This is a genomic window from Cellulomonas dongxiuzhuiae, from assembly GCF_018623035.1.
GTDB lineage: Bacteria > Actinomycetota > Actinomycetes > Actinomycetales > Cellulomonadaceae > Cellulomonas > Cellulomonas dongxiuzhuiae.
On sequence record NZ_CP076023.1, the window covers coordinates 1,540,748 to 1,771,433 of the forward strand.

Consider the following 230,686-nt stretch of genomic DNA (forward strand, 5'->3'; position numbering starts at 1 on the left):
AGGATCGCGAAGGCGTCCGCCGTGGCCAGCGGCACCGGGATCGGCGCCGCCTGCGCGCTCGAGGCCAGGGCGACCGCGAGGGCCACCGCCGCGGCGACCGTGACGGCGCCTGCCGTCCGTCGGCCTGGGTGAGTTCGTGCGACCGTGGTCGTCCTCATGTGGCGCTCCTTCGCTGCCCGGGTACAGGTCGGAGCCGGAAGCCCCCCCGCCGGAAGGTATGCCCCGTGGTCACCTGCGCGGACCAGGTGTGGTGCACCGCACGGTGCAGTTCACCCGGCTCGCTCGCCCGCGTCGGGGGACCGGCCGGTGAGGGCGATCACCGGCCGACCGGTGCGGGGGTGCGTCAGCACGTCGGCATCCACGCCGTACACCTGACGCAGCAGGGTGGGTGTCAGCACCTCGGCCGGCGGTCCGGCGGCCGCGAGCCGGCCGGCCGACAGCACGAGGACGTGCTCGCAGAACGCCGCCGCGAGGTTGAGGTCGTGCAGGGCCGCGACGCTCGTGACCCGCAGGTCCCGCACGAAGGCGAGCATCGAGAGCTGCGCGGCCACGTCGAGGTGGTTCGTCGGCTCGTCGAGCAGGAGCAGCGACGGCTCCTGGGCGAGCGCGCGCGCGATGTGCACGCGCTGCCGCTCACCGCCGGACAGGGTCGACCACGCGCGGTCCGCCAGGTGCGTCGCGGACGCGGCCACCAGCGCGCGCTCCACGGCACCCGGGTCGGTGTCCGTGCCCCACAGCGTGCGGTACGGGATGCGCCCGAGCGCGACCACCTCGCGCACGCTCAGGGGCACGGCCGCGTCCGACGACTGCTCGAGCAGCGCGACGTGGCGCGCGCGGAGGCGTCGGGGCATCGCGTGCACGGGCACGGCGGCGACGGGGTCGGCCGCGCCGGGGTCGCTCACGAGCACGGCGCCGGCCTGCGGCTCGAGCAGTCCCGCGACCAGTCGCAGCAACGTCGTCTTGCCCGCGCCGTTGGGCCCCAGCAGGCCCGTCAGGGCCCCCGCCGGAGGAGTCGCGTCGACGCCGTCGACGACCCATCGGCCCCCGAGGCGCGTGCCGACGCCCGCGATGCTCAGCTCCACGTGCCACCCCGTCCTCGGCGCAGCAGCACCGCGAACACCGGCACGCCGATCAGCGCGGTCACGATACCGACCGGTAGCTCCCGCGGGTCGAAGACCGTCCGTGCCAGGGTGTCCGCCCACACCAGCAGCACGGCCCCTGCCAGCCCGGCCACGGGCAGCAGCCGTCGGTGGGCGGGCCCCGTCACGACCGAGACCGCGTGCGGCAGGACCAGCCCGACGAACCCGATGGCGCCCGAGACGGCGACCATCGCGCCCGTGAGCAGCGCCACGAGCGTCATCATCGCCCAGCGCGTCCGCTCGACGTCGACGCCCAACGCCGCTGCGGCGGTGTCCCCGAACGCGAACGCGTCCAGCCGCCCGGCCGCGAGCAGGACGACCGTCCCCACCACGACCAGCGCGCCCGCCGCGATCGTCACGGACGACCACGTCGCGCCAGCGAGCGACCCCATGAGCCACGACAGGATCTCGCGGTACGAGTCCCCGGTCGCGGTCCAGAAGATGACGAAGGACGTCGCCGCCGCCGCGAGCTGGGACACCGCCAGGCCGGCGAGGACGGCGCGGGTCGGCGTGAGCGTGCCGCCCGTGCGGGCGAGCGCGAGCGTCGCGACGAGCGCGAGCAGGGCGCCCGCGAACGCGGCGACCGGCAGCAGCAGCCCCACGCCCAGCACGAGCACGGCCACCGCACCCAGGGACGCGCCCGACGACAGCCCCAGCAGGTACGGGTCGGCCAGCGGGTTGCGCGTCAGGGACTGCATGACGGCGCCCGCGACGGCGAGCCCGGCCCCCACGGCAGCGGCCGTCAGGACCCGCGGCAGCCGCAGGTCCCACACGATCGCGTCGTGCAGGCGCGGCACGTCGGCCTCCCGCAGGCCGACGTGCGCGAGCACCGACCGCACGACCTCGCCGACCGCCAGGTCGGCCGGCCCGATGGTCACCGCGACCAGCAGCGTCACCACCAGGGCGGCCAGCCCTGTGCCCACCAGCAGCGTCAGGGGCGGGCGCAGCGGTGCACGCGACCCGGCGCCGCCGACGTCGGCGGGGGCCGCGTCGCGGCGGAGGGAGCGGGTCGGGCCGGCGCTGGGGTGCGGCATCGGAGCGGGTCAGTCCTCGGTGGTCGCGTCGGGGGCCGGGGTCCCTGCGTCGAGCGCGCGCACGGCGTCCGCGACGTCGGCCGCGGCCTGCGCGTTGCGGACGCCCGCCTCGGTCGCCGCGAACGGGACCACCACGTAGCGCTGCTCGCGCACGGCCGTGAGCTGCGAGGCGGCCGGGTGCGTCGCGAGGAAGTCCATCTTCTTCTGCGCGGAGTTCCACGCCGAGTCCACGAGGACGAGCACGTCGGGGTCGGCCGCGACGACCTGCTCCCACCCGACGGACGTCCAGGTGTCGTGCACGTCCGCGAAGACGTTGCTCAGCCCGGCGGCCGCGAGCAGCATCTGCGGCGCCCCGATGCCGGCGCCGACGTACGGGGTGTCGGTGCCCGAGGACCACCACACGGCCGTGCCGCCGTCGACGGGCTCGATCGCGTCGAGCGTCGCCTGCTGCTCGGCCACGACCTGCTCCGCGGCGTCCGGGACGCCGAAGACGTCCCCGACCTCACGGATCTCGTCGAGCACGTCGTCGAAGCTCAGCGGGTCCGGCTGGTAGCCCGGGGCCTTGCAGGCGCTCGGCGAGACGTAGGTGGCGATGCCGAGGTCCGCGAGGGTCGACCGCTCGCCCGCGCCGTCGGTGCTGAGGTTCGACTCCCAGCCGGCGTAGACGAGGTCCGGCTCGGCCTCGAGGAGCGCCTCCTGGCCGGGGACCTTGTCGGACAGGACCGGCACGTCGGCGACGTCCGCGGCCCACCGCTCCGGCACGGGGCCGTCGGCGAAGGCCGTGCCGACGAGCACGTCCGCCAGGCCCAGGGCGAGCAGCGTCTCGGTCGTCGACGACTTGATGGTCACGACACGCTGCGGGGGCGCGTCGAACGTGACCTCGGTGCCGCAGTTGTCGAGCGTGACGGGCGTGTAGGTCGCCGGCGCGTCGGACGGCGCGGGGGAGGGCGCGGCTGCCGGCGCTCCCGTCGAGCAGGCCGCGACGGCGAGGGTGCAGGCCGCGGCGACGGCGGCGAGCCCCGCACGGCGCGTGCGGCGGGTGAGCGGGGACGGGGAGGCGGGGACGGTGTGACGGCGGGCGCGAGGCATGGTCTCTCCGGGGGTCGCTGCCGCGCACGCCGTCGGGCGCGGGAGAGGGAAGGAAGGACGCACGTCGCGCCGCGGAGGACCGTCCCAGACGAGGGCGGTGCGACCCGGCCAAGGCGGCGGTCGGGTTCCGACCCGTCACCCTAGGCGCTCACCCCCGTGGCGGTGCAAGCGGTGACGCGCAGCGCCCGCACGCACCGAGCGGCGCGCACGGCCGGGAGGGGGCCGTGCGCGCCGCTCGGGTCGGCGCTCGTCAGCGAGCGGCGGGCATCAGGACGCTGCGCAGGTCACCGTCGCGCCCGCCCCGTTCCCGGTGCCCTGGAACCCGAACGTCGTGCTGCGTCCGGCGTCGACGCGCCCGTTCCACGGGGCGTTGGTCACGGTCGGCGCCGCGCCGCCGCTGGACTGCCCGTTCCACACCTGCGTCGCGCTCGCCCCGGAGGGCAGGGTGACGGTGACGCGCCAGCCGTTGATCGCGCTGCTGCCTGCCGTGACCGTCACGTCCGCGACGAACCCGTTGGGCCAGCTGTTCGCGAGCCGGTACGTGGCCGTGCACCCGGTGGACGTGCCCGGCGTGGGTGTCGGCGTCGCGAACGGTGTCGGCGTCGCGGACGGTGTCGGGGTCACGGAGGGCGTGGGCGTGACGGTCGGCGTCGGGGTGACCGAGGGCGTGGGCGTGACGGTCGGCGTGGGCGTTGTGGTCGGTGTGGGCCCGCCGTCCGCCCAGGCGGCCTTGAGGAACGCCGCGATGGTGTCCCAGCTCGGGTTCGGGGTGCCCTGCGTGACCGTCTCGCGGCAGTCCTGGGTCGTGCGGACCGTCTGCCGGCCGTAGCGCGACGCGCTCGTGACGTCGGCGTGGCTGTGGCCGGCGCCGGGCACGGAGAAGAACTGGGTGTCGACGCACGCCGCCTTCAGGGCGTCGTAGAAGATGACCGTCTGGGCGTGGGGAACGACGTTGTCGGCCTGCCCGTGCAGCAGGAGCATCGGCGGGTCCTGGGAGTCGACGTAGGTCAGTGGGTTCGCCTGGCGGACCTTGTCCGGGCACGTCGGGGTCGCGCAGCCGAGCAGCTGACCCTCGGGGGCGCTGGGGCTGTCGTGGTCGATGAAGCCGCCCGGGTCCTGCTCCTTGAGACGCGCGAAGTCGGTGGGCCCGAAGAAGTCGACCCCCGCCTGCAGGTCGCTCGACACGCCCGTGGTGCCGATCTGCCCCTCCAGGGCGGCCACGCCGTTGGTCACGGCCGCCATGGCGGCGACCCAGCCGCCGGAGGAGTCACCCATGCTCGCGAACTGCTCGGGGTCCAACCGGTACTGGGTCGCGTTGCTGCGCAGGTAGCGGGTCGCCGACTTGATGTCATGGACCTGCGCGGGGAACTTCGCCTGCGAGGCCGAGCGCACGCTGACGCCGGCGACGGCGATGCCGCGGGGGTTGAGCTGTTGCGCGACGGCGCCCGCCCCCGACTTGCCGTCGTCCGACGACCAGGCCGACCCGGTGGACCACAGGACGAGAGGGAACGGGCCGGTGCCGTCGGGGATGTAGAGGTCCAGGAGGTGACCGCGGCTGCCGGCCGGGTCCGCCGGGGCGTAGGCGACGTTCGTGATGGTCTGGGCGGCCTGCGCGGGCGTGCTCACCGCGGCGATCGCTCCGCCTGCGACGAGTGCGACCCCTCCGAGCCAGGCTGTCGTCCTGCTGCGTGTCCTCGACATGGCAATCGTTCCCCTCGACGTGGTGGTAGCGGTCCACACTCTGGTGCGGGGGGCGCCCTCCGGGCGACGGACGAAACCATTCGGTTGGTACACCAACCGCTTTCTGTCCTGTCAGGGTGCCGCCGCCGCGGCGAGCGCCGCGGCGACCGTCTCCACGTCGTCAGGGCGCAGCACGCCGACGGTGACACGCACGAAGCCGTGCGCCCGCGCCGGGTCGCTGAAGAACGGGCGGCCGCGTGCCACCCGCACGCCGGCCGCCTCCAGCCGCACGAGGGCGGCCCGCTCGTCGGCCACGGGCACCCACATGTTGATGCCGTCCCCGGGCGGCACCTGCACGCCGTGCCGCGCGAGGGCCGCGCTGAGCGTGCGCCGACGACCGTGGTAGATGCGGCGGGCGTGCGCCACGGCCTCGACGGCCTGCGCGTCGGTCAGCAGATCGACGAGCACGTGCTGCAGCAGGCGGCTGGTCCACCCGGGCCCCAGCATGCGCCGTGCGACGAGCCCGTCGAGGACGACCGCGGGCCCGCCCACGGCGGCGATGCGCAGGTCGGGGCCGTGGGACTTGGAGTAGGAGCGCACGTGCACCACGCGGTCCGCCAGCAGGGTGCCGAGGCTGACGTCCCGCGACGACGCGACCTCGCCCGAGTGGTCGTCCTCCAGCACCCACAGCTCGCCGGCCGCGGGACGCAGCACGGCCGCGAGCTCCCGGGCCCGGGTGGGCGTGATGCTGATCCCCGTCGGGTTCTGCGCCCGGGGTTGCAGCACGACCACGCGCACCCCGGAACGCACCGCCTCCGCGAGCGCGTCCGGCCGCGGGCCGGACGCGTCGAGGGTCACGGGGACGCGTTCGAGACCGAGGTGGTCGAGCAGGTCGAGCACCGGCGGGAAGCCGGGGTCCTCGACCGCGACGCGTCCGCCGAAGCCGACGACCTGCTCGAGCACGCGGCTCAGTGCGTCCACGGCGCCGTCGACCACGGTCAGGCGCTGCGGCACGAACGGCCACGACGAGCGGAGCAGCCGTTCGAGCCCCGGGACGACGGGGTCGTCGAGGTAGCCGGTCGCGTGGGCGCCGAGGCCGCGGGTGGCGAGCCGCGTCAGGGCGGGCGACAGGTCGGGGAGCAGCTCGGGGTCGGGCGTGCCGGCCGCGAGGTCGAGGCGGGCGGCCGGCACGTCGGCCAGGTCGCGGTACCGCGGCGGCAGCCGCGCGGCGGGCCCCGGCAGCACGGACGTGCCCGCACGTCCGCGGGAGATGACGAGACCGGCGGCCGCGAGCGTCTGCCACGCGGAGCCGACGGTGGCGGGGCTGACACCCAGCGCGACGGCGAGCTGGCGGACCGTGGGCAGCCGGTCGCCGGGCAGCAGGTCACCCGTGTGGACGAGGCGCGCGATCGTGGCGGCGATCCCGCGCGGGGACCGGTCGACGACGAGCTCGGCCAGCTCCTGCGGTGACATGCGCGCATCGTGGCCTGCTCGTGTTGCGCCTGCGTGTCCGGGTCGTGAGCGGCCGCACCCCGGACGGGCGTCGGGAAGTGCACGCCTCACGTCCGGAAGTTCCGCGGACGCAAACGACGCGTGACGGCACCGAAATGTCCAAGGTCGACAGTCACATTCCATCCGGCGGCGGCCCCGACCCGTCGCGGACCTCGCCGTCGTGAGACATCCGGAGGACCCCATGACCGTCGTGCGCGTCGCCTTCACCCAGGCCACCTGGACCGGCGACAAGGAGTCCATGATCCGGCTCCACGAGGACTGGACGCGCGAGGCGGCCTCGGCGGGTGCGCAGGTCATCGGCTTCCAGGAGCTGTTCTACGGCCCGTACTTCGGCATCACGCAGGACACCGCGTACTACGACTACGCCGAGCCCGTGCCGGGCCCCACCACCGAGCGCTTCAGCGCGCTGGCGGCCGAGCTGGGCATCGTGGTCGTCCTGCCGATCTACGAGGAGGACCAGCCGGGCGTCCTGTACAACACCGCGGTCGTCATCGACGCCGACGGCACGGTGCTCGGCAGGTACCGCAAGCACCACATCCCGCACCTGCCGAAGTTCTGGGAGAAGTTCTACTTCCGTCCCGGGAACCTCGGGTACCCGGTGTTCGACACCGCTGCCGGACGCATCGGCGTCAACATCTGCTACGACCGGCACTTCCCCGAGGGCTGGCGTGTGCTCGCGCTCAACGGCGCGCAGATCGTGTTCAACCCCAACGCCACGGCCCCCGGGATCTCGAACAGGCTCTGGGAGATCGAGCAGCCGGCCGCCGCGGTGGCCAACGGCTACTTCGTCGTCGCCAACAACCGGGTCGGGCTCGAGGACGTCGAGTACGGGGACGAGGCCGTGAGCTTCTACGGCTCGTCGTACGCCGTGGGGCCGGACGGCAACCAGGTGGGCGAGATCGGGTCGTCGAGCGAGAACCAGCTGCTGGTCCGGGACCTCGACCTCGACCAGGTCCGTGAGGTGCGCGAGCGCTGGCAGTTCTTCCGGGACCGCCGGCCCGACGCCTACGGACCGATCGTCGCCCCCTGACCGCTCGGCACGAGGAAGGAGCCCCATGACCACCACGCTGCTCCGCGGCGGCACCGTCGTGTCCGCCACGGGCCGGGGCGCCGCCGACGTCCTCGTCGACGGCGAGACGATCGCGGCCGTCCTGGCGCCCGGGTCGACCCTGCTCGGCCACGACCTCGCCGCGTCCGTCGACCGGGTGGTCGACGCCACCGGGAAGTACGTCGTCCCCGGTGGCGTCGACGCCCACACGCACATGGAGCTGCCGTTCGGCGGGACGGCCGCGTCCGACACGTTCGAGACCGGGACCCGCGCCGCTGCGTGGGGCGGCACGACCACCATCATCGACTTCGCGGTGCAGCGCGCCGGGGAACGTGTCGAGGACGGGCTCGCGGCGTGGCACGCCAAGGCGGCCGGGAGCTGCGCGGTCGACTACGGGTTCCACCAGATCATCGGCGGCGTCGACGAGGACTCGTTGGCCGCGATGGGCTGGCTCGTCGCCGAGGGCATCACCAGCTACAAGCTCTTCATGGCCTACCCCGGCGTCTTCTACGCGGACGACGCCCAGATCCTGCGGGCCATGCAGAAGGCCGCCGACCTGGGCCTGCTGACGATGATGCACGCGGAGAACGGTCCCGCGATCGACGTGCTCGCGGCGCAGCTCGTCGCGCAGGGGAACACGGCCCCGCTCTTCCACGGCGTCGCCCGCGCGTGGCAGCTCGAGGAGGAGGCGACGCACCGCGCGATCATGCTGGCCGACGTCACCGGAGCGCCCCTGTACGTCGTGCACGTGTCCGCCAAGCAGGCCGTGCAGCAGCTCGCGTGGGCCCGCGACGCGGGGAAGAACGTGTTCGGCGAGACGTGCCCGCAGTACCTGTACCTCTCCCTCGAGGAGCAGCTCGGGGCACCCGGCTTCGACGGGGCGAAGTGGGTGTGCTCGACCCCGCTGCGCTCGCGGGCCGAGGGGCACCAGGACCACATGTGGCAGGCGCTGCGCACCAACGACCTGCAGATGGTCTCGACCGACCACTGCCCGTTCTGCATGAAGGGCCAGAAGGAGCTGGGGCTCGGCGACTTCCGGGCGATCCCCAACGGCATCGGGTCGGTCGAGCACCGGATGGACCTGATGTACCAGGGCGTGGTGACCGGCGAGATCTCGCTCGAGCGCTGGGTGGAGATCACCTCGACCACCCCGGCGCGGATGTTCGGGCTGTACGGCCGCAAGGGCGTCGTCGCGCCCGGGGCCGACGCCGACCTCGTCGTGTACGACCCGTCGGGGCACACCTCCATCGGGATCGGGGCGACCCACCACATGAACATGGACCACTCCGCGTGGGAGGGCTTCGAGGTCGACGGGCACGTCGACGTCGTGATGTCCCGGGGCGAGGTCCTCGTCGACCCCGACGGCTACCACGGCCGGCCCGGGCACGGGCGCTACCTGCGGCGCGACCTGTCGCAGTACCTGGTCTGAGGGGAGCGAGGGATGGACTTCGGCGTCGTCCTGCAGGCCGACCCGCCCGCGTCGCGCACCGTCGACCTGGCGCGCCAGGCGGAGACCCACGGGTTCTCCCACGTCTGGACGTTCGACTCCCACCTGCTGTGGCAGGAGCCGTTCGTCATCTACTCCGCGATCCTCGCGGCGACACGCAGGGTCACGGTCGGCCCCATGGTCACGAACCCGGCCACCCGCGACTGGACGGTCCTCGCGTCGCTGTTCGCGACGCTCAACGAGATGTACGGCAACCGCACGGTCTGCGGCATCGGGCGCGGGGACTCGGCGGTCCGCACGCTCAACGGGCGGCCGTCGGACCTCGCGACGCTGCGCGAGGCGATCCACGTCATCCGGGAGCTCGCGAACGACCGCCCGGCCGACCTGGGCGGGCGCACCGTGCAGTTCCCGTGGGCGAGGGGATCGAGGCTCGACGTGTGGGTCGCGGCCTACGGCCCGCGCGCGCTGGGGCTCACCGGCGAGGTCGGGGACGGCTTCATCCTGCAGCTCGCCGACCCTGACGTCGCGCGCTGGATGGTCCGGGCGGTGCGCGACTCCGCCGAGGCCGCGGGGCGCGACCCCGGCGCCGTGAAGATCTGCGTCGCCGCGCCCGCCTACGTCGGCGACGGGGCCTCGCCGCCCGAGCGGGCGCACATGCGCGAGCAGTGCCGGTGGTTCGGCGGCATGGTCGGCAACCACGTCGCCGAGATCGTCCGGCGCTACGGCACCGACTCGGCGATCCCGAGGGCGCTCACGGACTACGTGCGCGACCGCGAGGGCTACGACTACAACGAGCACGGCCGGGCGGGCAGCACGCACACCACGTTCGTCCCCGACGAGATCGTCGAGCGGTTCTGCCTGCTCGGCTCCCCGCACGAGCACGTCGAGCGCCTGCGCGAGCTCGAGGCGATCGGCTGCGACCAGTTCGCCGTCTACCTCCAGCACGACAACAAGGAGGAGACGATGCGGCTCTACGGCGAGCGCATCATCCCGGCGATGGCCGAGCACGTCGTCGCGACCACGACGACGGCACCGTGAGCACGGCGACCGCACCGACCACGCTCGCCGCGGCGGTGCGTGCCCCGGCCGCCCGCGCCGACACCGCGCCGGGCCCCGTGGCACGCGTGCTGCGCGTCCGGCCGCTCGTCGCGATCCTGTCGGCGCTCGGCGTCGCCGCGCTGTGGGAGGCGTACAAGGCCGTCGGACCCGAGCAGGGCTGGTCCGTGGGCGAGACGCGGGTGCTGCCGCGCACGACGGACATGGCGATGCCGCACACGTGGGACGTCGCCGCGCGGCTCCTCGACCCGGTGTCCGGCGCGACCGGTGCCGAGGCGCTGTGGGTCGCCGTCCTGCGCGCCGCCGCGTCGTCGCTGGGCATCGCGCTCACGGGGTGGGTCATGGGCCTGGCGGTGGGCGCCGCTCTCGCGGTCATGATGCAGCGGCTGCGCGTCGTGGAGTCCGCGGTGCTGCCGCTGGTCGTCCTGTCGCAGACGGTGCCGCTCATCGCCCTCGCGCCCCTGGTGCGGTCCTGGGGGTCCCGGCTCGAGCTGGGCGCCGTCACGTGGCAGCCGTGGATGTCGGTCGCCGTCATCGCGAGCTACCTCGCGTTCTTCCCCGTCGCCGTGGGCATGCTGCGCGGGCTGCAGTCTCCCGACACGATCCACGTCGCGCTCATGCGGGCCTACGGCGCGAGCTGGTGGGCCACCCTGGTGCGTCTGCGGCTGCCCGCCGCGGTGCCGCACCTGCTGCCCGCGCTGCGCCTCGCGGCCGCGAACGCGGTCGTCGGGACGGTCGTGGCCGAGGTCGCCACCGGCCTGCCCGGCGGCCTGGGCCGGATGATCCTCGAGTTCGCCAACTTCGCCGCGAGCGACCCGCCCAAGCCGTGGGCACCGATCCTCGGCGCCGTCGCGCTGGGGCTGCTCGCCGCGGGCCTCGTGGCCCTCGTGGGCCGCGCGCTGCGCCGGTACCGACGGACGGAGGTGGCGTCGTGAGCGCCGTGCCGCAGCAGCCGACCGCCGCAGCCCACCCCCGGGGCGCCGTGGCCGTGGAGGTCGAGGGCGTCTCCCGGGTGTTCGGTGGCAGGTCCGCACCCGTCGTGGCCCTCGAGGACGTCGACCTGCGGGTCGCCGCGGGGGAGTTCGTCTCGCTCATCGGTCCGTCCGGCTGCGGCAAGTCGACGCTGCTGCGCCTCGTCGCCGACCTCGACGAGCCCACCTCCGGGACCGTGCGGGTCTTCGGCAGCAGCGCTCGCGAGGCCCGTCTGGCACGGGACTACGGCATCGCGTTCCAGCAGGCCGGGCTCCTGCCGTGGCGGACCGTGCGGGCCAACGTCGAGCTGCCGCTCGCGCTCGCCGGCGCGGGCCGGGCCGGGCGGCGCGAGCGCGCCGACGAGCTGCTGGCCCTCGTCGGCCTCACCGAGTTCGCCGACCACCACCCCGACCAGCTCTCGGGCGGCATGCAGCAGCGCGTCGCGATCGCCCGTGCCCTGGCCGACTCGCCGTCACTGCTGCTCATGGACGAGCCGTTCGGTGCGCTCGACGAGATGACGCGCGAGCACCTGCAGGCACAGCTGCTGCGGATCTGCGCGGAGACCCGCGCGGCCGTCGTGTTCGTCACCCACTCCATCCCCGAGGCGGTGTTCCTCTCCGACCGGGTGGTCGTCATGTCCCCGCGCCCGGGGCGGATCCGGCACGTGGTCGACGTGACGCTGGACCGGTCCGGGGCCGTCGCGCCGGGGCCCGGGCGCCACGACGACGTCGGCGACGACCTGCGCACCGACGCCGCGTTCGTCGCGGCCGTCGCGGCCGTGCGTGAGGCCCTGCACGGCGGGACGGTCGCGCGCGGGGCGGACCCGCGATGAGCCGCGCGACGCTCGTCCGTGCCGCCGAGCAGGTGCTGCCGCCGGCCGTGCTGCTCGTCGCGCTCGTCGCGGCGTGGCACGCGGTGGTCGTGCTGGGCGAGGTGCCCGCGTTCGTGCTTCCCGGGCCGGCGGCGATCGGCGACCAGGTCATGACGTACCGCGGGCCGATCTCCGCGGCCGCGCTGGTCACCGGGCGCAACGCCGCGCTCGGGCTGCTCGTCGGATCGGTGCTCGGGATCCTCCTCGCCGTCGTCGCCGCCGCCGTGCGGCTGCTCGACGTGCTCGCGGAGCCCGTCGTCGCGGCGCTGGCCGTCGTGCCGATCGTCGCGCTCGCACCCGTCCTGTACGCGATGTACGGCGCGGGCTCCGAGCAGGCGCGGGTCGTCGTCGCCGCGCTCGCGGTCCTCGTGCCCGTGTACGTCACGACGCTGCGCGGCCTGCGCCAGGTGCGCCCCGTGCACCGCGACCTCGTGCGGGCGCTCGCGGCCTCCCGCGTGCAGGTCGCCCGCACGGTGACGCTCCCGACGGCCGTCCCGTTCGTGTTCACCGGGTTGCGCATGGGCTCGTCGCTGGCGGTGATCTCCGCGATCGTCGCCGAGTACTTCGGGGGGCCGCGCTCGGGGATCGGGTCGTTCGTCACGACCGCGGCAGCGGGGTCGAACTACGCGCAGGCGTGGGCGTACGTGCTGGGCGGCGTGGTCGTCGGGCTCGCCTTCCACGCCGTGACGGCGACCGCCGAGCACCTCGCCACGCACCGGGCGGGCCCGTGAGCCGCCCACCACGTCCTCCTGCCGACGCCGTCAGGACGGTGCGACCCGCTGTTCGTCCACGCACGCACGACGAAGGGAGATGACATGAGGACCACGACGCACCGGGGGGCGGCCGTCGCGGCCGTCGCGGCCGCCGGTCTGCTGCTGACGGGCTGCTCGAGCACCGACGGGGCGCAGGCCGACGGGGGCCCCAGCGCCGCCGCCGACGACCTCACGCCGGTCACGCTGCAGCTGCAGTGGCTGACCCAGGCGCAGTTCGCCGGGTACTACGCGGCCCTCGACCAGGGCTACTACGCCGACGAGGGGCTGGACGTCGAGATCGTCCCGTCGGGCGGGGACGTCGTGCCGCAGGACGCTCTCGCCGCGGGCGAGGCGGACTACGCGATCGCGTGGGTGCCCAAGGTCCTGGGGTCGATCGAGCAGGGTGCCCAGGTCACGCACGTCGGGCAGGTGTTCGAGCGCTCGGCGACGCTGCAGGTCGCGTTCGCCGACTCCGGCGTGGCGTCCCCCGCGGACCTCGCGGGCAAGAAGATCGGGTCGTGGGGCTACGGCAACGAGTGGGAGCTGTTCGCGGGCCTCAACAAGGCCGGTGTCGACGACTTCGAGCTCGTCACGCAGGCCTTCGACATGCTGGGCCTGCTGAGCGGGGACATCGACGCGGCCCAGGCCATGACGTACAACGAGTACGCCCAGCTGCTGGAGACCGTCGACCCCGACACCGGTGAGCTGTACCAGCCCGAGGACTTCACGGTCATCGACTGGAACGACGAGGGCGTCGCGATGCTGCAGGACGCGATCTGGGCCGACTCGCAGCGCCTCGCCGACGACGAGGTCTACCAGGACACGACGGTCAAGTTCCTCAAGGCCTCCATCAAGGGCTGGGCGTACGCGCGGGACAACCCGCAGGAGGCCGCGGACATCGTCACCGCGGCCGGGTCGACGCTCGGCACGTCCCACCAGCTCTGGATGACCAACGAGGTCAACAAGCTCATCTGGCCGTCCACGGGCGGGATCGGCCTCGTCGACCCCGAGGCGTGGGACAGGACGGTCGCGCTCGCGCTCGACACCCACAACGAGACCGGCGCGACGATCATCACGCAGGAGCCCCCCGGGACGGCGTACACGACCGAGTACGTCGAGCAGGCGCTCGCCGAGCTCGCCGACGAGGGCGTGGACACGTCCGGCGCCGACTTCGAGCCGATCGACGTCGAGCTCGCGGAGGGCGGGAACTGACCGACGGCCGGGCGGGGTGGACCGCACCCCGCCCGGTCACCCCGGGGGCGTCGGACGCACGCCCCGCCGTACCGCCGGGAGGCACCGATGGCAGGACCCACGCACGCCGACGGGCCGATGCTCGACGCCGAGGCCGTCGCGCTCGACCGTGCGCACGTCTTCCACTCCTGGTCCGCACAGGCGCACGTCGCCCCGTTCGTCATCGCCGGCGGTGCCGGCTCGACCGTGTGGGACCACGCCGGGCGCACGTACCTCGACTTCTCGAGCCAGCTCGTCAACACCAACCTCGGGCACCAGCACCCGCGGGTCGTCGCGGCGGTCCAGGAGCAGGCGGCGCTGCTGGCGACCGTCGCGCCCGGGACCGCGAACCTCACGCGGGGGCGCGCCGCCGCGGCGGTCCTCAAGCACGCGCCCGACCGCTTCACCAAGGTCTTCTTCACCAACGGCGGCGCCGACGCCAACGAGAACGCGATCCGCATGGCGCGTCTGCACACCGGGCGCGACAAGGTCGTCTCGCACTACCGCTCGTACCACGGCAACACCGGCGCGGCGGTCGTCGCGACGGGGGACTGGCGCCGCGTGCCCAACGAGTACGCGCGCGGGCACGTGCACGTCTTCGGCCCCTACCTGTACCGCTCGGAGTTCTGGTCCACGACGCCGGAGCAGGAGTGCGAGCGCGCGCTGCAGCACCTCGAACGCGTCGTGCAGTGCGAGGGACCGGAGTCGGTCGCCGCGATCCTCCTCGAGACGGTGCCGGGGACCGCCGGCGTGCTCGTGCCGCCGCCCGGGTACCTCGCGGGCGTGCGGGAGGTCTGCGACCGCTACGGCATCGTCATGGTCCTCGACGAGGTCATGGCCGGGTTCGGCCGCACGGGGTCCTGGTTCGCGTTCGAGGGCCACGACGTCGTCCCGGACCTCGTGACCTTCGCCAAGGGGGTCAACTCGGGGTACGTGCCCGCCGGAGGGGTGCTGCTGGGCGCCGACGTCGCGGCGACCTTCGACGAGCGGGTCTACCCCGGGGGGCTGACGTACTCGGGGCACCCGCTCGCCATGGCGGCCGTCGTCGCCGCGCTCGACGCGATGGCGGACGAGGGGGTCGTCGACAACGCCGCCGCGATCGGGCGCGACGTGCTCGGGCCCGGGCTCGCCGACATCGCGACACGGCAGCCGCTCGTCGGCGAGGTCCGCGGCACGGGCGTGTTCTGGGCCGTGGAGCTGGTGGTCGACCGGGTGGCGCGCACCCCGGCGCCGGCGCCCGTCGTCGGTGCCGTCAAGGCCGCCTGCCTCGCCCGCGGCCTGCTGCCCTTCGTCGTCGACAACCGCGTGCACGTGGTGCCGCCGTGCGTCGTCACGCCCGACGAGGCCCGCCACGGCCTCGCTCTCCTCGACGAGGCGCTCGGCGAGGTGACGGCGACCACGTGACGCCGCCCCGCTGCCCGAGGTGGGCCCGGTCCCGTCCGCCCGTGCCATGCTCGTCCGACACCCGCACCCCGACCACCAGGAGAGCCGCATGTCCCCGTCGACCGACCGTCCCCGCCGCGCCCTGGTCACCGGGGCGTCGTCCGGGATCGGCGCCGCGACCGTGCGCCGGCTGCGTGCCGACGGGTGGGACGTGGTCGCCACCGCGCGTCGCGCCGACCGCCTCGAGGCCCTCGCGGGCGAGACGGGCGCCGACGTGCTCGCCGCCGACGTCACGTCGGACGCGGACGTGGCCGCACTGGTCGCGCACGTGCGGGCCACGGGCGGGCTGGACGCCGTCGTCAACAACGCGGGCGGTGCCCTGGGGCTCGACAGCGTCGAGGACGCCGACCTCGCCGGGTGGCGCAGGATGTACGAGCTCAACGTGCTGGGCACGCTGCGCGTGACGCAGGGCGTGCTGCCGCTGCTGCGCGAGCGCGGCGCGGGCGACGTGCTCGTCGTGACGTCGACCGCCGCGCTGGACGCCTACCCGGGTGGTGCGGGGTACACGGGCGTCAAGCACGCCGAGCGCATGCTCGCCACGACGCTGCGCTGGGAGCTGGTCGGCGAGCCGATCCGGGTGATCGAGATCGCCCCCGGTGCGGTCGCCACCGAGGAGTTCTCGCTCGTGCGCTTCGGTGGCGACGCCGAGCGCGCGGCGAAGGTCTACGAGGGCTACCAGCCGCTGGTGGCCGACGACGTCGCGGACACCATCGCCTGGACCCTGTCGCGCCCGGCGCACGTCAACGTCGACCTGCTGGTCGTCCGGCCGCGCGCCCAGGCGAACAACACGACGATCGCCCGCACGGGGGGCTGACCAGGCGTTGCGCCCCTCGCACGCGCGGCGGCCACCGACGCGCGCTGTCGGTGCGGCGATCTAGGCTGAGCGGGTGCCCCCTGCCGACATCTCCACGACGCGCGCGCTCCTGCGCCTCGTGCGCTGGGCCCGCCCGGCGCTGCCGCGCGTGGTCGCGGGCGGCAGCGCGACGCTCGTCGCCAGCCTCATCGCGCTCGCGGTCCCGCAGGTGCTGCGCGGCGTCGTCAACGGGCCGCTGCTGACCGACGGCTCACGCACCGCCGTGGTGCAGGCCGCGCTCCTGGTGCTCCTGCTGGGTGTCCTCGAGGCGGTCCTGGTCTGGTGCCGTCGCGCGCTGATCGCGACCCCGGGCACCGGTGTCGAGCGCACGATGCGCACCGACCTGTTCCGCCACCTGCTCGACCTGCCGGTCGCGTTCCACGACCGGTGGTCCGGTGGGCAGCTTCTGCAGCGGTCGATGAGCGACCTGCACACGGTGCGCCGGTGGATGGTGTTCGGGCTCGTGCAGCTCGTCGTGTCCGCGACCACGGTGCTGGTCGGCGCGGTGCTCATGCTCGTGACCAGCCCGCTGCTCGGCGTCGTGTACCTGCTCGGCGCCCTGCCGGTGATGGTGCTGGGGTTCCGGTTCCGGATGGACTACAAGGTGGTCGCGCGGCGCGCGCGTGACCAGGCCGGTGACCTGGCGACGCGCGTCGAGGAGTCGGTGCACGGCATCCGCGTCCTCAAGGCGTTCGGGCGCGGGGACGACGCGCTCGACGACTTCGTGCAGCAGGCCGACGAGCTGCGGGACACCGAGCTCGACAAGGCGCGCGCGCAGTCCCGCATGTCGTTCGCGCTCGCGTGGATCCCCGAGACGACGCTCGCCGTGGCGCTCGGGCTGGGCGTCTGGCTCGCGGCGAGCGACCGCGTGAGCGTCGGCGCGCTCGTCGCGTTCTTCGCCACGGCCGCCGTGATGACGCGCCCGGTCGAGAGCCTCGGCCAGCTGCTGGCGATGACGCTCGACGCGCGCGCCGGGACCGACCGTTTCCTCGACGTCATGGACACGGCGCCGGTGCTGGCCGACCCGGAGCGTCCGGTGCCGCTGCCGCCCGTGCCGCCGCAGGGCACACGCGTCGAGCTGCGCGGAGTGCGGTTCGCCCACGGCGCCGGTGCCCGCGAGGTCCTGCGCGGCGTCGACCTCGTGCTCGAGCCGGGGGAGACGATGGCCCTCGTCGGCCTGACGGGCAGCGGCAAGACCACGCTCCTGCAGCTCGTGCCCCGGCTGTACGACGTCACCGGCGGCGCGGTGCTGGTCGACGGCGTCGACGTGCGCGACGTGCGCCGGCACGACGTGCGGGGCGCGGTCGCGGTCGCGTTCGAGGACCCGATCCTGTTCTCGGCCTCCGTGCGCGACAACGTGCTGATGGGGCTGCCGCCCGAGCAGGTCGCGTCGATGAGCGAGGACGCGGCGACGCAGGTCGTGCGTGCCGCCCTCGAGGTCGCCAGCGCGGCGTTCGTGGACCGGCTCCCGCACGGGATCGACACGGTGATCGGCGAGGAGGGCATGAGCCTGTCCGGGGGGCAGCGGCAGCGCGTCGCGCTCGCGCGGGCGATCGCCGGCCGACCGCGCGTCCTCGTCCTCGACGACCCGTTGTCGGCGCTCGACGTGGCCACCGAGGCGCACGTGACCGAGGGCCTGCGGCGCGCGCTCGCCACCACGACGACCCTCGTCGTCGCGCACCGCACGTCGACCGTCGCGCTGGCCGACCGCGTCGCCGTGCTCGAGGACGGGCGCATCACGGGCGTGGGCCGGCACGCCGACCTGCTCAGGACGCACCCCCACTACCGGTACGTCCTGACGGCCGAGGGCGACGAGCCGGACGGCACGCGCGACGGCCCGGGCGGCACCACGACCCGCGACGTCGCGGCGGCCCGCCGATGACCGCCACGACGGTGCCCCGCGGCACGCCCGCGCCGACGCCCGACGAGCACGGCGACCACACCCCGGCCGAGGTGCGAAGCCGGTCGCTCGGCCTGCTCGCGTCGCTGCTGCGGCCGGTCACGCGGCGCGCCGTGCTGACCGCGCTCGTCGTCGTCGTCGCCCAGCTCGCGCTGGTCGCCGGACCCGCGCTGGTGGCCCTCGGCATCGACCGCGGCATCCCCGCACTGCGCTCCGGCGACGCCGGTCCGCTGTTCCTGGTCGCGGGCGGCTACGCGGTGACGGCGCTGGTCGCGGGCGTGTTCACGGCCGCGACCGTGCGCATGGCGGCCACCGTCAGCCAGGCCGTGCTGCTCGACCTGCGCGGTCGTGTCTTCCGGCACACGCAGCGCCTCAGCCTGGAGTTCCACGAGCGCTACACCTCGGGTCGGATCATCTCGCGGCAGACGTCCGACCTCGACGCCCTGCGCGAGCTGCTCGACGGCGGTGTCACGACGCTCGCCGCGAGCGGACTGGCGATGGTGTTCACCGCGGTCGGCCTGACGGTCCTCGACTGGCGCTCGGGTCTCGTGCTGCTCGTCGCCGTGGTCCCCGGGGTCGTGCTGACCCGCTGGTTCCAGGTGCGGTCGCAGGCGCAGTACCGCCGGTCGCGCACCGCGGTGGCGCGCGTCATCGTCCGGTTCGTCGAGACGATGACGGGGATCCGCGCGGTGCAGGCGTTCCGACGCGAGCAGCAGGTCGCCGCCGTCTACGACGTCGAGGCGGAGGAGTACCGCGAGGCGAACGCCGAGGCGATCCGCGTCAACGGCGTGTTCGACACGGGCTTGGTCCTCATCGGCAACGTCACGGTCGCGGCGGTCCTGCTGGTTGGGGGGCTGCGGGTGCTCGACGGCGCGCTCGACGTCGGGGTGCTGGTCGCCGCGGTGCTCTACGCCCGTCGGTTCTTCGCGCCGCTCGCGCAGATCGGGATGTTCTACAACTCGTTCCAGTCCGCGACGGCCGCGCTCGAGAAGCTCTCCGGCCTGCTCGCGCAGGAGCCCACCGTGGCCGACCCGGTGCACCCGGTCCGGCTGCGCGAGCCGCGGGGCGACGTGCGGTTCGACGGCGTCGAGTTCGGCTACGGCGACGGGCCCGCCGTGCTGCCGCGGCTGGACCTGCACGTGCCGTCCGGGCAGACCGTCGCACTCGTGGGGGAGACCGGCGCCGGCAAGTCCACGGTCGCCAAGCTGCTCGCACGGTTCTACGACCCCCGCGCCGGGGCGGTCCGCCTCGACGGCGTCGACCTGCGGGAGATCGACCCGCGCGACCTGCGGACCGCGATGGTCATGGTCACGCAGGAGGCCTACCTGTTCTCCGGGTCCGTCGCGGCCAACATCGCCCTCGGGCGTCCGGGGGCCGGCCAGGCGGAGATCGAGCGTGCCGCCCGCGCGGTCGGTGTGCACGACCTGCTGGCGTCGCTGCCCGACGGCTACGACACCGACGTGGACACCCGCGGCGTGCGGCTGTCCGCCGGCCAGCGCCAGCTCGTGTCGTTCGCGCGCGCGTTCCTCGCCGACCCGGCGGTGCTCGTGCTCGACGAGGCGACGAGCTCGCTGGACATCCCGGGCGAGCAGCTGGTCCAGGAGGGCCTGCGCACGCTGCTGACCGGCCGCACGGCCGTCGTCATCGCGCACCGGCTGTCGACCGTGATGCACGCCGACCGCGTGCTGGTGGTCGACGACGGCCGCATCGTGGAGGACGGCAGCCCCGAGGCGCTCGTCGCCGCCGGGGGACGGTTCGCCACGCTGCACGCGCAGTGGCAGGAGTCGCTGCGCAGCACCTGACCGGCGCCCACCGAGATCTCGCGGGTCGAGGGCTCAGGCGCTCTCGCCCGGCGCGGGCGGGTTGTTCCGCAGCCACCGCGTGTCGTCGTTGACGTACGCGTAGTACAGGCCGATGAGCAGCCCTCCGCCGATGAAGTTGCCGATCAGGGCGAACGCCACGTTGCCCGCCGCGAGCCCCAGGTCGACACCCTCGCGCAGCCCCACGATCGAGAACAGCACCGTGTTGGCGACCGAGTGCTCGAGGCCGAGGAACGCGAAGACGAAGACGGCGACGATCATGACGGACGACTTGGCGACGTCGCTGGTGATGAGGCCGTTGTAGACGAGCAGCATCGCGAGGTTGATGCAGAAGTTGCACAGCACCGCGCGGACCAGCAGGTCGGCCCAGCCGGCGGGCCCGTCCGCGACGTACGCGAGCTTGTGGTCCACGGAGGCGACCATCTGCTCGAGCACGGCGCCCTCGGCGAGCGTCGAGAACCGGAGGAGCACCGCGACGAGCAGACCGCCGACGACGTTGCCGAGGTAGCACAGGCCCAGCAGCCGCGCTGCGCGCCCCCACGACGTGCGCCGGTGGTAGGCGCCGATCGAGACGATCATCATGTTCGACGTCAGCAGCTCGGACCGTGAGTAGTAGATGAACACCAGCGCCCACCCGAACGTCAGCGCCCCGGCCATCCGCCCCAGCGGCTGCAGCGTCGAGCCGCCGACGACGATCTGGTCGAACGCCGCGATCACGGCGTAGTTCGCGCCGTAGAGCAGGCCGATCATGATCCCGGCCATCGCCGCGCGCATGAGGTAGCGACGCCCGAGGGTGCCCGACATGGCCGTCTTGGTCTCGAGGGACTCCAGCACGGTGCTGATGAACTGCTTGCCCGGGAACAGGGCGCCTGCGTCGGGGCCGGTGGTGCTCACGGCTCCACGCTGCCACACGGGTGCCGCCGCCGTGGGTGACGATGGGCACATGACGACGACGCAGGGCACGGGCGAGGGGATGACGGACCGCGAGGTCCTCGACTGGGAGACCTTCGGCAGGGCGGCGCGGGAGATCGCCCAGGTGGTGGTGGACTCCGGCTTCGAGCCGGACGTCGTCGTGTCGATCGCCCGGGGCGGGCTGCCACCCGGCGGCGCGATCGCCTACGCGCTGGGGACCAAGGCCGTCGGGACCATGAACGTGGAGTTCTACACCGGCGTCGGCAGCACGCTGCCCGAGCCGCTGCTGCTGCCGCCCCTGCTGGACACCGACGCCGTGCGCGGTCTGCGCGCGCTGGTGGTCGACGACGTGGCGGACTCGGGGGAGACGCTCGCGCTCGTGCGGCGGCTGCTGGCCCAGGACTGCGCCGAGGTCCGCACGGCCGTGCTGTACGCCAAGCCGCGGTCCGTCGTCGACCCGGACTACGTGTGGCGCCGCACCGACCGCTGGATCACGTTCCCGTGGTCGGCGCTGCCGCCGGTCGAGGCGAGCCGCTGACGCCCGGCACGGCGGTCACGCCGGCGGCCGCACCAGCCGGTGCGCCTCGAGCGCCAGCGCCAGCGCGGTGCGGGTGCGCGGGTCGTGCAGGTCGGCCTCCAGCAGGTCGCCGATGCGCTGGAGCCGGTGCTTCATCGTGTTGTAGTGCACGAAGAGGCGCCGGGCGGCCTCCGCGGCGTTGCCGAGACCGAGGAACACCTCCAGCGTGCGGCACAGGTCGCCGTCGGCCTGGGCGTCGTGCCGCAGGAGGGGCCCGATCTGCGCGTCGACGTACTCCTGGAGCAGGTCCCGCCGCAGGCTGAGCACCAGCCGCTCGAAGCCGAGGTCGTCGTGGCGCGCCGTCGCACGGCCCGTGACGCCGGCGATCTGCAGGACCTCCTGGGCCGTCGCGTGGCTGCGCGGGAGCGCGGTGAGCGTCTCCGCCGGGCATCCCGACGCGACGACGACGCTCCCGGCACCCGCCCGCCCGAGCGCCGTCCGGAACGCCTCCTCCGCGCCCCCCGACCCCGGCGCGATCGCGACCACCTGAGTACCGCGCAGCCAGGCCACGGCGCCCGCACCGAGCGTGCGGCGCGCTGCAGCCTGCAGCGCCTGCTCCGGGGGGGCTGCGTCGCACGCGGCGACGACGACCGTGGTCGTGCCGCCGAGGTCCCAGCCGAACAGCCGCGCCCGCTGCTCGAGCGCGCCCGCGTCCAGCGGGGTCGCGGTGACGAGCTCCTCGAGGAAGACGACGCGCAGCCGGCGGTCGAGCTCGATGCTCGCCAGCGCCTGCGCGATGTGCATCCCGGCGGCGAAGCACGCCTGGCGGATCAGCCGCCGTTGGGCGCGCGTCGGCTCGCCGTCGCCGCCGAGGACGACGTGGCCGCGGCGGACGCCCGCGACCGTGACGGGGAACTCCCAGCGGCTCGCGCCCTGCGCCGGTCCCGGTGCGCGGGTCGACGGCGGGGAGACCGTGCCGCCGAGGAGGACGGGGTCGTCGGCGACGACGTCGACCGGCCGGTCCAGCGCACCGGACAGCGTCCGCGCGATCTCCGCCAGCCCGCCGCCGGCCAGCGCGATACCGGTGAGGCGCTCGCGGATCACCTCGTCGTGCGCCGGCTCCGCGTCGTGCTCCGCGAGCACGACCGCGAGGACGGCGGCGATGACCTCGTTGAACGACGTGTCGCCGGGCACCACCAGGACCGGGAACGCGAGCTCGTCGGCGATCTCGGCGAACCGGTCGGGCAGGCGGTCGAGGTACCGCAGCGGCTTGATCGCCAGGGCCGCCAGCCCGCGCGAGCTCAGCAGGCGCAGCAGGTCGACGAGGTCCTCGGGCCGCTCGCGCACCGGGTAGGCCGTCGTCAGGAGCAGCTCACCGGGCTTGATGTACGGCGCGATGTCCGGCACCTCCATGACGTTGACGCCGCTGACCAACCGGTCGACGCCGGCGTCACCGGCCAGGACGTAGGCGCCTCGCAGCGGCGCCAGGGTCATCACGTCTCGCACCGTCAGCGTCGCCACGGCTGCCTCTCGTCCACGTCGGCGCGTTGTCCACATCGGACGACGCGGCGTCCCGATACCGTCCGGTTCGGACGCTGCGGCACGGATGCCCCGGTGCCTACCGTCAGAGTATGTCGATTCCGTTCATATCGGACGCCCCGCGGGTCCGGGCGGCCGCCGACGCGCCGGGGTGGGACGCGGTGCTCGCCGCCACCGTCGTCCACGTGGGGCGCACGGTCGTCGTGCTGCGCACGTCCGGCGGTCTGCTCGTGCCGGTCACGTCCGCCGCGCACGGCCTGGTGCCGGGTGGGGTGTGCCTCGCGGACGACAGCGGCCTCGACCGCGCCCGCACCACGCCCGTGGGGAACCGGCTCGACCGCGGGCAGTGGGCGACGCCGCTGCGCCGCGCCGTCCGGGTCGACCTGACCGTGCGCCGGGCGGCTGTGGACGCCGCCGCCGCGCACGCCCTGGCTGCCGGCGCGGCGGCCCCTGACGGTGGCGGGCCCCTGGACCCCGGCCCGGCCCGGTCCGGGGCGCGCGTCCTGGTCGACGCGGCCGGCGCGGACGACGCCTGGGGCGTGCGGAGGGTGCTGCACGGCCTCGTCGGCGTCGGCCCCGGATCGACGCCCAGCGGTGACGACGTCGTCGTGGGGGCGCTCGCGGGCCTCGACAGGCGGTCCGACGACGCGTCCGCGCGTGCCGGTGCGGCGATCCGTCGGGCGCTTCCCGGTCTTCTCGACCGCACCACGAGCCTGTCGCAGCACGACCTGCGGGCGGCGCTCGAGGGGCAGGTCGCCGAGCGGGTCCACCGGCTGGTCGAGGCCACCGCCGACGTGCGGCTGGTCGCCGCGGTGCTCCGCGAGGCGCGCTGCTGGGGCGCGACCTCGGGCCTCGACCTCGCGGCCGGCGTGGCCGCGGGTGCGCGCGGACCCGCGTCGGTGCGACGACGGCCCGCGCAGGCGCGCGTCGACCTGCGGAGGACCGCATGACGCCGGCCGCGACGCAGACGCTCGCCGCCCGCGTGTTCCCGCGCCTGTACCGCGACTCCGTGACGCTCATGTCGCTGGCCGCGGCGCTCGAGCGGCGCGACGGCGTGACGCGCGCCGGCGTCGTCATGGGCACCCCGGGCAACCTCGCGATCCTCGAGCGCTCCGCGATGCTGCCGCCCGACGTCGCGCCCGCGCCGGACGACCTCGTGGTCGTCGTGCGAGGAGTGGACGAGGCGACCGTCGCTGCGGCGCTCGAGGCCGCAGGAGCCGGCCTCGAGGCGGTGGAGCAGGACCGCGGGTCCCGGCGGGAGCGCCTGCCGCAGACGGTCGCGGAGGGCCTGACGGTCGACCCGGCGCTGACGCTGGCGGTGGTCTCGACGGCCGGTGCGTACGCCCCCGTCGTCGTCGAGCAGGCGCTGCGCTCGGGGCTGCACGTGCTGTGCTTCTCGGACAACGTGCCGGCGGCCGACGAGGTCCGGCTCAAGCACCTGGCCGCGCAGCGAGGACTGCTGCTGATGGGACCCGACTGCGGCACCGCGATCCTCGACGGGGTGCCGCTGGGGTTCGCCAACGCCGTGCGCCGCGGACCCGTGGGCATCGTCGCGGCGTCCGGCACGGGCGCCCAGGAGGTCGCGTGCCTCTTGCACCGCGCGGGCACCGGGGTCTCCCAGCTCGTCGGTGTCGGCGGGCGCGACCTGTCGACCGCCGTGGGCGGGACCATGACCCACCTGGCGCTGGACCTCCTCGGCCGGGACGGCGCGACCGAGGTCGTGGTCGTCGTGTCCAAGCCGCCCGCGCCGGAGGTCGCCCGGCGCCTGCTCGCGCGGCTGGCCACCCTCGGGAAGCCCGCGGTGGCGTGCCTGCTGGGCGAGGACGACACCGACGGCCCCGTGCCGGTGCGCGGCACGCTCGAGGGCGGGGCGCGCGCGGCGGCCGCACTGGTCGGTGCGGTGCTCGACCTCGAGCCCGTCGCGCTCCCGGACGCGACGCCGGGTGCGGCACAGGACGGGACGCCGGCCGCCGGTGTCCTCGGCCTGTACACGGGCGGGACGCTCGCGGCCGAGGCCCGCGTCGTCCTGGGACGCGCCGGCGTCCCGGCGCAGGTCCTCGACCTCGGGGACGACGCGTACACCGTCGGGCGGCCGCACCCGATGATCGACCCGGCGAGCCGCGCCGCACTGGTCGTCGACGCGGGTGGGCGGCCAGACGTCGGGGTCCTGCTCGTCGACCTAGTCCTGGGCCACGGCGCCGCGGCCGACCCGGCCACGCCGCTGGCGGACGCCGCGGCGGAGGCGGTCCGCACCGCGGCGTCCGACGGTCGCGAGCTCGTCGTGCTGGCCTCGGTGTGCGGCACGGACGACGACCCGCAGGACCTGGCGGCCGCCCGCCGCGCGCTGACGCGCGCCGGGGTCGTCGTCCACCCGTCGAACGCCGCCGCGGCCCGCGCCGCCGCGGCCGTGGCCTCCCGCGTCCGGAGCACCGCATGATCGCCGGCGGGGTCCGCGTGCTCAACGTCGGCCTGCCCGCGGTCGTCGAGGGCGTCCCCGCGCGGGACGTCCTCCAGCTCGACTGGCGGCCGCCCGCCTTCGGCGACGCGGACGCCGCACGGCTCGCGCTCGCGCTCGACGACGAGGTCACGCACGCGGCCAACCGCCGCGCGCTCGCCGCCGTGCACGCCGCGCGCCCGCAGCTCGTCGGCGTGCGTCCGGCCCGGGAGGTGGTCCCCCGCCTGGGCGACGGGCGGCTGCTCCTGCACGCCGGGCCGCCGATCGCCTGGGAGCGGATGTGCGGGCCGGTGCGCGGTGCGCTGGTCGGTGCCGTGCTGCTGGAGGGCTGGGCGGGGACGCCCCCCGAGGCGCGGCGTCTGCTCGACAGCCGCGCGATCGCCCTGGAGCCGTGCCACCACCACGGGGCGGTCGGCCCGATGGCGGGGGTCCTCGCGCCGTCCATGCCGGTCCTCGTCGTCGAGGACGGCGCCGAGCGCGCGTACGCGTCGCTCAACGAGGGCCTCGGCCGGGTGCTGCGCTTCGGGGCCTTCGACGCCGAGGTGCTCGACCGCCTGAGGTGGATGCGTGACGTCCTCGCACCGGTGCTGGACGCCGCGCTGCGTGACGAGGGTCCCCTCGACGTGACGTCGCTCGTCGCGCAGGCGCTGACCATGGGGGACGAGGGCCACAACCGCTCCACGGCGGCGACGGCCCTGCTGACGCGGCGCCTCGCACCGGCCGTCGCCCAGCAGGACCAGGGCGTCCCCGTGCTGCGCTTCCTCGCCGGCAACGACCACTTCGCGCTCAACCTGTCGATGGCCGGGGCGAAGCTGGCCATGGACGCCGCCGTCGGGGTCGAGGACTCCACCCTCGTCACGGCCATGGCGCGCAACGGCGTCGAGTTCGGGCTGCGGGTCGCCGGGACCGGGGAACGCTGGTTCATCGCACCCGTCGGCGCCGCGGACGGTCTCTTCTTCCCGGGCTACCGCCTCGCGGACGCCAACCCCGACCTCGGGGACTCCGCGATCACCGAGACGCTCGGCATCGGCGGCTTCGCGATGGCGGCCGCACCGGCGATCACCGCGTTCGTCGGCGGCACCCCCGAGGACGCCCTGGAGACGACGCTCTCGATGCGGCGCATCACGATGGGCCCGCACCCGGCGTTCCGGCTGCCGCCGCTGGGCTTCTCCGGCGCGCCGAGCGGCATCGACGTGCTCAAGGTCCTCGACACCGGCGTGCTCCCGGTCATCAACACCGGGATCGCGCACCGCGAGGCCGGCGTCGGGCAGATCGGTGCGGGCATCGTCGAGGCGCCCGCGGCCGTCTTCCTCCAGGCGGTCCGCGCGCTGCACGCCGCGAGGTCGCGATGACCGGCACCGTGCTGCTCGCCGTCGGCGGCAACGCGCTCGTCCTCGACGGCGAGCCGGGGACCGTCGTCCGGCAGCAGGAGCGTGCGGCGCGGTTCGCCACGCAGGTCGCCGACCTCGTCGCGGACGGCTGGCGGGTCCTGGTCACGCACGGCAACGGACCGCAGGTGGGGTACATCGTGCGCCGCGGCGAGCTCGTCGCCGCCGACGCCGCGTCCGAGGGGCTGCCCGACCTGCCGCTGTGGCTCGCCGTCGCCGACTCCCAGGGTGGCATCGGTCACCTGCTCGCCGTCGCCCTCGACGGTGCGCTCGAGCTCCGGGGCCTGGACGTCCGTGCCGTCGCCGTCCTCACCCACGTCGAGGTCGACGCGGACGACCCCGCCTTCGCACGACCGACGAAGCCGATCGGCGCCGCGATGACGGCGACGACGGCCCGACGGCGTGCGGCCGAGGGCTGGGCGGTCGTCGAGACGGCGCCCGGCGTGCACCGCCGGGTCGTGCCGAGCCCGCGGCCGCGGCGCGTCGTGGAGGCCGAGCAGATCCACGCGCTCGCGGCCACGGGCGCCGTCGTCGTGGCGGCGGGCGGCGGGGGCATCCCCGTCGTCCGCCGGGGCGACGGGTGGCACGGCGTCGACGCGGTCGTGGACAAGGACCACACGTCGGCGCTGCTCGCGGCCTCGATCGGCGTCGACACGCTGGTCCTGGTCACGGGGGTGGACGAGGTGTGCGTGGGCTGGGGGACACCGGACCGGCGGGCGCTGCGCCACGTCGACCCGGTCGAGCTGCGCGGGCACCTCGAGGCGGGCGAGTTCCCCGCAGGGTCGATGGGCCCCAAGGTCGAGTCCGTGCTGCAGTTCGTCGCCGACGGTGGTCACCGCGCCGTCATCACGTCCCTGGCCAGCCTGCGCGACGCGCTCGAGGGCCGGTCGGGGACGCACCTCACCGTGGGGGACCGCCCGTCCCGCACGGCAGCACCGGACCGTCGGACACCACCGACAGGAGAACCGATGATCACCCTCCCCGCTGAACCCTTCCCCTTCACCTTCGACCCCCGGCACGTCGCACTGCTGTGCATCGACTTCCAGCGCGACTTCATGGAGGCCGGGGGGTTCGGGGAGTCGCTGGGCAACGACGTGTCGCGGCTGCGCGGCACGATCGAGCCCACGAGCCGCGTCCTGACCGCCTTCCGCCGTCACGGCTGGCCGGTCATCCACACCCGCGAGGGCCACCGCCCGGACCTCGCCGACCTCTTCCCCGCCAAGCGCGACCGCGGGAGCCCCGCGCTGCGCATCGGCGAGGAGGGGCCGATGGGGCGGCTTCTGGTGCGCGGCTCCGCCGGCCACGGGATCGTCCCCGAGCTCGCCCCCGTCGCCGGCGAGGTCGTCCTCGACAAGCCCGGCAAGGGCTCGTTCTACGCGACCGACCTCGAGACGATCCTGCGGGCCCGGGGGATCACGAGCCTCGTCGTCACCGGCGTCACCACCGAGGTCTGCGTCCAGACGACGGTCCGGGAGGCGAACGACCGGGGCTTCGAGTCGCTGGTCCTCGCCGACTGCACGGCGTCGTACTTCCCCGAGTTCCACCGCTCGGCACTCGACATGTTCTCCGCGCAGGGCGGCATCGTGGGATGGGTCGGGACCTCCGACGCCCTCCTCGCCGCACTCGTCCCCACCACGATCCACGAGGAGGTCGCACGATGAGCGATGCTGCACCCGCGGCGCAGACCGCGGACCACCCCACCGCCCCGCCCGCCCGGCTGCCGTGGTGGACCGCGGGGGACTGGAACGGCGTGTTCGGTCTCGGCACGAACGTCCTGCTCAACGTCATCGTCCTGACGGGGCTGTGCCTGGCCGTCGTCCAGATCCCGTCGGACACCGTCTACGGGCGGGTCCTGCCGGCGCTGGGCATCGCCCTGCCCCTCGGCAACATCTGGTACGCCGTCCTGGCGCGCCGGCTCGCCCGCCGGGAGGGGCGCACCGACGTGACGGCCCTGCCCTACGGGCCGAGCGTCCCGCACACGTTCATCGTCGTGTTCGTCGTCATGCTGCCGGTGTTCCTCCAGACGCAGGACCCCCTCGCGGCCTGGCGGGCGGGCCTGGCGTGGGCGTTCATCATCGGGTGCATCGTGCTCCTGGGTGCGGTGCTCGGCCCGTGGATCCGGCGCCTGACGCCCCGCGCGGCACTGCTCGGGGCGCTCGCCGGCATCTCGATCACGTTCATCTCGATGAGCCCCGCCGCCCAGATGTGGCAGGCGCCGTGGATCGCGTTCGTGGCGTTCGGGTTCATCCTCGTCGGGTGGCTCGGCGGGCGCCGGATGCCGTGGGGGGCACCCGTCGGGCTGGTCGCGGTCCTCCTCGCCACGGCCGTCGCGTGGGTCGCCGTCGCGGCGGGCTGGTCGGGCATCCTCGAGCCGAGCGCGGTCTCGCAGTCGCTCGCGGACCTCGCCGTGCACCTGCCCCTGCCGTCGACGGACGTCGTCGCCGGGCTGCAGGACATCGCCCCGCTGCTGGCCTCCGCCATCCCGCTCGGCATCTACAACTTCACCGAGGGCATGACGAACGTGGAGTCCGCGGCCGCCGCGGGCGACCGGTACTCCGTGCGCCAGGTGCTCGCCGCCGACGGGCTCGGCGCCGTCGTCGGCTCGTTCCTCGGCTCGCCGTTCCCGCCCGCGGTGTACATCGGCCACCCGGGCTGGAAGGCCGTCGGCGGTCGGGTGGGGTACTCGCTGGCGACGGGGATCGTCGTGGGCCTCGTGTGCTTCACCGGGCTGGTCGGGACGTTCCTCGCGGTCTTCCCGATGCAGGCGCTCGTGCCCGTGCTGCTGTACATCGGCCTGGTCATCGGGGCGCAGGCGTTCCACGTGAACGCGCGCCGGTACTTCCCGGCGATCGTCCTGGCGATGATCCCGAGCCTGGCGGAGTGGGCGACGGGGCTGATCAACAACGCGCTCGCGGCGGCCGGCACCTCGGCGCAGGAGGTCGGGACCGGCGCGCTGGTGGCCAACGGCGTCATCTACGACGGCCTGGTGCTGCTCGGCCAGGGCGCCGTGCTCGTCGGCATCCTGCTGGGGGCGATCGCCTGCTTCGTCCTCGACCGCCGGCTCTACGCCGCGGCCGCCACGGCGGTCATCGCGGCGGTGCTGTCCTTCTTCGGGCTCGTCAACGCCGTCGAGGTGGGGGTCAACGCCTCACCTGCGGTGACCCTGGGGTACCTGTTCCTGGCCCTGCTGCTCGCGGCCTTCGGGTGGCACCTGCGCCACGAGCACTCCGACGCCCTGGACGACGAGCTGCTGTTCGTCAACGGCACCCTGATGCGCGGCCTGGACCTGCACGCCCACCTCGACGGCGCCGAGCTGCTCGAGGAGACGTCGACCGCCCCGCGCTACCGGGTGCACGCGATCGACGGCGCCTACCCCGGGATGTACGAGGTCGGTGAGGACGAGGAGGGGGCGTCGGTGCCCGGTGAGCTCTACCAGGTGCCCGCCGAGGTGCTCGTCCGCGTCGTCGAGGGCGAGCCGCCCGGGCTGTACCGCGGGGCCGTCGAGCTCGCGGACGGCCGCCGGGTGCCGGGCATCCTGTCCCGGCGCGACGCCGCGCAGGAGCACCCGGAGATCACCGAGCACGGGGGGTGGCGCCGCTACCTGGCCACGTCGTCAACCGCGGTCGGCTGACCGCACCGTCCCGGCACCGCCCGGCCGCGCCCCCGGCGCGGCCGGGCGGTCGAGGGCCGCCAGCACGGCCGCCGCGAGCCCGTCGACGTGGTCGACCACGTCGAGCGCCCCGGCCCCGAGCAGCTCACCGGGCTGCGCGTAGCCCCACGCGACACCGAGGCAGTCCACGCCGTTCGCACGTGCGCCGTGCACGTCGTGCTCCCGGTCGCCGACCATCAGCACCGCCCCGGCCGGTCGCAGCGCGTCGAGGGCGGCCGCGACGACCGTCGCCTTGGACGACGGCACGTGGTCCGGCGGCGCCCCGAACACGCCCTCGAGCAGGGGTGCGAGGCCGAAGCGCTCGCAGATCGGCCCGGCGAACACCTCGGGCTTGCTGGTCGCCACGGCTAGGCGCACGCCGGCGTCCCGGAGCGTCGTCAGCTGCTCGGGGACGCCGTCGTAGACGCTGTTCTCCCACATCCCCGTCGTGCGGAAGTAGCCCCGGTACGCGGCGACCGCCTCGGGCACGCGCTCCGGCGGGACGCTGAACCGCGGGAACGCGTCCACCAGGGGAGGGCCGACGAAGGCGCGCAGCGCCGTGTCGTCGGGCACCGGCAGCCCCAGCGCCGTGAACGCCACGCGGGCGCTCGCGGCGATGCCGGGGTAGGAGTCGGTGAGGGTGCCGTCGAGGTCCAGCAGGACGAGGGGTGCGGGAGTCATCCCGGCCATCCTCCCAGGCGGCAGCGTCAGCCGGTCACCCGGGCGAGGACGGCGGCGGGGACCTCCGCGGGCGAGGCGAGCACGTCGGCCGCACCCGCGGTGCGCAGCTCGTCCTCGCCGCCGTAGCCCCACAGCGCCCCGAGGCAGGGCACCCCGTGCTCGGCGGCGCCGTGCACGTCGTGCTCGCGGTCGCCGAGCATGACGGCCCGGTACCCGGCCTCGCCGACCGTCCCGCGCACCCACGCCAGCGCCCGCCCGATGATCTCGCCCTTCGTCTCCGACTCGTCGTCCGGGGCCCCGACGACGTGGTCGAGCAGCGGCGTGAGGCCGGTCTCGGCGCAGATCGGCTCGGCCCAGCGCAGCGGCTTGGCGGTGGCGACGACCAGCAGCACGCCGGCCTCGCGCAGGGCGACGAGGGCCTCGGGGATGCCGTCGAACACCCGGGTGTCCCACACGCCGACGTCCGAGAAGTGGGTCCCGTACGCGGCGACGGCCGTGTCGAGCTGCTCGGCGCCCACCCCGTGGGTCGTGAACGACCACGTGATCGGCGGGCCGGCGAACGAGCGGATGACGGCCTCCGCGGGGGCGGGCAGGCCGACCTGGGCGTACGCGTGGCGCACGGACGCGGCGATCCCGGAGGCGGAGTCCATGAGGGTGCCGTCGAGGTCGAGCAGGGCCACGGGCAGTGCGGTCGTCATGGGTGCGATGGTGCCCCGCAGGCACGCGCCGCGACGAATCGCACGGGTCCCGCCACGGCCGCTCCGGGAGATCAGGATGACCGCGGGCGCACCAACCTCGTATGCTGGCGGCACAGGCGTCGACCCGGCCATCACCGGTGAGCCTCCGGAAGAACGGGACGTGCGTCACGGCGTGCGTCCTCAGTAGAACCGGACGGGGCAGGCCCGTCACAGCCGCAGGCGAGAGGTCGGGGGCCCGCCCCCGGCAAGCGAGGTGGTACCGCGGTGGTCCCCGGGTGGTCCGGGTGTCGTCGTCCTCGTGGCCGTGCCGCACCCCACCGGGTGCGCGAGACCAGGAGCCCCACCGTGGCGTACCCGCTGCACCGCACGTCCGACGCAACCCCCGCGACGGTCCCGCCCAGCCCCGACCTGCCCGCCCTCGAGCGGGACGTGCTGGCGCACTGGGAGGCGGACGGCACGTTCCGCGCGTCGGTCGAGCAGCGGCCTGCGGGCGAGGACGGTGCCAACGAGTACGTCTTCTACGACGGCCCGCCGTTCGCCAACGGCCTGCCGCACTACGGCCACCTGCTGACCGGCTACGCCAAGGACGTCGTCCCGCGCTACCAGACGATGCGCGGCCGGCGGGTCGAGCGCAGGTTCGGCTGGGACACCCACGGGCTGCCCGCCGAGCTCGAGGCCGAGCGCGTCCTGGGCATCACCGACAAGTCGCAGATCGACGAGATGGGGATCGCGGCCTTCAACGACGCCTGCCGGTCCTCGGTGCTCACGTACACCAAGGAGTGGCAGGAGTACGTCACCCGCCAGGCACGCTGGGTCGACTTCGAGAACGACTACAAGACGCTCGACCCGTCGTTCATGGAGTCGGTCATCTGGGCGTTCAAGCAGCTCTACGACAAGGGGCTGGCCTACGAGGGCTACCGCGTCCTGCCGTACTGCTGGCGCGACGAGACCCCGCTGAGCAACCACGAGCTGCGCATGGACGACGACGTGTACGCGTCGCGCCAGGACCCCGCGCTGACGGTCGGCCTGCGGCTGGACTCCGGCGAGCTCCTGCTGATCTGGACGACCACTCCGTGGACGCTGCCGTCCAACCTGGCCGTCGCGGTCGGTCCCGACGTCGAGTACGTCGTCGTCGAGCCCGCCGCCGGCTCGCCGTTCGCGCAGGCCCACGCGGGCGAGCAGGTCGTGCTGGCCGCGGCGCGCCTCGGGGCGTACGCGCGCGAGCTGGGCGACGAGCCCACGGTCGTCGCGCGGCTGACCGGTGCCGAGCTGGTCGGCCGGCGCTACACGCCCCCGTTCGACTACTTCGCGGGCCACGAGAACGCCCACCAGGTGCTCGCGGCGGACTTCGTCACGACCGAGGACGGCACCGGGGTCGTGCACCTCGCCCCCGCGTTCGGTGAGGACGACATGGTCGCGTGCGACGCCGCGGGCATCGCGCCGGTCGTCCCCGTGGACTCCAAGGGCCGGTTCACGGCGCAGGTCCCCGACTACGCCGACGTGCAGGTCTTCGAGGCGAACAAGCAGGTCATCGCCGACCTGAAGAACGGCACCGGACCGCTGGCGCGCGTCGCCGCGTCCGACCGCGCGGTGCTCGTGCGCCACGAGACGTACGAGCACTCCTACCCGCACTGCTGGCGCTGCCGGAACCCGCTGATCTACAAGGCCGTGTCGTCGTGGTTCGTGCGCGTGACGCAGTTCCGCGACCGCATGGTCGAGCTCAACCAGGGCATCGAGTGGATCCCCGGCCACATCAAGGACGGCCAGTTCGGCAAGTGGCTCGAGAACGCGCGCGACTGGTCGATCAGCCGCAACCGGTACTGGGGCACGCCCATCCCGGTGTGGGTGAGCGACGACCCGGCGTACCCCCGCATCGACGTGTACGGCTCGTTCGCCGAGCTCGAGGCCGACTTCGGCCGTGTGCCGACCAACGAGGCGGGCGAGCCGGACCTGCACCGGCCGTTCGTCGACGACCTCACGCGCCCCAACCCGGACGACCCCACGGGCCGCTCGACGATGCGCCGCATCCCCGACGTCCTCGACGTCTGGTTCGACTCGGGGTCGATGCCGTTCGCCCAGGTGCACTACCCGTTCGAGAACCGCCAGTGGTTCGAGCACCACTACCCGGGCGACTTCATCGTCGAGTACATCGGCCAGACGCGCGGCTGGTTCTACACGCTGCACGTGCTGGCGACCGCGATCTTCGACCGCGCCGCGTTCCGCAACGTCATGTGCCACGGCATCGTCCTGGGCGACGACGGGCGCAAGGCCAGCAAGTCCCTGCGCAACTACCCGGACCCCGTGGAGATGTGGGACAAGTACGGCTCGGACGCCGTGCGCTGGTCGCTCATGTCCTCGACGATCCTGCGGGGCGGCAACCTGGTCGTCACCGAGGACGGCATCCGCGACGGTGTCCGCCAGGTCCTGCTGCCGCTGTGGAGCACGTACTACTTCTTCACGCTGTACGCCGACGCGGCGGACGAGGGGCGCGGGTACACCGCGCAGCGCGTCACCGCCGAGCGGGCCGCGGGGCTCGCACCCATGGACCGGTACCTGCTCGCGCGGACGGGTGAGCTCACGGCGACGATGACCGCGCAGCTCGACGCGTACGACATCCCCGCCGCGTGCGAGTCCGTGCGCGAGCACCTCGACCTGCTGACGAACTGGTACGTGCGCACCCAGCGTGACCGGTTCTGGTCGGAGGACACCGACGCGTTCGACACGCTGTGGACCGCGCTCGAGGAGCTCACGCGCGTCATGGCACCGCTCGCGCCGCTGGTCACCGAGGAGGTGTGGCGCGGCCTGACGGGCGGACGCAGCGTCCACCTGGCCGACTGGCCGGTCCCGGACGGCCCGCTGGTGCGCGACGAGTCCCTGGTCGCCGCGATGGACGAGGTGCGTGCCGTGGTCTCGGCCGCGCTGGGGCTGCGCAAGGCGCACCAGGTGCGCGTGCGCCAGCCGCTGCGCCGGCTCACGGTCGCTGTCGCCGACCCCGCGGCGCTCGCGCCGTACACCGACCTGCTGGCCGCCGAGCTCAACGTCAAGCACGTCGACGTGGTGGCGGCCGACGCGGCCACGACCGAGCGCTTCGGCATCACCCAGCGCCTCGCGGTCAACGCGCGCGCCGCCGGCCCGCGCCTGGGCCGTGCCGTTCAGCACGTCATCAAGGGCGCGCGCAGCGGCGCGTGGCGGCTCGACGGCGACACCGTCGTCGTGACGACCGACGACGGGGACGTGGCCCTCGAACCGGCCGAGTACGACCTGACCACGGTCGTCGGCGAGGGGGCGGCTGGCGACGTGGCGGCCGCCGTGCTGGCCGGCGGCGTGGTCGTCGTGCTGGACCTCACGCTGGACGACGCGCTGCGGGCCGAGGGCTACGCGCGCGACGTCGTGCGGGCCGTGCAGGACGCGCGCAAGGCCGCCGGGCTGCACGTCGCCGACCGCGTCGACCTCACGCTCGCGGTCCCCGGCGCCCATGTCGCGGACGTCGAGGCGCACCGGCAGTTCGTCGCGGCCGAGACGCTGGCCTCGACCGTGACGATCGAGCCCACCGACGCGGCCGAGGTCGCCGTGACCGTCGTGCGGGCCGGCGCATGAGCCGCGAGCACGGTGGCGCCGACCACCTGAAGGACGAGACGGCGCGCGCGGCACGCCAGGCGGCCGACCAGGTCTACCGGACCATCCTGGACCGCGCGCCGGAGCACGACATCGACCCGACGCTCGACCGGGTGCGCGACGTGCTCGAGCTGCTGGGGGACCCGCAGCGCGCGTTCCGCACGGTGCACCTGACGGGCACCAACGGCAAGACGTCGACCGCACGCATGGTCGAGCGGCTGCTGCGCGAGCACGGGCTGCGCACGGGGCGTTTCACCAGCCCGCACCTGACGCGCGTCAACGAGCGCATCAGCATCGACGGCGAGCCGATCAGCGACGAGCGCTTCGTCGAGGTCTGGCAGGACGTCGCGCCCTACGTCCGGATGGTCGACGAGCGGCACCTCGCGCAGGGCGGCGAGCGGCTGTCGTTCTTCGAGGTCTTCACGGTCATGGCGTACGCCGCCTTCGCCGACGCGCCGGTCGAGGTCGCGGTCGTCGAGGTGGGCCTCGGCGGGCGCTGGGACGCGACGAACCTGGTCGACGCCGAGGTCGCGGTCATCACACCCGTCGCGATGGACCACGAGCGCTACCTGGGCGACACCCTCGTGGAGATCGCGTCCGAGAAGTCGGGCATCGTCAAGGACGGTGCGACGCTCGTGCTCGCGCAGCAGACCGACGACGTCGAGGGCGTCGTGCTGGCGGCCGCGGCCGAGCGCGGCGCACGCGTCGTGCGTGAGGACGTCGACATCTCCGTGGTCGACCGCCAGGTCGCCGTGGGCGGTCAGCTCGTCGCGCTGCGTGGCCTCGGCGGTGTCTACACCGACGTGTTCCTGCCGCTGTACGGCGAGTACCAGGCGCACAACGCGCTGCTCGCGCTCGTCGCGACGGAGGCGCTGCTCACGGGCGGTGCGGCGCTCGACGGGTCCGTCGTGGAGGCCGCGTTCGCCGACGTGACGTCGCCGGGGCGGCTCGAGGTGGTGCGCTCGAGCCCGACCGTGCTCGTCGACGCCGCGCACAACCCGGCGGGGGCGGAGGCGCTGGCCGACGCGGTCGCCGAGGCGTTCGACTTCACGCGCCTGGTCGGCGTCGTCGGCGTCATGGCGGACAAGGACCCCGAGGGCATCCTGGCGGCGCTCGAGCCGCTGCTCGCCGAGGTCGTCGTCACGCAGGCGTCGACGTCGCGCGCGCTCGACGCCGACGACCTGGCCGAGATCGCGATCGACGTGTTCGGCGAGGACCGCGTGCACGTCGCCGCGCGGCTGCCCGACGCCATCGACCTCGCGGTGCAGCGTGCCGAGAGCGAGGTGGAGCACGGCGCCGGCGTGCTCGTCACGGGCTCGGTCCTGCTCGTGGCGGAGGTGCGGGTGCTGCTCGGCCGTGCCTGACGCGGTCGCGTCGGCGGGTGCGGTGCACGTCCGTGCGGTGCCGTCCGGTTGACGCCCGCCGGGCGGAGAGGTGAGGTGGACGTGCGCGCGCGCCGTCGGCGCGCGTCGCGGCCACGTCGTCGGCCGCGCGTCCGGTCGAGGGAGGCGCGAGCGTGAAGAAGCTCATCAACGACCCGCAGGACGTGGTCACCGAGTCGGTCGAGGGCTTCGGGCTCGCCCACGCCGACATCGTCCGCGTGCAGCTCGACCCCGTCATCGTGACGCGCGCCGGCGGGGCCGTCGCTGGCAAGGTGGGCCTGGTGTCGGGGGGCGGCAGCGGCCACGAGCCGCTGCACGCCGGTTTCGTCGGCGTCGGCATGCTCGACGCGGCGGTGCCCGGTCAGGTCTTCACGTCACCCACGCCCGACCAGATCCTGCCCGCCCTCGCGGCCGCCGACGCCGGCGCGGGCGTCCTCATGGTCGTCAAGAACTACACGGGCGACGTCCTGAACTTCGAGACCGCCGCCGAGCTCGCCGACGCGGACGGCATCACCGTCCGGCAGGTCGTCGTCAACGACGACGTGGCCGTCGAGGACTCGCTGTACACGGCGGGCCGGCGCGGCGTCGCGGGCACGGTGGCGGTCGAGAAGATCGCCGGGGCGGCCGCCGAGCGCGGGGACGACCTCGACGCGGTCGCCGCCGTCGCGCAGCGCGTGGTCGACAACGTCCGCACCATGGGCCTGGCGCTCACGGCGTGCACCGTGCCGCACGTCGGCCGCCCCAGCTTCGACCTGGGCGACGACGAGATCGAGATCGGGATCGGCATCCACGGCGAGCCGGGGCGGCACCGTGTGGGCCTGGAGAGCGCGGACGCGCTGACGGAGAAGCTGCTGACGCCGGTCGCCGACGACCTGGGGCTCACGCGCGGTGACCGGGTGCTGCTGCTCGTCAACGGCATGGGTGGCACGCCCGCGTCCGAGCTGTACGTCGTCTATCGTCGGGCACGCGCGTTGCTCGGGGAGCGTGGGGTCGAGGTGACCCGCTCGCTCGTCGGCAACTACGTGACATCGCTGGAGATGCAGGGTGCGTCGGTCACCGTCCTGCGTCTGGACGACGAGCTGACCACCCTGTGGGACGCGCCTGTGCACACGGCCGCCCTGCGCTGGTGATCGACGTGGGTGGGGACTCGGAGAGGCTGGGCGGATGACGTTGGACGCGGCTTGGGCCGTCGACTGGGTGCGCCGCAGCGCGGCGACGGTCGCGGAGCACCGTGACGAGCTGGTCGAGCTGGACCGGCAGATCGGCGACGGCGACCACGGGGAGAACCTCGACCGGGGCTTCCGGGCGGTCGTCGCGAAGCTCGACGGTCTCGACGCCCCGCCGGCCAGCGTCGGCGACGTCCTGCGCCTCGTCGCGACGACGCTGATGTCGACCGTGGGGGGTGCGGCCGGCCCGCTGTACGGGACCGCCTACCTGCGCGCGTCGAAGTCGGGCGCGGCGACCGAGCTCGGTGCCGACGGCGTCGTGGCGCTGCTCGAGGCGGCGCTGGACGGGATCGTGACGCGCGGCCGCGCGAACGCGGGGGACAAGACCATGGTCGACGCCTGGACGCCCGCGGTCGCGGCTGCCGTGGAGGCGGCCGACCACGGCGCTCCGCCCTCGGCGGTCCTCGCCGCGGCGGCCCGCGGTGCGCACGAGGGGGCGGTCGCGACGGTGCCGCTCGTCGCGAGCAAGGGGCGCGCCAGCTACCTGGGCGAGCGGTCGGCCGGGCACCTGGACCCCGGCGCGCGCTCGAGCGAGCTCATCCTGGTGGCGGCGGCCGAGGCGGCCGCGGCCGCGGACTGACCGACGACCGCGCCGACCACGGCGCGGCGGACGACGCGCGGCGCCGCTGCCGCGGGGGAGGCAGGATCCGGTGACGGATCGGTGGGCGCCGGTGGCGCTCGTGCTCGTGTCGCACTCGCGCGCGCTCGCCGAGGGGACCGCCGAGGTCGCGGCGCAGATGGCGCCCGGTGTGCGCATCGTGCCGGTCGGCGGCGCGGACGGCGGCGGCCTGGGCACCAGCTTCGACGCCGTGGCCGCGGCGCTGCGCGACGCGACGGACGACGGGCGCTCGGCCGTGGTCGTCACGGACCTGGGCTCGGCGGTGCTGACCGCGGAGGCGGTGCTCGACCTCATGGACGACCGCGTCGTCGCACGGGTGCGGCTCGCCGACGCGCCGTTCGTCGAGGGCGCGGTCGCGGCTGCGGTGACGGCGCACGGCAGGGCGGACCTGGCGACCGTGCTGGACTCCGCGCAGGCGGCCGCCGGCACGTTCGGGCCGGCCCGACCGGTGTCCGGCGCCTCGACGACGGGCAGCGCGCCGGTGGGCGGCGCGGCCGCGGGCGATCCGGCCCCGGACGCACCGGCGCCCGCCGGACCCCACCCGACGGACGCGGGAGTCGTGACGCAGGACGACGGTTCGGTCCGGGCCACCGCGGTGCTGCGCAACCCGTTGGGGCTGCACGCGCGCCCGGCCGCGCTCATCGTCCGGATGCTCGCGCACTTCGACGCCAAGGTGCAGGTGGACGGTGTCAACGCGGCCAGCGTGCTGGACCTGATGAAGCTGGGGGCGGTCCGGGGCGACGTGCTCACGATCACCGCGCAGGGACCGCAGGCGGGCGAGGCCGTCGAACGCCTCCTCGTCGACGTGGCGGCGGGCTTCGGCGAGGTCTGACGCGACTCACGTGTTGTTGCATTGACTGCAAGTTTGCAGTCGGTGCAAGATCTGCTGGTGACCTCCGCCGCGCAGCACCCGACCGAGGTCGCAGCCGCGCCGTCCGGCGTGGGACTGCGCGAGCGCAAGAAGACGGAGCGTCGCACCGCGTTGATCGACGCGAGCCACCGGCTCGTGGCGGCTCACGGGCTCGAGGCCGTGACCGTCGAGATGATCTGCGCCGAGGTCGGCGTCTCGCCGCGCACGTTCTTCAACTACTTCGCGACCAAGGACGACGCGGTGCTCGGTCACCTCCCGTGGGCGGTCGCGCAGGACGTCGCGGACACGTTCGTCGCGGGCGGTCCGACGGGCGTGCTGCGCGACGACCTGGTCGAGCTCGTCGTCGGGCTCGTCGCAGCACCGCCGCTGGGTGCCGAGCGCGTGCGACGCACGCTCGAGCTCGTGACCCACCACCCCCGGCTCATGGCCCACCACATCGCCTGGATGGACCAGCAGAAGTCGCAGCTGGAGCGGCTCGTCCGCGAACGGCTGGCCGACGGCTCTCCCCACCGACCCGAGACGCTGACGGCACTGCTCGTCGTGTGCGCGCACGCGACCCTCCTGCGCTGGGACGCCGCGGGCGGGGACGGCCACGTGCGCGAGCACGCCACCGCCGTCGTCGCCGAGCTGCGCGCCGTCCTGACGGACTGACCGCCGGCCGCACCCCACCGCACACGCCCCCGCTCGGCAGCGGCACCGACCACCACCCCCAGGGAAGACGAGGCACCACCATGGCCGGCAGCACCGCGCCCTCGCGCGCCGACGACGCACCGCTCGTCGTCCTGACCCCCCGCACGGTGTGGCTGATCTTCGGCGCCCTCATGGCGTCGATGTTCCTGTCCTCGCTCGACCAGTCGATCGTGGGCACCGCGATGCCCACGATCGTCGGCGAGCTGGACGGCGTGGCCCACCAGGGCTGGATCGTCACCGCGTACATCCTGGCGATCGCGATCGTCATGCCCCTGTACGGCAAGTTCGGCGACGTGTGGGGGCGGCGCTGGCCGTTCCTCATCGCGATCACCCTGTTCACCGTCGCGTCCGCCGGCGCCGGGTTCGCGCAGTCGTTCGGCGAGCTGGTGGCCTGGCGCGGCGTGCAGGGCCTGGGCGGCGGCGGCCTGATGATCCTGTCGCAGGCGATCATCGCCGACATCGTGCCCGCGCGGGAGCGCGGCAAGTACATGGGCCCGATGGGTGCGCTGTTCGGCATCGCCGCCGTCATCGGCCCGTTGCTCGGCGGCCTGTTCACGGACCACGCGGACTGGCGCTGGTGCTTCTGGATCAACATCCCGATCGGCATCGCGGCGTTCGTGACCGCGTGGTTCACCCTGAAGCTGCCGTCGCGCCGCTCGACGCGCCGCATCGACGTGGCCGGCGTGTTCCTCGTGGTCGTCGCCACCTCCGGGCTCGTGCTGGCCACGAGCTGGGAGTCGTGGAGCGGCAACCGCGGCTACGACTGGTCCGACCCCGGGCTGGTCGCGCTCGTCGTCGGCACCGTGCTCGCGGCGGTCGCGTTCGTCCGCGTCGAGCAGCGCGCCGACGACCCGCTGCTGCCGATGCGGCTGTTCCGCAACCGGACCTTCACCATCGCGACCCTCATCGGGCTGATCCTCGGCATGGGCATGTTCTCGGCCCTCGCCTTCCTGCCGACGTTCCTCCAGATGGCGACCGGTGCGGGCGTCACGGAGTCCGGCTTCCTCATGCTGCCGATGATGGTCGGCGTCATGATCACCGCCATCGGCTCGGGCATCGCCATCACGCGCACGGGCCGGTACAAGGCGTTCCCGGTCGTGGGCCTGGCGATCACGACCGCCGGTCTCGTCTGGCTGACGCGGCTCACGGGGGACATCTCGATGGTGCTGTTCGGCGCCATGATCCTCGTGCTCGGCGCCGGCATGGGCCTGGTCATGCAGACGATCGTGCTCGCGGTGCAGAACTCGGTCGACCCGCAGGAGATCGGGACCGCGACGAGCGCGAACAACTTCTTCCGGGAGATCGGCGCGGCGGTCGGCACCGCGATGTTCTCGACGATCTTCACCTCGCGCCTCACCGAGCGGCTCGACACCGTCTTCGCCGACGTGCCCGTCGGGCCGGCGGACACCTCGACCACGAGCCTGACGCCGGCGATCGTGCAGGACCTGCCCGAGCCGCTGCGCACCGGCGTCGTCGACGCGTTCGCCGACGCCCTCGCGCCGGCCTTCTGGTACCTCGTGCCTCTCGTCGCCGTCGGCTTCGTGCTCGCGCTGTTCCTGCGCGAGGTGAAGCTGTCGGACGTCGCCGGCATGGTCGCGCGCGGCGAGGCCGTGGCCGACGGGCCGCACGGCTCGCGGTCGGCGGACGGCCCGGAGGCGCACGCGGCGGACGACGCACCCGAGCTGGTCGACGAGCTGTCGGCACCCGCGCAGCGCGGCGGCGGCGGTGACGCGGCCGGCCCGACCCCGCCGCGCGGCTAGCCTGGTCCGATGAGCACGCAGCAGCCCGCCCCGACGCGGCGCAAGCGTCCGGCGAAGCCGCAGTTCACGCAGATGACGCTGCTGCTGGAGGCCTTCCTGGTGGGCTTCGCGACCCTCGTCGCGTACGGCCTGCGCGTCGCGCCGCCCGCGACCGTGTGGACGCTCGGCGGTGTGACGTTCGCGATCCTGCTGCTGCTGTCCGGCTACGTGGGGCGACCCGGCGGCTACGTCGCCGGCTCGCTGGCGCAGCTGGCCGTGCTCGGGTTCGGCGTCCTGGTGCCGATGATGTACGGCGTCGGCGCCGTGTTCGTCGTGCTGTGGGTCGTGTCCCTGCGCCTGGGCGCACGCATCGACCGCGAACGTGCCGAGTGGGACGCGGCGCACCCGGAGGGCGCGCCGCCGGTGTGACGGACGTCGTCCGCGTCCGGCTGCGGTGCGCCGATAGGGTGACCGCCATGACTGACGCACCCTCCCCGCAGCGCACCCTCGTCCTCGTCAAGCCTGACGGCGTGCGCCGCGGCCACGTCGGCGAGGTCCTGCGGCGCATCGAGGCCAAGGGCTACACGCTCGTGGCCGTCGAGCTGCGGCACGCCGACGCGGCCCTGCTGGTCGAGCACTACGCCGAGCACGCCGGCAAGCCGTTCGTCGACGCCCTGGTGTCGTTCATGCGCTCGGGCCCCGTGCTCGCCGCCGTGGTCGAGGGCCACCGCGTCATCGAGGGCTTCCGCTCGCTCGCCGGCGCCACCGACCCGACCGTCGCCGCGCCCGGGACCATCCGCGGCGACCTGGCACGCGACTGGGGCAGCAAGCTCATCGAGAACATCGTGCACGGGTCGGACGGCGAGGAGTCGGCCGCGCGCGAGATCGCGCTGTGGTTCCCGGCCCTCTGAGCCACGCCTGACCGCACGCGCCGTCCTGCGCGCCGTCCTGCGCCCGCGCACACGCCCGGGCGCAGGAGCGTGCGCGGCCGGACGCCGTGCGTTGCCTAGGCTGCCCCACGTGCACCTCAAGACCCTGACCCTGCGCGGGTTCAAGTCGTTCGCCTCGGCGACGACCCTGAACTTCGAGCCCGGGATCACGTGCGTGGTCGGCCCCAACGGCTCCGGCAAGTCCAACGTCGTGGACGCGCTCGCCTGGGTCATGGGGGAGCAGGGCGCCAAGTCGCTGCGCGGCGGCAAGATGGAGGACGTCATCTTCGCCGGGACGTCGGGCCGCCCGCCGCTCGGACGCGCCGAGGTGTCGCTGACGATCGACAACTCCGACGGCGCGCTGCCGATCGAGTACTCCGAGGTCACGATCTCCCGGACGCTGTTCCGCAACGGCGGGTCCGAGTACGCGATCAACGGGCGCGGCTGCCGGCTGCTGGACATCCAGGACCTGTTGTCCGACTCGGGCCTCGGCCGTGAGATGCACGTCATCGTCGGGCAGGGTCAGCTCGACGCGGTGCTGCGCGCGACGCCCGAGGAGCGTCGCGGCTTCATCGAGGAGGCCGCGGGCGTCCTCAAGCACCGCAAGCGCAAGGAGAAGGCGCTGCGCAAGCTCGATGCGATGCAGGGCAACCTCACGCGGCTGGGCGACCTGACGGCCGAGATCCGTCGCCAGCTCGGGCCGCTCGGACGCCAGGCGGAGGTCGCGCGCAAGGCGGCCGTCGTCCAGAGCGACCTGCGCGACTCCCGCGCGCGGCTGCTGGCCGACGACCTGGCACAGCTGCGCGCGCGCCTCGAGCAGGAGATCGCCGACGAGTCCGCGGTGCTCGAACGGCGCGCGCAGGTCGGGGCGCAGCTCGTGGAGGCCCGCGGCCGGCTGGCAGCGCTGGAGCGGGAGGCCGCCGAGGCCGCGCCGGCAGTGAGCGAGGCCGGCGAGATCTGGTACCGCCTGTCCTCGCTGCGCGAGCGCGTCCGCGGCACCGCGTCCCTGGCCGCCGACCGCGCGCGGCTGCTCGGGACGGCGTCGAGCGAGCGCACCGGCGGTCAGGACCCCGCCGACCTGGAGGCGCAGGCGGGGCGCGTGCGGCACGCGGAGGCCGAGCTGGCCGCCGAGGTCGAGCTCGCACGCGCCGCGGTCACGGCCGCCGGCACCGCGCGGCAGGAGGCGGAGGCCGCCGCGACGGCGGCCGAGCGGGCACTGGCCGACCTCCAGCGCGGGGCGGCCGACCGGCGTGAGGGCGTCGCACGGCTCGCGGGGCAGGTCGCGGCCCGACGCAGCCGCGTCGAGGCCACCGAGGCGGAGGTCGGGCGGCTGCGGGCCAGCCTCGCCGCCGCCGAGGAGCGTGCGCGCGACGCGACGACGCAGTTCGCGGCGCTCGAGTCCCAGGTGGCGGGCGTCGAGCAGGGCGAGGAGGGTCTCGACGCGGAGCACGAGGCCGCCGCCGAGGCGTTCGACGCGGCCGTCGCCCGGGTCGCCGCGCTGGAGGACGAGCTGCGCACGGCGGAGCGCGAGCGGGACCAGCAGTCCTCGCGCGCCGAGACGCTCGAGATGTCCCTGAGCCGCAAGGACGGCGCGGGTGCCCTGCTCGCGGCGGACGGGCTCCCCGGAGTCCTGGGCTCGGTCGCGGCCCTGCTCAGCGTGGACGCACGCGACGAGGAGGCGATCGTCGCCGCGCTGGGTGCCGTCGCCGACGCGGTGGCGGTCGAGTCGGTGGACGCCGCGGTCGACGCCATCCGCCACCTGCGCACGGAGGACGCGGGACGTGCGACGCTCATGGTCGCCGGGTCCGGTGCGGTACCCGGTGCCGACCTTCCGTCCGGTGCCGAGCGCGCGGTCGACCTGGTGCAGGCGCCGCCGGCCGTCCTCGACGCCGTGCGCGCGCTGCTGGCCGACGTCGTGGTCGTGGACGACCTGGCGGCGGCCCGTCCGCTCGTGGCGGCGCACCCCGGCCTCGTCGTCGCGACGCGCACGGGTGACGTGCTCTCGAGGTTCCGCGCGTCGGGCGGGTCGGCCTCCGCGCCCAGCGCGCTGCACCTGCAGGGGGCCCTGGACACGGCGCGCGCCGCGGCGCAGACCGCGACCGCCGCGGCCGAGCGGCTGCGCTTCGAGCTGGCGACCGCGCGCGAGGCGCGTGCCGCCGCGCGGGCTGACGTCGACGCGACCCTCGAGCGGCTCAACGAGTCCGACGCGGCCCTGGCGGCCGTCGCCGAGCAGCTGGGGCACCTCGGGTCCGCGTCCCGAGCCGCGCGCGCCGAGGCCGAGCGCGTGCAGCGCTCGCTCGAGGCGGCCGGCACGACGCTCGCGGAGGACCACGCGACGCTCGCCGAGCTGACCGCCCGGCTCGCGACGGCCGAGGACGCCCCCGAGGACACCGAGGCGGCGATCGCGCAGGCCACCGCTCGGCGTGACGCGACGGCCGCCGAGGCGACCGCCGCCCGCGGTCGCGAGACGGAGGCGCGTCTCACGCTGCGCACGGGCGAGGAGCGTGCGCGCGCGCTCGCCGGTCGTGCCGAGTCGCTCGAGCGCGCCGCCGCGTCCGAGCGTGCGGCCCGTGAGAAGGCGGTCCGTCGCGAGCAGGAGCGCGCTCGGCAGGCCGGCGTGGCGCGCGCCGTGCACACCGCAGCCGTGCACACCGGTGCGCTCCTCGACCGTGCGCTGCGGCAGGCGTCCGACGAGCGCGACGCCGCCGAGACCGCGCGCGCCGAGCGGGACGCCGCCCTGGCGGCGGTGCGTACGCGCGTCGACGTGCTCGCGCGCGACCTCGCCGAGCTGACCGACGTCGCGCACAGGGACGAGGTCGCGCGCGCCGAGCAGCGTCTGCGCATCGAGCAGCTCGAGACGCGGGCCGTCGAGGAGCTGGGGCTCGACCCGCAGGTGCTGATCGACGAGTACGGGCCGCACCGCGACGTGCCCGTCGTCCCGGCGCCGGGCGCGGAGCCGGACGACGACGCCCCCGCAGGCGTCCCCTACGTGCGTGCCGAGCAGGAGAAGCGCCTGCGCGCCGCCGAGCGCGCGCTGGCGCTGCTCGGCCGGGTGAACCCGCTGGCGCTCGAGGAGTTCGCGGCGCTCGAGGAGCGTCACCAGTTCCTCGTCGAGCAGCTCGCCGACCTCAAGAAGTCCCGCGCGGACCTCCTGGAGATCGTCAAGGACATCGACCAGCGCGTCGAGCAGGTGTTCACCGACGCCTACCGCGACACCGCCGCCGCGTTCGACGTGGTGTTCCCGCGGCTGTTCCCCGGTGGTGAGGGCCGGCTCGTGCTCACGGACCCCGACGACATGCTCACCACGGGCATCGAGGTCGAGGCGCGCCCGGCGGGCAAGAAGGTCAAGCGCCTCTCGCTCCTCTCGGGCGGCGAGCGCTCGCTGACGGCGGTCGCACTGCTCGTCGCGATCTTCAAGGCCCGCCCGAGCCCGTTCTACGTGATGGACGAGGTCGAGGCGGCCCTCGACGACGCCAACCTGGGTCGCCTGCTGGGGATCTTCCGCGAGCTGCAGGAGGACTCGCAGCTCATCGTCGTGACGCACCAGAAGCGCACCATGGAGATCGCGGACGCGCTGTACGGCGTGACGATGCGCGGCGACGGCGTCACGACGGTGATCAGCCAGCGCATGGTCGAGGACGTCCCTGCCTGATCTCGCCGCCCGGTGCGTCGCGCCGCGGCGCGCGCGGGTGAGGCCGTGTGAAGGTTGTGGGTGAGTTCCGGTCCGCGCGCGCGCCTCGGTCGGCACCGCGTCCGGGAGCGCCGGACACTTGGTCACGTGGCCGTCGTGATCTGGATCCTCGTTGCTCTGCTCGCCGCTGCGGCGGTGCTCGTCGTCGTGTCGCCGAGCACCGGCGAGAACGACAACCCCTGGCGCGCGTTCCGTCGCGGGCTGCAGGCGCGCCGGCACCCCGACGCGCAGCAGGACGAGGCTGCGCGCGCCGCGTCCGCCGACCCGGTCGACCTCTCGCTCGCCGACTTCCTGCGCGCGACCGCCTCCGAGGGCGACGGGTACCTGCAGCCGGAGGAGCTGGTCGAGGACCTGCGGACCGCACGTGAGCGCGCCCGGACCGCACGTGGGCGTGCCGCGCACGTGGTGCGCCCGCGCCGCGACCACGCGGCGGCCCGCGACCACGCGGGGGCGTAGCGCACCACCGGGTGACGTCGGCCTGACCTGCCGGGTCGCCGCGGGGTCCCGCCGCCCGACAGACTGTCCGCGTGGACCTCAACGATCTCCTGCCCTACCTCATCGGCGCCCCCGTGGTGGTGGTGGCCGCCGCCGCCGTCGTGCTGGGGCGACGTCGCCGCACGGACGTCCGGGCACCCCGCGCCGGTGACGAGCCGACCGGGACCGCGACGCGCACCGGCACCGCCGTCGACGAGCGCCCCCCGGGCGCCCCCACGGGCGCACCCGTCGCCACCGAGCCTGCCGTCGCGTCCGACGACCTCCTGGTCCCCGACGACCTCCTGGTCCCCGACGAGCTCGCGCCGCCGCTGCTGGAGACACCCGAGCCCTCGACCGGCCGCCTGCGGCGGCTGCGCGAGCGGCTGGCGCGGTCCGGGTCGCCGCTCGGCACCCGGCTGCTCGGCGTGCTGTCGCGCGACCACCTGACCGAGGACGACTGGGACGAGCTCGAGGAGACCCTCCTGCTCGCCGACGTCGGCGCGGGCCCCACCGACGAGCTCATCGAGGCGCTGCGCACGCGCGTGCGGGTCGACGGCCTGCGCGACGGCGAGCAGGCGCGCGCGGTCCTGCGCGAGCAGCTCCTCGCGCTCGTCGACCCGACGCTCGACCGTTCGCTGGGCACCGAGCCCACCACGGGCGAGGACGGGCAGCGCGTCCCGGCCGTCGTCCTGGTCGTGGGCGTCAACGGGACCGGCAAGACGACGACCGTGGGCAAGCTCGCGCGCGTGCTCGTGGCCGACGGTCGCAGCGTCGTCCTGGGGGCCGCGGACACGTTCCGCGCGGCGGCCGCCGACCAGCTGCAGACCTGGGGCTCGCGCGTCGGCGTGCCGACCGTGCGGTCCGACCGCGACGGCGCCGACCCCGCGGCCGTCGCGTTCGACGCGGTGCGCACGGGCGTCAGCGACGGCGTGGACGTCGTCCTCGTCGACACGGCGGGACGCCTGCAGAACAAGGCGGGCCTCATGGACGAGCTGGGCAAGATCACGCGCGTCATCACCCGGACGGCCCCGCTCACCGAGGTCCTGCTCGTGCTCGACGCGACGACGGGGCAGAACGGACTCAACCAGGCCCGGGTCTTCGGCGAGGTCGCGGGTGTGACCGGCATCGTCCTGACCAAGCTCGACGGCACCGCCAAGGGCGGCATCGTCGTGGCGGTCCAGCGCGAGCTGGGCGTCCCGGTCAAGCTCGTCGGCCTGGGGGAGGGTCCGGACGACCTCGCGCCCTTCGACCCCGAGGCGTTCGTCGACGGCCTGCTGCAGTCCTGACGCCGCCGCGGGCCGCCGGACGCCCCGGCGGCCCGCGGACCGGCTACCGGGACGAATCGTTCCGGACCCTGGACGATCGCCCAGCACGAAACGCAACGTTTACCCAGCGACCTCGGCTGTCACACGCGCGTAACCCCTGCGCCGGTCCCGCGAAACGCCTCCGCCCCACAGTTGTCCCCGTCCGGCCGCCCGGCTGGCGAGGGGAGTACAGACATGGAGTGGGACACCGGAGCCGCAGCCTGGATGCTGACCTCAGCATCCCTGGTGCTCCTCATGACGCCAGGACTGGCGTTCTTCTACGGGGGCATGGTCAGGGGCAAGTCGGTCCTGAACATGATGATGATGTCGTTCGGAGCCATCGGCGTCGTGGGCGTGATCTACGTGCTGTGGGGCTGGTCGACGTCGTACGGGGCCAGCGTCGCTGGGATCTTCGGCAACCCGTTCGACCAGTTCGGCCTGAGCGGCACGCTGTTCGACGCCGCCGGTGACCCGGTCGCCAGCCCGCTGGGCAACTACCCGCAGGTCATCGACGTCGCCTTCCAGGTGACGTTCGCGATCATCACCGTCGCCCTCATCAGCGGTGCCATCGCCGACCGCACGCGGTTCGGGACGTGGCTGGCCTTCGTGGGCATCTGGGTCACGGTCACGTACTTCCCGATGGCGCACATGGTCTGGGGTGGCGGACAGCTGTCCGGTGCCGAGGGCTCCATCGCCGCCGCGCTGTTCGGCACGACCGACGGGGTGGCCAACACCGCACCGATCGACTTCGCCGGTGGCACGGTGGTCCACATCAACGCCGGTGTCGCCGCCCTCGTGCTCGCGCTCCTCATCGGCAAGCGCAAGGGCTTCGGCACCGAGGCGATGCGCCCGCACAACCTGCCGTTCGTCATGCTCGGTGCCGCGCTCCTGTGGTTCGGGTGGTTCGGCTTCAACGCCGGCTCCGCCTTCGGCGCCAACGAGACCGCGGGCCTCGCGTGGGTCAACACGACCACCTGCACCGCGGCGGCCATGATGGCCTGGCTCCTGACGGAGAAGATCCGCGACGGGCACGCCACGTCGCTCGGTGCCGCGTCGGGCATCGTCGCCGGCCTGGTCGCCATCACCCCGGCCGCAGGCGCCCTGCGCCCCGTGACCTCGATCATCCTCGGTGTCGTGGCCGGTGTGCTCTGCGCCCTGGCCGTCGGCCTGAAGTTCCGGTTCGGCTACGACGACTCGCTGGACGTCGTCGGCGTCCACCTCGTCGGCGGTCTCGTCGGTACCGTGATGATCGGCTTCCTCGCCGCCGACACGGGTCTGTTCTTCGGCGGTGGCGCCAACCAGCTCGTCATCCAGGTCGTGATCGCTCTCGTCGCGGTCGTCTTCTCGGGCCTCACGACGCTGGTGATCGGTCTCATCCTCAAGGCCACGCTCGGGTGGCGCGTCTCGCAGGACGTCGAGGTCGGCGGCATCGACCTCGCGGTGCACGGCGAGACCGCGTACGAGAACCTGGGCGGCGCCCGTGTCGTGTCGGAGGTGAAGTGATGACGAAGCTCGTGACGGCGGTCATCCAGCCGCACCGGTTGGATGACGTGAAGTCGGCCCTCGAGGCTGCCGGGGTCCGCGGACTCACGGTCAGCGAGGCCAGCGGCTACGGCCGCCAGAAGGGACACACCGAGGTCTACCGCGGTGCCGAGTACACGGTGGACCTGGTCCCGAAGGTGCGGATCGACGTCCTCGTCGCGGACGAGGACGTGGCCGGCGTGACCGAGGTCATCGTGCAGGCCGCGCAGACCGGGAAGATCGGCGACGGCAAGGTCTGGGTCGTGCCGGTGGAGGACGTGGCTCGCGTCCGCACCGGTGAGCACGGCGACGACGCCCTCTAGCAGCGCACGCATGACGACCGGACGGCCGCCCGCGGGGGGCGCGGCCGGGTCGCCGCAGCAGCCGCAGGTCCCGCACCCCGCCGGGGTGCGGGACCTGCGCGCTGCTCGGCTCGACCTCGCCGCACGGATGATGGCACCGGGCAGCGACGGCGTGGCACGACGCCGCGCCGTGGCCGACCTGGTGGTGGGCGCGCTCGCGCGGCTGTGGACCGAGGCGACCGAGGGCCGTGACGTGCAGGGTGTCGCGCTCGGCGTCGTCGGGAGCGTGGGACGCGGCGACGCGAGCCCCGTCTCGGACCTCGACCTGCTGCTCGTGCACGAGGGGAGGGGGCACTCGACGGACGAGCTCTCACGGCTCGCCGAGCGGCTCTGGTACCCCATCTGGGACGCGGGTCTCGACCTGGACCACTCGGTCCGGTCGCTCGCGCAGTGCCGGCAGGTGGCCTCGAAGGACCTGCCGGCCGCGGTGGGGCTGCTCGAGCTGCAGCCGGTCGCGGGCGACGGCGCGGTCATCGCGCGCGCGACGTCGGCGCTGCTCGCCGACTGGCGATCGGCCGCGCGTCGCCGGCTGCCGGAGCTGCTCGCCTCGACGCGACAGCGCGCCGACCGGCACGGCGAGCTGGCCTACCTCGTCGAGCCCGACCTCAAGGAGGCGCGCGGCGGCATCCGCGACGCCGTCGTGCTGTCGGCGCTCGCCGCCACGTGGCTCACGGACCGTCCGCACGGTGCGGTCGACCACGCCTACGCCCACCTGCTGGACGTGCGCGACGCGGTGCAGGTCGTGACGCGCCGGCACACCAACCGGCTGCTCCAGGCCGACCAGGACGAGGTGGCATCTCTCGTCGGCTTCGACGACCGCGACGACCTGCTCGCGTCGATCGCGGAGTCCGGGCGGGTCATCTCCTACGCGCTGGACACGACCGCGCGCAACGCGCGCCAGGCGCTGCAGCGGCCGGCACGGACGCCCCTGCTCGTCCGCGGTCGGCGCACACCCCCCCGGCTGCGCACGATCGGCGAGGGGCTCGTCGAGCACGACGGCGAGATCGTCCTGTCGGTCGACGCCCGCCCCGCGGACGACCCCGTGCTGTCCCTGCGCGCCGCCGCGGCGGCGACCCGCACGGGCCTGGTGCTGTCGCCCGTCACGGTCGCGAGCCTCGAGGCGACCCCGCCGCTGCCCACGCCGTGGCCGCGCGCCGCCCGGCAGCACCTCCTGCACCTGCTCGGCTCCGGCCACGCGCAGGTGCCGGTGTGGGAGGCCCTCGACCTCGCGGGCGTCGCGACGACGTGGATCCCGGAGTGGGCGGGCGTGCGCAACCGGCCGCAGCGCTCGGCCATCCACCGCCACACGGTCGACCGGCACCTCGTCGAGACCGTGGCGCGCGCGAGCCGCGACCGGAAGGCGGTCGAGGCGCCGGAGACCCTGCTGCTCGCGGCGCTCCTGCACGACATCGGCAAGCGCGCGGGCGCGGGCGACCACTCGGTCGAGGGTGCGCGGCTCGCGGGGCCGATCGTCGCGCGGATGGGCTTCGGGCCTCAGGTCGCGTCCGACGTGACGAGGCTCGTGCGCGAGCACCTGACGCTCTCCGAGCTCGCGACCACGGCCGATCACGAGGACCCGGCGACGGTCGCACGGCTGCTCGACGCCGTCGACCACCGGGCCGACCTGCTCCTGCTCCTGCGTGCGCTGACGGAGGCCGACGCGTCCGCGGCGGGCCCCGCCGCCTGGACCGCGTGGCGCGCCACCCTCGTCGACGACCTGGCAGCCCGGGCCACGCGTGCGCTGGCGGGTACCCTGGGACGTCCGTAGCCGTCCCGCCGATCACCGCGAGGCCCAGGTTGTTCGCCACCCTCTCCGACCGTCTCACCTCGACGTTCAAGAACCTCCGTGCGAAGGGTCGCCTGTCCGAGGCGGACATCGACGCGACGATCCGCGAGATCAGACGTGCCCTGCTCGACGCCGACGTCGCGGTACCGGTCGTCCGTCAGTTCACCGGGGCGGTGCGCGAGCGTGCGCTCTCGTCCGAGGTCTCGGGGGCGCTGAACCCCGCGCAGCAGGTCGTCAAGGTGGTCAACGACGAGCTCGTGGCGATCCTCGGCGGGCAGACGCGGAACCTCGCGTTCGCCAAGCAGCCGCCGACCGTCATCATGCTCGCCGGCCTGCAGGGCGCCGGCAAGACGACGCTCGCGGGCAAGCTCGCGCTGTGGCTCCGCGAGCAGGGGCACACGCCGCTCCTGGTCGCCGCCGACCTCCAGCGTCCCAACGCGGTGACGCAGCTGCAGGTCGTCGGGGAGCGCGCGGGCGTGCCCGTGCACGCGCCGCACCCGGGCAACCAGGGCGCCGACGACGTCCTGCCGGCCGGTGCGGACCCGGTCGCGGTCGCGCGCGCCGGGCTCGAGACCGCGCGCCAGAAGCAGTACGACGTGGTCATCGTCGACACCGCGGGACGCCTCGGCGTCGACGCCGAGCTCATGGCCCAGGCGTCCGACATCCGCGACGCCGTGGACCCCGACGAGGTCCTGTTCGTCGTCGACGCGATGATCGGGCAGGACGCCGTGACGACCGCGCAGGCGTTCGCCGACGGCGTCGGCTTCACCGGCGTCGTCCTGTCGAAGCTCGACGGCGACGCCCGCGGTGGTGCGGCCCTGTCGATCGCCAGCGTCACGGGCCGCCCGATCATGTTCGCCTCCACGGGTGAGAAGCTCACCGACTTCGAGGTGTTCCACCCCGACCGCATGGCGTCGCGGATCCTCGACATGGGTGACGTGCTGACGCTCATCGAGCAGGCCGAGAAGGCGTTCGACGCCGACGAGGCCGAGAAGATGGCCGGCAAGCTCGCCTCGGGCGAGGACTTCACGCTCGAGGACTTCCTCGTGCAGATGCAGCAGCTCAAGAACATGGGCTCGATCAAGAAGATGTTCGGCATGCTGCCGGGCATGGGGCAGATGCGCGAGGCCCTGGAGAACTTCGACGAGCGCGAGGTCGACCGCATCGAGGCGATCATCCGCTCGATGACGCCGGGCGAGCGGCAGAACCCCAAGATCATCAACGGGTCGCGCCGCGCGCGCATCGCCCGCGGGTCCGGCACCACGACCAGCGAGATCAACCAGCTCCTCGAGCGGTTCGACGGGGCCCGCAAGATGATGCGCCAGATGGCCAAGGGCGGCGGCATGCCGGGCGGGATGCCCGGGATGGGCAACCTGCCCGGCATGGGGGGCAAGAAGTCGCGGGGTCGTCAGGCGCCGCAGCCGAAGCGCGCCAAGGGCGCGCGGTCCGGCAACCCGGCCAGGCGCGCGGAGCAGGAGCGAGCCGCCGCGGCGCGTGCCGCGGGCGAGGCCGCGGCCGCCCCGGCGGGGTCCGCGTTCGGTCTCGGCGGGACCGCGGCCCCGGCCCCCGACGCCCCGTTCGACCCGGCGGAGCTGCCCGCCGGCCTGGGCGACCTCTTCAAGGGCCGCTGAGGCGCGTGATCACGCACCTGCGCGGCACGGTCGTCCTCGGCGACGACCACGAGGTCGGCGAGGCCTGGATCATCGGTGACCGGCTCACGCTCGAGCAGCCGGTCGAGCCCGCCGAGGCCGTGCTCGAGGGCTGGGTCCTGCCGGGGCTCGTCGACGTGCACTGCCACATCGGTCTCGCGTCCGACGGTGCGGTGGACCGGGCGACGGCCGAGGAGCAGGCCCGGGCCGACCGGGACTCGGGCGTGCTGCTCGTGCGCGACGCCGGGTCGCCGGCCGACACCCGGTGGGTCGACGGCCGCGCCGACCTGCCGCGGCTGCTGCGTGCCGGTCATCACCTCGCGCTGACCAAGCGGTACCTGCGCCACTACGGCCGCGAGCTCACCGACCCGTCGCAGCTGCCGCAGGCCGTGCGAGAGGAGGCCGCGCGGGGCGACGGCTGGGTCAAGCTCGTCGCCGACTGGATCGACCGCGACCTCGGGGCGGACGGCGACCTGCGCCCGCTGTGGCCGGCCGACGTCCTGGCCGAGGCCGTCGCCGTCGCGCACGCCGCGGGTGCGCGCGTCACCGCGCACACGTTCAGCCACGAGGCGATCGACGACCTGCTCGACGCCGGCGTGGACGGCCTCGAGCACGCGACCGGCGCCACGCCCGAGCAGATCTCCCGCATCGCGGCCGCGGGCATCCCGGTGACCGCGACGCTCCTGCAGGTGGCGCAGTTCGACGCGATCGCGGCGCAGGGCGAGGCCAGGTACCCGCGGTTCGCGGCGCGCATGCGTGCGATGCACGCCCGCCGGTACGACCACGTGCGCGACCTGCACGACGCGGGTGTGCCGGTGCTCGTCGGCACCGACGCCGGCGGGACGATCGCGCACGGCCACGTCGCCGACGAGGCAGCCGAGATGGTCCGCGCCGGGATCCCGGCGCACGACGTCGTGGCCGCCGCCTCGTGGCGCGCCCGCGCGTGGCTGGGCGTGCCCGGCATCGCGGAGGGCGAGAGCGCAGACGTCATCGTGTACGCCGCGGACCCGCGCGTCGACGTCGCGGCGCTGGCCGCACCGCGCGCGGTCGTGCTGCGCGGCGTGCGCGTGCGCTGAGCCGCCCGACCGTCAGTCGACCCCCGACACCGCGGACAGGGCGTCGGCGCCGCGCTTCGACCTGACGACGTCCGGCGGCAGGGCCGCGACGAAGCGCGCCCACGGGCGCGCGGCCCTGCGGAAGTGCCGCGGGTTGATGACCACCGAGGCGCCCGTGCGGGTGACCAGCTCGATGTCACCGTCGTCGTCGTCGCCCATCAGGACGACGTCCTCCACCTGCACCTTGACGCCCATCTGCACCAGGACGAGCTGGCGGGGGCCCAGGCAGATCTCGACCCCGCGCTGCGGCCCGAAGAACCGCCCCTTGTGGAACGTGCCCGTGGACGCGACGAGCGCCGAGGCGAGGCCGGTGCGGGCGCCGCCGCCGGCGAGATCGATCATGATCTCGCGGCGTGACATGTCGGCGTAGCTGCGCCACGGCACACGCGCCTCGAGCGCGAGCTCCTCCTCGAGGTGCTCGAACGCGTCGAGGTCGTCGACCAGGTGGCGCGGGACCGTGACGAGCATCGACGGGAGGAGGCCTGCGACCGCGTCGCGGACCTCGGTGGCGTCGATCACCGGGATCTCCTCGACCCGGGACGGCGCCGGCAAGCCCCGTGCCTCCGACTCCGCGGCAGCGAGCAGCCAGTCGCGTCGTGCGTCGACCAGCGTGCCGTCGGCGGCGAGCGCCTCGCGCACGTGGTCGAGCACGTCGGTCTCCGGCCCGTCGGACGCAAGCAGGTGCAGGGCCCGGACGGTCTCGCGGAGCACGTCGCGCGCGACGGCGGGCGTCGGCGGGTCCGACGTGAAGGTCCAGCTGCTGGTCGTCGCGTCGACCTGGAACGTGGCGATGTCGACGCCGTACACGCTGCCGCTGGCGCGCCGCAGCCGCCGTAGCAGGGTCTCGCGGATGACGGACCCGACCAGGTGGCGGTGCTCGGGCGGGAGCCCCACCAGGAAGGAGACGGTCACCTGGGCGTCGTCCGTGTACGCGATCCCGGGGGTCGGCAGGGCCAGCGCAGGGGGGTGCTCGCCCCGGACGGGCAGGCCGACGGGAAGCTGCGGGTCCAGGTCGGCCAGGGGCGGGCGGGTCAGCGCGAGCCGGCACGCACCGGTGACGAAGGCGCGGGCGGCGAACCCGCGCACGTCGGAGGCGTCGAGCGCGAGCAGGGGGGCGTGGCCGAGGTCGGCCAGGCCGAGCCCGGCCGCGCCCCACCGCGCAGCGAGCGGTCCGATCCCCGCGTACAGGCCACTGAGACCGACCTCCGCGAGGACTGTCGCACGGTCCACGCGGAGGTCGGCATCGGTGATGTCGTGCAGCGACGTGGCGGCCGCGGCGACGCGGTGGAGGAAGTCGTGGACGCGGGGCGGGTCGCCGGTGGCCCAGAACGACATCGAGTCCGGACCGGACGCGGCGTTGTGCTCCACGGTCACGTGTCCGACGCGTGACATCACGACGTGCTCGACGAGATGGTGCAGACCGGCGGTCCGCGGGGTGAGGTCGCGGGCGCCCAGACCCACGACCAGTGCGGCGGTGTAGTCGCCGGGCAGGTCGCACCAGAGTGTGGGGATGCCCGCGGTGGTCGTGCGGCCGAGGGGCGTCGAGAGGGTCACGGTGTCCGTCACAGGGCTCGCGGGGCGGGTGTGAGCGGACCGTACCGGATCCCGGGATGCCGCCGAGGCGAAACCCGCGGAGCAACCGGGGACAGGTGACGACGACCGCGATTCGGTGCAGTGGCGCTGCGTCTGGCAGAATGATCGGCTGTACTCGGTCCGCGCAGCCCCTCTACCTGCTCGGTGCCCGTGTCCTCCGGCCGGAACGGCGCGCCCACCCCCACGGGTCGCACCGCGAGGCCACCCCAGCAGACATCAGGAGAACACCACCTCGTGGCAACGAAGATCCGTCTCAAGCGCCTGGGCAAGATCCGCGCGCCGTACTACCGCATCGTCGTCGCCGACTCGCGCACCAAGCGCGACGGTCGTGTGATCGAGGAGATCGGCAAGTACCACCCGACCGAGGAGCCCTCGCTCATCGAGATCACCTCGGAGCGGGCGCAGTACTGGCTGGGCGTCGGCGCCCAGCCCACCGAGCAGGTGCAGGTGCTGCTCAAGATCACCGGTGACTGGCAGAAGTTCAAGGGCCTGCCCGGCACCGAGGGCACCCTGCGCGTCAAGGCGCCCAAGGTCGACCCGAAGGCCGCCGTCGAGGCTGCCGCGCTGGACGCCGAGAAGGTCAAGGCGAAGGCGTCGGAGAAGAAGGCTGCCGCCGCGCAGGAGCCCGCCGAGCAGGCTGCTCCCGCCGAGGACGAGCAGGCCTGATGCTCGCCGACGCGCTCGAGCACCTGGTGCGGGGCATCGTCGACCACCCGGACGACGTGCACGTTCGCTCGTCGTCGCTGCGCCGGGGGGAGATGCTCGAGGTGCGTGTGCACCCCGAGGACCTCGGGCGCGTCATCGGGCGCGGCGGCCGTACCGCTCGCGCGCTGCGCACGGTGGTCGGGGCGCTGTCGCCTGACGGTGCCGTGCGCGTCGACGTGGTCGACGTCGACCGACGCTGACCGCAGACACCGACGGCCCGGTCCCTCGACGAGGGACCGGGCCGTCGTCGTCCCCGACACGTCGGGGGAGGGAGTGACATGCTGCTGACCGTCGCCCGGATCGGGCGTCCCCACGGGTTGCGCGGGGAGGTCGCGCTGGACGTGCGCACCGATGCGCCGCAGGAACGCCTGGTCGTGGGTGCCCGCTTCGCCACCGAGCCCGCGGCAGCCGGGCCGCTGGTGGTCACGCACGTGCGCGACGCCCAGGGCCGCTGGTACGCCACGTTCGCGCAGGCGTCCGACCGCGCGGGGGCCGAGGCCCTGCGGGGTGTCGCGCTGGTGGTCGAGTCCGACGACGAGCCGTCCGACGACGACGGCTGGTACCCCCACGAGCTGGTCGGTCTGCGCGCCGAGCACGCCGCCGACGGGCGGCTCCTGGGCGAGATCGTGGGGCTCGAGCACCTTCCTGCGCACGACGTGCTCGTCCTGCGCGAGCCCGACGGCGCGCGGACGCTCGTGCCGTTCGTCGAGGCGATCGTGCCGGTCGTCGACGTCGCGGGCTCCCGTGTCGTGCTGGACCCCCCCGGTGGCCTGCTCGCCGCCGATGCCGAGAACCTCGTGGTGAGCGACGAGACCCGCGGCACGACACCCGACGAGGTCTGACGTGCGCATCGACGTCGTCACGATCTTCCCCGAGTACCTGGCCCCGCTCGAGCTCTCGCTGGTCGGCAAGGCGCGCACGTCGGGGTTGCTGGACCTGCGCGTCCACGACCTGCGCACGTGGACCGACGACCGCCACCGCACGGTCGACGACACGCCCTTCGGTGGCGGTGCCGGGATGGTCATGCGGCCCGACGTCTGGGGTCGGGCGCTGGACGACGTGCTGACGCCGGACGCCCACCTGCTCGTCCCGTCGCCCGCGGGCGCACCGTTCACGCAGCGCACCGCCGAGACGTGGGCGACCGAGCAGCACCTGGTGCTCGCGTGCGGACGCTACGAGGGGATCGACTCCCGCGTCGTGGAGCACTACGCCGCCCGCACCCGCGTCACCGAGGTGTCGCTCGGTGACTACGTCCTCAACGGGGGAGAGGTCGCGGCGCTGGTCGTCGTCGAGGCCGTCGCCCGTCTCCTGCCCGGCGTCGTCGGCAACCCCGCGTCGCTCGTCGAGGAGTCGCACGGCGCGGCCGGGCTCCTCGAGTACCCGGTCTACACCAAGCCGCCCTCGTGGCAGGGGCACGACGTGCCCGAGGTGCTGCTCTCCGGCCACCACGCCCGCATCGCCCGGTGGCGGCGCGACGAGGCGCTGCGCCGGACGGCAGCGCGCCGCCCGGACCTCCTCGAGGCCCTGGACGCGGGGCAGTGGGACCGCCACGACCTCGAGGTCCTCGCGGCCTGCGGGTGGGAGCTCGTCGACGGGCGGCTGCGCGCGCAGCGCGGCGGCGACGGCGACCCGGCAGCCGTGGCGCGCTGAGCCCCGCCGGCCGGATTGGGTCGGGAGATGACGCTGTGGCAGACTGTCACCTCGGTGTGCGTCCGCCGCCTCTCTGCCGCAGGGGAGAGCGCTCGTGACGCGCAGACCGGACCGACCCAGGTCGGGACCCCGGTCCGCACCGACAGACCCGAACCACGGGCTCGTGCCCTGCCCCGGCAGCGCGTGCGCCCGTCGATCACGTACCTGACCTGCGGCAGGGCGGGGAAGCGACACGACATGCAGACGCTCGACGCTATCGACGCAGCATCGCTGCGCCAGGACCACCCGGACTTCCGCCCCGGCGACACCCTCAAGGTCAACGTGAAGGTCGTCGAGGGCAACCGCTCCCGCATCCAGGCCTTCCAGGGCGTCGTCATCGCCCGCCAGGGTGCCGGCGTGCGCGAGACCTTCACGATCCGCAAGATCAGCTTCGCCGTCGGCGTCGAGCGGACCTTCCCGCTGCACACGCCGTCGATCGACACGATCGAGGTCGTCACCCGTGGTGACGTGCGTCGCGCGAAGCTGTACTACCTGCGCTCGCTGCGTGGCAAGAAGGCGAAGATCAAGGAGAAGCGCGAGAACACTCCGGCCAAGAAGCGCTGAGCACCGGCTTCTCGGCCCTGAGCGCGCGCTCACGGCACGTCGCCGACGGGCGGTCACCCTCGGGTGGCCGCCCGTCGGCGTCCCCGGGCGCGGGCACAGCGGGCGTCCAGGAGGTGTCCCGGCAGGTCTCGCGACGTGGCTGGGCGACCCGTCCGCCGCAGGTACGTGCCAGAGTGTGTTGGTGACCGACTTCCGATCCGACGCCACGGGGCCGATGTCGTCCTCGAGCCGTCCCGCCGACACGCCGCCGACCGCCGCGCGTCCGCTGTGGACGCCCACCGGTGCCCACGGTGGTGGTGCGGGTCAGGACTGGTCCTCCCGCTCGCGGGCCGAGCCCGCCCGGGGCGAAGGGGCGGCCCCGCCGCAGCGCGACAGGGACGCCGTGCGCCGACGTCCCGCCACGGCGTGGTCGTGGGTGCGCGAGACGGCGATCATCCTGATCAGCGCGCTGGTCCTGTCGCTCATCGTGAAGACGTTCCTCGTGCAGGCGTTCTTCATCCCCTCCCAGTCGATGCGCGAGACGCTCGTCGAGAACGACCGGATCCTGGTCAGCAAGCTCACGCCCGGTCCGTTCGACCTGAAGCGCGGCGACGTGGTCGTGTTCAAGGACCCGGGCGGGTGGCTCCCGCCCGAGATCGAGCGTCCGCGCGGGCCCGTGGCCGAGGCCTTCAACGAGGGCCTGACGTTCATCGGCCTGCTGCCGCAGGACGCCGGCGAGCACCTCGTCAAGCGTGTCATCGGGCTGCCCGGCGACCGCGTCGCGTGCGTCGGGCCGGGGGAGCCCATCACCGTCAACGGCGTCCCCATCGACGAGCCGTACCTGGCGCCCGGCTCGCAGCCCAGCGAGAAGGAGTTCGACATCGTCGTCCCGCCGAACTCGCTGTGGGTCATGGGCGACAACCGGCAGCAGTCGGCGGACTCGCGGTTCAACATGGGCAAGGCCGGCGGCGGGTCCGTGCCGGTCGCCAACGTCGTCGGCGTCGCGTTCGTCACCGTGTGGCCCGTCGACCGCTTCACGCTGCTGCGCAACCCGTCCGCGACGTTCGCGGACGTGCCTGACGCGGGATGACGGCGGCGGGTCCCGAGACGGCCGCCCGGGCGTCCGGGCGGACGGTGCGTCGCGTCGCCCCGCGGCCGGCACCGCACCTGCGCCACGAGCGCGCGCTCCTGCGCACCGGGCTGCGCTACGTCGCGGGCATGGACGAGGTGGGGCGCGGCTCGCTCGCCGGGCCCGTCTCGGTGGGGGTCGTGGTCGTCGACGTCGCGACGCGGTCGGCACCCCGTGGCGTGGCCGACTCGAAGCTGCTGAGCCCCGCCGCGCGCCAGGCGCTGCTGCCCTCGCTCGGTCGCTGGGGGGTCGCGCGGGCGGTCGGGCACGCATCGCCGGACGAGATCGACGAGCGCGGCATCATCGCCGCGCTGCGCCTGGCCGGGACACGCGCGCTGCGCGAGGTCCTCACGGCCGTCGAGCACGTCGACGCGGTCGTCCTCGACGGGTCGCACGACTGGCTGACCCCGCCGCAGCCCGATCTCTTCGGCACGCAGGACGAGCTGTTCGACCCGCCGCGCGACGTGCCCGTCCCGGTCGTGCACCTCAAGGTCAAGGCCGACCGCTCCTGCGCGAGCGTCGCGGCCGCCAGCGTGCTGGCCAAGTGCGAGCGCGACGCCCTCATGGTGCGGCACGCCGCGCTGCACCCCGAGTACCGCTGGGAGGACAACAAGGGCTACGCGGCTCCCGAGCACGTCGCGGCGCTGCGGGAGCACGGCCCGAGCCCCCTGCACCGGCGGTCCTGGCGGCTCCCGACCCTGCAACAGCCCCCGGTCCCCACCAGCGGGCCGGGCTGGGCCACGGACCCGCTGCTGCCGGACCCGGGACCGCACGGACCGTCGTGACGGCGCGATGGGGGATGATGGTCGCGTGAGCGCCGAGGACCTGGAGAACTACGAGACCGACATGGAGCTCGCGCTCTACCGCGAGTACCGCGACGTGGTGGGCCTCTTCTCGTACGTCGTCGAGACCGAGCGCCGGTTCTACCTCGCGAACCACGTGGACCTGCAGGTCCGCTCCGCCGCGGGTGAGGTCTACTTCGAGCTCTCGCTCGTCGACGCCTGGGTGTGGGACGTCTACCGCTCGGCGCGGTTCGTGAAGTCGGTCCGGGTCGTGACGTTCAAGGACGTCAACGTCGAGGAGCTCGCCAAGGCGGAGCTCGATCTCGGCTCGGGGAGCGGCTTCACCGGCTGACGGCTGCGCGGACGCCCACCACGGGCGGTCCGCGGCGGTGCTCGAGCCGACCCCAGCCCCCGACCGCGCACCTCCCGTCCACCGATCCGGCCTCGCACGGCCCGCTCCGGGACGCCTCCGGGCAGGGTCGGTGCCGGAGGTGGTCGACGTGCGGGCGAAGGACGCGGTCGGACGGTACGGGGAGGACGTGGCGACGGCGTTCGTCACGCAGGCGGGCTGGACGGTGCTCGCGCGCAACTGGCGGTGCGCTGAGGGGGAGCTCGACATCGTGGCCCTCGACGGCGACGAGGTCGTCGCGATCGAGGTGAAGACGCGGCGCTCGGCCGCCTACGGACACCCGGCCGAGGCCGTCACGCACCGCAAGCTCGCACGGCTGCGCCGGCTCACCGCGCGGTGGCTGAGCGAGCACGACGTGCGGGCACGGTCCGTCCGGGTCGACGTCATCGCGGTGCTCGTGCAGCGCCAGGGCGCGGCGCGCGTCGAGCATCTCGTCGGGGTGGTCTGAGTGCTCGGGCGCACGCGTGCCGTCGCACTCGTCGGGCTCGTCGGGCACCTCGTGGACGTCGAGTCGCACCTCGCGCCGTCGCTGCCGGCCTTCACCCTCGTCGGCCTGCCCGACGCGTCGCTGGCCGAGGCGCGCGACCGTGTGCGGGCCGCCGTGACGTCGTCCGGGCTGGCCTGGCCGACGCGCCGCATCACAGTCAACCTCTCACCCGCGACCCTGCCCAAGACGGGCTCGTCGTTCGACCTGGCCGTCGCCGTCGCGACGCTGGCGGGTGCGGGGCTCGTCGACGTGGCGTCCGTGGCGGGCTGGGTCCACCTCGGCGAGCTGGGGCTCGACGGGCGCCTGCGACCCGTGCGGGGCGTGCTGCCGTCCGTCGCGGCGGCGGTCGCCGCCGGGCACCCGCGGGTCGTGGTGCCGCGTGGCAACGTCACCGAGGCCTGCCTGGTGCCGGGTGCGCAGGTGCTCGCCGCCGACAGCCTCGCGCAGGTCGCTGCGCACCACGGTGCCGACGTCGAGGTGCCGGACGTCGAGCCCGTGCGTGACGTCCTGTCCACCGTGGCGCTGCGCAGCGAACCCGACCTGTCCGACGTGCTGGGCCAGGACGAGGCGCGCTACGGGTTGGAGGTCGCCGCGGCGGGGGGTCACCACCTTCTGATGGTGGGGCCCCCCGGCGCAGGGAAGACGATGCTCGCGGCGCGGCTGCCGGGGCTCCTGCCGGACCTCGACGAGGCCGATGCGGTCGAGGTGACCGCCGTGCACTCGGTGGCGGGCACGTTCGACCCGGGCGGTGGTCTGGTGCGCCGCCCTCCGTTCGAGGACCCCCACCACACCGCGACGCCGGCGAGCATCGTCGGGGGCGGGTCCGGAATGCCGCGGCCGGGGGCGGCGTCCCGCGCGCACCGGGGCGTGCTGTTCCTGGACGAGGCTCCGGAGTTCACGTCGGCCGTGCTCCAGACGCTGCGGCAGCCGCTCGAGCACGGAGAGCTGGTGCTGCACCGCGCCGCGGGCACGGCGCGCTACCCGGCACGCTTCCAGCTCGTCCTCGCCGCCAACCCGTGCCCGTGCGGTCACGCGGTGGGCAAGGGGCTCGCGTGCACGTGTCGCCCGGAGCAGCGCCGACGGTACTTCGGCAAGCTGTCGGGCCCGCTGCTCGACCGCGTCGACCTGCAGCTCGAGGTACCGGCAGCCCGTGCGGCGGACTCGGCGGGGGAGGACACCGCCACGGTCGCCCGCCGTGTCGTCGCGGCGCGGGCGGCCCAGCGCGAGCGCTGGCAGGGGACGGGGTGGCGCAGCAACGCCGAGGTGCCGGGCCGTGCCCTGCACGCGCGGCTCGGGGCGGACCGTCCGCTCGTGGCCGACCTGGAGCGCGCGGTGGACCGCGGAACGCTGAGCCTGCGAGGTGCGGACCGTGTGCTGCGGGTCGCGTGGACGGTCGCCGACCTCGCGGGCCGTGCGGCTCCGCACCGTCACGACGTCGCGCACGCCCTCGTGCTGCGGACCCGCGGGCACGGCGCATGAGCGCGCCACACCATCCGGTGGATCCTGACGACCACACCGGTCGGGAGAGCGACCGGCACGCAAGGGCCGTCTGGAGCGCGCTGGCGGAGCCGGGGGACACCGTGGCCGGGGCCCTGGTCCAGGCGTGCGGCGCGACCTCGTCGCTGGCCTGGGTGGCCGACGCCGTGGAGTCCGGGCGCGCCGACTGGTCGCGGCTCGAGGAGGCCGCCGGCGAGCTCGACGCGACGCTGCGGCGGCGCGTCGACGCGGCGGTCACCAGGTGGACCCCGCGGTGGCGGTCGCTCGACCCGGACCGGGACCGAGCGGCCGCGGCCCGCTGCGGGGCCCGGCTCGTCGTCCCCGGCGACGCCGCGTGGCCGAACGGCCTCGACGACCTGGGCGCCCTCGCGCCCTTCGCCCTGTGGGTCCGGGGCGGGCCGCCCACGGCCACGCGGTCGGTGGCGATCGTCGGTGCGCGAGCCAGCACGACCTACGGCGAGCGCGTGACGGTCGATCTCGCGGTCGAGCTCGCGCGTCAGGGCTGGGTCGTGGTGTCCGGGGGCGCCTACGGCATCGACGCGGCGGCGCACCGCGGCGCCCTCCTGGGAGGGGGTACCACGCACGTCGTGCTGGCCGGCGGTGTCGACCGCGCCTACCCCGTGGGCAACGCGCCGCTGCTCGAGGAGGTGGTGCGCGCGGGCGGGAGCCTCGTCAGCGAGGTGCCGCCCGGGTCCACGCCCAGCAGGGGACGGTTCCTGCAGCGCAACCGGCTCATCGCGGCCGTCTCGCACGCGACCGTCGTGGTCGAGGCGGCGTGGCGGTCGGGCGCAGCGAGCACGGCGCACCACGCGGCACGCCTGCTGCGGCCGGTCGGGGCGGTCCCCGGCCCCGTCACGTCGGCGGCGTCGGCGGGGTGCCACCGGCTGCTGCGCGACGGGGTGGCCGTGTGCGTCACCGACGCGGCCGAGGTGGCCGAGCTCGCCGGCGCCGTGGGTCGCGACCTCGCACCTGCGCCCGCACCGGGCGCCACGCGGGCCACCGACGACCTCGACCCGCTGGCGCGCCGCGTGCACGACGGCCTGTCGCGGCGGACCGCGCGCGACGTCGAGCAGGTCGCCGCGCGTGCCGGGGCGAACGTCGTCGAGGCGCGTGCGATGCTCGGTCTTCTCGAGCTGGAAGGCCTCGCACGACGGGTTCCCGCTGGTTGGGTTGTCACCGACCGACATGAGGAGCGAAGGGGTGAAAAAAAACGGCTTTCGTAGGAATCCACTCGGCAGGAACGGACATTGTCGACCAATCCGTGCAGTGCATTCGAGACCGGTGTTGAAGGAGCCTTGTCGATCCGGGTGCTGCACGTCACCTTAGGGAGATGCACATGGCGGAGATCACCACAGGAGCGCCCCACCGGGCCCTCCTGTGCAGTGATTTCGCCCTCCACCTGCGTGCGCAGCGCGGCGTCTCGGAGCACACCGTCCGTGCGTATCTCGGCGACGTGGACCACCTGCTGAACCATGCGGTGCGCCACGGCGTCACCCGCGTGGACGAGATCGACATCACTGTTCTTCGTGGCTGGCTCGCCGCGATGGCGAACGCCGACCTGAGCCGCGCGACGCTCGCGCGACGGGCGGCGGCGGCCCGGACGTTCTTCAAGTGGGCCACCCACACGAGCCGTGTCGCGACGGACCCGACGCTGCGCCTGGGTACCGCACGCGCGGCGGGCGCGCTCCCCACGGTCCTCGCCGTGGAACCGGTGACCCGGCTGCTCGACGCCGCACGCGAGCGTGCGACCGACGGTGACCCCGTCCACGTGCGCGACTGGGCGGCGGTCGAGCTGCTCTATGCGACCGGCGTGCGCGTCGGTGAGCTCTGCGGTGCCGACGTCGACGACCTGGACCTCGACGAGCTGAGCCTGCGGGTCGTCGGCAAGGGTGACAAGCAGCGGGTCGTGCCCTTCGGGCGGCCGGCGTCGCGTGCCGTGCGCGCGTGGCTGCAGACCGGTCGCCCGCGGTTGGCGCGCGACGGTTCGCGCGGCGCCCTCCTGCTGGGTCGGCGCGGCGGACGCATCGACCAGCGGCAGGTCCGCTCGGTGGTGCACGAGCTGGCCACGCTCGTGGGGGTGGACGACGTCGCACCCCACGCGCTGCGGCACACGGCCGCGACGCACCTGCTCGAGGGAGGGTCGGACCTGCGCACGGTGCAGGAGATCCTCGGCCACGCGAGCCTGTCGACGACGCAGCGCTACACCCACGTCTCGGCCGAGCGGCTGCGCTCGGCCTTCGAGCTCGCCCACCCGCGGGCCTGACGACCATGACCACCACCCGGGGCGGGGCCCCTTCCCCTCGCCTGACCACCCGCAGCACCAGCACAGAGACGGAGCCGACGATGACGGCACTGCATGAAGCCCTCGCCGGCGCTCCCCGCACGCTGCGTCGCTACCGTCCTGGGACCGCACCCACCGGTGTCATCCCGCAGCAGCGGACGGCCCCGGCCGACGAGCCGGTGCTCACGGTCGACGCCCCCGCCGACGAGGTCCTCGCGCCGCGCTCGCCCGTCGACGCCGCGTGGGACCGCTTCACCACGACGCACTGCGCCGAGTCCCGCGAGCTGCTGATCCTCAACTACGTCCCCCTCGTCATGGCGGTGGCGGGTCGGATCGGCATGCGGCTGCCGTCGACCGTCGAGCATGCCGACCTGGTCTCCTACGGCATGTTCGGGCTCATCGACGCGATCGAGAAGTACCGCACCGACCGTGCGGTGAAGTTCGAGTCGTACGCGTCCTCACGGATCCGCGGCGCCATCATCGACGAGCTGCGGGCGATGGACTGGGTGCCGCGTTCCGTGCGCACCAAGGCCCGCGCGGTGGACCGCGCCTACGGCGAGCTGGAGTCGTCGCTGCACCGTGCGCCGACCGAGGCCGAGGTCGCGCAGCGGCTCGAGCTGCCGGTCGGTGAGCTGCGTGCCGTGTACTCCCAGCTCGCGTCGGTGAACATCGCGGCGCTGGACGAGCTGCTGGCGGGGAGCGACGACCGCCCGGGTGCGGCGACGCTCGCCGACACCCTGGGTGACCGCCGCGCCGACGACCCGGCGGGGTCGGTCGAGGCGCAGGAGACGAAGTACCTGCTCTCGCGCGCGATCGAGTGCCTGGGGGAGCGCGAGCGTCTCGTCGTCGTCCTCTACTACTACGAGAGCATGACGCTCGCGGAGATCGGCCGCGTCCTGGGCGTCACCGAGTCGCGCATCTCGCAGATCCACACGGCGGCCATGGGTCGCCTGCGCACACGGCTGCGGGACGCCGAGCACGCCTGACCTGCTCACTGCGGAGACCCACGGTGGCTCACGAGACCGGGAGCAGCACGACCGGTCCGCGGCCGGGGAGCAGCGCCCAGGGGTCGACGTAGGTGTCACCCTCGCGCACGCCCCAGTGGAGTGCGGGGACCGCGAGCGTGCCGTCGTGCGCCGGCCCGTCGACCGTGCCCAGCGGGTCGCCTGCGACGACACGCGTGCCCGCCGGCACCGGTCCGCCCACCGGCTCGAGGCTGCTGCGACGCCCGTCGTCGTGCAGGACGGACACCACGCCGCGTCCGGCCACCGCGCCCGCGAACGTCACGACGCCCCCCGCCGGCGCCCGCACCGTCGCGCCGGGCGCCGTGGTCAGGTCCACGCCGCGGTGGCCGGCGAGCCACGGCCGCGGCGGTGGGTCGAACCCGCGCAGCACCTGCACGGGCTCGTCGAGGGGTGGCCGGTAGCGAGCTGCACCGGCCCGCCCAGGGTCGGGGTCGGCGGGTGCGGGCCCGACCAGGCCAGTCCCGAGCGCGGCCGCGACGCCGAGCGCGAGGCTCGCGCGCACGACGCGTGGCACGACGGCGGGGTACGAGGATGACGGCACCGGACCATCGTCCGCGGACGCACCCGGCGGCGGGGTCGAGCGGTGGCAGGCTGAGGACGAGCGCTCCACGGCAGGACCTGGGGTCGGCTCGCGACGCCCCGGCGGCGGCGCGGCAGACCGGCCTGCCGCACCCCCGCGCGTTCCGGGCCCTCGTACCGGTGGGCTAGACTGCTCCCACGACCGGCCTCTGCCGATCGAATTCGCGTGCCACGACCCCGGTCGTCGACGTCGATGCCGCGCGTCCCGCGCACCGCCCTCGGGTGGGACGGGACCGCGCGGACCGGACGGCGACGGCGGGACATCGTCCGCTGTGGTCTGGGCCTCGTGCCCGGTGCGGGCGCTGTGTGGCACCAGGGGCACGACCACCGGTCGTGCCGACAACCGAGATCGCGGCCCCTCACGGGTCCGCAGGAGTGCGCGCGCCTCGCGGTGCGCGCCGGAAGGACGTGCCATGGCCGTCGTGACCATGCGCCAGCTGCTCGAGAGCGGTGTCCACTTCGGACACCAGACCCGGCGCTGGAACCCCAAGATGAAGCGCTTCATCTTCACCGAGCGCAACGGCATCTACATCGTCGACCTGCAGCAGTCGCTGTCCTACATCGACCGCGCGTACGAGTTCGTCTCCCAGACCGTCGCGCACGGTGGGTCGATCCTGTTCGTCGGCACGAAGAAGCAGGCGCAGGAGCCGGTCGCGGAGCAGGCCGCCCGCGTCGGGATGCCCTTCGTCAACCAGCGCTGGCTGGGTGGCATGCTCACCAACTTCTCGACGGTGCACAAGCGTCTGCAGCGCCTCAAGGAGCTGGAGCAGGTCGACTTCGACGACGTCGCGGGCTCGTCGCTGACGAAGAAGGAGCTGCTCGTCCTGCGTCGCGAGAAGGACAAGCTCACCAAGACGCTCGGCGGCATCCGTGACATGGCCAAGGTTCCCTCGGCCGTGTGGATCGTCGACACGAACAAGGAGCACCTCGCCGTCAACGAGGCGCGCAAGCTCGGCATCCCGGTGGTCGCGATCCTCGACACCAACTGCGACCCCGACGTCGTCGACTACCCGATCCCGGGCAACGACGACGCGATCCGCGCCGTGCAGCTGCTCACCCGTGTGATCGCCGACGCGGTCGCCGACGGCACGCTCAAGCGCCACTCGGGCGGCAACGCCGCAGCGCAGGGTGGCGAGGCCGCCGCCGAGCCGCTCGCCGAGTGGGAGCGCGAGCTCCTCGCGGGTGCCGAGGCCGGTCTGCAGGACCCGGCGCTCGCGCCGGCAGCCGTCGAGGCCGCCGCCGAGCAGGCCGGTGACGCCGAGGTCGCTCCGGGGACCGCGCGTCCCGACGAGACCGCCGCGGTCCCCGGCCAGGACGCCGCCCCGGCCGTCGAGGCCGCCGCCGCGGCCGAGGCGCGCGAGGTGGCCGACGTCGAGGCCGCCGAGCCCGTCGCCGAGGAGACCCCCGTCGCCGAGGAGACCCCGGTCGCCGAGGAGACCCCGGTCGCCGAGGCTCCCGCCGAGGCCGAGGGCACCGAGCAGGCCTGACGCCCTGCGCCCTGACGGGCGCACGGCTCGACCCCACGGGTGCGGCGCGGCGACGCGCCGCACCCGGCATGCCGAGGACGTCGGCATGACGAGAACTCGAGGACGGACACCACTGATGGCGAACTACTCGCTGGCAGACATCAAGGCGCTGCGCGAGCGGACCGGCGCGGGCATGATGGACGTGAAGAAGGCGCTCGAGGAGGCCGACGGCGACGCCGACAAGGCCCTCGAGATCATCCGCGTCAAGGGCCTCAAGGGCGTCGGCAAGCGCGAGGGTCGCGCGGCCTCCGACGGCCTGGTCGCGGCGCACGTCGGCCCGACGGCCGACGGTGAGGGCCAGGCGGGCGTGCTCGTCGAGATCAACTCCGAGACGGACTTCGTCGCGAAGAACCAGACCTTCATCTCGCTCGCGGACCGCGTCCTGGCCGCTGCCGTCGCCTCGGGCGCCGGCGACGCCGACGCGCTCCTCGCCGCCGAGTCCGACGGCACGCCCGTGCAGACGGTCGTCGACGAGACGGCCGCGACCCTGGGCGAGAAGATCGTCGTGCGCCGCGTGGCCCGCCTCGCGGGTGAGCACGTCGAGCTCTACCTCCACAAGGTCAACAAGGACCTCCCCCCGCAGGTGGGCGTCCTCATCGCGACCGACCAGGCCGGTGCCGCGGTCGCCCGCGACATCGCGACGCACGTCGCGGCCTTCTCGCCGTCGTACCTGTCGCGCGACGAGGTCCCGGCGGACGTCGTGGAGAACGAGCGTCGCATCGCCGAGGAGACGGCCCGCAACGAGGGCAAGCCCGAGGGCGCGCTGCCGAAGATCGTCGAGGGTCGGCTCAACGGGTTCTTCAAGGACGCCGTCCTGCTGGACCAGGCCTTCGCGAAGGACAACAAGAAGTCGGTCGCCCAGGTGCTCGCCGAGGTCGGCGGCACCGTGACGGGCTTCGTGCGCTACCGCGTGGGAGCCTGATCGCGTGACGACGACGGTGGCCCCGGTCCGCGAGGGCCGGGGCCACCGCCGCACCGGGAGTCCGCGGTCCGCCGGACGACCCGCACCCAGCCAGCGGCCACGCGCCGCGGGGCGCACGAGCGAGGTGGAGAACACGTGAGCCAGCAGCCGTCGCCGCAGGTGTCGCACCGGGGTACGCCGGACGGGGCACGACGCGTCCTGCTCAAGCTCTCCGGCGAGAGCTTCGGCGGGGGCGCGGTCGGCCTGGCGGTCCCCGTGGTCCGTCGGATCGCGAAGGAGATCGCCGCGGCGGTCGACAGCGGCGTGCAGGTCGCCATCGTCGTCGGCGGGGGCAACTTCTTCCGTGGCGTCGAGCTCCAGGTCAGCGGTATGGACCGCGCCCGGGCCGACTACATGGGCATGCTCGGCACGGTGATGAACTGCCTCGCGCTGCAGGACTTCCTCGAGCAGGCCGGCGTCAGCACGCGCGTGCAGACCGCCATCGCGATGGGCCAGGTCGCGGAGCCGTACATCCCGCTGCGCGCGATCCGTCACCTCGAGAAGGGCCGCGTCGTCATCTTCGGCGCGGGTGCCGGCATGCCCTACTTCTCGACCGACACGGTCGCCGTGCAGCGTGCCCTCGAGACGCACTGCCACGAGGTCCTCATGGCGAAGAACGGCGTGGACGGCGTCTACACCGCGGACCCGCGGCTCGACCCGGATGCGCGCAAGCTCGACCACCTGACGTACACCGAGGCGATCGTCGGTGAGCTCGGCGTGATGGACACCTCGGCCCTCAGCCTGTGCCGCGACAACGACGTGCCGATGCGCGTCTTCGGCCTGGAGGAGACCGGCAACGTCACGCGGGCACTCGAGGGTGAGAAGATCGGGACGCTCGTCACCGCGAGCTGAGCACCGCGCAGGCGGCCCCGCCGCCCGCACGCCCATGTCCACGACACAGACGAAGGAGCACCGGTGATCGACGACACACTTCTCGAGGCCGAGGAGAAGATGGACAAGGCCGTGGGCGTCGCGAAGGAGGACTTCTCCGCGATCCGCACGGGACGCGCGAACGCCGCGATGTTCGCGAAGGTGTTCGTGGACTACTACGGCGCGCCGACGCCCCTGCAGCAGCTGGCCTCGTTCAACGTCGTCGAGGCGCGCACGATCCTCATCTCGCCGTTCGACAAGTCGTCGACCACGGCGATCGAGAAGGCGCTGCGCGACTCCGACCTGGGGGTCAACCCCACCAACGACGGCAACGTGGTCCGCGTCGTGCTGCCGGCCCTGACGGCCGAGCGTCGCAAGGACTTCGTCAAGCTCGCCAAGACCAAGGCCGAGGACGCCCGCATCTCGGTGCGCTCCGTGCGCCGCCGGGCCAAGGAGGAGCTCGACCGCATCGCCAAGGACGGCGAGGCGGGCGAGGACGAGGTCGCGCGCGCCGAGAAGGAGCTCGAGTCGCTGACGAAGAAGCACGTCGAGCTCGTCGACCAGCTGCTCGCCTCCAAGGAGAGCGAGCTCCTCGAGGTCTGATGACGCAGCTCGCCGCACCCGCACCCCGCAAGACCGGCGCCGGCCGGGACCTCCCGGCCGCCGTGGCGGTCGGCGTCGTGCTGCTCGGAGTCGTCGGCGCGTCGCTCTTCATCCGCAAGGAGGCCTTCGCCGCGTTCGCGGTGCTCGCCGTCGCTGCCGCGATGTGGGAGCTCGCGCAGGCCTTCGGCCGGCGGGCGATCCACCTCCCGCTCGTCCCGCTGGTCGTCGGCTCGGCCGGGATCCTGGTGTCGGCGTACGTCGCGGGGACCGAGGCGCTCTTCGTCGCGTTCCTGCTGACGGTGGGCGGTGCCGTCGTGTGGCGCGTCCTCGACGGCAGCGGCGAGGCGGCGCTGCGCGACGCGTCAGCCGCGACCTTCGCCGCCGCCTACCTGCCCTTCCTCGGCGGGTTCGTCATGCTGCTGCTGGCCGAGCCCGACGGGCCCGCGCGTGTCGCGCTCTTCGTGCTCCTCGCGGTCGCGTGCGACACCGGCGGCTACGTCGTCGGCACGCTGCTCGGACGCCACCCGCTCGCACCGTCCGTCAGTCCCAAGAAGTCCTGGGAGGGGCTGTTCGGCTCCCTCGTCCTGACGAGCGTCGTCGGCGTCGTGGGCGTCCAGACCGTCTTCCAGGGCGAACCGCTCGTGGGGGCGCTGCTCGGTGTCGGCGTCGTCGTGAGCGCCACGCTCGGCGACCTCGCCGAGTCCATGATCAAGCGTGACCTCGAGCTCAAGGACATGGGTCGCCTGCTGCCGGGCCACGGCGGCGTGCTCGACCGTCTCGACTCGCTCCTGCTGACGGCTCCGACCGTGTGGGTGCTGCTCACCGTCCTGCAGCCGCCCGCAGGCTGACCGCCGCTCACCACCAGAAGGAGGGCGCCGACCGTGAACGCCACCCCCGTACGTCTCCAGCTCACCGCGACCTCGCGCGGTGCGCGCGGCAAGCCGCCGCGCCACTTCGTGGACCTCACGCCCGACGAGCGCGTCGAGGCCGTCACCGCGCTCGGCGAGAAGCCGTTCCGCGCCAAGCAGCTCGCGACGCACTACTTCACGCACCTGACGGCCGACGCGGAGGCGATGACCGACCTGCCGAAGGCGAGCCGGGACGTGCTCGTCGCCGACCTCTTCCCGGAGCTGCTCACCACGAGCCGCACGCTGACGGCCGACCACGGCACGACGGTCAAGACGCTGTACCACCTGTTCGACGGCGCCAAGGTCGAGTCGGTGCTCATGCGGTACGCGAACCGCACGACGCTGTGCGTGTCGTCCCAGGCGGGCTGCGGCCTGGCCTGCTCCTTCTGCGCGACCGGGAAGATGGGTCTGCTGCGCAACCTCTCGACGGCGGAGATCGTCGAGCAGGTGCGCCAGGCCGCCCGGGCGCTCTCGGCGGGCGAGGTCCCGGGAGGAGCGACGCGGCTGAGCAACGTCGTCTTCATGGGCATGGGGGAGCCGCTCGCCAACTACAAGTCCGTCATGGCGACCGTGCGCCGGCTCGTCGCGCCGGCCCCGGACGGCCTCGGGCTGTCCGCGCGCAACGTCACGGTCTCGACCGTGGGACTCGTCCCGGCGATGGACAAGCTCGCCGGCGAGGGCATCCCCGTGACGCTCGCGCTGTCGCTGCACGCACCCGACGACGAGCTGCGCAGCGAGCTCGTCCCGGTGAACACCCGCTGGAGCGTCGACGAGGCGCTGGACTCCGCCCGCCGGTACTTCGACGCCACCGGCCGTCGCGTGTCGATCGAGTACGCGTTGATCCGGGACGTCAACGACCACGCGTGGCGCGCGGACCTGCTGGGGGAGAAGCTCCTTGCGCGCGGCGGTGCCGGGTGGGTGCACTGCAACCCGATCCCGCTCAACCCGACACCGGGTTCGCGCTGGACGGCGAGCGATCCGCTGGTCGAGCGCGAGTTCGTGGCACGCTTGCGGGCGCACGGGATCCCGACGACGATCCGGGACACGCGCGGCAGCGACATCGACGGCGCGTGCGGCCAGCTCGCGGCGGAGGAGGACGAGTGAGCGACGGCATGTTCCGCACGGTGTCCGGGCTCCGGCGCGGGTACGACCCCGACGAGGTCGACGAGTTCTTCTCGCACGCGCGCTCGGTCTACGAGCAGGGACCCGCGACCGCGATCTCCGGTACGGACGTGCGCCAGGTCGCGTTCGACCTCGTGCGCGGCGGCTACGTGACCGCCGCGGTGGACGCCGCGCTCGACCGGCTCGAGGCGGCGTTCGTGGCACGGCACCGCTCGCAGTTCGTGACCGAGCGCGGGCAGGACGCGTGGATGGCGCACCTCGGCGCGCAGGCGCGCACGCTCTACGGGCGCCTCGGTCGCCCCGACGGCGACCGGTTCGCCCCGCCCGAGGGCCGCAAGCCCGGCTACGAGCCCGCCGACGTCGACGAGCTGTGCCACCGGCTCGTCGCCTACTTCGACACCGGCGCACCGCTGACGGCCGGCGAGGTGCGCGCCACCACGTTCCGGCGCCGCAACGGGCGCAACGGCTACGCGGAGGGCCCGGTCGACGCGTTCGTCGCGCGCGCGGTCGAGGTCCTGCTCGGCGTCGAGTGAGCACGCCCGGAACGGACCACCGGAGCCCGCCGTGAGCAGGTCCGTCGTCGTGCTCGGGTCGACCGGCTCGATCGGCACGCAGGCGCTGGACATCATGGCGACGCGGCCGGAGAGCTTCACGGTCGCGGGGCTGTCGGCCGGCGGGGGGAACGTCGAGCTGCTCGTGGCCCAGGCCCGGGCGCACGCGGTCCCGGTCGTGGCGGTCGCCGACCCCGCGGTCGCGGCGGTCGTGCGCGACGCGCTGCCGGGCACCCGCGTGCTGGACGGGCCGGAGGCGTCCGCGGAGCTCGCGGCGTCGGGGACCGACGTCGTGCTCAACGGGATCACCGGGTCCGTGGGCCTGCTCCCGACGCTCGCCGCGCTGCGCGCCGGCAGCACGCTCGCGCTCGCCAACAAGGAGTCGCTGGTCGTCGGCGGCAGGCTGGTCCACGACGCGGCGGTGCGTCCCGGGCAGATCGTCCCGGTCGACTCCGAGCACTCGGCGATCGCGCAGGCGCTGCGATCGGGTCGCGACCACGAGGTCCAGCGTCTGGTCCTGACCGCGTCAGGCGGTCCCTTCCGTGGCTGGTCGGCCGAGCAGGTGCGGGCGGCCACGCCGCAGCAGGCGCTGGCGCACCCGACGTGGTCGATGGGGCCCGTCGTGACGGTCAACTCGGCGAGCCTGATGAACAAGGGCCTCGAGCTCATCGAGGCGCATCTGCTGTTCGGCATCCCGGTCGAGCGGATCGCCGTCGTCGTGCACCCCCAGTCGGTCGTGCACTCGATGGTCGAGTTCGTCGACGGGTCGACGATCGCGCAGGCGTCGCCGCCGGACATGCGGCTGCCGATCGCGCTGGGCCTGGCGTGGCCGGACCGCGTGCCCGGGGCGGCGCGCGCGTGCGACTGGTCGACCGCGACGGCCTGGACGTTCGAGCCGCTCGACGAGGACGTCTTCCCCGCCGTGGCCCTGGCGCGCACGGCGGCTGCGGCCTCGGCCACGCACCCGGCGGTCTACAACGCGGCCAACGAGGAGTGCGTCGGCGCGTTCCTGGCGGGGCGGATCGGCTTCGGGCAGATCGTCGCGACGGTGGACCGCGTGCTGGCGGAGCACGTCGGCACGCCGCCCGACGCGCTGACGCTGGAGGCCGTGCTCGACGCCGAGTCGTGGGCCCGCACGCGCGCGCACGAGGTGCTCGCGACCGGCTGACGGTCGCGGGTGCCCCGCCCTGCCGAGCGGTCAACCGCCGAGCAGGGGCGCCATCGCGTCGGCCGCGCGGCTGCTGCGACCGGTCCGGCGCTCGGTGCGGTCCGACCACGCCGCGGCCCACCGTGCCGCGGTGATCCCGGCCCAGCGCAGCGGCTCGGGCTCCCACAGGGGTGAGCGGTGGCCCACCCACGGCAGCCGGGTCAGGGGGGTGTCCGTGCCGGTCACGAGGTCGGCCAGGGTCCGCCCGGCGAGGTTCGACGCCGCGACGCCGTCACCCACGTAACCGCCCGCCCAGCCGATCCCGGTGTCGGGGTCGAGCCCGACGGACGGGTGCCAGTCCCGCGGCACGGCCAGCGGTCCGCCCCACGTGTGGGTCACCTCGAACCCCGCCACCGCGGGGAAGAGGTCGACCAGCGCGCGGCGCAGGTGCTCGTGCACGCGCGGCACCCGGTCGTAGGCGGGGTCGATGCGCGACCCCGCGTGGTACGGCGCCCCGCGTCCCCCGAACGCGAGGCGGTCATCCGCGGTGCGCTGCCCGTAGACGACGAGGTGGCGCGCGTCGGCGAACGTCTGGCCGCGGTCGAGCCCGATCTGCTCCCACACGTCTGCCGGCAGCGGCTCGGTGGCGATCATGAGGGAGTACACCGGGGCGACTGCGCGCCGTGTGGGCGCCCGCCCCGCGGTCCACGCCTCGGTGGCCCGCAGCACCCACCGGCAGCGCGCGGTGCCGTGGTCCGTCACGACGGCGCGGGGCGAGAGGCGCAGCGCGGTCGTGCCCTCGGCGATGCGCGCGCCGCGCTGCTCGACGACGCGCGCCAGGCCACGCACGAGCCGGGCCGGCTGGACGCTCGCGCAGTCGGGGGTCCACGAGCCGGCGAGCACGCCCGACGCGCGCACGTGCGCGGCGACCCCGTCCGCGTCGAGCAGGTGCTCCTCGTCACCCCACCGGCTCGCCTCGGCCACGTGCGCGGCCACCCGGTCCACCTGCGGTGGGGTGCGCGCGAGCGTCACCGTGCCGCCGAAGCGGAAGTCGCAGTCGATCTGCTCGGCCGCCGTGACGCCCCCGACCTCCACGACGGTGTCGCGCAGCGCGGCGCGCATCGCGTGGGCCGCGTCCGCACCGTGGCGACGCGCGAGCGCGTCCGGCCCGACGGGGAACAGCGCGGAGCACCAGCCGCCGTTGCGGCCGCTCGCGCCGTAGCCGGCCACCTCGGCGTCGAGCACCAGCACGTCGAGCGAGGGATCGGCCTCGAGCAGGTAGTACGCCGCCCACAGGCCGCTGTACCCACCCCCCACGACCACGACGTCGGCGGTGGTGTCACCGTCCAGCGGCGCCCGGGGGCGGGCGGCGTCCGGGTCCTCGGCCACCACCTGCTCCCACCACAGCGACACGTCCGCGAGCGTCACAGCCGCGCCCACGCGTCGGTGAGCACGCCGCGCAGGATCTGCTCGATCTCGTCGAACTGCGCGGGCCCGCACGTCAGCGGCGGCGCGAGCTGCACCACTGGGTCGCCGCGGTCGTCGGCTCGGCAGTACAGGCCGGCCTCGTACAGGGCGGGCGTCAGGAAGCCGCGCAGCAGGCGCTCGGACTCCTCGTCGTCGAACGTCTCGCGCGTCGTGGCGTCCTTGACGAGCTCGATCCCGTAGAAGTAGCCCTCGCCCCGGACGTCGCCGACGATCGGCAGGTCGAGCAGGCGCTCGAGCGTCGAGCGCAGGACGGGTGCGTGGGTGCGCACGTGCTCGAGGACGCCCTCGGACTCGAACAGGTCGAGGTTCGCCATGGCGACCGCGGCGGAGACGGGGTGCCCGCCGAAGGTGTAGCCGTGCGCGAAGCTCGTCGTGCCGGTGGCGAACGGCTCGAACACGCGGTCGGACACGAGGCACGCGCCGATGGGGGAGTAGCCCGACGTCATGCCCTTGGCGCACGTGATCATGTCGGGCACGTAGCCGACGTCGTCGCAGGCGAACATCGACCCGATGCGCCCGAAGGCGCAGATCACCTCGTCGGAGACGAGCAGCACGTCGTGCTCGTCGCAGATCTCGCGGACGCGCTCGAAGTACCCGGGCGGTGGCGGGAAGCAGCCGCCCGCGTTCTGCACGGGCTCGAGGAACACGGCCGCGACCGTCTCGGGTCCCTCGAGCTCGATGGCCTCGCCGATGCGGTCGGCGGCCCAGCGACCGAACGCCTTGGGGTCGTCCCGCAGGTGCTCGGGCGCACGGTAGGCGTTCGTGTTCGGCACCTTGTGCGCGCCGGGGACCAGCGGCTCGAAGGGGGCCTTGAGCTCCGGCAGCCCCGTGATCGACAGGGCACCCTGCGTCGTCCCGTGGTAGGCCACGGCGCGCGAGACCACCTTGTGCTTGCCCGGGCGCCCGCGCAGCTTCCAGTACTGCTTCGCGAGCTTCCACGCCGTCTCGACGGCCTCGCCGCCGCCCGTCGTGAAGAAGACCCGGTTGAGGTCGCCCGGGGCGTGGCAGGCCAGCCGCTCCGCCAGGTCGATCGCCTGCGGGTGGGCGTACGACCAGATCGGGAAGTACGCCAGCTCCCGGGCCTGGGCGGCGGCCGCCAGGGCCAGCTCCTCGCGCCCGTGCCCGAGCTGGACGACGAAGAGCCCCGACAGGCCGTCGATCAGCCGGTGACCGTCGGCGTCCCAGACGTGGTGCCCTTCGCCGCGCACGATCGTCGGGACGCCGTGCTCCCAGGCGCTCTGCCGCGTGAAGTGACCCCACAGGTGGTCGCGGGCGGCGGCCTGCCGCTCGGTGCCGCGGGGCGTGGTGGTCATCGGGTTCCCCAGTTGTAGAGCTGCTTGTGCAGGCGCAGGTAGACGAACGTCTCGGTGCTGCGGACGCCCGGCAGCGCCCGGATGGCGCGGTTGAGGACGCCCAGCAGGTGCTCGTCGTCCTCGCACACCACCTCGACCAGCAGGTCGAAGGAGCCGGCGGTGACGACGACGTAGTCGACCTCGGGGACCGTGGCGACCTGGTCGGCGAGCTCGCCCAGGTCGCCGTCCGCACGGATGCCGATCATGGCCTGCCGGCGGAACCCCACCTGGAGCGGGTCGGTGACGGCGACGATCTGGATCACCCCCGACTCCTGCAGGCGCTGCACGCGCTGACGCACCGCGGCCTCGGAGAGCCCCACGGCCTTGCCGATGGTCGCGTACGGCCGTCGCCCGTCCTCCTGCAGCTGCTCGATGATGCCCTTGGCCGCCGCGTCGAGCACGACGTTGCCGGGGTCCCGCTGGGTCATGGTGCCGATCGTGACGCGCCGTGGTGCGCCACGGCAAGCGATTCCGCGTGCGGATCCGGCCAGGACGCGCGGATCCGCTGCCGGACAGGGGACGTGGCGACGAATCCGACGATCCGCCCGCGCGCACCGCTTCCGGTCACGGGGGTCGTCCCGCTAGCGTTCCCGCACCGCACCGCACCGCACCGCACCGCACCGTCGCAGGTCGTCGTCCCGTGGCCCGGGACGCCAGGAGGGGGGACCGTGGTCGACACCTCGCTGATCGAGCTCACCAACGTCGTCGACGGCCGGGACGTGCCGACGAGCTCAGGCGCCACGACGGCCGTCGTCGACCCGAGCACGGGGCAGGAGTACGCACGGGCACCCCGCAGCGGCCCGCAGGACGTCGACGCCGCGTACGCCGCGGCCGACCGTGCGGCCCGCGGGTGGGGGCGCACGACGCCCGCGGAGCGTCAGGCCGCGCTGCTGGGGCTGGCGGACCTCGTCGAGGCGCACGCCGACGAGCTCGTCGCCGCCGAGTCGCGCAACACCGGCAAGCCGCTGCACCTGACGGCGACCGACGAGATCCCGCCCTGCGTCGACCAGCTGCGGTTCTTCGCCGGGGCCGCACGGGTCCTCACCGGGCTGTCGGCCGGCGAGTACCTCGAGGGGCACACGTCGTGGGTGCGTCGCGAGCCCGTCGGCGTCGTCGGGCAGGTCACGCCGTGGAACTACCCGCTGATGATGGCGGTGTGGAAGATCGGTCCCGCGCTCGCGGCGGGCAACACGGTCGTGCTCAAGCCGTCGGAGACGACGCCGGTGACGACCGTGCGGCTCGCGCAGCTGGCGGCGCAGGTGCTGCCGCCCGGTGTGCTGAACGTCGTGTGCGGCGACCGGGACACCGGCCGTGCGCTGGTCGCGCACCCCCGCCCGGACATGGTCGCGATCACCGGGTCGGTGCGGGCGGGGACCGAGGTCGCCCGGGCGGCGGCGGACGGTCTCAAGCGCGTGCACCTCGAGCTCGGGGGCAAGGCGCCCGTCGTCGTGTTCGACGACGCCGACGTCGCGACGGCCGCCGAGGGCATCGCGGAGGCCGGGTACTACAACGCCGGGCAGGACTGCACGGCGGCGACGCGCGTGCTCGTGCACGAGCGCGTGCACCGTGACCTCGTCGACGCGCTCGCGCAGGCCGCGGCCGCGCGGCGCACGGGCCCGCCCGACGACCCGCGGGTCGCGTTCGGGCCCGTGAACAGCGCCGCGCAGCTCGAGCGCGTCACCGGGTTCCTCGACCGGCTGCCCGCGCACGCGCGGGTCGTCACCGGCGGGACCCGCCCGGCAGGGCCGGGGTACTACCTGGAGGCGACCGTCGTCGACGGCCTGCGACAGGCGGACGAGGCGGTCCAGGACGAGATCTTCGGGCCCGTGATCACGGTCCAGACGTTCACGGACGAGGACGAGGCCGTGCGGCTGGCCAACGACGTGCGCTACGGGCTGTCGTCGTCGGTGTGGACCACCGACCACGCGCGCGCCCTGCGGGTGTCGCGTGCCCTCGACGCCGGGGTCGTGTGGATCAACACGCACCTGCCGTTCGTCGCCGAGATGCCGCACGGGGGCTTCAAGCACTCGGGTCACGGCAAGGACCTGTCCCTCTACGGGGTCGAGGAGTACACGCGGATCAAGCACGTGATGTCCGCTTTCGGCGCCTAGACGAGATCCGGACGAAAGGGGGCGTTCCGTACCGTGGTCGGCCCTGTCATCCCGCCGGGTCACGCCCGTAACATGTCGGCGCCGCCACCCTGGCGACGACGTTCTCCGTTGCCGGTGTTCCGGCGCCGCAGATTTTTCGTTGCCGGCAGCGGTCTCGCCGACGAATTCCTGGTGCGCGCACCGGCCGGTGCGCCACGATCCACGCGGGCCGGGCAGCGGGCCGCGCGAGAGGAGCCACATGAGCAGCGACCGACGTGCCCTCCCGGGTGACCCGCGCGTGCGCGAGCTGGTCCGCCAGGCCCGGGGCATCTCCCGGCGCCGCTTCCTCGCGGGGGCCGCAGGTACGGCCGGCGCCGGTGCTCTGCTCGGCGCGTGCGGCACGGCGGGGCCGACCCAGGCGGGCGAGGGGGACGGGTCCGGCGGTCCGCTGCGCTGGGCCAACTGGACGGTGTACCTCGACCAGGACGAGGAGGGCACGACCTTCCCCACGCTCGCCGCGTTCGAGGCGGAGTCGGGGATCGACGTCGACTACTCCGAGGACATCGAGGACAACGACTCGTTCTACGGCAAGGTCGCGCGCCAGCTCGAGAGCGGGCAGGACATCGGGTACGACGTGGTCACCCTGACGGACTGGATGACGGCGCGGTGGATCCGCCAGGAGTACGTCGCCGAGCTCGACCGCTCGCGGATCCCCAACGCCGCCAACATCCTGCCCAACCTCGACGGTGTCGACTTCGACGACGGGCGCAGGTTCTCGCTGACGTGGCAGTCCGGGTTCGCCGGCATCGCCTGGGACAAGGAGGCGATCCCGGACGGGCTGCGCTCGGTCTCCGACCTGTGGGACCCCCGGTACAAGGGGCGTGTCGAGGTGCTCACCGAGATGCGCGACACGATCGGGCTCATCATGCTCCAGAACGGCATGGACCCGGCGGCGGACTGGACCACGGACGACTGGTTCGACGCGCTCGACGTCGTGCAGCGCCACCTCGACGACGGGCAGATCCGTCAGGTGCGCGGCAACTCCTACCTCCAGGACCTCGCATCGGGCGACGTCGTGGCGTGCTTCGCGTGGTCGGGGGACATCACGTCCCTCAACTACGAGTACGGCGACCGGTTCGCGTTCGCGATCCCCGAGGCCGGCGGCATGCTCTGGAGCGACAACCTCATGGTGCCGAAGGCGTCGCGCAACAAGGCCGAGGCGGAGGACCTCTTCGACTACTACTACCGGCCCGAGGTCGCCGCGGAGGTCGCCGCGTGGGTCAACTACATCACCCCGGTGCAGGGCGCCCAGGAGGCCATGGCGCGGACGGACCCCGAGCTCGCCGAGAACCCCCTCATCTTCCCGACCGAGGAGATCCTGTCCCAGGTGCACGTCTTCCGGACGCTGACGCCTGCCGAGGAGGAGCGCTACAACGGGCAGTTCCTCGCAGCGATCGGCGCGTGAGAGCGTGACCACCGTCGGGACCCGGGCGGCCGCCGCCGAGCCGGGCGCGGCGGCGGCCGACGAGGGTGGCGCGGCGCTCGAGCTCGCGTCCGTGACCAAGCGCTTCGGCGACGTCGTGGCGGTCGACGAGCTGTCGCTGACGGTGCCGGCCGGCACGTTCTTCGCGCTGCTGGGCCCGTCGGGCTGCGGCAAGACGACGACCCTGCGCATGGTCGCCGGGCTGGAGCGGCCGTCGGCGGGCACCGTGCGCCTCGCGGGACGCGACGTGACCGACGCGCCGGCGCACCGCCGGCCCGTCAACACGGTGTTCCAGTCGTACGCGCTGTTCCCCCACCTCAGCGTGCTGGAGAACGTCGCGTTCGGCCTGCGGCGGCGGCGCGCGCGGGACGTGCGCGCGCGTGCGCTGGAGGCACTCGAGCTCGTCGAGCTCGCCCACCTCGCCCGACGGCGCCCCTCCCAGCTGTCCGGCGGGCAGCAGCAGCGGGTCGCGCTGGCCCGCGCGGTCGTGAACCGGCCCGCGCTGCTGCTCCTGGACGAGCCGCTGGGGGCGCTCGACCTCCGGTTGCGCCGCCAGATGCAGGTGGAGCTCAAGGCGATCCAGGCCGAGGTCGGCATCACGTTCGTGCACGTCACGCACGACCAGGAGGAGGCCATGACGATGGCCGACACCGTCGCGGTCATGAACCACGGCCGGATCGAGCAGCTGGGCGACCCGGCCGACCTCTACGAGCACCCGCGGACCGCGTTCGTCGCGAACTTCCTCGGTCAGTCCAACCTGGTGCCGGGCACGGTCGTCGAGACGCTCGACGGTGGCCGGACCCTCGCCGTGGACGTCGGGGGCGCCCGGGTGCGGGTCCCCGCGCGGCGCAGCGCGCCGGGCGCCCGGCACGTGCTGGTGGGCGTGCGGCCGGAGAAGGTACGGCTGGTCGGCGCCGGGGACGACGTCCACGGTGGCGACAACCAGCTCGGCCCCGGCACGGTCGTGGACACGTCGTTCGCCGGTGTCAGCACGCAGTACCAGGTCCGGGTCGAGGGGCTCGGCACGTTCGGCGTCTTCGCGCAGAACCTCGGCGGCGGGTCGGTCCACGCGCCGGGCAGCCGTGTCCGGCTCGCGTGGGACGTGCCGCACACGTTCGCGCTCGACGGTCACCAGGAGGTCGGTGCGGGGACGCTCGGGCTGGACGACGAGCCGTGAGCGTCGTCGCGGCGCTCGGCCGGCCGGACCCGGTGGGCACGGACGCGGCGTCGCCGCAGGTGCCCGGCGCGCGGCGGGGGGCGCGCCGGCTGCTCGCGCCCGGCGTGCTGTACCTCGTGGTGTTCTTCGTCCTGCCGGTGGGCGTGCTGCTCGCGACGTCGTTCTACGCGCGCGTGCCCGGCGGCGAGCTGGGCGAGTACACGCCCGCCCTGCGCTGGCAGAACTACCCCGAGGCGCTCGCGCAGTTCTGGCCGCAGCTCGCGCGCTCGTTCGGGTTCGCGGCGGTCGCGACGGTGGCGGCGCTGCTCGTGGGCTACCCGATGGCCTACCTCATCGCCGTGCGTGCGCGGGGCCGCCCCGGCCTGCAGGGCCTGCTGGTCGTGCTCGTCGTGGCGCCGTTCTTCACGAGCTTCATCCTGCGGACCGTCGCGTGGAAGCAGATCCTGGCCGACCAGGGCGAGGTGGTGGGGGCGCTCCGCTGGCTGCACGTGCTCCCGCCCGACGGCAGGCTGTCGGCGGCGCCCGCGGCCGTGGTCATCGGCCTGACGTACTCGTTCCTGCCGTTCATGGTGCTGCCGCTGTTCGCGTCCCTCGAGCGGCTCGACCCCCGGCTGCTGGAGGCGGGCACGGACCTGTACGCGACGCCCCTGACGACCTTCCGCACCGTGACGCTGCCGCTGTCGATGCCCGGCGTGGTGGCCGGGACCCTGCTGACGTTCATCCCGGCGGTGGGTGACTACGTCAACGCCTCGCTCCTGGGCAACAACACCACGACGACCATGGTCGGGCAGGTGATCGACCAGCGGTTCTTCCGCACCGTCGACTACCCGACCGCCGCCGTGCTCTCGGTCGTGCTCATGGTCGCCATCCTGGCCCTGGTGTCGCTGTACGTGCGGCGCGCGGGCACCGAGGAGCTCGTGTGAGCCGGGTGCGTCCCGGCACCGCCGTCGTCCCGGCGTTCGCCGCGCTCGGCTTCGTCTTCCTGCTCGTGCCGATCGCCTACACCGTCCTGTTCTCGTTCAACGACGGCGGCAAGACCAACCTCGTGTGGCGCGGCTTCACGCTCGACGCGTGGCGCAACCCGTGCGGCGCGCCGCACGTGTGCTCGGCGCTCGTCGGGTCGCTCCAGGTCGGTCTGCTCGCGACGCTGGTCGCCACGGCGCTGGGCACGCTGCTGGCCGTCGCGCTCGTGCGTGCGCGGTTCCGCGGCCGCGGGGCCGTCAACCTGCTCGTCCTGCTGCCGATGACCACGCCGGAGGTCGTCCTCGGCGCCGCGCTGGTGTCGCAGTTCCTGTCCCTGCGGGTGCCGCTGGGCTTCGGCACGGTGGTCGTCGCGCACGTGATGTTCTGCCTCAGCTTCGTCGTCGTCGCCGTCAAGGCGCGCGTGGCGACGCTGGACCCCGCGCTCGAGCAGGCGGCGGCCGACCTGTACGCGAGCCCGTGGCAGACGTTCTGGCGCGTGACGTTCCCGCTCCTGCTGCCCGGCATCGGTGCCGCGGCGCTGCTGGCGTTCAGCCTGAGCTTCGACGACTTCATCGTCACGAACTTCACCTCGGGCGGCTTCGAGACGTTCCCCAAGTTCGTCTACGTGTCGGCCACGCGCGGCATCCCGCCGCAGGCCAACGTCATCAGCTCGGCGATGTTCGTCCTCGCGCTGCTCGTCGTGGTGCTCGTCCGGGTCGCGTCCCGGGCCCGTCGGCAGCGCTGAGGGCTGCGCCGGCCGGGGGACGTCGTTTCGGTCGCGCCCGGCACCGGGCGGATGATGGGACGGCGCGGACGTACCCTGTCCGCGATCAGGGGGCCGTCCGGCCCCGCGGGAGGTGGTGTCGTGGAGACCCTCGTCGGGGTGCTCGTCTTCGTCGTGGTCCTGCTCGGGTCGATCGCGCTGCACGAGGTCGGCCACATGGTGCCGGCCAAGCGCTTCGGCGTGCGCGTGAGCCAGTACATGGTCGGGTTCGGCCCCACGCTCTGGTCGCGCACCAGGGGCGAGACCGAGTACGGGATCAAGGCGCTGCCGCTGGGCGGGTACGTCCGCCTCATCGGCATGTACCCCACCGACGAGGCCGTCGGGGCCGGCCGACCGCGCGGGTGGTGGCAGCGTCTGGCTGCCGACGCACGCGCGGCCAGTGCCGAGGAGATCCGCCCGGGGGAGGACCACCGCGCCTTCTACCGGCTGTCCACGCCGAAGAAGCTCGTCGTCATGCTCGGCGGCCCCGTGATGAACCTGGTCATCGCCGTGGTGCTGCTGGTCGTCGCGTACGTCGGCATCGGCGTGCCCGTCGCGGGCACGACCGTCGCGAGCGTCTCGGAGTGCATCGTGGCCGTCGACGCGCCCGCCGGGACCACGTGCGGCGCCGACGACCCGGCGGCACCCGCTGCGGCCGCCGGCCTGCGCCCCGGCGACCGTCTCGTCTCCTACGACGGCGTCGAGGTGACCTCGTGGCCGCAGGTCAGCGGCATGATCCGCGAGAGCGGCGACCGCACCGTGCCGCTCGTCGTCGAGCGCGACGGCCGGCAGGTGGAGCTCGCGGTCACGCCTGTCGTCGCCGAGCGGCCCGTGACCGACGCCGACGGCATGGCCGTCACCGACGACACCGGCGAGGTCCTCACGCGCGAGGTCGGGTTCCTCGGGGTCGGTCCCGCGATGGAGATCCAGCGGCAGTCCGTCGGCAAGGCGGTCTCGGTCGCGGCGTCCGCGACGTGGCAGACCGCCAAGGTCGTCGTGACCCTGCCGGCGCGGGTGGCCGACCTGGTGTCCACGACGGTCTCCGGCGGCGAGCGCGACCAGACCTCGATCGTCGGACCCGTGGGCGTCGGGCGCTTCGCCGGCGAGATCGCCTCGATGGAGGGGGAGACCGTCGGGGTCCGGGCCGCCGGGCTGCTCTCGACGCTCGCCATGCTCAACCTCGCCCTCTTCGTCTTCAACCTGCTGCCGCTGCCCCCGCTGGACGGCGGCCACGTCGTGACGGCCCTGTGGGAAGGGGCGCGTCGTCAGCTCGCTCGCGTGCGGGGGATGGCACGCCCGCGCCCCGCGGACTCGGCGCTCCTGGTGCCGCTCGCGTACACGGTGTTCGTCGTGCTCGGCGGCGTCGGCCTGCTGCTGGTCTACGTCGACATCGTCGACCCGGTCCGGATCGGTTGACGACCGGCCGGGCTCGGCCCCCGCACGTGGACGTCCGGTGACGGCTCCGTGAGCATGCGCACCCGCGGGGGCCCGACCCGCCGTGCGCACGGCGCCGGGGTGGGATGATGGGACGGTGAGCACCCCGATCAGCCTCGGCATGCCGCAGGCGCCCGTCCCTGTGCTGGCCCCGCGGCGTGCGTCCCGGAAGATCCGCGTCGGCAAGGTCGAGGTGGGCGGCGACGCCCCCGTCTCGGTGCAGTCGATGACGACCACGCCGACGACCGACATCAACCGGACCCTGCAGCAGATCGCCGAGCTGACGGCCTCCGGGTGCGACATCGTGCGCGTCGCGGTGCCGACCCAGGACGACGCCGACGCGCTGCCCACGATCGCGCGCAAGTCGCAGATCCCGGTCATCGCCGACATCCACTTCCAGCCGAAGTACGTCTTCGCGGCCATCGACGCCGGCTGCGCCGCGGTCCGCGTCAACCCCGGCAACATCCGCAAGTTCGACGACCAGGTGCGGGAGATCGCGCGGGCCGCCACCGACGCGGGCGTGTCCATCCGGATCGGCGTCAACGCCGGGTCGCTCGACCCGCGGCTGCTCGCCAAGTACGGCAAGGCCACGCCGGAGGCGCTCGTCGAGTCCGCCGTGTGGGAGGCGTCGCTGTTCGAGGAGCACGGCTTCCGCGACTTCAAGATCAGCGTCAAGCACAACGACCCCGTGGTGATGGTGCGGGCGTACGAGCTGCTCGCCGAGCGCGGCGACTGGCCCCTGCACCTCGGCGTGACCGAGGCGGGGCCCGCGTTCCAGGGCACGATCAAGTCCGCGACGGCGTTCGGCGCGCTGCTGAGCAAGGGCATCGGCGACACGATCCGGGTCTCGCTGTCCGCCCCTCCCGTCGAGGAGGTGAAGGTGGGCATCCAGATCCTGCAGGCGCTCAACCTGCGGCCCCGCAAGCTCGAGATCGTCTCGTGCCCCTCCTGCGGCCGTGCCCAGGTGGACGTGTACACGCTCGCCGAGAAGGTCACCGCCGGCCTCGAGGGCATGGAGGTGCCGCTGCGCGTCGCCGTGATGGGATGCGTCGTCAACGGCCCCGGCGAGGCCCGCGAGGCGGACCTCGGCGTGGCGTCGGGCAACGGCAAGGGGCAGATCTTCGTCAAGGGCCAGGTCATCAAGACCGTGCCCGAGTCGATGATCGTCGAGACGCTCATCGAGGAGGCCATGCGGCTCGCCGAGACCATGGATCCCGTCGAGACGGGTGAGGGCGCTCCCGTCGTCAGCGTCGGCTGAGCGTCGAGGGTGAGGTCGACGGCAGGCGACTCCGTCCGTGCGACAGAGCGGTGTGACGTGGGGCACAATCAGCCCATGGTGCCGCCGGCGACGCTCTCGGGGCGGACCGGCGCGCTCGTGCTGGGCGACGCCGACGTCCCGGCCGCCCTCGGCGTGTGCGCCACGGACGCCGTCGGTTCGGTGCTCGCCGCGAGCCGGCTCGAGCAGGCGGCCTCAGGAGGCGTGCGCCGCGCGGGCGGCGAGCTCTGGGGGTACGCCGAGGACGACGTCCTGCTCGCCGTCTGCTGGGTGGGCGCCAACCTCGTGCCCGTGGTCGGGGGGCTCGACGCGGACGTGACGTCCCGCGCGCTGTCCGCCTTCGCGGAGCTGGGCCGCGCCCGCGGGCGCAGGTGCTCGTCCATCGTGGGACCGGCCGACGCCGTGCTCGGGCTGTGGTCGCGGCTGCGCGGCGCCTGGCCCGTCGAGCGTGAGGTGCGCTCGCACCAGCCGTCGATGGTGCTGGACACCGACCCGCTGGTGACGCCGGACGCGCGCGTGCGCAGGTCGCGACCCGACGAGTACGACATCGTCCTGCCGGCGTGCGTCCGGATGTTCACCGAGGAGGTCGGGTACTCCCCGGCGAGCGGTCCCGGCGGTCCCTACGAGCTCCGGGTGCGTCGCCTCGTCGAGGACGGACGCTCGTTCGTGCTCGTCGACCGCGTCGGCGGCCTGCGGCGGCCCCGCGTCGTGTTCAAGGCCGAGGTCCCCGCCGTGGCGGGCGGCGTGGCCCAGGTGCAGGGAGTGTGGGTGGACCCCGAACGGCGCGGCGAGCGGCTCTCGGAGAGCGGCATGGCGGCGGTGGCGCAGGCGACGCGCGCGGAGATCGCCCCGGTCGTCTCGCTCTACGTCAACGGGTACAACACGCGCGCCGTGCGCGCCTACGAGGCCGTCGGGTTCCGCGAGGTCGGCGCGTACGCGACCGTCCTGTTCTGACCGACCCCGAGGAGCGCGCGGCCCTCGCCCGTCAGGCCGGGCGGTCCGTCGGGCGCAGCTGCCACCACCGCAGCAGGTACCCGGTCGCGACGCCCGTGACCATGGCCACGAGCACCGCGAGCCACGGCGCGGCGAGGGCCACGCCCTGCGCGGCGAGGCCACCGGCCGCGAGCAGCCCGAGCAGCGCGGCCAGGACGGCGGCCGCACCGCCGCGCGACCCGACGCGACGCCCGTCGACGTGCCGCCGGCTCAGCTGCGCCGTGACCTGCGCGCCGATGCCCGCCATCATCAGGGTCCACGCCGCGACGCCCTGACCAGCGGTCAGCAGCGCGAGGCCGCCGACCATGAGCGACGCGGTGATCCCGCTCACGACGGCGAAGCGCCGCGGCAGCGCGCGGTCACGGACGGGGCGGGAGCTGCGCATGCCCGCAGGATAACGAGGTGGCCCCCAGCGGTTCGCTCAGCGCAGCAGGCGTGACATGCGCCGGTCGGCCAGCGGCTTGCCGCCCGTCTGGCACGTGGGGCAGTACTGCAGCGAGGAGTCGGCGAACGACACCTCGTGCACGGTGTCCCCGCAGGGGGTGCCGTCCCATCCCGGGCACGGCTCCCCGGTGCGCCCGTGCACCCGCATGCCGCGCCGCTTGGCGTCCTTGAGCTCGGCGGCGGGCCGCCCGCCGGCCGTCATCACGGCCTCGGTGAGCACGTCCCTGATCGCGGCGTGCAGCGTGCGGGTGCGGGCCTCGTCGTACGACCGCGTCGGGGCGAACGGGCTGGTCCGGGCGACGAGCAGGATCTCGTCGGAGTACGCGTTGCCGATGCCCGCGATGGTGCCCTGGTCGCGCAGCAGGCCCTTGACCTGCTGGTTGCGCGCGGCGAGCAGCTCGCCCAGGCGCTCCGGGGTGAAGGCGTCCGAGAGCGGCTCGACGCCGAGCGAGGCGATCGGCGGGACGTCGGCGGGGTCGGCCACGACGTGGACCGCGAGCCGCTTGCGCGTCCCCGCCTCCGTCAGGTCGAAGCCCGCGCCGTCGTCGAAGCCGACCCGCAGCGCGATGGGTGACTTCCCGGGCCTGGCCGGGCGCTCCGGAAGGGTGTCGTACCAGCGGACCCAGCCGGCGCGGGACAGGTGCCACACGAGGTGCAGCGTGCCGTCGGCGGGGGAGTCGACGACCATGTCGAGCCACTTGCCGTGCCGCGCCACGTCGGTCACGGTCCCGCCGCGCAGTGCGGTGGGCGCCGGCCGGAACGTCTTGAGGGCGCTGATGGCGGCGACCTCGACGCGGGTCACCGTGCGACCGACCGTCCGCCCGCGCAGGAACTGCGCGAGCGCCTCGACCTCGGGCAGCTCCGGCACGTCCGCATCCTCGCACCGACGGCCCACGGGCGACAGGCGGGCAGGGCGATGCGTGTCGGGGCGGGGCGCCGGGCGCACTAGGCTCGTCGCATGCTCCTGCGCATGTCCACGCTGTTCGTCCGCACCCTGCGCGAGGACCCCGCCGACGCCGAGGTCGCCAGCCACCGGCTGCTCGTGCGCGCGGGGTACATCCGCCGTGCCGCTCCCGGCATCTACACGTGGCTGCCGCTCGGCCTGCGCGTCCTGGCGAAGGTCGAGCAGGTCGTCCGCGACGAGATGGCGGCGATCGGCGCGCAGGAGGTGCACTTCCCGGCGCTGCTCCCCAAGGAGCCGTACGAGGCGACGGGCCGCTGGGCCGAGTACGGACCGAACATCTTCCGCCTCAAGGACCGCAAGGGCGGCGACTACCTCCTGGCCCCGACGCACGAGGAGATGTTCACGCTGCTGGTCAAGGACCTGTACTCGTCGTACAAGGACCTGCCCGTCGCGCTGTACCAGATCCAGACGAAGTACCGCGACGAGGCGCGGCCGCGTGCGGGTCTGATCCGCGGGCGCGAGTTCGTCATGAAGGACGCCTACTCGTTCGACCTCGACGACGAGGGTCTCTCGGCGTCGTACGAGGCGCAGCGTGGCGCGTACCAGCGGATCTTCGACCGGCTCGGGCTCGAGCACGTGATCGTGGCCGCCACGTCCGGCGCCATGGGGGGCTCGCGGTCGGAGGAGTTCCTCGCGCCGACGCCGATCGGCGAGGACACGTTCGTGCGCTCGCCGGGCGGGTACGCCGCGAACGTCGAGGCGGTCACGACCGTCGTCCCGGACGCGCTGGACTGGGCCGACGCCCCGGCGGCCCACGTGGAGGACACCCCCGACACCCCCACCATCGAGTCGCTCGTCGCGCTCGCGAACGAGCGGCTGCCCCGTGCCGACCGCGCCTGGACCGCCGCGGACACGCTCAAGAACGTCGTGCTCGCCCTCGTGCAGCCGACCGGCGAGCGCGAGCTCGTGGTCGTCGGGCTGCCGGGAGACCGCGAGGTGGACCTCAAGCGTCTCGAGGCGGCCGTCGCGCCCGCCGAGGTCGAGCCTGCGAACGACGCCGACCTCGCCGCGCACCCGGAGCTCGTGCGCGGGTACATCGGGCCTGCAGCACTGGGCCCCAACGTCCCGGTCGCGGAGGGCGGCGAGCGTGTCGCCCTGCGGTATCTCCTGGACCCGCGCGTGGTGCCCGGCACCCGGTGGATCACGGGGGCGAACGAGCCCGGTCGGCACGTGTTCGACCTCGTGGCGGGACGCGACTTCACGGCGGACGGGACGGTCGAGGCCGCGGAGGTGCGCGCGGGAGACCCCGCGCCCGACGGCTCCGGCCCGCTCGAGCTCGCGCGGGGCATCGAGATCGGCCACATCTTCCAGCTCGGCCGCAAGTACGCGCAGGCGCTCGGCCTGACGGTGCTCGACCAGAACGGCAAGGCACGGGTCGTCACCATGGGTTCCTACGGCATCGGGATCACCCGCGTGCTCGCGGTGCTCGCCGAGGCGAACCACGACGACCGCGGGCTGGCGTGGCCCGCCGAGGTCGCGCCGGCGCACGTCCACGTCGTCGCGGCGGGCAAGGACGCGGCCGTCTTCGAGACGGCCGAGGCACTGGCCACCACGCTCTCGGCGCGCGGCGTCGAGGTGCTCTACGACGACCGTCCCAAGGCGTCACCGGGCGTGAAGTTCGCGGACGCCGAGCTGCTCGGGGTCCCGCTCGTCGTCGTCGTGGGTCGGGGGCTCGCCGACGGGGTCGTCGAGGTGCGTCCGCGCGTCGGTGGACAGCCCGAGCAGGTACCGGTGGCGACCGCCGCCGACCGCGTGGCCGAGCTCGTCGACGAGCTGGTCGCGGGCTGACCCGACGGTCCGGGTCCGCCCCGGTCGGCGCGAGCCGGCAGGTTCAGCGGACCGGGGCCGTCCCGAGCTCCGGCATCCCGGGGAACGGGACGGGAGCGGCACCCCACGCGACGGCCGCGGCGGTCGCGGCCCGCAGCGAGGCGACCGCGTCGAGACGCTCGCCGGCCGGCGCCTGCGCGACGGCACCCGCGCTCGCGTCGGCCACCGACTGCTCGAGCGTCCGGGGCAGCGCCGCGAGGACCGCCGGGTCGTCGAGACCCGCCGGCAGCGCGTAGGCGGTGCGTCGCGGGTCGGCCGGCCGGCCGACGACGCCGGCGGCCCGCGCCCACGCGTCGGACGCGGTGCGGTGCCGCGCGGCGGCCTCGAGCATCGTCGTGCGCGTCGCGTCGCTGCTGCGTGCCGCGAGGACCGTGAAGGTCCACGCGGCCTCGTCGTGGGCGAGCGCCAGCGCCGCCGCGGCGGGCGACCCTGCGGTCGGGTCGCCGTCGTCCGTCGGGCTCGCGTCCGCCGGGGACGCGCCCGCGCTCGGGGCGGCGTCGCCCGACGCGTCGCCGGCCGCGGCGGGGTCAGCCGCGGGTGCGGGCCGCGGCAGGTCCGCGACCGCCGCGAGACGGTCGGCGAGCGCGTCCCGCGCGACCGCGACCGAGGCGACGAGCCGCGCCAGGTCGGGGTCCGGCACCAGGTCGGCGTCCTGGGTCGCGCGTGCCGCGTCCGCCGCGAGCTCGTCGAGCAGTTCGGTGACGTCGGTCACGACCGGGGCGCTCGTCGTGGGCGACGGTGTCGGCGTCGGGTCGGGCAGGCCGGAGTCGTACACGCCCCCGAGCTCCTCGGCGTGCCGCGCCGAGAACGCCGCCACGTCGTCGAGGACGACGCGCACCGGCTCGTCCACGCCGGACGCCACGACGGCCGTCGCCGCGTCGGCCAGCCCGAGCGCGTCGTCGACCGTACGGCCCCGGACCTGCTCGGTCGCGTCCGGCGACGGCTCCACGGGCGGCGGCGTCTCGAGCCGCACGCCGCACCCCGCGAGCACGAGCGCGCCGGCGACGAGCACCGCGACGGCGCATGGCAGCCGCGCAGCCGGTCGCGCGGGACGGGGGCGGCAGGGCGAGGAACGGTGACGGAGCATCGGGCGCGATCCTGCCACGACCGCCCGCGCGCGCTGCGCACGTCGGACGCAGGTGCCGGGAGTCGTTACGCTGGTGGGACAACGTCACAGGGTCGCCGCCTGCGCCCCATCGTGCAGGAGAGTCGACAGGAGGCCAGGTCATGGGCGCGCCAGCTACCGCACCACGCGTGCGGGAGGTCGTGGAAGCCGCCGTGACGGGTGCCGGTCTCCTGCTCGACGGTCTCGAGGTCGCAGGGAGCGGTCGCAGCACCGTCGTGCGCGTCACCGTCGACCTCGGCGAGGACGACCACGGCACCCTCGACCTGGACCGTGTCGGTGACGTCACACGAGCCGTCTCGGACGCGCTGGACGCGGCCGACGTGCTGCCGAGCGCCTACACGCTGGAGGTGGGCAGCCCCGGTGCGGAGCGCCCGCTGACCGCGGCGCGGCACTGGCGGCGGGCACGAGGACGCACGGTCGTGGTGCGTCGGGTCGACGGCGGCGCCCTGACGGGCCGCCTGGAGCAGGTGGGGGACGGCGACGCGCCGGACCTGGTCGTGGTGCCCGTCACCGCGCCGGGCAAGGGCCGTCGGCCGGTCGAGGGCGAGCCGGTGACGTTGGCGTGGGACGACGTGCGGGACGCACGTGTGCAGGTGGACCTCGCCGCGGTACGCGACGACGAGGCCGACGACGCCGGCCCCCGGGACGGGGCAGGGAGGGGCTGACGTGGACATCGACATGCAGGCGCTGCGACTCATCGAGCGCGAGCGGGAGATCAGCCTCGACGTGCTGGTCGAGGCCATCGAGCAGGCGCTGCTCTCGGCCTACCACCGGACGCCGGGCGCGCAGGCGCGCGCCCGGGTCGAGGTGGACCGTCGCACGGGTCACGTGACGGTGTGGGCGCGCGACCCCGCTCCCGAGCCGGCGGCTCCCGAGGGTGCCGGGCCGGACGAGGCGAAGGACGACGCGGCGGCGCAGGACGGGCCGGACGCCCCGGCGGTGGCGGCCGTGCCGCCGGCGCCCGCCCCCGAGATGCCGGAGTACGACGACACCCCGGACGGCTTCGGCCGCATCGCGACGGCCACCGCGCGGCAGGTCATCGTGCAGCGGCTGCGCGACGCCGAGGACGACCAGGTGCTCGGCACGTTCCGCAGCAAGGCGGGGGAGGTGCTCGGCGGGGTCATCCAGCAGGGGCGCGACCCGCGCACGGTGCTCGTGGACGTCGGGGGCGTCGAGGCGGTGCTGCCCGCGCACGAGCAGGTGCCCGGCGAGCGCTACGTGCACGGCGAGCGCCTGCGGGCGTTCGTGCTCGACGTCGCGCGCGGTCAGCGCGGCCCCCAGATCACGCTGTCGCGCACCCACCCGAACCTCGTGCGCAAGCTGTTCGCGCTCGAGGTGCCCGAGATCGCCGACGGGACCGTGGACATCACCGCCATGGCGCGCGAGGCGGGGCACCGCACCAAGATGGCCGTGCGGGCCAACGTCGCCGGCGTCAACGCCAAGGGCGCGTGCATCGGCCCCATGGGCGGACGCGTGCGCGCCGTGATGGCCGAGCTGCACGGCGAGAAGATCGACATCGTCGACCACTCGGACGACCCGGCCGAGATGATCGCCCACGCGCTGTCGCCCGCCCGCGTGCTCGACGTGACGATCGTCGACCCGGTCGCCCGGGCCGCCCGGGTCGTCGTGCCGGACTACCAGCTGTCGCTCGCCATCGGCAAGGAGGGGCAGAACGCCCGCCTCGCCGCCAAGCTCACGGGCTGGCGCATCGACATCCGCTCGGACGCCGAGCAGGCCGCCGGGGCGAGCCACGCGACGCCGGCGCGCGGCGCGGACGACGCCGGTCCGGGGGCGTCCGGTCACGTCCGGTGAGTCGGCACGGTAGACTCTCGGAGGCTGGGCCGGCTGCCCGGCTCTCCTCGCCGAGCAGGCGGAACCCCGATCCCGCGCCTCCGGTGCTCGAACCGGGTCCCGTCCGCACGTGCGTGGGGTGCCGTGCGACCGGCCTCAGGTCGGCCTTGCTGAGGGTGGTGCTGTCGGACGTCGGTGCGGGTGAGACCGCACTCGTCGTGGACGAGCGCCGCCGGATGCCGGGCCGGGGTGCGTGGCTGCACCCCGACCAGCGTTGCCTCGAGCTCGCCGTACGACGGCGGGCGTTCGGACGGGCGCTGCGGCACACGGGCCCCCTGGGGACCGAGGTCGTGGAGCGCGCCGTGACGCGGCTCGCCGCGCAGGTCCAGCCACAGCACAGCACCACGGTGCCGGAGCCCACTCCGGTACCGACCGTCGACAGGGAAGCGGGTTGGAAGCCGATGGCGACCCGATGAGCACGCACCGATGAGTACCCAGCGATGAGTACCCAGCACTAACGACGGTCCGACCCTGTCCAGGGCGGACCAGGACAGGAGAGATGTGGCCAAGGTCCGCGTCTACGAGCTCGCGAAGGAGCTCGGGGTCGACAGCAAGACCATCATGACCAAGCTCAACGAGCTCGGAGAGTTCGTCCGCTCGGCGTCATCGACGATCGAGCCCCCCGTCGTGCGCAAGCTGCGCGACACCTATCCCGTCGGCGGTTCCGGCAGCAGCCGGCCCGCCGCACCTGCGCGCCCCGCCGCACCGAAGGCCCCGGCACCGTCCGGTGCCCCGGCCGCACCGGCAGCGACGCGGCCCGCCGCGCCCGCTCCGGGCGCTCCGGCTCGCGCTGCCGCGCCGCAGGCACCTGCGCCGCAGGCACCTGCACCGCAGGCCCCGGCGCCGCAGGCTCCGGCCCCGCAGGCTCCGGCCGCGCAGGCCCCCGCGGCCCCGGCGCCCCAGCCTCCGGCCGCGCAGGCTCCGGCGCCGCAGGCTCCGGCTCCCGCCGGGCGTCCCGCGCCGGCCGCTCCGGCCGCGCGTCCCGGCGCCCCGCGTCCGCCCCAGGCCGGTGGCCAGGGTGGCGGCGGCGCCCGTCCCGGTGCGCCGCGTCCCGCGGCGCGTCCGGGCAACAACCCGTTCGCACCCGCGCAGGGCATGCCCCGTCAGGGCGAGCGCCCCGGCGGGTCGCGTGCCGGTGGTCCGCGTCCGGGCAACAACCCGTTCGCCCCGTCCCAGGGCATGCCCCGCCCGGGTGACCGTCGTCCCGCCGAGAGCGCCCCCGCGGCCGCGGCCGGTGCCGGTGAGCGTCCCGGTGGGCCGCGTCCCGGTGGGCCGCGCCCCGGTGGGCCGCGCCCCAACCCGGGCATGATGCCCGGTCGTACGCAGAGCGGTGTGGGTCGTCCCGGCGAGCGTCCGGCTCCGGCCGGTCGTGGCGGCGGTGCAGGTCGCGGCGGCTACGCCGGCGGCGGTGCCGGTCGTCCCGGTGGCGGCACAGGTCCCGGTGCGGGCGGTGGCGGTTTCGCCGGTCGTCCCGGCGGTGGCGGTCGTCCCGGCGGTGCCGGTCGCGGCTCGACGCAGGGTGCGTTCGGTCGCGCCGGTGGTCGGCCCGTCCGCGGACGGAAGTCGAAGCGTGCCAAGCGCCAGGAGTTCGAGCAGATGCAGGCGCCGTCGCTGGGCGGCGTGTCCGTCCCGCGCGGCAACGGCAAGACGGTCGTCCGCCTGCGTCACGGCTCGTCGCTCAACGACTTCGCCGACAAGATCGACGCGAACCCCGCGTCGCTCGTGACCGTGCTGTTCCACCTCGGTGAGATGGCCACGGCGACGCAGTCGCTCGACGAGGACACGTTCGGCACGCTCGCGACCGAGCTGGGCTACATCATCGAGATGGTCTCGGCCGAGGAGGAGGACCGCGAGCTGCTCGGGGCCTTCGACATCGACCTGGACGCCGAGCTCGAGGCGGAGGGCGACGACGACCTCGTCGCGCGTCCCCCCGTCGTCACCGTCATGGGTCACGTCGACCACGGCAAGACCAAGCTCCTCGACGCCATCCGGTCCACGGACGTCGTCGCGGGCGAGGCCGGTGGCATCACCCAGCACATCGGTGCCTACCAGGTGCGCACCGAGCACGAGGGCGTCGACCGGGCGATCACGTTCATCGACACCCCGGGCCACGAGGCGTTCACCGCCATGCGTGCCCGTGGTGCGCAGGTCACCGACATCGCGATCCTCGTGGTCGCGGCGGACGACGGCGTGATGCCCCAGACGATCGAGGCGCTCAACCACGCGCAGTCGGCCAACGTGCCGATCGTCGTCGCGGTCAACAAGGTGGACAAGGAGGGGGCCAACCCCGACAAGATCCGCCAGCAGCTCACCGAGTACAACCTCGTGGCCGAGGAGTACGGCGGCGACACGATGTTCGTCGACGTCTCCGCCAAGCAGCGCATGGGGATCGACGAGCTGCTCGAGGCGGTCCTGCTCACCGCGGACGCCGCCCTCGACATGCGTGCCAACCCGGACAAGGACGCGCGCGGCGTCGCGATCGAGGCCAACCTCGACAAGGGCCGCGGTGCCGTCGCGACGGTGCTGGTCCAGTCCGGCACGCTGCACGTCGGTGACGCGATCGTCGCGGGCACGGCCCACGGCCGCGTGCGCGCCATGCTCGACGAGCATGGCGAGACCGTGACCGAGGCCGGCCCGGCACGTCCGGTGCAGGTCCTCGGGCTGTCCTCGGTGCCTCGCGCCGGCGACACGTTCCTGGTCGCGCCCGACGAGCGCACCGCTCGGCAGATCGCCGAGAAGCGCGAGTCGGCCGAGCGTGCCGCCCTCCTGGCCAAGCGCCGCAAGCGCATCAGCCTCGAGGACTTCACGCAGGCGCTGCAGCAGGGCAAGGTCGAGACGCTCAACCTCGTCCTCAAGGGCGACGTGTCGGGTGCCGTCGAGGCGCTCGAGGACGCGCTGCTCAAGATCGACGTCGGCGACGAGGTCGAGCTGCGCGTCATCCACCGCGGTGTCGGTGCGATCACGCAGAACGACGTCAACCTGGCGACCGTCGACAACGCGATCATCATCGGCTTCAACGTGAAGCTGGCGCCGCGTGTCGAGGAGCTGGCCGACCGTGAGGGCGTCGACGTGCGCTTCTACTCGGTCATCTACCAGGCGATCGACGACGTCGAGGCGGCCCTCAAGGGCATGCTCAAGCCGGAGTACGAGGAGGTGCAGCTCGGTTCCGCCGAGGTGCGCGAGGTCTTCCGCTCCTCCAAGTTCGGCAACATCGCCGGGTCGATCGTGCGCTCGGGCGAGATCCGCAGGAACACCAAGGCGCGCGTGCTCCGCAAGGGCAAGCTCGTCGCGGACAACCTCACGATCGAGTCCCTCAAGCGGTTCAAGGACGACGCGACCGAGGTCCGCGAGGGCTTCGAGTGCGGTATCGGCCTCGGGTCGTACAACGACCTGCAGGTCGAGGACGTCATCGAGACGTTCGAGATGCGGGAGAAGCCGCGGAAGTGAGTTCCGTTGCCCGGGGGTGAGTCGTTCGGCTCACCCCCGGGCGGCCTCGGGGAGCGGCGCGACGGGCCCACGGCCCGACGCGCCGCTCCCTGCGGCCACCCCCGTCAGTCGTCAGACCCCCGCGCCCCCGGTGGGTGCAGGGCTGGAAGGAAGGCAGGACCATGGCCGACTCAGGGCGGGCCCGGAAGCTGGCGGAGCGGGTCCAGCAGGTCGTCGCGCAGATGATCGACACGAAGGTCAAGGACCCGCGGCTGGGGTTCGTCACCGTGACGGACGTCCGCGTCACCGGCGACCTGCAGCACGCGGACGTGTACTACACGGTGCTCGGCGACGCGGAGTCGCGGGAGGGGTCCGCCAAGGCGCTCGAGAGCGCCAAGGGGCTGATCCGGTCCGAGGTCGGCAAGCAGACGGGCATCCGCCTGACGCCGACCCTCGCGTTCCACCTCGACGCCGTCCCCGAGACGGCGGCGCACCTCGAGGACGCGCTCTCCGAGGCTGCGCGCCGCGACGCCGAGGTGGCGCGTCTGGCGGCGGGCGCCCGGTACGCCGGCGAGGCCGACCCGTACCGTCGGCCCGACGAGGACGGCACCGAGGACTGAGCCCGGCGCTGCACGTGCAGCACCGGACGTGACGAGGCCCCGTGCCGCGACCCAGGTCGCAGCACGGGGCCTCGTCGTCCCCGGACACCGGCCGGCGCCGCGGCGCCCGCGGTCCCCGGCGGCGGCGACCTGGGGATCCGTTGGTAACCTGCCGACCATGCCGACCGCACGCCCGCACCGCCCGACGACGCCACGGCTTCGCCCGTGACCGCTGCACGCGGGGAGCGTGGCCGTGCGCCGGCGGGACCGCGGCGCCCGACCGCCGACGACGGCGTCCTGGTCGTCGACAAGCCGGCCGGCTGGACGAGCCATGACGTCGTCGCACGCGTCCGCCGCCTCGCGTCGACCCGCAAGGTGGGGCACGCCGGGACGCTCGACCCGATGGCGACGGGGGTCCTCGTCATCGGTGTCGGCCGTGCCACCCGGCTGCTGACGTACGTGACGGGTGCGGACAAGGACTACGCCGCCACCGTGCGGCTGGGCGTCACCACCACGACGGACGACGCGGAGGGCGAGGTCGTCGCGCGCGCGGATGCGGCGCACGTGACGCGTGCGGACCTCGACGTGCAGGTGGCGGCGCTGACGGGCGACCTCCTGCAGGTGCCGAGCTCGGTCTCGGCGATCAAGGTCGACGGTCGGCGCGCCTACGCGCTCGTACGGGCCGGCGAGGAGGTCGAGCTCGCGGCGCGGCCGGTGCACGTCGCGCGGTTCGCCGTCCGGGACGTGCGCGCCGCGCAGGACGACGGTGCCGCGGTCCTCGACGTGGACGTGGAGGTCACCTGCTCGTCGGGGACGTACGTCCGCGCCCTCGCACGTGACCTCGGGACCGTGCTGGGCGTCGGCGGTCATCTCACGGCGCTGCGACGCACGCGGGTCGGTGGTTTCGGGCTCGAGCAGGCGCGCACGCTCGACGAGCTGGCGGCGACCCCCGAGGACGTGGCCGTGAAGGTGCTGCCCCTGGCCGACGCGGCGCGCGCTGTGCTGCCGGCCCGGGAGCTGACCGAGGCCGAGGCCCGTGCGCTGTCCTACGGCCAGGGCGTCGACCCGGCCGACGAGCACGCCGGGCCGATCGCCGCGCTGGCACCCGACGGGACGCTCGTGGCGATCGTCGAGCGGCGGGGACCGCACATGCGACCCACGGTGGTCTTCGCTCCCGCGTGAGCGCTGGTCAGTGCGCTACGAAACGATTCGACCCGTGGCCGGCGCCGCCCGCGGGCTTCCGGTTCGTCCGCTTCGCACCTAGCCTGACGCTCGCACGACGAGCGAGCCCGGGACGCCGAGGTCCTGGGAGCGCTCCCTACACACGGGGAGACGACGTGGTTTCTCGAAGGACGCGTCGCGCGCTGCGCGCGGCGACGGCGATCACCAGCGCGGGCGTGCTCGCGGCGGTCGGGCTGCTGCCTGCCGTCGCGGTCGACGACGGCTTCGACGACGGACCCGGCGCGTGGATCGCGTACGGCACCGACGGCGACATCGACACGAGCAGCGGTGCGCTGTGCGTCGACGTCCCTGCAGACTCGGCCCAGTACGGGGTCGGCGTCGTCCTGAACGGCGTGGCCGTCGAGGAGGGCGCCACCTACACGTTCGCCTACACGGCGAGCGCGACGACCGACGTCACGATCCGCGCGCTCGTGGGCCAGAACGGTGCGCCCTACGGGACCGTGCTGGACACGACGCCCGCGCTGACGTCGCAGGCCGCGACGGTCGAGGAGACCTTCACCGCCACCGCGTCCTACCCCGCGACCGCGACGGACGAGTCGCCGGAAGGGCAGATCGCCTTCCAGCTCGGCGGGTTCACCGACGAGGCGTGGACCTTCTGCCTCGACGACGTCTCGCTGAGCAGCGAGAGCGAGCTGCTCCCGCACACGTCGTTCGCCGAGGGCCTGGGCCCGTGGGACCTGTACGGCACCGGTGAGCCGAGCTTCGCCGACGGCGAGATGTGCGTCGAGGTGCCCGGCGGCAACGCCAACCCGTGGGACGCCGGCCTGTCCTTCACCGGTCTGCCGATCGAGGAGGGCCAGAACTACGTCCTGACCCTGACCGGTCGCACCGACCCGGCGACACCCGTGCGCGTGATCGTCGGCGAGGGTGGCGGCGACTACCGCATGGTCCTGGAGCAGTCGGCAGCGCCGCTGGGCGTCGAGCAGACGACGCTGTCGTACCCGTTCACCGCGGGGCTCGCCTTCCCCGCGGACGGTGACGCGCCCGGTCAGGTCGCGATCCACCTCGGCAAGTCCGCCGCGTACACCTTCTGCCTCTCGGGGGTCTCGTTGACCACGTCCGCCACGCCGCCGCCGCCGTACGAGCCGGACACCGGCCCGCGGGTGCGCGTCAACCAGGTGGGCTACCTGCCGCTCGGCCCCAAGCGCGCGACGCTCGTGACCGACGCGACGCAGGCCGTGCAGTGGCAGCTGCTCGACGCCGACGGCGACGAGCTCGCGCAGGGCGAGTCGGAGCCCGTCGGGGCGGACGCGTCGTCCGGCCAGGACGTGCACGTCATCGACTTCTCGGAGGTCGAGACCACCGGCACGGGCCTCACGCTCGTCGCCGACGGCGAGACGAGCCACCCGTTCGCGATCGCCGAGGACCTCTACGGCCAGCTGCGCTACGACGCGCTGAACTACTTCTACCTCGCGCGCTCGGGCATCGACATCGAGGCCTCGATCGTCGGCGAGGAGTACGCCCGCGAGGCGGGCCACGTGGGGGTCGCGCCCAACCAGGGCGACACCGACGTGCCGTGCATCGGCCCGCGCGACTACTACGACGGCTGGACGTGCGACTACACGCTCGACGTCACCGGCGGCTGGTACGACGCGGGTGACCACGGCAAGTACGTCGTCAACGGCGGCATCGCCGTCGCCCAGCTGCTCTCGACGTACGAGCGCACGCTGACGGCGGCCGGCGCGAGCGCCGGCGCGCTCGACGACAGCACGCTGAACCTCCCCGAGCGGGGCAACGGCGTGCCCGACGTGCTCGACGAGGCGCGCTGGGAGCTGGAGTGGATGCTCAAGATGGTCGCGCCGTCCGGCGAGTACGCCGGCATGGTGCACCACAAGATCCACGACGAGGGGTGGACGGGTCTGCCGCTCGCACCGGCCGACGACCCGCAGGTGCGCTCGCTGCACCGGCCCTCGACCGCGGCGACGCTCAACCTCGCGGCCGTCGCCGCGCAGGGGGCCCGCCTCTTCGCCGACTACGACGAGGAGTTCTCGGCCACCCTGCTCGAGACCGCCCGCAGCACGTACGAGGCCGCGCTCGCGCACCCCGACGTGTACGCGCCGGCCGCCGCGGGCAGCGACGGGGGCGGTCCCTACGACGACTCCGACGTCACGGACGAGTTCTACTGGGCTGCGGCCGAGCTGTACGTCACGACCGGTGAGGACCGGTACGCGGCGGACGTCACGGCCAGCCCGCACCACACGGGCGACGTGTTCGGGCCCGGCGGGTTCCACTGGGGCGGGACGGCGGCCCTCGGGCGCCTGACGCTCGCGACGGTGCCGAACGCGCTGCCGGACCGCGACGCCGTGCGCGCGTCCGTCGTCGCCGGTGCCGACGCGTACCTGGCGGCGCAGGCGCAGCAGCCCTGGGGGTCGGTGTACTCGCCGTCGGGCGGCAACTACGACTGGGGCTCCAACTCGTCGGTGACGAACATCCTCGTGGTGGTCGCCACGGCGTACGACCTGACCGGTGACGAGCAGTACCTGCGCGGCACCCTCGAGGGCCTGGACTACCTGTTCGGGCGCAACGCGCTCAACCAGTCCTACGTGACCGGGTGGGGCACGGTGTCGTCGCAGAACCAGCACTCGCGCTGGTTCGCGGCGCAGCTCGACCCGTCGCTGCCGCACCCGCCCCCGGGCTCGCTCGCGGGTGGACCCAACTCGATGCGCGGCACGTGGGACCCGACCATGCAGGCCACGCTCGCGGACGGCTGCGCGCCGGCCATGTGCTACCTCGACGAGATCAGCTCGTGGGCGTCGAACGAGATCACGATCAACTGGAACTCCTCGCTGTCGTGGGTCGCGTCGTTCGCGGCGGACCAGCAGGACGGTGCGCCGACGGCGGTCGCACCCGTGGTCACCACGCAGCCCGTCGACGTGACGGTCGCGCTCGGTGCGACGGCCACGTTCACGACCGCGGCGTCGGGCGTACCCGCGCCGCAGGTGCAGTGGCAGGTGCGGGACGGTGCGACGTGGCGTGACGTGCCGGGTGCGACGGCGACCACGCTCGAGGTCGTCGGCACCGCGGCGAGGGCCGGGGCGCAGTACCGCGCGGTGTTCACCAACGCGTCCGGCTCGGTGACGACCGCCACGGCGCGGCTGCTCGTCGCGCCGCAGGCCCCGGTGGTCGTGAAGCACCCCGTCGACGCGTCGGGGCGCACGGGCACGTTCGTGACCTTCTCCGCGGCGGCGTCGGGGTACCCGGAGCCGACGGTGAGCTGGCAGGTGCGCTGGGGCTCGGGGAAGTGGATCACCGTGCCCTTCGCCCGCAGCACGACGCTGCGGGTCCTGGTGACGCCGCTCGCCCACGGCACGCAGTACCGCGCGGTCTTCACGAACCCCGGCGGGAAGGTGGCGACCGACGGTGCGCGCCTGACGCCGCGCTCGGGGAGATGACGCAGGCCGCCCGCTCCCGGGACCGCGAGGGTCCCGGGAGCGGGCGGCGGGCGTGCCGCCGCCCGCGGCGTGGCAGGCTTGTCCGCCGGGCCCCGCGACGGGCGGGCCCACGGGGACAGGAGCGGGTGTGCAGGTCTGGACCGACGTGTCGCAGGTGCCGACGGGGTGGGGGCCGTCCGTCGTGACGCTCGGCAACTTCGACGGCGTCCACCGGGGGCACGTCGCGGTGCTGACGCGCATGGTCGAGGACGCGCGGGCCGCGGGCGCGCACGCCGTGGCGGTGACGTTCACGCCGCACCCGGCGCAGGTGCACCGCCCCGAGGAGGCGCCGCCGCGGCTGCTCGGTGACGCCGACCGGACCGAGATGCTGGCGGCGACGGGCCTCGACGCCCTGCTCCTGGTGACCTACACCCTGGACTTCGCCCGGCAGACCCCGCAGGAGTTCGTCGAGCGGTACCTGGTAGGAGCGCTGCGCGCCCGGACCGTCGTGGTGGGGCGGGACGTGCGGTTCGGCTGGCAGAACTCCGGCGACCTGTCGACCATGCGCGAGCTGGGGGAGAGGTACGGCTTCGAGGTCGAGGTCATCGAGGACGTGCGCCCCGGCGGCGTCCCGGACGACGTGCCGGCGCACCGCCGCTGGTCATCGACGTGGGTGCGCGAGCTCCTCGCGGTGGGGGACGTGCGGGCTGCGGCCGACGTGCTCGGCCGGTACCACCGGGTACGGGGTGTCGTCGTGCACGGCGACGCCCGCGGGCGTGAGCTCGGGTACCCGACGGCGAACCTGGGGGAGACGACCGGCATGGTGCCGGCCGACGGCGTGTACGCGGGCTGGCTGCGGCGCGGCGAGCGGCGGCCCGACGGCACGTCCGTCGCCGAGCAGGACCGCGTGCTGCCGGCGGCCGTGTCGATCGGCACCAACCCCACCTTCGACGGGCGTGAGCGACGGGTGGAGGCGTACGTGCTGGGCCGGACCGACCTCGACCTGTACGACGAGGAGGTCGTGCTCGAGCTCGTCGCGCGGCTGCGCCCGACGCTGCGCTTCACGTCCGTCGCCGGGCTGCTCCACCAGATGGCGGTCGACGTGCAGGACGTCGGGCGGGAGCTCGGCGTCGCCACGGCGGGGCCCCCGTCGCCCGCGTGACGAGGTGACCGGCGGCACTGGTAGGCTTGTGCACGCCGTACGACCGGCCGCGGACCGAGAGAGCCCGGGTGGACATGCCCCGGCGCACCGCGCAACGAGAACCTGAGGAGCACCGTGCCGCTCGACCTTGCCGTCAAGCAGTCCATCATGACCGAGTACGCCACCCACGAGGGTGACACGGGCTCGCCCGAGGTCCAGATCGCCGTTCTCACGCAGCGCATCAAGGACCTCACCGAGCACCTCAAGGCTCACAAGCACGACCACCACAGCCGCCGTGGGCTGCTCCTGCTCGTCGGGCGCCGTCGCCGGCTGCTCGGCTACCTGCAGAAGGTCGACATCAACCGCTACCGCGCGCTCATCGAGCGCCTCGGCCTGCGTCGCTGACCGACCCGCACCAGCCCGGACCGTGTCGGTCCGGGCTGGTCCTGCGTCGGGCCCGGACCGAGACGGTCCGGGCCGGCACGGGATCGCACCACCCGCACCACCTGCACGACCAGCTCAACCACCGCGCCGACCCCGCTCGTCCGGTCCTCGGTAGTGGCTCCCGGAACCTGTGTCCGGGAACCACGGTCGAAGACCGCCCGGGGGCAGGGCGGCGCCTTCGAGAACAAGGAGGGCACCCGTGGAGGGTCCCGAGATCCAGTTCGCCGAGGCCACGATCGACAACGGTCGCTTCGGCACCCGCACCGTCCGCTTCGAGACCGGCCGGCTGGCCAAGCAGGCCGCCGGCGCAGCCGTCGCGTACCTCGACGACGACACCATGCTCCTGTCGGCCACGACGGCCGGCAAGCACCCGCGCGAGGGCTTCGACTTCTTCCCCCTGACGGTCGACGTCGAGGAGCGGCAGTACGCCGCCGGCAAGATCCCCGGCTCGTTCTTCCGCCGCGAGGGCCGTCCCTCGACCGAGGCGATCCTGGCCTGCCGCCTGATCGACCGCCCGCTGCGCCCCCTGTTCGTCAAGGGACTGCGCAACGAGGTCCAGGTCGTCGTCACCGTCCTGTCGATCAACCCGGACGACTCGTACGACGTCCTGGCGATCAACGCCGCGTCGATGTCGACCCAGCTGTCCGGTCTGCCGTTCTCCGGCCCGATCGCCGCGACGCGCCTCGCGCTCGTCGACGGCCAGTGGGTCGCCTTCCCGCGCTACTCCGAGCGCGAGCGCTCGACGTTCGACATCGTCGTCGCGGGTCGCGTCGTGGGTGACGACGTCGCGATCGCGATGATCGAGGCGGACGCCCCCGAGGGTGCGTGGAACCTCATCCACGGCGGCGGCGGCACCGCGCCGACCGAGGAGATCGTCACGCAGGGCATCGAGGCGGCCAAGCCGTTCATCCGTGCGCTCGTCGAGGCGCAGCAGCAGCTCGCCGCCTCGAACGCCAAGGAGACCCGGGTCTTCCCGACGTTCCCCGACTACCAGCCCGACGCGCTCGCCGCCGTCGAGCAGGCCGCCACGGCGCGCCTGTCCGACGCGCTGACGATCGCCGACAAGCAGCAGCGCGAGGCCCGTCTCGACGAGATCAAGGCCGAGGTCCAGGGCGAGCTCGCCGGCCAGTTCGAGGGTCGCGAGAAGGAGATCTCCGGCGCGTACCGGTCCGTGCAGAAGGCGCTCATCCGCCAGCGGATCCTCACCGACGGCTTCCGCATCGACGGCCGCGGCCTGCGCGACATCCGCACGCTGTCGGCCGAGGTCGAGGTGCTGCCCCGCACGCACGGCTCGGCGCTGTTCGAGCGCGGCGAGACGCAGATCCTGGGCGTCACGACGCTGAACATGCTCCGCATGGAGCAGCAGATCGACTCGCTCTCCCCGGAGACGCGCAAGCGGTACATGCACCACTACAACTTCCCGCCGTTCTCCACGGGCGAGACGGGCCGCGTCGGCTCGCCGAAGCGCCGTGAGATCGGTCACGGCGCGCTCGCCGAGCGGGCCATCGTCCCGGTCCTGCCGGCGCGTGAGGACTTCCCCTACGCGATCCGCCAGGTCTCGGAGGCGCTGGGCTCCAACGGCTCGACGTCCATGGGCTCGGTCTGCGCCGCGACGCTGTCGCTGCTCAACGCCGGTGTCCCGCTGCGCGCGCCCGTCGCGGGCATCGCGATGGGCCTCGTGTCCGACACGGTCGACGGTGAGACCCGCTACGCGGCGCTCACCGACATCCTCGGGGCCGAGGACGCCTTCGGCGACATGGACTTCAAGGTCGCCGGCACGCGGGAGTTCGTCACCGCGATCCAGCTCGACACCAAGCTCGACGGCATCCCGGCGTCGGTCCTGGCCGGTGCGCTGATGCAGGCGAAGGAGGCTCGCCTGGCGATCCTCGACGTCATCGCCGAGGCCATCGACGTCCCGGACGAGATGAGCCCGTTCGCACCGCGCGTCATCTCGGTGAAGGTGCCGGTCGACAAGATCGGCGAGGTCATCGGCCCGAAGGGCAAGATGATCAACCAGATCCAGGAGGAGACCGGCGCCGACATCTCCATCGAGGACGACGGCACGGTCTACATCGGCGCCACCGACGGACCGTCGGCGGAGGCCGCGCGGGCCGCGATCAACGCGATCGCGAACCCGCACATGCCCGAGATCGGCGAGCGCTTCGTCGGCACCGTGGTCAAGACGACGACGTTCGGCGCGTTCATCTCGCTCTCGCCGGGCAAGGACGGTCTGCTGCACATCTCGCAGATCCGCAAGCTCGTCGGCGGCAAGCGCGTCGAGAACGTCGAGGACGTCCTGGCGATCGGCCAGAAGGTCCAGGTCGAGATCGGCGAGATCGACCCGCGCGGCAAGCTGTCGCTGCACGCGGTGCTCGACGAGGTGCAGACCGAGGGCGAGCAGGCCGCCGAGCCGGCGACCACCGACGCCTGACGTGCCGCAGATCCTCCCGCTCGTCGCACCCGGCTCACCGGGTGCGGACCTCGTCGTCGGGCAGGACGGTGGTGCCGCCGTGCGGCGCACCGTCCTGCCCGGGGGCGTCCGGGTCCTGACCGAGCACATGCCCGGCCTGCGCTCCGCCACCGTCGGGGCGTGGGTCGGCGTGGGCTCGCGGGACGAGACGTCGGGCCACTTCGGCTCGACGCACTTCCTCGAGCACCTGCTGTTCAAGGGCACCGCGCGGCGCTCCGCGATGGACATCGCGGAGGCCTTCGACGCCGTCGGCGGCGAGGCGAACGCCGCGACCGGCAAGGAGCACACCTGCTACTACGCGCGGGTGCTCGACACCGACGTGCCCATGGCCGTCGACGTCATCGCCGACATGGTGACGTCCGCACGGCTCGACGCCGACGAGCTCGAGACCGAGCGCGGCGTCATCCTCGAAGAGCTCGCGATGAACGACGACGACCCGTCGGACGTCGCGCACGAGCAGTTCGCGACCGCCGTGTTCGGCGACACCCCGCTGGGCCGGCCGATCGGCGGCACGCCGCAGGCGATCCGGTCCGTGCCCCGCGACGCCGTGTGGGAGCACTACCGGCAGCACTACCGCCCGGAGACGCTCGTCGTCACCGCCGCGGGCGGCGTCGACCACGACGCGCTGTGCGCCCAGGTGGCGGCCGCGCTGACGGACGGCGGCTGGGACCTCCCGCCGGCGGCCGTGCCCGCGTCGCGGCGCGCGGGTGGCGCCCGCGGTGCGACGGCGGAGGGCGTCGAGCTCACCGTCCGGCGTCCCACCGAGCAGGCCAACGTCATCGTTGGCGGCACCTGCCTGAACGCCACCGACGAGCGTCGCTTCGTGCTCTCGGTCCTCAACGCCGCCCTCGGCGGCGGCATGTCCTCGCGCCTGTTCCAGGAGATCCGTGAGAAGCGCGGTCTGGCGTACTCGACGTACTCGTTCGCGAGCGGGCACGCCGAGACCGGGATGTTCGGCCTCTACGCGGGGTGCACGCCGGCCAGGGTGGACGAGGTCACGGCCCTCATGGTGGTCGAGCTCGAGCGCATGGCGCAGGAGCCGATGGGTGAGGCGGAGCTCGCCCGCAGCATCGGTCAGCTGTGCGGCGGTCTGGTGCTCGGCATGGAGGACACCGGTTCGCGCATGAGCCGGCTCGGCAAGGCCGAGCTCGTGCACGGTGAGCTGCTCGACATCGACGAGTCGCTCGCGCGGATCCGGGCGGTGACCGCGCGCGAGGTCCAGGACCTCGCGGGGGAGCTGGCGTCCGCGCCGCGCAGCGTCGTGCGCGTCGGGCCCTTCGGGGACTGACGCCCCGGCGCCGACGGGGCCCCGCGCGGGCCCCGTCGGCGGCATGATGAGACATGACCGTCGCAGTGGACTCCTACCGTCGCCTTCCCGTGCCCGCCGCGCTGCAGGGCATCGCCGAGCACGCGTGGGTCGCGCGTCACGACGGCGGGCGGCAGCACACCGAGGTGCTGCTGCCCGACGGCCGTGGCCTGCTGCAGCTGGTGCGCGGCACGGGTGGCCTGCTGGTCGACCCGCTCACGGGAGCCGCAGGCCCGGACTGCGACGGCGTGCGCGGGGCGTGGACGCACGCCCTGGTGGCCGAGCAGACGGGGCCCGTCGCGCGGCTGGGTGTGCAGCTGCACCCGCTGGGGCTCGCGCGCCTGCGCGAGGCCCGACCCGTGGCCGACACCTGGCTACCCCTCGACGCGGTGCTGAGCCCGCAGGTCGCCGCGCACGCGGGCGCCCTGCTGGACGCCGGGGACGACGAGGACGCCATGGCCGCCGTGCTCGACGGCCTCGCCGCGCGGCCGCGCCGGACGGGCGCCGACCTGGACCACCTCGAGGACGCGCTGCGGTTCGTCGACGAGCACCGTGGCCTGGTCCGCCAGCTCGACGTCGCCCGGTCCGTCGGGACGAGCCTGGGGGAGCTGCACCGCTGGTGCAGCCACCTGCTGGGGATGTCGCCCGCGCAGTACCTGTCGGCCGTGCGGTTCAGCACGTTCGTCCGCGAGTCGGTCGGCAGCGGGCCCGTCGACCCGCACGCCACCGTCGCCGCGATCGAGTGGTTCGTCGACGCCGGCTACCCGCCTCGCGAGGTCGAGCGGTTCAGCGGCCTGCCGCCGGCCGACCTGCGCAGGCTCGCCGAGCACCTCGCGGCGCGGATCGGCTCCGCGCGGCGCTGAGCGTCCGGGCCGGGCCGGGCACGACCTTCCCCGCACGGCGGCTAGGGTGGCGTTCCGTGAGCGAACCGATCCGCGTGGCCGTGCTGGGAGCGTCAGGTCGCATGGGGACGACCACCGTGCGAGCCGTGCAGGAGGCCGACGGCCTCGAGCTCGTCGCGGCGCTCGACGCGGGTGACGACCTGCGGTCGGTGACCGACGCCGGGGCGCAGGTGGCGGTGGACTTCACCGTGCCGTCCGTGACCGAGCAGAACGTGCACGTGCTCGTCGACGCCGGCGTGCACGCCGTCGTCGGCACGACAGGCTGGGACGACGCGTCGCTCGGACGCGTGCACGACCACCTGCTGCGCGCACCGGGTGTCGGCGTCGTGGTCGCCCCGAACTTCGCGCTCGGTGCCGTGCTGGCGATGTCGTTCGCACGTCAGGCGGCGCGCTGGTTCGAGTCGGCCGAGGTGGTCGAGCTGCACCACCCCGACAAGGTCGACGCGCCGTCCGGGACGGCCCGGCACACGGCGCAGGGCATCGCCGCGGCACGTGCCGCCGCCGGTCTCGGGGCCGTGCCGGACGCGACCACCCAGACGCTGGACGGTGCGCGCGGCGCCGACGTCGACGGGGTGCGGGTGCACGCGGTGCGTCTGCGCGGCCTCGTGGCGCACGAGGAGATCCTGCTGGGCAACACCGGCGAGATGCTGACCATCCGCCACGACTCGTTCGACCGCGTGAGCTTCATGCCCGGCGTGCTGCTCGCCGTGCGGCGCGTCGTCGACCGGCCCGGGCTCACCGTGGGCCTCGAGCACCTGCTGGGGCTCCCCGCGTGAGCGAGCCGCGGTCCACCCGCCGCCGGACGGGCCTCGTGGCGGCGGTCGCACTGACGGCCCTGCTCGCGATCTACGTCTGGCTCGTGGCGCTGCGCGCGGTGCAGCTGGTCGCGACCGGGACGACGGTGGGGATCGTGCTCGGTGCGGCCCTGCTCGTCGCGCCGCTGCTGGTGATCGCGCTCATCGCCCGCGAGTGGCTCCTGGCGCTCGACGTGCAGCGCATGGCCGACGAGCTGGCGGCCGCCGGTGAGCTCCCGGTGGACGACCTGCCGCGCTCGCCCAGCGGCCGGGTCGACCGGACGGCGGCGCGGGCGGCGTTCGGCCCTCACCGGGACCGCGTCGAGGCGGACCCCGGCGAGTGGCGCAGCTGGTACCACCTCGCGTTCGCGTACGACGCGGCGGGGGACCGGGCGCGTGCGCGGGCCGCGCTGCGCACGGCCAGCCGCCTGCACCGGGGCAAGGACGCGCCCGGCGACCTGCCCTGAGGGCCTCGCGGGCCCCCGCGGGCTCAGATGCCGGCGTACCAGCGGCGCTCGGTCACGACGTGCGCCTCGTCGTCGGGTCCGGGACCCGTCGCGAGCCGACGGGTGCGCCCGTCGGGGCCGAGGCCGGCGCCGGACAGGAAGTGCTCGCGGGCCTCGTCACCCTCGACGACCCACGTCTGCACCTGGTCGGCCCCGTCGGCGCGCAGCAGGTCGACCGCCGCGGCGAGGAGGCGCGAGCCGTGCCCCGCGCGCTGGTCCGGCGGGTCGACCTCGAGAGCCAGGACGACGCCCCCCGGCGCCTGCAGCGGGTCGGCCGGCGCGACGGGCGCGACCGACGCGACGCCGACGACCCGTGGGCCGTCGCACGCGACGAGGACGTGGTAGCCGGGCCCGGGCGGGGTCGACACGGCCTGGCTCCACTGCGTGACGAACGCCTGCTCGTCCAGCGAGTCGAGCACGACGTCGCCCAGCACGTCGGCATGGGCCGTCCGCCAGGCGGCGAGCTGGATGGCGGCGATCCGGGTCTCGTCACCCGGGACGGCGGGACGGACCGAGACGTCGGCGGTGGGCAGCACCCGGTGAGCCTAACCCTGTGCCCCGCCCGCCGGACCCGCGGCGTCAGGGCATGCCGAGCAGCCGGAGCCCCGCGGCCGTCGCGGCGGCGAGCACGACGACCACGACGAACGGTGCTCGCAGCACGAGCGCGACGGCCGCGACCGCCAGCGCGGGCAGGCGCGCGTCGACGACGACCTGGCTGCCGCTGGTGGCGGTCTGCACCGCGACCAGCGCGGACAGCAGCGCCACGGTGACCAGTGCGGCGACCCGGGCGACGCGCGGCTGCGCGAGCCAGTGCTCGGGCAGGACGTGCCCGGCGAGCTTGATGGCGAGGCAGGAGAGCCCCGCGAGCAGCACGGCTCCCCACAGCGCTGTCATGTCGACGCCCCGGTCGTCGTACGCCCGGTCGTCGCACGTCCCGTCGTGACGAGCCCGACGACGACCGCCACGACGGCGGCGAGCAGCACGGGCACCCCCGCCGGGAGCAGGGGAGTGGTGCCCAGCGCCACGACGGCGGCCGCCGCGGCGACGCCCTGCGCGGTGCGCCCCGCGAGCCGGGGCCAGACCAGCGCGAGGAAGGCGGCGCCGGCCGCCGCGTCGAGCCCGTACGCGCGCGGGTCGCCCAGCCGGTCGCCGGCCAGGGCGCCGAGCAGGGTGAACACGTTCCAGAGCACGAAGACGCCCAGTCCCGTCCACCAGAACCCGGTGCGCGCGGCCGCGCGCGTGGGCTGCACGGTGGCGACCGCCGTCGACTCGTCGATCGTCAGGTGCGCGGCCGGCAGGCGCCACCGCCACGGCAGGTCGAGCAGGGGCGTGAGCTGCGCGCCGTACAGGCCGTTGCGCGCGCCGAGCAGCGTCGCCGACGCGACGGCCGCCCCGAAGGCGCCGCCGCCACCGATCACGCCGATGAACGCGAACTGCGACCCGCCCGAGAACATCAGCAGGCTCAGGGCCACGGTCTGGGGGACGGTCAGTCCGGCCGCGACCGACAGCGCCCCGAAGGACACCCCGTACAGCCCGGTCGCGACCGACACCGAGAGCGCCTGCCGTCGCGCGGCGGTGGCGGGGTCGTGCGGCGTCACGTGGCCACCCTCGCACACCGGCGCCGGTGGTCCGGTCGGGTGCGCAGGGCGGCGCGCGGCCGGCTCAGAGCGCCACGTACACCGGCTCGAGGTACTCCTCGAGGCCCGCCTCCCCGCCCTCGCGGCCCAGACCCGAGGACTTGACGCCCCCGAAGGGCGCGCTCGCGTCGGACACCAAGCCGCGGTTGATGCCGATCATCCCGGCCTCGAGCTCCTCCGCCAGGCGCATCGCCCGACCGACGTCGCGCGTGTACGCGTAGGCGACGAGGCCGAACGGCGTGCCGTTGGCCAGCGTCAGCGCGTCCTCGTCGTCCTCGAACGTCACGACCGGGGCGACGGGCCCGAAGACCTCTTCGGTCACGACGCGCGCGTCGCGCGGCACGTGCGTCAGCACGGTCGGCCGGTAGAAGTACCCCTCGCGCCGCGGTGCACCACCGCCCGTGCGGACGCGCGCGCCGCCGTCGGTGGCCTGCGCGACGACCTCGGTGACGCGCTCCACGGCGGAGCGCTCGATGAGCGGGCCGACCGTCACGCCGTCGTCGGCGCCGTGGCCCAGGACGAGGTCCTCGAACGCCGCGGTGAGGCGCCGGGAGAACTCGCCGGCGACCGAGGCGTGCACGAGGAAGCGGTTGGCGGCGACGCACGTCTGCCCCGAGTTGCGCATCTTGGCCTGCACGGCGCCCTCGACCGCGGCGTCGAGGTCCGCGTCGGCGAAGACCAGGAACGGCGCGTTGCCGCCCAGCTCCATCGACGTGCGCAGGATCGACGGTGCGGCCGCGGCCAGGAGCGTCGCACCGACCTGCGTCGAGCCGGTGAACGACAGCTTGCGCAGCCGCGGGTCCGCCAGCAGGGGCTCGCTGACGCGGCGCGCCGACGACGACGGCACGACGTTGACCACGCCTGCCGGCAGGCCGCGGTCCTCGAGCTCGGCCCGGATGACCTCGGCGACGTACAGCGTCGTCAGCGGCGTCAGCTGCGCGGGCTTGACGACGCACGTGCACCCCGCGGCGAGCGCCGGGGCGACCTTGCGGGCGATCATCGCGATGGGGAAGTTCCACGGCGCGATGAGCAGCGCGGGGCCGACCGGCCGCCGCAGGACGAGCTGGTGGTGGGTCCCCGCGGGCGCCCGGCGCGCGAGCCCGTCGACGCGCACGGCCTGCTCGCCGTACCAGCGCACGTACTGCGCCGCGTACGCGACCTCGGCCCGCGACTCGGCGAGCGGCTTGCCGCCCTCGAAGGTCACGAGCGCCGCGATGTCCTCCGCCCGCGCGGTCAGCGTGTCGAACACCGCACGCAGCAGGTCGGCACGCACGCGCGGTGCCGTGCGCCGCCAGGGGTCGGACGCCTCGACCGCCGCGTCGAGCGCGTCACGCGCGTCGTCCTCCGCACCGTCGGCGACCTCGAAGATCGTGCGCTGCGTGGCGGGGTCCTCCACCTCGAACGTCGCACCGGATCGCGCCGGTCGCCAGCGGCCCCCCACGAGCAGCCCCGTGGGCAGGTGGGCGGCGACGGTGGGCGGCAGCGACCGGGTCATGCGGACCATCCTCGCGCGGTGCCTACGATGTCGCCATGACGGAGCCGGCAGCACGACCGACCGACCTCACGACCGACGTCCCGACGCCCTACGAGGATCTGCTGCGTCTCGTCCTGGCGACGGGCACGCCCAAGGCCGACCGCACCGGCACGGGGACACGCTCGCTGTTCGGGCACCAGCTGCGCTACGACCTGCGTGCCGGCTTCCCCCTGGTCACGACCAAGCGCGTGTTCTTCCGCGGGGTCGCCGAGGAGCTCTTCTGGTTCCTGCGGGGGGAGTCCAACATCGCCTCCCTCGTCGAGCGGAACGTCCACATCTGGGACGAGTGGGCCGACGCGGACGGTGAGCTCGGACCGGTGTACGGCGTGCAGTGGCGGTCCTGGCCGACACCCGACGGTGGCCACGTCGACCAGCTCGCGCGGCTCCTGGGGGAGCTGCGCGCGAACCCCGACTCGCGCCGGCACGTCGTCTCGGCGTGGAACGTCGCCGAGCTCGACCGCATGGCCCTCGTGCCGTGCCACGCGTTCTTCCAGCTCTACGTCGCCGACGGGCGCCTCTCGTGCCAGGTGTACCAGCGCTCGGCCGACCTGTTCCTCGGCGTCCCGTTCAACATCGCGTCGTACGCGCTGCTCACCCACATGATCGCCCAGCAGGTGGGCCTCGAGGTCGGGGACCTCGTGTGGACCGGCGGGGACTGCCACGTCTACGACAACCACGTCGACCAGGTGCGCGAGCAGCTCGGCCGCGACCCCTACCCGTACCCGACGCTGCGGCTGCGACGCGCGGCGTCGCTGTTCGACTACGCGTGGGACGACGTCGAGGTCGAGGGGTACCGGCACCACCCGGCGATCGCCGCACCCGTGGCGGTCTGACGCGTGATCGGTCTGGTCTGGGCGCAGACGCCCGCGGGCGTGATCGGCGACGGCGGGACCATCCCGTGGCACGTCCCGGAGGACATGGCGCACTTCCGGGAGGTGACCGCCGGGGGCACCGTCGTCATGGGGCGGGCCACGTGGGAGTCGCTGCCCGAGCGGTTCCGGCCGCTGCCCGGGCGGCGCAACGTCGTGCTGTCGCGCGACCCGGCGTACGACGCGCCGGGGGCGACCGTCGTGACCGACCTCGACGCGGCGCTGGCCGCCGCGCCGGACGTCTGGGTGATCGGCGGGGGAGCGGTGTACGCCGCGACGATCGACCGGGCCGACCGGCTCGAGGTCACGGTCGTGGACCTCGACGCGCCCGGTGACACGCGGGCGCCCGTGGTCGGCGCGGGGTGGCGCAGGACCGGCGGCGGCGACGGCACGCCGTGGCTCGTGTCGCGCACCGGGACGCGGTTCCGGTTCGAGTCCTGGCGGCGCTGAGCCCCGGTCGAGGCGCCCGGTCGAGCGGTGGGATCCCGTGTCACGCACCGGCGGGTGAGCGGTAGCGTGTGCGCATGCCCGCCGTGACCTCTGCCACCCACCCGTTCGGGTCGCTGCTGTCCGCCATGGTCACCCCGATGGCCCCGGACGGCGCCGTCGACCTCGAGGCGACGGTGCGGCTCGCGAAGCACCTCGTCGACGCCGGCCACGACGGTCTGGTGCTCAACGGCACCACCGGCGAGGCGCCGACCACGCACGCACCGGAGAAGGCGGAGATCGTCGCAGCCGTTGTCGAGGCCGTCGGTGACCGTGCGTACGTCGTCGCCGGTGCCGGCTCGAACGACACCGCGCACGCCGTCCGCATGGGTGAGCAGGCTGCCGAGGCCGGGGCGCACGGGCTGCTCGTCGTCACGCCGTACTACTCGCGTCCGTCCCAGGACGGCATCGTCGCGCACGTCACGGCGGTCGCGGACGCCACGGACCTGCCGGTCATGCTGTACGACGTCCCCGGGCGGTCCGTGGTCCGGCTGGCGCCCGCCACCATCGACCGTCTCGCCGCGCACGAGCGCGTCGTCGCCATGAAGGACGCGACGGGTGACGCCGTCGCCGCCGCCGACGCCATCGTCCGGACGGGGCTGGCGTGGTACAGCGGCGACGACCTGCTGGCCCTGTCGTTCCTCGCCCACGGTGCCGTGGGGCTCGTCGGTGTCGCGACGCAGGCCGCCCCGGTCGGGTACGCCCGCCTGTTCGACGCCTGGCGCGACGGGGACCCCGCCCGTGCCCTCGAGGTCTTCCGCTCGCTGCTCCCGGTCGCGACGGCGCTCAACGGCGCCGGCTTCCAGGCGCCCGCCGCGAAGGCCGCGCTGGTCGAGCTCGGTGTCCTGCGCAGCCGGGCGACCCGGCTGCCCCTCATCCCCTTCAGCGACGACGAGGCGGCCGACGTGCGCGCCGGTCTGGCCGCCGCCGGGCTGCTCGGCGTCGTCGCGGGCGCCGACCGCGGGTGAGGCTGCGGTCGGCACCCACCGATCCCTCAGGAGCTCCATGAGTCACCCGCACCCCGACCTGACCCTGCCGCCGCCGCTGCCGGAGGGTGGCCTGCGGATCGTTCCTCTCGGAGGGCTCGGCGAGGTCGGGCGCAACATGGCGGTGCTCGAGCACGCCGGTCGGCTCCTGGTCATCGACTGCGGCGTCCTCTTCCCGGAGGACCACCAGCCCGGCGTCGACCTGATCCTCCCGGACTTCGACTACATCCGGGACCGGCTGGACGACATCGAGGCGATCGTCCTCACGCACGGTCACGAGGACCACATCGGTGCCGTGCCGTACCTGCTGCGCCTGCGCGGCGACATCCCTCTGATCGGCTCGCAGCTGACGCTCGCCTTCGTCGAGGCGAAGCTCAAGGAGCACCGGATCGCACCCCTGACCCTCACGGTGCGCGAGGGCCAGGTCGAGCAGCTCGGTCCCTTCGAGTGCGAGTTCGTCGCCGTCAACCACTCGATCCCCGACGCGCTCGCGGTGGCCGTCCACACGCCCGCGGGCACGGTGCTGCACACGGGCGACTTCAAGATGGACCAGCTCCCGCTCGACGGCCGCATCACCGACCTGCGCGCGTTCGCCCGCCTCGGCGAGCGGGGCGTCGACCTGTTCATGGTCGACTCCACGAACGCCGAGGTCCCGGGCTTCGTCACGCCCGAGCGGGAGATCGGCCCGGTGCTCGACCAGGTGTTCGCGGAGTCGACGGGCCGCGTCGTCGTGGCGTCGTTCGCGTCGCACGTCCACCGCGTGCAGCAGGTCATCGACGCGGCCGTCGCCAACGAGCGCAAGGTCGCGCTGGTCGGCCGCTCGATGGTGCGCAACATGGGCATCGCGTCCGAGCTCGGGTACCTGCGGGTGCCCGACGGCCTGCTCGTCGACCTCAAGCAGATCGAGAAGCTCCCCGACGACCGCGTGGTGCTCATGTGCACCGGGTCGCAGGGCGAGCCGATGGCGGCCCTGTCGCGGATCGCGAACGGCGACCACCGGGTCTCGGTCGGCACCGGTGACACCGTGATCCTCGCCTCGAGCCTGATCCCCGGCAACGAGAACGCCGTCTTCCGCGTCATCAACGGGCTCATGCGCCTGGGCGCGCGCGTCGTGCACTCGGGCAACGCGAAGGTGCACGTCTCCGGCCACGCGAGCGCCGGTGAGCTCCTGTACTGCTACAACATCCTGCGGCCGCGCAACGTCATGCCCGTGCACGGCGAGGTGCGCCACCTCGTCGCCAACGCCGCGCTCGCGGTGAAGTCGGGCGTCCCGGCGGACCGCGTCGTGCTCGCGGAGGACGGCGTCGTCGTCGACCTGGTCGACGGACGCGCGCAGATCGTCGGGGCCGTGCCCTGCGGGTACGTGTACGTCGACGGGTCGAGCGTCGGCGAGCTCACCGAGGTGGAGCTCAAGGACCGCCGGATCCTCGGCGACGAGGGTTTCGTCTCCATCTTCGCGGTGGTGTCGTCCGGCGACGGCAAGGTGCTGGCGGGACCGCAGATCACCGCGCGGGGCGTCGCGGAGCAGGACAACGTCTTCGACGAGATCCTGCCGGTGCTCACCGAGGCGCTCGAGGAGGCCGTGCGTGCCGGTGCGACCGACACCCACCAGCTGCAGCAGGTGATGCGCCGCGTCGTCGGCCGCTGGGCGTCCCACAAGCTGCGCCGCCGGCCCATGATCATCCCGGTCGTCGTGGAGGCCTGAGCCCGCTCACGGTGTCCGCAGACCGCGGAAGGCCGCCAGGCGCTCGTGCTGCTCGGCGACGCGGTCCCGGACGTCCCGGCTCCAGCGTCCCCAGGTGGTGACGTCCAGGCCGAGGGTGCCGGCGCGCGCCCGCGGCCGCCAGGTGCCGACGGGGTCGCCGTCGACGACCACGGCGCCGGGGCGGCCCAGCACGGGCCACAGCGTGCGCTGCGCCGCGGCCTCGGGCACGAGCAGGTCCCGGTCGCGCGCCTGGAGGAACAGGTCGTACGGACCGAGCAGCCGCACGGTCGGTTCCGCCGAGGACGACGCCGACGCCCGCAGCGCGTCCAGGTCGTCGACCAGGACCTGAACGGTCCGTCCCTCGACCTCGACGTCGACCACGTCCGTCGGCCAGCGTGCCGCGACGTCGCGGACGGGGGCGTCGACGAGGCGGGCGACGAGGGCCGGGTCCGCCGGCCCGAGCAGGTGCAGGGCCGTACGGACGAGGTCATGGGGCGCGCCCGGCGGGGCCGGCTCCGTGCGCGCCACCTGGGAGGAGGGCCAGCGGGGGATCCGCCGTAGCACCGGCGGCGACGTCCCCGTCTCGAGCTCGAGCCCGGCGTGCAGGGCCGCGAGGCGGAACGTCTGCTCGTAGACGTGCGTCGTCCCGCAGGGCCGGCACGCCCGCAGGTAGGGCTCGGGCATGGCGGCGGTGAGCGCGGTGGACACCTCGCCCTTGACGAGGGGGTGCGCGACGACGGCGTGCATCGCGCGGGCAGTGGCGGCGAGGGCCTGCGTCGGGGCGATGCCCGCGGCCCGCAGCGGTCGCGCCGCGTCGAAGAGGCGCTTGGCGGCGTCGGCGTCCGACCACGGGCGCAACGCGCGCTCGACGTCGCGCAGGTCGTCGCGGCGGTAGGCGTGGGGTGCACCGCGCACCGACCACGCGTACGCCAGCGAGGGGGGCCGGTCGCCGGCGTGCACCGCGACGCCACGCAGGGCCAGCGCCCACAGCGCACCGTCGGGTCCGGTGTCCTGGACGCCCGCGTCGAGCACGGCGGCGTCGGTGGGGTCCGTCACGGATCCCGCGGGACGGTCGAGCTGCTGGACGCGGACGCGGTGGCGCAGGACCGTGGCGCGGTCGACCGGCACCGGTGCGTGCGTGGGCCGGTCCCCGGCGCTCGGTGCTCGAGCCATGCGGGCAGCGTGCCACGCACCACCGACACGGTTCACCCCCGGCCGCCCGCACGCCCATCGCCACCGCCGCCGACGCGGCCCCGGGTCGTCCTGACGGGCGACACGGGCGCCCGCCAGCGGGGCCCCGGGCCGTCGCGACGCTACCGTGAGGACCATGGCGACCCGTACGACCCCCGGCCCCGCGCGTCCGACGCGTGCCTCGGGTGCGCCGCGGTCGCCGAAGGGCGCGTCGGCGCGCGGCGGCACCCGCCCCGCAGGCCGCCCGGCGGCGGCACCGACCCGGCCCGCGCTCCCGCTGCGGATCGTGCGCGGCGTCTGGATGGGGGCGGCCCACCTCGTCGGTGGCACCGCGCGCCACGTCGGCGCCGGGGCGCGCGAGCTCGACCCCGCGCACCGTCGCGACGGCCTCGCGCTGACGCTCGTGGGGCTCGCGGTCGTCGTCGCCGCGCGGGAGTGGTGGGACCTGTCGGGCACCGCGGGTGACGTCATCCACAACGTGGTCGCCGGCACCTTCGGCGTGGTCGGCGTGGCGGTGCCCGTCGTGCTGCTGGGCCTGGGGGTCCGGCTCATGCGCCACCCGGACCGCGTGCAGGCCAACTCGCGCATCGGCATCGGCCTGACGGCCATCACGGTCGCCGTCTGCGGCATCGTGCACCTCGCGCAGGGCCTGCCGTCCACGCAGGACATGGTGGCGGTGCGTGCCGCCGGCGGCATCGTCGGCTTCGGCGTCGGCACCCCGCTGGCCACGCTGCTCACGACCGTCGTCGCGGGGCTGCTCCTCGGGATCCTCGCGTTCTTCGGCGTCCTGGTGGTCACCGCGACCCCCGTGCACCTGATCGGTCCGCGGCTCGCAGGGCTCTACCGCCGGCTCACGGGCCACCACGAGGAGCTCGCCGACGGGCCGGACGAGCCCCTCGTGATCGAGGCCCTCCACAGCGCGCGCCCCGAGGCGCCGGCCAAGCCCACGCGCCGGCTCCTGGGCCGCCGTCGGGCGCAGGAGGCCGCGGCGCCCGACGACGGCCGCCTCGACGAGTACGTGGGGGACGAGGCGTTCGAGCGCGCCGCCGTCGTCGCGCGCGAGGAGGAGGAGGCCGCGGCTGCCGCCGCGGCCGACGCGGTCGCGACGCGGCGCATGGTGCCCGCGACCTCGAGCGCCGCCACGGCCGCCGTCGACGCCGACCTGCCGGCCCCGCCCACGAGCGGCGTGCCGCGCGGCGAGCAGCCGATGCTCGAGGGCGACGTCGTGTACATCCTGCCGACGGAGGACGTCCTCGCGAAGGGGCCGCCGCACAAGGTGCGCTCGGCCGCCAACGACCGCGTCGTGGAGTCGCTGACGTCCGTGCTCGACCAGTTCGAGATCGACGCGCAGGTCACGGGCTTCACCCGTGGCCCCACCGTCACGCGGTACGAGGTCGAGCTGGGCCCCGCCGTCAAGGTCGAGCGCGTCACCGCGCTGAGCAAGAACATCGCGTACGCGGTCGCGAGCGCCGACGTGCGCATCCTGTCGCCGATCCCCGGCAAGTCGGCCATCGGCATTGAGATCCCGAACACCGACCGCGAGACCGTCGCGCTGGGCGACGTCCTGCGCTCGTCGGCCGCCAAGCGCAGCGAGCACCCCATGGTCATCGGCGTGGGCAAGGACGTCGAGGGCGGGTACGTCGTCGCCAACCTCGCGAAGATGCCCCACCTGCTCGTGGCCGGTGCGACCGGCGCGGGCAAGTCGTCGTTCGTGAACTCGATGATCGTGTCGATCCTCATGCGCTCGACGCCCGACGAGGTCCGCATGATCCTCGTCGACCCCAAGCGGGTCGAGCTCACGCTCTACGAGGGCATCCCGCACCTCATCACCCCGATCATCACGAACCCGAAGAAGGCTGCCGAGGCCCTCGAGTGGGTCGTGCGGGAGATGGAGGCGCGCTACGACGACCTCGCCATGTTCGGGTACAAGCACATCGACGACTTCAACGCAGCGGTCCGCGTCGGCAAGGTCAAGCCGCTGCCCGGGTCGGAGCGCAAGATCGCGACCTACCCGTACCTCCTGGTCATCGTCGACGAGCTCGCCGACCTCATGATGGTCGCGCCGCGCGACGTCGAGGCCTCGATCCAGCGCATCACGCAGCTCGCGCGTGCGGCCGGCATCCACCTCGTCCTGGCGACGCAGCGCCCGTCCGTGGACGTCGTCACGGGTCTGATCAAGGCCAACGTGCCGTCGCGCCTCGCGTTCGCGACCAGCTCGCTGACCGACTCGCGCGTCGTGCTCGACCAGCCCGGCGCCGAGAAGCTCATCGGGCAGGGTGACGCGCTGTTCCTGCCGATGGGTGCCGCCAAGCCCATGCGCACCCAGGGTGCGTGGGTCTCGGAGTCGGAGATCCACGCCGTCGTCGAGCACGTCAAGACGCAGCTCAAGCCGATCTACCGCGAGGACGTGGCGGTCCAGGCCGTCAAGAAGCAGGTCGACGACGACATCGGCGACGACCTCGACCTGCTGCTCCAGGCCGCCGAGCTCGTCGTGACGACGCAGTTCGGCTCGACCTCGATGCTGCAGCGCAAGCTGCGCGTCGGGTTCGCCAAGGCGGGCCGGCTCATGGACCTGCTCGAGTCGCGCGAGATCGTCGGGCCGTCCGAGGGCTCCAAGGCGCGCGAGGTGCTGCTGCAGCCCGACGACCTGCCGGCCACGCTCGCGATGCTGCGAGGCGAGCCCGGGCCGGCGGCGTCCCCGCAGGCCGACGAGGAGAGCGACGGCGGGCACGTCCCCGCCGACGACGACTGAGCGGCGCGGCGTGGACGCAGGTTCGGTCGGCCCGTACAGCATCGTCACCACCGTCATCGCCGTCGTCGCGGTCGTCGCGCTCGGCACGGTGCTGCTCCTGCTGCGCCGCGAGCGCGCGCAGGCGCGCCGCAACGCCGATCTCGTGCGCGTCGCGCGCCAGCTGCACCGGCGGTACGACGCGCTCCAGCAGGTGACCAGCGAGGGCGTCGTGGTGCAGTCCCGCGACGGCGTCGTGCTGGACCTGTCCGAGCGCGCGGCCCAGATCCTCGGCGTGACGCGCGACGCGGTCGTGGGGATGCCGGTCGCGCGCATGCCCCTCGTCCTGCTGGACGACCGCGGGCTCGCGGTGAGTCCCGGACTGGTCCTCGGCCGCCACGACGCCGAGGTCGACGAGCGGACGACGGTCGTCACGCTCGTCCCGCCGGGGTCGGGTGCGCGGCCGTCCGTCGTGCAGGTGACCAGCCGCAGGATGCCGGCTGACGACGGCGGCGAGACGGCCGTCCTCACGACGGTCGTCGACATCACGGCACGCCACGACGTCGAGGTGGCGCTGTCGCGCAGCGAGACGCAGTTCAAGGTGGCGATGGAGAACGCCCCCATCGGCATGGCGCTGGTGGACCTCGACTGGCGGATCACGGAGGCGAACGTCGCGTTCGCCGAGCTGCTTGGCACCCACGCGTCCGCGCTGCGCGGGTACCGGGTCGACGAGCTGAGCGCGCCCGAGGACCGCGCACCCCAGCGCATGGAGATGGACAAGCTCCTCGGGGGTGGGCAGCAGCGCTTCTCGCTCGAGATGCGCTGCCGACGCGCGGACGAGCAGCTCGTGTGGGTCGTGCTCGACGCGGCCCTCGTGCGTGACGCGGACGGTGGGGCGGACCACTTCGTCGTCCAGGTCCGCGACGCGACGGAGTCGAAGATGCAGGCCGAGATGCTCACCCACCGGGCGATGCACGACCCGCTCACGGGCCTGGCGAACCGCACGCTGCTGCAGGAGGTGCTGCAGGCGGCCCTCGCGCAGCCGGGCGCCGTGGACCGGATCGCCGTCCTCGCGTGCGACCTCGACGGCTTCAAGGCGATCAACGACCGGTACGGGCACGCGGCGGGTGACGACATCCTCGTGCACGTCGCGGGCGTGCTGCGGGCGGCCACGGCCGGCAACGGCACGGTGGCGCGTCTCGGGGGTGACGAGTTCGTCGTCGTGCTGCAGGACGTCCACGCGGCGAAGGCCGTGTTCGAGGTCGCGAACGAGATCCACTCGGGCCTCTCCGAGCCCGTCCGCGTGGGGCGGCGACGCCTCGGCGTGCGGGCGAGCATCGGCATCGCCCTGGCCGAGCCGCACCTCGTCGAGGCGGGCGCCCCGACGCTCCTGGCGGCCGCGGACGCCGCGCTGTACCGCGCCAAGCAGACGGGTCGCGGCCGCACCGAGGTGTACGACACGTCGATGGAGCTCGCCGCGCCCTCGAGCGTGCACCGTGAGCTGGTGCAGGCTGTCGAGGCGGGCGAGATGGTGGTGCACTACCAGCCGATCGTCGACCTGTCCGACGCGCGGGTCGTCGGCTACGAGGCGCTCGTGCGGTGGCAGCACCCGCACCGGGGCCTGCTGCTGCCGGGTGCGTTCCTGCCCCAGGTGCAGGAGGCGGGGGTCTCGGTGCTGCTGGGCCAGCTGGTCGCGACGCGCGTTGTGGAGTTCCTCGCCGCGCACGCGGACGACGGCCGGTGGGTGTCGGTCAACGTCTCGGCGGACCAGCTGGGCGACTCGGAGCTCGCGACGCGGCTGCTGCAGGACCTGTCGCGGCACCGCGTGACGGCCGGGCGCCTCGTGCTCGAGCTGACGGAGTCGTCGCTCGTCGCGTCCGGCACGCGGATCCGGCACGAGCTCACCCAGCTGTCGGCGGCCGGCGTGCCGATCCTCCTCGACGACTTCGGCACGGGGGTCTCGCCCCTGTCCTACCTGCGGGACCTGCCGGTCGCCGGCGTGAAGCTCGACATGTCGTTCACGTCCGGGATCCCGCACGACCCCACGGCGGGGAAGGTCGTGCGCGCACTCGGGGCGCTCGCGCGCGAGCTCGCGATGGTCACCATCGCCGAGGGCATCGAGAACGAGGAGCAGGCCGACTTCCTGCGGCGCAACGGCTGGCGGTACGGCCAGGGCTGGCTCTACGGGGGCGCCCGGCCGATGGAGTGAGCGCGGGCCGCGGCGCCGCGGTCAGCGGGTGCGGGGCACCACCGTGGGCGGCGGTCCGCTCGCCAGGGCCGGTGTCGTGCGCTCCGGCGCACCGGCGCCGGCGGCCTCGCGCACCAGCCCGAGGCGACGCGCGACCTGCGAGGCGTCGAGCGTGGCCGTGCCGTCGGGGATGTCGGCGAGGGCGTGCACCCCGTGCCCCCCGCGGCGGTCGACGGTGATCGGTGTCCACTGCACACCGACGACGCGCGCGGGGCCGGCCGCGGTACCGGCGGCGGGGTCGGCGCCCGGCGCGACGACCTGCGCCGTCAGGAGCAGGCCCGAGGCGGTGTCGGCCACGCAGCACGCTTCGTCCTGGTTGGACACGTAGTTGCCCAGACCGTAGGCGACCCACATGCCCTGCCCGCCGGGGCCGCCGGCGAGGTGCTCGACGGGCTGCGGCACGTGCGCGTGGTGCCCGATGACGAGGTCCACGGCACCCGACGCGGCGAGCTGCTGGGCGAGGGTGCGCTGCACGTCCGTCGGGGCGGTGCGGTACTCGGTGCCCCAGTGCAGGCTGAGCAGGACGACGTCGGCCCCGGCGGCACGGGCGTCCGTCGCACGCCGGACGAGGTCGTCCGCGTCGATGAGCCGGACCGACCACGGCTTGTCGACGTCGACGGGCATGCCGTTGGTGCCGTACGTGGCCGCGAGGTGCGCCACGGTCACGGCCCGGCCGCTGCGCTCGAGGCGGTAGAGCTGCGGCTGCGCGTCCTCGGCGCCCGAGCGGGCGGTGCCGACGTGACCGAGACCGGCGGTGTCGAGCGCGTCGAGCGTCGCGGTGACCCCCGCCCACCCGCGGTCGACCGAGTGGTTCGAGGCGGTCGAGCAGCCGTCCCAGCCCTGGTCGGCCAGGCCGTCGACGAGCTGTGCCGGCGCTCCGAACACGGGGTAGCCGGACGGTGCGGAGCCGGCCGGGGCGACGGGCACCTCGAGGTGGCACAGCGCGAGGTCGGCCGCCTCCACCCAGGGGTCGAGGGGCCCGAGGAGCCGGTCGAAGTCGTAGCCGTCGACGTCCCGGGCCGATCGCAGCACCGGGAGGTGGGGGAGCACGTCGCCCGTGGCGACGACCGCGAGCTCCACGTCGGGCTCGCGGGTGGGCGCGGGCGTGGCCACGGGTGTCGGCGTCGCGGCGTCGAGGTGGGCGCCCGCCACGGTGGGGGCCACGGGCGGGGGCTGCCGTCCCGCCACGGACCCGAACGCACCGGCGGCACCGACGGCGCCGACGAGGACGAGTCCTGTCAGAGCGCCGGCGACGGCAACGGGCAGGACCGGCCGGTGCGGGTCCCGGGCATGACGAGGCACGCCGGGACAGTAGTCGGTCACCCGTCCAGGTGAATGCCGCCGAACGGGTGGTGCTGCGGGCGAAGTCGTGCGCGGTCCGGTGTGCGTGGCGCGGCCCGTAGGCTGTGAGTGTGGTTGTCGACGCTCCCTCCGTGTGGAACCCGGCCAACGTCGTCACCGCTCTGCGGATCGCCGTCGTGCCGTTCTTCGCTCTGGCCCTGCTCGACGACGGCGGACACACCGTCGCCGGACGTCTGCTCGCGACCGCGCTGTTCGTCGCCGCCGCGGCGACCGACCGGCTCGACGGGTGGCTGGCGCGCCGGTCCGGCCAGGTGACGGACCTCGGCAAGCTGCTGGACCCGATCGCCGACAAGCTGCTCATCGGCAGCGCGCTGGTGCTGCTGTCCTGGCTCGGCGACCTGTGGTGGGCGGTGACCGTCGTGGTCCTCGTCCGCGAGCTGGGCATCACCGTCATGCGGTTCTTCCTCCTGCGGTACGTGGTGCTGCCGGCGTCGCGCGGCGGCAAGCTCAAGACCGTCCTGCAGGCCGTGGCGATCTCCCTCTACCTGCTGCCGCTGGCGCACCTGCCCGCGTTCGTCGGGGTCGTCGCCGCCGTCGTCATGGGCGTCGCGGTGCTCGTCACCGTCGTGACGGGGCTCGACTACGTGCGCGACGCCCTGCGGATCCGCCGCGCGGCCGGGGTGCCGCCGGCCGCGGGGCTGTGAGCACCGTGCCTGTGAGCACCGCGCGCGACGTCGCGGCCGAGCTGCTCGCCGCGCTCGCGCGCCGCGGGTGGACCCTCGCCGTCGCCGAGTCGCTGACGGGTGGCCTCGTCACGGCCACGCTCGTCGAGGTTCCCGGAGCCTCGGCCGTGCTCCGGGGCGGGGTCGTCGCGTACGCCACGGACCTCAAGGGGACGATGCTCGGGGTCGACGCCGGGCTCCTCGCGGAGCGGGGCGCGGTCGACCCGGACGTGGCCCGCGCGATGGCGAGCGGGGCGCGGAGCCGGCTCGGGGCCGACGTCGGGCTGGCGACGACCGGTGTCGCCGGGCCCGACCCCCAGGGCGGGCACCCTCCCGGGACCGTGCACGTCGCCGTGGCCACCCCCCGGACCGTGCGCGTGCGCACGCTGGACCTGCAGGGGGACCGTGCGGCCGTCCGTGCCGCAGCGTGTGCGGGCGCACTCGCGCTCGCGCTCGACGTCCTCGCCGACGGCACGTGACAGGACGCACCCGCAGGCGCGCCCGGCCCGTCCGGGAACATGCGGCAGTGCGGTCGCGTTGGGTCGTGTGTGATGACGACCCGACCGCCGGTGGGCGGGGCAGGAGCACGTGTGGGCGGTGCGCGGTACGGTGGACGTCTGCCGGCTCCGCGGCCGGGAGCAGCAGGACCGGCGGTCGCGCAGGCAGTGCGTCCGACCGGTGACCGAGGACACGACGTGAGGGGAGGAGCCCGGATGGTCGTTCTGCGACGAGAGATCGGCGACGTCCTGCGGGACGCGCGCCAGCGCCAGGGGCGGACCCTTCGGGAGGTCTCCTCGGCGGCCCGCGTCTCGTTGGGCTACCTCAGCGAGGTCGAGCGTGGGCAGAAGGAGGCGTCGTCGGAGCTGCTGAGCAGCATCTGCGACGCGCTCGACGTGCCGCTGTCGTTGGTGCTGCGAGAGGTGAGCGATCGCGTCGCTGTGGCCGAGGGCCTCCTGATCCCCGACACCGTCCCGGCGGACCTGACCGCCGCCGCGGGCCTGGGAGGGGTCGACCGCACCATCGGGGGCGACGCCGGATGGGCGATGCCCCGCTCGGAGCTCGCTCCGGTCGGCTGAGCCGAGCGGTCGAGCACGCCCGGACGTCCCGGGCTCAGACGCGGCCGCGCACCTGGCAGCCGGGGCACCAGTACACCTGTCGTTGCGTCGGAGGCGCGCCCACGTCGCCGCGGGCCACCCGCGCACCGCAGCGCGAGCAGGTGCGTCCCTCGCGCCCGTAGACGGCCGCCTCAGGTCTGCCGGTCGCGACCGACGCCCGGAGCAGGGCACGCGCCGCGCGCAGGACCTCGTCCGCGTCGGTGACCGCGTCCGCGGGGGCCCAGGGCCACCACCCGCGGGCGAAGAGCGACTCCGCCGTGAAGATCGTCCCGATCCCGACCACGACCCGCTGGTCCAGCAGGACCTCGGCCACCGGCCGTGCGCCCTGCGCCGACCAGCGTCGCAGGGCCTCGTCGATCCCGGGCGTCGGCAGGTCGAGGACGGGCGGCCCTGCCCACGGCACACCCGGAGTGGTGTCGAAGTCGCCGTCGAGCACATCGGGCCCCAGGTGGCCCAGGAGCGCACGCTCGGCGCTCGTCGGCACGACGTCCAGCATGCCGAGCTGGTAGCCGACCGCGGTCCAGCGCTCGTCGCCCAGGACGGCGCGCACCTGGGGCGAGCGCGCGGCCGCGCGTTGCTGCGTGCTGGGGACCAGGCGCCACGTGCCGTCCATCCGCAGGTGGGTGTGGAGCGTGCGGCCGTCGTCGAACCGCGTCAGCAGGTGCTTGCCGTACGGGCGGGTCCCCAGGACCGTGCGGCCCCTCAGGTCCACGGTCGCGGCGGTCGGCCAGCGCAGGTCGGCCCGCACGAGGCGGCGTCCCGCGAGGGCGCGGTCGAGGTGCGCGGCCGTGCGGCGCAGCACGTCACCCTCGGGCATCGTCGTCCCGTGCCGACGACGTGGGCCCGGCCGGCGTCATGAGGCCTGCAGCCGCAGACCGCGCGGCGTCGTGAGGAACCCGGCGGCGGTCAGCGCGGTCGCGGCGGGCGACGCGAGCACGTCGGAGGACAGGACCTGGGCGCCGTCGATGCGCTCGACCGTGAGCCTGCCGACGTGCCGGGTGCGCGTGGTGCCGACCAGCGCGGCGGCAGCGGCGGTGAGGACGGCTGCGTCGTCGGTGAAGGTCAGCAGCGTGCGCCCGCCCCGCTCGAGGTACATCGCCAGGGCGCCGTCGACGAGCGTCACCAGCGCGCCGGCCTTGCGGCCGGGACGGTGGCGGGCCGCGTCGCGTCCCTCGGGCACGTCGGGCCACGCCAGCGCGGCACCGTAGGGGTTGGCGGGGTCGGTCGCCGCCAGCACGACGACCGACGGCGTGTCGCGCGCCGACGAGGGCGTGATGGTCCCGTCCGACCACGTGGCGGGCCCGGCGGGCGCGCCCCAGGCGGGCGGTGGGACGTCCTGCCAGGGCAGGTGCGGGCCGGCAGGGGGCGCCTCACGCCGGTCGGCCGCGCGCTCGCGCGCCCGCTCGACCACGTCCGCGTCTGCCCGCAGGCGGTCGACCGCTCCCGGCAGGGCGAACTGCGAGCCGCCGAGCCGCTCGACGAAGTAGCCGCGCCGCACCTGCCCGGCCTGCTCGAGCGCGGCGAGCACCCGGTACACGGGCGCGAAGCGACCCCCGATGCCCTCGGCGGGGGCCACCGCCCGGGTGAGCACCCCGTGCCGGTCGAGCAGCTGCGCGGCGAGCGCGTGCGCGCGCACGGTCACGTCGGGCTCACGCGCGGGCAGGAGGGACCAGCGCCCCGCCCCGGGACCCGCCGCGGCGCCGGCGGCACGCGCGTGGGCGCCGTCGCGCACGGACGGCGGCAGGCCGAGCCGCCCGCCCGCCCGCAGCCCGAGGCGCGGCCGCAGCGGCCGGCCGCGCGCCGGTGCGCTGCGGGTGCGGTGCGCGGTGGGCCCTCCTGCGAGCCAGGCGCGCAGCGGGCCGAGCCCGTCGTTGCTCACGCGGCCGGCCCACACGAGGTCCCACAGCGCGGCGAGCACGCCGGCGGCGTCGGGCGGCGCGTCCTCGCCCAGCCACAGCGCCTCCACCCGGTCGACGAGCGCGCCCAGGAACCAGGCGCCCCCACCCTCGAGCGCTGCCAGGACGGCGCGATGCACGGGGCCGGCGGCCGTCGCGTCGGGGTCGTCGAGGTCCGGGACGGGCGCCAGCGTCAGGTCGGCGACGGCGGCCGGGTGCAGCGAGACGAGCCCGTCGTGCCCCGCCAGCGGGGAGTGACCGGCCCACAGCACCTCGCCGGCCGACATGAGCTCGTCGAGCATCCCCGGCACGTAGTCCGGCACGCGGGCCGGCAGGACGTGCGACTCGAGCGCGGACGCCGGCACCGCGAAGCCGGCGAGCTGCTCGACGACGCGGGCCACCGCGTCGACCCCCCGCAGACCGCTCGGCCGGCGGCCGACGACCTGCACGCCCTGCCAGGACGGGAGGAACACGCCGAGGGCCTGGGGGTCGACGGGCTCGACCTGTGCGCGCAGCGCGGCGAGCGAGCGCTGGCGCAGGCGACGCAGGACGTCCGCGTCGCAGAACTCGTCACCGGTGCCACCCAGGACGTCGGGGCGCAGCCGTCCCTGCACCAGCACCCGGGAGCTCTCGAGCCTGCGCAGGACCTCGGTGACCACCGCGATGCCGAGCCCGAACCGGGCGGCGGCCTGCGCGGCGGGGAACGGGCCCCGCGTGCGGGCATGACGGCGCAGGAGGTCCGCGAGCGGGTCCGGCAGCACCTCGGTGAACACCTCGGGCACACCGACGGGCAGGGCGACCCCGAGCGCGTCACGCAGGCGCCCGGCGTCCTCCACGGCGGCCCACTGCTCGGCGCGGTCGGCAGGCACGCCGGCGAGGCGCACGCGGATCGCACGACGCGCCGCCGCGAGCTCGTCGAGCCACGCGGGGACGTCGTCGCGCACCTCGGGCCGCGTGCGGGCCGCGACGTCCGCGGCCGTCAGCGGCCCGTGCCGCCGCAGCACGTCCGCGACCTGCTCGAGCGAGCCCGCCTGCCGGTCCGGGGCCGTGCCCCCGAGCTCCGCCTCGGTGCGCTCGACCGCCTCGGGGTCCAGCAGGTCCGCGAGCTGGGACTCACCGCCCGTCCCGAGCAGCTCCGCCAGCAGCGTCGGGTCGAGCGTGAGCGCGGCGGCCCGGCGCTCCGCGAGCGGCGCGTCACCCTCGTACAGGAACTGGGCCGTGTAGCCGAAGAGCAGCGACTGGGCGAAGGGTGAGGGGTGCGGCGTCGTGACCTCGACGACGCGCACCCGTCCGGCCCCGACGTCGCGCATCAGCCCGATGAGCGCCTCGGTGTCGAAGTCGTCCTGGAGGCACTCGCGCACCGCCTCGAGCAGGATCGGGAAGTCGGGGAACCGCGCGGCGACCTCGAGCAGCTGGGCCGCGCGCTGCCGCTGCTGCCACAGCGGCTGGCGCCGGTCCGGGCGGCGCCGGGGGAGCAGCAGCGCCCGGCCGGCGGCCTCGCGGAAGCGCGCCGCGAACATCGCGGACGCGCCGAGCTCGTCACGGACCGACGCCAGGACCTCGTCGGGGTCCAGCAGCAGGTCCTCGAGCGTGAGGCGCGGGCCGGCGTCCGCGCCGGCCTCGTCGTCCCATCCCACGTCGGCCGCACCGTCCAGCACGTCGGGCAGGCGCAGCACGATGCCGTCGTCGGCGTGCATGGCGGCGGCGTCCACGCCGTACCGCTCGCGCAGGCGTGCCGCGAGCACGAGCGCCCAGGGCGCGTGCACGCGAGCCCCGTACGGCGAGTGCAGCACGATGCGCCAGTCGCCCAGCTCGTCCCGGAAGCGCTCGACGACGACCACGGTGTCGCTCGGCAGCTGGCCCGTCGCCTCCTGCTGGTCGCGCAGGTAGGCGAGCAGGTTGTCGGCCGCCCAGGGGTCCAGGCCGGCACCCTCGACCCGCGCCCGTGCACCGGCGTCGGGCAGGGCTCCCACCTCGCGCACCCACGCGCCGACGGCGCGGCCGAGCTCGGCGGGACGGCCCCGGGCGTCGCCCTTCCAGAAGGGCAGCCGGCCCGGGACGCCCGGTGCCGGCGTGACGAGCACGCGGTCGGGCGTGATGTCCTCGATGCGCCACGTGCTCGAGCCGAGCGTGAACGTGTCCCCGACGCGGGACTCGTAGACCATCTCCTCGTCGAGCTCGCCGACCCGCTTGCCGCCGCGCAGGCGGCCGCCGGACCGCTCGGCGTCGGCGGGGACGTCGGACGTCTCGCCGCCGCCCGCGAGGAACACGCCGAACAGGCCGCGGTCCGGGATGGTGCCCCCGCTCGTCACGGCGAGGCGCAGCGCCCCGGGACGTCCCGAGACCACGTCGGCGACGCGGTCCCAGACGATGCGCGGACGCAGCTCGGCGAAGTCCTCGGACGGGTACCGCCCCGCGAGCATGTCGAGCACCGCGTGCAGCGTCGCGTCACCGAGCCGCGCGAACGGCGCCGCGCGGCGCAGCACGCGCGCGAGGTCCTCGACGGGCCAGTCGTCGACCGCGACCATCGCGACCACCTGCTGGGCGAGCACGTCGAGGGGGTTCGCCGGGACCGACAGGGCCTCCAGCTCGCCGGTGCGCATGCGCTGGGCCGTCACGGCGGCGGGCACGAGCTCGCCGCGGTGGGTCGGGAAGACCACGCCGCGCGACACGGCGCCGACCTGGTGACCCGCGCGGCCGACGCGCTGCAGCCCGCTCGCGACGGAGGGCGGGGCGCCGACCTGCACGACCAGGTCGAGCGCCCCCATGTCGATGCCGAGCTCGAGCGAGCTCGTCGCCACCACCGCGGGCAGCCGGCCCGCCTTGAGCTCGGTCTCGGTGCGGGTGCGCTCGGCGCGGCTCATCGACCCGTGGTGCGCGCGCGCGACGATCGTGCCGGCGTCGCGCGTGTCGACCCCGGCGGACGTCCCTGACTGCCCGGGCACGGCGGCGGCGCGCACCGCCCCGGGGTCGGGAGGCTGCGCCCCCTGGCGCTCCGCCCACACCTCGTTGATGCGTGCGGTGAGCCGTTCGGCCCCGCGCCGCGAGTTGGTGAACACCAGCGTGGAGCGGTGGGCCGCCACGAGGTCCACGACCCGCTCCTCGACGTGCGGCCAGATCGAGGCTCGCGGCCGCTCGGCGTCCGGTGCGGCGGGTGCCGTCCCCGGTGCGGGTGCGCCGAAACCCGCGAGGTCGGGGTCGATGCCCGGGCCGCCGTAGCGGTTGACCGTGCCCGGGGTCGTGCCCGCGGCGCCCGGGCGGGCGGCGGCCGCGAGGTCCCCGAGGTCGGGCACGGGGACCACGACCTGGACCTCGATGACCTTCTGGGACGGTGGCTGCACGACGACGACGGGGCGACCGCCGTCGTCCGGCTGACGCGCGCCGCCCAGGAACGCCGCGACGGCGTCGACCGGACGCACGGTGGCCGACAGGCCGACCCGCTGCGCCGGGCCCGGCCCGCCCTCGCCGGCGAGCAGCGCGTCGAGCCGCTCGAGGCTCACCGCGAGGTGCGCACCGCGCTTCGTCCCCGCGACGGCGTGGATCTCGTCGACGATGACGGTGCGCACGCCCGCGAGGCCGCGCCGCGCTCCCGACGTCAGCACGAGGTAGAGCGACTCGGGCGTCGTGATGAGCACGTCCGGCGGCGTGGTCGCGAAAGCCCGCCGTTCCGCAGGCGGCGTGTCGCCGGTGCGGATGCCGACCGTGACCTCCGGCAGGGTCGTGCGCAGGCGCGTCGCGGCCTGCCGGATGCCCACCAGCGGCGAGCGCAGGTTGCGCTCGACGTCCGTCGCGAGGGCCTTCAGGGGTGAGACGTAGACCACCCGGCACCGCTCGGCCGGGTCGGCCGGGGGTGCGCCGGTCAGGAGCCCGTCGAGCGCCCACAGGAACGCCGCGAGCGTCTTGCCGGACCCGGTGGGTGCCACCACCAGGGCGTGGTCACCGCCCGACACCGCCTCCCAGGCACCGAGCTGCGCGGCCGTGGGCGCGTCGAACGCACCCGTGAACCACGTACGGGTCGGCTCCGAGAAGCGGTCGAGCACCACCGGGCCATTGTGTCGGCACGGGCTGACACGCGCGCGGTCCGGCCTGCCGGTGGCACGCTGGTGCCGTGAGGAACCGCGAGCTTGCCGACCTGGTCGCCGACGTGCTGGGCCCCGTCGAGGGCCGGCTCCTGCTCGAGGAGCTCGTCCTCGGTGCCCTCGGCGACCGCACGGGCGCCGCCGCCCTCGCCGACGGGGTCGAGCCGCGCGACGTGTGGCACGCGCTGTGCGACGCGCTCGGCGTCCCCGAGTCCGCGCGCTGGGGGACGGACCAGCACCGGCAGGCGCCGCCCCGGCACGCGGGGCGCTGACCGGCGTGGCCGGTGCCCCGGCCGCGCCGGAGGGCGCGCCCCCGCCCGTCGACGGCGACCCCCGCCCCGGGCGGCGGAGCCGCGCGCGCTGGCTGCCCCGCGTGGTCGACGTCGGCGACGCCCTGTTCTCGCTGGTCGTCACGGCGCTCGGCCTGGGCGCCGCGGTCGCGCTCGTCGACGGGGTCGCCCTGACGTCGCCCTGGGGGCTGCTGCTCGCGGCGCTCGCCGTCGGCCTGGGTGACCTGCTGCTGCGTGCCCCGCTGCGGCTGCTCGCGGCGGTCGCGGGCGCCGGGGGAGCGCTGGTCGCCGGTGTGGCGGCGCAGGTGCTCGTCGTGTGGGTGGCCCTGCGCCTGGTCCCGGGCGTGACGCTGACGTCCGGGTGGTCGGTGCTGTGGGTGCTCCTGCTCACGTCCGTGGTCATGGCCGCGGGGCGCTGGGTCTGGGGTGCGAGCGACAACGCGTACGTGGTCGCGGACGTCGTGCGCCGCGCCCGTCGCCGCACCGGGCCGTCGGCGGGCGCGGGTGCGTCGCGTCCGCCCGGCATGCTCGTCGTGCAGCTCGACGGCGTCAGCGCGCCGGTGCTCGACCAGGCCGTGGACGCCGGTCTCGTGCCCACCATGCAGCGCTGGGTCGAGCAGGGCTCCCACCGGGTCGACACGTGGTGGGCGACCGTCCCCTCCACGACGCCGGCCGCCCAGGCCGGCCTCCTGCACGGGGCCGCGGACCGGATCCCGGCGTTCCGCTGGTGGGACCGCGCGCTGGGCCGCCTGGTGGTGACGAACCACCCCGACGACGCCGCCCTGGTCGAGGACAGGCTCAGCGACGGTCGGGGCCTGCTGCACGACGGTGGCACCGCCGTCGCCACCATGTTCTCCGGTGACGCGTCGTCCGCCTTCCTCGTCATGAGCCGCGGGCGCCGGCAGGGCATGGGGCCGGGGCGCGGCTACGCGCGGGTCTTCGCCCGGCCCTTCGTGCTCGCGCGGGCCGTGACGCTGACCGCCGGCGAGGTCGTCAAGGAGCTCTACCAGGCCCGCCGGCAGTCGGTGCACGACGTGCGCCCGCGCGTGCCGCGCGGCGGGTGGTACGTCGTCCTGCGCGCGGTGACGAACGTGCTGCTGCGTGACCTGGCCACCTCGCTCGTCGCCGACGCGCTCGTGCGTGGCGACCCGGTCGTCTTCGTCGACCTCGTGGACTACGACGAGGTGGCGCACCACGCCGGCCCGACGCGGCCCGAGTCGCTCCGGTCGCTCGAGGGCCTCGACCAGGTGCTGCGCGTCCTGGAGGAGGTCGCCCGCGTCGCACCGCGGGCCTACGACCTGGTCGTGCTGTCGGACCACGGGCAGACGCTGGGCGCGCCGTTCGAGCAGGTCGAGGGGCGCTCGCTGCTCGACACCGTCCGCGCGCTCATGGCGCAGCCGGGCGCCGACGGTGTGCAGAGCACGGACGGTGAGGACTGGGGGCCCGTCAACGCGCTGCTGAACGGCCTGCTGGGGCGTCCCGGCGACCGCGTGGTGATGGGGCCGGACGCGGGCGGCGCCCGGCGGCGCGGTCGGACGCGCCACGAGGACGGCGTCCCCCGCGTCCGGGAGCACGGCCGGGCCCCGGCCGCCCACGGGGACGTGCCGGACGTGGTCGTCGTCGGCTCGGGGAACCTCGGGCTCGTCTGGTTCCCCGGCGGACCGCAGCGGCTGGTCCTGGAGGACCTCCAGGAGCGGTGGCCGCGCCTCGTGCCCGGCCTGGCGGCCCGCCCGGCGGTCGGCGTCGTCGTGGTCGACTCGCGGGCCCGGGGGCTGGTCGCGGTCGGTGCCCGCGGCCTGCGGCTCCTGGAGGCCGAGGGCGACGTCGTCGAGGGGGAGGACCCCCTCGCGCCGTACCCGGGCAGGGCGCGCGCCGACCTGCTGCGCGCCGCGCGGCTGGCGGACACCGGCGACCTGCTGCTCGTCTCCGCCGTCGGGCCCCGCGGTCGCGTGCACGCGTTCGAGGGTCAGGTGGGGTCGCACGGCGGTCTCGGCGGGGAGCAGAACCTCGCGTTCGTCCTGCACCCGACGGACCTCGTCATCGACGACGCGCGGTGCGAGGACGTCGACGGGAGGCGGGTGCTCGTCGGCCCGGACGCCGTGCACGGCCAGCTCGTGGCGTGGCTCGTCGAGCGCGGCGTGCGTCCCGCGGGCGTCCCGGCGGGCCGCGTGCAGGAGGACGTGTGAGCGCGCAGGTGCGCTGGCTCGGCCACGCGACGGTCGTGCTGGACGTCGGCGGCGTGCGGATCGTGACCGACCCCCTCCTGCGGCGTCACGCGGGTGTGCTGCGACGGCGCGGCGGCCGGGCCCCGTCGGCGTGGGGCTGGCACCGTGCGGACGCGGTGCTCGTGTCGCACCTGCACCACGACCACGCCGAGGTCGGGTCGCTGCGCATGCTCGGTGCCGTCCCGGTGCTCGCCGCGCCGTCGAGCGCGTCCTGGCTCGTCCGGCAGGGCCTGCGCGGGGTCGGCCTCGCGCCGGGGGAGTGGCGCACGGTCCGGGGCAGGGCCGGCGGGGCGGCGCAGGTGCGCACGGTGCCCGCGGAGCACGGGCACCGCCCGATGCCGCACCGCCCGAACGCAGCGACGGGGTTCGTGGTGCGCGGTGGCGGCCTGACCGTGTGGTTCGCGGGGGACACCGGCCCGTTCCCCGGTCTCGCCCGCGTGCCGGAGCTCGCCGGTGCACCGATCGACCTGGCGCTGGTGCCGGTCGGCGGGTGGGGCCCGCGGCTGTCGGGCGGGCACCTGGACCCGGTGGAGGCGGCACGGGTCTGCGCGCTGGTGGGAGCGCGCGTCGCCGTGCCCGTGCACTGGGGCACGCTGCACGCCCCGGCGTCCCGCCGGCTGCCGCCGGGGTGGATGGACCGGGCCGGTACGGCGTTCGAGGCCGCGGTCCGCAGGGTCGCCCCCGGCGTCCGCGCGTGCGTCCTGCGGCCGGGCGAGGCGGTGACGGTCGCGCCGGGGGACGACGCGCCTGACGCGTGACGACACGCGCGTGTCGTGTGCTCGTCGAACAGGTGTTCGGGTAACGTGGCCCTCGGTGACGCACGGTCGAACCGACCACAGCCCCGCCCGGCGACGAGCCGGTCCACGGGTCCGTGGGGGGTCCGGTCGCGATGTCGGTGGTCGGGCATAGCGTCACCGCGACGAGACCAGCCCCAGCAGGCGCAGCACGACGCTGCACAAGACGACGAGGTGGACCCATGGCCGCTGCACCGGACCGCTCCAAGGCCCTCGAGGCCGCACTCAGCCAGATCGACCGCCAGTTCGGCAAGGGGTCGGTCATGCGTCTCGGCGACGAGGGTCGTGCCCCCGTCGAGGTGATCCCGACCGGCTCCATCGCCCTCGACGTCGCGCTCGGCATCGGCGGGCTGCCGCGCGGCCGCGTCGTCGAGCTGTACGGGCCCGAGTCCTCCGGCAAGTCGACCCTCGCGCTGCACGTCGTCGCCAACGCACAGAAGGCCGGCGGCATCGCGGCGTTCATCGACGCCGAGCACGCGCTCGACCCCGAGTACGCCAAGAAGCTGGGGGTCGACACCGACGCCCTGCTCGTGTCGCAGCCGGACAACGGCGAGCAGGCGCTCGAGATCATGGACACGCTGATCCGCTCGGGTGCGATCGACGTCATCGTCATCGACTCGGTGGCGGCCCTCGTGCCCAAGGCGGAGATCGAGGGCGAGATGGGCGACTCGCACGTCGGTCTGCAGGCCCGGCTCATGTCGCAGGCGCTGCGCAAGATCACGGGCGCGCTCAACGCGTCGGGCACCACGGCGATCTTCATCAACCAGCTGCGCGAGAAGATCGGCGTGTTCTTCGGCAGCCCCGAGACCACGACGGGTGGCAAGGCGCTGAAGTTCTACGCCTCCATCCGCATGGACATCCGCCGCATCGAGACCCTCAAGGAGGGCACCGAGGCGGTCGGCAACCGGACGCGCGTGAAGGTCGTGAAGAACAAGATGGCCCCGCCCTTCAAGCAGGCCGAGTTCGACATCCTGTACGGCGTCGGGATCTCCCGCGAGGGCTCCCTCATCGACATGGGCGTCGAGCACGGGTTCGTCCGCAAGTCGGGTGCGTGGTTCACGTACGAGGGCGACCAGCTGGGGCAGGGCAAGGAGAACGCGCGCAAGTTCCTGCGCGACAACCCGGACCTGGCCAACGAGCTCGACAAGAAGATCCTGGAGAAGCTGGGCATCGGCGCCAAGGTCGACGCACCGGCCGACGGCGCGGCGTCCGTCGACTTCTGACGGGCATGGGAGAGCGCACCGGCCGGCCCGCGGCACGTCGCCGCGGCCGGCCGGCTCCCGAGCCGCCCGAGGACGGTCCGGCGGCGCACGACGCCGAGCCCGATCACGAGTCCGTCGCGCGGACGATCGTGCTGCGTCGTCTGGCGGCCGCGGCGCAGTCGCGCGGCCAGCTGGAGGATGCGCTCGCCCGGCGGGACGTCCCCCCGGACGTCGTACGGCGCGTGCTTGACCGGTTCACCGAGGTCGGGCTCGTCGACGACCAGGAGTACGCGCGCATGTTCGTGCGGTCGCGTCACGCCGAGCGCGGGCTGTCGCGGCGCGCGCTGGCGGTCGAGCTGCGGCGCAAGGGCATCGACGACGAGACCGCGGCCTTCGCCCTGCAGGACGTCGACGACGACGACGAGGAGCTGGCGGCACGCGGGCTCGTCCGCCGTCGGCTGCGCACGACCGCAGGGCTGGAGACCGCCGTGCGGGTCCGGCGCATCTACGGGGCGCTCGGGCGCAAGGGCTACCCGGCGGGGCTCGTCGCACGTCTCGTGCGCGAGGAGCTGGCCGCCGAGGGGACGGACGAGGTCGACGCGGGACCCCCGGCAGACCTCGACGACTGACCACCGACGGCCGAGGCCGCGACGCGCGCCGACCGACCGCGTCGGTGCGACCGGGCGCGGCGACGGGGCCCGGACCGCCGGACCGGTGACAATGAGGTGTGTCGTCCGTCCGGGGCGTCCACGTCGGGAGGTGCTGTGGAACCGGGTGCGATCGTCACCGTCGTGGGGTTGCTGGGCGCGTGCCTCGTCGCACTCATCCTCGTGCTCACGGCCCGCCGCGAGGCGGACCTGCACCGCCGTGGGGCATCGGAGGACGTCGCGCAGATCCGCGACGACGCCCGCGCGATGCTGGCGGACGCGGAACGGCGCGAACGGCGGGTGGCGGACCGGGAGCGCGAGCTGGCGAACGAGCGTGGTGAGCTGACCGCCCTGGAGCGGCGGACGCGCGCCGAGGCCGAGGCGCTCGCCGAGAGCCGCCGCAGCGCCGCCCGCGAGCTCGACAAGGCCGAGCGGGCCGCGGCCCGTACGCTCGCCGACGCCGACCGCGCCGCCAACGAGCGGCTCGCCGAAGCCCGCGAGAAGGCCCGGGCCGAGCTCGAGTCCGTCAGCGGCCTCACGCACGACGACGCCCTGGCCGAGCTGACGCGACGCATCACCGACCAGGCCGTCGACGCGGCCGCCGCCCAGGTCCGGCGGACCGAGGCGCAGGCGCGACGGACGGCAGAGGCGCGAGCCCGGCGCATCGTGTCGACCGCGGTGCAGCGCGTGGCGGTCGCGACGAGCGCGCAGCCGGTCGTGGCGATCCTCCCGCTGCCGTCCGACGAGATGAAGGGCCGGATCATCGGCAAGGAGGGCCGCAACATCCGGCACTTCGAGGCGCTCACGGGCGTCAACGTCCTCGTCGACGAGACCCCCGACACGGTGGTGCTCTCCTGCTTCGACGCCGAGCGCCGGGAGGTGGCCCAGGTGGCGCTCGAGGCGCTCATGGCCGACGGGCGCATCCACCCGCAGCGCATCGAGGCCGCCTACGCGGAGGCCCTCGCGGGGGCCGACGACCGGCACGTGGCCGCGGGGCACGACGCCACCGAGCGGGCCGGGATCGACCACCTGCACAGCGAGCTCGTCCGCACGATGGGTCGGCTCCGGCTGCGGTCCTCCTACGGGCAGAACGTCCTGGAGCACCTCGTGGAGAGCGCGCAGATAGCGGCCGCGATCGCCGCCGAGGTGGGTGCGGACGTGGCGGTCGCGCGCCGCGGCGCGTTCCTGCACGACCTGGGCAAGGCCCTCACGGCCGAGGTGCCCGGCACGCACGCCGCCGTCGGCGCCGACCTCGCGCGCCGCCTGGGCGAGTCGGACGCCGTCGTCAACGCCATCGCCGCGCACCACGACGAGGTCCCGCCGGCGACCGTCGAGGCGGTCCTCGTGCAGGCGGCGGACGCGATCTCGGCGTCACGGCCGGGTGCCCGCCGTCAGGAGATCGACCAGTACGTCGAGCGGATGGGTGAGCTCGAGGCCCTCGTCGCAGCGCACGACGGGGTGCGTCGCGCCCTGGCGATGGCCGCGGGCCGTGAGGTGCGTGTCGTCGTCGAGCCCGACGAGGTGGACGACCGCGCGCTGCCGCAGCTCGCGTCGTCCATCGCCAAGCACATCGAGGCCGACCTGACGTACCCCGGCGAGATCCGCGTCACCGTGGTCCGCGAGCTGCGGGCGAGCGCGACCGCCGGCTGAGCAGCTGCCGGCGGCCGGCCGGCCTAGCGGTCGGCGCCGCCGGGCGCGACCACGAGAGACGGGGCCTCCGCCGGGGCTGCGCCCGCCGTGTGCCGCCCGACGCGGGACGCGAGCCGCTGCGCGAGCGTCGTCAGGCCGTAGTTGATGACGATGAACACGACCGCGGCCACGAGCAGGGCCTGCATGATGTTCCCGTTCCCCGACCCGAAGCGTCGGGCGGCGTCGAGGAGCTCCGGGTAGGTGATGATCGCCCCGAGGGCGGTGTCCTTGAGGATGACGACGAGCTGCGAGGCGATCGCCGGGAGCATGGCGATGAGCGCCTGCGGCACCTCGACCAGACGCAGCGACTGGGCGGGCCGCAGACCGACCGCGAGCGCCGCCTCGCGCTGACCGCGCGGCAGATTGTGCACGCCGGAGCGGACGAGCTCGGCGAACACCGAGCCGTTGTAGAGCATCAGCGCCAGCACCACCGCGAGCAGCGGCACGTCCTGCGGCTCGACCACCCGGAGCTGGGAGATCCCGGAGTAGAAGAAGATCATCATGAGCAGCACGGGGACCGCGCGGAAGAACTCGACGACGGTGCCGGACACCCACCGCACGACGCGCGAGCCGGACAGCCGCCCCAGGCCGAAGAGCAGACCGAACACCGCGGACGCGACGATGGCGAGGCCAGCGGCGCGCAGCGTGTCGCGTAGCCCGGGCAGGAGGTAGCTGGTCCACGTGCGCTCCGTGAGGAACGGCTGCCAGAGCGCGGGCTCGAGCTGGCCCTTGCGGCCCAGCAGGACGAGCACCCACGCGCCCAGCCCGGCCACCAGGAGCGCGGCGAGGACGTTGACCACGACCATGCGGCGACGCGTGCGGGGGCCGGGGACGTCGAAGAGGACGAGCTCGCTCATCGGGCCACCGCCAGGCGTCGGGACAGGGAGGTGGTCGCGAGCCCGACGGGCACGACGATGATGACGTAGCCGAGCGCGAACGTCAGGAAGATCGCGAGGATGACGTCAGGGCGGAACTCGATCATGGTCCGCATGAGTCCCGACGTCTCGGCCACCGAGCCGGCGGCGGCGACGGTGGAGTTCTTGATGAGGGCGATGAGCACGTTGCCCAGCGGCGCGACCGCGCCGCGGAACGCCTGCGGGAGGATCACGAGCCGCGCGGCCGGCCAGAAGCCGAGCCCGACGGCCCGCGCCGCCTCGGCCTGGCCGACCGGGACCGTGTTGACCCCCGAGCGCAGCGCCTCGCACACGAACGCGGCGTGGTAGACGGCCAGGCCCAGGACCGCGAGCCGGAAGAAGTTGGTCTGGAAGTCGCTCGAGAGCGTGACCCCCAGCTGGCCCCACAGACCGAGCACGCAGAACACGATGATGATGGTCAGCGGCGTGTTCCGCAGCAGGGTCACGTACGTGGCACCGGCCCAGCGCAGGCTCGCGACGGGCGAGATCCGCATGAGCGCGAGCAGCGTGCCGATCACCAGCGCGATCACGGCCGCGTACAGCGTCAGCTGGATGTTCACCCAGAACGCGGCGAGGACGTCGTACTGGTCGAACAGGGACAGGAACTGGTCGAGGTACCCCTCGTCCACCCGGGCCTCCCGAGGGTGCGGTGCGGTGGGTGTGCCCCGGGGCCGGCCCCGCGGTGGGCGGGACCGGCCCCGGGCCGGTGGTCAGGTGGCCGTCAGGCGCAGGCGGCGACGGTCGGGGGGTTCAGCTCGTCGTTCGGGACGTAGCCCGACGCGCCGACGTTCTCGTCGAGCGCCTCCTGCCACGAGCCGTCCTCGATCATCTCGGTGATCGCGGAGCTCACGTCCTCGCAGACGTCGTTGTCCTTGGGCAGCCCGACGCCGTAGTTCTCCTCGGAGAACGGGTTGCCGATGACCTTGACCTTGCCCTCGTTGGCCGGGATCGCCGCGAGACCGGCCAGGATGATGTCGTCCGTGGTGACCGCGTCGACGGTGCCCGCGACCAGGGCCGTGACGCACTCGGCGTAGCCCGGCTGCTCGAGCAGGTTGGTGCCGGCCGCGTACTCGTCCTTGATGCGCTGCGCCGACGTGGACCCGGTGACGGAGCACAGGGTCTTGCCCTCGAGGTCCTCGGGGCCGGAGATCGAGTCGTCGTCCGCGGCGACCAGCAGGTCCTGCCCGGCGACGAAGTACGGCCCGGCGAACCCGATGACCTCCTTGCGCTTGTCGGTGATCGAGTAGGTCGCGAAGATCATGTCGACCTGGCCGTTCTGCAGCATGGTCTCGCGCTGCGCGGAGGGCGCCTGGACCCACTGGATCTGGTCGGCGCCGTAGCCCAGCTTCTCGGCGACGTACTGCGCGACCGCGACGTCGAAGCCCGTGTACTCGCTGCCGTCCTGGTAGCCCAGGCCGGGCTGGTCGAACTTGATGCCGATGCGCAGCGTGCCCTCGGCGCCGCCGGCGTCGCTGGTCTCGGTCCCGCCCGCGTCGGCGGTGCCCGCGGGCTCGTCGGCGTTGCCGGAGCAGGCTCCGAGCGTGAGTGCTGCCACCGCGGTGAGGGCGATCGCGAGTCGTCGTGCACGCATGAGCGCTTCCCTTCGTTCGTCCATCATCGGTCCGTCGAGGTGCTGGTCAGTGGGTGAGGATCTTGGACAGGAAGTCCTTGGCGCGGTCGCTGCGCGGTGCCGTGAAGAACGTCTCCGGCTCGGCGTCCTCGACGACCTGGCCGGCGTCCATGAACACGACGCGATGTGCCGCGCGTCGCGCGAAGCCCATCTCGTGCGTCACGACGACCATCGTCATGCCCTCCTGCGCGAGGCCGACCATGACGTCGAGGACCTCGTTGATCATCTCGGGGTCGAGCGCCGACGTCGGCTCGTCGAACAGCATGGCCTTGGGCTTCATGGCCAGGGCGCGCGCGATCGCGACGCGTTGCTGCTGGCCGCCCGAGAGCTGCGCGGGCCGCTTGGACGCCTGGTCGGCCACCCCCACGCGCTCGAGCAGCTCCATCGCCGTGGCCTTGGCGGCCGCGGGCTTGACGCCCTTGGCCTTGATCTGGCCGAGCGTCACGTTCTCCAGGACGGTCCGGTGCGCGAACAGGTTGAACGACTGGAACACCATGCCCACGTCCGCACGCAGCCGGGCCAGCTCGCGCCCCTCGGCGGGCAGCGGCTTGCCGTCGACCGAGATCGTCCCCGAGTCGATCGTCTCCAGCCGGTTGATCGTGCGGCACAGCGTCGACTTGCCGGAGCCCGACGGGCCGATGACCACGACGACCTCGCCGCGGTGGATCGTGAGGTTGACGTCCCGCAGGACGTGCAGGTCACCGAAGTGCTTCTCGACGTGGTCGAGGACGATGAGCGGTTCGCCGGTCGGGCGTGTCGTGACGTCCGCGGGCCTGGGCTCCGCCGTCATGCTGTCGGCCATTGGTCGAACCTACGGGTGAGATGTTGCGTACGCCACGAATGGACGTCACGGTCCAGTAACGGAGGTTCGGGCGATTGCGGCCCGCGGGTGCTCCGTGCGCGGGGTACGGGGCGTGCCGGACGCGGGTCGTACCCTGGTGGGCGATGTCCACCACACTGCCTGCCCCCGCGCCCGCGGACGCGACGGCGCCCGTTCCCGAGCGTCACGTCGGCGACGCCGTGCGCGCCGACGGCCGTCCGCTGACGTACCTCGTCAAGACGCTCGGCTGCCAGATGAACGTCCACGACTCCGAGCACATGGCGGGCATGCTGGAGCACGCGGGCTACGTGCCCGCGCAGCCGGCCGACGCGGCTGCCGACGACGTCGACGTCCTGGTCATCAACACCTGCGCGGTCCGCGAGAACGCGGCCGACAAGCTCTACGGCAACCTGGGCCGGCTCGCGGGTGCCAAGCGGTCACGTCCGGGCGGCATGCAGATCGCGGTCGGCGGGTGCCTGGCGCAGAAGGACCGTGCCGGCATCGTCGAGCGCGCCCCGTGGGTCGACGTGGTGTTCGGCACGCACAACCTCGACGTGCTGCCCGCGCTCCTGGAGCGGTCCCGGCACAACGCGGCGGCCCAGGTCGAGATCGCCGAGTCGCTGCAGGTCTTCCCCAGCACCCTGCCGACGCGCCGGGAGTCCGTGTACGCGGGCTGGGTGTCGATCAGCGTCGGCTGCAACAACACCTGCACCTTCTGCATCGTGCCGCACCTGCGCGGCAAGGAGCGCGACCGGCGGCCGGGCGAGGTCCTGGCCGAGGTCGAGGCCCTCGTCGCGACCGGTGCGATCGAGGTCACGCTGCTCGGGCAGAACGTCAACTCCTACGGCGTCGGGTTCGGTGACCGGCACGCGTTCGGCAAGCTGCTGCGGGCCGTCGGCGCCGTCCCCGGGCTCGAGCGGGTGCGCTTCACGTCGCCGCACCCGGCGGCGTTCACCGACGACGTCATCGAGGCGATGGCGGCCACGCCGACGGTCATGCCGCAGCTGCACATGCCGCTGCAGTCCGGGTCCGACCGTGTGCTGCGGGCCATGCGGCGCTCCTACCGGTCGGACCGCTTCCTGGGCATCCTCGACCGCGTGCGCGCGGCGATCCCGCACGCCGCGATCACGACGGACGTCATCGTCGGCTTCCCCGGTGAGACCGAGGACGACTTCCTCGAGACGCTGCGCGTCGTCGAGGCGGCGCGCTTCTCCTCGGCGTTCACGTTCCAGTACTCGCCGCGGCCCGGGACCCCCGCCGCCGACCTGCCCGACCAGCTGCCGAAGCACGTCGTGCAGGAGCGGTACGAGCGGCTCGCCGCGCTCCAGGAGCGGATCTCGGGGGAGGAGAACGCGGCGCAGGTGGGCCGCGCGGTCGACGTGCTGGTCGCGCAGGGCGAAGGGCGCAAGGACAGCGCGACCGCGCGGATCTCCGGCCGGGCGCAGGACAACCGCCTGGTGCACCTGGCGCTGCCGGCCGGTCTCGACCCGGCCGCCGCACCGCGACCGGGGGACCTCGTGACGGTCAAGGTCACGGGCTCGGCCCCGTACCACCTGGTCGCCGACTCGGCGCTCACGCCCGGCGGGGTGTTCGTCGTCCGCCGCACGCGGGCCGGGGACGCCTGGCAGGCCCGCGCCGAGGGTCGCGAGGAGCACGCGCACGAGGGCGCCGGGACCGGGTGCGGCACGGGCGGTGCGCCCGCGGGGCCTGTCGTGCTCGGCCTGCCGGCGATCGGCCGACCGACGGCCTGAGGGCGGGACACGCGGCGCCCGTCGCGTCGTGGGCACCCGGGCCCTTGGGACCACGTCCGGGGCGTCGCCGCGGGCTTGAATGAGGACGGCAACGCCGCCGTCCCGCGGCGCCCGCAGCACACGTGGAGTCGTGATGTCCGACATCTTCGTCTTCCTGGCCCAGCAGCCGGTCCTGCTGCTCTTCGTCGTCATCGGCGTGGGCTCGGCCGTGGGGCACGTCAAGGTCCGCGGGGTGGGCCTGAGCGCGGCCGCCGTGCTGTTCCTCGCGATCGGCCTGTCCGCGTGGGCCGCCACCTACGGTGTCCACCTGGAGATCACCGAGGCGCTGGGCACGTTCGGGCTGGCCCTGTTCACGTTCTGCGTCGGCCTGGTCTCGGGCGCCACGTTCTTCTCGTCGCTGCGCCGCAGCCTCGGCCCCGTCCTGGCCGTGGCCGGCGTGCTGGCCGCGAGCGCCGCCGTGGCCGTGGGGGTCGGTCGCGTCCTGGGGCTCGACCAGGCCGTGGTCGCGGGAGCCTGGGCGGGGGCGGTCACCAACACGCCGGCGCTCGCGGCCGCGCGCGACGCGGCGGGCGACGCGACGGGCCCGACCATCGGGTACGCGGTCACGTACCTGTTCGGCGTCGTCGGGATGCTCGTCGCGGTGACCGCGGCGCTGCGGCACCGGGAGCGCGACACGGACGCGCCACCGACGCTCGTGAGCCGCACCGTGCGCGTCGAGGCCACGGGGCAGCCGCGGATCGAGGACCTCGAGGAGCAGCACGGCGACCGCATCAAGTTCTCGCGCGTGCGGCGGGGCGAGCAGTCGCCCATCCGGACCGCGGAGGCCGTCGACCTCCTGCTGCTCGACGACCTCGTCACGGTCGTCGGCCCGACCGAGGACGTCGACGCGGTCACCCGTGAGCTCGGGCACGCGTCGTCGCACCGGCTCGAGGCGGACCGGCTCTACCTCGACATGCGTCGCGTCACGGTCTCCGCCGAGCACGCGGCGGGTCGCACCATCGGCGAGCTCGACCTGCTGCACCGGTTCGGAGCCACCATCTCCCGCGTGCGCCGCGGCGACGTCGACGTGGTCGCGACCGACGACTTCCAGCTGCAGCTCGGGGACAGGGTGCGCGTCATCGCGCCCCGGGAGCGCATGACGGAGGTCTCGACGTGGTTCGGCGACTCCTCGCGCGGGCTGTCGGACATCATGCCCGTGGTGCTGGGTCTCGGCATGGCCGCCGGCATCCTGCTGGGTGCGGTGGCGATCCCGGTCGGCGGGACCGTCTTCACGATCGGGTCGGCCGCGGGCACCCTCGTCGTCGGGCTGGTCCTCGGGCGGGTGGGACGCATCGGGCCGGTGGTGACCGCTCTGCCGTACACGGCGGCCCAGGCGATCGCCGAGCTGGGCCTGCTGGTCTTCCTGGCGCAGGCGGGCTCGCGGGCAGGCGCCCAGATCGGCGCGGCCTTCACGTCGGGGGACTGGCTGCGCATCCTCGCGCTCGGCGTGGTCGTCACGGCCGTGGTCGCGGGCGGTCTGTACGTCGTGGTGCGACGCGTCTTCGCGGTCGGCGGGACGCGGCTGGCGGGCATCATGGGTGGTGTCCAGACCCAGCCCGCGGTCCTGGCGTTCGCCAACGCACGGACGGGGTACGACGCCCGCGTCGCGCTGGGCTACGCGCTGGTGTACCCGGCGGCGATGATCACCAAGATCGTCCTCGGTCGGATCCTGGGCGGCCTGTGAGGATCAGTTGTCCGGGACGTCGGGCGGTGGCGCCCCGTCCGGCACGATCGGGTCGAGCGCGGCGAACAGCTGCACGCCCGTCCCGAGCCCGCACGCCAGCAGCTGCGCGAGCTGCACGTCGGTGACCCCGGGCTCGAGGTCGGCCGAGACCTCGGCGTACACGGCGAGCATCCCCTCCTCCTCGCGCGCGTACGCCTTGGGCCAGATGCGCTCGCGGTTCCAGTCGTTGAGCGCGAGCGCGAGGGCCCGGCGCTGCTCGAGCGGCAGCGAGCGGTGCCAGCGGCCCCGCACCTGCAGGATCTCCTGCTGCTCGCCCAGCAGCAGGAACCAGAAGCGGCTGCCGTCCCAGGTGCCCGTGAGGTCGCCGTCGTCGTCGACGACGAACCGGTAGCCGCGCGCGAGCAGGTAGTCGGCGACGCGGTCGCGCGTCAGGGGACGCGGCGGCTCGTCGTCGAGGGAGCGTCCCTTGGTCGGCTTGGGCAGCCCGCCGAGCACGCGCAGCAGCCAGCCGGGGGTGCTCACGGCGCCGTCCCCGCGGGATCGGGGTACCGCTCGTCGAGGGCGTCGAAGAGCATGCTGCCGGTCGACAGCCCGCAGAACAGGATCTGGCTCAGCTGGGCGTCCGTCGCGCCGTGCTCGAGGTCGGTGGCGACCTCCGCGACGACGTGGACGCGGCCGTTGTCACGCACACGCACGTACGCCTTGGGCCAGATGCGCTCGGCGTTCCACTCGTTGCACAGGTCGAGCACCTCCTCGAGCCGTTCGATCGCCAGCTCACGGTGCCACTGGCCGCGCACCTGCAGGATCTCCGCCTGCTGGCCGAACAGGAAGAAGTAGAACAGGCGCCCCCGCCACAGGCCACCGAGGTCACCGTCGTTGTCGATGAAGTACGAGAACTGGTTGTCGGACATCCACGACGCGATGCGCGCCGGCGACACGGGGGTGGGGGACGACGTCGCGTGCTCGACCGTGCCGAGCTCCCGCACGAGCAGCTCGGCGACCCGGTCGTGCAGCTCGACGTCGTCGAGCGGCACCGCTGACGTGTCCGCCACGGGGTGTGCACCGGACCACCGGCGGGCGAGCTGACGGAACCACCGCATGCGCCGACCCTACCCGCCACCCCCGACGGTGCGCCCCGGGCGCCGCCCGCGCCCGAGGCGCGGGTCGTCGGCGACGGGGGCGCGGGACGTTACGGTCGGACCGTGCTCGCCGCCGTCGCCCTGGTCCCGGACACCGTCCTGCTGCTGCCCGGCGCCGCGGGACGCGGTCCCGACGACCCGGAGCTCGTCGCCCTGCGCGCGGCAGCAGCGACGGCCGTCGCGCGCGCCGTGGGCTGCGCGGGGCGCGTGGTGGTCGTGGCACCCGGGGCGGTCGACAGGTCGGTGGCCGGCACGGTCCGCGCCGGAGCGGCCGCGGCGGGCGTGCCGGACCGCCTGCTGGAGCGCCCCGTGCCGCAGGTGCGCCTCGAGCGGGCCCCCGGCGGGCCGCCCGACGCCCCCGGACCCCCGGGCACCGGTGCCGCGACCGGTGTGCGGCTCGCCCTGGAGGCCGGCGTGCCGGCCTGCGGCCTGCACGTCGTCGAGGTCGCACCGGGCCGGGCCGCCCCGCTGCGGGCCATCGGGGCAGCGGCGACCGCGACCGGGCCGACCGCGCTCGTCGTCGTCGGGTCCGGCGCCGCGCGGCACGGGCACGACGCACCGCTGCCGTACGACGACCGGGCGGCCGGTCTCGAGCGGGCCCTGCTCGCGGCGCTGCGCGCGGGCGGCCCCGCGGCCCGGGACGCGCTCGCCGCGCTCGACCCCGCCCAGGCAGCCGACCTCGGCGTGACCGGGTGGGCGCCCTGGCAGGTGCTCGTCGGGGCGCTCGACGCGGCGACCGCCGCCCCGCCGGCGCCCGACGTCGTGCACGCGACGGTGTGGCACGGTGCCGCGCACGCGGTGGTCGTGTGGGAGGTCGCGCCGTGAGCCTCGTCGTGGCGGTCGTGGGTCCCACCGCGACGGGGAAGTCGGACCTCGCGCTGGACCTCGCGCAGGCGCTGGGGGCCGAGGTGGTCAACACCGACGCGATGCAGCTGTACCGCGGCATGGACGTCGGGACCGCGAAGCTGCCGCCGGACGAGCGGCGGGGCGTGCCCCACCACCTGCTCGACGTGCTCGACCCGCTGCAGGAGGCGTCGGTCGCCGACTACCAGGAGCTCGCCCGCGGCGTGCTCGTGGAGCTCGCCGGGCGGGGCGTCCGGGCCGTCGCCGTGGGGGGGTCGGGCCTGTACGTGCGGGCCCTGCTCGACCGGATGGAGTTCCCCGGCACGGACCCGCAGCTGCGGGCGGCTCTCGAGCAGCGGGTCGAGGTCGAGGGCGCGCGCGCCCTGCACGACGAGCTGGCCGCGGCCGACCCCGTCGCGGCCGAGGGCATCGGCCCGCGCAACGCGCGGCGCATCGTGCGCGCCCTCGAGGTCATCGCCCTGACGGGACGGCCGTACTCCGCGAACCTCCCCGGTCACGAGTACGAGGTCCCGGCCGTGCAGATCGGTCTGGACTGCGACCGTGCGACGCTCGACGCCCGCATCGAGCGACGCGTGGAGCGCATGTGGGACGGCGGGCTGCTCGACGAGGTCCGCCTGCTGGCCGCGCACGGGATGGGACGCACGGCGTCGCGGGCCGTCGGCTACGCGCAGGCGCTCGCGCAGCTCGACGGCGAGCTCGACGAGCAGGCGGCCCGTGCCGCCACGACCGCGGGTACGCGGCGCCTGGCCCGCAAGCAGATGGGCTGGTTCGGACGCGACCCGCGGGTGCACTGGCTCGACGCCCGGGACCCGGACCTCCTGGAGCGCGCGCTCGAGGTCGTCGCGGCTGCCGATGCCGGCAGGCTCCCCGCGCCGGACCTGAGCGGGCCCGTGCGTCGTACCCTGGGGTCGTGACCGCCCCGACCGCCCCGACGCCCGTCGAGACCCCCGCCGCACCACCCGCGAGCGGGCCTGCCGCAGGCGCGCTCGCTGTCACCAAGGGCCACGGCACGCAGAACGACTTCGTGCTGGTCGACGACCGCGAGGGCGACCTCGACCTGACGCCCGTGCTGGTCCGTCGGCTGTGCGACCGGCGCGCGGGCATCGGCGCCGACGGCGTGATCCGCGTGGTCGCGACGCGGCACGTCCCCGGGGTGCCCGAGGAGGTGCGCGGCACGACCTGGTTCATGGACTACCGCAACGCCGACGGGTCCGTGGCGCAGATGTGCGGCAACGGCGTGCGCGTCTTCGCGCGGTACGCGCACCGGCTCGGCCTGTGGGACCCGCAGGCGGGTCCGCTGGACGTGGGGACCCGGGCGGGGGTGCGCACGGTGCGGTCGACCGCGTCGGAGAGCGGTGAGGACACGTGGCTCACGGTCGGCATGGGTGCGGTCACGCTGCCCGGCGGGCGCGACGCGCTCACCACGGGCGGGGACGCGCAGGTGCACGTCGCGGGCCTGGCCGTGACCCGACCCGGGCTGTCCGTCGACGTCGGCAACCCGCACACGGTCGTCGTGCTCGCGCAGGAGAGCGACCTCGAGCGCGTCGACCTCACCGTGGCGCCCGCGGTCGAGCCCGTCCCGGCCGACGGCACCAACGTCGAGCTCGTGGTGCCCCTGGGCGAGCGGACCGCCGTCGACGGCACGGTCGTCGGCCGCGTCCGCATGCGCGTGCACGAGCGCGGCGTGGGCGAGACCCGCTCCTGCGGCACCGGTGCCGTCGCCGCGGCGGCCGCCGTGCGCGCCTGGGGTGGCGCGCAGGCGCCCGCCGTGTGGCTCGTCGACGTCCCGGGCGGCACGGTGCGCGTCACGCTGCACGCCGACGGTCGCGCGGACCTCGCCGGACCCGCGGTGCTCGTGGCCGACGCGCACGTGGACCTGGCGGCGCTGTCGGCGTGACCCCGACCCTCACCGCCGACCAGGTCGGTGCGCCGCTGGGGGCCCGGGCGACGCTGCTGCAGGTCTCGAGCGCGTTCTGCGCGCCGTGCCGGGCCGCCCACCGTGTGCTCGCACGCGTCGCGGACGCGGTGCCCGGCGTGCGTCACGTCGACGTCGACGTCGCCGACGGGCCCGAGCTCGCCGCCGCGCTCGCGGTGACGTCGACGCCGACGGTCGTGGTGCTCGATGCGGCCGGGGCGGTCGTCCTGCGTGCCGAGGGGGTGCCGACGCCGCGTCAGGTGCTCGGCGCGCTCGCGCTCGCGGTGCCGGAGGGCAGCCCCTCCTCCTGACGCTCGGTGGGCGGGACGCCCACGCGCGGCGCGACGAGCGCGGCACCGAGCGCCAGGAGCGCCGTCAGGAGGAAGGCGCCCACGAACGGGCCGGGGCCCTCGTACCCCGCGTCGCCGCCGGCCGCCACGAACACGACACCCGTCAGGGCGAGCGCGAGCGCGGCGCCGACCGCGTCGGCGATGGAGTTCGCGGCGCTGTTGCGGCCCTGGTCCTGCGGGGAGGACCACCCCAGCAGCAGCACGTTCAGGCGTGACGACCCCACGCCCATCCCGGCGCCGCAGGCCGTCCAGGCCACGACGACGGCCCACGCAGGCAGCCCGAGCGCCGTCGCACCGGTGGCGAGCGCGACGCCGACGAGGACCAGCACCGTCCCGATGCGCACCGCGGTGCGGCTCACCAGCCGGGAGCCGAGCCGGCCCTGCGCGACCGAGGCGGCCGACCACGCGAGCGCCGCGGCCGACAGCCCCAGGCCGCTCGCCGTGGTGCCCCACCCGTCGCGGTCGACGAACAGGTAGGGCACGTAGACCTGGGCGCCGAAGAACGCGCCGGACACCAGCATGCGGGTGACGATGACGCTCGGCAGGCCCGCCCGGGCCCGCAGCGTGCCGCGCGGGAGCAGGGGGCGCACCGCCGCGACCGCGACGACCACGGCCGCGCCCGCGGCGAGCTGCGCCCAGGGCGGGTCCAGGGGCGCCGCCAGGTTGAGCGCGAGGACCGCGACCGCGACGAGAACCGACCACCCGACGCGACGCCGCGCGTCGTCGGGTGCGGTGCCCGGGCGCGTGGCGGGGCCGTCGTCGGGCGACGCGGCGAGCCCGCGCACCGTGGTGAGCAGGGGCACCGCGGCCGGCACCACGAGCACGGCGACACCGAGGAACACCCACCGCCAGCCGGCGAGGTCGGCCACGACGCCCGCGAGCGACGGACCGACCACGGACGGCAGCACCCACGCCGTCGAGAACCACGCGAAGACGCGGGGGTGCAGCACCGGCGGGTAGGCGCGCGCGACGGCCACGAGCAGCGTGACGTTGACCACGCCGCCGCCGAGGCCCTGCGCCAGCCTCCCGGCCACGAGGACGCCCATGTGGGTGGCGGACCCGGCGACCAGCAGGCCGACGACGAACAGCACGACGCCGGCGGCGAACGGTGCGGCCGGCCCGCGCCGGTCGGACCACGCCCCGGCCACGACCATGCCGACGACACCCGTCGCCAGCGGGCCGGCGAAGGCGAACGCGTACAGGGTGCGGCCGTCGAGGACGTCGGCGACCTGCGGCATCACGGTCGTGACGGCGAACGACTCGAACGCCACCAGCACGACGAGCGCGAACATCGCGAACGCGGTCGTGCGCCGGGCGCGCCACAGGGCGTCGGGCGAGAGCCCGACGTGGTCGGAGGTCACGGTCTGAACCGCAGGACGCGGAAGCCCTTGGCGCTCGCCTCGCGGGTCGTGGGCAGGCCGGCCTCGTCGGTCAGCCACCGCTGCAGGGGGTCGGCCCCGAGGTTGCGGCCCACGACGAGCCACGCCTCGCCGCCGGGTGCCACGCGCGGCAGCCAGTGCGTGAGCAGCGCGCGCAGCGCCGGCTTGCCGATGCGCACGGGCGGGTTGGACCACAGCGCGGCGAAGCGCACGTCGTCCGGCACCTCGTCGGGCGTCGTCGCCACCACGTTGCCCAGGCCGAGGCGCGCGGCGTTGCGGCGCACCAGGTCGAGCGCGCGCTCGTTGACGTCGACGGCCCACACGCGCGCGTCGGGGGAGAGCAGCGCGAGCGTCAGGGCGACGGGCCCCCACCCGCACCCGAGGTCGAGCAGGTCGCCGCCGGGCGGCGGTGCCGGCACCGTGCGCAGCAGCACCTGGGTGCCGAGGTCCACGTGGTCCGGCGAGAAGACGCCGCCGGCGGTCTCGACCTCCACGTCGCGGCCGGCCAGCCGCACGTGCAGCGTGCGGCGCTGCTCGGCGGAGGCCGGACGGGCCGTGAAGTAGTGGTCGACCTGCGGGTCGTCGGTGCCGCTCACCGGACCGAGGTTAACGGTGCGCAGCCCCTGTGCCCGCAGCGAAATCCCGTCGCGGGTGTCGTACGTGCGTGCGATCCTGGACACAGCCGACCGACGACGAGAGGACCCGCGTGGACGACCGAGAGCACACCACCGACGAGGCGCAGGACGCGCCGGTGCGCAGCGCGCAGGAGGTGGCCGACGACGTCGTCGCTCGTGTGCTCGCCCGGGCCGGCACCGCGGTGCAGGCCGGGGGGACGTCGCACACGGCGTTCGACGGCGACCAGCTGGACCTCGAGGAGCGCACGTCGCTGCGACGCGTGGCCGGTCTGTCGACCGAGCTGCAGGACGTCTCCGAGGTCGAGTACCGCCAGCTGCGGCTCGAGCGGGTCGTCCTCGTGGGCCTGTGGGGGGCCGGAACGGCCGAGGAGGCCGAGAACTCGCTGCGGGAGCTCGCGGCCCTCGCCGAGACCGCCGGCTCGGAGGTGCTCGACGGCCTCCTGCAGCGTCGGCGGACCCCGGACCCCGGGACGTTCCTCGGCTCGGGCAAGGCTGCCGAGCTCGCGACCCTGGTGGCGGCCGTCGGTGCCGACACCGTCGTGGTCGACGGCGAGCTCGCGCCGTCGCAGCGCCGCTCGCTGGAGGACATCGTCAAGGTCAAGGTCGTCGACCGCACGGCCCTGATCCTCGACATCTTCGCGCAGCACGCCAAGTCCCGGGAGGGCAAGGCGCAGGTCGAGCTCGCGCAGCTCGAGTACCTGCTGCCGCGTCTGCGCGGCTGGGGCGAGTCGATGAGCCGGCAGGCCGGTGGCCAGGTCGGCGGCGCCGGTGCCGGCATGGGCTCGCGTGGTCCCGGTGAGACGAAGATCGAGCTGGACCGGCGACGCATCCGCACCCGCATGGCCAAGCTGCGCCGCGAGATCGCGGCGATGGCTCCGGCGCGCGCCACCAAGCGCGCGTCGCGCGAGCGCAACGCGGTCCCGTCGGTCGCCATCGCGGGCTACACCAACGCGGGCAAGTCCTCGCTGCTCAACCGGCTGACGCACGCCGGCGTGCTGGTGGAGAACGCCCTGTTCGCCACGCTGGACCCGACGGTGCGGCGCGCCGAGGCCGCCGACGGACGCGTCTACACGCTCGCCGACACGGTGGGGTTCGTGCGCCACCTGCCGCACCAGCTCGTCGAGGCGTTCCGCTCGACGCTCGAGGAGGTCGCGGCGGCCGACCTCATCCTGCACGTCGTCGACGCGTCGCACCCCGACCCCGAGGGGCAGATCGCGGCGGTGCGGCACGTCTTCGCCGACATCCCCGGCGCGATGGACGTGCCCGAGATCATCGTCCTTAACAAGGCCGACCTCGCCTCCCCGGAGGCCGTGGCCCGCCTGCGCTCGCGCGAGGTGCACTCGATCGTCGTCTCGGCCCGTACGGGGGAGGGGATCGCCGAGCTCAACGAGCTCATCGCGGACCAGCTGCCCCGCCCCGGCGTCGAGGTCGAGGTCGTCGTGCCCTACACGCGCGGGGACCTCGTCAGCCGGGTGCACGAGCACGGCGACATCGACGTCGAGGAGCACACGCCGACGGGTACGCGGCTGCGGGCCCGCGTCGACGCGGGCCTCGCGGCCGAGCTCGAGGCCGTGGCCGTGGCGGTCTGACGGCTCCAGGCCGGGCCTCGGCGTCAACGGTCGGTGGGCGCGACTACGCTGACGCGGTGCTCGAGTCAGATCCGTCGTCCGCCCCGGACGTCGACGACGGTGCACGCGCGGCGCAGGCGGCGGCCGAGGTCGACGGGCTGCTGGATCTCGCGGTCGGCGAGCTCGGTGGTGGGCGGCGCGACGGGCAGCACGCGATGGCGCAGGCCGTCGCCGACGCGTTGCGCACGGGGGAGCACCTGCTCGTGCAGGCCGGTACCGGGACGGGCAAGTCGCTGGGCTACCTCGTGCCGGCGGTGCGCCACGCCGTGCAGACCGACGAGCGCGTCATCGTCTCCACCGCCACCCTCGCGCTGCAGCGTCAGGTCCTGACCCGGGACCTGCCGCTGGTGACCACCGCGCTCGCCTCGCGCCTCCCGCGGTCGGCGCGGATCGCGCTGCTCAAGGGCTGGCACAACTACCTGTGCGTGCACAAGGTCGCCGGTGGCTACCCGGCCGACGAGCAGGGCACCCTGTTCGACGTCCCCGAGCGGCCGGGCGCCGCCGAGCACCCGCCCGTGGCTGAGGACGGCGACGGCGACACCGCGCGCGAGACGCTCGGCGAGCAGGTCGTGCGGGCACGCGAGTGGGCCGAGGACACGTCGACGGGTGACCGGGACGACCTCGTCCCCGGCGTCTCCGACCGCGCGTGGCGCCAGGTGTCCGTGACGGCGATGGAGTGCCTCGGCGGTGTGTGCCCGATGCTCGCGGAGTGCTTCCCGGAGGCCGCGCGGGCGCGTGCCCGCGAGGCCGACGTCGTCGTCACCAACCACGCGATGCTCGGGATCGCGGCCTCCGGGTCGCCCGGCGTGCTGCCGGAGCACCAGGTCGTGATCGTCGACGAGGCCCACGAGCTGGCGGACCGCGTGACCGCCCAGGCGACGGCCGAGCTCTCGCTGCCCACGATCGAGCAGGCCGCGCGCCTGGCACGGCGCCACGGCGGCATCCCGACGACCGACCTCGACACGGCCGCCCAGCACCTCGCGAGCGTCATCGTGCCGCTGCCCGAGGGGCGGTTCCCGCGCGGCCTGCCGTCGGACGTCCAGCTGGCCGTGGCGGCCGTCCGCGACGCCGCGCGCACGCTGCTGACCGCCCTGAAGCCCGAGGCCGGGACGCGCGACGACGGAGGCCGCAAGATGGCGGCCTCGGCGATGCTCGTCCTGTTCGAGGTCGCCGAGCGCATGGCCGCGGACCCCGAGCAGAACGCGTCGACGGTGCTGTGGTGTGCGCGGGGCGAGGACCGTCGTGGCGTCCCGACGACCCGGCTGCACGCGGCCCCGCTGGCGGTCGCGGGCCTCGTGCGCACGCACCTGCTGACCGGCCGCACCGCGGTCCTGACGTCGGCGACGTTGACCCTGGGCGGGTCGTTCGACCCCGCGGCGCGCTCGGTCGGGCTCGCGCTGCGGCCCGACGCGGCACCCGTGGGACCGGCCGAGCTCGCGACGCCCGACGGGTCCGGCGTCACCCCGTCGGGCGCCGACGTGGCACGTCCCGCCGCGGCGGCCGTCGTCGAGCCGGCGCGCTGGCGCGGGCTCGACGTGGGCAGCCCGTTCGACTACCCGCGGCAGGGCATCTGCTACGTCGCGCGCCGGCTGCCGCCCCCGGGGCGCGAACCCGCGACCGACGCGCAGCTCGACGAGATCGCGACCCTCGTCGAGGCCGCCGGAGGGCGCACGCTCGGTCTGTTCACGTCGCGTCGCGCGGCGACGGTCGCGGCCGAGGCGATGCGCGAGCGGCTCGACGTCCCCGTGCTGCTGCAGGGCGACGACCAGCTGCCGACGCTGGTCGCACGGTTCGCCGCCGACGAGCCCACGTGCCTGTTCGGGACGCTGTCCCTGTGGCAGGGGGTCGACGTGCCCGGTCCGGCCTGCCGGCTCGTGATCGTCGACCGCATCCCGTTCCCGCGGCCCGACGACCCCGTGCGCTCGGCGCGTTCCGACGCCGTCGCGGCCGCCGGGGGCAACGGGTTCATGTCCGTTGCGGCGACGCACGCCGCGCTGCTGCTCGCGCAGGGCGCCGGCCGTCTCGTGCGCACGGGCGAGGACCGGGGCGTCGTCGCCGTGCTCGACCCGCGCCTGGCCACGGCCCGGTACGGGGAGTTCCTGCAGCGGTCCATGCCGCCGTTCTGGCGGACCACCGACCGCGACGTGGTCCTCGCCGCGCTGCGCCGTCTGCGCGGATCGGACTAGCCTTCACACGGGGGTTGCGTCGCACCGGGCGGGCCGGCCCTGCGGCATCCGGCCCGTGACGAGGGGAACCACCGATGGTCGAGGAGATCGAGGGCGACGAGTTCGCCCTCAGCACGCCACCGTCCGTGCCGCGGCGCACGTCGAAGCTCGGCATCGTCGGTGCCGGCGCGGTGGGGTCGACGATGGCGTACGCGGCCCTCATGCGCGGCGCCGCCCGCACGGTGGCGCTCCTCGACGTCAACCGTGCCAAGGTCGAGGCAGAGGTCCTGGACCTGTCGCACGGCATCCAGTTCATGTCGATGGCCGAGGTCGTCGGGTCCGACGACGTGTCCGTCATGGCGGGCTGCGACGTCGTGATGTTCACGGCCGGGGCCAAGCAGAAGCCGGGGCAGTCGCGGCTCGACCTGGCCGAGGCCACCATCTCGCTCGTGCGCAAGGTCCTGCCGGGCATCGTCGAGGTCGCGCCCGACGCGGTCTACGTCATGGTGACCAACCCCGTCGACGTGGTGACGTACGCGGCGCTGAAGATCTCCGGCCTGCCGCCCTCGCAGCTGTTCGGGTCGGGCACCGTGCTCGACTCGTCCCGCCTGCGCTACCTCATCGCGCGGCACACCGGTGTCGCGGTGCAGAACGTGCACGCCTACGTCGCCGGCGAGCACGGTGACACCGAGCTGCCGCTGTGGAGCTCGGCGACCATCGGCTCCGTCCCGATCCTGGACTGGGCAGGCGCCGACGGCGCCGGTGCGCTGACACGGGAGGTGCGCGACGGCATCGCGCGCGAGGTCGTCGAGTCGGCGTACCGGATCATCGAGGGCAAGGGCGCGACGAACTACGCGATCGCGCTGGCCGGCTCGCGCATCATCGAGGCGGTCCTCAAGGACGAACGGCGGATCCTGCCCGTGTCGTCGCTGCTCGACGAGTACCTCGGGATGTCCGACGTGTGCCTGAGCGTGCCGTCGATCATCGGCTCCTCCGGGGTGATGGAGCGCCTCGAGGTGCCCATGTCCTCCGACGAGATCCTGGGCATGCGGCGCTCGGCGGAGGCGGTGCGCTCGGTCGCCCGGCGCTTCGGCTTCTGACGCCGCAGGCGCGCGCCGAGGCGGCGCGCCCGCGGCGCCCGCGGTCGTGGGGGTGGTCGCCCGGCACCTGCCCCGGGGCGTCCTCCACGACCGCGTCGGCGCCTACAGGCTGCGCAGGACGCTGACGACGCGACCGAGCACGGTGGCCGCGTCGCCGTCGATCGGGGCGTACGCGGCGTTGTGGGGCAGCAGCCAAAGGTGCCCGTCGACCAGCTTGAACGTCTTGACCGTCGCCTCGCCGTCGATCATCGCGGCGACGATCTCGCCGTTCTCGGCCACGGGCTGGCGGCGCACGACCACCCAGTCGCCGTCGCAGATCGCGGCGTCGATCATCGAGTCCCCGACCACCTTGAGCAGGAAGAGCTCGCCCTCGCCGACGAGCTGGCGCGGCAGGGGGAACACGTCCTCGACGACCTGCTCGGCGAGGATCGGACCGCCGGCGGCGATGCGCCCGACGACCGGAACGTAGGAGGGCGCGGGCGCGCTGTCGCGCTCGGGGCTGTCGGGGTCGAGCGTCGGGGCGTCGGTCCGGGACGCCCACGTCCCGACCGTGCGCGCGTCGTCCGGCTGCACGACCTCGATCGCACGGGGCCGGTGCGGGTCGCGGCGGAGGTACCCCTTGCGCTCGAGCGCGGTCAGCTGGTGCTTGACGCTCGACGGGCTCGTGAGCCCGACGGCGTCGCCGATCTCGCGCATGCTCGGCGGGTAGCCGCGCTGCTCCACGGAGGCCCGCACGGTGTCGAGGACGAGCCGCTGGCGCGTCGTCAGACCGTCGGCCGGCACCTCGTCGGTCTCGAGGGCGGTCACCGCTGCTGCCGCACGCGTTGCCCGGCCCTGCGTCGTCGCGCCGTCCTGCACGTCCACTGCGCCTCCTGCCGTCGGTCCGCACAGGCCCGTGGCGGGCGCCGCGCGCGACGGGCACCGGCGGCCTCGACGTCGGCGGTCGCGTCCGGCCTGGTCATGCCGGTGCGGGCCGCGATCGCCGGAGTCGATGTCAGAGGTCGGTGGTGCACTCGTCGCAGCACTCACCCTAGGGGTGGGACGAGGACGGATCAAACATCTGTTCGAGCGTGTCTCGACGGATGTCGGTCTCCTCTGCTAGACATCGTACGTACGTTCGACGAACACACGTTCGATCGACAGGAGCTCGGCCGGCGGTTGCCGGCAGGCGTGCACCGAGGGCCGCTCCGGCGGGCCGCGGCGCAGGACGAGCGAGGAGAGGGGCCCGACATGAGCGCGATCGCGATCGCACCGGCACTGCGAGGGACCGCACGGCCGCGTGCAGGGGCTGTGCCCCTGCTCGCCGCGGGAACCGGGGCGCGCGCCGCGGCGCACCGTCCCGCCGGCCGCGCGGGCACGGCGGCCTCGCCCGCCCCGCTGCGCTTGACCCGCCGGGGACGCGCCGTCGTCTGGTGCCTCGGGATCGCCCTCGCGGCCGGTGTCGGGGGAGCCGCGGCCTCGGCCCAGGCCGACGGTCCCGTGGCAGCGACCGAGGTGCGCCGGGTCGTCGTCGCACCGGGTGACACGCTGTGGGACATCGCGGCCGACGCCGCGTCGCCGGGCCAGGACGTGCGTGACGTCGTCCTGCGCCTCATCGCGCTCAACGAGCTCCCGTCGGGCGGCCTCCGGGCCGGGCAGACGATCGTCGTCCCGGTCGGATGACGTCGCGCCACCGCCGCGGCTGACGTCGGAGGGCGAAGGTGGAGGTCGGAGGGTGGCGGGCGCACGACGCGTGTTGCGGTGGCGGGCGCGACGGCTTAGCGTCGCCTGCGTCCGCACCGGCTCACGGCCGCGGACGCCACCTGAGTCCCGCCGAGAGGTCCGCTGTGCACTGTCCGTTCTGCCGGCATCCCGACTCCCGCGTGGTCGACTCCCGTACGTCGGACGACGGGTCCTCGATCCGTCGCCGGCGGCAGTGCCCGAGCTGCCACCGCCGCTTCACCACGATCGAGACCGCCAGCCTGTCGGTGGTCAAGCGCTCGGGCGCCACCGAGCCCTTCAGCCGCGAGAAGATCGCGAACGGCGTCCGCAAGGCGTGCCAGGGTCGGCCCGTGAGCGAGGACGACCTCGCGCTCCTCGCGCAGAAGGTCGAGGAGAACCTGCGGACCGCGGGCTCGGCGGAGATCGACGCCTACGAGATCGGTCTGGCGATCCTCGGTCCGCTGCGCGAGCTCGACGAGGTCGCCTACCTCCGCTTCGCGAGCGTCTACCAGGCGTTCGACTCCCTGGAGGACTTCGAGACGGCGATCTCGGGCCTGCGCGCCGAGCACGTCGAGGGGCGCGACGCCGACGGTCGGGTGACGGGTTCCGCCGGACCCTCCTGAGCGTGTGCACGACGCGCCGGGGACGTATGGGCTGGCGTCCGGGCGCCGCGTCGACCACCCTGGTACCGCCGACGACCATGTCGGCGAGCGGAGGACGATGACCATGACGCAGGACCCCCAGCCCTCGGCGGTGAGCGAGGAGGCCAAGGAGAAGTTCCGGGCCGCCCTCGAGCGCAAGAAGACCCAGGGTCACCCGACAGCGGACGGTGGCCGGAACACCGGCGCCGTCCACGGTGCGGAGACGGCGGGGCCGACCCAGCGTCGGTTCCAGCGCAAGTCCGGCTCGGCCTGACGGCGCGGACCCTCGGGTCCGGACGCACGCGGGGCCGCGCAGCACGTGCTGCGCGGCCCCGCGTCGTGCCTGGGCGGTGTCAGTCGAGGAGCCGCAGGCGCAGCGACTCCGGGCGCCCGGCGAGGACGTCCACGACGTCGGTGGGGACCCGGGACGACACGTCGGTGACGACGTAGCCGAGCTCCCCGCGCGTCGCCAGCAGCTGGCCCTCGATGTTGACGCCGTGCTCGGCGAGGGTGGCGTTGATCGTCGCCAGCACGCCGGGGACGTTGCGGTGGAGGTAGGCGACGCGGTGGGCGTCGGGACGCTGGTCCAGCGCGAGGTTCGGCAGGTTGACCGACAGGTTGGTCGACCCCGTCATCAGGTAGTCCCGGACCTTGTGGGCGACGAACTGCCCGATGGCCTCCTGCGCCTCCTCCGTGGAGCCGCCCGTGTGGGGGGTGAGGATGACGTTCGGCAGCCCGCGCAGCTCGGACTCGAACGGGTCGCCCTTGCGCTTGGGCTCGACCGGGAAGACGTCGACCGCGGCGCCCGCGACGTGGCCGGAGAGCACGGCGTCGCGCAGCGCGGCGTAGTCGACGACGAACCCGCGCGACAGGTTGAGGAAGATCGAGCCGGGCCGCATGCGCGCGATCTGCTTGGCGCCGAACATCCCGGCGTTGCCCGCGCGGCCGTCGACGTGGAGCGTGACGACGTCGGCGGTCTCGAGGAGCTCGTCCAGCGTGTTCATCCGCCGGGCGTTGCCCAGCGCGAGCTTCTCGGACGTGTCGTAGAAGACGACCGACATGCCGAGGTTCTCGGCGAGGACCGACAGCTGGGTGCCGATGTTGCCGTAGCCGATGATGCCGAGCGTGCGCCCGCGGACCTCGTGCGCGCCGGTCGCGGACTTGTTCCACACCCCGGCGTGCATCTCCTTGTCGAACACCGTCAGGCGGCGGGTCAGGGAGATGATGTCGGCGATCGCGATCTCCACCACCGAGCGGGTGTTGGAGAACGGCGCGTTGAACACCGCGATCCCGCTGCTCGCGGCGGCGTGCAGGTCGATCTGGTTGGTGCCGATGCAGAACGCACCGACCACCTCGAGGTCGGGCGCGGCGGCGAGGACGTCGGCCGGGACGTTGGTCTTGGACCGGATCCCCAGCACCTGGACCCCGGCGAGCGCCTCGACGAGCTCGGCCTCGTCGAGCGCGCCGGTGCGCGTCACGACGTCGAAGCCGGCCGTCTCGAGGATCGTCCGGGCGTGCGGGTGCAGGTTCTCGAGCAGCAGGGCGGTGGGCACGCCCCATGGTGCTCCCGTCCCGTGCCGTGGACCAAAGCCGTCCCGAGGTACGGACGAGACCGCCCGGGACCGCGCGGCGGCGGTCCCGGGCGGTCCCGGTGCGCGGTCGGGCGTCAGCCCGCGGCGCAGGTCAGCGTCGGGCTGCCCCCGCTGCCGGATCCGATGAACCCGAACGACGTCCCGGCTCCTGCGCCCAGCGCGCCGTTCCACGACACGTTGCGGGCGGTGACGCTCGACCCGCTGCCGCTGAGCGTCGCGTTCCAGGACTGGGTGACGCTCGTGCCGGCCGGGAGCCCCAGGGTGACGGTCCAGCCGGTGAGCGGGGCCGAGCCCGCCGTGACGGTGACCTCGCCCTGGAACCCGCCGGGCCACGTCGAGACGGCGCGGAACGTGGCCGTGCACGCCTGGCCGGGCTGCGTCGTGGGCCGCGGCGTGACGGACGGGGTGGGTGTCGCGGAGGCGGTGGGTGTCGCGGAGGGGGTGGGTGTGGCGCTGGCGGTCGGTGTCGCGCTGGCGGTGGGCGTCGGCGTGACCGTCGGTGTCGCGGTGGGGAGCGGGGTCGTCGGTCCGCCCCAGCCGGACGTCGTGTCGAGCCACGCCGCCCGCCGCAGCAGCCAGTCCTGCATGAAGGACACCTGGCCGCTCCACGTCCCGGCGGTCGGCGTGATGAACGGGCCGACCATCCGCGTCGAGAGGTTCGGGTAGCGCTGGAAGTTGCGAGCGGCGGCCCCCGCCAGCGGCGCCGTGAGAGTCGACACGCGTGAGCGCAGCGCCGTGTCGGCCAGCGGCCCGCGGCGCAGCTCCTGCCACCGCACCTTGACGCGGTTGGCGAACGTCGGGTCGCTCATGAGCACGGTGAACCAGTCGGTCGGCGGGTTGTCGCGCGTCTGCTGGTACTGCCAGCCGGAGACCTGGTCGTTCTGGAAGTACCCGCCGACCCCGAGCGTGAGGTCGAAGTCCCACAGCGGCCCGGCGGTCAGCAGGCCGCCACGGTCCTTGTAGAAGTACTGGCTGCGGTAGTAGGCGTCCATGTCCCGGCTGAGCTCGTTGACGATCACGAGGTCGACGAACGAGCCGACGTCGATGAGCGACGGGTAGCCCGTGGCGGGGTCGGCACGGTTCGGCGAGTGGATGGCGTCGTTCACCTGCCCGACGTACCGGGAGATGTAGTCGAGCTGTGCGGGAACGAGGTCGTCGGGGTCGTGCACCTCGAGGTCGGCCCAGCACCTCGACGTGCCCGCGCACGGCACGAGGGGCTGCTCGGACGCGAGCCACTCGAACTTGATGATGTAGCCGCCCTCGACCTTCGGGGGCGTGACGTCCTCGGGCTTGAGCTTCTTGAGGTCGAGCCGGTCCTTCTGGTTCTTGATCGTCTCCTCGAGCATGTAGACGCCGCGGTAGTCGTTCGCGGCCACGGGCTGCGCGTCGTCGTTCACGTACACCTCGACGAGGCGGTAGCGCGGCGTGTGCAGCCCCATCTCGCGCCCGATGTCGTACATGAGCGCCTCGCGCACCAGCGACTTGTCGGCGAACGGCCCGCGCAGCGCCCAGTCCGACTCGGCCGGCATGCCGAAGAACGGCAGGTCGTTGTCGTCGCCCGCGTTGTCCCACAGCTCGAGCCGGTAGGGCTTCTTGTCGAACATGCGCGACGACTGGCCGCGCAGCCGGTACCCGGCACGGGTCACGAGCGCGGGGTCGTCCGTCAGGGTCGTGGAGCCGCCCTGCGGCTGCAGCTCGATGACCGCGGAGGCATGGTAGTCGTCCGCCACCGCGCCCTTGCCGAAGGAGTCGAGCACGAGCACCGGCAGGTCGTGGCGCGTCGTGACCGTCGTGGCGACGTACTGCGCGGAGCCCGGCTCACCGCTCGCGGTGCCCCCGACGAAGGCCTGCGCGCGCACCTCGGTGCTGCGGGTCAGGCTCAGCGGGCCGGAGGCGACGGGGGAGGACGCCGTGGGGGCGGACCCGTCCGTCGTGTAGCGGACCTGGGCGCCCGCGACCGAGGTGCCGAGCGTGACCTGCAGCGTCCCGCTGAACGCCTTGCTCGGCACCGAGAAGGTGACGTCGCCCGTCAGCCCGGCGTCCGTGGCGGCGACGACCGCCGCCGCGGGCACCGGTGCGCCGGTGGCGACCGTGGGGCTGAGCAGGGGGACGGCCAGCGCACAGGCCAGCACCCCCGCTGCGAGCGTGCGGGTGGTCCGTTGTGACATCGTCGTCTCCTCGGGTGGTGGGTGCGGTCAGCTGTGCGCGTAGGCCTCGACGGCGCTCGCGCTGTGCGGGAGCAGGTGGTGGCGCAGCGTGCGGTGCCAGCGGTTCGCGGGGAGCTCGGGCTGCAGGGCGGCCAGGCCGGTCGCGTACTTCGAGATGCGCAGCGGACGGTGACCGTGCACCCACAGCAGCCGGTCGGCGGCCGACGCGGTCGATCCGGTCTTGGTCTCGACGACCGCGAGCCCGTGCAGGTGCAGCGGCCGGCGTCCGTCGTGCCAGAGCAGGTCCACGTCGACCGTGAGGCGGCTGTCGGAGTCCGGCAGCAGGATCGTGGCGCGCCGGTACCGCGTCAGGAGCGTCGGTGACCAGCGCATCGACTCGGCCCCGGTGATGCCGTGGGCCGCGAGCGTCGCGGTGACGAAGGGCAGCGCGGGGTCGACGCTGCTGCGGTCGTCGAGCAGGTGGGGCACCCGGTCCTTGACGGTCGTCCCGCGGGCGCCGCGCGTCTTGACCTCGATCCAGCACAGCGCCGAGTCCACGTACGTGCGCGTGCGCACCTTGAACCGTCGCCGGCGCCGGTGGGCGGCGAGGTGGTACGCGAGCAGGTCGGGGGTGTCGAAGTACACCGACTCGTACTCGAAGAGGCGCCGGGACCCGATCTCGAGCACCTGGGCGTCGCGGGGGAGCAGCCGCACGAGTGCGCCGACGTCGTCGACGGGCACGAGGTACTTGCGGTCGACGCGGGTCAGCAGCCCCGCGCGCTCGACGAGCTCGTCGAGGCCCACCGGCACCAGACGTGCGACGGGATCCTCGAGCAGGTCGGCGTCGGCCGTCACGAGGTGGCCCCGGTCGGCGTGCGCGCCGCGTCGCGGGGGGCCTGCGCGTGCCCGCGTCGTCGGGCCGGCGGGACCGTCTCGTACCGGACGTCGACCCAGGTCGTGTCGTTCACGAGGTCGATCCGCTGCACGGCGACGTGGTGCACGCGCGCCCCCAGCATGCCCTCGAGGCGTGCCACGAGCGCGACCCGGTCGAGCACCGCGCCGTCGAGGACGAGCTCCTGGCGCTGGTGCCGCCGCATCACGCGGGGGTGGTCGGCCAGGAGCACCGCGACCAGCAGGAGCGCCATGAACGCGATCGAGTGCCACAGGGCGCGGCCGGGAAGCGCTCCCAGGATGCCGAGGGCGAGCGCGGCGAAGTAGTAGGCCACCTCGCGCTGGTCGATCTCCGTCGAGCGCAGCCGGATGATCGACAGCACGCCGAACAGGCCGAGGCCGAGGCCGGCGCCGATCGTCGCCGACCCCAGCGTCGAGGCCACGGCGAGCACCCCGACGTTGACGCCGAGGAAGGCGACGACGAGGTCACGCCGCCGGTGGCGGCGGAAGTACGTCCATGTCAGCAGGCCGATGCCTGCGAGGTCGGCGCCGATGAGCACGAGCTGGTCCATGCGTGGTGCTCCCCCTGCTGGTCCGCTGCGGTGGCGCCCGGGTGAACGGTGGGTGAACATCCGGGGCAGGGCAGGACCATGGGTTCGGAGTGCGAACGCAGTCAACCGTGCTAAACGTTTGCCGTGACGATGTGACGTTCGATCATGACTGCGGGCCGGGACGTCGTCCGCGGTCCGTCAGGCCGGCGCGTCGAAACCGGCGGGCAGGTCGTGCGCGTGCACCACGTGCAGCGCGTGGGTCGGCCGTGTCATGGCGACGTAGAGGTCGCCGGCGGACGCCGCCAGCACCTGCGCGGGCTCGATCAGCACCACCACGTCGAACTCGAGCCCCTTCGCCTGGGTAGGAGTCAGGACCACGAGCGGGGCCTGCAGGTCGACCGCGTCGCCGGCCGGTACGGCGTGCCCGGCAGCGGCCAGCTCGGCGCGGATCGCGAAAGCACGGTCGGCGGCGGCGACGACCGCGACCCGGCCCGCCCCCGCCGCGTCCCCGACCTCGGCGGCGAGGCGGTCGGCAGCCGCCGCCGCGGCCGTGGCGAGCGCGTCCTCGGTGACGTGCTCGAAGGTCAGGGCGTCGGGGACGTCGCGCGCCGAGGTCTGCGGGCTGACGGGCAGGCCCGCAGCGAGCGCGACCCGGCGCGCCGCAGCGGCGACCACGGCGGGCGTCCGGTAGTTCACGGTCAGCTCGGCGAGCCGCCAGGTGCCGCGCAGGAGCGGGTCGAGCATCGCCGCCCACTCGTGCGTGCCTGCGGGCGAGGACGTCTGCGCGACGTCGCCCACGATGGTCAGGGACCGCGTCGGGACACGCCGCAGCAGAGCGCGCCACGCCATCGCCGACAGCTCCTGCGCCTCGTCGACCACCACGTGGCCGTACGTCCACGAGCGGTCCGCCGCGGCGCGCTCCGCCGTCGTGAGCGACGGGCCGGAGCTCGCGAACCGACCGGCGAGCGTCTCCGCCGAGACCATGTCGCCCGCCCCCGTGCTGCGCAGCACCTGGCGCGCGTACTCGACGTCGGCGGCCTGCCGCTCGGCGTCGGCGCGCGCCTGCGCGCGGGCCGCCTGGTCGTCCTCCCCGAGCAGCTCGGCGGCCTCGTCCAGGAGCGGCACGTCGGCCGGTGTCCACGGGGCGTCGGCAGGGCGCGCGAGCAGCGCGCGCTCGTGCGCGGACAGCTCCGGTGCCGCGGCGTCGAGACGGTAGGGCTTGGTCCACAGGTCCGTCAGCAGGCGCTGCGGCGTCAGCGGCATCCACGCCAGGTTCAGCGCGATCCGGATCTCGCGGGTCGACCGCAGGTCCTCGACGATCTCCGCACGGTCCTCCGGCGGCACCTCCCAGCCGAGCTGCTGCACGTACTGCTCCGCGAGCCGCGCGAGCATGTCGCGCACGAAGGTCACGCGCGCCTGGTTGTGCGGCCGGTTCTGGCGGCGCGCGCGCCCGATCGCCGCCGCGACGTCCTGAGGCCGCACGACGACCGTGCGGCCGTCCACCCGCACGCGCGTGGCCTGCTGCGGGACGCGCTGGCGCTGCCGCACGGCACGCCCGACGACCCGCGCCATGACCGTGCTGCCCTTGAGCCGCGCCACCTCCGCGGCCTCGGTACCGCGCGCCTCGACGCCCGGGTAGAGGTCGGCGATCGTCGCTGTGACCACACCGGTCTCCCCGAGGGAGGGCAGCACCTGGTCGATGTAGCGCAGGAACGTGCGCGAGGGCCCGACCATCAGGACGCCGGAGCGCTCCAGGAGACGCCGGTGGGCGTAGAGGAGGTACGCGGCCCGGTGCAGCGCCACGGCGGTCTTGCCGGTGCCGGGCCCGCCCTGCACGACGAGGGCGCCCGTCAGGGGGGAGCGGATGACGGCGTCCTGCTCGGCCTGGATCGTCGCGACGATGTCGCCCATGCGGCCGGTCCGGGCGGCACCCAGCGCGGCCAGCAGCGCGCCCTCGCCCGAGGCCCCCGCCAGCGACGCCGGGTCCACCCCTGCCTCCGCGAGCGCCTCGAGGTCCAGCACGTCGTCCTCGAGGCCCGTGACCTTGCGCCCCGAGGTGACGAGGTGGCGACGCCGCACGACGCCGTCCGGGTGCGCTGCGGTGGCGCGGTAGAACGCCTGGGCGGCCGGGGCCCGCCAGTCCGTGAGCAGCGGCGTCTGCTCCTCGTCGGTCAGGCCGATGCGACCGATGTAGCGGTGCTCGCCGTCGCGCAGGTCGAGACGGCCGAACGCGAGCCGGTCCTCCACCGACTCCAGCTGGGCCAGCCGGTCCTCGTACAGCGTCGCGAACGCGTCACGCTCGGAGCGGTTCTGGGGCGAGCCGGACGGTCCCGCACGGCGCACTGCCGCGAGACGGCGGCGGGACTGGGCGCGCAGCTCGTCGAGGCGCCGGTACAGCCCGTCGACGACCTGCTGCTCACCCACGAGCTCGCTGTCGATCGCTGCCACCGGTCGCACACCCTCCGAGACGCCGGGTCGCACGCCCGGTCGCGGCGCCCCGCACGGTGCGTGGCGCCCCGCCCTCGCGGGCGGCCGTCCATTATCCGCTCACCGGAGCCGTCCGTCGCACGTGCGACGCGCGGGCGTCGCGCGGGTCAGCGGTACGTGTCGACGCCCGTCCTGGCTTACAGTGCGTCGACACCGACGAAGGGACACCCGTGCACGGCTCTGTGGCGCGCGACGCTGACGTGCAGTCAGGTGGTCCCGGAGACGACGGCACCCCCCTGCGGATCCTCGTGGTCGAGGACGACGAGGGCGACGCGGTCCTCGTGCGCGAGCACCTGCAGGACGGCGGCCTGCTGCACGAGACCGTGTGGGTGCGCACGGTCGACGAGGCGCTCATGCACCTCGACGCCGACTGCGTCCTGCTCGACCTCGGCCTGCCGGACGCGACGGGCCTGGGCGCGCTGCAGCGCGTGCTCGCGGCGGGTGCCCCGCCCGTCGTGGTGCTCACGGGCCTGACGGGGACGGACGCCGGGGTCGAGGCGGTGGCCGCGGGCGCGCAGGACTTCCTCGTCAAGAGCGACGTCGAGCCCGACCTGCTCGCGCGCGCGGTGCGGTACGCCGTGCAGCGCCGGCGGCTCGACGACACGGGTCGCGCCCTGTACCAGAGCCTCGTGCGCGCGGCGGAGACCACCCGGCTGGAGCGCGCGCTGCTGCCGACACCGGCCGTGCGGGACGCCCGCCTGGAGGTCCGCGTCGCGTACCGCGCAGGCCGTCAGGGTCTGCTCGGCGGCGACTTCTACGACGTCGTGGAGCGACCCGACGGCACCGTGCTGGCGATGGTCGGGGACGTCTGCGGCCACGGTCCGGACGAGGCGGCGCTCGGCGCGACGCTGCGCACCGCCTGGCGCACCCTGGTGCTCGCCGACATCCCCGCCGACGAGATCCTGGGCCTGCTGGAACGCGTCCTGGCCGCCGAGCGCGCCCGTCCCGAGATCTTCACGACCGTGTCGATGCTCGCGGTCCAGCCCGACCGGCGCTCCGCCGACCTCTACCTCGCCGGTCACCCCGTGCCGCTGCGCCTGGGCCCGCCCGCGGCGCTGCTGCCGGCGGGGCACCGCGGTCGCGCGCTGGGGATCCCCGTGGGGGGTGGCTGGCCCGCGGAGCGTCTCGAGCTCGGCGACTCCTGGCGCCTCCTGCTCTACACCGACGGCCTGCTCGAGGCCACCATCGGCAACGGGACCCGTCGCCTCGGCAAGGCGGGCCTCCTCGAGGTGGCCGACCGCACCGTGCAGGGAGTGGTGGAGACGGACGGCGACGTGCGACCCGACGAGGACCCCCTGCTCGGGCGGATGCTCTCCGGCGTGCGCGCGCTGCACGGCGGCGACCTCGTCGACGACGCCGCCGTCGTGCTGATCGGGTGGGACGGATGACCGCGGCGGACGGCGCGTCGCCGCGCCGCGCCGCGACGACCCTGCGCCGGCGCCTGACGCTGCTGCTGGTGACGGCGGGCGCGCTGCTGGGCGTCGTGCTCGTGCTCTCCGGCTTCGTGCTCGCGCGCGCGCTGGCGTCCCAGGACGCGGTCACCGGGCTCTACTTCGACGCCGTCTCGGGCGCCGACGCCGCGTACGTGGGGCTCGTCGACGCCGAGACGGCCGTGCGGGGCTTCGCGCTCACCGGTGACGAGATCGCTCTCGAGCCCTACGAGCGGTCGCTCGACGACGTCACGTTCACGGTGCTGGCGGACGAGCTCGCGTCGGAGACACCCGACGAGACGCTCCTGGCGGCGGCACGTGCGGCCGCGCGCGCTTCCGAGCGCTGGCACGAGGACTTCGCCACCCCGGTGATCGAGCAGGTCAGCGCCGGCGGGAGCGCGGCGGTGAGCCCCGAGCAGATCGAGGCCGGGCGTGTCCTCTTCGACGAGGCGCGGGCCGCGGCGGAGGCGTACGTGCAGGAGGTGCGCGCGTCGCGCGCGATCGCGGCCCAGGAGCTGGCGACCTGGACGGCCGCGACGGGCGGCCTCGTGCTGCTGCTGGTCCTGGCGGCGGTGGCGACGGGCATCTCGCTGTGGTTCGCCCTGCGCCGGTGGGTGCTCGTGCCGGTGACGCAGCTCGGTCAGGCCAGCCGCGCGGTGACGCAGGGCGACCTCAGCCACGTGGTGCGGGTCGAGGGCCCGGGCGAGCTCGAGGAGCTCGCGTCCGACGTCGAGCAGATGCGCCTGGGTCTCGTCACGCAGCTCGCGGAGCTGCGCTCGTCCCGCGAGGAGATCACCGAGGCGCACCAGCGGCTCACCGAGCAGGCCGAGGAGCTGCGGCGCTCCAACCGTGACCTCGAGCAGTTCGCGTACGTCGCGTCGCACGACCTCCAGGAGCCGCTGCGCAAGGTCGCGAGCTTCACGCAGCTGCTGCAGAAGCGGTACGGCGGTCAGCTCGACGAGCGTGCGGACCAGTACATCGACTTTGCCGTCGACGGCGCCAAGCGCATGCAGCGCCTCATCCAGGACCTGCTCGGGTTCTCCCGCGTGGGTCGCGTCGGCGGCGAGGTCGTCGACGTGGACCTCGCGGTGGCGCTCGAGCGTGCGCAGGACCAGCTCTCCGAGCGCATCGAGGAGGCGGGGGCCGTCGTCACGCACGGCGACCTGCCGGTCGTGCGCGGCGAGGAGCCGCTGCTGGTCCAGCTCTTCCAGAACGTCGTGGGCAACGCCGTGAAGTTCCGGCACCCCGACCGCACGCCCCACCTGCACGTCACCGCGCGCCGCGTGGAGGGTGCGTGGGAGATCGAGGCCCGTGACAACGGGATCGGGATCGACCCGCAGTACGTCGACCGCGTGTTCGTCATCTTCCAGCGCCTGCACGCCAAGGACGTCTACGAGGGCACCGGCATCGGGCTGGCGCTGTGCAAGAAGATCGTCGAGTTCCACGGCGGTCGCATCTGGATCCCGGAGACCGACGGCGACGGGACCACCATCCGCTGGACCCTGCCGGTGACCGAGGACGAGAACCCCCACGACGGGGACGAAGGACGGAGCTGACATGCCGGATCAGAAGGTGATCGAGGTCCTGCTGGTGGAGGACGACCCGGGGGACGTCCTGATGACGCGCGAGGCGTTCGAGCACAACAAGGTGCGCAACCGCCTCTCCGTCGTCGCCGACGGCGTGAGCGCGCTGCAGTTCCTGCGCAAGGAGGGCGAGCACGCGGACGCACCGACGCCGGACCTCGTGCTCCTCGACCTCAACCTGCCGCGCATGGACGGTCGCGAGGTGCTCGAGGCGATGAAGTCCGACGAGGCGATGCGGTCCATCCCGGTCGTGGTCCTGACGACGTCCGAGGCGGAGGAGGACGTGGTGCGCAGCTACTCGCTGCACGCGAACGCCTACGTCACCAAGCCCGTCGACTTCGACCGCTTCATCGACGTGGTGCGGCAGATCGACGAGTTCTTCGTGGAGGTCGTCCGCCTGCCCGGTCGGTGACACGTGCTCCCGGGGGAAGAGACGGCGGCTTCGCGGCGTTGTACCGCTCGACCGCAGCACGAGAGGTGAGTGGACATCGATGCTTGACCCCCGGGACATCTACGACGTGGACGCCGACGCTGCCCAGCGTCTGGACGACGCCGCGCGCCGTGGCGTGGGGCCGGTGCTCGTGCACGCCCTGCAGGGCTTCGTCGACGCCGGCCACGCCGGACAGGTCGCCGTCGAGCACCTGGCCGCCGTGGGGGCGGGGCAACGCCTCGTCACGTTCGACACCGACCAGCTCGTGGACTACCGCTCGCGCCGACCGGTCATGACGTTCGACTCCGGGTGGACGCACTACGACACGCCCGAGCTCGTCGTCGACCTCCTCGAGGACGCCCAGGGCGTGCCCTACCTGCTCCTGCACGGCGTCGAGCCGGACGTCCAGTGGGAGCGCTGGGTGGCGGCCGTGCGCCAGCTCGTCGAGCGCTTCGACGTCCCGCTGGTGGTCGGCCTGCACGGGATCCCCATGGGTGTGCCGCACACGCGACCGGTGTCCGTGACGGCGCACGCGACCCGCGCGGAGCTCGTGGCCGACCACACCTCGTTCTTCGGCACCGTGCAGGTGCCGGCCAGCGCGTCCGCGCTGCTCGAGCTGCGGCTGGGGGAGTCCGGGCACGACGCGATGGGCTTCGCGGTGCACGTGCCGCACTACCTCGCGCAGACGGCGTTCCCCGCCGCCGGGCTCGCCGGCCTCCGCCACGTCGAGCGGGCCACCGGGCTCGACCTGGGTCTGGCCGGCCTGCAGCCGGCGGCCGCCGAGTCCCTGCGCGAGGTCGAGCGGCAGGTCGAGGGCTCGACCGAGGTCGCCGCGGTCGTCCACGCGCTCGAGGAGCAGTACGACGCGTTCACCCGCAGCGTGGGGCGCACGAGCCTGCTGGCCCAGGCGACCGACCTGCCCACGGCCGAGGAGATCGGCGCCGAGCTCGAGCGCTTCCTCGCCGAGCAGTCCGAGCCCCACGACGGCGGCGACGCGGCCGTCTGACCCCTTCGTCCCGCACGCACGCGTGACCTGATCGTTGTCGCGCGTTCGGGACGTACGTCCACGAGCCGTGGCGTACGCCACATCCTTCGTGCAAGGATGCAGCCGTTGCAGTGACGTACGGACGCTCGACCGGTCAGCCGCCCGCCGCCCTCCGGGGTCGGCAGGTACGAGGTACTCTCGGGTCCCCACAGCGGCGGGGGCCGGACCACCGGGTGCAGGACGTGAGGCATTGCGGCGCGCCGCGGGCACCGGGCCCGTGGTGGTCACCTGGTGGGACAGAAGGATGCGGGACATGGCACAGGGCGCGGTCAAGTGGTTCAACGCCGAGAAGGGCTTCGGGTTCATCGCCCAGGACGACGGGGGCGCCGACGTCTTCGTCCACTACTCGGCCATCGACACGCAGGGTTACCGCTCGCTCGACGAGGGTCAGCGCGTGGAGTTCGACATCACGCAGGGTCAGAAGGGTCCGCAGGCGGAGCACGTCCGCCCGCTGTGACCCGCGCCCGGCTCCGGCCGGGCGTCTGCTGACACGCAGGGCCGCACCCGACGAGGGTGCGGCCCTGCGCTGCGTCCGGGGATGCGGTCAGCCGGCGTGCTCGTCGACCGGGTCCACGAGAGGCTGCGGGTCACGCAGCGGCGCAGCGGCACCGGCCAGGGTGCGTGCCTCTTCACCCGTGAGCAGCCGGGCGGGCACGGGCAGCGAGCGCAGCGTCCTCGCCAGGCCGGCGTCGTCCAGGAGGTCCGGGTCGTCGGTGGCGATGAGCAGCAGGTTGCCGTACCGCCGGCCGCGCAGCTGCGCCGGCTCCGCCACGACGCCGACGCGGGTGAAGGCCGCGGCCAGCGTCGCCAGCTCTGCCCTGGCCAGGGCGAGGGGTGGCCGGTCGGCGCAGTTGGCGACGTAGACGCCGCCCGGGCGCAGCACGCGACGGACCTCGTGCACGAACTCCAGGGTCGTGAGGTGCTCCGGCGTGCGGTCACCGGCGAACACGTCGCGCGCGACGACGTCGTAGGTCGCGTCGGGGAGTCTCGTCAGCTCCTCGCGCGCCTCGCCGGTGCGCAGGCGCAGCTGCGGTGCGCGCGGCAGGTCGAACCACACGCGCGCGAGCCGTGCCAGCTCGCCGTCCAGCTCGACGGCGAGCTGGCGCGCGGCGGGGTGCCGGTGCGCGAGGGCGCGCGCGAGGGCGCAGCCGCCGGCGCCGAGGTGCAGCACCGCCAGGTCGGCACGGCGCGCGGCGACCACGTCCACGACCGCGGCGGCCTGCTGCATGTACTCGAAGTCGAGGAGGCCGGGGTCGTCGAGGTCGACGAACGAGCTCGGCACGCCGTTGACGAGCAGCGTCGCGGCACGAGGGCGGCCGGGCTCGCGCACGACCTCGACCGTGCCCGTCGCCACGGCGACGGGACCGTCCGGCCAGTCCGGCACGGTCGGTGCGGACCGGGATGTCAGTGGTCGGCGGGACGATGGGTCGCGACGTCGGGCTGCCACTCGGTCACCGTACGCGGTCCCGGCCGCCGCGGCGTCGAGGTCCGGCGGACGAGGGATTGACGCGTTCGAACATGTGTTCGAAGATGGGACCGGCGGGTGGCCCGCCGTGACAGGAGGTGGGAGCGATGACCGGTCGGGTGAGCACGCTGCACGCGGTGACGGTCCTGCCGCAGACCGCGGAGCTGCTCGGGCGAGCGGATGCCGAGCTCCTCGCGGCCCAGTTCTCCGGCGAGCCGTGGGAGATGTTCTCGCACGCGCACCTCGCAGCGCTCCGCGCCGGCGCGGCACTCGTCGCGGCCCGCGGTCGCCCCGTCGGCCGGGGAGCGCCCCGGACCGTCTGGGGGATGCTGGACGCCGTGGCGCCCGAGCTGCACGCGCTCTCGGCGCTGTTCGCGCAGGCCGCGACGCTGCGCTCCGCCATCGACGCGGGCCGTTTCGAGCTGGTCACACCGGCGCGTGCCGAGCGTGCGCTGTGCGCCGCGGAGGACCTCGTGGACGCCGTCCGGGGGGCCCTCGAGGCGGACGAGGGTGCCCCCATCGGTCTTCCGGCCGTCGCGAGCAGGTGAATACTGAGCCCGACGCGCCCGGCAGTGGCGGATGGACCGGTGCGTGCCGCATGATGATCGCCCTGCCGACGGTCGCTCGACTACCACCTTGGTGCCAGCCGATCTATCCTGAGGCCACATAGTCCACCGGAGTGCGACGGGGGTCGGGATGCCACTCTCCGAGTACGAGCAGCGCGTGCTCGAGCAGATGGAGCGCCAGCTGACGTCTGACGACCCTCGACTCGCCAACACGCTGACGCGACGGGGCGGCCATCGCCCTGCTACGCGCTACGTCATCGCGGGTGTCGGGGCGGCGGTCGGCCTGCTGCTGCTCGTCGTGGGCGCAGCGACCTCGCAGCCGTGGGTCGGCGCCATCGGGTTCGTCGTGATGTTCGCCGCGGTCGCCTTCGCGTTCGCGACGCCGCGTTCCGAGCGCACCGGGCCGCAGGGCACGGTCGCGTCCGACGGGTCGGTGCGCCGCGCGCCCGCCTCGTCGAAGAAGCACGGGTTCATGGCACGGCTCGAGGAGCGGTGGGACCGTCGGCGCGACGGGGAAGGTCGCTGACCCGACCAGTCTGCCGACCCGACCGGTGGTCTGACGCCGGTGGCTCTCGCCGTGGGGAGGAACGACCGCGGGGAGGAATGCCCGCGTCCGACAGGATCGCGGTCGTGTCGGACCTGGGCTGAACCGAGCCTCGCGTCGCCCGATCCACCGGAGGACCGCTGGAGCGGGTCGCTCAGGCGGTCGTCGCCGGCGTGCGTGCTCCGTCACGTGCGAGCGCTGCGCGCACCCCGTCACCGATCTCGTGGACCCAGGTGTCCAGCTCCTCCGGGCTGTGATCGGCCGGTGACGGCGCGTAGCGCGTCTGCTCGACCACGCGCGCGAGGCGGTCGAGGGCCTCACGCGCCGACCCGTCGAGCTCGCCGCCGGCACGCACGCCGATCGACCGCTCGACCTGGCGCACCACCCCCCGTGGGCTCGTCGCGTCCGACCACCGCACGTCGGCGCGGGCGAGCTCCCGGCGCAGGGCGGTCCAGGCGTCCTCCGGCGTCATGACGCGGCGCCGGCGGCGTCGCACGAGGAGGAGCACGACCAGCGCCGCTCCGGCCACCAGCAGGACGAGGCCGGTGGTGATCGCCGCGGCCGCCCAGGGGCTCTGCTCCTCCACGGCGGTCGGCAGGGCCCCGGACGGCGCCGTCGCCGCAGCGCTGGGCAGCGAGCCCGGCTGGTTGGCACCGATCTCGTCGGGGATGGACCCGGGTGCCGAGATGCCGGTGAACGGGTCGGCCCAGACGGGGGGCGGGCCGCTCTGCGACGCGGGCGTCGGCTCGAAACGCACCCAGCCCAACCCGTCGAAGTACAGCTCGGGCCACGCGTGCGCGAGCCGGCCCGTGACGACGTAGGTGTCGTCCTGCGTCCGCTCGCCGGGCAGGAAGCCGACACCGATGCGGGAGGGGATCTCGAGCGTGCGTGCCATCATCGCCATCGCGGTGGCGAACTGCACGCAGTACCCGCGGCGGTCCTCGAGGAAGTCCCAGACGGCGTCGGTGCTGCGGGCGGGCGGGACGCGCGTGTCGTACGTGAAGTTGGCGGCCGACCGGAGCCAGGTCTGCAGGTCGAGCGCCTGCTCGTACGGGTTGTCCGCGTCGGCGGTGAGCTCGGCGGTCAGGGCTGCGATCTCCTCGGCGTGCTCGGTGGCGGGCAGGGCCGTGTACTGCTCGGCGTCCGTCGGCGTGCCGACGCCCGTGGCCTCCAGGTCCTCGGCCGTGAGGCGAGGCACCTGGACGAGCATCGAGTACGTCAGCCCGTCGCCCGTGGACCGCTGGCCGACGACCTCGTCGCGCAGGGCGTCGTAGCCCCACTGCCCGTCGACCGCGAGGGTGCGGGGGAACGTGCTGACAGGCAGCCGGCGCTCGCGCAGCGCGCCGACCACGAGGTCCACCTGCGCGAGCGTCCCGGCGGCGGGGTCCGGTGAGGTCCCGAGCAGGTTCGGGTCGGACGCGAGCAGCGACGCCGGGTCCCAGACCTCGAGGGCCTCGTTGTCGGTCCGCTCCCACAGCCGGCCGTCGAACGTCGACATGGTGAAGGCGCGCAGCGGTCCGACGAGCCGTGCGTCGACGGCCGGGGTCGGGGCAGCGGTGGGCGTGGCGCTCGGGTCGGCGGTCGCGGCTCCCGTGTCCTCGGCGGCCGCGTCGTCCGTCGCCGGATCGGTCGGCCGGCTCGGGTCGCTGACCCGGTACGTCAGCACGACCTGGGCCGAGCGGGTGCCGAGGCTCTCGCGCAGGTCGAGGTCGTCGCTGAGCTCGAGCGGCCCCACCGGGCCGTCGCCGAACGTGGGCAGCGCCACGCTCGCCCACCCGGGAGCGTCCATGAGGGGTGGCCCGGCGATCATGCTCGTGCCGGCGAGTGCCACGGCCGCCGTGGCCGCGGTGCCGATGCGCTGCGTCCGGCCCGCCTGCGCGTGCAGCGGGGCGGCGCCGTAGGCGAGCAGGGCCAGGTAGGCGGCGGCCGTCCAGAACATGGGCGCGGCGCCGGCCGGGAAGCCGAGCACGATCGCGGGGATCCACAGTGCGAGCAGGGGCAGCCCACCCACCGCGGGGAAGCGCAGCGCGAGCACCGCGGCGTCGAGCAGCAGGTACACCGCGAGGGCGCCGACGACCAGCAGCATCTCCCCGGGCCGGACGTCGGGCATGGGGACGAACGACTCGTTGACCACGACGACGCCCTGACGGGCGGTGGCCCAGGCGCGACCCACCGCGTCCAGGTCCGGGAGGAACTGCGGGCGCCCGGGAGGGGCCCCGTACCGCAGCACCAGCCCGACGAGCGCGACGGCGCCACCGACGGCGGTCGGCGCCCACCAACGGCGGGTGGCCGCACGCGTGAGCGCGGCGGCCGCGGCGACGACGAGCACGGACACGCAGGCGACCGCGACCCAGCGGCTCCCGGCGACCAGGCCCGTGAGCGCGAGCAGGCTCGCCCACGTCGCCAGGACGCACAGCACCGCACCGACGACGGCCCGTGCGCCCTGCTCGGGCGCGGGGCTCATCGCGCGCTCCCCAGCAGCCGCAGCCAGCACTCGGCGAGGCTCTCCCCGGTCGTCGCCTGCGCGACGCGCCACCCGCTGCGCCGCAGCACCGTGGCGGTGTGCTGCGCGTCGCGGGCGTCGCTCGCGTGCCGGCCGTCGGCACGCACGACGGCCCAGCCCTGGGCGGAGTCGCCGACGTGGGCGAGCGCACCGCAGCCCGCGGGCGACAGGGGGCCGACGACCGCCACGACGATCTCGCCGGCAGCCTGGGACGTGTCGAGCATGCGGACCGCATCGAGCAACGCGACCTCCGCCTCCGTGGACGTGCGAGCCGGTACGAGATCCAGCGTGAGGTCGAGGAGCGCGGCGCGCGACTCGGGACCCTGCCGTGCGTGCACGTACGACCCCCAGCCGCGCGCGGCGTCCGCACCGGGACCGACGGGCGGGCCGGCCGCCGCGAGACGAACCGGGTGGCCGCTGTCGAGCATGGCGAGCGCGATCGACGCCGCGAGCGAGATCGTCCACTCGGTGGTGGCGGTGCGCACCGGGAGGTCGTGCAGCACCGACACCGGACGCATGCCTGCCCGCTCGTCCGACCGGACGAGCATCGTGCCGCGCCGGGCGCTGGACCTCCAGTGCACGCGGCGCAGGTCGTCGCCCTCGCGGTAGTCGCGCAGGTTCGCGTCGTCCGTGGACGGCGTGCGGGCCCCGAGCGCCACGCGGTCGGGCTCCCCGACGAGCACGTCCGACGGCGCGGGCAGCGCCACGACGGCCGGCCACACCGCGACCTGCGACTCGGCGCCCAGGGTCGTGCGCGACCGGACGACGCCGAACGTGTCTGTCCGGGTGACCACCAGGGGCCCCAGAGGCCAGCGCCCGCGCTCGGAGGTGCGCACGGGGTACCGCACGGTGGCGTGGTCGGCGCGGCGTGCGACCCGTGCGCGCAGCGCGCGACCGCCGGACAGCTCGACGGCGGCCTGCTCGGAGAAGCGCAGCCCGGCCAGGCGGGCCCGGCCGGCGCGGTCGGTCGCGACGATGTCGACGCGCACGTCGGCGTCCTGGCCGGCGTGCACGGGGTCGGGCGTGACCTCGCGCCGCACCTCGAGCCCCCGCCGGCCGCGCACCGCGTCCAAGGCGATCTCGGCGACGAACGCCGTGACGGGCACGGCCAGCAGCAGGATGCCGATGCGCACGAGGTCGAGGGAGCCCAGCCCGATGCCCGCCTGGAGCGCGACGGCACCCGCCGCGGCCAGCGCCCATCCGCGCGCCGTCGGACGCCTGCGCATCAGCCCAGTGCTCGCCGTGCCCGCGCGACGGGCTCGACGGCCGGGAGTGGGGTGCGCGCGACGATGTCCGTGACGACGTCCTGCGTCGTGCGGCCGGACAGCCGCGACTCGGTGCTCGGCAGCAGCCGGTGGGCGAGCACGGGGACCGCGAGCTCCTGGACGTCGTCGGGGAGCACGTGGTCGCGGCCGGACATCGCCGCGAGCGACTTGGCGGCGCGCAGCAGCTGGATGGACGCGCGAGGGGACGCGCCGAGGCGCAGTCCGGCGTCCTCGCGCGACGCCGTCACGAGGCCGACGATGTACCGCTTGACCGAGGGGGCGGCGTAGAGCCGGCGCGCGATGTCGATGAACCCCTGGACCGCTGCGGCGTCGGTCACCGGGCGCATGCGCGAGAACGGGTCGGTGTCCTCCTGGAGGTCGAGCATGTCGAGCTCGGACTCCACGCTCGGGTAGCCGACGGTGAGACGGGCCATGAAGCGGTCCCGCTGCGCCTCGGGCAGGGGGTAGGTGCCCTCCATCTCCACGGGGTTCTGCGTCGCGATGACGAGGAACGGCCGGGGCAGGGGATAGGTGCGGCCGTCGACGGTCGCCTGCGCCTCCTGCATGCACTCCAGGAGGGCGGACTGCGTCTTGGGTGACGCGCGGTTGATCTCGTCGCCGATGACGACGTGCGCGAAGACCGGCCCGGGGCGGAACTCGAACTCGTGGGTCTGGGCGCGGAAGATGTTGACGCCCGTCAGGTCGCTCGGCAGCAGGTCCGGAGTGAACTGGATGCGCCCGACCTGGGCGTCGATGCTGCGGGCGATGGCCTTGGCGAGCGTGGTCTTGCCCACCCCGGGGACGTCCTCGAGGAGCAGGTGCCCCTCGGCGAGCAGAACCGCCAACGACGTCCGGATGAGCTCCGGTCGCCCCGTGATCACCGACTCGATGCCGGCGCGCAGGCGGGTGGTGGTGTCGACGAGCCTCTCGAGCTCGACGGGCGACGGCAGTGACTGCATGGGTGCGACTCCCTTGGCGGACTGGCACGAGAGTACGCACGCCGGGCACCCGACGGCGCGAGGTTCACCCGCGCCGTGCGCGTCTCGGGCGTCGACGCGACGGCGCTCGGGGCGTTTCTCGTGCGGCACGCACCCGGACGGGCGCAGCCCCCGTCACCCGTTCCGCGCCCGGGCACGGTCCTCCACTTCCCTCCCCGGCGACGGCCCGGTGAGCGGCGGCGCGCCCCCGGATGCGCCGTATTGGGAGGGTGCGGCCCGGTTCGTCCCGACGTGCACGCGCGGGCGGCGTTGTCGAGGCGCGCCGTGACGTGCGGAGCCCCCCACTTCGCTCCACGGCGTTGACCTGCGCAGACGCGCATCAGACGGGTGAACTTCGGCCCTTGACAAGACGGTGGTGGAGGGAAGTGGAGTACCGTGGAGGCACGTGGAGAGACCAGGAGCGTCTCGCTCACGGGGCGGTCCGCAGTGCCGGGGCCGGCCACGCGAGAGGCCCTCGACCAGGGGCTGCGGACGACCAGGAGGGGAGTGAGGTGTCGTATGACTCGACAGGCGCCTACGGCTCCTTCGCGCCGTTCCTGGGCACCTACACCCCGCGTCTCGACGACAAGGGCCGCCTCATCCTCCCGGCGAAGTTCCGGCCGCAGCTGGCAGGGGGCCTCGTGATGACGCGCGGTCAGGAGCGCTGCCTGTTCGTGCTGCCGATGGACGAGTTCCGCCGGATGCACGACCAGCTGCGGACCGCGCCCGTCACGAGCAAGCAGGCGCGCGACTACCTCCGTGTGTTCCTGTCCGGGGCCAGCGACGAGCTCCCCGACAAGCAGGGCCGCATCTCCATCCCGCCGATGCTGCGCACGTACGCCGGCCTCGACCGGGACGTCGCCGTCATCGGCACCGGTACCCGCGTGGAGATCTGGGACCTCACCGCGTGGGAGACCTACTTGTCCGAGCAGGAGGCGGGTTACGCCGACACGACCGAGGAGGTCTTCCCGAACGGCCCGTTCTGAGCCGTTCGGCGGCCCCCTGGCCGCTGCGTCGCCCCCGTTCCCGTCCGACCGACCGCTCCGTCCGCCTTCCCGCGCGCACCGGAGCGGTCCCCTCCACCCCGCACCCTCGCTCCGCCCGACGAGACCTCCCCCCGTCCGTTCTGACGCCACTTCCCCGGCGCCAGAGGGTCGGTGGGGGATCTGGCCGGACGGTGGAGGGACCGTTCGGCCATCTCCGTGTATCACCAGTCCCACCAGCACCATCTGTCACACCGGCACCAGCACGACGAGAGGGGGATCGATGAACGAGCAGTCCGACGCCGGCTCGCGGCACGTGCCCGTCCTCCTGCAGCGCTGCATCGACCTCCTCGCGCCCGCACTCGAGGCCCCGGGGTCCGTGCTGGTCGACTGCACGCTCGGCATGGGCGGCCACTCCGAGGGCATCCTGCGGGCCCTCGAGCACGTCCGCGTGGTCGGGATCGACCGGGACCCCCAGGCGCTCGCGCTCGCGAGCGCGCGGCTCGCCCCGTTCGGTGACCGCTTCACCGGCGTGCACGCGGTGTACGACGAGATCGGCGACGTCCTGGACGGTCTCGGACTGCCGGCGGTGCAGGGCGTGCTCATGGACCTCGGCGTCTCGTCCCTCCAGCTGGACGAGGCCGAGCGCGGCTTCGCCTACGCCCACGACGCCCCCCTCGACATGCGGATGGACCCCACGACGGGGCCGACCGCGGCCGACGTGCTCAACACCTACGACGAGCGCGACCTCGCGCGCGTGCTGCGGGTGTACGGCGAGGAGCGGTTCGCCCCGCGGATCGCGCGCCTCATCGTGCGGCGGCGCGAGAGCGCACCGTTCACGCGCACGTCCGAGCTCGTGGACGTCGTGCGCGCCGGTGTTCCCGCGGCCACCCGCCGGACCGGGGGCCACCCGGCCAAGCGCACCTTCCAGGCCCTGCGCATCGAGGTGAACGGTGAGCTCGCCGCGCTCGAGCGTGCGCTCCCCGCCGCGATCGAGGCGCTCGCGGTGGGTGGTCGCATCGTCGTCGAGTCGTACCAGTCGCTCGAGGACAGGCTCGTCAAGCGTGCCCTCGCCGCCGGTGCGACGTCGAGCGCCCCGCCCGACCTCCCGGTGGAGCCGGCGACGCACACGCCGTACCTGCGCCTGCTCACCCGCGGCGCGGAGGAGGCCGACGAGGCCGAGCTCGCCCGCAACCCCCGCTCCCAGTCCGTCCGCCTGCGCGCCGCCGAGCGGCTGCGTCCCACGCCCGACCACCTGCGCACCCAGAGGAGAGCCGCATGAGCGCCCTGCCCCAGGCCGCCGCCCGCACCGGTGCCGCGCGTGCGTACCCGCTGCCCGCGCGGCCGGCCGTCGCACCGCCACCGCGTCTGCGTGTCGTCGGTGCACCCGCCCAGGCGCGCTCCCGCGTGCCGTTCGTCCTGGCGTGCATGGCCGTGCTCGGCGGCGCGCTGCTCGCGGCCCTGCTGCTCAACACGCAGATGGCCTCGCTCGCGTTCGAGCGCTACGAGCTGTCCAACGAGCTCGGCCGCCTGCGGCAGGACCGCATGGACCTCGTCGCGCAGCACGACGCGCGCTCGTCCCCGACGCAGCTCGCCGCCGAGGCGCGCAGCCTCGGCATGGTGGAGGCGAACGGCACCGGCTGGCTGCGGCTCGCGGACGGCAGCGTCCAGGGGGCCCCGGCACCTGCGGGCGGATGAGCGCCCCGCCGACCGGCGGCACGCCCGCCGCCCGCCGCCCCGCAGCCCGTCAGCCGTCCGCTCGACGGCAGCCGGTGGCCGCACGGACGCCGGTGGCACGACGTCGCCCTGCCGACGCGCAGCCGCGCGTCGCGCCGGCCCGTGGGACGGCGCGTGGCACGGTGGGGGGCGTGGAGGAGCGCAGCGGGACGGTGCCGCGCCGCCGCGCCCCCGCGACGTCGCGCGGTGAGCGGGCGGCGGTCCCGGCACGCCGTGCGCCGTCGGCCGCGGTGCCCCGCGGCCCGTCGCGTCCGCCCGCGCCCCCGGGCCCCGCGCAGGCGGTCGTCGCGTCGCGCGGCCGGATGATCGGGCTCGTGGTGGTGCTGTCGCTCGTGCTCGTGACGTTCGCCGGGCGTCTCGTGTACGTCCAGGGGATCGCCGGCCCCGAGGTGGCGCAGGAGGCCCGGGAGAAGCGGATGACGACCGCACAGGTGCTGGGTGCCCGCGGGGAGATCACGGACGCGAACGGCGTGGTGCTGGCGACGTCGGTCGAGCGGTACCACGTCACCGTCAACCAGAAGCAGGTGGCGTCCTACCGCGCGCGCGGCTCGTCGGACGGGCTGGACGGTGCCGCGGGCGTGGCCTCGCGGCTCGCGCCGGTGCTGGGGCTGAACGCCGCCGAGCTCGGAGGCGACCTCGTGGGTGACCGCGGCTACGTCGTCGTCGCGCGCAACGTGCTCCCCGACGTCGCGCGCGAGGTGCGCGCGCTGCGGCTCGACGGCGTCGGGGTCGAGAAGGTCGCCGACCGCGTTTACCCCAAGGGCACGGTCGCGGGCAACATCGTCGGGTTCGTGAACTCCGAGGGCGAGGGGCTGCAGGGCCTGGAGTTCGCCCTGCACGCGGACCTCAAGGGCACACCGGGCCAGGAGAGGTTCGAGCGCGGCAAGGGCGGCCAGCCCATCCCCGGGGGGCTCAGCGAGGCGCACCCGGCGCAGGACGGTCGTTCGGTCCGCCTCACGCTGGACTCCGACCTGCAGTGGAAGGCCGAGGAGCAGCTGCGCGCGAAGGTGGCCGAGACCGGCGCGGACGGTGGCGCGATCGTCGTGATGCGCCGGACCGGAGAGGTGCTCGCGCTGGCCGAGTCGGTGGCCTTCGACCCGAACACGCCCGGCGCGCAGGCGACGACCGCGCTGTCCAGGAGCGTCTCGGACGTCTTCGAGCCCGGCTCGACCGGCAAGGTCGTGACGATCGCGGCCGCGCTGGAGGAGGGGCTCGTCCAGCCGACCGAGCCGTTCGAGGTGGCCGACCGCTGGACGACGCCGCACGGCGAGACGATCAAGGACTCGCACGACCACGCGGTCCAGAAGCTCACGGCGACCGGTGTCTTCGCGGAGTCGTCCAACGTCGGCACCGTGCTCATCGGGCAGCGGCTCACGAAGGACCAGCGCTACCAGTACCTGTCGGCGTTCGGCTTCGGCGCCCGCACCGGCATCGAGATGCCGGGCGAGTCGGCCGGCCTGCTGCGGACTCCGGACGACTGGCACGGCCGTGACGAGTTCGCGGTGCTCTTCGGCCAGGCCGTCTCGGTGAACGCGTTGCAGGCCGCGAGCGTCTTCGCCACCATCGCGAACGACGGTGTGCGGGTCCCGCCGCGGCTCATCGCGGGGTGGACGTCACCGGACGGTCGGTACACCGCGCAGCCGCCGCCGGACGGCATCGCGGTGGTCTCGCCGCAGACCGCGCAGACGGTCCTGTCGATGATGGAGAGCACGGTCGTGGAGGGCACCGGCAAGGAGGGCGCGATCCCGGGCTACCGCGTCGGGGGCAAGACCGGCACGGCGCAGCGCTTCAACCCCAGCGGGTACACGGCCTCGTTCATCGGGGTGGCTCCGGTGGACGACCCCGAGGTCATCACGGCCGTCATCCTGCACAACCCGCGCACGTCGATCTACGGCGGCACGGTCGCTGCTCCCGTCTTCGCGACGGTCACGGGATACGCGCTGCAGCAGCTGGGCATCGCGCCGTCGGGGGCGCCGGCGACGCTGTTCCCGGCGACGTGGGAGTGAGCGGGCGGGGTAGATTCATCCCCATGACGTCCCCCCTGGGCCGGCTCCGTCCCGAGCGCCCACCGGTCCGCAGGGTCGACGACCTCGCCGCCGCTCTCGACCTGCGTACCGCTGGTCCCGCCACCACCGACCGGACCTTCACCGGCGTGACGATGTCCAGCAGCGAGGTCGAGCCCGGTGACCTGTTCGTGGCGGTGCCCGGGCTCAAGGTGCACGGTGCGCGGTTCGCCGCGGACGCGGTCGCGCGGGGTGCGGTGGCCGTGCTCACCGACGCCGACGGGGTCGCGTCCGTCCCCCGGGACGTGCCGGTGCTCGTCGCGGACGACCCGCGCGCGCTGGCAGGACCGGTGGCCGCCTGGGCGCTCGGTGACCCGGCGTCGCGGCTCGTGACCATCGGGGTGACCGGGACCAACGGCAAGACCACGACGACGTACTTCGTCGACGCGGCGATGCGCGCGCACCACGCCCGCACCGCCGTGCTCGGGACGGTCGAGCTGCGCATCGGCGAGGACGCCGTCGAGAGCCCGCGCACGACCGTCGAGGCACCCGTGCTGCAGGCGCTGCTGGCCGTCGCCCACGAGCGCGGCGCCGGCGCCCTGACGACCGAGGTGTCCTCGCACGCCCTCGCGCTGGGACGCGTGCGCGGCCTGCGCTTCGACGTCGTCGGCTTCACGAACCTGCAGCGCGACCACCTCGACTTCCACGGCGACATGGAGGGCTACTTCCGCGACAAGTCCCGCCTGTTCGCGGCGGACCAGGCACGTCGCGGCGTCGTCGTCGTCGACGACGTGTGGGGGCGCCGGCTCGCCGCCGAGTCACCGATCCCGGTCGAGACCGTCAGCACGCACGTCGGTGCACCCGACGGCGACGACGCGGACTGGGCGGTCGTCGAGGCCGACATCGGGCTCGACGGCGTGGGCTCACGGTTCGTCCTGCGCGGTCCCGACGGTGCGCGGCACGAGGCGCACAGCCCGCTGCCCGGTCTGGTGAACGTCTCCAACGCCGCGCTCGCGATCGTGCTCGCGCACGCCGCGGGCGTCCCGCTGCCCACCGCGGTCGACGCGGTCGCGGGGGCGCACGCCATTCCCGGGCGCATGGAGCGCGTCGTCGAGCGCGGGGACGGCTGGCCCCTGTGCCTCGTCGACTACGCGCACACGCCCGACGCGCTGGTGCTGGCCCTCGAGGCCGTTCGTCCCATCACGCCCGGGCGGCTCGTCCTGGTGTACGGCTCGGACGGTGACCGCGACCGCGGCAAGCGCCCGATCATGGGCCAGATCGGCGCGCGCCTGGCCGACGTGCTCGTCGTCACCGACGAGAACCCCCGCTCGGAGGACCCCGCGTCCATCCGGGCCGCCATCCTCGCGGGCGTGCGCGACGTGCGCCCCGACCTGGCCGACGTGCACGAGGCGTCCAGCCGTGCGCAGGCCATCCGCGACGCCCTTCGTCTGGCAGGTCCGGACGACACCGTGATCGTCACGGGCAAGGGCCACGAACCGACCCAGGAGATCGCCGGGGTGTTCCACCGCTACAACGACCGAGACGTCTTCCTCGCCGCCCACGCCGAGGGCCGGGAGCAGCACGCGTGATCGCCCTCACCGCGGCCGAGATCGCGGCCGCCACGCACGGCACGCGCAGCGGGATCGCTCCCGAGCACGTCGTGACCGGTCCCGTCGTCACCGACTCCCGCGAGGTGCTGCCGGGCGGGCTGTTCGTCGCCCTGCCCGGTGAGCACGTCGACGGGCACGACTTCGCCGCGGGCGCGGTCGCCGCCGGTGCCGCTCTCGTGCTCGCCGCGCGCGAGCTGCCCGGTCTGCCCTGCGTGGTCGTGCCCGACGTCGAACGGGCGCTGGGCGACCTCGCCCGCGAGGTGCTGGTGCGCCTGCGCGAGGCGGCCGCGGTGCCCGGGGGGAGCGGCCTGCAGGTTGTCGGCATCACCGGCTCCGTCGGCAAGACGACCACCAAGGACGTGCTCGCGCAGATCTGCGGCACGGCCGGGCCGACGGTCGCCCCCGTGCGGTCCTTCAACAACGAGATCGGTCTGCCGCTGACGGTGCTGCGTGCCGACGAGCAGACGCGCTTCCTCGTGCTCGAGATGGGCGCCAGCGGGCCGGGGCACCTGACCTACCTCACCGACATCGCACCGCCGGACGTGGCGGTCGTCCTCGTCGTCGGCCAGGCGCACCTGGGCGGCTTCGGCGGCGGCGTGGACGGGGTCGCCCGCGCGAAGGCGGAGATCGTCGCGGGCCTGGTGCCCGGCGGCACGGCCGTGCTCAACGGCGACGACCCCCGGGTGCGCGCGATGTCCGCCGTCGCCCCCGGGCGGGTGGTGCTGTTCGGCGCCGCGCCCGACGCCGAGGTGCGCGTCGAGGACGTGCGGCTCGACGCCGTCGGCCGCGCGTCGTTCCGGCTCGTGCACGTCGTGGGCCGCGAGCGCCACGAGCGCGACGTCGAGCTGCGGCTCGTGGGGGAGCACCACGTGCACAACGCCCTCGCGGCGGCGGCGGCGGCCCTGAGCGTGGGCCTGGACCTCGACGAGGTCGCCACGGGGCTGTCCGCCGCCGACGCGCTGTCGCCGCACCGCATGCACGTCGTGGACCGCGCTGACGGCGTGACGGTCGTCGACGACTCCTACAACGCCAACCCGGACTCGATGCGTGCGGCCCTCAAGGCGCTCGCGGTCATCGCCGGACGCGAGCGTCGCTCCGTCGCCGTCCTGGGCGAGATGCTCGAGCTGGGCGACGAGCACCGCACGGCGCACGACGCGATCGGTCGGCTCGTCGTGCGTCTGAACATCGGGCTCACGGTCGTCGTCGGCGAGGGGGCTCGGGCCATCCGCGACGGTGCGAACCACGAGGGGTCGTGGGGCGACGAGGTCGTGCTCGTCGACGACGTGCAGAGCGCGGCCGCGTTCCTCGCGGACGAGCTGCGTCCGGGTGACGTCGTCCTCGTCAAGTCGTCGTACGGCGCGGGGCTGTGGCAGCTGGGCGACCGGCTCGTGGCGGGTGACGCATGAAGGCCGTCCTGATCTCCGGCGGCATCTCCATGCTGGTCGCGCTGCTGGGCACGCCGCTGTTCATCCGGTTCCTCGTCCGCCGCCAGTACGGGCAGTTCATCCGTCAGGACGGTCCGACGGCGCACTTCACGAAGCGCGGGACGCCCACGATGGGTGGCGTCGTCATCATCGGGGCGACGCTCATCGGGTGGGTGTTCGGTCTGCTGCTGACCGGGACCACGCCGAGCGCGTCGGCGCTGCTGGCCCTGTTCCTCATGACGGGGCTGGGCGTCGTGGGTTTCCTCGACGACTTCATCAAGATCTCGCGGCAGCGCTCCCTCGGGCTCAGCCCGTTGTGGAAGATCGTCGGCCAGGGTGTGGTCGGCGTCGTGTTCTCGGTGCTCGCGCTGCAGTTCCCGAACGAGCAGTTCCGCACGCCGGCGTCGACCCGCATCTCGTTCATCCGGGACACGAACCTCGACCTGGCGTTCGCGGGCGTGACGGTGGGGCTCGTGCTGTTCGTCCTGTGGGCGAACTTCCTCATCACGGCCTGGTCGAACGCCGTCAACCTCACCGACGGCCTCGACGGGCTCGCGACGGGCGTCTCGCTGATCGTGTTCGGTGCGTACGTCCTGGTCGGCGTGTGGCAGTTCAACCAGAGCTGCCAGCTCATCGTGTCGGCCGGGCCGCGCTGCTACGAGACGCGTGACCCGCTCGACCTCGCCGTCGTGGCGGCGGCGATCACCGGTGCTCTGTTCGGGTTCCTGTGGTGGAACGCGAGCCCCGCCAAGATCTTCATGGGGGACACCGGCTCGCTCGCGCTGGGCGGTGCGCTCGCGGCACTGACGATCCTCACGCGCACCGAGATCCTCGGCGCCATCATCGGCGGCCTGTTCGTGGTCATCGTGCTGTCGGACGTCATCCAGATCGGGTTCTTCAAGATGACCGGGAAACGGGTCTTCAAGATGGCGCCCCTGCACCACCACTTCGAGCTGTCGGGGTGGGGCGAGGTGACGATCGTCATCCGGTTCTGGATCATCGCCGGCCTCTTCGTGGCGCTCGGGGTCGGCATCTTCTACGCGGAGTGGGTGGCGCAGTAGGTGGACGCACGGTTCGACGGTCGCACGGTCCTGGTCACCGGGCTCGGGGTGTCGGGACGCGCCGCCGCGCAGGTCCTGCGCGACCGCGGCGCCCATGTCGTGACGTTCGACGAGCGTGCGGCGGAGGCGGACGTCGCCGATGCCGCCGCCCTCGTGGCGGGCGGCCTGGCGGGTGCCGACCTCGTGGTCACCTCGCCGGGCCTGGCGCCCTCGCACCCGGTCCTCGCGGCCGCGCGCGAGCGTGACGTGCCGGTGTGGAGCGAGGTCGAGCTGGCGTGGCAGGTCCGCGTGCCGCGCGACGGTGGTGGCGGCGAGGCCGCCCCCTGGCTCGCCGTGACGGGCACCAACGGCAAGACGACGACCGTCGGCATGCTCGAGTCGATCCTGCGCGCCGCGGGCCGGCGCACGCTCGCGGTCGGCAACGTCGGCACCCCCGTGGTCCTCGCGGCGGTCGACCCGGCGCTCGAGGTGCTGGCCGTCGAGCTGTCGAGCTTCCAGCTGCACCACACGCACTCCATGGCCGCGCAGGCCGCCGCCGTGCTCAACGTCGCGCCCGACCACCTCGACTGGCACGGCTCGCTCGAGGCCTACGCCGCGGACAAGGGGCGCATCTTCGAACGTGCCCAGGTCGCCTGCGTCTACGACGCCTCCGACCCCGTGACCGAGCACCTGGTGCGCGAGGCGGACGTCGAGGACGGCTGCGTCGCGGTCGGCTTCACGCTCGGCTCGCCGAGCGTCGGGCAGGTCGGGCTGGTCGAGGACGTGCTCGTCGACCGCGGCTTCGCCCGCCTGCGGCACACGCACGCCGCCGAGCTCGGCACGCTCGCCGACCTCGCGCAGCTCGCCGGCCCGTCCGGCGTCGTCCCGCCGCACGTCCTGCGCAACGCGCTGGCAGCGGCGGCCCTCGCGCTCGCCCACGGCGTCGAGGCCGTGCACGTGCGCGACGGGTTGCGCGCGTTCGCGCCGGGCGCCCACCGCATCGTCACCGTCGGGCACGTCGACGGTGTCGCCTACGTCGACGACTCCAAGGCGACCAACGCGCACGCGGCGTCCGCGTCGCTCGCGGCGTTCGAGCCCGCGTCGGTCGTGTGGGTCGCCGGCGGCCTGGCCAAGGGGGCGGCGTTCGACGAGCTCGTGCGCGCGCGCCGCGACCGGCTGCGCGGCGTCGTCCTCATCGGCGTCGACCGGGCACCGCTGCGCGAGGCCCTGGCCCGACACGCGCCGGACGTCCCGGTGATCGAGGTGGACGCCGGTGAGACTGAGCCGGTGATGACGCGCGCCGTGGACAGCGCGCGCCGGCTCGCGGCCGGCGCGCCCGGCGGTGTGCCCACCACGGTCCTGCTGGCCCCCGCGTGCGCGTCGATGGACCAGTTCGCCTCCTACGCCGCACGCGGCGACGCGTTCGCCGCGGCCGTGCGCGCCCTGGGTGGTGCCGACGACGCCGGTCGGGAGCGGCCGCAGGACGGTCGGCCGTGAGCGGCGCCGCGACCACGCGCGTGCGCCCGGCGGCGCCCCGGGCCGTGACGCCGCCCGCCGGTACCCCCGAGGTCCGCGACCCGTCGATCCTCGGCACCTGGAACTCGGCCGTGACGAGCTACTACGTGCTGCTCGGCGCCACGTTCCTGCTCGTGGCCATCGGCCTGGTCATGGTCCTGTCGAGCTCGAGCGTCGAGTCGCTCGCCGACGGCGACTCGCCGTACGCCGTGTTCCTCAGCCAGGCGCGGTTCGCGCTCATCGGGCTGCCGGTGCTGCTGATCATGTCGCGCCTGCCGGTCCGGTTCGTCCGGCTGGCGGCGTGGCCCGCGCTGCTGTTCGGCATCGCGTTCCAGATGCTGGTGTTCACGCCGCTCGGCGCGGGTGAGGGCGGCAACCGCAACTGGGTCAGGCTGCCCGGGTTCATGGCGCAGCCGTCCGAGGTCATCAAGGTCGCCCTGGCGATCTGGATCGGCGCGGTGCTGTCCCGCAAGCTCCCGCTGCTGCGCGAGTGGCGGCACGCGTTCGTGCCGGTCGTGCCCGTCGCGGGTGTCGCCATCGGCGTCGTGCTGCTCGGGCACGACCTGGGGACCGCGCTGGTCATGTGCATGCTCGTCGCCGGTGCGATGTTCGTCGCCGGTGTGCCGATGCGGGTCCTGGCGCTCGCCGGGGGGATCGCGGGCGGGGGCGTGGCGCTGCTGACGATCGGCAGCGAGAACCGCGTCAACCGCATCATGTCGCTCCTGTCCGCCGACTGCGACGTGACGAACGAGTGCTACCAGAGCCTGCACGCGGGCTACGGCCTGGCCACGGGCGGATGGAGCGGCGTCGGCCTCGGCCAGAGCGCCGAGAAGTGGTCGTACCTGCCGGCTGCCCACAACGACTTCATCTACGCGATCCTCGGTGAGGAGCTGGGCCTCGTCGGCACCCTGCTCGTGCTCGGCCTCTTCGCGCTCCTCGCGTTCGCGATGATCCGCATCATGCGCCGCCACCCGGACCCGTTCGTCAAGATCACGACGGCTGCGGTGTTCGCCTGGATCATCGGGCAGGCGGTCGTCAACATCGCGGTCGTCATCGGGCTCGCCCCCGTGATCGGCGTGCCGCTGCCGCTGGTCTCCGCAGGTGGGTCGGCGCTCATCATGACGATGGCGGCGCTCGGCCTGCTGCTGTCGTTCGCCCGCTCGGAGCCGGGTGCCGCCGAGGCGCTCGCCGCGCGCGCCTCCGTGGTGCGCCGCTCCCTCGCCGTGATCGGACGGACCCGTGGCTGACGCGACATCCGTGCTCCTGGCCGGCGGGGGCACCGCCGGGCACGTCAACCCGCTGCTCGCGGTCGCCGACGAGCTGCGTCGGCGCCACCCGCGCGGCCGGTTCGCCGTCCTGGGTACCGCCGAGGGCCTCGAGGCGCGCCTCGTCCCGGAGCACGGCTACGACCTGGCCGTGGTCCCGCGCGTGCCGCTGCCACGGCGACCCACCGTCGACTGGCTGCGGCTGCCGGGTCGTCTGCGCGCCGCGGTGCGCGCCGCGGGCGACGCCATCGACGAGATCGACGCCCAGGTCGTCGTCGGGTTCGGCGGCTACGTCGCGACGCCCGCGTACCTGGCGGCACGCCGTCGCGGGATCCCCGTGGTGGTGCACGAGCAGAACGCGCGACCCGGTCTGGCGAACCGCGTCGGGGCACGGTGGGCGGCTGCCGTCGCCGTCACGTTCCCCGGCACGATGCTGCCCGGGGCGCAGGTCACCGGCCTGCCGCTGCGGACGGCCGTGCAGGAGCTGGCGACCGCTCGCGCGACCGACCCCGTCGCCTCGCGGCGCGCCGGTGCCGACGCGCTCGGGCTGGACCCCGCGCTGCCGACCCTGCTGGTCACGGGCGGTTCGCTGGGTGCCGCGAGCGTCAACCGCGCCGTCGCGGGGGCGGCGGACGCGCTGCTGGCGACCGGTGCCCAGGTCCTGCACCTCACGGGACGCGGGAAGGCCGACGACGTGCGCGCCTCGCTCGTCGGCGTGCCCGGTGCCGAGCGGTACCACGTCGTCGAGTACCTGACGGCGATGGACCGCGCGCTCGCGGTCGCGGACGTCGTCGTCGGCCGCGCCGGCGCGGGCACGGTGTGCGAGCTGGCCGCGCTCGGCATCCCCGCCGTGTACGTCCCCCTGCCCTTCGGCAACGGGGAGCAGCGCCTCAACGCGGCCGGCGTGGTCGCCGCGGGCGGCGGGCTCCTCGTCGAGGACCGCGAGCTGACGCCCGCCTGGGTCCGCGACCACGTCGCGGCGCTGCTCGGTGCCGGCGACGCCGCGACGACCCGCGCCCGTATGGGCCGGGCCGCCGCCGGTGTCGGCGTGCGTGACGGTGCCGCACGCGTCGCCGACCTCGTCGAGGCGCAGCTGCCCGCCCACGTCCGTGCGTCGGCTCCGCCTCCGCCGACGACGGTGGCGCACACCCCGGCCGTCGCGGACCCCGGCGAGCGCGGCCCCGTCGCGCTGTCGGACCTGGGGCGGGTCCACCTCGTCGGCGTCGGCGGCGCCGGGATGTCGGCCGTCGCGCCGCTGCTCGCCGCGCGCGGCCTGCGGGTCAGCGGGTCGGACGCCCACGACGGCCCCGCCCTCGTGGGACTGCGCGCCGCCGGGGTCGACGTGCACGTCGGCCACGCCGCCTCCCACGTGGAGGACGTCGACACCCTCGTCGTCTCGTCGGCCGTGCGGTCGAGCAACCCCGAGGTCGTGCGCGCACGCGAGCGGGGCCTGCCCGTGCTGCACCGCTCGGAGGCCCTGGCCGCGCTCATGGCCGACCGCGACGCGATCGCGGTCGCGGGCGCGCACGGCAAGACCACGACCTCGGGCATGGTGGCGGCCGCGCTGGTCCACGCCGGCACCGACCCGTCGTTCGCGATCGGCGGGGTCGTGCGGGCGACGTCCGGCACGCTCGGCGGCGCACGGCACGGCGCGGGTCCCTTCGTCGCCGAGGCCGACGAGTCCGACGGGTCGTTCCTCGCGTACGAGCCGCTCGTCGCCGTGGTCACCAACGTCGAGCCGGACCACCTGGACCACTACGGCACGCAGGAGCGCTTCGAGGCGGCGTTCGAGCGGTTCGCCGACCGTGTCCGGGACGGCGGTCTGCTGGTCGCGTGCGCCGACGACCCCGGCGCCGTGCGCCTGGTCGCGGCGACGCGCGCGCGGCTGGCCGAGCGCGGTGTGGCGGTCCGCACGTACGGGACCGTGCCGGACGCGGACGTCCACGTGGGCGAGAGCCGGCGGACCGAGGACGGCCGGTGGCAGGTCGTCCTGACGCCCCGCGACGAGCCACCCGTCACGCTGCGCCTCCAGGCCGCGGGCGCGCACAACGCGCTCGACGCGGCGGCCGCCTGGTGCGCGCTGCGGCGCGTCGGGGTGAGCAGCGCCACCGCCGCGGCGGGGCTCGACGACTTCGTCGGCACCGGACGACGGTTCGAGGACCGCGGGACCGCCGGCGGCGTGCGTGTCGTCGACGACTACGCGCACCACCCCACGGAGGTCGCGGCACTGCTGCGCGCCGCGCGGCAGGTGGCGGACGACGGTCGTGTCCTCGCGCTGTTCCAGCCGCACCTGTACTCCCGGACCCGCACGTTCGCCCGCGAGTTCGGCGCCGCGTTCGACCTCGCGGACGCGGTGGTCGTGACGGACGTCTACGCGGCCCGCGAGGACCCTGACCCGTCGGTCACGGGAGCGCTCGTGGCGGACCACGTTCCCACGCCCGGCAAGGCCGTGTTCGTGCCCGACCGGCTGGCGGCCGCGCACGCCGTCGCTGCGCTCGCGCGGCCCGGCGACCTGCTGCTGACCATCGGCGCCGGCGACGTGACCGAGCTGGCGGACGTGGTGCTCTCCGAGCTTGCGGCCCTCGGCGCGCGCACGCCGCAGGACCCCCCGACCGCCGAGGGTTCCGCACCGGAGCACGGCTCGTCGGCGCCGGGGCGTCCGGGTGGTGCCCGGCCGTGAGCCCGCAGCGTCCGCCGGCCCCGCGCCCGGGACGCCCCGCCGCCGCACGTCCCGCCGCCGCACGCCCGGCCGCGCCCCGCCGCGCCGCGGGCCGTCCGGCCGCGCCGGTCGAGGACCCGCCGCCACCCGGCTCACCGACCGAGGCGGTCCCGCGCGCTCAGCGCGCGCCCGCGCCACGGCCCGCCGACCGGCGACCCCGCACCGGGTCCGGTCCTGCCGTGCCACCGCCCGGCGCCCCGGCGCGCCGCGACCAGGACGCTGCGCCGACGTCGGCCCGTGCGGCGACGCCCCGGCCTGCTGCGCCGCCCCCGACGGGACCGACCCGCACCGTCACCACCTACACGACGGGCCGGTTCTCCGGTCCCGTGCGGCCGGCCGTCGTGTCCACGACGTCACGCGAACGGTTCGCCGAGCGCGCGCGGGCGCGACGCAACATCGCGCGCCGGCAGGTCCTCGGGGCCGCGGCCGCGGTCGTGGGCGTCGCCGGCCTCGGCTGGCTGCTCCTCGTCTCACCCGTGCTGGCGCTGGACCTCGCCCAGGTCGAGGTCACGGGCGCGGGCACCGTCGTGGCCGTGGACCAGGTGCTGGCCGTCGTCGCCGACCGGTCGGGCACCCCGCTGCCGCGCCTGGACACCGTCGGGCTGCGGGACCAGGTGCTCGAGGTGCCCGGTGTGCGTGAGGCGCGGGTCGTGCGGGACTGGCCGCACGGGCTGGCCGTGCAGCTGGTGTCGCGCGAGCCGGTGGCGGCGGTGCCGGAGGCGGCGCCCGCCTCCGGGCTCGCGCTGCTCGACGAGCAGGGCGTGCAGGTGGGGCGCGCCGACGTGGCGCCCGCCGGGCTGCCCGTCGTCGACGTCCCGGTGGGGGAGGAGCGCACCCTGTCGGCGGTCCTCAGCGTCCTCGAGCAGCTGCCGCCCGACCTGCTCGCGCAGGTGGAGTCGGTCGCCGCGCGCACGCAGGACACCGTGACGATGCAATTACGGGACGGCGGCGCGCGGATCGACTGGGGGAGCGCCGACGAGACACCGTTGAAGATCGCCGTGCTGGCAGCGCTGCGGGCGGCGCCGGAGGCGGGGGGTGCGCAGGTCTTCGACGTGTCGGCCCCGCGCATGCCCATCACCCGGTGAGCGGCGTGCGGCCGTGCGCGAGCGCGTCGCGGGGGACGCGAGCACGACCAACCCACGACACGCGCGCGGCGGTCGTTGATCCGACGCGGGACGCGACCTAGCGTCACGACTCGACAGCACATCTGACATAACTCTAACTCTCAACCTGAGGGTGAAGGTTCACCAGCACGACCCGCGTCCCGCGTGTCGGGACGAGCACCAGCGGCCCGGCACGCCGCGACCCGCGAACGAGAGGCACCCACCGTGGCAGCTCCGCAGAACTACCTGGCGGTCATCAAGGTCGTCGGCATCGGCGGAGGCGGCGTCAACGCCGTGAACCGCATGATCGAGGTCGGCCTCAAGGGTGTCGAGTTCATCGCCGTCAACACCGACGCCCAGGCGCTGCTCATGTCCGACGCCGACGTCAAGCTCGACGTCGGTCGTGAGCTCACGCGTGGGCTCGGGGCCGGTGCGGACCCGGAGGTCGGCAAGAGGGCCGCCGAGGACCACGCCGAGGAGATCGAGGACGTCCTGCGGGGCGCCGACATGGTCTTCGTCACCGCGGGTGAGGGTGGCGGCACCGGGACGGGCGGCGCGCCCGTCGTCGCGCGGATCGCGCGCTCGCTGGGCGCCCTGACCATCGGTGTCGTGACGCGTCCGTTCACGTTCGAGGGCCGCCGGCGCTCGGTCCAGGCCGACGCGGGCATCGACGCCCTGCGCGCCGAGGTCGACACGCTCATCGTCATCCCGAACGACCGGCTGCTGTCGATCTCGGACCGGTCGGTCTCGGTCCTCGACGCGTTCCACTCCGCGGACCAGGTGCTGCTGTCCGGCGTCCAGGGCATCACCGACCTCATCACCACGCCGGGGCTCATCAACCTGGACTTCGCGGACGTGAAGTCCGTGATGCAGGGCGCCGGGTCCGCCCTCATGGGCATCGGCTTCGCACGCGGCGAGGACCGTGCCGTCCAGGCGGCCGAGATGGCGATCTCGTCACCGCTGCTCGAGGCGAGCATCGACGGTGCGCACGGCGTCCTGCTCTCGATCCAGGGCGGGTCGGACCTCGGTCTGTTCGAGATCAACGAGGCGGCGCGCCTCGTGCAGGAGGCGGCGCACGCCGAGGCCAACATCATCTTCGGTGCGGTCATCGACGACGCGCTCGGCGACGAGGTCCGCGTCACGGTCATCGCGGCCGGGTTCGACAACGGCGGTCCGGTCGTCCGCCGCGACGCGCGCGCGCTCGGTCAGGTCAGCGGTGCGACCGCACGGCAGATCCCGGCCGTGGCTCCCGTGACGAGCCTGCCGAGCGCCCCCTCGACGCCCAGCCCTCGATCGGTCCAGGTGCCGGACGAGGACCTGGTCCCCGTCGGCACGGGTCGTGCCGGCCGCCCGGGCGAGGTCCAGCGGCCCGAGGTCCCCACGTTCCTGCCGTCGCAGGGCGAGCCCGCCCCCGCCACGGGCTCGCTCGAGGTGCCGCGCGTGCTCGCGGAGGACGCGCGGCGCGACCGTGACGAGCTCGACGTGCCGGACTTCCTCAAGTAGACCCGTGCACGAGCGCCCGGGGCCGACGGCCGACGTCCTGCTGGACGTCGTGCCGCTCGGCCCCGGCGTGCTCGCCGGGTTCACCTCCCGCACCGGTGGCGCGTCGGCGGCGCCGTGGCAGGGACTCAACCTCGGCCTGCACGTCGGTGACGACCCCGACGTCGTGGCGGCCAACCGGCAGGCCCTCGAGCGGCGGGTCGGTGTCCCCGTCGTCTTCGCCACGCAGGTCCACGGGTCCGACGTCCTGGTCGTCGGTGACGCGGGCGACGACGGTGAGCGCGGCGACGGCCTCGTGACGCGGTCATGCGACGTCGCACTGGGCGTGTACGTCGCCGACTGCGCGCCGGTGCTGCTCGCCGACCCCGTGGCACGCGTGGTGGCCGCCGCGCACGCCGGGCGCCCCGGGCTGGTCGCCGGCGTCCTGCAGGCCACGCTCGACGCGATGGTGCGAGCCGGCGCCGACCCGGGCCGTGTGGTCGCGGCGGTCGGCCCGTGCATCGCGGGCGCGTCGTACGAGGTGCCGGCCGCCATGCGCGACGACGTCGCCGCGGTGGTGCCCGAGGCCGCGTCCCGGACCACGAGCGGGACGCCCGCCGTCGACCTCGCCGCGGGCGTACGAGCGGTGCTGCTGCGCTGCGGGGTCGCGTCGGTGCACGTCGACGGCCGCGACACCTACGCCGACCCGGCGCTGTACTCCCACCGGCGGGCGGTGCACGACCGCGCAGCGGCGACCGGACGGTCGGCCGGGGTCGTGCGGCTGCTCCCCGGGGCCCGTCCGCCCGGGGGGTGACGTCCGCAGGCCGGTCGCGACACGCCCGCGTGTCGGCGCGCTGCCGCTGCCACCCGTTGCTAGCGTGACCAGCGCTGGGACGTTTCGACACCACCCCCGCACCGCACCGGCACCGGCCGGACCGGCGGTGCCCGGGCGGTGAGGCGGGCCGCACGAGTCGGGGAGGCCCGGCGGATGGGAGACGACGCGATGGCCGGAGCGCTGCGCAAGACGATGCTGTACCTCGGCCTGGCCGACGACCGGTCCGACCACGAGGAGTACCTCGAGGAGTACGAGGAGGCGGAGGTCGCCGTGCCGGAGGACACCTACGAGGCGCAGGTGATGCCCCTGCACCGCACGCCGCGGGTGCAGGCCGCACCCGCGCCGCGCGAGGCGGGTGACCTTCGTCGGATCACGACGATCCACCCGCGGTCGTACAACGACGCGCGCAAGATCGGCGAGGCCTTCCGCGAGGGCACTCCCGTCATCATGAACCTGACCGACATGGACGACGCGGACGCCAAGCGGCTCGTGGACTTCTCGGCCGGCTTGATCTTCGGCCTGCACGGAGCGATCGAGCGGGTGACGAGCAAGGTCTTCCTGCTCTCGCCGGCGCACGTCGAGCTGGCCGGTGACGCCACGAGCACCCCGGAGCCAGCGGCACGTGCCGGCTTCTACAACCAGAGCTGACGCGTGGACCTGATCCGTAGCCTGCTCTACCTGGTCGTCCTGGTCTTCTTCCTGCTGCTGCTCGTGCGCCTCGTGCTGGACTGGGTCCAGTTCTTCGCTCGCGACTGGCGCCCGACGGGGATCGCCCTGGTGGTGGCGGAGGTCACGTACTCCGTGACCGACCCGCCGCTGCGTCTGCTGCGCAGGTTCCTGCCGCCGCTCACGCTTGGGTCGGTGCGTCTGGACCTCGCGTTCCTCGTCCTCGCACTGACCTGCTCCCTGCTGCTGTCCGTCCTCGGGGGGGTGTGAGCAACTCCGCGACACGCCCCGGCGCGGGTTGCGACACGCCGGGCGCAGCGCGCTGCACAGGAGTGTCGGGAGGCGTGCGCCCCCCGGATTCTCCGCTACCGTGGCCCGAGGTGGTCGGTGGACTGACTACCGCCGGCCAGAGCCAGTACGACCGACAGAGGTGACGACGATGGCACTGCTCACCGCAGACGACGTCCTGAACAAGAAGTTCCAGGCGACGAAGTTCCGGGAAGGCTACGACCAGGACGAGGTCGACGACTTCCTGGACGAGGTCGTCAACACCCTGCGGGACGTCCAGGGCGAGAACGACGACCTGAAGACCAAGCTGGCCGCGGCCGAGCGTCGCATCGCCGAGCTCAGCCGGGCCGGTGCCCAGCAGGCCGCCCCGGCACCGAAGCCCGAGCCCACGCCGGAGCCGACGCCGGCACCCGCGCCGGTGCAGCCGGCGCCCGTGCCCGCGCTGGCCCAGCCGCCCGTCACGTCGGCGTCCGCGCCCGTGCGCGGCAACGAGCCCGAGTCGGCCACCGGCATGCTCGCCCTGGCCCAGAAGCTGCACGACGACTACGTGCGCAGCGGCCAGGAGGAGTCGGACCGGCTCATCAACGAGGCGAAGACCCGGGCCAACCGCATCGTGCGCGAGGCCGAGGAGACGTCGCAGCGCACGCTCGGCCAGCTCGAGCAGGAGCGCTCGCTCCTGGAGCGCAAGATCGACGAGCTGCGGGTCTTCGAGCGGGACTACCGCACGCGGCTCAAGAGCTACCTCGAGAACCTCCTCGGAGACCTGGAGAACCGCGGCAACGCGCTGCCGCCGCGGTCGGGCCAGGGCCAGCCCGTGCCGGAGAACCAGAGCATCTGACCCACCTCCGCCGCCGGGGACGCGTGCCCGTCCCCGGCGGCGTCGTCGCGCCCGGTCCCGGGCCCCGCGGACGTCCTGACGGCGGACCCCCCGGGGCCCTCGTGCTTCCCCTCTGCACATGTGGGCACCCGCAGGTCGGCGCGGCGTGTCGCCGCTGCCGGGGGTGCCCGATCCGTGCTGTTGTGCCCGGACGCAGACGCGCATACAGTCGCGGAACTCGAGACGGGGGGAACGTCCGTGATCATGAACGACGCATTGAGCACACTGACGATGGGGTCCGACGAGCTACGGGACGCACTGGTGGGTCTCCTACCGGTGCGTGAAGGTGAGGTGCCGTGGACCCGCAGCGAGATCGACGAGGTCGCCGAGGACCTCGCAGCCGACCGTGAACGGCTCGCCGCCGAGCTGACCGCGGCCGGCGCCGAGCTCTCCGACCTGCTGCGCAACTCCGGCGACGGCGCCGGCGACGATCAGGCGGACTCCGGCTCGTCCGCGCTCGAGCGCGAGCACGAGCTCACGCTGGTCAACAACACGCGGGACCTGCTGGACCAGACCGTGCACGCCCTCGACCGCCTGGCAGCAGGGACCTTCGGGGTCTGCGAGTCCTGCGGGCAGGCCATCGGCAAGGCGCGCCTGCAGGCGTTCCCGCGCGCGATGCTGTGCGTGACCTGCAAGCAGCGCGAGGAGCGCCGCTGAGCCGCCCGTAGACTCCAGCAGTGCCCACGAAGGACGACGCGACAGCTCTGCCCGACGACCCGTCGCCGTCCGCCGCGACCGCGGCGGACGGCGACGGGTCCGTCCCGGCCTCCGACGACGTGCCACCGGAGCGTCGTCGCCGACTGCTCCGCGGCCTTGTGGGCCTCACGCTGGTCGTGCTCGTGATCGACCAGCTCACGAAGGTGTGGGCGGTCCACGCGCTCGAGCCGCGCGAGCGCACGGCCCTGCTGGGTGACCTGTTCGGTCTGCAGCTCGTGCGCAACCCGGGAGCGGCGCTGTCGATCGCCACCGGGATGACGTGGGTGCTGACGATCGTCGCGGTGGTCGTCGTCGTCGTCATCGCCCGGGTGTCCCGGCGGATCGGCTCGGGGAGCTGGGCCGTGGCGCTCGGCCTGCTGCTCGGTGGAGCGCTGGGCAACCTCGCGGACAGGCTGCTGCGCGAGCCCGGGCCGCTGCGCGGGCACGTCATCGACTTCCTCGCGTACGGGCGGCTCTTCGTCGGCAACGTCGCGGACATCGCGATCGTCGTCGCGGCCGGTCTCATCGTGTGGTTGACCGCCCGGGGCGTCCACGTCGACGGGACGCGCGACGAGCGGCACGACGAGGAACGCACGGTCGAGGTCGACGCGCCGGGGAGCGCCGCGTGAGCGGCACGCGGGCGCTGCCCGTGCCCGACGGCCTGGCGGGAGAGCGCGTGGACGCCGCGCTCGCGCGGCTGCTCGGTCTGTCGCGCACCCGCGCGGCCGAGCTCGCGGCCGAGGGTGCCGTGCGGGTCGACGGCCGTCCCGCGGGCAAGTCCGACAGGCTCGTCGCCGGCGCGTACCTCGAGGTCGACCTGACGCCCGCCGCGCCGACGGCCCCGGCCGTGGTCCCGGAGCCCGTGCCGGGCATGCGGATCGTGCACGACGACGACGACCTCGTCGTCATCGACAAGCCGGTCGGTGTCGCGGCGCACCCGTCGCCGGGCTGGTCCGGGCCGACCGTGGTCGGCGCGCTCGCGGCGACCGGCTACCGGATCTCGACGTCGGGCGCGGCCGAGCGGCAGGGGATCGTGCACCGCCTCGACGCGGGCACGTCGGGCCTCATGGTCGTCGCCAAGAGCGAGCACGCCTACACGGTCCTCAAGCGCGCATTCAAGGAGCGCACGGTCGAGAAGGTCTACCACGCGCTCGCGCAGGGGCACCCGTCGCCGACAACGGGCACCATCGACGCGCCGATCGGCCGGCACCCGTCCTCGGACTGGAAGTTCGCGGTCGTCGCCGACGGCAAGCCGTCGATCACGCACTACGAGGTCCTGGAGATGCTGCCCGGTGCGTCGCTGGTGGAGGTGCACCTCGAGACGGGTCGCACGCACCAGATCCGCGTGCACTTCGCCGCGCTGCGGCACAGCCTCGTGGGCGATCTCACGTACGGCGCGGACCCGGCGCTCGCCGAGCGCCTCGGCCTGACGCGGCAGTGGCTGCACGCGATGCGCCTGGGGTTCGAGCACCCGGGGACCGGGCAGTGGTTCGAGGCGACCAGCGAGTACCCCGCCGACCTCGCCGCGGCCCTCGAGACGCTCCGGGGTGCGTACGCCTGAGCGTCCGTGGGGCGACGTAGGATCGCCCTCATGGCTGCTGGAGGATCCCCGGACCCGTCTTTCGTCCACCTCCACGTGCACAGCGAGTACTCGATGCTCGACGGGGCCGCACGCATCGGCGAGATGCTCGACGAGGCGGGTCGTCTGGGCCAGACGGCGATGGCGATCACCGACCACGGCTACCTGTTCGGCGCCTTCGAGTTCTGGCAGAAGGCGACCGACCGGGGCATCAAGCCGATCATCGGCGTCGAGGCGTACGTCACACCGGGCACCAGCCGGTTCGACCAGAACCGCGTCCGGTGGGGCGAGGCGCACCAGGCGGCCGACGACGTCTCGGCGCGCGGTGCCTACACGCACCTGACGCTGCTGAGCCGCACCACCGAGGGCATGCACAACCTGTTCCGGATGGGTTCGCTCGCCTCGGTCGAGGGTCAGATGGGCAAGTGGCCCCGGATGGACCGTGAGCTGCTCTCCCGGTACGCGGACGGCCTGATCGCGACGAGCGGGTGCCCCTCGGGCGAGATCCAGACGCGGCTGCGGCTGGGCCACTACGACGAGGCGCTGCGTGCCGCGGGCGAGCTGCAGGACATCTTCGGCAAGCAGCACTTCTTCATCGAGGTCATGGACCACGGCCTGGACATCGAGCGTCGGGTCATCAAGGACCTGCTCCGCGTCGCCGAGGGCATCGGCGCACCGCTCGTCGCGACCAACGACCTGCACTACACGCGTGAGGAGGACGCCCACGCGCACGAGGTGCTGCTCGCGGTGCAGTCCGGGTCCACCCTCGACGAGCCGACGAGCGACCAGGGCGGCAGCCGGTTCGCGTTCGGCGGCACGGGGTACTACGTGAAGTCGGCGGCGGAGATGCGCCGCACGTGGGCCGAGCTCCCGGAGGCGTGCGACAACACGCTGCTGGTCGCCGAGCAGTGCGACGTGAAGTTCAACACCGGTGCCAACTACATGCCGCGCTTCCCCGTCCCCGCGGGCGAGAACGAGGACTCCTGGTTCATCAAGGAGGTCGAGCAGGGCCTCCTGCGCCGGTACCACGGGTCGGTCCCGGACGCCGTGCGCAAGCAGGCGGACTACGAGACGGGCGTCATCACGCAGCTCGGCTTCTCGGGCTACTTCCTCGTCGTCGCGGACTTCATCAACTGGGCCAAGAAGCAGGGCATCCGCGTGGGCCCCGGTCGTGGGTCCGCGGCCGGCTCGATGGCGTCGTACGCGGTCGGCATCACCGAGCTCGACCCGCTCGAGCACGGCCTGATCTTCGAGCGGTTCCTCAACCCCGAGCGCGTGTCGTGGCCCGACGTCGACGTCGACTTCGACGAGCGCCGTCGGGGTGAGGTCATCCGCTACGTGAGCGACAAGTACGGCGACGACCGGGTCTGCCAGATCGTCACGTACGGCACGATCAAGGCCAAGCAGGCGCTCAAGGACGCGTCGCGCGTGCTGGGCTTCCCCTTCGCCATGGGGGAGAAGCTCACCAAGGCCATGCCGCCGCCCGTCATGGGCAAGGACATCCCGCTGTCCGGCATGTACGACCCCGAGCACCCCCGGTACGCCGAGGCCGACGAGTTCCGGCAGGTGGTCGCGGCGGACCCCGAGGCGCAGCGCGTGCTCGAGACCGCGCGCGGCCTGGAGAACCTCAAGCGCCAGTGGGGCGTGCACGCGGCCGGCGTCATCATGTCGAGCGAGCCGCTGCTCGACATCATCCCGATCATGAAGCGCCCCCAGGACGGCGCGATCATCACGCAGTTCGACCAGCCGGCGTCCGAGGCGCTCGGGCTGATCAAGATGGACTTCCTGGGTCTGCGCAACCTGACGATCCTCGACGACGCGCTCGAGAACATCGTGATGAACGGCAAGCCGGCGATCCTCATCGAGGAGGTCCCGCTCGACGACCCCGCGACCTACGAGCTGCTGGGCCGGGGCGACACGCTCGGTGTCTTCCAGCTCGACGGCGGGCCGATGCGCTCGCTGCTCCGGCAGATGCGGCCCGACAACTTCGAGGACATCTCCGCCGTCATCGCGCTGTACCGGCCCGGCCCGATGGGCATGAACTCGCACGTCAACTACGCGCTGCGCAAGAACGGCCTGCAGGAGATCGAGCCGATCCACCCGGAGCTGGTCGAGCCGCTCCAGGACGTGGTCGGCGTCACGCACGGCCTGATCGTCTACCAGGAGCAGGTGCAGAAGGCCGCCCAGGTGCTCGCCGGCTACTCGCTCGGACAGGCCGACCTGCTGCGTCGTGCGATGGGCAAGAAGAAGCAGGAGGTGCTCGACAAGGAGTTCGTGCCCTTCCAGGCGGGCATGCGCGAGCGCGGGTACTCCGACGCCGCCATCCAGGCCGTGTGGGACGTGCTCGTGCCGTTCGCCGGCTACGCGTTCAACAAGGCGCACTCGGCGGCGTACGGCGTCGTGTCGTACTGGACCGGCTTCCTCAAGGCGAACTACCCGACCGAGTACATGGCGGCGCTGCTCACGAGCGTCCGCGACGACAAGGACAAGTCGGCGCTGTACCTCGGCGAGTGCCGGCACATGGGCATCACCGTGCTGCCGCCGGACGTCAACTCGTCGTCCGCGAACTTCACGGCCGTCGGGGTGGACATCCGCTTCGGCCTGACCGCGGTGCGCAACGTCGGTGCCAACGTGGTCGACGCGATCGTGGCGGCGCGCGAGGAGAAGGGCGCCTTCACGTCCTTCACCGACTTCCTCGACAAGGTGCCGGCCGTCGTCTGCAACAAGCGGACGATCGAGTCGCTCATCAAGGCGGGGGCGTTCGACTCCCTCGGGCACCCGCGCCGCGCGCTGCTGCTCGTGCACGAGCAGGCCGTCGACGCGGTCATCGACGTCAAGCGCAAGGAGGCCACGGGGCAGTTCGACCTGTTCGCCGACCTGGCGGGCGACGACGAGACCGGCTCCGGCATCGCCGTGACGATCCCGGACCTGCCGGACTGGGACAAGAAGCAGCGCCTCGCGTTCGAGCGCGAGATGCTCGGGCTGTACGTCTCGGACCACCCGCTGTCGGGGCTGGAGCACGTGCTCTCGGCGCAGGCGGACGTGTCGATCGCGACGCTGAACGCCGACGAGGCGCGCCCGGACGGCTCGACCGTGGTGGTCGCGGGCCTGGTGACGAGCCTGCAGCGCAAGATGTCCAAGCAGGGCAACCCGTGGGCGGCGGTGACCCTCGAGGACATGGAGGGCTCGGTCGAGATCATGTTCTTCGGCGAGACGTACCTCGCCTACTCGACGGTGCTGGCCGAGGACGCGGTCCTCGTCGTGCGGGGGCGCGTGCGCCGCCGTGACGACACGATGCAGCTGCAGGCGATGGAGGTGTCGATCCCGGACACGTCGCAGGGGGCGGACTCGCCCGTGGTCGTGTCGTTGTCGGAGGGGCGCTGCACGCCGCCCGTGGTCGAGCGGCTGCGCGAGGTGCTCTCGACGCATCCCGGTGTCACCGAGGTGCACCTGCGGCTGACGAGCCCGGGCCGGGCGGTCCTCATGCGGCTCGACGACGGACTGCGGGTCGAGCGGTCGCCGTCGCTGTTCGGGGACCTCAAGGCGCTGCTCGGGCCGAGCTGCCTGGCGTCCTGACGCGACGTGCGGGGGGTCAGCCCTCGACGGTCGCGCGCTGCACGCCACCGGGGAGGTCGACCTCGACCACGTCGCCGGGCCGCAGCTGCCGGCCGCGGCGGGTCTCGGGCTCGCCGTTCACGGTGACGGCGCCGTCGTCGAGCAGCGCGCGGGCCTGGCCGCCGGTGTCCGCGATGCCGCCGAGCTTGAGGAACTGGCCGAGGCGGATGGGCTCGTCGTCATGGGTCACGGTCCCAGTGTCGCAGGCGCTTCTTCACCCTTGTGTTATATAACGCGGCGCTCACATACTGCCTCATGCACCCGATGGACGCCCTCGGTGACCCCGTGCGCCGCCGCCTCGTCGAGCTCATCGGCGCGGGCGAGCGGCCGGCGGGCGAGCTCGCCGCGGCCGTGGGCGCGGACTTCGGCATCAGCCAGCCCGCGGTCTCGCGGCACCTGCGGGTGCTGCGCGAGGCCGGCCTCGTCGTCGCGCGACCCCGCGGGACGACGCGGCTGTACGCGGTGCGGCCGGAGGCGGTCGACGAGGTCGGACGCTGGGCGGCGTCGGTCGTGCGGGACTGGTCGCCGCGGCTCGACGCGCTCGCGACCGAGGTCGCGCGCGGCCGGCGAGCGGCGCCGAGCCGGGCGCAGGACGACGCGGGGACCCGCGGGACGAGCACCTACCAGGAGGACGCATGAGCGCACGCACGCCCGACGACGGCACGGTCACGATCGGTCCCGACGCCGCCGAGGTCACGTTCCGCCGGCCCTACGCCACGACGCCCGAGGACCTGTGGGACGCCGTGACCGACCCGGACCGGGCGCGGCGGTGGCTCGGCGCCCTGCACGGCGACCTGCGGGTGGGCGGGACCTACGAGCTGCGCATGGGGGAGGACCGGCCGGACGCGGACGACGTCGCGCACGGCGAGATCCTCGGGTGCGAGCCGCCGCGCGTCCTCGAGCTCACGTGGCGCTTCCCCGGGGAGCGGGAGTCCCGCGTGCGGGCGACCGTCGAGCAGGACGGGGACGGCGCGGTGCTGGTCCTCCTGCACACCGCGCTCGACGCGCCCGCCGCGCGCGGGTACGGCGGGGGCTGGCACGTCTTCCTCGACCGGCTCGACGACCACTGCGCGGGCCGGCCCGTCCGGGCGTGGGACGAGCTCTTCGCCGAGCGTCGCGCGCGCTACGCGGACGCCGGCTGACCGCGGCGGCGGAAAGGTCGCGGCGGTGGCCCGGGGCCCGGCCTAGACTCGACGCCGTGATCTCCCGCATCGACCTCCGCGGTCGCCGTCCGTCGCGTCGTGAGCTCCTCGCCGAGCTGCCCCGGGCGGAGTTCGACGTCGAGCACGCCGCGGCCGTCGTCGCGCCGATCCTCGAGGACGTGCGCACGCGGGGCGCGGCCGCCCTCCGCGACCTCGCCGAGCGCTTCGACGGCGTGCGCCCGGCCCACCTGCGGGTGCCGGCCGACGTCCTCGCCGGTGCGACGGCCGCGATCGACCCGCAGGTGCGCGAGGCCCTTGAGGAGACGATCGCGCGCGTGCGGCGCGTGCACGCCGCGCAGGTCCCGCGCGACTTCACGGTCGAGGTCGCCCCGGGCGCCCAGGTGCGGCAGCGCTGGCTGCCCGTGCGGCGCGTCGGCCTGTACGTGCCGGGCGGGCTGGCCGTGTACCCCTCGTCCGTCGTCATGAACGTCGTCGCGGCGCAGGAGGCCGGTGTCGGGTCCCTCGTGGTCGTCTCCCCGCCGCAGAAGGACCGCGACGGCCTGCCGGACCCGGTGGTCCTCGCGACGTGCGCGCTGCTCGGGGTCGACGAGGTGTACGCCGCCGGGGGTGCGCAGGCGGTCGCGATGCTGGCCTACGGCGCGGACGGCAGCGACGACGTCGACGGCGAGACGCTGTGCGAGCCGGTCGACGTCATCACCGGGCCGGGCAACGTGTACGTGGCCGCCGCCAAGCGGCTCGTGCGCGGGCTCGTGGGCATCGACTCGGAGGCCGGCCCGACGGAGATCGCGATCCTCGCCGACGGGACGGCCGACCCTGTGCACGTCGCCGCCGACCTCGTCTCGCAGGCGGAGCACGACCCCCTGGCCGCCGCCGTGCTGGTCACGCCGTCGGTCGAGCTGGCCGGGGCCGTCGAGGCCAAGCTCGTCGACCTGGTGGAGGTCACCGCCAACCGCGACCGGGTCGCGGCCGCGCTGCGCGGGACCCAGTCGGCGATCGTCCTCGTGGACGACCTCGAGGCCGGTCTGGACGTCGTCAACGCCTACGGCGCCGAGCACCTCGAGATCCAGACCGTCGATGCCGCGGCGTGGGCGGACCGCGTCACGAGCGCCGGTGCGATCTTCGTGGGGCCGTGGTCACCGGTGTCGCTCGGCGACTACATGGCGGGGTCGAACCACGTCCTGCCCACGGGCGGGTGCGCGCACTTCTCGAGCGGCCTGGGCGTGCACTCGTTCCTGCGCGCCGTGCAGGTCGTCGAGTACGACGCCGACGCGCTCGCGGCCGTGGCCGACCGGGTGGTCGCCCTGGCCGACGCCGAGGGCCTGCCCGCCCACGGCGAGGCGGTCCGCGCGCGGTTCTGACGCGGCGCCGCACCCGCGGCGGTCCGCGCCCTCAGCCCACCCCGAGGACGAACGGCAGCACGTCGGTCGCGCCCGCACGGCGCAGCATGCGTCCGGCGACGGTCAGCGTCCACCCGGTGTCCGTGCGGTCGTCGACCAGCAGGATCCGCAGCCCGTGGACGCCCTCGGCGACGTCGGGCGGCAGGTCGAGGTGGCGCAGCACGTCGGCGAGCCGCTGCGCCGAGTTCACGTCGTGCCGGGCCGGCGACCCCGTGGGGACGAGCGCGCCCAGCAGGGGCACGCCCAGGAGCCGGGCCGTGCCCGCGGCGAGGTGCTCCACCAGCGCGGCGCGGCTCTCGGACGCGACCGCGACCACCGCGTCGACCTGCGGCTCCCAGGCGTCGAGGACGGTGCGGACCGCCGGGCGCAGGTTCGGGGGCAGCTCGGACGGGACCTGCTCGCGCAGGGCCTCGCGCAGCGGACCGCCCCAGCCGAGCGCGTCGAGGCGCCCGACCGCACGACCCTCACCCACCTGCTCGCCCGCCGCGATGCGGCCCTTGAGGTCGAGGCCGAGCGTGCCCAGGCCCGACGGCCACTGCCGCCGCGCCGTGACGGGCTCACCGGGCACCGAGAGCAGCTCGCGCGCGTGCTCCACGGCCGTCGCGTCCGGCACGGCTCCGACCGCCGTCCCCGTGCAGCGGTCGCACCGGCCGCAGCGCCAGCCGTCGGGCAGCTCGGGGTCGTCGAGGGCGGCGCGCAGGAACGCCATCCGGCAGCCGTCGGTCGCCTGGTAGTCCAGCATCGTGCGCTGCTCGGCCCGGCGGGCTGCGGTGACCCGCGCGTACCGCTCGCCGTCGTAGGTCCACGGCCGGCCGGTCGACTCCCAGCCGCCGCGGACGCGGCGCACCGCACCGTCGACGTCGAGCACCTTGAGCATCCCCTCGAGGCGGCTGCGGCGCAGGCTGACGAACGTCTCGAGCGCGGCCGTCGACAGCGTGCCCTGCGCGTCGAGCGCCGCGAGCGTCGCGCGGACCTGGTCCTCCGGCGGGAACGCGGTCGACGCGAACCACTCCCAGATCGCCTGGTCGTCGTGACCGGGCAGCAGGACGACGTCGGCGCGCGCCGTCGCGCGACCGGCGCGCCCGACCTGCTGGTAGTACGCGATGGGCGAGGACGGGGCACCCATGTGCACGACGAAGCCCAGGTCGGGCTTGTCGTAGCCCATGCCGAGCGCCGAGGTCGCGACCAGGGCCTTCACCCGGTTCGCGAGGAGGTCCGCCTCGATCGACTCGCGCTCCGTCGGGTCGGTCTGCCCCGTGTACGCGCGCACGTCGAGCCCGGCGGAGCGCAGGTGCTCGGTCACCTGGTCGACCGCGGCGATCGTCAGGCAGTACACGATGCCCGAGCCCTCGAGCGTCGGCAGGGTCGCGGCGAGCCACGCCAGCCGCGTCGCGACGTCGGGCAGCTGCGTGACCTGCAGCCGCAGGCTCGGGCGGTCGAGCGTGCCGCGCAGCACGAGCGTGCCGTCCGGCGCCGCACCACCGACGTCGGTCACGGCGAGCTGCTCGGCCACGTCGGCCGTCACGCGCTCGTTGGCGGTCGCGGTCGTCGCCAGGACCGGGACGCCGGCCGGCAGGTCCCCCAGCAGCGTGCCGATGCGCCGGTAGTCGGGCCGGAAGTCGTGCCCCCAGTCGGACACGCAGTGGGCCTCGTCCACCACGACGAGGCCGGCGTCCGCGGCGAGCCGCGGCAGGACCTCGTCCCGGAAACCGGGGTTGTTGAGCCGCTCGGGGGAGACGAGGAGCACGTCGACCTCGCCGGCGGCGATCCGCGCGTGCACGTCCTGCCAGTCCTGCTGGTTGGCCGAGTTGAGCGTCTCGGCCGCGATGCCGGCGCGGCGGGCGGCGTCCACCTGGTTGCGCATGAGCGCGAGCAGCGGGGACACGATGATGGTCGCGCCGCGCGGCGGACCGGCAGCCCCGCGACGCAGCAGCGCGGTCGCGACGAAGTAGACGGCGGACTTGCCCCACCCCGTGCGCTGCACCACCAGAACGCGGCGGTGGTCCGCGACGAGCGCCTCGACGGCCTGCCACTGGTCCTCGTGCAGCCGCGCGTCCTGGCGGCCGACGAGCTGGCGCAGCACCTCCTCGGCCTGTGCGCGCAGCGCGACCCGGTCGACGGCGTTCGCGGGCGCGGCGGTGTGCGGGGGCATGTGCGGCAGCGTACGTCCGTGCGCCGACACCGACCCCCGCGCGGGCGGCGCCGCCGGGCGGTGCCTCGCGGAACCTAGACTCGGGGCGTGACCGCAGCCCCTGACCTGTCGCCCGGCACGCTGCCGCTGCGCCCCGAGCTCGTCGGCCTCGAGCCGTACGGCGCGCCGCAGCTCGACGTCCCGGTCGCGCTCAACGTCAACGAGAACCCGTACGCGCCGTCCGAGGAGGTCGTCGCGGACGTCGCGGCCGCCGTCGCCGCGGCGACGCGCGGGCTCAACCGCTACCCGGACCGCGACTTCGCCGAGCTGCGCGCCGACCTGGCCGCGTACCTCGAGGTCGAGTCGGGCGTGCACCGCGAGCCCGAGCAGATGTGGGCGGCGAACGGCTCGAACGAGGTCATGCTGCACCTCCTGCAGGCGTTCGGCGGGCCCGGCCGCACCGCGCTGTCGTTCGCGCCGACGTACTCGATGTACCCCGAGTACGCGCGCGACACCTCGACCGCCTGGGTCATGGGGCGCCGCGCCGAGGACTTCACGCTCGATCCCGAGCGCGCGCGTGCGACCGTGGCGGAGTACCGGCCGAGCGTCGTGCTGCTCGCGAGCCCCAACAACCCGACCGGCACCGCGCTGCCGCTCGACACCGTCCGCGCCGTGCTCGACGCGGCGTCGCGCGTGCCGGGCGGCTGCGTCGTCGTCGTCGACGAGGCGTACGGCGAGTTCCGGCGTTCCGGGACCCCGTCGGCGCTCGAGCTGCTCGACGCCCACCCGCACCTGGCCGTGACCCGCACCATGTCGAAGGCGTTCGGGCTGGCCGGCGCGCGGGTCGGGTACCTGTCGGCGTCGCGCGAGCTGGTCGACGCGCTGCGGGTCGTGCGGCTGCCTTACCACCTGTCGGCCGTGACCCAGGCCGTGGCCCGCGCCGCGCTGCGCCACGCACCGCAGCTGATGGCGCAGGTGGGCTCGCTGCGGGCCGAGCGGGACGCTCTCGTCACGTGGCTGCGGGAGCGCGGGTTCGACGCCGCGGACTCCGACGCCAACTTCGTGCTGTTCGGCAGGTTCGACGACCGCCACGCGGTCTGGCAGGGTCTGCTCGACCGCGGGGTCCTCGTGCGTGTCACGGGCCCCGAGGGGTGGCTGCGGGTGTCGGTCGGCACCCCGGCGGAGACGTCGGCGTTCAAGGACGCCCTGGTGGAGGTGACGGGACGATGAGTGAGGCACGCCGCCGTACGGCGCGCATCGAGCGCAGCACGAGCGAGTCCAGCGTGCTGGTCGAGCTCGACCTCGACGGCACGGGACGCACGCAGATCGACACGAGCGTGCCGTTCTACGACCACATGCTCACGGCGCTCGGCAAGCACTCGCTCATCGACCTGACGGTGCAGGCGAAGGGCGACACCCACATCGACGTGCACCACACGGTCGAGGACACCGCCATCGTCCTGGGTCAGGCGCTGCGCGAGGCGCTGGGGGACAAGCGCGGCATCGCGCGGTACGGCGACGCGACGGTCCCGCTCGACGAGGCGCTGGCGCAGGCGGTCGTCGACGTGTCCGGGCGGCCGTACCTCGTGCACACCGGTGAGCCCGCCGGGCAGGAGTACCACCTCATCGGCGGGCACTTCACGGGGTCCCTGACGGCCCACGTGCTCGAGTCGATCGCGCACCACGCCGCGTTCAGCATGCACGTCCGTGTGCTCGCGGGGCGCGACCCGCACCACATCGTCGAGGCGCAGTTCAAGGCGCTCGCCCGCGCGCTGCGTGCGGCGGTCGCGCTCGACCCGCGCGTCGACGGCGTCCCGTCCACGAAGGGCGCGCTGTGAGCGGGGACGACCTCGGTGACCTCCAGGTCCCCGACGACATCTCGGGCCTGACCGCGGCCAAGCCGCCGTCGGTCGCCGTGGTCGTCACCCAGGTCGCCGTCGCCGACGCGCTCGCCGCCGCGTGCTCGCTCGCGTCGGTCGACGTGGACGCCGTGCCGTCGCCGGTCGGGGCGCTCGCGGTCCTGCGCGACCCCGCCGCCGGCCCCGCGGCCGCCGGGGCGGTCTCGCGGCTCCTGCGGCAGGTCCCCGTCGTGCTGCTGGAGCGGCGAGAGGGCAAGGTCTCGGCGTCGCAGTGGGTCGGCGGTGCGCACGAGAAGGACCTGCCCGCCGGTCTGGTGCTGTCCGGTGCGCCGCCGGTGCTCGAGGACCTGCTGCTGGGTGACGTGCCGGCGTCCGAGGTCGAGGGCGTCGTCTCCTCGGTGGGGCTCTCGCGCTGGAAGGCCATGCGGCTGCTGGCCTCGCACCGGCGCTGAGCGGGGCCACGCCACCGGGCGGTCCCGCACGTCCCGTGGTCCGGACGGCCGCCGGTCCCACCCGCGCCCGCGGGTACCCTGTGGGCGTGTCTCCCCGTGTTGTCGTACTGGACTATGGCTTCGGCAACGTGCGATCCGCGGTGCGCGCGCTCTCCCGGGTCGGTGCCGACGTCGTGCTGACCGCCGACAAGCAGGCGGCGCTCGACGCCGACGGCCTCGTCGTGCCCGGCGTCGGCGCGTTCGCCGCGTGCATGGCCGGTCTGCGTGGTGTCGGCGGCGACCGGATCGTCGACCGGCGGCTCGCCGGGGGGCGTCCCGTCCTGGGCATCTGCGTGGGCATGCAGGTCATGTTCGACGAGGGCGTCGAGCACGGCGTGCGCGCCGAGGGTCTCGGCGAGTGGCCCGGCGTGGTCGACCGCCTCGAGGCGGACGTCGTCCCGCACATGGGCTGGGCGCAGGTGGCGCCGCCCCCCGGGTCGATGCTGTTCGACGGGCTCGAGGACGAGCGCTTCTACTTCGTCCACTCCTACGCGGCGCGGACCTTCCCGCTGGCCGAGCAGGCACCAGTGGGGGACCACCCCCTGCCCGCCCCGCTGGTCACCTGGTCGGAGCACGGCGGCCCGTTCGTGGCCGCGGTCGAGAACGGCCCGCTCGCGGCCACCCAGTTCCACCCTGAGAAGTCCGGCGACGCCGGCGCGCAGCTGCTGTCCCACTGGGTCGACTCGCTGCGCTGAGCACCGCCCGGCACCGGCCCCGTCCTGGGTCCGGTGCGGCACCACCCGGAGAGGACCCATGACTTCCACGCGTGAGCCCAGGCTCGAGCTGCTGCCCGCCGTCGACGTCGCCAACGGCCAGGCCGTGCGGCTCGTGCAGGGCGAGGCGCAGTCGGCGACCTCGTACGGCGACCCCCTGGCCGCCGCCCTCGACTGGTACGCGGGCGGTGCGGAGTGGATCCACCTGGTCGACCTCGACGCGGCCTTCGGGCGCGGCAGCAACGCGGTCCTGCTCGGCCACGTCGCCGCGGAGCTCGCGAACAAGGGCGTCAAGGTCGAGATCTCGGGCGGCATCCGCGACGACGAGTCGCTCGAGCGGGCCCTGGCCACGGGCGCGACGCGCGTCAACCTCGGCACGGCAGCCCTCGAGGACCCCGAGTGGACGGCCCGCGTCATCGCGTCGCACGGCGAGCAGATCGCGGTCGGGCTCGACGTGCGCGGCACGACGCTCGCGGCGCGCGGCTGGACGCAGGAGGGCGGCGACCTGTGGGAGGTGCTGGCGCGTCTCGACGCGGCCGGTTGCTCGCGGTACGTCGTCACCGACGTCACCAAGGACGGCACGCTGCGCGGCCCCAACGTGGACCTGCTGCGCGAGGTGTGCGCCCGGACGTCGGCGCCCGTGGTCGCGTCGGGCGGCATCGCGAGCCTGGACGACGTGCGCGCGCTGCGGACGCTGGTGCCGGTGGGCGTCGAGGGCGCGATCGTCGGCAAGGCGCTGTACGCGAACGCGTTCACGCTGCCGCAGGCCCTGGACGTCGCCGGACGCCCGTGACGGGCCGCGAGCTGCCGCCGTCGTCCCCGTTCGCGGGCGACGACGGGTCGCCGGACCCCGGTCTGACGGCGGTCCTCGCACGTCACGCGGTCGGTGACGCCGCACTCGCCGACGTCGTCGCGGCGCTCGCCCCCACGCGCGTGCTGGTGCCCGTCCTGGCCGAGCTCGAGGCGGCGGGTGTCGTCGAGCACGACGGCCACGCGCACACTGTCGACAAGGAGGCGTCGGCCGGCATCGTCGCGCTGCGCACGCCGGACGGCCGCACCGCGCTGCCCGTCTTCTCGGGCGTGGCGGCCATGGCGCGGTGGCGGCCCGACGCGCGGCCCGTCCCGACGCCCGTGCCCCGCGCCGCCCTCTCCGCGGTCGCGGAGGGCTGGGAGGTGCTCGTCCTGGACCCCGCCGGCCCGGTGACCGTCGCGCTGCCCCGGACCGCCGTGTACGCGCTGGCCCAGGGGCTGGCGTGGCGGCCCGCGGTGCTCGACGGGCGCGTCGACGACGAGGTGCGTGCCGCGGTGGGCGCGGCGCTCGCGCACGTGCGCCTCGTCGTGGCGGCCGATGCGGTCCCCGGGACGCGCGCCGAGGTCGCGGTCCGGCTCGCGCTGCCCGCGGGCCTCGACCGTGCCGGTCTCGACCGGGTGCTGGCGGAGGTCAACGACGCGCTCGCGCACGACCCGGTCGTCGCCGCGCGCGTGGACTCCCTGGAGCTGCGGGTGCGCCCCGCCTGAGGCTCAGCGCCGGCGGACGGCCCACGCGAGGGCCCACACGCTCGCGACGACCGTGACGGCGATCTGGCCGCCGGGGATCGCGCGGTTCACGTCGACGGCAGGGTGCCAGCGCGCGCCGTCGTCGCCCAGCTCGTAGACGCCGAGGGGACGCACGCGCGCCGCGAAGCCGCCGCCGCCCCCGTCGCCCGTGCCGTGCGCACCCTGCCGGGCCGTCCGCCCGGCCGCCTCCGGCCGGCCGTCGCCGTCCGCCCGGCCGACGTCGCCGTCACCCCTGCCCGCGCCCGAGCCGGTCATGCCCGTGACCCGTGCGACCGGCACCATGACCCGCCCGTCGCGCTCGTACGGCTCACCGAACACCCGGCGGACCGTGAAGGTGTCGGCGGCCGCGCGCGTCAGGCTGCCCGCGTCGAAGCTCCGCTCGTCCATGCGTGGCCGTCCTCTCGTCGTGGTGGCTCGCCCGCGCGCTCAGTCGCAGGTGGGTGCGGGTGCGAAGGCGGTGTCGTCGTCCAGCATGGCGCGCAGCGTGCTGACGGGCACGAGGAAGCTCATCCCGTCGGCGTTCTTCGCGTAGACGACGCCGATGACCCGGCCCTGCGCGTCGAGCGCCGCGGATCCGGAGCTGCCGGGCTCGACGGGGGCGTCCGTCACGAGCACCTCGCCGAGGTTGGCGTGCAGCGGGTCGGTGACCGCGCCGACGACGCTCCCGTCGGTCACGGTGAGCCGGCGGCCCAGCGGGTAGCCGACCACGGTCACCGCGTCACCGACCTGCGGGTCGGCGTCGGCGAGGACGGGCGCGGCGGGCAGGGCGTCGACCGTGCGGACCACCGCCAGGTCCGCCAGCCCGGCCGTGCTCGCGGCCTCGGCGCCGACGTCCCGGCCGTCGTAGGTGCTCAGCTGCAGCTCCGCGGAGTCCGCGACGACGTGCCGGTTGGTGACGAGCGTGTGCTCGTCGAGCGCGAAGCCCGACCCCGTCGACAGCGCACCGCACCCGATGTTGCGGATCCGCACCGCCATGCGCTGCGCCGCGTCGAAGCCGTCCGGGGACAGCTGGGTGCCGCCCGCGGTCGCGCTGGGCGCGGGCGCCGCGCTGGGGACGACGCTCGTGGGAACGGGCGGGGGAGGCGCGGGCAGGTACGCGCAGCCGGCGAGACCGACGAGGAGGGCCAGCGTGCCGAGCGCGGCAGCCGCGGGACGGTCCGGAACCGCGGGCGTCACCGCCCGAGCTCGCTCTGCAGCTGCGTGTTGGCGTCCGTGGCGGCACCGCACACCCGCTCGACGTCCGCGCGGAACCGGGCGATGTCCGACGCGTCGTAGGACGCCGCGTCCTCCAGGTACCCGATGAGCCGCTCCTGCCCGTCGATGCACGTCGTCAGGGCGGTCGCGACGCGGCCCGCGGCCTGCGAGACGCGCGCCTGGTAGTCGGCGAGCTGCTGCTGGGCGGCGGTCGAGTCCCCGAGCTGGGCCTTCTCGTCGGCCAGCTCCGTGATGCGCGTCGTCGCGGCGGCGAGCTGCGTGCGCGTCGCGTCGAGCTCGCCGGTGGTCGCCTCGAGGTCCGCCTGCACCTGGGCGAGCTGCTCGCCGTGCGTCCGGGCGAGCTCCTCCCACCCGGCGGCGGACTCCTGCCACGCTCGCGTCGTCGACCACAGCCGCCAGCCGACGAGCCCGGCGGCCACGAGCACGCCGACGAGCACGACGGCCAGCACGACCGTGAGCCGACCGCGCCCGCGGGCCGGCACGGGGGGCGCGGGCGGCGCGGGAGCGGTCGGCGGGACGACGTACGGCGCCGGCTGGTGGTGTCCGGGATCGGGGAGGAGGCCGCTCGGTCCGGTCATCGCCCCAGGATAGGGCGGTACGCGGCCCCCTCCCGCCGTCACCGGGTCCGGCGGATCTCCTCGACGAAGCGCACGGAGCGCTCACGCAGCCCGGCGATGCGACGCGCGACGATCTGCTCCCGGAGGGCCTCGGCGTCCGAGCCCGCCTCGGTGCGCGTGGGTGGGCGCCGCACGTTGCTCGAGCAGGTGAAGTCGGTGCAGATCAGCGTGCCGATCGTGTTGCCGCGCTTGCCGGACGCGCCGCCGCGGCGTGCCACGTACATCGAGACGTCGTCCGTGACGACGACGTCCTCGCACCACGCGCAGATGGTGCGACGGCGGACCTTCGGCGGGTCGGCCGCGCGCAGCAGCACGCCGACGGGTCCGTCGTCGAGCTCGACGACGACGTAGGCGGACAGCGGCGCGCGCCGGTCGTGCCACCCGAGGTAGTCGAGGCGGTCCCAGTCGAGGGAGCTCAGGTCGGGCAGGGTGGCGTCGTTCGCCTCGCGCCGCGACGCGTTGACGAACGCGGTGCGCAGCTGCTTCTCGGTCAGGGGGAGCATGGTGGGATCTCGGTCTTCCGTGCGTCGGGACCGCCGACGGGTCGCGCGGAGGCGACGGCCCGGCTCCGACCGCGACGGGCAGGACGGAGCGGCGGGCGGTGGTCGGCGGGAGGGCGGCAGGGGCCGCGACCGGCCGTCACGACGTCACGGTGGACGACGGAGCCTGCGGACGCTGGTCGGCGGTGCTCAGGCGACGGCGTTGCGGCGGCAGGGGTCGCCCGAGCAGGCCACGTCGGCCACCTCGGTCCCCGCGGGCTCGCGCCGCATGCTCGCTCCTCGTGCCTCGTCCTGCCTGGCTGGCCCGCCTCGGCGGTCACCGACGGTCCGGGCTCGACGAGGATACGCCTGCGCCCGGGCGGGCGTCAGTTCACGGGACCCGTGAACGACTCGCCCGGCCCCTCGCCCGGAGCGTCGGGGAAGGGGGACGCCTCGCGGAACGCGAGCTGCAGCGAGCGCAGGCCGTCGCGCAGCGAGCGCGCGTGCTGGTTGCCGATGTCGGGCGCCGACGTCGTGACGAGCGCCGCCAGGGCGGTGATGAGCTTGCGCGCCTCGTCGAGGTCCCGGTGCCGCGATCCCGGCCCGTCGGCGTCGTCCTCCGCGAGCCCGCACTTGACCGCGGCCGCGCTCATCAGGTGCACCGCGGCAGCCGTGATGACCTCGACCGCCGCGACGTCGGCGATGTCGCGGACGGCCTGCGTCGTGGGGTCCGTCGCGTCCTGCGGGGTCGTGTCGCTCATGGCCCGATCCTCTCACCGCCCTGGCGGTGTCCTGGCCCGGGACGGCCGACGGCCCCGCACACCAGGGTGCGGGGCCGTCGCGACCGGCGGACCGGTCGGCTGCGCGTGGGTCAGGCGACGGGCAGGCTCGCGGTGCCGGGCTCGCCGGTCTCGACCGGGGCACCGATCGACGTGAGGCGGCCGCGCAGGGCGGAGCCGAGGTTCGCGTCGACCTGCGTCCAGTACTGGATCGCACGCTCACGGATGTCGGAGCGCTGGACGCCGCCGACGTGACCGGTGATCGTGTCGAGGAACCGGGCGCGCGCGGCGTCGTCGAAGACCTCGCGGTAGAGCGTGCCCGCCTGCCCGAAGTCGTCGTCCTCGGGGTGCAGCGTCGCCGCCGTGCGCACGAGCGCGCCGTCGGACTCCCAGCCGCCCTCACCGGCGCGGGCCGCGTCGGCCGCGGGGCCGCCGACGGAGTTGGGGGCGTAGACCGGCGTGGCCGCGGACTCGAAGTGGTACCGCGCGGCACCGTCCTTGGAGTAGGAGTGCACCTGCGACTGGGGCGCGTTCACGGGCAGCTGCGCGTGGTTGGTGCCCACCCGGTAGCGGTGCGCGTCGGCGTAGGAGAAGATCCGCGCGAGCAGCATCTTGTCCGGGCTGGCGGCGATGCCGGGCACGAAGTTGCTCGGCGCGAACGTCGCCTGCTCGATCTGCGCGAAGTAGTTCTCCGGGTTGCGGTTGAGCTCCATCACGCCGACCTCGATCAGCGGGTAGTCCGCGTGCGGCCACACCTTGGTGAGGTCGAACGGGTTGAAGCGGTACTCCGCGGCGTCGGCGTACGGCATCACCTGGACGCTGAGGGTCCAGCGCGGGAAGTCGCCGGCCTCGATGTGATCGTGCAGGTCGCGGATGTGGTGGTCGGCGTCCGACCCCGCGAGCTGCGCGGCGACCTCGACCGGCATGTTCTCGATGCCCTGCTGGGTCCGGAAGTGGTACTTGACCCAGAAGCGCTCACCTGCGGCGTTGATCCACTGGTAGGTGTGCGAGCCGAAGCCGTCCATGTTGCGCCACGTGGCGGGGATGCCACGGTCGCCCATGAGCCAGGTGACCTGGTGCGCCGACTCCGGCGACAGGGTCCAGAAGTCCCACTGCATGTCGTTGTCGCGCAGGTGCGAGCCCGGCAGGCGCTTCTGGGAGTGGATGAAGTCGGGGAACTTGATGCCGTCGCGGATGAAGAAGACGGGGGTGTTGTTGCCGACGAGGTCGTAGTTGCCCTCGGACGTGTAGAACTTCAGCGCGAAGCCGCGCGGGTCGCGCCACGTGTCGGGGGAGCCCTGCTCGCCGGCGACGGTCGAGAAGCGGGCCAGCATGTCGGTGCTCGTGCCGGGCTGGAAGACCGCGGCGCGGGTGTAGGCGGACACGTCGTGCGTCACCGTGAACGTGCCGAAGGCACCGCCGCCCTTGGCGTGCACGACGCGCTCGGGCACGCGCTCGCGGTTGAACTGCGCGAGCTTCTCGACCAGGTAGTGGTCGTGCAGCGCGATCGGGCCGTCGGCTCCGACGGACAGCGCGTGCGCGTCGGACGCGACGGGGGCGCCGGAGTTCGTGGTGGTGGCGGGGACGTGGGACAAGGGTGTTCCTCTCGTCTGCCGGGCGGACGGGCCCGGGGGGATCAGGGGTGCCGGTGCGGGGTGCGGGGCGGGGCTCAGCAGGCCGCGCGGCAGGTGGGGCACAGGCCCCAGAAGGTGACCTCGGCCGTCTCGACCGCGAAGCCGGAGGTCGAGCTCGGGGTGAGGCAGGGCGCGTGCCCGACGGTGCAGTCGACGTCGTCGACGGCGCCGCAGGCGCGGCACACCACGTGGTGGTGGTTGTCGCCCGTGCGCCGCTCGTACCGGGCGGGGTGCCCGGCCGGCTCGATGCGGCGCAGCAGCCCGGCGTCGGACAGCGCGTGCAGCACGTCGTACACCGCCTGCACGGAGACGGTGGGCACGGCGGAGCGGACCCGCTGGAGCACGGCGTCGGCATCGAGGTGCGCGTGGCCCTCGAGCGCGTCGAGCACGGCGAGCCGGGGAGCGGTGACCCGCAGCCGGTGCTGCCGCAGCAGGTCGGTGTCCGTCATGGCAGCCATCTGAGCACGTTTTCTGGAATCATTCCAGTGTGGTGGTGCAGGGCGCGCGCCGATCGGCCGCGGGTGCACCCCGCCCGCCGGGTCTGCTAGCCTGGGCTCGACTGATTCGCGCTGTCGCGCGCCCTCGTCCTGTCGCACGGCCTTCCGGGAGCTCTCCGGGTGACCGTGCCGGCGTCGGGGGCACGCGGTGGAGCGGATGCACAAGTGGAGCTCCTCCCACCTGGCCCCGACCGCTCGGCTCGTCCGACGACAGGGAACCAGGTCACGGTCCGCAGGTCGTCGGGTTCTCCCGCCGACCGGTCGAGGGTCGCCAGACGACCACCGACGACGGACGGACGAGGCCTCCCCCTGTGCCCAGGGCGGGGGCCTTCCTCGTTCCTGGGGGTCCACCACGACGAACCCGAGGAGCACCACATCAGCGAGCCCCGCATCAACGATCGGATCCGCGTCGCCGAGGTCCGACTCGTCGGACCCAACGGTGAGCAGGTCGGCATCGTGCGCCTGGAGGACGCCCTGCGTCTGGCCCAGGACGCGGACCTCGACCTGGTCGAGGTGGCCCCGACCGCACGTCCTCCCGTGTGCAAGATCATGGACTTCGGCAAGTTCAAGTACGAGGCCGACATGAAGGCGCGTGAGGCCAGGCGGAACCAGGCCAACACGATCCTCAAGGAGATCCGTTTCCGGCTGAAGATCGACCCGCACGACTACGGCACGAAGAAGGGCCACGTCGAGCGGTTCCTCAAGGCCGGCGACAAGGTCAAGGTCATGATCATGTTCCGCGGCCGCGAGCAGTCGCGCCCGGAGATGGGCGTGCGCCTCCTGCAGCGTCTGGCGGCCGACGTCGCCGAGCTCGGCTTCATCGAGAGCATGCCGAAGCAGGACGGCCGCAACATGATCATGGTGCTGGGCCCGACGAAGAAGAAGGCCGAGCAGCGCAACGAGATGCGCCGTGCGGCGCAGACGGACGAGGACGGGTCGTCGAACGACGAGACCGAGTCGCACGTCGAGCACATCCCGTGGCCCCCGGTGGCCCGCGAGCAGCGGCCCGAGCCCGTGCAGCCCGTCGAGACGCCGGCTGCCGCCGCTCCCGCCGAGCCGGCCCGGACGTCCGCCCCCGCGGCGTCCTCGGCCCCGCGACGGTCCGGACCGCCCGCGCCCCGCTCGACGTCGTCGGCACCGCGCTCGTCGGCACCTGCTCCGCGGACCTCGTCCGCGCCCCGGACGCCGTCCTCCGCACCGCGCACGTCGGCACCGGCGCGACCGGCCCCGTCGTCGGCACCCGCCGCGCGACCGGCACCGTCGGCGACCCCGTCGCCCGCGGCCGGCGCCCCGGCGCCGCGTCCCGCTGAGCCGCGCCCCAGCACCCCGCCGAACCCTGCAGCCCGTCCGGGACCCCCGGCGGGCGGGCCGCCCAAGCCCACGCCGCGGCCCGGCCCGCGCGGTGCGGCGGACGGCGAGCAGTCAGGCTGACCTCCGCACGGGCGCGCCCACCCCGCGTCCGGACGACCCACGAGTCGCACGACCGTGCGATGCGAACGACAAGGAGACACGGCAGCCATGCCGAAGAACAAGACGCACTCCGGTGCCAAGAAGCGGTTCCGGGTCACCGGCACCGGCAAGGTCATGCGCGAGCAGGCGGGCGGACGTCACCTCCTCGAGCACAAGTCGAGCCGCCGCACCCGCCGCATCGCCGGCGACGTCGTCGTCTCGCCTGCTGACACCCCCAAGATCAAGAAGCTGCTCGGTCGCTGACCTGATCGGCGCCGCAGGGCGCCGACGGAGCGACGAGCCCCGGACTACGCAAGGAGCATCACGTGGCACGCGTGAAGCGGGCGGTCAACGCCCAGAAGAAGCGCCGGACGACCCTCGAGCGGGCGAGCGGCTACCGCGGGCAGCGTTCGCGGCTGTACCGCAAGGCCAAGGAGCAGGTCACCCACTCCCTGGTCTACGCCTACCGCGACCGCAAGGCGCGCAAGGGCGACTTCCGCAAGCTGTGGATCCAGCGGATCAACGCAGCGGCGCGCGAGAACGGCATGACCTACAACCGCCTCATCCAGGGCCTCAAGGCCGCGGGTGTCGAGGTGGACCGTCGCGTCCTGGCCGACATGGCCGTCAACGACGCCGCCGCGTTCACCGCGCTCGTGCAGGTCGCCAAGGCGGCCCTGCCCGAGGACGTCAACGCACCCCGCGCAGCAGCCTGAGACGACGCGTCCCCTCCGAGCCGTCCGCGGCTCGGGACACGCCTCCGCCGCCCCCGTCGTCCACGTGACGACGGGGGCGGCGTCGTCCCTGCCGGGCCGGGGATGATGGGGGCGTGCCCGACGACCTGCTGACCAACCCCCGTGCCGACCGCGTCAAGGCGGTGCGCGCCCTCGCGAGCCGCAGCGTCCGGCGCCGGTCCGGCACGTTCCTCGTCGAGGGTCCGCAGGCGGTGCGGGAGGCCGTGACCGCGCCGGGACCGCGCGTGCACGACGTCTACGTGACGCCCGACGCCGCAGCGCGGTACGGGGAGATCGTCGACGCGGCGCTCGCAGCAGGTGCCCGCGTGCGCAGCGGCACACCCGAGGTGCTCGACGCGATGAGCCCGGACGCGCAGGGCGTCGTCGCGGTCGCGGACCTCGTGCACGGCGAGATGGGGGCGGTCCTCGCGCGCCGGCCGCGGCTCGTCGCCGTGCTCGCGCACGTGCGCGACCCCGGCAACGCCGGCACGGTGCTGCGGGCCTCCGACGCCGCGGGCGCCGACGCGGTGGTGCTCACGGCGAGCAGCGTCGACGTGCACAACCCCAAGTGCGTGCGTGCGACCGCCGGCTCGCTGTTCCACCTGCCCGTCGTGACCGGCCCCGAGCTCCCCGAGGTCGTGGCCGGGCTGCGCGCGGCGGGCCTGCAGGTCCTCGCGGCCGCCGGCAGCGGCACGCACGACCTCGACGACCTCCTCGACGTCGCCGGAGCTGCCCCCGCGGGGGTGCCGGACCTCGCGGCCCCGACCGCGTGGGTGTTCGGCAACGAGGCCTGGGGCCTGCGGGACGAGGACCTGGCACTGGCGGACGCTGCCGTGCGGGTGCCGCTGCGGGGTCGTGCGGAGTCGCTCAACCTGGCGACCGCGGCCGCGGTGTGCCTGTACGCATCCGGTCGCGCTCAGCGCTGAGGGTGCGCGACCTGGCAGGCTGGCGACCATGCGCCTGTTCGCCGCGGTGTGGCCCCCCGACGACGTGCTCGACCACCTCGACCTCGCGCTCGCCGTCGTGCGGCGCGGCTCACCGTCGCAGGACGACGGCGTGCGCTGGTCCGCGCGGGAGACCTGGCACCTCACCGCGGCGTTCTACGGGACCCTCCCCGACGCCGTGACCGACGCCCTCGGCGCCGACCTGGCGCAGGTCGCGGCGGAGGCGGAGCCCTTCGACCTGCAGCTGCGCGGTGCGGGCGTCTTCGCGCACCGCACCCTGTGGGTCGGGACGGGCGGCGACGTCGCGACGATGGCAGGACTGGCGACCGCGGCGCGGGCCGTCGGCGAGGCGCACGGGGCCCCGTCGGACCCGCGGGTGCGGCACCGGCCCCACCTCACGGTGGGCCGTGCACGGCCGGGCGCGCGGCCACCGCGGCGCGGCTCGCGCGCGACCGCGTCCGGCGGCCGGGCGGGTGGGCCCGGACCGGGCCGGACGCCCGGGGGCGACCCGCGGGAGCTCGACCCCGCCGAGGTCTTCGAGCAGGCGCTCGCGGTCTACGAGGGGCCGACGTGGCGCGTGGACGCCCTGGCCCTGGTCGCGTCCCGTCCCGGGGAGGGGCGAGGCGGCGGTCCGCTGTACGCGACCGTCGCGACGTTCGCCCTCGGACGGTGAGGTGCGCGTGTGGCAGCATGGCGGCATGCGCGCCCTGCTCGCCGTCACCGGCGGTGGTCACCGATTTCCCCGGCCCGTCCCGGGCCGCGCGGACCGCGCACGCGCACGCTGAGCAGCGTGCCTGAGACGTCGCCGCACCGCGGGACGGCCCGACGGCCCCGGGACGGGCGCCACTAGACTTCCCAGCCGGCCGACGTGCGTCCCCGAGTTCGTGGGGCACGGCCCGGCCGTCGCCGAACCGCCCTGGAAGGTCCTGATGACCAGCGACACACCGCTGTCCCCGCTCGACGCCGACGGCGTCGCCGCGGCCGTCGACGCCGCCCTCGCGGCCGTCGACGCCGCGGGCGACCTCGACGCCCTGAAGTCCGCGCGCCTCGCGCACACCGGTGACGCGAGCCCCCTGGCGCTCGCCAACCGCGCGATCGGCGGCCTGCCCGGCCCCGACAAGGCGGTCGCGGGCAAGCTCGTCGGCCAGGCGCGCGGCCGCGTGAACGCGGCCGTCGCCGCACGCACGACCCAGCTCGAGGCCGAGCGCGACGCGCGCGTGCTGGTCGAGGAGTCCGTCGACGTCACGCTGCCGTCCGACCGCCTCCCGCTGGGGGCCCGGCACCCGCTGTCGACGCTCTCGGAGCGCATCGCCGACGTGTTCGTCGCGATGGGCTGGGAGATCGCCGAGGGCCCCGAGCTCGAGGCCGAGTGGTTCAACTTCGACGCCCTGAACTTCGGCGTCGACCACCCGGCGCGGCAGATGCAGGACACCTTCTTCGTCGCGCCGGCGAGCCCGGACGTCGCGCCGGACGCCTCGGGCCTGGTGCTGCGCACGCACACGTCGCCCGTGCAGGCGCGCACGCTCCTCGAGCGGGGCGTCCCGGTGTACATCGCGTGCCCCGGCAAGGTGTTCCGCACCGACGCGCTGGACGCGACGCACACGCCGGTCTTCCACCAGGTCGAGGGCCTGGCCATCGACGAGGGCCTGACGATGGCGCACCTCAAGGGCACGCTCGACCACTTCGCGCGGTCGATGTTCGGCCCCGAGGCGCGCACGCGCCTGCGCCCGTCGTTCTTCCCCTTCACCGAGCCCTCCGCGGAGATGGACCTGTGGTTCCCGCAGAAGAAGGGCGGGCCCGGCTGGATCGAGTGGGGAGGCTGCGGCATGGTCAACCCGAACGTGCTGCGCGCCTGCGGCGTGGACCCCGACGTGTACTCCGGGTACGCGTTCGGCATGGGCATCGAGCGCACGCTCATGCTCCGGCACGGCATCGCCGACATGCGCGACATGGTCGAGGGCGACGTGCGCTTCTCCGAGCAGTTCCGGACGGTGGTCTGACATGCCTCGTATCCCGCTGACGTGGCTCGGCGAGCACGTCGAGCTCCCCGCCGACCTCACGGCCGAGCAGCTGGCCGCCGACCTCGTGCGGGTGGGGCTGGAGGAGGAGGAGATCCACACCTCCGGCGTGACCGGCCCGCTGGTCGTGGGGCAGGTCGTCGAGCTGACGCCCGAGCCGCAGAAGAACGGCAAGACCATCAACTGGTGCCGCGTCGACGTCGGCGGGCACAACGACCTCGACGACGCCGGCGAGCCGACGGTCCCGCGGGGCATCGTGTGCGGCGCGCACAACTTCGGTGTCGGCGACCGCGTCGTCGTCGCGCTGCCCGGCGCGGTGCTGCCCGGGCCGTTCCCCATCGCGGCGCGCAAGACCTACGGACACGTGTCGGACGGCATGATCTGCTCGGCGCGCGAGCTGGGGCTCGGGGAGGACCACGCGGGCATCATCGTGCTGTCCCGCCTGGGTTACGGCGAGGACGTCACGACGCCGGGGACGGACGCGCTGCGGCTGCTCGGCCTCGCGGACGAGGTGCTCGAGATCAACGTCACGCCCGACCGCGGGTACTGCTTCTCGATGCGCGGCGTCGCGCGGGAGTTCGCGCACTCGACCGGTGCCCGCTTCACGGACGCGGGTCTCGCGACGGACGACGTGCTGCGCGAGCGGCCCGCCGGGTTCGCCGTCGACATCGACGACGACGAGGGCATCCACGGGGTGCCGGGCTGCGACCGCTTCGTCGCGCAGGTCGTGCGCGGCGTGCGTGCGTCCGGGCCGTCGCCCGCGTGGATGCAGCGTCGGCTCACGCAGGCCGGGATGCGTCCCATCAGCCTCGCGGTCGACGTGACGAACTACGTCATGCTCGACCTCGGCCAGCCGATGCACGCGTACGACCTCGGCGCCCTCACGGCGCCCGTCGTCGTCCGGCGCGCACGACCGGGCGAGCGGGTCACGACCCTCGATGACGTCGAGCGCCGCCTCGACCCGCAGGACCTGCTCATCACCGACTCGACCGGCGGGCGCGGCGAGCGCGTGCTCGGCATCGCGGGCGTCATGGGCGGTGCGGACTCCGAGGTGGGGGAGGCGACGACCGACCTGCTCCTGGAGGCCGCGCACTTCGACCCGGTGAGCGTGGCGCGGTCCTCACGGCGCCACCGGCTCACGTCGGAGGCGTCCAAGCGGTTCGAGCGTGGCGTCGACCCGCGGCTCGCCCGCGTGGCCGTCGCCCGCGCGGCCGCGCTGCTCGTGGCGCACGGCGGCGGGACCGTCGAGGACGCGCTGACCGACGTCGACCGCACGCGTCCGCCGGCGCCCGTGGCGTTCGATCCCGCGCAGGCCGCGCGGCTGGTCGGCGTGCCGTACACCGACGACGAGGTGCGCACGACGCTCACCGAGATCGGCTGCGCGATCGACGACGCCGACGTGCCGTGGCAGGTGCACGTGCCGTCGTGGCGCCCCGACCTGACTGCGGGCGTGGACCTCGTCGAGGAGGTCGCGCGCCTGCGCGGCTACGACGCGATCCCGTCGGTCGTGCCGGCCGCGCCCACCGGGGGCGGTCTCACCCGTGGTCAGCGGCTGCGGCGCGCGGTGGCCGACACGCTGGCCGCCGGGGGCCTCGTCGAGGTGCTGAGCTACCCGTTCGTCGGTGCCGACCAGCTGGACGCGCTCGGCCTGCCGGCCGACGACGAGCGCCGCCGCGCCGTGCGGCTGGTCAACCCGCTCGCCGATGGTCAGCCGCTCATGCGCACCGACCTGCTGGTGACGCTGCTCGACACCGCGCGCCGCAACGTCGCGCGCGGCAACGTCGACCTCGGCCTGTACGAGCTGGGGCTCGTCACGCTGCCCGGTGCCGGAGCGCAGCCCGCGCCCCGCCTGCCGGGCGGGGTCCGGCCGAGCGACGAGCAGCTCGCGACGCTCGAGCGGGCGGTGCCGGCGCAGCCGCTGCACGTCGCAGGTGTGCTCACGGGCCTCGTGGAGCCGGCCGGTCCGGGCGGTGCCGGACGCCGGGCCGGGCTCGACGACGTGCTCGCGCACGTCCGGCGGGTCGCGCAGGTCGTGGGGGTCGAGGTGTCGGCGACGGCTGACCGGGAGCGGGCGCCGTTCCACCCGGGGCGGTGCGCACGGCTGGTCGCCGCGTCGGGGAGCGTCGTCGGGCACGCGGGCGAGCTGCACCCGCACGTGGTCGCCGCGCTCGACCTGCCGGCGCGCGCCGTCGCGTTCGAGCTCGACCTCACGGCGCTGCTCGCGGCATCGGACGACGAGCCCGTCACGGCCGTGCCGGTGTCGACGTTCCCGGTCGCCAAGGAGGACGTCGCGCTGGTCGTGGCGGACGACGTGCCGGCCGCCGACGTCCTGACCGCCGTCCGCGCGGGTGCCGTGGCGAGCGTCGCGGGCGACGTCCTGGAGGACGTGCACCTGTTCGACGTGTACACGGGCGACCAGGTGGGCGCCGGGCGCAAGTCGCTGGCCTTCGCGCTGCGGCTGCGCGCGGCCGACCGCACCCTCACGGCGGCCGAGACCGCCGCGGTGCGTGACGCCGTCGTCGCCGAGGCGCACGCCCGCGTGGGTGCGACGCTGCGCGCCTGACGGTCGACGACGCGGGCCGCGGGGAGCACCCCTGCGGCCCGCGTCGTGCTGTGCAGGACGCGGCGGCCCCGGCGAGGGGTCCGGCGGGCGGCGGGCTCCGCGGCGGGCGTGGCCGAACCCGGACGATCCGGGCGTCGTCCGACGAGTTCACCAGATAGTTACTAGCGGGTAGTTGCGGCGAATCGGGTGAACCACGCAAGGTGAGGTCGGCCGTCCAGGTGACGGCCGACCTGCCCGCGCGACGGGGCGTGCGCCACGCGTCCCCCCTCGTGCCCGACGGAGGGGACCCCCCGTGCACGCACGACCTCGAACGGCCACCGGGGCGCTGACCGCGCTCGCCCTCATGCTCACCGGCGGCGTCGCCACGGCGGGGGCCGCGCACGCGGCCGTCTCGCCCGACGCGCCGCTGCTGGTCAACGAGGTCTACGGGGGCGGTGGCAACTCGGGTGCGCCGTTCGACCGGGACTTCGTCGAGCTGCACAACCCCGGCACGGAGCCCGCCGACCTCGCGGGCTACTCGCTGCAGTACGCGTCCGTGACGGGCGCGTCGTGGCAGGTGACGGCGCTGAGCGGCAGCGTCCCCGCGGGTGCGACGTTCGTCGTGGGGCAGGCGCTCGGCAGCAACACCGCGGCACCCGACGTGCCGGTCGACCTCGAGGGCACGGGCGTCGCGATGAGCGGCACCAACGGCAAGGTCGCGCTCGTGCGGGGCGCCACGGCGCTCACGTGCAGCACCGGCTGCGCGGGCCTGGACACCGTCGTCGACCTCGTCGGGTGGGGTCCGACGGCGTCGTCGTACGCCGGCTCCGGGCCTGCTCCCGCCACGACGAACGCGACGTCGGTCGCGCGCGACGCCGCGTCCACGCACACCGCGGACAACGCCGCGGACTTCACCGCGGGGACGCCGACGCCGACGCCCTCGGGCGTCGAGCCCGAGGAGCCGGGCGACCCTGTCGACGCGACGATCGCCGAGGTGCAGGGCACCGGCGACGCCTCGCCGCTGGTCGGCACGACCGTGACGACCGCGGGCGTCGTCACGGCGGCCTACCCGACGGGCGGCCTGGACGGCTACGTGCTGCAGACGCCGGGCTCGGGCGGCGGCGGCCCCGCGGCGCGGACCGGGTCCGACGCCGTCTTCGTGTACTCGCCGGCGACCGTCGGGCAGGTCACGACCGGTCAGCACGTGCAGGTCACGGGTGTCGTCGCCGAGTTCCACGGCCTGACACAGGTCGCCGTCGCGTCCGGCGGCGTCGAGGTCCTGCCCCCGGCGGACGCCCCGACCGCCGTCAGCGGCGCCTGGCCGGCCGACGCGGCGGCGCGCGAGGCGCTCGAGTCGATGCTGTTCCTGCCCACGGGCGACCTGACGGTCTCCGACACCTACAGCACGAACCAGTACGGCGAGGTCGGTCTGGCGACCGGCACGACTCCGCTGCTGCAGCCCACCGAGGTGGGGCGGCCCGGGTCCCCGGAGGCCGCCGCGGCCGCCGCCGACAACGCCGCCCGCAAGGTCGTGCTCGACGACGGTGCGACCACCAGCTTCCTCGACAGCGGCAACGGCGGTCTGACGCCTCCGTACGTGTCGCTCCAGAACCCCGTGCGCGTCGGCGCCGCGGTGCAGGTCACCGAGCCCCTCGTCGTCGACTACCGCAACAGCGCCTGGAAGCTGAGCCCGACGGCCCGCGTCGTCGCGGGCGGCCCTGCGCCGGTGACGTTCGAGAACGACCGCACGGCCGCTCCCGAGCCCGTCGGCGGGGACCTGTCCGTCGCGTCGTTCAACGTCCTGAACTACTTCACGACGCTGGGCGACGAGGACGCCTCCTGCGTCGCCGAGACCGACCCGAGCGGCGAGCCGGTGACGGTCCGCGGGGGCTGCGACCAGCGCGGGGCGTGGGACGCCGACGACCTGGCGCGGCAGCAGGCCAAGATCGTCGCGGCGATCACGGCGCTCGACGCCGACGTCGTGGGGCTGCTGGAGATCGAGAACTCCGCGCGCGTCGACGGCGTGCCCGACGAGGCGCTCGCGACCCTCGTCGACGCGCTCAACGCGGCCGCCGGCGCCGGCACGTGGGCCTACGTGCCCTCGTCGCAGGAGCTGCCGCCCGCGGCCGAGCAGGACGTGATCACCAACGCGATCATCTACCGGCCCGCCGCCGTGGCCCCCTCGGGACCGTCGCGCGCGCTGGGTGACCAGAGCGGTGACGACCAGGCGTTCGGCAACGCGCGCGAGCCGATCGGCCAGGTGTTCGCGCCGGTCGACGGGGGCGAGCCGTTCCTCGTCGTCGTGAACCACCTCAAGTCCAAGGGCTCGCCCGGCCCGTGGCCCGGCGACGCCGACGCCGGTGACGGGCAGGGCGCGTCGAACGAGTCGCGCGTGCGGCAGACGACGGCGCTGCGTGACTGGGTGCCCACCGTCCAGGGCGACGCGCAGGCCGTCGCGCTCGTCGGTGACTTCAACGCGTACACCCTGGAGGACCCGCTGCAGGTGCTGTACGACGCGGGGTACGTGGACGCGGTCGCGGCGCTCGCGCCCGGGCAGTACAGCTACTCGTTCGGCGGGCTGTCGGGCTCGCTCGACCACGTGCTGCTCAACGAGGCGGCCGCCGCGCGCGCGACCGGCGCCGACGTGTGGGAGATCAACGCCGAGGAGTCGATCGCGCTCGAGTACAGCCGGTACGGCGACCACGGCACGTCCTTCCACGCGCCGGACGCGTACCGCTCGTCGGACCACGACCCCGTGGTCGTCGGCCTGGCCGCCGGCGACGCGAACGAGGGGCCGGTCGACCTGACGTTCCTCAACATCAACGACTTCCACGGCCGCATCGACGCGAACACCGTGAGGTTCGCGGGGACGGTCGAGCAGCAGCGCGCGGCGGCCGAGGGCCCCGTGGCGTTCCTGTCGGCCGGTGACAACATCGGCGCCTCGCTCTTCGCGTCCTCGGTGCAGCAGGACCAGCCGACCATCGACGTGCTGAACGCGCTCGGCCTGGCAGCCTCGGCGATCGGCAACCACGAGCTCGACAAGGGGTACGACGACCTGGTCGACCGCGTGATCGCCGGCGGCACCAACGCGGCCTTCCCGTACCTGGGGGCCAACGTGTACGTGGACGGCACGACGACGCCGGCGCTCGACGAGTACGCGCTGATCGACATGGCCGGCGTGACCGTCGGCGTGATCGGCGCCGTCACGCAGGAGACGCCGACGCTCGTCACCCCGGCGGGCGTCGCGGGCCTCGACTTCGGCGACCCGGTCGAGGCGGTCAACCGCGTGGCCGCGCAGCTGACCGACGGCGACGCGTCCAACGGCGAGGCCGACGTGATCGTGGCCGAGTACCACGAGGGGGCC

At 74.5% G+C, this 230,686-nt stretch carries 202 protein-coding genes (2 of these 202 cut by a window edge); 149 read left to right on the plus strand and 53 right to left on the minus strand.

Going from position 1 to position 230,686, the window contains the following annotated elements; translation table 11 throughout:
• The 6 genes from KKR89_RS18225 to KKR89_RS06975 form a co-directional block, all read right to left on the minus strand.
• On the minus strand, positions 1 to 86 hold the start of the coding sequence (locus KKR89_RS18225) for an ice-binding family protein (RefSeq protein WP_214765744.1). The gene continues 868 nt to the left of window position 1, outside the view; only the first 86 of its 954 coding nucleotides appear in the window; the start codon lies at positions 84 to 86; the stop codon falls past the left edge of the window.
• A 183-nt stretch (positions 87 to 269) separates the two neighbouring features.
• Positions 270 to 1,082 (minus strand): putative F420-0 ABC transporter ATP-binding protein, encoded by an 813-nt coding sequence (locus tag KKR89_RS06955; RefSeq protein WP_208197582.1) that lies wholly within the window; start codon positions 1,080 to 1,082, stop codon positions 270 to 272.
• Entirely contained in the window at positions 1,073 to 2,173 is a 1,101-nt protein-coding gene (locus KKR89_RS06960; RefSeq protein WP_208197583.1) for a putative F420-0 ABC transporter permease subunit, read from the minus strand. Before KKR89_RS06960 ends, KKR89_RS06955 begins: the two co-directional genes overlap by 10 nt.
• A 9-nt stretch (positions 2,174 to 2,182) precedes the next feature.
• Positions 2,183 to 3,262 carry a putative F420-0 ABC transporter substrate-binding protein gene (locus KKR89_RS06965; RefSeq protein WP_208197584.1) on the minus strand — a complete coding sequence of 360 codons (1,080 nt, stop codon included), beginning with the start codon at positions 3,260 to 3,262 and terminating at the stop codon, positions 2,183 to 2,185.
• Between the two features lie 267 nt (positions 3,263 to 3,529).
• Entirely contained in the window at positions 3,530 to 4,888 is a 1,359-nt protein-coding gene (locus KKR89_RS18230) for a cellulose binding domain-containing protein (RefSeq protein WP_251141053.1), read from the minus strand.
• Between the two features lie 186 nt (positions 4,889 to 5,074).
• Positions 5,075 to 6,415, minus strand: coding sequence for an aminotransferase class I/II-fold pyridoxal phosphate-dependent enzyme (locus tag KKR89_RS06975; protein ID WP_208197585.1), 1,341 nt, complete (start codon positions 6,413 to 6,415; stop codon positions 5,075 to 5,077).
• Between the two features lie 220 nt (positions 6,416 to 6,635).
• Here KKR89_RS06975 and KKR89_RS06980 point away from each other — a divergent pair, with 220 nt between their 5' ends.
• From KKR89_RS06980 to KKR89_RS07030, 11 genes are all read left to right on the plus strand, one after another.
• Positions 6,636 to 7,484, plus strand: a complete 849-nt coding sequence (locus KKR89_RS06980) for a nitrilase-related carbon-nitrogen hydrolase (RefSeq protein ID WP_208197586.1) — start codon at positions 6,636 to 6,638, stop codon at positions 7,482 to 7,484.
• A 25-nt stretch (positions 7,485 to 7,509) separates the two neighbouring features.
• Positions 7,510 to 8,931, plus strand: a complete 1,422-nt coding sequence (gene hydA, locus KKR89_RS06985; protein WP_208197587.1) for a dihydropyrimidinase — start codon at positions 7,510 to 7,512, stop codon at positions 8,929 to 8,931.
• Between the two features lie 12 nt (positions 8,932 to 8,943).
• Positions 8,944 to 9,987, plus strand: coding sequence for a TIGR03842 family LLM class F420-dependent oxidoreductase (locus tag KKR89_RS06990; protein WP_208197588.1), 1,044 nt, complete (start codon positions 8,944 to 8,946; stop codon positions 9,985 to 9,987).
• Positions 9,984 to 10,940: an ABC transporter permease gene (locus tag KKR89_RS06995; RefSeq protein ID WP_372438591.1), complete on the plus strand. Its 957-nt coding sequence runs from the start codon at positions 9,984 to 9,986 to the stop codon at positions 10,938 to 10,940. The genes KKR89_RS06990 and KKR89_RS06995 overlap by 4 nt, the downstream gene beginning before the upstream one ends.
• Complete coding sequence (locus KKR89_RS07000; protein WP_208197589.1) at positions 10,937 to 11,809, plus strand: ABC transporter ATP-binding protein; 873 nt, start codon at positions 10,937 to 10,939, stop codon at positions 11,807 to 11,809. The genes KKR89_RS06995 and KKR89_RS07000 overlap by 4 nt, the downstream gene beginning before the upstream one ends.
• The gene (locus KKR89_RS07005; RefSeq protein ID WP_208197590.1) at positions 11,806 to 12,579 is read left to right on the plus strand and encodes an ABC transporter permease; all 774 of its coding nucleotides are present in this window, start codon (positions 11,806 to 11,808) and stop codon (positions 12,577 to 12,579) included. The genes KKR89_RS07000 and KKR89_RS07005 overlap by 4 nt, the downstream gene beginning before the upstream one ends.
• Positions 12,580 to 12,663: 84 nt before the next feature.
• The gene (locus tag KKR89_RS07010; RefSeq protein WP_208197591.1) at positions 12,664 to 13,812 is read left to right on the plus strand and encodes an ABC transporter substrate-binding protein; all 1,149 of its coding nucleotides are present in this window, start codon (positions 12,664 to 12,666) and stop codon (positions 13,810 to 13,812) included.
• Between the two features lie 87 nt (positions 13,813 to 13,899).
• A complete protein-coding gene (locus tag KKR89_RS07015; protein ID WP_243883238.1) occupies positions 13,900 to 15,234 on the plus strand; it encodes an aspartate aminotransferase family protein in 1,335 nt (444 codons plus the stop codon).
• Positions 15,235 to 15,322: 88 nt separating this feature from the next.
• A complete protein-coding gene (locus KKR89_RS07020) occupies positions 15,323 to 16,087 on the plus strand; it encodes an SDR family oxidoreductase (protein ID WP_208197592.1) in 765 nt (254 codons plus the stop codon).
• A 73-nt stretch (positions 16,088 to 16,160) separates the two neighbouring features.
• On the plus strand, positions 16,161 to 18,008 hold the full coding sequence (locus KKR89_RS07025; protein ID WP_251141054.1) for an ABC transporter ATP-binding protein: 1,848 nt from the start codon (positions 16,161 to 16,163) through the stop codon (positions 18,006 to 18,008).
• Positions 18,005 to 19,828, plus strand: coding sequence for an ABC transporter ATP-binding protein (locus KKR89_RS07030; protein ID WP_208197593.1), 1,824 nt, complete (start codon positions 18,005 to 18,007; stop codon positions 19,826 to 19,828). Before KKR89_RS07025 ends, KKR89_RS07030 begins: the two co-directional genes overlap by 4 nt.
• Positions 19,829 to 19,861: 33 nt before the next feature.
• Here the strand turns inward: KKR89_RS07030 and KKR89_RS07035 are convergent, their stop codons facing one another.
• The gene (locus tag KKR89_RS07035) at positions 19,862 to 20,740 is read right to left on the minus strand and encodes a formate/nitrite transporter family protein (RefSeq protein ID WP_251141055.1); all 879 of its coding nucleotides are present in this window, start codon (positions 20,738 to 20,740) and stop codon (positions 19,862 to 19,864) included.
• Between the two features lie 49 nt (positions 20,741 to 20,789).
• On the opposite strand from KKR89_RS07035, the gene KKR89_RS07040 reads away from it, so the two are divergent.
• Positions 20,790 to 21,296 (plus strand): phosphoribosyltransferase, encoded by a 507-nt coding sequence (locus KKR89_RS07040; protein ID WP_208197594.1) that lies wholly within the window; start codon positions 20,790 to 20,792, stop codon positions 21,294 to 21,296.
• 15 nt (positions 21,297 to 21,311) lie between these two features.
• Here KKR89_RS07040 and KKR89_RS07045 read toward each other — a convergent pair whose 3' ends face one another.
• On the minus strand, positions 21,312 to 22,769 hold the full coding sequence (locus KKR89_RS07045) for a PucR family transcriptional regulator (RefSeq protein WP_243883351.1): 1,458 nt from the start codon (positions 22,767 to 22,769) through the stop codon (positions 21,312 to 21,314).
• Between the two features lie 137 nt (positions 22,770 to 22,906).
• Here KKR89_RS07045 and KKR89_RS07050 point away from each other — a divergent pair, with 137 nt between their 5' ends.
• From KKR89_RS07050 to KKR89_RS07070, 5 genes are read left to right on the plus strand one after another with little or no spacing between them, the layout of a single operon-like run.
• Positions 22,907 to 23,764: an oxamate carbamoyltransferase subunit AllH family protein gene (locus tag KKR89_RS07050; protein WP_208197596.1), complete on the plus strand. Its 858-nt coding sequence runs from the start codon at positions 22,907 to 22,909 to the stop codon at positions 23,762 to 23,764.
• Complete coding sequence (locus tag KKR89_RS07055; RefSeq protein WP_208197597.1) at positions 23,761 to 25,251, plus strand: hypothetical protein; 1,491 nt, start codon at positions 23,761 to 23,763, stop codon at positions 25,249 to 25,251. Before KKR89_RS07050 ends, KKR89_RS07055 begins: the two co-directional genes overlap by 4 nt.
• Complete coding sequence (locus KKR89_RS07060) at positions 25,248 to 26,621, plus strand: YlbE family protein (RefSeq protein WP_208197598.1); 1,374 nt, start codon at positions 25,248 to 25,250, stop codon at positions 26,619 to 26,621. The genes KKR89_RS07055 and KKR89_RS07060 overlap by 4 nt, the downstream gene beginning before the upstream one ends.
• Complete coding sequence (locus KKR89_RS07065; RefSeq protein WP_208197599.1) at positions 26,618 to 28,318, plus strand: carbamate kinase; 1,701 nt, start codon at positions 26,618 to 26,620, stop codon at positions 28,316 to 28,318. The genes KKR89_RS07060 and KKR89_RS07065 overlap by 4 nt, the downstream gene beginning before the upstream one ends.
• Positions 28,315 to 30,288 carry an allophanate hydrolase-related protein gene (locus tag KKR89_RS07070; protein ID WP_208197600.1) on the plus strand — a complete coding sequence of 658 codons (1,974 nt, stop codon included), beginning with the start codon at positions 28,315 to 28,317 and terminating at the stop codon, positions 30,286 to 30,288. The genes KKR89_RS07065 and KKR89_RS07070 overlap by 4 nt, the downstream gene beginning before the upstream one ends.
• Here KKR89_RS07070 and KKR89_RS07075 read toward each other — a convergent pair.
• Both KKR89_RS07075 and KKR89_RS07080 read right to left on the minus strand, forming a co-directional pair.
• The gene (locus KKR89_RS07075; RefSeq protein ID WP_208197601.1) at positions 30,271 to 30,987 is read right to left on the minus strand and encodes an HAD hydrolase-like protein; all 717 of its coding nucleotides are present in this window, start codon (positions 30,985 to 30,987) and stop codon (positions 30,271 to 30,273) included. The two genes, KKR89_RS07070 and KKR89_RS07075, sit on opposite strands and share 18 nt — an antisense overlap.
• Before the next feature lie 26 nt (positions 30,988 to 31,013).
• Positions 31,014 to 31,685: an HAD hydrolase-like protein gene (locus KKR89_RS07080; RefSeq protein ID WP_208197602.1), complete on the minus strand. Its 672-nt coding sequence runs from the start codon at positions 31,683 to 31,685 to the stop codon at positions 31,014 to 31,016.
• Between the two features lie 345 nt (positions 31,686 to 32,030).
• Between KKR89_RS07080 and ileS the strand changes: the two genes are divergently transcribed.
• The 17 genes from ileS to KKR89_RS07165 all read left to right on the plus strand — a co-directional run bounded on the left by ileS (position 32,031) and on the right by KKR89_RS07165 (position 54,619).
• The gene (gene ileS, locus KKR89_RS07085) at positions 32,031 to 35,282 is read left to right on the plus strand and encodes an isoleucine--tRNA ligase (RefSeq protein ID WP_208197603.1); all 3,252 of its coding nucleotides are present in this window, start codon (positions 32,031 to 32,033) and stop codon (positions 35,280 to 35,282) included.
• Complete coding sequence (locus tag KKR89_RS07090) at positions 35,279 to 36,664, plus strand: bifunctional folylpolyglutamate synthase/dihydrofolate synthase (protein ID WP_208197604.1); 1,386 nt, start codon at positions 35,279 to 35,281, stop codon at positions 36,662 to 36,664. The genes ileS and KKR89_RS07090 overlap by 4 nt, the downstream gene beginning before the upstream one ends.
• Before the next feature lie 152 nt (positions 36,665 to 36,816).
• Positions 36,817 to 37,812, plus strand: coding sequence for a dihydroxyacetone kinase subunit DhaK (gene dhaK, locus KKR89_RS07095; protein WP_208197605.1), 996 nt, complete (start codon positions 36,817 to 36,819; stop codon positions 37,810 to 37,812).
• Positions 37,813 to 37,846: 34 nt separating this feature from the next.
• Positions 37,847 to 38,488, plus strand: a complete 642-nt coding sequence (dhaL, locus tag KKR89_RS07100) for a dihydroxyacetone kinase subunit DhaL (protein ID WP_208197606.1) — start codon at positions 37,847 to 37,849, stop codon at positions 38,486 to 38,488.
• 70 nt (positions 38,489 to 38,558) lie between these two features.
• Positions 38,559 to 39,359, plus strand: coding sequence for a dihydroxyacetone kinase phosphoryl donor subunit DhaM (gene dhaM, locus KKR89_RS07105; protein ID WP_208197607.1), 801 nt, complete (start codon positions 38,559 to 38,561; stop codon positions 39,357 to 39,359).
• A gap of 57 nt (positions 39,360 to 39,416) precedes the next feature.
• Positions 39,417 to 40,049 (plus strand): TetR/AcrR family transcriptional regulator, encoded by a 633-nt coding sequence (locus tag KKR89_RS07110; RefSeq protein ID WP_208197608.1) that lies wholly within the window; start codon positions 39,417 to 39,419, stop codon positions 40,047 to 40,049.
• Between the two features lie 80 nt (positions 40,050 to 40,129).
• Positions 40,130 to 41,848, plus strand: coding sequence for an MDR family MFS transporter (locus KKR89_RS07115; protein WP_208197609.1), 1,719 nt, complete (start codon positions 40,130 to 40,132; stop codon positions 41,846 to 41,848).
• A 9-nt stretch (positions 41,849 to 41,857) separates the two neighbouring features.
• Complete coding sequence (locus KKR89_RS07120) at positions 41,858 to 42,256, plus strand: DUF4233 domain-containing protein (RefSeq protein WP_208197610.1); 399 nt, start codon at positions 41,858 to 41,860, stop codon at positions 42,254 to 42,256.
• Positions 42,257 to 42,303: 47 nt separating this feature from the next.
• On the plus strand, positions 42,304 to 42,738 hold the full coding sequence (ndk, locus tag KKR89_RS07125; protein ID WP_208197611.1) for a nucleoside-diphosphate kinase: 435 nt from the start codon (positions 42,304 to 42,306) through the stop codon (positions 42,736 to 42,738).
• A gap of 109 nt (positions 42,739 to 42,847) precedes the next feature.
• Positions 42,848 to 46,408 (plus strand): chromosome segregation protein SMC, encoded by a 3,561-nt coding sequence (gene smc, locus KKR89_RS07130; RefSeq protein WP_208197612.1) that lies wholly within the window; start codon positions 42,848 to 42,850, stop codon positions 46,406 to 46,408.
• A 126-nt stretch (positions 46,409 to 46,534) separates the two neighbouring features.
• Entirely contained in the window at positions 46,535 to 46,903 is a 369-nt protein-coding gene (locus tag KKR89_RS07135; RefSeq protein WP_251141056.1) for a hypothetical protein, read from the plus strand.
• 71 nt (positions 46,904 to 46,974) lie between these two features.
• Positions 46,975 to 48,207 carry a signal recognition particle-docking protein FtsY gene (gene ftsY, locus KKR89_RS07140; RefSeq protein WP_208197613.1) on the plus strand — a complete coding sequence of 411 codons (1,233 nt, stop codon included), beginning with the start codon at positions 46,975 to 46,977 and terminating at the stop codon, positions 48,205 to 48,207.
• Between the two features lie 213 nt (positions 48,208 to 48,420).
• On the plus strand, positions 48,421 to 49,728 hold the full coding sequence (locus tag KKR89_RS07145; RefSeq protein WP_208197614.1) for an ammonium transporter: 1,308 nt from the start codon (positions 48,421 to 48,423) through the stop codon (positions 49,726 to 49,728).
• Positions 49,728 to 50,069, plus strand: coding sequence for a P-II family nitrogen regulator (locus tag KKR89_RS07150; protein ID WP_208197615.1), 342 nt, complete (start codon positions 49,728 to 49,730; stop codon positions 50,067 to 50,069). The genes KKR89_RS07145 and KKR89_RS07150 overlap by 1 nt, the downstream gene beginning before the upstream one ends.
• Positions 50,070 to 50,079: 10 nt before the next feature.
• Positions 50,080 to 51,876 (plus strand): [protein-PII] uridylyltransferase, encoded by a 1,797-nt coding sequence (locus tag KKR89_RS07155; RefSeq protein WP_208197616.1) that lies wholly within the window; start codon positions 50,080 to 50,082, stop codon positions 51,874 to 51,876.
• A 29-nt stretch (positions 51,877 to 51,905) separates the two neighbouring features.
• Positions 51,906 to 53,525 carry a signal recognition particle protein gene (gene ffh, locus KKR89_RS07160; RefSeq protein ID WP_208197617.1) on the plus strand — a complete coding sequence of 540 codons (1,620 nt, stop codon included), beginning with the start codon at positions 51,906 to 51,908 and terminating at the stop codon, positions 53,523 to 53,525.
• A gap of 5 nt (positions 53,526 to 53,530) precedes the next feature.
• Positions 53,531 to 54,619: an amidohydrolase family protein gene (locus tag KKR89_RS07165; protein ID WP_251141057.1), complete on the plus strand. Its 1,089-nt coding sequence runs from the start codon at positions 53,531 to 53,533 to the stop codon at positions 54,617 to 54,619.
• 12 nt (positions 54,620 to 54,631) lie between these two features.
• Here KKR89_RS07165 and KKR89_RS07170 read toward each other — a convergent pair whose 3' ends face one another.
• Positions 54,632 to 56,224: a hypothetical protein gene (locus KKR89_RS07170; protein WP_208197618.1), complete on the minus strand. Its 1,593-nt coding sequence runs from the start codon at positions 56,222 to 56,224 to the stop codon at positions 54,632 to 54,634.
• A gap of 261 nt (positions 56,225 to 56,485) precedes the next feature.
• On the opposite strand from KKR89_RS07170, the gene rpsP reads away from it, so the two are divergent.
• The 13 genes from rpsP to KKR89_RS07235 all read left to right on the plus strand — a co-directional run bounded on the left by rpsP (position 56,486) and on the right by KKR89_RS07235 (position 66,759).
• Complete coding sequence (rpsP, locus tag KKR89_RS07175) at positions 56,486 to 56,917, plus strand: 30S ribosomal protein S16 (protein WP_208197619.1); 432 nt, start codon at positions 56,486 to 56,488, stop codon at positions 56,915 to 56,917.
• Positions 56,917 to 57,156, plus strand: coding sequence for an RNA-binding protein (locus KKR89_RS07180; protein WP_191783510.1), 240 nt, complete (start codon positions 56,917 to 56,919; stop codon positions 57,154 to 57,156). The genes rpsP and KKR89_RS07180 overlap by 1 nt, the downstream gene beginning before the upstream one ends.
• A gap of 78 nt (positions 57,157 to 57,234) precedes the next feature.
• Entirely contained in the window at positions 57,235 to 57,798 is a 564-nt protein-coding gene (gene rimM, locus KKR89_RS07185) for a ribosome maturation factor RimM (RefSeq protein ID WP_208197620.1), read from the plus strand.
• Position 57,799: 1 nt separating this feature from the next.
• Positions 57,800 to 58,606: a tRNA (guanosine(37)-N1)-methyltransferase TrmD gene (gene trmD / locus KKR89_RS07190; protein ID WP_208197621.1), complete on the plus strand. Its 807-nt coding sequence runs from the start codon at positions 57,800 to 57,802 to the stop codon at positions 58,604 to 58,606.
• Between the two features lie 237 nt (positions 58,607 to 58,843).
• Entirely contained in the window at positions 58,844 to 59,209 is a 366-nt protein-coding gene (rplS, locus tag KKR89_RS07195; RefSeq protein ID WP_208197622.1) for a 50S ribosomal protein L19, read from the plus strand.
• 181 nt (positions 59,210 to 59,390) lie between these two features.
• Positions 59,391 to 60,278 (plus strand): signal peptidase I, encoded by an 888-nt coding sequence (gene lepB, locus KKR89_RS07200; RefSeq protein WP_251141058.1) that lies wholly within the window; start codon positions 59,391 to 59,393, stop codon positions 60,276 to 60,278.
• Positions 60,275 to 61,102 (plus strand): ribonuclease HII, encoded by an 828-nt coding sequence (locus KKR89_RS07205; RefSeq protein ID WP_208197623.1) that lies wholly within the window; start codon positions 60,275 to 60,277, stop codon positions 61,100 to 61,102. Before lepB ends, KKR89_RS07205 begins: the two co-directional genes overlap by 4 nt.
• A 25-nt stretch (positions 61,103 to 61,127) precedes the next feature.
• A complete protein-coding gene (locus KKR89_RS07210; protein WP_208197624.1) occupies positions 61,128 to 61,451 on the plus strand; it encodes a DUF2469 domain-containing protein in 324 nt (107 codons plus the stop codon).
• Between the two features lie 148 nt (positions 61,452 to 61,599).
• Positions 61,600 to 61,956 carry a YraN family protein gene (locus KKR89_RS07215; protein ID WP_208197625.1) on the plus strand — a complete coding sequence of 119 codons (357 nt, stop codon included), beginning with the start codon at positions 61,600 to 61,602 and terminating at the stop codon, positions 61,954 to 61,956.
• Positions 61,957 to 63,474: a YifB family Mg chelatase-like AAA ATPase gene (locus KKR89_RS07220; protein WP_208197626.1), complete on the plus strand. Its 1,518-nt coding sequence runs from the start codon at positions 61,957 to 61,959 to the stop codon at positions 63,472 to 63,474.
• 101 nt (positions 63,475 to 63,575) lie between these two features.
• Positions 63,576 to 64,715, plus strand: a complete 1,140-nt coding sequence (dprA, locus tag KKR89_RS07225; protein WP_251141059.1) for a DNA-processing protein DprA — start codon at positions 63,576 to 63,578, stop codon at positions 64,713 to 64,715.
• A gap of 113 nt (positions 64,716 to 64,828) precedes the next feature.
• Positions 64,829 to 65,755 (plus strand): tyrosine-type recombinase/integrase, encoded by a 927-nt coding sequence (locus tag KKR89_RS07230; protein ID WP_208197628.1) that lies wholly within the window; start codon positions 64,829 to 64,831, stop codon positions 65,753 to 65,755.
• 80 nt (positions 65,756 to 65,835) lie between these two features.
• Positions 65,836 to 66,759, plus strand: coding sequence for a FliA/WhiG family RNA polymerase sigma factor (locus tag KKR89_RS07235; protein WP_243883240.1), 924 nt, complete (start codon positions 65,836 to 65,838; stop codon positions 66,757 to 66,759).
• 28 nt (positions 66,760 to 66,787) lie between these two features.
• Here the strand turns inward: KKR89_RS07235 and KKR89_RS18235 are convergent, their stop codons facing one another.
• On the minus strand, positions 66,788 to 67,339 hold the full coding sequence (locus tag KKR89_RS18235) for a murein hydrolase activator EnvC family protein (RefSeq protein WP_251141060.1): 552 nt from the start codon (positions 67,337 to 67,339) through the stop codon (positions 66,788 to 66,790).
• 451 nt (positions 67,340 to 67,790) lie between these two features.
• Between KKR89_RS18235 and rpsB the strand changes: the two genes are divergently transcribed.
• The 8 genes from rpsB to dxr all read left to right on the plus strand — a co-directional run bounded on the left by rpsB (position 67,791) and on the right by dxr (position 75,086).
• On the plus strand, positions 67,791 to 68,864 hold the full coding sequence (gene rpsB, locus KKR89_RS07245) for a 30S ribosomal protein S2 (RefSeq protein ID WP_208197630.1): 1,074 nt from the start codon (positions 67,791 to 67,793) through the stop codon (positions 68,862 to 68,864).
• A 115-nt stretch (positions 68,865 to 68,979) separates the two neighbouring features.
• Positions 68,980 to 69,825, plus strand: coding sequence for a translation elongation factor Ts (tsf, locus tag KKR89_RS07250; protein WP_208197631.1), 846 nt, complete (start codon positions 68,980 to 68,982; stop codon positions 69,823 to 69,825).
• A 135-nt stretch (positions 69,826 to 69,960) separates the two neighbouring features.
• A complete protein-coding gene (pyrH, locus tag KKR89_RS07255; protein ID WP_208197632.1) occupies positions 69,961 to 70,716 on the plus strand; it encodes a UMP kinase in 756 nt (251 codons plus the stop codon).
• Positions 70,717 to 70,779: 63 nt separating this feature from the next.
• Positions 70,780 to 71,337 (plus strand): ribosome recycling factor, encoded by a 558-nt coding sequence (gene frr, locus KKR89_RS07260; RefSeq protein ID WP_208197633.1) that lies wholly within the window; start codon positions 70,780 to 70,782, stop codon positions 71,335 to 71,337.
• Entirely contained in the window at positions 71,337 to 72,185 is an 849-nt protein-coding gene (locus tag KKR89_RS07265) for a phosphatidate cytidylyltransferase (RefSeq protein WP_208197634.1), read from the plus strand. The genes frr and KKR89_RS07265 overlap by 1 nt, the downstream gene beginning before the upstream one ends.
• A 33-nt stretch (positions 72,186 to 72,218) precedes the next feature.
• Positions 72,219 to 73,349, plus strand: coding sequence for a 23S rRNA (adenine(2503)-C(2))-methyltransferase RlmN (rlmN, locus tag KKR89_RS07270; protein WP_208197635.1), 1,131 nt, complete (start codon positions 72,219 to 72,221; stop codon positions 73,347 to 73,349).
• Positions 73,346 to 73,900, plus strand: coding sequence for a DivIVA domain-containing protein (locus KKR89_RS07275; protein ID WP_208197636.1), 555 nt, complete (start codon positions 73,346 to 73,348; stop codon positions 73,898 to 73,900). Before rlmN ends, KKR89_RS07275 begins: the two co-directional genes overlap by 4 nt.
• 31 nt (positions 73,901 to 73,931) lie before the next feature.
• Complete coding sequence (gene dxr / locus KKR89_RS07280; RefSeq protein ID WP_208197637.1) at positions 73,932 to 75,086, plus strand: 1-deoxy-D-xylulose-5-phosphate reductoisomerase; 1,155 nt, start codon at positions 73,932 to 73,934, stop codon at positions 75,084 to 75,086.
• 30 nt (positions 75,087 to 75,116) lie between these two features.
• Here the strand turns inward: dxr and KKR89_RS07285 are convergent, their stop codons facing one another.
• Genes KKR89_RS07285 through KKR89_RS07295 form a run of 3 tightly spaced genes read right to left on the minus strand, consistent with a single transcriptional unit; the run spans position 75,117 to position 78,333 of the window.
• A complete protein-coding gene (locus KKR89_RS07285; RefSeq protein WP_208197638.1) occupies positions 75,117 to 76,505 on the minus strand; it encodes an NAD(P)/FAD-dependent oxidoreductase in 1,389 nt (462 codons plus the stop codon).
• Positions 76,490 to 77,866, minus strand: a complete 1,377-nt coding sequence (locus tag KKR89_RS07290) for an aspartate aminotransferase family protein (protein ID WP_208197639.1) — start codon at positions 77,864 to 77,866, stop codon at positions 76,490 to 76,492. The genes KKR89_RS07285 and KKR89_RS07290 overlap by 16 nt, the downstream gene beginning before the upstream one ends.
• Positions 77,863 to 78,333: an Lrp/AsnC family transcriptional regulator gene (locus tag KKR89_RS07295; protein ID WP_208197640.1), complete on the minus strand. Its 471-nt coding sequence runs from the start codon at positions 78,331 to 78,333 to the stop codon at positions 77,863 to 77,865. Before KKR89_RS07295 ends, KKR89_RS07290 begins: the two co-directional genes overlap by 4 nt.
• A gap of 240 nt (positions 78,334 to 78,573) precedes the next feature.
• Here KKR89_RS07295 and KKR89_RS07300 point away from each other — a divergent pair, with 240 nt between their 5' ends.
• The 8 genes from KKR89_RS07300 to KKR89_RS07335 all read left to right on the plus strand — a co-directional run bounded on the left by KKR89_RS07300 (position 78,574) and on the right by KKR89_RS07335 (position 88,045).
• On the plus strand, positions 78,574 to 80,016 hold the full coding sequence (locus KKR89_RS07300; protein ID WP_208197641.1) for a gamma-aminobutyraldehyde dehydrogenase: 1,443 nt from the start codon (positions 78,574 to 78,576) through the stop codon (positions 80,014 to 80,016).
• 238 nt (positions 80,017 to 80,254) lie between these two features.
• On the plus strand, positions 80,255 to 81,460 hold the full coding sequence (locus KKR89_RS07305; RefSeq protein ID WP_208197642.1) for a polyamine ABC transporter substrate-binding protein: 1,206 nt from the start codon (positions 80,255 to 80,257) through the stop codon (positions 81,458 to 81,460).
• A 4-nt stretch (positions 81,461 to 81,464) separates the two neighbouring features.
• Positions 81,465 to 82,655 carry an ABC transporter ATP-binding protein gene (locus KKR89_RS07310; RefSeq protein ID WP_208197643.1) on the plus strand — a complete coding sequence of 397 codons (1,191 nt, stop codon included), beginning with the start codon at positions 81,465 to 81,467 and terminating at the stop codon, positions 82,653 to 82,655.
• Positions 82,652 to 83,578 (plus strand): ABC transporter permease, encoded by a 927-nt coding sequence (locus tag KKR89_RS07315; protein WP_214765747.1) that lies wholly within the window; start codon positions 82,652 to 82,654, stop codon positions 83,576 to 83,578. The genes KKR89_RS07310 and KKR89_RS07315 overlap by 4 nt, the downstream gene beginning before the upstream one ends.
• The gene (locus KKR89_RS07320) at positions 83,575 to 84,363 is read left to right on the plus strand and encodes an ABC transporter permease (protein ID WP_251141061.1); all 789 of its coding nucleotides are present in this window, start codon (positions 83,575 to 83,577) and stop codon (positions 84,361 to 84,363) included. Before KKR89_RS07315 ends, KKR89_RS07320 begins: the two co-directional genes overlap by 4 nt.
• A gap of 120 nt (positions 84,364 to 84,483) precedes the next feature.
• Positions 84,484 to 85,797 (plus strand): M50 family metallopeptidase, encoded by a 1,314-nt coding sequence (locus KKR89_RS07325; RefSeq protein WP_208197644.1) that lies wholly within the window; start codon positions 84,484 to 84,486, stop codon positions 85,795 to 85,797.
• Positions 85,798 to 85,936: 139 nt separating this feature from the next.
• Entirely contained in the window at positions 85,937 to 87,073 is a 1,137-nt protein-coding gene (gene ispG, locus KKR89_RS07330) for a flavodoxin-dependent (E)-4-hydroxy-3-methylbut-2-enyl-diphosphate synthase (protein ID WP_208197817.1), read from the plus strand.
• A gap of 75 nt (positions 87,074 to 87,148) precedes the next feature.
• A complete protein-coding gene (locus tag KKR89_RS07335) occupies positions 87,149 to 88,045 on the plus strand; it encodes a GNAT family N-acetyltransferase (RefSeq protein WP_208197645.1) in 897 nt (298 codons plus the stop codon).
• Positions 88,046 to 88,076: 31 nt separating this feature from the next.
• On the opposite strand, the gene KKR89_RS07340 is transcribed toward KKR89_RS07335, so the two are convergent.
• Together KKR89_RS07340 and KKR89_RS07345 are read right to left on the minus strand one after the other, a co-directional pair.
• Positions 88,077 to 88,469, minus strand: a complete 393-nt coding sequence (locus KKR89_RS07340) for a hypothetical protein (RefSeq protein ID WP_208197646.1) — start codon at positions 88,467 to 88,469, stop codon at positions 88,077 to 88,079.
• Between the two features lie 36 nt (positions 88,470 to 88,505).
• On the minus strand, positions 88,506 to 89,396 hold the full coding sequence (locus tag KKR89_RS07345) for an Fpg/Nei family DNA glycosylase (protein ID WP_208197647.1): 891 nt from the start codon (positions 89,394 to 89,396) through the stop codon (positions 88,506 to 88,508).
• Between the two features lie 90 nt (positions 89,397 to 89,486).
• On the opposite strand from KKR89_RS07345, the gene KKR89_RS07350 reads away from it, so the two are divergent.
• On the plus strand, positions 89,487 to 91,280 hold the full coding sequence (locus tag KKR89_RS07350; RefSeq protein WP_208197648.1) for a proline--tRNA ligase: 1,794 nt from the start codon (positions 89,487 to 89,489) through the stop codon (positions 91,278 to 91,280).
• Positions 91,281 to 91,323: 43 nt separating this feature from the next.
• Here KKR89_RS07350 and KKR89_RS07355 read toward each other — a convergent pair whose 3' ends face one another.
• Positions 91,324 to 92,331, minus strand: coding sequence for a DUF4439 domain-containing protein (locus tag KKR89_RS07355; protein ID WP_208197649.1), 1,008 nt, complete (start codon positions 92,329 to 92,331; stop codon positions 91,324 to 91,326).
• Positions 92,332 to 92,546: 215 nt separating this feature from the next.
• On the opposite strand from KKR89_RS07355, the gene KKR89_RS07360 reads away from it, so the two are divergent.
• From KKR89_RS07360 to KKR89_RS07425, 14 genes are all read left to right on the plus strand, one after another.
• Positions 92,547 to 93,110 (plus strand): ribosome maturation factor RimP, encoded by a 564-nt coding sequence (locus KKR89_RS07360; protein WP_208197650.1) that lies wholly within the window; start codon positions 92,547 to 92,549, stop codon positions 93,108 to 93,110.
• Between the two features lies 1 nt (position 93,111).
• Positions 93,112 to 94,257, plus strand: a complete 1,146-nt coding sequence (gene nusA, locus KKR89_RS07365; protein ID WP_208197651.1) for a transcription termination factor NusA — start codon at positions 93,112 to 93,114, stop codon at positions 94,255 to 94,257.
• Between the two features lie 155 nt (positions 94,258 to 94,412).
• Positions 94,413 to 94,712, plus strand: coding sequence for a YlxR family protein (locus KKR89_RS07370; protein ID WP_307802241.1), 300 nt, complete (start codon positions 94,413 to 94,415; stop codon positions 94,710 to 94,712).
• A gap of 85 nt (positions 94,713 to 94,797) precedes the next feature.
• Positions 94,798 to 97,743 (plus strand): translation initiation factor IF-2, encoded by a 2,946-nt coding sequence (gene infB, locus KKR89_RS07375; RefSeq protein ID WP_208197653.1) that lies wholly within the window; start codon positions 94,798 to 94,800, stop codon positions 97,741 to 97,743.
• A gap of 161 nt (positions 97,744 to 97,904) precedes the next feature.
• Positions 97,905 to 98,342 (plus strand): 30S ribosome-binding factor RbfA, encoded by a 438-nt coding sequence (gene rbfA, locus KKR89_RS07380; protein WP_208197654.1) that lies wholly within the window; start codon positions 97,905 to 97,907, stop codon positions 98,340 to 98,342.
• Positions 98,343 to 98,546: 204 nt separating this feature from the next.
• On the plus strand, positions 98,547 to 99,503 hold the full coding sequence (truB, locus tag KKR89_RS07385) for a tRNA pseudouridine(55) synthase TruB (protein WP_208197655.1): 957 nt from the start codon (positions 98,547 to 98,549) through the stop codon (positions 99,501 to 99,503).
• A gap of 155 nt (positions 99,504 to 99,658) precedes the next feature.
• Positions 99,659 to 102,955 (plus strand): glycoside hydrolase family 9 protein, encoded by a 3,297-nt coding sequence (locus KKR89_RS07390; protein WP_208197656.1) that lies wholly within the window; start codon positions 99,659 to 99,661, stop codon positions 102,953 to 102,955.
• Between the two features lie 127 nt (positions 102,956 to 103,082).
• Entirely contained in the window at positions 103,083 to 104,096 is a 1,014-nt protein-coding gene (locus KKR89_RS07395) for a bifunctional riboflavin kinase/FAD synthetase (protein WP_208197657.1), read from the plus strand.
• Positions 104,097 to 104,210: 114 nt separating this feature from the next.
• Positions 104,211 to 104,480, plus strand: coding sequence for a 30S ribosomal protein S15 (gene rpsO / locus KKR89_RS07400; RefSeq protein WP_191784368.1), 270 nt, complete (start codon positions 104,211 to 104,213; stop codon positions 104,478 to 104,480).
• Positions 104,481 to 104,718: 238 nt separating this feature from the next.
• Positions 104,719 to 106,950, plus strand: a complete 2,232-nt coding sequence (locus KKR89_RS07405) for a polyribonucleotide nucleotidyltransferase (protein WP_208197658.1) — start codon at positions 104,719 to 104,721, stop codon at positions 106,948 to 106,950.
• A gap of 1 nt (position 106,951) precedes the next feature.
• Positions 106,952 to 108,277: a M16 family metallopeptidase gene (locus KKR89_RS07410; protein ID WP_208197659.1), complete on the plus strand. Its 1,326-nt coding sequence runs from the start codon at positions 106,952 to 106,954 to the stop codon at positions 108,275 to 108,277.
• A 53-nt stretch (positions 108,278 to 108,330) separates the two neighbouring features.
• Complete coding sequence (locus KKR89_RS07415) at positions 108,331 to 109,158, plus strand: helix-turn-helix domain-containing protein (protein ID WP_208197660.1); 828 nt, start codon at positions 108,331 to 108,333, stop codon at positions 109,156 to 109,158.
• Between the two features lie 56 nt (positions 109,159 to 109,214).
• Positions 109,215 to 109,973, plus strand: coding sequence for a 4-hydroxy-tetrahydrodipicolinate reductase (gene dapB / locus KKR89_RS07420; RefSeq protein ID WP_208197661.1), 759 nt, complete (start codon positions 109,215 to 109,217; stop codon positions 109,971 to 109,973).
• Positions 109,970 to 110,458, plus strand: a complete 489-nt coding sequence (locus KKR89_RS07425) for a hypothetical protein (RefSeq protein WP_208197662.1) — start codon at positions 109,970 to 109,972, stop codon at positions 110,456 to 110,458. The genes dapB and KKR89_RS07425 overlap by 4 nt, the downstream gene beginning before the upstream one ends.
• A 23-nt stretch (positions 110,459 to 110,481) precedes the next feature.
• Here the strand turns inward: KKR89_RS07425 and KKR89_RS07430 are convergent, their stop codons facing one another.
• From KKR89_RS07430 to KKR89_RS07445, 4 genes are all read right to left on the minus strand, one after another.
• Positions 110,482 to 111,033 carry a GNAT family N-acetyltransferase gene (locus tag KKR89_RS07430; RefSeq protein WP_208197663.1) on the minus strand — a complete coding sequence of 184 codons (552 nt, stop codon included), beginning with the start codon at positions 111,031 to 111,033 and terminating at the stop codon, positions 110,482 to 110,484.
• A gap of 43 nt (positions 111,034 to 111,076) precedes the next feature.
• Positions 111,077 to 111,391: an AzlD domain-containing protein gene (locus tag KKR89_RS07435; RefSeq protein ID WP_208197664.1), complete on the minus strand. Its 315-nt coding sequence runs from the start codon at positions 111,389 to 111,391 to the stop codon at positions 111,077 to 111,079.
• The gene (locus KKR89_RS07440; protein WP_251141063.1) at positions 111,388 to 112,095 is read right to left on the minus strand and encodes an AzlC family ABC transporter permease; all 708 of its coding nucleotides are present in this window, start codon (positions 112,093 to 112,095) and stop codon (positions 111,388 to 111,390) included. The genes KKR89_RS07435 and KKR89_RS07440 overlap by 4 nt, the downstream gene beginning before the upstream one ends.
• Before the next feature lie 64 nt (positions 112,096 to 112,159).
• Complete coding sequence (locus KKR89_RS07445) at positions 112,160 to 113,629, minus strand: NAD-dependent succinate-semialdehyde dehydrogenase (protein ID WP_208197666.1); 1,470 nt, start codon at positions 113,627 to 113,629, stop codon at positions 112,160 to 112,162.
• A gap of 35 nt (positions 113,630 to 113,664) precedes the next feature.
• Here KKR89_RS07445 and KKR89_RS07450 point away from each other — a divergent pair, with 35 nt between their 5' ends.
• The 4 genes from KKR89_RS07450 to KKR89_RS07465 all read left to right on the plus strand — a co-directional run bounded on the left by KKR89_RS07450 (position 113,665) and on the right by KKR89_RS07465 (position 117,714).
• The gene (locus KKR89_RS07450) at positions 113,665 to 114,501 is read left to right on the plus strand and encodes a thymidylate synthase (RefSeq protein WP_208197667.1); all 837 of its coding nucleotides are present in this window, start codon (positions 113,665 to 113,667) and stop codon (positions 114,499 to 114,501) included.
• A gap of 3 nt (positions 114,502 to 114,504) precedes the next feature.
• Positions 114,505 to 114,987 carry a dihydrofolate reductase gene (locus tag KKR89_RS07455; RefSeq protein ID WP_208197668.1) on the plus strand — a complete coding sequence of 161 codons (483 nt, stop codon included), beginning with the start codon at positions 114,505 to 114,507 and terminating at the stop codon, positions 114,985 to 114,987.
• A 74-nt stretch (positions 114,988 to 115,061) separates the two neighbouring features.
• Positions 115,062 to 115,991, plus strand: a complete 930-nt coding sequence (gene dapA / locus KKR89_RS07460; protein ID WP_208197669.1) for a 4-hydroxy-tetrahydrodipicolinate synthase — start codon at positions 115,062 to 115,064, stop codon at positions 115,989 to 115,991.
• A gap of 37 nt (positions 115,992 to 116,028) precedes the next feature.
• Entirely contained in the window at positions 116,029 to 117,714 is a 1,686-nt protein-coding gene (locus KKR89_RS07465) for a ribonuclease J (protein WP_208197670.1), read from the plus strand.
• 6 nt (positions 117,715 to 117,720) lie between these two features.
• Here KKR89_RS07465 and KKR89_RS07470 read toward each other — a convergent pair whose 3' ends face one another.
• Positions 117,721 to 118,887 (minus strand): DNA glycosylase AlkZ-like family protein, encoded by a 1,167-nt coding sequence (locus tag KKR89_RS07470; RefSeq protein WP_243883243.1) that lies wholly within the window; start codon positions 118,885 to 118,887, stop codon positions 117,721 to 117,723.
• 154 nt (positions 118,888 to 119,041) lie between these two features.
• On the opposite strand from KKR89_RS07470, the gene KKR89_RS07475 reads away from it, so the two are divergent.
• Together KKR89_RS07475 and KKR89_RS07480 are read left to right on the plus strand one after the other, a co-directional pair.
• Positions 119,042 to 121,657 (plus strand): FtsK/SpoIIIE family DNA translocase, encoded by a 2,616-nt coding sequence (locus tag KKR89_RS07475; protein WP_208197672.1) that lies wholly within the window; start codon positions 119,042 to 119,044, stop codon positions 121,655 to 121,657.
• A gap of 10 nt (positions 121,658 to 121,667) precedes the next feature.
• Positions 121,668 to 123,842, plus strand: a complete 2,175-nt coding sequence (locus KKR89_RS07480; protein ID WP_208197673.1) for a putative bifunctional diguanylate cyclase/phosphodiesterase — start codon at positions 121,668 to 121,670, stop codon at positions 123,840 to 123,842.
• Positions 123,843 to 123,863: 21 nt separating this feature from the next.
• Here the strand turns inward: KKR89_RS07480 and KKR89_RS07485 are convergent, their stop codons facing one another.
• Complete coding sequence (locus KKR89_RS07485; RefSeq protein WP_251141064.1) at positions 123,864 to 125,183, minus strand: CapA family protein; 1,320 nt, start codon at positions 125,181 to 125,183, stop codon at positions 123,864 to 123,866.
• Positions 125,184 to 125,293: 110 nt separating this feature from the next.
• Between KKR89_RS07485 and pgsA the strand changes: the two genes are divergently transcribed.
• The 3 genes from pgsA to KKR89_RS07500 all read left to right on the plus strand — a co-directional run bounded on the left by pgsA (position 125,294) and on the right by KKR89_RS07500 (position 126,981).
• A complete protein-coding gene (pgsA, locus tag KKR89_RS07490; protein ID WP_208197674.1) occupies positions 125,294 to 125,887 on the plus strand; it encodes a CDP-diacylglycerol--glycerol-3-phosphate 3-phosphatidyltransferase in 594 nt (197 codons plus the stop codon).
• An 11-nt stretch (positions 125,888 to 125,898) separates the two neighbouring features.
• A complete protein-coding gene (locus KKR89_RS07495; RefSeq protein WP_208197675.1) occupies positions 125,899 to 126,384 on the plus strand; it encodes a CinA family protein in 486 nt (161 codons plus the stop codon).
• A gap of 234 nt (positions 126,385 to 126,618) precedes the next feature.
• Positions 126,619 to 126,981, plus strand: a complete 363-nt coding sequence (locus tag KKR89_RS07500) for a helix-turn-helix domain-containing protein (protein ID WP_208197676.1) — start codon at positions 126,619 to 126,621, stop codon at positions 126,979 to 126,981.
• 34 nt (positions 126,982 to 127,015) lie between these two features.
• Here the strand turns inward: KKR89_RS07500 and KKR89_RS07505 are convergent, their stop codons facing one another.
• A complete protein-coding gene (locus KKR89_RS07505; protein WP_208197677.1) occupies positions 127,016 to 127,837 on the minus strand; it encodes a DNA-formamidopyrimidine glycosylase family protein in 822 nt (273 codons plus the stop codon).
• A gap of 36 nt (positions 127,838 to 127,873) precedes the next feature.
• Positions 127,874 to 132,958 (minus strand): Lhr family helicase, encoded by a 5,085-nt coding sequence (locus tag KKR89_RS07510; RefSeq protein WP_208197678.1) that lies wholly within the window; start codon positions 132,956 to 132,958, stop codon positions 127,874 to 127,876.
• 65 nt (positions 132,959 to 133,023) lie between these two features.
• On the opposite strand from KKR89_RS07510, the gene KKR89_RS07515 reads away from it, so the two are divergent.
• From KKR89_RS07515 to rny, 6 genes are all read left to right on the plus strand, one after another.
• Positions 133,024 to 133,266 carry a DUF3046 domain-containing protein gene (locus KKR89_RS07515; protein WP_208197679.1) on the plus strand — a complete coding sequence of 81 codons (243 nt, stop codon included), beginning with the start codon at positions 133,024 to 133,026 and terminating at the stop codon, positions 133,264 to 133,266.
• A 5-nt stretch (positions 133,267 to 133,271) separates the two neighbouring features.
• Positions 133,272 to 135,470, plus strand: coding sequence for an alkaline phosphatase family protein (locus KKR89_RS07520; RefSeq protein WP_208197680.1), 2,199 nt, complete (start codon positions 133,272 to 133,274; stop codon positions 135,468 to 135,470).
• On the plus strand, positions 135,467 to 136,267 hold the full coding sequence (locus KKR89_RS07525) for an MBL fold metallo-hydrolase (RefSeq protein WP_208197681.1): 801 nt from the start codon (positions 135,467 to 135,469) through the stop codon (positions 136,265 to 136,267). Before KKR89_RS07520 ends, KKR89_RS07525 begins: the two co-directional genes overlap by 4 nt.
• 218 nt (positions 136,268 to 136,485) lie before the next feature.
• Positions 136,486 to 137,526: a recombinase RecA gene (gene recA / locus KKR89_RS07530; RefSeq protein ID WP_208197682.1), complete on the plus strand. Its 1,041-nt coding sequence runs from the start codon at positions 136,486 to 136,488 to the stop codon at positions 137,524 to 137,526.
• Between the two features lie 5 nt (positions 137,527 to 137,531).
• Entirely contained in the window at positions 137,532 to 138,134 is a 603-nt protein-coding gene (locus KKR89_RS07535; RefSeq protein ID WP_208197683.1) for a regulatory protein RecX, read from the plus strand.
• Between the two features lie 135 nt (positions 138,135 to 138,269).
• The gene (gene rny / locus KKR89_RS07540; RefSeq protein ID WP_208197684.1) at positions 138,270 to 139,802 is read left to right on the plus strand and encodes a ribonuclease Y; all 1,533 of its coding nucleotides are present in this window, start codon (positions 138,270 to 138,272) and stop codon (positions 139,800 to 139,802) included.
• Between the two features lie 23 nt (positions 139,803 to 139,825).
• Here rny and KKR89_RS07545 read toward each other — a convergent pair whose 3' ends face one another.
• The 4 genes from KKR89_RS07545 to KKR89_RS07560 form a co-directional block, all read right to left on the minus strand.
• Complete coding sequence (locus tag KKR89_RS07545) at positions 139,826 to 140,698, minus strand: amino acid ABC transporter permease (protein WP_208197685.1); 873 nt, start codon at positions 140,696 to 140,698, stop codon at positions 139,826 to 139,828.
• Positions 140,695 to 141,384: an amino acid ABC transporter permease gene (locus KKR89_RS07550; RefSeq protein ID WP_208197686.1), complete on the minus strand. Its 690-nt coding sequence runs from the start codon at positions 141,382 to 141,384 to the stop codon at positions 140,695 to 140,697. The genes KKR89_RS07545 and KKR89_RS07550 overlap by 4 nt, the downstream gene beginning before the upstream one ends.
• Positions 141,385 to 141,476: 92 nt before the next feature.
• Entirely contained in the window at positions 141,477 to 142,346 is an 870-nt protein-coding gene (locus KKR89_RS07555; protein WP_208197687.1) for a glutamate ABC transporter substrate-binding protein, read from the minus strand.
• Positions 142,347 to 142,392: 46 nt separating this feature from the next.
• A complete protein-coding gene (locus KKR89_RS07560; RefSeq protein WP_208197688.1) occupies positions 142,393 to 143,187 on the minus strand; it encodes an amino acid ABC transporter ATP-binding protein in 795 nt (264 codons plus the stop codon).
• Between the two features lie 143 nt (positions 143,188 to 143,330).
• Here KKR89_RS07560 and miaB point away from each other — a divergent pair, with 143 nt between their 5' ends.
• Together miaB and KKR89_RS07570 are read left to right on the plus strand one after the other, a co-directional pair.
• Positions 143,331 to 144,956 carry a tRNA (N6-isopentenyl adenosine(37)-C2)-methylthiotransferase MiaB gene (gene miaB / locus KKR89_RS07565; RefSeq protein ID WP_208197689.1) on the plus strand — a complete coding sequence of 542 codons (1,626 nt, stop codon included), beginning with the start codon at positions 143,331 to 143,333 and terminating at the stop codon, positions 144,954 to 144,956.
• A 133-nt stretch (positions 144,957 to 145,089) separates the two neighbouring features.
• Positions 145,090 to 146,679 carry an aspartate:alanine exchanger family transporter gene (locus KKR89_RS07570; protein WP_208197690.1) on the plus strand — a complete coding sequence of 530 codons (1,590 nt, stop codon included), beginning with the start codon at positions 145,090 to 145,092 and terminating at the stop codon, positions 146,677 to 146,679.
• Positions 146,680 to 146,682: 3 nt separating this feature from the next.
• Here KKR89_RS07570 and KKR89_RS07575 read toward each other — a convergent pair whose 3' ends face one another.
• Together KKR89_RS07575 and KKR89_RS07580 are read right to left on the minus strand one after the other, a co-directional pair.
• Positions 146,683 to 147,201, minus strand: coding sequence for a type III secretion system chaperone family protein (locus tag KKR89_RS07575; RefSeq protein ID WP_208197691.1), 519 nt, complete (start codon positions 147,199 to 147,201; stop codon positions 146,683 to 146,685).
• Positions 147,198 to 147,779, minus strand: a complete 582-nt coding sequence (locus KKR89_RS07580; RefSeq protein WP_208197692.1) for a type III secretion system chaperone family protein — start codon at positions 147,777 to 147,779, stop codon at positions 147,198 to 147,200. The genes KKR89_RS07575 and KKR89_RS07580 overlap by 4 nt, the downstream gene beginning before the upstream one ends.
• Before the next feature lie 102 nt (positions 147,780 to 147,881).
• On the opposite strand from KKR89_RS07580, the gene KKR89_RS07585 reads away from it, so the two are divergent.
• The 4 genes from KKR89_RS07585 to KKR89_RS07600 are packed head-to-tail and all read left to right on the plus strand — an operon-like array spanning position 147,882 to position 150,908.
• Complete coding sequence (locus KKR89_RS07585; RefSeq protein WP_208197693.1) at positions 147,882 to 148,643, plus strand: class III extradiol ring-cleavage dioxygenase family protein; 762 nt, start codon at positions 147,882 to 147,884, stop codon at positions 148,641 to 148,643.
• A complete protein-coding gene (gene miaA, locus KKR89_RS07590) occupies positions 148,640 to 149,596 on the plus strand; it encodes a tRNA (adenosine(37)-N6)-dimethylallyltransferase MiaA (RefSeq protein ID WP_208197694.1) in 957 nt (318 codons plus the stop codon). Before KKR89_RS07585 ends, miaA begins: the two co-directional genes overlap by 4 nt.
• Positions 149,593 to 150,579 (plus strand): diaminopimelate epimerase, encoded by a 987-nt coding sequence (gene dapF, locus KKR89_RS07595; protein WP_208197695.1) that lies wholly within the window; start codon positions 149,593 to 149,595, stop codon positions 150,577 to 150,579. Before miaA ends, dapF begins: the two co-directional genes overlap by 4 nt.
• Complete coding sequence (locus tag KKR89_RS07600) at positions 150,576 to 150,908, plus strand: TlpA family protein disulfide reductase (protein ID WP_208197696.1); 333 nt, start codon at positions 150,576 to 150,578, stop codon at positions 150,906 to 150,908. The genes dapF and KKR89_RS07600 overlap by 4 nt, the downstream gene beginning before the upstream one ends.
• Here the strand turns inward: KKR89_RS07600 and KKR89_RS07605 are convergent.
• Positions 150,854 to 152,308 (minus strand): MFS transporter, encoded by a 1,455-nt coding sequence (locus tag KKR89_RS07605; RefSeq protein WP_208197697.1) that lies wholly within the window; start codon positions 152,306 to 152,308, stop codon positions 150,854 to 150,856. The genes KKR89_RS07600 and KKR89_RS07605 overlap by 55 nt on opposite strands.
• Positions 152,305 to 152,922, minus strand: coding sequence for a class I SAM-dependent methyltransferase (locus KKR89_RS07610; RefSeq protein WP_208197698.1), 618 nt, complete (start codon positions 152,920 to 152,922; stop codon positions 152,305 to 152,307). The genes KKR89_RS07605 and KKR89_RS07610 overlap by 4 nt, the downstream gene beginning before the upstream one ends.
• 110 nt (positions 152,923 to 153,032) lie before the next feature.
• Between KKR89_RS07610 and hflX the strand changes: the two genes are divergently transcribed.
• The 3 genes from hflX to KKR89_RS07625 all read left to right on the plus strand — a co-directional run bounded on the left by hflX (position 153,033) and on the right by KKR89_RS07625 (position 157,854).
• Positions 153,033 to 154,550 carry a GTPase HflX gene (gene hflX, locus KKR89_RS07615; RefSeq protein WP_208197699.1) on the plus strand — a complete coding sequence of 506 codons (1,518 nt, stop codon included), beginning with the start codon at positions 153,033 to 153,035 and terminating at the stop codon, positions 154,548 to 154,550.
• Between the two features lie 56 nt (positions 154,551 to 154,606).
• Positions 154,607 to 156,775 carry an ATP-dependent DNA helicase gene (locus tag KKR89_RS07620; protein ID WP_372438592.1) on the plus strand — a complete coding sequence of 723 codons (2,169 nt, stop codon included), beginning with the start codon at positions 154,607 to 154,609 and terminating at the stop codon, positions 156,773 to 156,775.
• A gap of 74 nt (positions 156,776 to 156,849) precedes the next feature.
• Positions 156,850 to 157,854: an L-lactate dehydrogenase gene (locus KKR89_RS07625; protein WP_208197700.1), complete on the plus strand. Its 1,005-nt coding sequence runs from the start codon at positions 156,850 to 156,852 to the stop codon at positions 157,852 to 157,854.
• A 102-nt stretch (positions 157,855 to 157,956) separates the two neighbouring features.
• Here KKR89_RS07625 and lexA read toward each other — a convergent pair whose 3' ends face one another.
• Positions 157,957 to 158,718 (minus strand): transcriptional repressor LexA, encoded by a 762-nt coding sequence (gene lexA, locus KKR89_RS07630; protein ID WP_208197701.1) that lies wholly within the window; start codon positions 158,716 to 158,718, stop codon positions 157,957 to 157,959.
• Between the two features lie 366 nt (positions 158,719 to 159,084).
• On the opposite strand from lexA, the gene KKR89_RS07635 reads away from it, so the two are divergent.
• The 3 genes from KKR89_RS07635 (at position 159,085) to KKR89_RS07645 (ending at position 160,470) form a co-directional block, all read left to right on the plus strand.
• A complete protein-coding gene (locus KKR89_RS07635) occupies positions 159,085 to 159,516 on the plus strand; it encodes a LysM peptidoglycan-binding domain-containing protein (protein WP_214765750.1) in 432 nt (143 codons plus the stop codon).
• Positions 159,517 to 159,680: 164 nt separating this feature from the next.
• Positions 159,681 to 160,178: a transcriptional regulator NrdR gene (nrdR, locus tag KKR89_RS07640; RefSeq protein WP_208197703.1), complete on the plus strand. Its 498-nt coding sequence runs from the start codon at positions 159,681 to 159,683 to the stop codon at positions 160,176 to 160,178.
• A gap of 103 nt (positions 160,179 to 160,281) precedes the next feature.
• Positions 160,282 to 160,470 (plus strand): DUF5302 domain-containing protein, encoded by a 189-nt coding sequence (locus KKR89_RS07645; protein WP_191784739.1) that lies wholly within the window; start codon positions 160,282 to 160,284, stop codon positions 160,468 to 160,470.
• A 79-nt stretch (positions 160,471 to 160,549) separates the two neighbouring features.
• Here KKR89_RS07645 and serA read toward each other — a convergent pair whose 3' ends face one another.
• The 5 genes from serA to KKR89_RS07670 all read right to left on the minus strand — a co-directional run bounded on the left by serA (position 160,550) and on the right by KKR89_RS07670 (position 167,825).
• The gene (gene serA / locus KKR89_RS07650; RefSeq protein ID WP_208197704.1) at positions 160,550 to 161,749 is read right to left on the minus strand and encodes a phosphoglycerate dehydrogenase; all 1,200 of its coding nucleotides are present in this window, start codon (positions 161,747 to 161,749) and stop codon (positions 160,550 to 160,552) included.
• A 113-nt stretch (positions 161,750 to 161,862) separates the two neighbouring features.
• Positions 161,863 to 163,956: a CotH kinase family protein gene (locus tag KKR89_RS07655; RefSeq protein ID WP_208197705.1), complete on the minus strand. Its 2,094-nt coding sequence runs from the start codon at positions 163,954 to 163,956 to the stop codon at positions 161,863 to 161,865.
• A gap of 27 nt (positions 163,957 to 163,983) precedes the next feature.
• A complete protein-coding gene (locus KKR89_RS07660) occupies positions 163,984 to 164,790 on the minus strand; it encodes a polyphosphate polymerase domain-containing protein (protein ID WP_251141065.1) in 807 nt (268 codons plus the stop codon).
• Positions 164,787 to 165,398, minus strand: a complete 612-nt coding sequence (locus tag KKR89_RS07665; protein WP_208197706.1) for a DUF4956 domain-containing protein — start codon at positions 165,396 to 165,398, stop codon at positions 164,787 to 164,789. Before KKR89_RS07665 ends, KKR89_RS07660 begins: the two co-directional genes overlap by 4 nt.
• Before the next feature lie 177 nt (positions 165,399 to 165,575).
• On the minus strand, positions 165,576 to 167,825 hold the full coding sequence (locus KKR89_RS07670) for a HelD family protein (protein WP_208197707.1): 2,250 nt from the start codon (positions 167,823 to 167,825) through the stop codon (positions 165,576 to 165,578).
• Positions 167,826 to 168,034: 209 nt separating this feature from the next.
• Between KKR89_RS07670 and KKR89_RS07675 the strand changes: the two genes are divergently transcribed.
• The 5 genes from KKR89_RS07675 (at position 168,035) to KKR89_RS07695 (ending at position 172,809) form a co-directional block, all read left to right on the plus strand.
• The gene (locus tag KKR89_RS07675) at positions 168,035 to 169,252 is read left to right on the plus strand and encodes a PP2C family protein-serine/threonine phosphatase (protein ID WP_208197708.1); all 1,218 of its coding nucleotides are present in this window, start codon (positions 168,035 to 168,037) and stop codon (positions 169,250 to 169,252) included.
• Positions 169,249 to 170,850, plus strand: coding sequence for a sensor histidine kinase (locus KKR89_RS07680; protein ID WP_208197709.1), 1,602 nt, complete (start codon positions 169,249 to 169,251; stop codon positions 170,848 to 170,850). Before KKR89_RS07675 ends, KKR89_RS07680 begins: the two co-directional genes overlap by 4 nt.
• Before the next feature lies 1 nt (position 170,851).
• Positions 170,852 to 171,289: a response regulator gene (locus KKR89_RS07685; RefSeq protein ID WP_208197710.1), complete on the plus strand. Its 438-nt coding sequence runs from the start codon at positions 170,852 to 170,854 to the stop codon at positions 171,287 to 171,289.
• A gap of 79 nt (positions 171,290 to 171,368) precedes the next feature.
• Positions 171,369 to 172,313 carry a proteasome assembly chaperone family protein gene (locus tag KKR89_RS07690; protein WP_208197711.1) on the plus strand — a complete coding sequence of 315 codons (945 nt, stop codon included), beginning with the start codon at positions 171,369 to 171,371 and terminating at the stop codon, positions 172,311 to 172,313.
• A gap of 292 nt (positions 172,314 to 172,605) precedes the next feature.
• Positions 172,606 to 172,809 (plus strand): cold-shock protein, encoded by a 204-nt coding sequence (locus KKR89_RS07695; RefSeq protein ID WP_191784748.1) that lies wholly within the window; start codon positions 172,606 to 172,608, stop codon positions 172,807 to 172,809.
• 87 nt (positions 172,810 to 172,896) lie between these two features.
• Here KKR89_RS07695 and KKR89_RS07700 read toward each other — a convergent pair whose 3' ends face one another.
• A complete protein-coding gene (locus tag KKR89_RS07700; RefSeq protein ID WP_251141066.1) occupies positions 172,897 to 173,736 on the minus strand; it encodes a spermidine synthase in 840 nt (279 codons plus the stop codon).
• Between the two features lie 188 nt (positions 173,737 to 173,924).
• Between KKR89_RS07700 and KKR89_RS07705 the strand changes: the two genes are divergently transcribed.
• Positions 173,925 to 174,365 carry an SAV_6107 family HEPN domain-containing protein gene (locus KKR89_RS07705; protein WP_208197713.1) on the plus strand — a complete coding sequence of 147 codons (441 nt, stop codon included), beginning with the start codon at positions 173,925 to 173,927 and terminating at the stop codon, positions 174,363 to 174,365.
• Positions 174,366 to 174,513: 148 nt separating this feature from the next.
• Positions 174,514 to 174,909, plus strand: coding sequence for a DUF3040 domain-containing protein (locus tag KKR89_RS07710; protein WP_208197714.1), 396 nt, complete (start codon positions 174,514 to 174,516; stop codon positions 174,907 to 174,909).
• A 172-nt stretch (positions 174,910 to 175,081) separates the two neighbouring features.
• Here the strand turns inward: KKR89_RS07710 and KKR89_RS07715 are convergent, their stop codons facing one another.
• Genes KKR89_RS07715 through KKR89_RS07725 form a run of 3 tightly spaced genes read right to left on the minus strand, consistent with a single transcriptional unit; the run spans position 175,082 to position 179,654 of the window.
• Entirely contained in the window at positions 175,082 to 177,391 is a 2,310-nt protein-coding gene (locus KKR89_RS07715) for a transglutaminase family protein (RefSeq protein ID WP_208197715.1), read from the minus strand.
• The gene (locus KKR89_RS07720) at positions 177,388 to 178,656 is read right to left on the minus strand and encodes a DUF58 domain-containing protein (protein WP_208197716.1); all 1,269 of its coding nucleotides are present in this window, start codon (positions 178,654 to 178,656) and stop codon (positions 177,388 to 177,390) included. The genes KKR89_RS07715 and KKR89_RS07720 overlap by 4 nt, the downstream gene beginning before the upstream one ends.
• Positions 178,656 to 179,654, minus strand: coding sequence for an AAA family ATPase (locus KKR89_RS07725; protein ID WP_208197717.1), 999 nt, complete (start codon positions 179,652 to 179,654; stop codon positions 178,656 to 178,658). Before KKR89_RS07725 ends, KKR89_RS07720 begins: the two co-directional genes overlap by 1 nt.
• A 530-nt stretch (positions 179,655 to 180,184) precedes the next feature.
• Between KKR89_RS07725 and mraZ the strand changes: the two genes are divergently transcribed.
• The 20 genes from mraZ to dnaE all read left to right on the plus strand — a co-directional run bounded on the left by mraZ (position 180,185) and on the right by dnaE (position 205,067).
• Positions 180,185 to 180,658 (plus strand): division/cell wall cluster transcriptional repressor MraZ, encoded by a 474-nt coding sequence (gene mraZ, locus KKR89_RS07730; RefSeq protein ID WP_191784755.1) that lies wholly within the window; start codon positions 180,185 to 180,187, stop codon positions 180,656 to 180,658.
• A gap of 280 nt (positions 180,659 to 180,938) precedes the next feature.
• Positions 180,939 to 181,937: a 16S rRNA (cytosine(1402)-N(4))-methyltransferase RsmH gene (gene rsmH, locus KKR89_RS07735; protein WP_208197718.1), complete on the plus strand. Its 999-nt coding sequence runs from the start codon at positions 180,939 to 180,941 to the stop codon at positions 181,935 to 181,937.
• The gene (locus KKR89_RS07740) at positions 181,934 to 182,353 is read left to right on the plus strand and encodes a hypothetical protein (RefSeq protein WP_208197719.1); all 420 of its coding nucleotides are present in this window, start codon (positions 181,934 to 181,936) and stop codon (positions 182,351 to 182,353) included. Before rsmH ends, KKR89_RS07740 begins: the two co-directional genes overlap by 4 nt.
• 170 nt (positions 182,354 to 182,523) lie before the next feature.
• On the plus strand, positions 182,524 to 184,398 hold the full coding sequence (locus KKR89_RS07745) for a peptidoglycan D,D-transpeptidase FtsI family protein (RefSeq protein WP_251141067.1): 1,875 nt from the start codon (positions 182,524 to 182,526) through the stop codon (positions 184,396 to 184,398).
• 23 nt (positions 184,399 to 184,421) lie between these two features.
• Complete coding sequence (locus tag KKR89_RS07750; RefSeq protein WP_208197721.1) at positions 184,422 to 185,984, plus strand: UDP-N-acetylmuramoyl-L-alanyl-D-glutamate--2,6-diaminopimelate ligase; 1,563 nt, start codon at positions 184,422 to 184,424, stop codon at positions 185,982 to 185,984.
• Positions 185,981 to 187,411 (plus strand): UDP-N-acetylmuramoyl-tripeptide--D-alanyl-D-alanine ligase, encoded by a 1,431-nt coding sequence (locus KKR89_RS07755; RefSeq protein WP_208197722.1) that lies wholly within the window; start codon positions 185,981 to 185,983, stop codon positions 187,409 to 187,411. Before KKR89_RS07750 ends, KKR89_RS07755 begins: the two co-directional genes overlap by 4 nt.
• Positions 187,408 to 188,490 (plus strand): phospho-N-acetylmuramoyl-pentapeptide-transferase, encoded by a 1,083-nt coding sequence (mraY, locus tag KKR89_RS07760; RefSeq protein ID WP_208197723.1) that lies wholly within the window; start codon positions 187,408 to 187,410, stop codon positions 188,488 to 188,490. Before KKR89_RS07755 ends, mraY begins: the two co-directional genes overlap by 4 nt.
• Positions 188,491 to 189,966, plus strand: coding sequence for a UDP-N-acetylmuramoyl-L-alanine--D-glutamate ligase (gene murD / locus KKR89_RS07765; RefSeq protein ID WP_208197724.1), 1,476 nt, complete (start codon positions 188,491 to 188,493; stop codon positions 189,964 to 189,966).
• Positions 189,967 to 190,010: 44 nt separating this feature from the next.
• Positions 190,011 to 191,231 carry a putative lipid II flippase FtsW gene (gene ftsW, locus KKR89_RS07770; protein ID WP_208197821.1) on the plus strand — a complete coding sequence of 407 codons (1,221 nt, stop codon included), beginning with the start codon at positions 190,011 to 190,013 and terminating at the stop codon, positions 191,229 to 191,231.
• Positions 191,224 to 193,929 carry a UDP-N-acetylmuramate--L-alanine ligase gene (gene murC, locus KKR89_RS18565; protein WP_208197725.1) on the plus strand — a complete coding sequence of 902 codons (2,706 nt, stop codon included), beginning with the start codon at positions 191,224 to 191,226 and terminating at the stop codon, positions 193,927 to 193,929. The genes ftsW and murC overlap by 8 nt, the downstream gene beginning before the upstream one ends.
• A 218-nt stretch (positions 193,930 to 194,147) precedes the next feature.
• A complete protein-coding gene (locus KKR89_RS07780) occupies positions 194,148 to 195,053 on the plus strand; it encodes a cell division protein FtsQ/DivIB (RefSeq protein WP_208197726.1) in 906 nt (301 codons plus the stop codon).
• A gap of 243 nt (positions 195,054 to 195,296) precedes the next feature.
• Complete coding sequence (gene ftsZ, locus KKR89_RS07785; RefSeq protein WP_208197727.1) at positions 195,297 to 196,574, plus strand: cell division protein FtsZ; 1,278 nt, start codon at positions 195,297 to 195,299, stop codon at positions 196,572 to 196,574.
• Positions 196,575 to 196,578: 4 nt separating this feature from the next.
• Positions 196,579 to 197,364 carry a peptidoglycan editing factor PgeF gene (pgeF, locus tag KKR89_RS07790; protein WP_251141069.1) on the plus strand — a complete coding sequence of 262 codons (786 nt, stop codon included), beginning with the start codon at positions 196,579 to 196,581 and terminating at the stop codon, positions 197,362 to 197,364.
• Between the two features lie 189 nt (positions 197,365 to 197,553).
• The gene (locus tag KKR89_RS07795) at positions 197,554 to 198,033 is read left to right on the plus strand and encodes a cell division protein SepF (protein WP_191784773.1); all 480 of its coding nucleotides are present in this window, start codon (positions 197,554 to 197,556) and stop codon (positions 198,031 to 198,033) included.
• 3 nt (positions 198,034 to 198,036) lie between these two features.
• On the plus strand, positions 198,037 to 198,321 hold the full coding sequence (locus tag KKR89_RS07800; protein ID WP_191784765.1) for a YggT family protein: 285 nt from the start codon (positions 198,037 to 198,039) through the stop codon (positions 198,319 to 198,321).
• A gap of 169 nt (positions 198,322 to 198,490) precedes the next feature.
• Positions 198,491 to 199,177 (plus strand): DivIVA domain-containing protein, encoded by a 687-nt coding sequence (locus tag KKR89_RS07805; protein WP_208197728.1) that lies wholly within the window; start codon positions 198,491 to 198,493, stop codon positions 199,175 to 199,177.
• Between the two features lie 270 nt (positions 199,178 to 199,447).
• Positions 199,448 to 199,873, plus strand: coding sequence for a TraR/DksA family transcriptional regulator (locus tag KKR89_RS07810; protein WP_243883411.1), 426 nt, complete (start codon positions 199,448 to 199,450; stop codon positions 199,871 to 199,873).
• A gap of 20 nt (positions 199,874 to 199,893) precedes the next feature.
• A complete protein-coding gene (gene lspA / locus KKR89_RS07815) occupies positions 199,894 to 200,541 on the plus strand; it encodes a signal peptidase II (RefSeq protein ID WP_214765753.1) in 648 nt (215 codons plus the stop codon).
• On the plus strand, positions 200,538 to 201,473 hold the full coding sequence (locus tag KKR89_RS07820) for an RluA family pseudouridine synthase (protein ID WP_208197731.1): 936 nt from the start codon (positions 200,538 to 200,540) through the stop codon (positions 201,471 to 201,473). Before lspA ends, KKR89_RS07820 begins: the two co-directional genes overlap by 4 nt.
• 30 nt (positions 201,474 to 201,503) lie before the next feature.
• On the plus strand, positions 201,504 to 205,067 hold the full coding sequence (dnaE, locus tag KKR89_RS07825) for a DNA polymerase III subunit alpha (RefSeq protein ID WP_208197732.1): 3,564 nt from the start codon (positions 201,504 to 201,506) through the stop codon (positions 205,065 to 205,067).
• Between the two features lie 16 nt (positions 205,068 to 205,083).
• On the opposite strand, the gene KKR89_RS07830 is transcribed toward dnaE, so the two are convergent.
• Positions 205,084 to 205,296 (minus strand): RNA-binding S4 domain-containing protein, encoded by a 213-nt coding sequence (locus KKR89_RS07830; RefSeq protein WP_191784140.1) that lies wholly within the window; start codon positions 205,294 to 205,296, stop codon positions 205,084 to 205,086.
• A gap of 65 nt (positions 205,297 to 205,361) precedes the next feature.
• Here KKR89_RS07830 and KKR89_RS07835 point away from each other — a divergent pair, with 65 nt between their 5' ends.
• From KKR89_RS07835 to hisD, 3 genes are read left to right on the plus strand one after another with little or no spacing between them, the layout of a single operon-like run.
• Positions 205,362 to 205,745 carry an ArsR/SmtB family transcription factor gene (locus tag KKR89_RS07835; RefSeq protein ID WP_208197733.1) on the plus strand — a complete coding sequence of 128 codons (384 nt, stop codon included), beginning with the start codon at positions 205,362 to 205,364 and terminating at the stop codon, positions 205,743 to 205,745.
• Positions 205,742 to 206,248: an SRPBCC family protein gene (locus KKR89_RS07840; protein WP_208197734.1), complete on the plus strand. Its 507-nt coding sequence runs from the start codon at positions 205,742 to 205,744 to the stop codon at positions 206,246 to 206,248. Before KKR89_RS07835 ends, KKR89_RS07840 begins: the two co-directional genes overlap by 4 nt.
• 56 nt (positions 206,249 to 206,304) lie before the next feature.
• A complete protein-coding gene (gene hisD / locus KKR89_RS07845) occupies positions 206,305 to 207,627 on the plus strand; it encodes a histidinol dehydrogenase (protein ID WP_208197735.1) in 1,323 nt (440 codons plus the stop codon).
• Between the two features lie 31 nt (positions 207,628 to 207,658).
• Here hisD and KKR89_RS07850 read toward each other — a convergent pair whose 3' ends face one another.
• Positions 207,659 to 209,818 carry a RecQ family ATP-dependent DNA helicase gene (locus tag KKR89_RS07850; protein WP_208197736.1) on the minus strand — a complete coding sequence of 720 codons (2,160 nt, stop codon included), beginning with the start codon at positions 209,816 to 209,818 and terminating at the stop codon, positions 207,659 to 207,661.
• An 87-nt stretch (positions 209,819 to 209,905) separates the two neighbouring features.
• Here KKR89_RS07850 and KKR89_RS07855 point away from each other — a divergent pair, with 87 nt between their 5' ends.
• The 6 genes from KKR89_RS07855 (at position 209,906) to KKR89_RS07880 (ending at position 214,378) form a co-directional block, all read left to right on the plus strand.
• Positions 209,906 to 211,027 (plus strand): histidinol-phosphate transaminase, encoded by a 1,122-nt coding sequence (locus KKR89_RS07855; RefSeq protein WP_208197737.1) that lies wholly within the window; start codon positions 209,906 to 209,908, stop codon positions 211,025 to 211,027.
• Positions 211,024 to 211,635 (plus strand): imidazoleglycerol-phosphate dehydratase HisB, encoded by a 612-nt coding sequence (gene hisB, locus KKR89_RS07860; protein WP_191784134.1) that lies wholly within the window; start codon positions 211,024 to 211,026, stop codon positions 211,633 to 211,635. The genes KKR89_RS07855 and hisB overlap by 4 nt, the downstream gene beginning before the upstream one ends.
• A complete protein-coding gene (locus KKR89_RS07865; protein WP_208197738.1) occupies positions 211,632 to 212,108 on the plus strand; it encodes a hypothetical protein in 477 nt (158 codons plus the stop codon). Before hisB ends, KKR89_RS07865 begins: the two co-directional genes overlap by 4 nt.
• An 86-nt stretch (positions 212,109 to 212,194) precedes the next feature.
• Positions 212,195 to 212,842 carry an imidazole glycerol phosphate synthase subunit HisH gene (gene hisH / locus KKR89_RS07870; protein WP_208197739.1) on the plus strand — a complete coding sequence of 216 codons (648 nt, stop codon included), beginning with the start codon at positions 212,195 to 212,197 and terminating at the stop codon, positions 212,840 to 212,842.
• Between the two features lie 58 nt (positions 212,843 to 212,900).
• Entirely contained in the window at positions 212,901 to 213,653 is a 753-nt protein-coding gene (gene priA / locus KKR89_RS07875; RefSeq protein ID WP_208197740.1) for a bifunctional 1-(5-phosphoribosyl)-5-((5-phosphoribosylamino)methylideneamino)imidazole-4-carboxamide isomerase/phosphoribosylanthranilate isomerase PriA, read from the plus strand.
• Complete coding sequence (locus KKR89_RS07880; protein ID WP_208197741.1) at positions 213,650 to 214,378, plus strand: SseB family protein; 729 nt, start codon at positions 213,650 to 213,652, stop codon at positions 214,376 to 214,378. Before priA ends, KKR89_RS07880 begins: the two co-directional genes overlap by 4 nt.
• A 3-nt stretch (positions 214,379 to 214,381) precedes the next feature.
• Here KKR89_RS07880 and KKR89_RS07885 read toward each other — a convergent pair whose 3' ends face one another.
• The 7 genes from KKR89_RS07885 to KKR89_RS07915 form a co-directional block, all read right to left on the minus strand.
• Complete coding sequence (locus KKR89_RS07885; RefSeq protein ID WP_208197828.1) at positions 214,382 to 214,804, minus strand: hypothetical protein; 423 nt, start codon at positions 214,802 to 214,804, stop codon at positions 214,382 to 214,384.
• Positions 214,805 to 214,843: 39 nt separating this feature from the next.
• Positions 214,844 to 215,593, minus strand: coding sequence for a S1C family serine protease (locus tag KKR89_RS07890; protein WP_208197742.1), 750 nt, complete (start codon positions 215,591 to 215,593; stop codon positions 214,844 to 214,846).
• Positions 215,590 to 216,210: a hypothetical protein gene (locus tag KKR89_RS07895; protein ID WP_208197743.1), complete on the minus strand. Its 621-nt coding sequence runs from the start codon at positions 216,208 to 216,210 to the stop codon at positions 215,590 to 215,592. The genes KKR89_RS07890 and KKR89_RS07895 overlap by 4 nt, the downstream gene beginning before the upstream one ends.
• 38 nt (positions 216,211 to 216,248) lie before the next feature.
• Complete coding sequence (locus KKR89_RS07900; RefSeq protein ID WP_208197744.1) at positions 216,249 to 216,752, minus strand: FBP domain-containing protein; 504 nt, start codon at positions 216,750 to 216,752, stop codon at positions 216,249 to 216,251.
• Positions 216,753 to 217,114: 362 nt separating this feature from the next.
• On the minus strand, positions 217,115 to 217,489 hold the full coding sequence (locus KKR89_RS07905; protein ID WP_208197745.1) for a DUF1844 domain-containing protein: 375 nt from the start codon (positions 217,487 to 217,489) through the stop codon (positions 217,115 to 217,117).
• Positions 217,490 to 217,599: 110 nt separating this feature from the next.
• Entirely contained in the window at positions 217,600 to 219,102 is a 1,503-nt protein-coding gene (locus KKR89_RS07910) for a catalase (RefSeq protein WP_208197746.1), read from the minus strand.
• Positions 219,103 to 219,176: 74 nt separating this feature from the next.
• Complete coding sequence (locus KKR89_RS07915) at positions 219,177 to 219,590, minus strand: Fur family transcriptional regulator (protein WP_307802242.1); 414 nt, start codon at positions 219,588 to 219,590, stop codon at positions 219,177 to 219,179.
• A gap of 450 nt (positions 219,591 to 220,040) precedes the next feature.
• On the opposite strand from KKR89_RS07915, the gene infC reads away from it, so the two are divergent.
• The 8 genes from infC to KKR89_RS07955 all read left to right on the plus strand — a co-directional run.
• The gene (infC, locus tag KKR89_RS07920; protein ID WP_251141097.1) at positions 220,041 to 221,069 is read left to right on the plus strand and encodes a translation initiation factor IF-3; all 1,029 of its coding nucleotides are present in this window, start codon (positions 220,041 to 220,043) and stop codon (positions 221,067 to 221,069) included.
• 87 nt (positions 221,070 to 221,156) lie between these two features.
• Positions 221,157 to 221,351 carry a 50S ribosomal protein L35 gene (gene rpmI, locus KKR89_RS07925; protein WP_046528208.1) on the plus strand — a complete coding sequence of 65 codons (195 nt, stop codon included), beginning with the start codon at positions 221,157 to 221,159 and terminating at the stop codon, positions 221,349 to 221,351.
• Between the two features lie 62 nt (positions 221,352 to 221,413).
• Positions 221,414 to 221,800 (plus strand): 50S ribosomal protein L20, encoded by a 387-nt coding sequence (gene rplT / locus KKR89_RS07930; protein WP_191784123.1) that lies wholly within the window; start codon positions 221,414 to 221,416, stop codon positions 221,798 to 221,800.
• Between the two features lie 113 nt (positions 221,801 to 221,913).
• Positions 221,914 to 222,744, plus strand: a complete 831-nt coding sequence (locus KKR89_RS07935) for a TrmH family RNA methyltransferase (protein WP_251141070.1) — start codon at positions 221,914 to 221,916, stop codon at positions 222,742 to 222,744.
• Positions 222,745 to 222,772: 28 nt separating this feature from the next.
• A complete protein-coding gene (thpR, locus tag KKR89_RS07940) occupies positions 222,773 to 223,435 on the plus strand; it encodes an RNA 2',3'-cyclic phosphodiesterase (protein WP_208197748.1) in 663 nt (220 codons plus the stop codon).
• 256 nt (positions 223,436 to 223,691) lie between these two features.
• Positions 223,692 to 224,762, plus strand: coding sequence for a phenylalanine--tRNA ligase subunit alpha (pheS, locus tag KKR89_RS07945; RefSeq protein ID WP_208197749.1), 1,071 nt, complete (start codon positions 223,692 to 223,694; stop codon positions 224,760 to 224,762).
• 1 nt (position 224,763) lies between these two features.
• Positions 224,764 to 227,343: a phenylalanine--tRNA ligase subunit beta gene (gene pheT, locus KKR89_RS07950; RefSeq protein WP_208197750.1), complete on the plus strand. Its 2,580-nt coding sequence runs from the start codon at positions 224,764 to 224,766 to the stop codon at positions 227,341 to 227,343.
• Positions 227,344 to 227,635: 292 nt separating this feature from the next.
• Positions 227,636 to 230,686, plus strand: partial view of an ExeM/NucH family extracellular endonuclease gene (locus KKR89_RS07955; protein ID WP_307802238.1) — the 5' portion only. The gene runs 1,926 nt beyond the window's last position; the window shows 3,051 of its 4,977 coding nt (coding positions 1–3,051); it begins with the start codon at positions 227,636 to 227,638; its stop codon lies beyond the right edge, outside the window.

What these genes read in the sequence shown, in the direction of transcription:
- KKR89_RS07350 (WP_208197648.1), top strand. Translation starts at nt 89,487, where the DNA reads ATGCTCCTGCGCATGTCCACGCTGTTCGTCCGCACCCTGCGCGAGGAC.
- dapA (WP_208197669.1), top strand. Translation starts at nt 115,062, where the DNA reads ATGCCCGCCGTGACCTCTGCCACCCACCCGTTCGGGTCGCTGCTGTCC.
- KKR89_RS07180 (WP_191783510.1), top strand. Translation starts at nt 56,917, where the DNA reads ATGCTCGCCGACGCGCTCGAGCACCTGGTGCGGGGCATCGTCGACCAC.
- KKR89_RS07570 (WP_208197690.1), top strand. Translation starts at nt 145,090, where the DNA reads ATGTCCGACATCTTCGTCTTCCTGGCCCAGCAGCCGGTCCTGCTGCTC.
- KKR89_RS07900 (WP_208197744.1), bottom strand. Translation starts at nt 216,752, where the DNA reads ATGCTCCCCCTGACCGAGAAGCAGCTGCGCACCGCGTTCGTCAACGCG.
- KKR89_RS07075 (WP_208197601.1), bottom strand. Translation starts at nt 30,987, where the DNA reads ATGACTCCCGCACCCCTCGTCCTGCTGGACCTCGACGGCACCCTCACC.
- KKR89_RS07150 (WP_208197615.1), top strand. Translation starts at nt 49,728, where the DNA reads ATGACGAAGCTCGTGACGGCGGTCATCCAGCCGCACCGGTTGGATGAC.
- KKR89_RS07115 (WP_208197609.1), top strand. Translation starts at nt 40,130, where the DNA reads ATGGCCGGCAGCACCGCGCCCTCGCGCGCCGACGACGCACCGCTCGTC.
- KKR89_RS07005 (WP_208197590.1), top strand. Translation starts at nt 11,806, where the DNA reads ATGAGCCGCGCGACGCTCGTCCGTGCCGCCGAGCAGGTGCTGCCGCCG.
- KKR89_RS06975 (WP_208197585.1), bottom strand. Translation starts at nt 6,415, where the DNA reads ATGTCACCGCAGGAGCTGGCCGAGCTCGTCGTCGACCGGTCCCCGCGC.
- KKR89_RS07715 (WP_208197715.1), bottom strand. Translation starts at nt 177,391, where the DNA reads ATGAGCCCCGCGCCCGAGCAGGGCGCACGGGCCGTCGTCGGTGCGGTG.
- KKR89_RS07680 (WP_208197709.1), top strand. Translation starts at nt 169,249, where the DNA reads ATGACCGCGGCGGACGGCGCGTCGCCGCGCCGCGCCGCGACGACCCTG.
- KKR89_RS06965 (WP_208197584.1), bottom strand. Translation starts at nt 3,262, where the DNA reads ATGCCTCGCGCCCGCCGTCACACCGTCCCCGCCTCCCCGTCCCCGCTC.
- hisB (WP_191784134.1), top strand. Translation starts at nt 211,024, where the DNA reads ATGAGTGAGGCACGCCGCCGTACGGCGCGCATCGAGCGCAGCACGAGC.
- pheT (WP_208197750.1), top strand. Translation starts at nt 224,764, where the DNA reads ATGCCTCGTATCCCGCTGACGTGGCTCGGCGAGCACGTCGAGCTCCCC.
- KKR89_RS07740 (WP_208197719.1), top strand. Translation starts at nt 181,934, where the DNA reads ATGAGCGCCCTGCCCCAGGCCGCCGCCCGCACCGGTGCCGCGCGTGCG.
- rpsB (WP_208197630.1), top strand. Translation starts at nt 67,791, where the DNA reads ATGGCCGTCGTGACCATGCGCCAGCTGCTCGAGAGCGGTGTCCACTTC.
- KKR89_RS06980 (WP_208197586.1), top strand. Translation starts at nt 6,636, where the DNA reads ATGACCGTCGTGCGCGTCGCCTTCACCCAGGCCACCTGGACCGGCGAC.
- KKR89_RS07655 (WP_208197705.1), bottom strand. Translation starts at nt 163,956, where the DNA reads ATGTCACAACGGACCACCCGCACGCTCGCAGCGGGGGTGCTGGCCTGT.
- KKR89_RS07505 (WP_208197677.1), bottom strand. Translation starts at nt 127,837, where the DNA reads ATGCCCGAGGGTGACGTGCTGCGCCGCACGGCCGCGCACCTCGACCGC.
- thpR (WP_208197748.1), top strand. Translation starts at nt 222,773, where the DNA reads ATGCGCCTGTTCGCCGCGGTGTGGCCCCCCGACGACGTGCTCGACCAC.
- priA (WP_208197740.1), top strand. Translation starts at nt 212,901, where the DNA reads ATGACTTCCACGCGTGAGCCCAGGCTCGAGCTGCTGCCCGCCGTCGAC.
- KKR89_RS07685 (WP_208197710.1), top strand. Translation starts at nt 170,852, where the DNA reads ATGCCGGATCAGAAGGTGATCGAGGTCCTGCTGGTGGAGGACGACCCG.
- KKR89_RS07235 (WP_243883240.1), top strand. Translation starts at nt 65,836, where the DNA reads ATGACGGCACTGCATGAAGCCCTCGCCGGCGCTCCCCGCACGCTGCGT.
- KKR89_RS07695 (WP_191784748.1), top strand. Translation starts at nt 172,606, where the DNA reads ATGGCACAGGGCGCGGTCAAGTGGTTCAACGCCGAGAAGGGCTTCGGG.
- KKR89_RS07725 (WP_208197717.1), bottom strand. Translation starts at nt 179,654, where the DNA reads ATGCAGTCACTGCCGTCGCCCGTCGAGCTCGAGAGGCTCGTCGACACC.
- KKR89_RS07290 (WP_208197639.1), bottom strand. Translation starts at nt 77,866, where the DNA reads ATGACCACCACGCCCCGCGGCACCGAGCGGCAGGCCGCCGCCCGCGAC.
- KKR89_RS07335 (WP_208197645.1), top strand. Translation starts at nt 87,149, where the DNA reads ATGGTGCCGCCGGCGACGCTCTCGGGGCGGACCGGCGCGCTCGTGCTG.
- KKR89_RS07010 (WP_208197591.1), top strand. Translation starts at nt 12,664, where the DNA reads ATGAGGACCACGACGCACCGGGGGGCGGCCGTCGCGGCCGTCGCGGCC.
- KKR89_RS07500 (WP_208197676.1), top strand. Translation starts at nt 126,619, where the DNA reads ATGGTCGTTCTGCGACGAGAGATCGGCGACGTCCTGCGGGACGCGCGC.
- KKR89_RS07665 (WP_208197706.1), bottom strand. Translation starts at nt 165,398, where the DNA reads ATGGACCAGCTCGTGCTCATCGGCGCCGACCTCGCAGGCATCGGCCTG.
- KKR89_RS07040 (WP_208197594.1), top strand. Translation starts at nt 20,790, where the DNA reads ATGACGACGACGCAGGGCACGGGCGAGGGGATGACGGACCGCGAGGTC.
- KKR89_RS07065 (WP_208197599.1), top strand. Translation starts at nt 26,618, where the DNA reads ATGACCGGCACCGTGCTGCTCGCCGTCGGCGGCAACGCGCTCGTCCTC.
- dhaL (WP_208197606.1), top strand. Translation starts at nt 37,847, where the DNA reads ATGACGTTGGACGCGGCTTGGGCCGTCGACTGGGTGCGCCGCAGCGCG.
- KKR89_RS07545 (WP_208197685.1), bottom strand. Translation starts at nt 140,698, where the DNA reads ATGAGCGAGCTCGTCCTCTTCGACGTCCCCGGCCCCCGCACGCGTCGC.
- KKR89_RS07705 (WP_208197713.1), top strand. Translation starts at nt 173,925, where the DNA reads ATGACCGGTCGGGTGAGCACGCTGCACGCGGTGACGGTCCTGCCGCAG.
- mraY (WP_208197723.1), top strand. Translation starts at nt 187,408, where the DNA reads ATGAAGGCCGTCCTGATCTCCGGCGGCATCTCCATGCTGGTCGCGCTG.
- rimM (WP_208197620.1), top strand. Translation starts at nt 57,235, where the DNA reads ATGCTGCTGACCGTCGCCCGGATCGGGCGTCCCCACGGGTTGCGCGGG.
- KKR89_RS07450 (WP_208197667.1), top strand. Translation starts at nt 113,665, where the DNA reads ATGACGGAGCCGGCAGCACGACCGACCGACCTCACGACCGACGTCCCG.
- KKR89_RS07895 (WP_208197743.1), bottom strand. Translation starts at nt 216,210, where the DNA reads ATGACCGGACCGAGCGGCCTCCTCCCCGATCCCGGACACCACCAGCCG.
- KKR89_RS07795 (WP_191784773.1), top strand. Translation starts at nt 197,554, where the DNA reads ATGGCCGGAGCGCTGCGCAAGACGATGCTGTACCTCGGCCTGGCCGAC.
- KKR89_RS07915 (WP_307802242.1), bottom strand. Translation starts at nt 219,590, where the DNA reads ATGACGGACACCGACCTGCTGCGGCAGCACCGGCTGCGGGTCACCGCT.
- KKR89_RS07295 (WP_208197640.1), bottom strand. Translation starts at nt 78,333, where the DNA reads ATGACCCAGCGGGACCCCGGCAACGTCGTGCTCGACGCGGCGGCCAAG.
- KKR89_RS07465 (WP_208197670.1), top strand. Translation starts at nt 116,029, where the DNA reads ATGAGTCACCCGCACCCCGACCTGACCCTGCCGCCGCCGCTGCCGGAG.
- pheS (WP_208197749.1), top strand. Translation starts at nt 223,692, where the DNA reads ATGACCAGCGACACACCGCTGTCCCCGCTCGACGCCGACGGCGTCGCC.
- KKR89_RS06990 (WP_208197588.1), top strand. Translation starts at nt 8,944, where the DNA reads ATGGACTTCGGCGTCGTCCTGCAGGCCGACCCGCCCGCGTCGCGCACC.
- hydA (WP_208197587.1), top strand. Translation starts at nt 7,510, where the DNA reads ATGACCACCACGCTGCTCCGCGGCGGCACCGTCGTGTCCGCCACGGGC.
- tsf (WP_208197631.1), top strand. Translation starts at nt 68,980, where the DNA reads ATGGCGAACTACTCGCTGGCAGACATCAAGGCGCTGCGCGAGCGGACC.
- rplS (WP_208197622.1), top strand. Translation starts at nt 58,844, where the DNA reads ATGCAGACGCTCGACGCTATCGACGCAGCATCGCTGCGCCAGGACCAC.
- KKR89_RS07360 (WP_208197650.1), top strand. Translation starts at nt 92,547, where the DNA reads ATGGGCGCGCCAGCTACCGCACCACGCGTGCGGGAGGTCGTGGAAGCC.
- KKR89_RS07435 (WP_208197664.1), bottom strand. Translation starts at nt 111,391, where the DNA reads ATGACAGCGCTGTGGGGAGCCGTGCTGCTCGCGGGGCTCTCCTGCCTC.
- rbfA (WP_208197654.1), top strand. Translation starts at nt 97,905, where the DNA reads ATGGCCGACTCAGGGCGGGCCCGGAAGCTGGCGGAGCGGGTCCAGCAG.
- KKR89_RS07555 (WP_208197687.1), bottom strand. Translation starts at nt 142,346, where the DNA reads ATGCGTGCACGACGACTCGCGATCGCCCTCACCGCGGTGGCAGCACTC.
- KKR89_RS07840 (WP_208197734.1), top strand. Translation starts at nt 205,742, where the DNA reads ATGAGCGCACGCACGCCCGACGACGGCACGGTCACGATCGGTCCCGAC.
- KKR89_RS07230 (WP_208197628.1), top strand. Translation starts at nt 64,829, where the DNA reads ATGGCGGAGATCACCACAGGAGCGCCCCACCGGGCCCTCCTGTGCAGT.
- KKR89_RS07120 (WP_208197610.1), top strand. Translation starts at nt 41,858, where the DNA reads ATGAGCACGCAGCAGCCCGCCCCGACGCGGCGCAAGCGTCCGGCGAAG.
- KKR89_RS07050 (WP_208197596.1), top strand. Translation starts at nt 22,907, where the DNA reads ATGTCGATTCCGTTCATATCGGACGCCCCGCGGGTCCGGGCGGCCGCC.
- KKR89_RS07535 (WP_208197683.1), top strand. Translation starts at nt 137,532, where the DNA reads ATGGGAGAGCGCACCGGCCGGCCCGCGGCACGTCGCCGCGGCCGGCCG.
- KKR89_RS07145 (WP_208197614.1), top strand. Translation starts at nt 48,421, where the DNA reads ATGGAGTGGGACACCGGAGCCGCAGCCTGGATGCTGACCTCAGCATCC.
- KKR89_RS07080 (WP_208197602.1), bottom strand. Translation starts at nt 31,685, where the DNA reads ATGACGACCGCACTGCCCGTGGCCCTGCTCGACCTCGACGGCACCCTC.
- KKR89_RS07645 (WP_191784739.1), top strand. Translation starts at nt 160,282, where the DNA reads ATGACGCAGGACCCCCAGCCCTCGGCGGTGAGCGAGGAGGCCAAGGAG.
- KKR89_RS07475 (WP_208197672.1), top strand. Translation starts at nt 119,042, where the DNA reads ATGGCGACCCGTACGACCCCCGGCCCCGCGCGTCCGACGCGTGCCTCG.
- KKR89_RS07205 (WP_208197623.1), top strand. Translation starts at nt 60,275, where the DNA reads ATGACGGCGGCGGGTCCCGAGACGGCCGCCCGGGCGTCCGGGCGGACG.
- miaB (WP_208197689.1), top strand. Translation starts at nt 143,331, where the DNA reads ATGTCCACCACACTGCCTGCCCCCGCGCCCGCGGACGCGACGGCGCCC.
- KKR89_RS07045 (WP_243883351.1), bottom strand. Translation starts at nt 22,769, where the DNA reads ATGACCCTGGCGCCGCTGCGAGGCGCCTACGTCCTGGCCGGTGACGCC.
- ispG (WP_208197817.1), top strand. Translation starts at nt 85,937, where the DNA reads ATGCCGCAGGCGCCCGTCCCTGTGCTGGCCCCGCGGCGTGCGTCCCGG.
- KKR89_RS07340 (WP_208197646.1), bottom strand. Translation starts at nt 88,469, where the DNA reads ATGCGCAGCTCCCGCCCCGTCCGTGACCGCGCGCTGCCGCGGCGCTTC.
- KKR89_RS07850 (WP_208197736.1), bottom strand. Translation starts at nt 209,818, where the DNA reads ATGCCCCCGCACACCGCCGCGCCCGCGAACGCCGTCGACCGGGTCGCG.
- KKR89_RS07750 (WP_208197721.1), top strand. Translation starts at nt 184,422, where the DNA reads ATGACGTCCCCCCTGGGCCGGCTCCGTCCCGAGCGCCCACCGGTCCGC.
- KKR89_RS07445 (WP_208197666.1), bottom strand. Translation starts at nt 113,629, where the DNA reads ATGACCCGGTCGCTGCCGCCCACCGTCGCCGCCCACCTGCCCACGGGG.
- KKR89_RS07810 (WP_243883411.1), top strand. Translation starts at nt 199,448, where the DNA reads ATGGGGTCCGACGAGCTACGGGACGCACTGGTGGGTCTCCTACCGGTG.
- KKR89_RS07690 (WP_208197711.1), top strand. Translation starts at nt 171,369, where the DNA reads ATGCTTGACCCCCGGGACATCTACGACGTGGACGCCGACGCTGCCCAG.
- KKR89_RS07905 (WP_208197745.1), bottom strand. Translation starts at nt 217,489, where the DNA reads ATGAGCGACACGACCCCGCAGGACGCGACGGACCCCACGACGCAGGCC.
- KKR89_RS07885 (WP_208197828.1), bottom strand. Translation starts at nt 214,804, where the DNA reads ATGGACGAGCGGAGCTTCGACGCGGGCAGCCTGACGCGCGCGGCCGCC.
- KKR89_RS07055 (WP_208197597.1), top strand. Translation starts at nt 23,761, where the DNA reads ATGACGCCGGCCGCGACGCAGACGCTCGCCGCCCGCGTGTTCCCGCGC.
- KKR89_RS07015 (WP_243883238.1), top strand. Translation starts at nt 13,900, where the DNA reads ATGGCAGGACCCACGCACGCCGACGGGCCGATGCTCGACGCCGAGGCC.
- recA (WP_208197682.1), top strand. Translation starts at nt 136,486, where the DNA reads ATGGCCGCTGCACCGGACCGCTCCAAGGCCCTCGAGGCCGCACTCAGC.
- KKR89_RS07060 (WP_208197598.1), top strand. Translation starts at nt 25,248, where the DNA reads ATGATCGCCGGCGGGGTCCGCGTGCTCAACGTCGGCCTGCCCGCGGTC.
- KKR89_RS07305 (WP_208197642.1), top strand. Translation starts at nt 80,255, where the DNA reads ATGAGCAGCGACCGACGTGCCCTCCCGGGTGACCCGCGCGTGCGCGAG.
- KKR89_RS07560 (WP_208197688.1), bottom strand. Translation starts at nt 143,187, where the DNA reads ATGGCCGACAGCATGACGGCGGAGCCCAGGCCCGCGGACGTCACGACA.
- KKR89_RS07155 (WP_208197616.1), top strand. Translation starts at nt 50,080, where the DNA reads ATGACGACCGGACGGCCGCCCGCGGGGGGCGCGGCCGGGTCGCCGCAG.
- KKR89_RS07030 (WP_208197593.1), top strand. Translation starts at nt 18,005, where the DNA reads ATGACCGCCACGACGGTGCCCCGCGGCACGCCCGCGCCGACGCCCGAC.
- KKR89_RS07020 (WP_208197592.1), top strand. Translation starts at nt 15,323, where the DNA reads ATGTCCCCGTCGACCGACCGTCCCCGCCGCGCCCTGGTCACCGGGGCG.
- KKR89_RS07415 (WP_208197660.1), top strand. Translation starts at nt 108,331, where the DNA reads ATGACCGTCGCAGTGGACTCCTACCGTCGCCTTCCCGTGCCCGCCGCG.
- KKR89_RS07470 (WP_243883243.1), bottom strand. Translation starts at nt 118,887, where the DNA reads ATGGCTCGAGCACCGAGCGCCGGGGACCGGCCCACGCACGCACCGGTG.
- KKR89_RS07835 (WP_208197733.1), top strand. Translation starts at nt 205,362, where the DNA reads ATGCACCCGATGGACGCCCTCGGTGACCCCGTGCGCCGCCGCCTCGTC.
- rpmI (WP_046528208.1), top strand. Translation starts at nt 221,157, where the DNA reads ATGCCGAAGAACAAGACGCACTCCGGTGCCAAGAAGCGGTTCCGGGTC.
- KKR89_RS07720 (WP_208197716.1), bottom strand. Translation starts at nt 178,656, where the DNA reads ATGCGCAGGCGTCCGACGGCGCGCGGATGGGCGCTGGCCGCGGCGGGT.
- KKR89_RS07635 (WP_214765750.1), top strand. Translation starts at nt 159,085, where the DNA reads ATGAGCGCGATCGCGATCGCACCGGCACTGCGAGGGACCGCACGGCCG.
- KKR89_RS06960 (WP_208197583.1), bottom strand. Translation starts at nt 2,173, where the DNA reads ATGCCGCACCCCAGCGCCGGCCCGACCCGCTCCCTCCGCCGCGACGCG.
- KKR89_RS07710 (WP_208197714.1), top strand. Translation starts at nt 174,514, where the DNA reads ATGCCACTCTCCGAGTACGAGCAGCGCGTGCTCGAGCAGATGGAGCGC.
- KKR89_RS07805 (WP_208197728.1), top strand. Translation starts at nt 198,491, where the DNA reads ATGGCACTGCTCACCGCAGACGACGTCCTGAACAAGAAGTTCCAGGCG.
- KKR89_RS07265 (WP_208197634.1), top strand. Translation starts at nt 71,337, where the DNA reads ATGACGCAGCTCGCCGCACCCGCACCCCGCAAGACCGGCGCCGGCCGG.
- KKR89_RS07070 (WP_208197600.1), top strand. Translation starts at nt 28,315, where the DNA reads ATGAGCGATGCTGCACCCGCGGCGCAGACCGCGGACCACCCCACCGCC.
- KKR89_RS07090 (WP_208197604.1), top strand. Translation starts at nt 35,279, where the DNA reads ATGAGCCGCGAGCACGGTGGCGCCGACCACCTGAAGGACGAGACGGCG.
- ndk (WP_208197611.1), top strand. Translation starts at nt 42,304, where the DNA reads ATGACTGACGCACCCTCCCCGCAGCGCACCCTCGTCCTCGTCAAGCCT.
- dnaE (WP_208197732.1), top strand. Translation starts at nt 201,504, where the DNA reads ATGGCTGCTGGAGGATCCCCGGACCCGTCTTTCGTCCACCTCCACGTG.
- rsmH (WP_208197718.1), top strand. Translation starts at nt 180,939, where the DNA reads ATGAACGAGCAGTCCGACGCCGGCTCGCGGCACGTGCCCGTCCTCCTG.
- KKR89_RS07580 (WP_208197692.1), bottom strand. Translation starts at nt 147,779, where the DNA reads ATGCGGTGGTTCCGTCAGCTCGCCCGCCGGTGGTCCGGTGCACACCCC.
- KKR89_RS07625 (WP_208197700.1), top strand. Translation starts at nt 156,850, where the DNA reads ATGGTCGAGGAGATCGAGGGCGACGAGTTCGCCCTCAGCACGCCACCG.